Origin of the sequence: Paracoccus ferrooxidans (genome assembly GCF_029909815.1) — a bacterium.
Lineage (GTDB): Bacteria > Pseudomonadota > Alphaproteobacteria > Rhodobacterales > Rhodobacteraceae > Paracoccus > Paracoccus versutus.
The window spans coordinates 1300609-1464534 of record NZ_CP038202.1; the positions used below are offsets into that span (position 1 = coordinate 1300609).

Here is a 163926-nt window from a genome sequence, read left to right on the forward strand (position 1 = left end):
CCGCTTCGCCGGCGTGGCGGCGGTCGAGGATGTCGGCTTTCGCGTGGCGCCGGGCCAGGTGACATGCCTGCTGGGCCCTTCGGGCTGCGGCAAGTCCACCACGCTGCGCATGATCGCCGGCATCGAGCGTCCCGATTCCGGCGCCGTCCGCATCGCCGGCCGGCCGATGTCGGGCGCCGGCGCCTTCCTTCCGCCCGAACGCCGGCCGGTCGGCATGGTGTTCCAGGATTTCGCGCTGTTCCCGCATCTGGACGTGGCGGCGAATGTCGGCTTCGGCCTGCGCGGCCCGGCGCGGCAGGACCGCGACCGGATCGCCGCGCTGCTGGAGCGCGTGGGCCTGTCCGGCCATGCCGCGAAATACCCGCACGAGCTTTCGGGCGGCGAGCAGCAGCGCGTGGCGCTGATCCGGGCCCTGGCGCCGCGCCCTTGCCTGATGCTGATGGACGAGCCCTTCTCCAGCCTCGACCACCGGCTGCGCGACGGGGTGCGCGACGCGGCGCTTGACCTGCTGCGCGAAACCGAAACCGCGGTGGTGATGGTCACGCACGACCCCGAAGAGGCGATGCTGATGGGCCATCGCATCGCCGTCATGCGCCGGGGCCGGCTGATCCAGGAAGGCCGCCCGGACGAGCTTTACAACCGCCCGGCCGACCGCGGCGTGGCGGCCTTCTTCTCGGACCTGAACATCGTCGCGGGACGGGTGGCGGGCGGGCGGGTGCAGACCGTGCTGGGCGCCTTTCCCGCCCCCGGCCTTGCCGAAGGCAGCCGGGCCGAGGTCGCCGTCCGCCCGCAGCACCTGGTCCCGGCCGAGGCCGGCGGCACCCCGGCGCGGGTCGAGCGCGCGCGCTATCTGGGCCGCGAAAGCCTGATCGAGATCCGGCTGGAACCCGGCGGCGCGGCGATGAAATCCCGCATCCCCGGCCTGGTCCTGCCCGCGCCGGGCAGCCTGATCCGCGTCGCAGTCCAGCCCGGCAGCGCCATGGTCTTTGCCGGCGACGGCGAATAGGCGCGGCCCATTCCCTATTCGGCGGCGGCGCGGCAGGCGGTGCCGGCCTCCAGCAGCGCGCGGATCTCGGGCCGGCACGAGCCGCAATTGGTGCCCGCCCGCAGCGCCTGCCCCACCGCCTCGACCGAGGTCAGGGCCTGGCTGGCGATGGCCCGCACGATGCTGTTCACGCCGATGCCGAAGCAGGCGCAGACCAGCGCGCCTTCGTCCGGGCGGTCGGCGCCGGGGCGGCCGGCCAGCGCCTCGGCCCCGCTTTCGCCCAGCAGCGCCGCGACATGGCTGCGCGACAGGCCCACCGGCTCGGGCGCGACGAACAGCGCCGCCCGCAAGCGGCCCTCGCGCAGGAAGGCCAGCCGCACCTGCCCGCGGGCGCGGTCATGCAGCACCAGCGGCTCGTCCGGCAGGCCGAACAGCGCGCGGGCATGGGCGGTCCAGTCCTGCACCGGCTCCAGCCCGGCCAGTTCGGCCTGCTCGCCCCGCGGCAGCGTGGCCCGCGCCCAATAGGCGCAATCCGGGCGGATCGGACCCGCCGAGACGGCAAAGCCGAACCAGCGCGCGGCAAAGGGCCGGATCGCCACCGCCGCCGATTTCAGCGCCGGCTGGCCCGAGACCGGATCGACCGTCCCCGGCACCAGCGCATCGACCCGGCCCGAGGGCGCGGTCTCGCCCGTCCAATGCATCGGCGCAAAGGGATGGCCCGGCGCCACGCGGTCGCTGACCAGCACCCGCAGCACGGCGCGGCCATGCGGGCTTACGACCTCGGCCAGGCTGGCGGGCGCCAGGCCCAGCCGGGCGGCATCGCCGGGATGCAGCTCCAGGAAGGGCTCGGCCAGGTGGCGCGACAGGCGCGGCGACAGGCCGGTGCGGGTCATCGTGTGCCAATGGTCGCGCACCCGGCCGGTGTTCAGCCGGAACGGCCGATCCGCGCCAGCCGGCTGCGGCACGCGCGGCGTGACCGCGACCAGCCGCCCGCGACCCGAGGGCGTATGGAACCGCCCGTCGCCAAAGAAGCGCCCGCCCTGCCGGCGCGCCGATTGCGGCCACAGGAAGGGCTCCAGCGCGTCATATTCCGCCTGGGCGATGCCGGTATGGGCCGAGATGTCGAAATCGCTGCCCAACCCGCCCGCGATGCCCGACAGCGCGGCATGTTCGGCAAAGACCTGCGCCGGGCTGGTCCAGCCGAAGGCCCCCGGCCAGCCCATGCGGCGCCCGACCTCGGCCAGAATGCGCCAGTCGTCGCGCGCCTGGCCCGCGGGGGCGAGCGTCCGGCGCTGGCGGCTGATGCGGCGTTCCGAATTCGTCACCGTGCCGTCCTTTTCGCCCCAGCCGGTCGCCGGCAGCAGGACATGCGCCAGCCGCGTGGTGTCGGTCCGCGCCATGATGTCCGAGACCACGACGAAATCGCAGCCGGCGATGGCGCGGGCGACGCGATCGGCCTCGGGCATGGTCACGGCAGGGTTGGTGCAGATGATCCACAGCGCCTTGATCCGGCCGTCCTCGACGGCGCGGAACATGTCCACGGCCTTCAGCCCCGGCCGCTCGGCCATGCGGGGCGCGTTCCAGAAACCGCGCACCGCCGCGCGATGCGCGGGGTTCTCGATCTCCAGGTGGCAGGCCAGCATGTTGGCGAGCCCGCCGACCTCTCGCCCGCCCATGGCGTTGGGCTGGCCGGTGACGCTGAGCGGGCCCATGCCCGGCCGGCCGATGCGGCCGCTGGCCAGGTGGCAGTTCAGGATCGCGTTCACCTTGTCGGTGCCGCTGTCGGACTGGTTCACGCCCTGCGACCAGACCGTCACCACCTTGTCGCTGTGCAGCCACAGGTCGAGGAACTGCCTGATCTGGCTGTGCGCCAGCCCGGTGGCCGAGGGCAGCGTCTCGCGCGCCGCAGTCATGGCATCCTCGATTCCTTCCAGGTTGTCGGCGCAGATCTCTGATCTTCTGCCGATTTCTGCCAGCAGCAGGTTGAACAGCGCCGCATCCGAACCCGGCGCCAGCGGCAGATGCAGGTCGGCGATGTCGCAACTCGCGGTGCGGCGCGGATCGATCACCACGACCCGCGTGCCCCGCGCCTCGCGCGCCGCGGCCAGCCGCTGGTAAAGCACCGGATGGCACCAGGCCAGGTTCGAGCCGACCAGCACCACCGTATCGGCCAGCTCCAGATCCTCGTAGAGCCCCGGCACCGTGTCCGAACCGAAGGCCCGCCGGTGCCCCGCCACCGCCGAGGCCATGCAAAGCCGCGAATTGGTGTCGATGTTGCCCGAGCCGATGAAGCCCTTCATCAGCTTGTTGGCGACATAGTAATCCTCGGTCAGGAGCTGGCCCGAGACGTAGAAGCCGACCGAATCCGGCCCGTGTTCGGCGATGGTTTCGGTGAATCGGCGCGCGACCAGGTCCAGCGCCTCGTCCCAGCCGGCCTCGCGCCCGTGGATGCGCGGGGCGAGCAGCCGGCCGGCATGGCCGACCGTCTCGCCGAGCGCCGAGCCCTTGACGCAGAGCCGGCCCTTGTTCGCCGGATGCGCGGGGTCTCCGGCGATGCCCAGCCCGCCGCGGCCGTCCGGCGCGGCCAGCACGCCGCAGCCCACGCCGCAATAGGGACAGGTGGTGCGGATGGTCTGCATCGGGGCCCTCACTCGGCGGGAACGGCGGGGGCTTCGGGGCGGGCACCGGCATCCGCATCCGCCGCGCGGCGGGGCGAGGTCTTGTGATGCGTGGCATAGATCATCGCGCCGACAAAGGTCAGCCCGCCGACCAGGTTGCCCAGCACGGTCGGGATCTCGTTCCAGATCATGTAGTCCATGATGGTGAACTGCCCGCCCAGAAGCAGCCCGGCCGGGAACAGGAACATGTTCACGATGGAATGCTCGAACCCCATGTAGAAGAAGACCAGGATCGGCATCCACATGGCGATGACCTTGCCCGAGACGGTGGTGGACATCATCGCCGCCACCACGCCGGTCGAGACCATCCAGTTGCACATGACCGCGCGGATGAACAGCGTCAGCATCCCCGCCGCGCCATGGGCGGCATAGCCGAGCGTCCGCCCCTCGCCGATATGGCCGATCTTTTCGCCGACCGCGTTCGGCGCCTCGGAAAAGCCGAAGGTGACGATGATCGCCATGAAGACCGCGACGGTGAAGGCGCCGGCGAAATTGCCGGCGAACACCAGCCCCCAGTTGCGCAGCATGCCGCGCGGCGTCACCCCCGGCCGGCGGTCGATCAGCGCCAGCGGCACCAGCGTGAACACCCCGGTGAGCAGGTCGAAGCCCAGCAGGTAGAGCATGCAGAAGCCGACCGGGAACAACAACGCGCCGATCAGCGGCTCGCCCGTGTTCACGGTGACGGTCACGGCAAAGGCCGCCGCCAGCGCCAGGATCGCCCCGGCCATATAGGCGCGGATCAGGGTGTCCTTGGTGGACATGAAGACCTTGGCCTCGCCGGCATCGATCATTTTCTTCGCGAAATCAGCAGGATTGACGTAGGACATGATGCAACTCCTCAGGCGGCGTTCGAGCGGGAGACGAGTTCGGCGCTGATCAGGACGCGGCCCCGCTCGACGCGGACGGGCCAGGTGCGGACCGCGCCCTCGTCGGCGCCCTGCGCGGCGCCCGAGTTCATGTCGAACACCCAGTTGTGCAGCGGGCAGGTCACGCGATCGCCATGAACCATGCCCTCGGACAGCGGGCCGCCCTTGTGCGGGCAGCGGTCGTCCAGGGCAAAGACCCGGTCGTCCAGCGTGCGGAATACCGCGACGCAGCCCTGCGCGGTGCGGATCACCCGCGCGCCCTGGCGGGGGATGTCGTCCAGGGCTCCGATGTCGACAAAGATGGTCATTCCGCGGCCTCCAGGGTCAGATCGGCAAGGGGCGCCCATTTGGGCGTCTCGGTGGTGGTGGAATGCTCGGCCCAGGGGTCGCGGCGATAGACCGACTGGCTGACCTCGAAGCGCTCGACCAGCGCGCGGCGGGTCGGCAGGTCCGCGACCTGCACCTTCACCCAGTCGAGCCCGACCTTGGCCACCCATTTATAGGGCCGGTCCAGATAGCGCGCGTGCTCGCGGTAAAGCTGGATGAAGGCGGTGATGATCTCGACCGCCTCGTCCTCGGAGGGGGTCGAGGCCAGGGGCTCGGTCTCCTTCACCTCCATCCCGGCGGCGCCGGCGACGCTGATCTGGTAGCCGCTGTCGACGCAGATCACGCCCACGTCCTTGCAGGTCGCCTCGGCGCAGTTGCGCGGGCAGCCCGAGACGCCCAGCTTGACCTTGTGCGGCGTCCAGGACCCCCAGAGCAGCTTTTCCAGCCTGATCCCCAGCCCGGTCGAATCCTGGGTGCCGAAGCGGCAGAACTCGCTGCCGACGCAGGTCTTCACCGTGCGCAGCCCCTTGGAATAGGCGTGGCCCGAGACCAGCCCGGCCGCGTTCAGGTCGGCCCAGATATGCGGCAGATCCTCTTTGCGCACACCCAGCAGGTCGATGCGCTGCCCGCCCGTGACCTTGACCATGGGCACGGCATATTTCTCGGCCGCGTCGGCGATGGCGCGCAGCTCGCCCGGCGTGGTGACGCCGCCCCACATGCGCGGCACCACAGAATAGGTGCCGTCCTTCTGGATATTGGCGTGGTTCCGCTCGTTGACAAAGCGGGACTGGCGGTCGTCGCGATAGTCCAGCGGGTATTCGGCCAGCAGGTAATAGTTCAGCGCCGGGCGGCAGGAATGGCAGCCGCCCACGGTCTTCCAGCCCAGCTCCTGCATGACGGCCGGGATCGACGTCAGCCCCATCGAGCGGATCAGCCGCCGCACGTCCTCGTGGCTGTGGTCGGTGCATTTGCACATGCCGGCGGGGACGGGCGCGACGAAGCCGTCGCCCAGGGTCAGCTTCATCACCTGCTCGACCAGCCCGGTGCAGGTGCCGCACGATCCCGACGCCTTGGTGCAGGCGCGCACGGCGTCCAGCGTGTGGGCGCCGCCCAGCACGGCATCGACGATGGTGCCCTTGCAAACGCCGTTGCAGCCGCAGATCTCCGCCTCAGGCGGCAAGGCTGCAACGGCCGCCATAGGGTCCAGCGTGGTCCCCCCCTGGAAGGCCGGGCCGAAGATCAGCGTGTCGCGCATCTCGCTGATGTCGGTTTCGTCCTTCATCAGCCCATAGAACCAGTTGCCGTCGGCGGTGTCGCCATACATGACGACGCCGATGATGCGGTCGTTCTCCAGCACCAGCCGCTTGTAGATGCCGCGGCCGGGGTCGCGAAAGACGATGTCCTCGCGCCCCTCGCCTTCGGCGAAATCGCCGGCGCTGTAGAGGTCACAGCCCGTCACCTTCAGCTTGGTCGCGGTCTGCACCGGGCGGAACGCGGCTTCCTCGCCCAGCAGGGTCCGGGCCAGCACCTTGGCCTGGTCGTAAAGCGGCGCGACAAGGCCGAAGACCTGGCCGCGATGCTCGACGCATTCGCCGAGCGCGAAGATATGCGGGTCGCTGGTGCGCAGGGCGTCGTCGACGACGATGCCGCGCTCGACCTCCAGATGCGCGTCATTGGCCAGCCGCACCTCGGGGCGGATGCCGACGGCCATGCAGACCAGGTCGGCGGCATGGACGGTACCGTCCTCCAGCAGCACGGCCTCGGCCCGGTCGTGGCCCAGGATCGCCTTGGTCGCGCCCTTGCAATGCACCTTGATGCCGCGCCGCTCCAGGTCGCGCTGCAGCAGGTAGCCGGCGGCGGGGTCCAGCTGCCGCTCCATCAGGTGGCCCATCAGGTGGACGACGGTGACGCTGGCCCCCCGCGCCGCCATGCCGGCCGCCGCCTCAAGGCCCAGCAGCCCGCCGCCGATCACCACCGCGTCCTTGCCGGCGACGCCGGCCTCGATCATCGCATTGGTGTCCTCGAGGTCGCGATAGGTCACGACGCCCGGCAGGTCGCTGCCCGGCACCGGGATGATGAAGGGCGCCGAGCCGGTGGCGATGACCAGCGCGTCATAGGGCGCGCCGCCCGTGTTGGAATAGACGGCGCGATTGGCGCGGTCGATCCTGACCACCGGCTCGCCGAAGCGGCAATCGACGCCATGCGCGGCATACCAGTCCGCGTCATGGGTGACGATCTGCTCATAGGTCTTTTCGCCCGACAGGACCGGCGACAGCATCAGCCGGTTGTAATTGCCGCGCGGCTCGGCATTGAACAGGGTGACATGCCATTCGCCGGACGCGGCCTCGAACAGTTGCTCCAGCAGGCGGCCCGAGGCCATGCCGGCGCCGATGACGACGAGTTTCTTCATCGCGTGACTCCTTTCTCAGGCGGCTTGCAGGGGCGCGCGGCCCATCTGGCGGATCGAGGCATGCATCCAGAGCGCGCAGGCCCCGACCAGCAGGAACAGCGCCATGAAGCAGCTGGACCACAGCCCGGTCTGGTCGCGCAGCCAGCCGAAAAGCAGCGGCAGCAGGAACCCGCCAAGGCCGCCGATCATGCCCACGAGCCCGCCCACCGCGCCGACATGGCCGGGGTAATAGCTGGGGATGTGCTTGTAGACGGCGGCCTTGCCCAGGCTCATGAAGAAGCCAAGGACGAAGATCACCGCCAGGAAGACCGGCACCGGCACGCCCGAGGGGATCGAAAGGATCCCGGTCGCGACCAGCGAGACGGCGAAGGTCGCATACATCACCGTCCGCGCGCCGATCCGGTCCGACAGCACCCCGCCATAAGCGCGAAAGATCGAGCCGGGGATGGAATAGGCCGCGCCGATCATGCCGGCGGTGGCGATGTCGAAGCCGTAGACCTGCGTCAGGTAATGCGGCAGCCACAGCGCCAGCGCCACGAAGCCGCCGAAGCTGAAGAAGTAATAGGCCGAGAAGCGCCAGACCCGGACCTGGCCCAGCGGCGCGAACTCGGCGCGCAGCGGCGCCTTGCGGCCGGCCCCTGCGGCGGTGACGGGATCGTCCTTGCTGAAAAGCCAGAACAGCACCGCGGTCAGCGCCAGCGCGCCGGCCCAGATCTGCGCGGTCGCCTGCCAGCCCAGCGCCAGCATGACGAAGGGCGCGGCGAACTTGGTCACGGCGGCGCCGACATTGCCGACCCCGAAGATGCCCAGCGCCGTGCCCTGCCGCCCCTCGGCATAGAAGCGCGAGACATAGGCGACGCCCACGGCGAAGGAGCCGCCGGCCAGCCCGACGCCCAGCGCCGCCAGCAGCATCTGCGGCCAGGTCGAGGCATGGGACAGAAGGAAGGTCGCGCCGGCGGCGGCCAGCATGGTCAGCGTATAGACGCGCCGCCCGCCCAGCCGGTCGGTCAGCACGCCCAGCGCGATGCGCACCAGCGAGCCGGTCAGGATCGGCAGGCCGATCAGCAGGCCGAACTGGGTCTCGGTCAGGGAAAGCTGCTCGCGGATCTGCAGGCCGATGATCGAGAAGATCGTCCAGACCGCAAAGCAGATGGTGAAGGCGAAGGTCGAGAGGCCCAGCGCGCGGCTGGCCTCGGAGGGCGGAACGGGGGAAACGGCGGGCATGGTGGCTCCGATGCGTTGCTGATGGCGAAGGCTGTCGGAAAGCGCGCGGCCAGGGCGGCGGGACGCCGCAGCGGGACTGCGCTTTCGGAGGGGAGGGATTTCCGCGCCCTTGCGGGAATCCGTGCCGCATCATTGCGAGCGGGCCGGTGGCACGCCATTGCGCCGGGCCATGGGACCAGATTGGGTCAGGATGCCGGCCGGATCAAGCCTTGATGCGGCATCGCAGCATCCGCCGCCCGTTCCGCCCGAAAGCCGGGCAGCATCGCGCCCGGCCTGCCCGCGAAACGCTCAGCCGGCGAAAGGGGGCTCGAAGATGGTGCCGTCGAAGAAGGCATCGGCGCGCAGAATCATCTGGCCCTTTTCGGCCGCGACCTCGCGGTCCTCGGCCAGCGCGCCTTCCAGCCGCGCCGAGGCGCCGGGCAGCGCCGCCCCCGCCTCGCGCAGGTGCTGGCGATAAAGATCGGTGCGGAAATGCGCCATCGCCTTTTCCATCGCCGGCGCCGGGTCCAGCCCATGCCGCGCGGCGATGCGCTGCGCAAAGAAGGCGGCCAGGCTTTTCCAGGGGAAATTCGCCGCCCCGGCATGGAAGGCGATGAAGCCCGGCACATGGCGGATCTCGCCCGAGGGCGTGACCTGCAGCCGCCCGGTCAGCCCGCGCTCGGCCAGTTCGGTCGGCAGGTCCAGGTATTCGCGCCGCGACAGGATCTCGGCGGCGGTATCGCGGTTCTCGGGCTCGTCGAGCCAGCGCCCGGCGCGCCAGACCGCCCGCATCAGCGCACCGGTCAGCTGCGGCTGGCCTTCGGTGAAGTCGCGGCGCAGCACCAACCCCTTTTCCGGCGGCGAGGCCCAGATCGCGGTGCCCGGCAAGAGCAGCGAGGCAAGGCCGCGGTCCACCGCACTCGACGCCCAGGGCTCGCCGACGCAGAAGGCATCGACCTCGCCCGCGGCCATGGATTCGGCCATCAGCGGCGGCGGCACGGTCACGACCTCCAGGGCCGGGCGGAAGCCGCTGGCGCCCAGCCAGTGCCGGATCAGTTCCAGCTGGGTCGAGAAATGGAAGGGCACGCCCACCCGCAGCCGGCCGGGCGCGGCCTCATGCAGCGCATGGGCGGCCTTGCGGGCATCGCGGAAGTCGAAGTCGTGGCCCTGCTCGCGCATCCTGGCGGCCAGGGCGGCGCTGACCGCGACCGCCTGCCCGCCCTGCGACAGGAACATCGCCAGGTCCAGCTCCGGCAGCGCCGGGCCCAGACCCAGCGCCTGCGCGACCGGCATCGGCACCAGCATATGCGCCGCCTCGATCAGCCCGGCGCCCAGCATGTCGCGGGCCTGCGCCCAGGCGCCCAGGCGCAGCAGCTGGAATTCCAGCCCCTCTTCGGCGGCAAAGCCCAGCTCGCGCGCCACGATCAGGGGCGCGGCGTCGATCAGCGGCACATAGCCAAGGCGCAGGGGCGTCAGCGGCATGAGAGCAACCCCGCGGCCAGGACCAGCTGCTGCGCGATCTCGGCCACGCGCTTGCCCTGGTCCATCGCCGTCTTGCGCAACAGCGCATAGGCGGCCTCTTCGTCGATGCCGCGCGCCTTCATCAGCACCGCCTTGGCGCGGTCGATCACCTTGCGCTCCTCCAGCGCGGCACGGGTCGCGGCCAGTTCGGCGCGCATGCGCTGGAACATGTGAAAGCGCGCGATGGCCGCGTCCAGCACCGGCTTGATCCGGTCGGGGCGCAGCCCGTCCACGACATAGGCCGAGATGCCGGCCTCGACCGCCGCCCGCGTCAGATGCTCGTCCGAGCGGTCCACGAACATCGCCACCGGCCGCTCGGTCGGGCCCGAGGCCAGCGCCAACTCCTCGAGCACGTCGCGCGAGGGGTTGGCCAGGTCGATCAGCACCATGTCGGGCCGGCATTCGGCGATATGGCGCGCGAGGCCGGTTTCCTCGGAGATGATGCGGATGTCGTGGTCGCCGATCTCGCGCAGCCCGTCCACGATCGGGGCGGCGCGCTCGGGGTCGGGCTCGATGACGACGATGGAAAGGCGCTTGTCCATCTGCTTCCTGATCTGTGCCGCCCTTGCAGGTGCCATCGCAGCCGCGCGCCCGCAACGCATCACACCGTCGCCGTGCCGCCCCGCGCGGGATCTGCCCGCCCGGCGGGCAGGTTTCGGGCGGCTCTGCCCAAGGGGCGGGCAGGAAGGTTGCCGCGCCCGCTCCCTTGAGCCTGGCGGGGGTTTGGCTAATCTGGCGGCGACGCGCGAGCAGAGGGACACCATGCCAGAGATCATCCTGCTGACGGGCAAGGCCGCCCCCCTGCCCGGAAACAACCAGAAAAGCGGCATCGACAAGCGCCCGGTGGACCGGCCGCTGGCGCTTGGCCCGGAGGGGCTCGAAGGCGACGAACAGGCCGACCGCCGCGTGCATGGCGGGCCGGAAAAGGCCGTGCATCACTATCCTTTCGATCATTATGCGGCCTGGCGCGAGGAACTTGGGCGGCTGCGCCCGGCCGAAGCACCGGGGGTTTCACACCCCCGGACCCCCGTGGGGTATTTGGAAAACGGAGAAATCATGGGGTTGCTGGGGGCGCCCGGCGCCTTTGGCGAGAATATCTCGACCGAGGGGCCGACCGAGGCGGAGGTCGCGGTGGGCGACATCTTCCGGCTGGGCACGGCGCTGGTGCAGGTCTCGCAGGGGCGGCAGCCCTGCTGGAAGCTGAACCGCCGCTTCGGGGTCGCGGACATGGCGCGGCGCGTGCAGGAAAGCGGCCGCACCGGCTGGTATTACCGCGTCCTGCAGCCTGGCGTGGTCGCCCCCGGCGACCGGCTGGAACTGGTCGACCGGGTGGCGCCGGAATGGACGCTCGGCCGGCTGTGGCATGCGCTTTACGTGGACCGGCTGAACCTGGGCGAGTTGCAGGGCATCGCCGGGCTCGACGTGCTGGCCGAGGGCTGGCGGCGCTACGCCATCCGCCGGCTGGAGAGCGGGCGGGTCGAGGACTGGTCCAGGCGGCTGGAGGGCAGCGCATGAGCCGGCCGCTGGTGATCTCGATCCAGAGCCAGGTGGTCATGGGCCATGTCGGCAATTCCGCCGCGGTCTTTCCGATGCTGGCCGCCGGGCTGGAGGTGGCGCCGATCCCGACGGTGATCTTTTCCAACACGCCGGATTACCCGACCCTGCGCGGCCGGGCGCTGCCGGGCGATTTCTTCGCCGACCTCTTGCAGGGCGCCTGGGACCGCGGCCTGCCCGAGCGCGCGGATTTTCTGCTGACCGGCTATATCGGCTCGGTCGAGGTGGCGCGGCTGACCGCCGATTTCGTCGCCCGCGCCAAGGCGGCGAACCCGCGGCTGCGCTATTACTGCGATCCGGTGCTGGGCGACGAGCAGCCGGGGCTTTATGTGCCCAGGGAGATCGCCGACACCTTCCGCGACCGGCTGCTGCCCATGGCCGACATCGCCTCGCCCAACCCGTTCGAGGTCGCCTGGCTGACCGGCCAGCCCATCGCGGAACTGGCCGACATCCCCCGCGCCGCCCGCGCCCTGCGCATGGCCCCCGAGGCGCGGCTGATCGTCACCGGCTGCAAGCTGCGCGAGACGGCGCCGGACATGCTGGAAAGCGTGATCCACGGTCCCGAGGGCCTGTCGCGCCACCCGACGCCGCACCTGCCGCTGGCCATGGCGGGAACCGGAGACCTGTTCGCCGGCCTTGTCGCCGCGGCGCTGGGAAGCGGGCGCAGCCTGGCGCAGGCGGTCGAATATGCGCAGGTCCAGACCTCGCGGGCGCTGATGCGCGCGGCGGCGCTGGGAACGAAGGAGGTCGTCCTGTGCGACCGCGATTTCCGCATGGCCCTGCTGGGGGCCTGAAGCCGCGCCTTGGCGGCGGAGATTGCCGGCGGGGGCGCCCTTGCCGGATTGTGCCTTCATCGGCCGTCCTCGTATTCCCACAACCGGCACGTGACCTCGAGGAGCACCCGCGCCAGGTGCTTTTGCACCGAACCTTCCGACAGCGCCATATGCCGCACCGCCTCGCGATAGCTAAGGCCCCGGATGCGGTGCAGGACGAAGATCCGCCGCGTCTTGTCCGGCTGGCCTCGAAATATCGAACAGCAAGGCGGAGGCCTGGCGCCGAGCGTCGTCATCGGATCACCGCCACGTCACCAGGATGACGGAGGTAGAGTTCGACGCATTCACGCGCGGGCTAGTCGATTGGGCGCGTGAGGCATATCGTGACCCCAATATCTGACCCCCGCCCCTTCGCCGAGGTGCTGCGCGACTGGATCGGTCGGCACGGCGGCAGCGCCTATGCTGCCGCGCCGCGGCTGCACACCACAGAGCAGACGCTGGGCCGCTGGCTGCGCGGCTCGACCTGCGCCACCGAGACGGCACAGCGGGCGCTGATGACCCTGGTGGATGAGGGGCGGGCCTAGGCTGTCAGCGGACGGACCAAGCCGGAGACCGTGCTGCAACGCCCCCCGCCGGAGGGCTCCCTGCGAGCGGTACGGGGGCCGATCTTGGTGACGCGTCATGCGTCTGGCGCATAGCTGGCCGAGGATCGAGGCTTGAAGGCGCCTTCAACCTCCCTTCATCCGCGCCGGTTTTTTGACGCAAAGCGCCGGTTTTTTTGACGCTCTACACCTGCAAAGCCATATCCGCAGGCAGGGGCCCGGCCCGGCAGGCCGGCCTGCGCCGAACCCTCCGGCAAGGCGATTGGCGGAAGGGAGTGGGAGTCGAACCCACCAAAGACTGACGCAGCCTCAACCGGATTTGAAATCCGGCCGCCCCACCAGGAACGCTTCCCTTCCATCGCCGCCCCTCAGGCGGCCTGCAGCCGGGCGCAGATCGCCGCCACGGCCCGGTTCGCATCTTCCAGCGCATGGCCGACCTCGCCGCCAAACCCCGCGCGCACCGCACCTATGGCATACATTCCCGGCAACGATGTCTCGAGATGGTCGTCGACGGCCAGCGGTTCCTGGCCTTGCACCGCGCCCGGCGGCAGGAAGCCGGTATTCGGCACCAGCCCGACCATGGCGAAGAAGCCCTGCACCTCGACCCGGTCCTGCGCGCCGCTGCGCAGGTCGCGCAGCCGGGCATGGGAAAGCCCGCCCGCGCCCTCCAGCGCCTCGACCACGGTGCCGAAGCGGACCGAGATCGGCGCCGCGGCCCCGACCGCCTCGACGAAATCCGGGCGCGCGGTAAAGCGGTCGCCGCGATGGACCAGATGCACGACCGGGCAGTATTCGGCCAGGATCAGCGCCTCCTGCAGGGCGGAATCGCCGCCGCCCACCACCATGCCGGGCTTGCCGCGCACCATCGGGCCGTCGCAATCGGCGCAATGCGAGACGCCGCGATGCTCGAACTCGGCCTCGCCGGGGATGCCGAGCGCGCGGTGGCCGGCGCCGCTGGCGACGATCACGCTGCGCGCGGCGTGGCGTGCGGCGCCGGTGACGACGGTCCAGCCGCCGCCTTCGCCCGCCTCGATGGCGGTCACATGTTCGGGGATGTTTTCCACCCCCAGCTCGGTGGCGCGCATCATCAGCTCGGCCGACAGGTCGACGCCCGATTCCGGCATGCCCTCGGGGCCTGGCCAGAGCCTGTTGATGTTCAGCACCAGCCCGCCGAACATGCCGCCTTCGGCCAGGGCGACCCTGAGCCCCCGTTGCGCGGCCTGCCCGGCCGCCGCCATGCCGGCGACGCCGGAGCCGATGATGAAGATGTCGTAGGGATTGCTCATCTCGTTCTCCTGTTCTGGATGCGGGGTGGATGCGCCGGCCCGGCCGCGGTCGCGGCCGTCGCGTCATGCCCGGCCCGCAGCAAGCGGACATTGCCCTGGCGAAGCGTGACCCCCTGCCGGTCCAGGCATTCCAGGATCTCGATGGCAAGGGCGCGCCCGGTCCCGATCACGTCGCGGTAGGGCGTGTTGACAAAAGGGATTCACCGGGCGCGGTGATCGTGATTCAAGCTGGTATCTGCAATGGAGACCAGCGTGGCACGAAACCTGATGTCGAACGACGAGTGGGCGTTCTTTGAACGCTTCATCCTGGCTGTCCGTTCTCCGAACGGCCGCAAGCCCACGAACCATCGGCTTGTTCTGGATGGGATTTTCTGGATCGCCCGAACGGGGTCGCCCTGGCGCGACCTGCCGGAAGAGTTCGGCAAATGGTCGTCTGTCTATCGGCAGTTCCGGCGCTGGACGTTGGCGGGGCTGTGGGAACAGATCCTGGAGGCGCTGAACGAGAGCCGGATCGTGCCGGATGCGCTGCAGATGATCGACAGCACCGTGGTTCGCGCTCATCATCAGGCAGCGGGCGCAAAAGGGGGACTCCGCGCCAAGGTTTCGGCCGCTCGCGAGGTGGCTTCACGACCAAGATCCATCTGCGGGTCAATGCGGCAGGCCTGCCCATGAGAACCGAGATCACGGCCGGGCAGACATCGGACTACCTCGGCTTCGATCTGGTCATGGCTGACAACCTGCCCGAGCCAAGCGTTCTGCTCGCAGACCGCGGCTACGACTCCGACAACATCCGCAAGACCATGGAGGTGCGCGACGTGGTGCCGGTCATCCCCATGCGCAAAACCCGGAAGCTACGGGTCGCCGTTGACCGCAGGCTCTACCGCCTGCGCAATCTCGTTGAGCGGTGCTTCAACAAGCTCAAGAATGCCCGTCGCGTCGCCACCCGCTACGACAAGACCGCCGAAAGCTTCCTGGGCTTCATCGACATCACGTCGATCCGCCTCTGGCTCCGCCATTTGTCAACATGACCTAGCCCAGCGAAAAGGCGATGGCGGCGACGTTCTCGTTGCCGCTGCGCAGCCGGTCCGCCGCCATCAGCATCCGCCAGCGCGCCAGGTAGTCCATGGCCGTGCTGCCCACCAGCGCCTTGAAGCGCTGCGCAAAGACGGTGCGCGAGATCCCGGCGACGCGCGCCAGGTCCTCCAGCGTCCAGCGGCGGGCGGGCTGGGCATGGATGGCGGCGATGGCGGGGCTGATCTGCGGGTCGGTCAGCGCCAGCAACCATCCCGGCGGCAGTTCGGTAGCGCTGTCCAGGAACAGCCGCAGCACCTGGACCAGCATCAGATGCGCCAGGTGGGTGGACATCAGCGCGCTGCCCGGCTGCCGGCCGCGCAGCTCGGCGGCCCATTGATCCAGCAGCCAGCGCAGCACCTCGGCCTGGGCCGAGGCCCTGGGAATGTTGACGATGGGCGGCAGCGCGTCGAACAGCACGGCGGCATGGCTGCCGGAAAAGGAAAAGCGGCCGCTGATCAGGAACACCTCGCCGCCGCCGTCATGGACGGCGATCCCGTCGCGGGCGGCGGCCTCGAGGATGGCCGCGCCGCTTGCCGCCGGCAGGGCGGGGTCCGAGGACAGCACGAAGCCGTGGCCGCTGTTCAGCAGGAAGCAATCGCCCTCGTTCAGGCGGATCGGCTGTTGCTGCCCCTCGACCACGCCCCAGCAGCTGCCGCGCATGACGGCGGTGAACTTGATCCCCTCGTGCGGGGGGAAGGCGAAGGACCAGTCCCCCGCGGCATCGAAGCCGGCATAGAACTGACCTTGCGGCCGCAGCAGCGACAACACGTCCGAAAGCGGGTCCATCCTGAAATCCGTACGATCGAATAAGAATGACGGACTTTCTAGCATGGGTCGTTCGCGGATCAATCCCTATCTATGCCCTCGACCGAACGCCTTGCGCGTTCAGCCGCCCGTGGGTGGGCGGTCCGGTCCCGTCATTCAAAGGAAAACCGACATGAAACGCTTGCAGGACAAGGTCGCCATCGTCACCGGCGCGGGCAGCGGCACCGGCATGGGCGCGGTGATCGCCCGCGTCTTCGCCGAGGAAGGCGCCACCGTCGTCGTGACCGCCAATGCCAACCGGCAGGAGAACATGGACCGGCTGGTCGCCGAGATCACGGCCAAGGGGCAGCACGCCTCTGCGGCGATGCTGGACGTGACGCGGCAGGACCAATGGGCCGCGGTCCTGGCCGAGACCATCGACCGCCATGGCCGCATCGACATCCTGATCAACAACGCCGGCACGCCGGGGCCGCGCGACGGCAGCTGGGACAAGGCCACGGCCGAGGATTTCCACCATGTCATCGACGTGAACCTGAACAGCCAGTTCTACGGCATCAAGGCCGTCGCGCCGCAGATGGAGCGGCAGGGCGGCGGCGCCATCGTCAACATCTCCTCGGCCGCGGGCATCATCGTGTTCCCGGACGTGCCACCGGGCTACAGCGCCTCGAAAGGGGCAAGCCGCCACCTGACCAAGGCCGCGGCGGTGGATTTCGCCCGCCGCGGCATCCGCGTCAACGGCATCTATCCCGGCCTGATCGACACGCCCATGGCCACCCATTTCACCGAAGACCCCGAGATGCTGGAGGGCCTGCTGAGGGGCATTCCCATCGGCCGCGTCGGCACATCCGAGGAAATCGCCAGGGCGGCGCTGTTCCTGGCCAGCGACGAATCCTCCTACGTCATCGGCGCCGAGCTGGTGGTCGATGGCGGCCTGACCATCATCTGAGCGAAAGAAAGAACATGAGCTACCAACCGAAAACCTGGCTGATCACCGGCGCCTCGTCCGGCTTCGGCAAGGCGCTGGCCGAGGCGGTCGTCGCCCATGGCGACAATGCGGTGATCACCGCCCGCCGCCTCGACCGGCTGCAAGAGATCGCGCGCGGCCACGAGGATCGCGTGCGGCCGCTGGCCGTGGACGTGACCGATGCGGCTGCGCGCGACAGGGCGGTGGCCGAGACGCTGGCGCGCTTTGGCCGCATCGACGTTCTGGCCAATGTCGCCGGTCGCGGCGTGGCGGGCGCTTGCGAGGAGTTCAGCCTTGACCAGCTGCGCGAGCAGATGGAGCTGAACTTCTTCGCCGCGGCCGAGATGACCCGCGCCGTGCTGCCGCAGATGCGGGCGCAGGGCGCGGGCAACATCCTGACCGTCAGCTCCATCGCCGGGCTGGTGGCGATGAACGCGGCCGGTCCCTATTGCGCGGCGAAATTCGCCATCGAGGGCTGGACGGAATCGCTGGCCATCGAGGCCAAGCCCCTGGGCATCCACGTCACCCTGGTCGAACCCGGCGCCTTCCGCACCGAATTCGCCGGCGACGCGAACATGCGCCCGGTCCATCGCATCGACGCCTGGCGCCCGATGGTCGAGACCTTCGAGGGCTATCTGGAAAGCTCCTCCGGCAAGCAGATGGGCGACCCGGCGAAGGCCGCGCAGCGGATGCTGGAGGTGGTGGCCAGCGACGCCCCGCCCACGCGCCTGATGCTGGGCCGCGACGCCTGGTCGATCTGGGACACCACCATCGCCGGGCGCCTGGAAGACATGAACGCCTGGCGCGCGCGCGGCGAGGACACGGCTTTCGACGGTGCCGACGTCGTCGAGATCGCGCTTTAGGCAACTGCGCAACCCGCCGCCCATCGCGGCACTGACAATCTTTTCGTAAAGGACAATGACATGAGCAAGATCTGGTTCATCACCGGCGCCTCCTCGGGCTTCGGCAAGGCGCTGGCCGAGGCGGTTCTGGCGCGCGGCGACAGCGCCGTGCTGACCGCCCGCCGCGCCGCCCCGCTGCAAGAGATCGCGGCCGGCCACGGCGACCGCGCCCTTGCGCTGCAACTGGACGTGACCGACGCCGCCGCCCGCGGCCGGGCGCTGGCGCAGGCGACCGGGCAATTCGGCCGCATCGACGTGCTGGCCAATATCGCCGGCGCGGGCTCCTATGGCGCGCTCGAGGAATTCACCCCCGAGCAGATCCGCGCCCAGATGGAGCTGAACTTCTTTGCCGCCGCGGAACTGTCGCGCGCGGTGCTGCCGCAGATGCGCGCGCGGAAGTCTGGCCATATCCTGAACCTGACCAGCATCGCGGGCCTCGTGGCCTTCCCCGGCAGCGGCCTCTACAACGCGTCCAAGTTCGCGCTGGAAGGCTTTACCGAGGCGCTGCATCACGAGGTCAAGCCGCTGGGCATCCGGGTGACGCTGATCGAGCCGGGCGCCTTCCGCACCGGCTTCGCCGGCAGCGCGGCGATGAAGGCCGCGGGCCGGATCCAGGATTACGCGGCGCTGAATGCGGGGATGGAGGACTATTACGCCACCCAGGACGGCCAGCAGATGGGCGATCCGGTCAAGGCCGCGCAGGTCATCATCGACATGGTGGACGGCGACACGGCCCCGGTGCGGCTGATGCTGGGCGAGGACGCATACCAGCTGTGGGAAGGCGCCGTCGCCTCGCGCGCCCGCGACCTTGCGACCTGGCGCCAGCGCGGCGAGGATACGGCCATTCCCGGCGCGCTGAAGAACACCGCCCAGGCGCTGTAGGATCGGCCCCTGCGCCCAGGGCCCGGCGGATGACATGACGGACGCCGCCCCCGCGCGGGGGCGGCGTTCTTGCTGTCCGGCCGCCGGCCGCCGGCGTCGGCATCGGCGAAGAAAGCTTCCCGTTGCGCGCCCCGCCGCGGCCCCCTCCGCGTCACATCCCGTCGAGGTAGCGTTCCGCGTCCAGGGCGGCCTGGCAGCCGCTTGCGGCGCTGGTGACGGCTTGGCGATAGATCTGGTCCTGCACGTCGCCCGCGGCGAAGACGCCGGGGATCGAGGTCTGGGTCGCCATGCCGTGCCGCCCGCCCTGGGTGACGATATAGCCGCCGTCCATCTCGATCTGCCCGGCGAAGAGGTCGGTGTTCGGATGATGGCCGATGGCGATGAAGACGCCGTCCACCGCGATCTCGTCGGTGGTCCCGTCCGCGGTGCTGCGCAGCCGGACATGGGTCACGCCGCGGTCGTCGCCCAGAACCTCGTCGATCTGGCTGTTCCAGCGCAGGGTGATCCTGCCGGCGGCGACCTTCTCCATCAGCTTGTCCTGCATGATCTTTTCGCAGCGCAGCCTGTCGCGGCGGTGGACCAGGGTGACATGGCTGGCGATATTGGCCAGATACAGCGCCTCTTCCACCGCGGTATTGCCGCCGCCGACCACGGCGACCGGCCTGCCCTTGTAGAAGAAGCCGTCGCAGGTCGCGCAGGCCGAGACGCCGCGGCCCATCATCGCCTGTTCGGACGCGAGCCCCAGGTATTTCGCCGAGGCGCCGGTGGCGATGATCAGCGCGTCGCAGGTATAGCTGCCGCCGTCGCCCTGCAGCCGGATCGGCCGGGCGGCCAGGTCGGCTGCGTTGATGTGGTCGTGGACATAGTCCGTCTCGAAGCGCTCGGCATGTTGCTGGAAGCGGACCATCAGGTCGGGGCCCTGCACGCCCTCGGCATCGGCGGGCCAGTTGTCGACGTCGGTGGTGGTCATCAGTTGCCCGCCATGCGCCATCCCGGCGATGAGCATGGGCCTGAGATTGGCGCGGGCGGCATAGATCGCGGCGGTATTGCCGGCCGGGCCCGAGCCCAGGATGATCAGTTTCGAATGGCGTTCCGTCATGGCAGTTCCTTGGTTGGGGTTGGTTCGGCCAGCAGCGCGGCAAGGCCGGGCAGTTGCTCGACCAGCGGCTGCGGATCGTCGAGGCAGCGCAGGTCCAGCCAGACCGCGCCCTCGGCGATGCGGCCGATCACCGGCAGCGGCAGGCGGCGCAGCGCCCGCGCGATCCGCTCGGCGCTGGCCCCCGGCGCGGGGATGCGCAAGGCCAGGCTCGGCAGCTTTTCCAGCGGCAGCGCGCCCGAGCCGATTTGCGCCTGCGAGGCCGCGATCTCGGGCGCATGGCCGGCCGGCAGGGCGGCGGCCAGCGCGGGCAGGATCACCTGGGCCATGGCCTGCATCTCGTCGGGCCGCCGGGCCAAGTGGCGCAGGGTCGGCAGCCGGTCCGCCAGCCGGTCGGGGTCGCGGTAAAGCGCCAGCGTCGCCTCCAGCGCCGCCAGCCGCACCTTGTCGAGCCGCAGGGCGCGTTTCAGCGGATGTTTCGCGCACCGTTCCACCAGGTCGCGGCGCCCGGCGATGAAGCCGGCCTGCGGCCCACCGAGCAGCTTGTCGCCGGAAAACGTCACCAGGTCCACGCCCTCGGCCAGCGCGTCCTGCACGCTGCGTTCATGCGGCAGGCCCCAGCGCGACAGGTCGACCAGCGTGCCCGAGCCCAGATCGTCGACCAGCGGCAAGCCGTGCCTGCGCGCCACCGGCAGCAGGTCCGGGCAGCGCGTCTCATGCGTGAAGCCCAGCACCTGGTAGTTCGAGGGATGCACCTTCAGCAGCAGCGCGGTGTCGGGGCCGATGGCGCCTTCGTAGTCGCGCAGATGGGTGCGGTTGGTGGTGCCGATCTCGCGCAGGCGGGTGCCGGCGCTTTCCATGATCTGCGGCATGCGGAACGAGCCGCCGATCTCGATCAGCTCGCCGCGCGAGACAATGGTCTCGCGCCCCTGGGCCAGCGCCGCCAGCACCAGCAGGATGGCGGCGGCGTTGTTGTTGACGATGCAGGCGGCCTCGGCGCCGGTGATCTCGGCGACCAGCGCCTGCACGGCATCGTCGCGCTGGCCGCGCCGTCCGGCGTCGAGGTCGTATTCCAGCGCCAGCGGCCCGGTCATGGCGCGGTTGGCGGCCTCGACCGCTCGCGGGGCGTAGACCGCGCGGCCGAGATTGGTGTGCAGCACCGTGCCGGTCATGTTGAGCACGCGCTTCATCGCCGGCGCGTTGCGGCTGTCGAGCCTTTCCAGCGCGGCCCCGGCCACCCTCCGGGCGGCGCTTTCCCGGTCCTCGGCCTCTGCGGTGCCGGCCAGCAGGTGCTGGCGGTATTCGTCCAGCAATTCGCGGATGCAGGCCAGGCTGGCGGCATGGCCATGCGCCTCGACGCAGGCGCGGCCGGCGGGCGTTTGCACGATCTCGTGCAGGGGCGGCAGGGTGGAAAGCTTGGATTGCATCTGTCAGTCCTTTGGGTGCCGGGTTGCTGCGGCCATGATGCGCGGCCCGGCGGCGATGCGACAGGGTCTTGGCGATCTTACCTGAACCGTGCCGCGGCCTGGGCGATGGCGGCGATCTTGTCGCAGGCGAGGTCGCCGCAGCAGATCGGGTTGTCGGCGAAGGTGGCGAAGCCGCAATCGGGATGCAGCAGCAGCCGCTCGCGCCCGAAGAGCGCGATGGCGCGCGCGATGCGGGCGGCGACCTCGTCCACCGCCTCGGCTGCCTGCAGCTTCTGGTTCACCACGCCCACGCCGATGCGCGCGTCCTCGGGCAGGGTCGTCAGGATCGACATGTCGCCCGCGCGCGGCGTCGCGGCCTCGAGCAGATAGGCGCCCGCGCGGACCTGGGCCAGGGTGTCGATCAACGGCGCATAGCTGCCGCTCAGCGCCACCGACTCGTCGGGGGTCCAGTTGCCGCGGCAGACATGCAACGCGATGCGGTCGGGGTCGAAGCCGTCGAAGACCGCGTTCAGCAGGTCGCGGGCAAAGCCCAGCTCATGCTCGGGCGCCAGCGTTTCCGACAGCGCGCCGCACATGAAGCTGCGCTTGTTCTTGGCGCCGGAAAAGACCACGTCCGACAGCACCGGCTCGTCGAACTGGATCAGCGCGGCGCCGGCCTCGACCAGTTCGGCCAGTTCCTCGCGCAGGACGCGCACGATGTCGGCGGCGATCTCTTCGCGGCTGGCATAGGCGCGGTCCGAGATGCATTCCATCCACATGGTCCGGGTCAGCAGATAGGGGCCGGGCAGGGCGACCTTGACCGGCCTGTCGGTCAGCGCGCGGGCGAAATCGACCTCATGCGCGACGATGGGGCGGGTGCGGCGCAGCCGGCCGAAGACCGCCGGGTGGCGCACATCGCCGGCGGGGATGTCGAGCGCGCGCAGTTCGGCCTCGAATTCCTCGGGGTGGTCGACCAGGGGCAGCAGGTCGGTCAGCGGGATCAGCTGGCAATTCTCCAGCCGGGTGGCGACGAAACTGGCATAGCTGTCGCGGCGCTGTTCGCCGTCGGTGACGACATCGGCGCCGGCGCGTTCCTGCGCGGCGACGGCCAGCCGCACCGCGTCGTCTGCGGTCTGGTGAAAGGCGGCCTCGGACAGGCGGCCCTCGACATGGGCGTGCATGGCCTCGACCATCCAGCGCGGCCGCGGCCACGAGCCCATGCCCATCACCGCCAGCGGCGGCACCGGCGGGACGGGGCGCGCTACCCGCGGCGGCAGGGGGGCCGGTTCGGCGGGAACGGCGGCCGGCGGCTCGGCCCGGCGTTCCGACAGCGCGCCCTTGCAGATCAGGAAGGACCGCTGCCTTCCCTCGCGATGGACCGACAGGAACGCGTTGCCGGTCATCCGGCACCAGGCCGGCAGATCCTCGTCCACCGAGATCTCGGTCGAGCGGATCTCCAGCAGGCCGCCGCGTGGCAGCGGGTCGATATGCTTGCGGATCAGCAGCAAAAGGCCGTTGCCGCAATCCAGGTCACCGCCGTCGAAGGACACGTCGGGCGGCAGCGGATGGGGGGTGGTCATGGGCGGTTCCTCCGGCGAAAGGGGGCCGCCGGCTGCCCGGCGGCCCATGGATCAGCTGCGGCGGTGGGCCAGTTCATAGCCGATCGCGCCCGAGGCGATCACCGCCACGGCAAGCGCCAGCAGCAGCGCGGGCGACAGCGGCGCCCCGGCCGGGACCGGCACCACCGAGGCGGTCATCGGCGCAGCCGCCGGGGCCGGGGCCACGCCGCCCTCGGGCCTGGCCAGCGTTTCCAGCGCGACCTGGGTGCCGTAGCTGCGCGTCAGCAGCGCCCGGCCCAGATCCTTGAAGATCGACTGGCCGGTGACGCGGCCCTGTCCCAGCACCAGGTCCACATTGGCGATCTGCGGCCCGCCCAGATCGGCCGAGCGGTTGCCCTGCCTGTCCTCGACATGCCAGGAGGTGACGTGATCGCCCTCGATGCTGTTGACCACGACCTTGAAATAGCCCTCGGGCCCGTCGACGGACTGGCCGGGTTTCAGGCGGATTTCCTGCTTGTTGGTCAGCATGAAGCCGAAGGCGTGGCCGGTCGGGCAGGTCACGGGCCAGACCGCGAAACGCGGGTCGCGGGCGAAATCGGCGCCGTAGTCGAAGGCGAAGGCATCGTCGTAGACCTTGAGACTGACCTTGCCGCCCTCGAACGCCGCGGGCCAGGGCGACAGGAACGCCACCACGTCGCCATGTTCGAAGACCAGCGCCTTGCGGGCGTCGTGGTCCTCGATCAGCCGGTCGGACAGCACCGGGCCGAGGGTCTTGGCGGCGACGACCTTGCCGGCCTCGACCAGTTCCACCGTCGCGGTGCCGGCGGCTTCATCCACCGCGGCGACGCGCAGGGTCTGCCCGCCCATGGTCCAGGCGTCGCCCGGCGCGGCGAGGCCCTTGAACACCTCGGTCTCGGCATAGGTCATGCGGTCCATCCGCACCCCGGCCAGCCAGTCGAACACCAGCGCCTCGCGGCTCATCTCGCGCAGCTTGCCCTGGTTGTAGAGCTGGGCGAAGGAATTGCCCCACCAGTTCGGTTCCGTGGTGGAAAAGGCGGGCGAGCCGAAGGCCCATTCCCAGTCGAGGCCGGAAATGGTGCGCACATGCAGGGTGTGGTTCACCATCTGCTCGTGCCCGATGCTGGCGTAATAGTGATAGACGGTGCCGCCTACCGCCACCGCCTGGCCGGCGGGGATGGTCACGTCCCTGTGCAGCACCACGGTCATGTCGTAGTCGATATAGGTCGCGGTCCGGCCCAGGATCGGCACCTTCTCGCCGCGCAGGGCGACCTCGCCGCCCCAGCTGTCCTCCAGATAGGCCAGCCCGCCCGGCGGGATGACGACCTCGCCGTTCTCGACCCGGCTCTGGCGGATCAGCACGCTGTCATGCTTCAGCGAGCGGCGGTCGAAGTCGTCGAAGGTTTCGAGCCCCTGATGCAACCCCGGCAGGCCCGCGACATAGGCCGGGTTCACCCCGCGCTCGGTCGGCAATGAGAACGGGGGCGGGGCGATCTCGGCCGCGGCCATGGGGTTGGCCAGGGGCCAGCCGTCCCTGGGTGGGATCAGCAGGGCGGAATCCTCGGCATGGACGGGGGTGGCAAGGGCGGCCGCGCAGGCGAGGGAAAGGAAGATGCGTTTCATGGCCATCCCCTATGGATTCACGCGCCGCGCGGGCAGCGTGCAGGATCCGGCCCGGCGCGAGAGGAACAGCATCCCCCAGCCGGTCAGGGCCAGCGTGTTCACCAGCAACAACCATTTCGGCACGCCCGCCAGTGCCGATCCGATGACGCCGAGGCCCACCACCGACAGCACCGGGGCAAGGCAGGACACGCAGACCGCGCCAAGCGCCATCAGCCCGCCGCCCGCCGCGATGGCGCCGCCGCCCCTGCGGCCGGTCCGCAGCGCAAAGACGGCGAAGGCCACCGCCACGCCCACCGTGGCCGCCGTCAGATATTCCTGCTTGCGCAGGAAGCTGACGGCGAAGGCGCGGTTGCGGTCGAAGGTCAGGGTGCCGGAGGCGACGAACTCTTCCGGCAGGAAGCCGCAGTCGAGCGCGTCGGCGACCGACCTGGGCATCTCGAACAGCAGGAACGACAGGCCGACATAGGCGGCGCAGGCCAGCACGAAGGCCGCGAGCATGGGTTTCCAGCGGGTCATGTCAGTAGCAGATCGAGGGGGCGCCGTCGGACATGAACTCGACCAGCTTGGCACCGCCCACCACCTTGGCGCCGGCGATCAGCTTGTCCTCGTGCAGCCCGCGCTTCTTGAAGCAGGGCGAGCAGACGTAGATCTCGCCCCCGGCCTCGGCAAAGCTGGCCATCAGCTCGGCAAGCGGCGCGAAGCCTTCCTCGTGGATGTCGTCGGCATAGCCTTTCTGCGACAGCCGGGTGCCCTCGATGGACAGAAAGACGACGGCCTCCTTGTCCGAGGCGACGGCGGCATTGGCCACCACGAAGCCGACGGTGGCCTTGTCGGTATTGTCGCGGGCGCAGCTGATCGAGACGACGAATTTTCCGGGCATGGGTTTCTCCTGATTGATGCGGGTCGGGTTCAGCTCCAGTCGTCGCGCGACCGGATCCAGAACGAATGGGTGGCCGGGTCGTGGCGCAGCAGGTCGCAGCGCGTCATGCGGCACCAGGCGGGAATGTCCTCGGGCGCGCCGGGATCGGTGGCGACGACGCGCAACACCCGCCCCGGCATCTTGCGCAAGCGGATGCGCAACAGCACCACCAGCTCGCCGCAGCCGAGCGCGCCGGCATCGAAGACGGTTTCGTCGGTCATTCCGGCTGGTCCTTGGCCAAGGCCCGGCAGCCGGATCGGGGCGATCCGGGGTTCGGGGCGGGATGGGGATGATGGAACGGCTCAGGCGGCCTTTGCGGCACCGCGCGCGGTCAGGGCGTGTCCAGCTAATCCATCTGCAAGGCTCCTCCCTCGCATTGTCGCCTGCAGCTTGGTCGGGCCGGGCAAGGCTGTCAACCAAGGGCACAGCCCCGCCTATGAATGGCATAGGGGCGGCTGCTTGTTGCGCCCTGGCCTTGCGCCGTGGTTGGGTTCATGCATGCCCGCCCGCATCGGCGGGCGCGACCAGGAACGGAGAGACCCATGATCGAGACGCTGGAGCTGCGCGGTGACTTCCCGATCCTTGCGCGCAGGGTGAACGGCAAGCCGCTGTGCTATCTGGACAGCGCCTCTTCGGCGCAGAAGCCGCGGGCGGTGCTGGATGCGGTGATGTCCGCCTATGCCGAGGATTATTCCAACGTGCATCGCGGGCTGCACCACCTGTCCGCCGTGATGACCGAGCGCTACGAATCCGTGCGCGGCATCGTCGCCGATTTCCTGAACGCCGATGAGGACGAGGTGATCTTCACCTCGGGCGCGACCGAGGGGATCAACCTGGTCTCTGCCGCCTGGGCCGCGCCGCGGCTGGGGCCGGGCGACGAGATCGTGCTGACCGCGGCCGAGCATCACGCCAATGTCGTGCCCTGGCATTTCCTGCGCGAACGCCAGGGCGTGGTGCTGAAATGGGTCGATTTCGATGCCGGCGGCTGGCTCGACCCGCAGGCGGTGATCGACGCCATCGGGCCGCGGACGCGGCTGGTCGCGGTCACGCATATGTCGAACGTGCTGGGGGTCGAGGTCGACTTGGCCGCCATCTGCGCCGGCGCGCGGGCGTGGGGCGTGCCGGTGCTGGTCGATGGCGCGCAGGGCGCAGTGCATGCGCCGGTGGACGTAAAGGCCATCGGCTGCGATTTCTATGCGCTGGCGGGGCACAAGCTCTATGGCCCCTCGGGCTCGGGCGCGCTGTGGGTCCGGCGCGAGCGGGCGGCCGAGATGCAGCCCTATCGCGGCGGCGGCGACATGATCCGCGAGGTCACGCGCGAGGCCGTGACCTATGCCGCCCCGCCCCTGCGGTTCGAGGCCGGAACCCCGGCGATCGTCGCCCAGATCGGCCTGGGCGCCGCGCTGCGCTATCTCGGCGGCATCGGCATGGCGCGCATCCGCGCGCATGAGCAGGCCCTGGTCGCCCATGCGCAGGCGGAACTGGCCAAGGTGCCGGGGATCGAGCTGTTCGGCATGGCGCCGGGCAAGGGGCCGCTGTTCTCGTTCCGGCTGGAGCGGGTGGGATCGCCGCAGCGCCTGGCGGCGCTGCTGGACCAGGAGGGCATCGCCGTGCGCGCCGGCTCCTTCTGCTCGCAGCCGCTGATGGCGGCGCTGGGGGTCACGGCGCTGTGCCGCGCCAGCCTGGGCCTTTATACCACGCGCGAGGACATCGACCGGCTTTGCGCCGCGCTCTGCGCCCTGTGACCCTCGAAGCCGCCTGACATGCCCCGCCGGTGCGACAGGCCGGCGGCGGGGGTGAGGCCGAAAGACGCCCCGCTGCGGCCCTTGGACAGGCAGGCATCCGGGAACGGAACGCCTGCCCGAGGGGGTTGCTCAGACCTCTTGCGCGGTCATCTCGTAGGAGAATGCCTTGGCGTCCAGCTCGTCCAGCCGTCCCTGGGCGTTCAGGCCCTGCGGATACATCAGGAAGGGCAGGGCCGGGGCGCCGTTCGCGCCGGGCAGGGCCACGTCGCTGGCGGTGTTGTAGGCGACCCAGTTGCCTTCCCAATTGCCGAAAAGCGCCGCGTTGACGGGTGCGACCAGCGGGTCGGCCGGATCCTTGATCCAGCGGTCCGTCTCGGCCCGCATCACCTTCAGCACGTCCGCCGGGTCCATCGCCACCCAGCCGTGGCCCGCCAGCCAGACTTCGGCCCGGCAATGCTGCGCGCCGGTCACGTCGGGGCTGTTCGCGCCCAGCTGCTTGTAGCCGAAGGCCGAGGGCGCCACCCGCACGCCGTAGATGTCGCGCGCCGGCACGCCCGAGGCGCGGGCAAGACCCACGAAAAGCCCGTTCAGGTCGGCGCATTTGCCGCCAAGGCCCGCGCTGGTCAGCGTGGCCTGGATGTCGCCGGGGCCGCAGCCGGGGGTGTCGAGGTTGCGATGGCAATTTGTGACGATCCAGGCATAGATCGCGGCGATCTTCTCGCGGTCGGTGGTGGCGCCCTGGGTGATCTCGCGCGCGCGGTCCAGCACCACGCCGTCCAGCGGCTTGAGGCTGGAGCCCCGCAGCGCGGCTTCCAGCACCGCCGGGTCTTCCTGCACCTCCGAGATGCGGCTCCAGTCCACGGTGCGGTTGAGGGTCTGGATGCGGCTGACCAGCTCGACCGTGGGCTCGGCGACCGAGGCGTCGAAGCGCGCGTGCAGCATCCGCGCCCCGCTGGCCGGATCGGTGACGAAGGCGGCTTCGCTGGCATTGCCGGTCACGCTGTCGTCCAGCGAGCGCTGGTAGTCCGACTGGGCCGAGGGCACCGGCAGCCAGATCTGCGCGGGGCCCTGCGGCGCAAGCCTGACCCGCGTGCGCAGCTCGAAGCTGCGCCAGTCGCCGGGCGCGGGGGCGAAGCCGCGGGGTTCGGGCGCCGCCCGCAGCAGGCCCGGCACCGCGGGGATCGCGGCGGCGGCCAGGGCGAGTTTCAACAGGTTGCGTCGGCTGGTGCTGGGCATGGTCTGGTCCTCTGTTTGCGGGAGGGTGCCGGGATGATGCGGGGTGCTGCCGCAACTGCCATCGGAACCTCCGACGTTGCACGGGGTCGCGTTCGGCTGGACAGCCACGACACATGCAGCCTAGTCGGCGGCGGCCGGCACCGTCAACGAATCTGAAGAGGGCCTATGAATGCCATAGGAGCCAGGGGAGGTCGTTCCGGCATGTCGCCGGCCTTGCCCCATGCGAGCGCCCGCGCCGCGCCGGTCCAGGGCCGGGCCTGTCCCCCCGCCATGCCTAGGCGCGCCGCGGCTTTGGCATAGGGGGCGCCTATGCGGCCCGCTCGGCGATTGCCTCACGGGCCGTTCTGCCGGATCATCCAGGGCACCAGGGCCATCGCGCCCCCCGCGTTTTCAGGAGGGAACCATGACGGAACGACTGTTTATCCATGACCCGCGCGCCAAGGCCCGCGATGCCGCGGCGCAGCTTTATCCCAAGATCAACGGCTTGCAGGGCAAGACAATGGTGGTGCTGAACAACCACTGGACCTGCATGGACGAGATGATCGACCATCTGGGCGCCGCGCTGAAGTCGCGCTATGGCGTCAAGGACGTGATCCAGTTCGACGTCCCGGTCAGCACCGCCGTCGACGAGGCCGTGATCGCCGAGGCCGCCCGGCTGGGCGATTTTGCCGTCGTCGGCCTGGCCAACTGAGGCTCATGCACGTCGTGGAGTGTCCATGACTGCATCGAATTGACCAAACGCGGAATCCCCTCGGTCGTCTTTGTCACCGAACGCTTCACCGCGCTTGCCAGGATGGCGCGCACGGGACGGGGAATGCCGGATCTGCCCACCATCGTCTTTCCGCTCAACCCGCAATTCTATGCGGAGGGGGAGGTGGCGCGCGTCACCGAAACCATCGTCGAGACCTATGTCGGCCTGATCGCACCGGGCGCTGTCGGGTTGGGGCGGCAAGGCGGGGGAGATACGGAATGAACCAGCAGAACGCCGCCATGATCGAGGCGCCGGCCGATCCGGCCGAGCTGTTCGACACGCTCTATCGCATGGGACTGACCGACGGCATGCCGGTCATCCCGCCCACCGACGACCTGGTGCAGCGGTTCATCGCCGCATCGGGCCGGCCCGGCTCGGACGAGATCGCCGTGATCCCGCCGGCCAACCATCTGGCCACCGTGACGGGGATCGCGGTGAACGCCGTCATGGCCGGCTGCCTGCCGGAATACATGCCGGTGCTGATCGCGGCGGTCGAGGCGCTGGTCGAGCCGCAGTTCAACCTGTTCGGCGTCGCCACCACCACCAACCCGGTCGGGCCGCTGATCCTGGTCAACGGCCCGGTCCGGCAGCAGCTGGACCTGAACTGCGGGCGCAATGCGCTGGGTCCGGGGCGGCGGGCGAATGCCACCATCGGCCGGGCGATCCGGCTGATCATGCTCAACATCGGCGGCGCCATCCCCGAAGAGGTGGACAAGGCCACCCTGGGCCAGCCGGGCAAATACACCATGTGCCTGGGCGAGGCCGAGGAGGAAAGCCCCTGGGTGCCCTTGCATGTCGAGCGCGGCTTCGAGCCGGAGGACAGCACCGTCACCGTGGTCGGCGTGCAGGACATCGGCAACATGTTCGTGTGCTTCCAGCAGGCCGAAAGCATCCTGCGCACGCTGGCCAGCGGCATGGTGTCCTTTGCCGCCAACAACATGCTGCTGGGCGAAGGCAACCCGATCCTGTTCCTCAATCCCGGCCATGCCGACCTGCTGGCCAAGCAGGGCTACGACAAGCCGCGCATCCGCGAGGAGCTGTTCCGCCGCGCCACCTTTCCGGCCAGCGAACTGCCCCAGGAGGTCAGCGCGGTCGAGCAGAACTCGCGCAACATCATCGACGGCAGGAACATGGTCACGGCCAGGGCCGAGGACATCCTGATCGCGGTGGCGGGGGGGGCCCGAGGCCTATCACAACTCGTATTGCGCGACCTTCGGCAACATGGCGGTGACGAAGAAGATCCGGCTGCCCTGAACCAGGCGCGGGGTGCGCCCCGGCGCACCCTGACACGTCCCCGAACAAGGTTATGAAAACGTGTCCCTGCTGGGCGCGCCCCGGCGCACCCTGACGCGCCTCAGTCGCCGGCCGGTTTCAGCAGCCGCGCCTTCAGGCGATAGCGGGCGATCATCTCGGCCAGCACCGACAGGATCATCCGCTCGACCAGCAGGCTGGCCGAGGAAACCGGCCGGTCGCGCCGGCGCAGCAGATAGGCGGTATGGGTCGGTGCCGGTTCGCGGAAGGGGACCAGCACCAGCGTTCCGTTCGCCACCTCCTTGACCACCGCGGCATGGGACAGGACGATATGCGCGCTGGCCCGGCTGGCGAATGTCACCAGGCTCAGCAGCGAATCCAGCTCCAGCAGCGGCTTCAGTTCGCATTTATGCGCCTTGGCCAGGCGATCCAGCATCAGCCGCATCGGGTTCTGCTTTGCCGGCAGGACCAGCGGCAGATCCGCCAGGCGCTGGAAGGCGATGGCCTTCTGCGCCAGGCCGTCGATGACCGGGCTTTCGCTCCAGTTGTCCGAGGCGGCGACCAGGAACAGCTCTTCCTCGAAGATCGGCTGCGCGGCGAAGGCGTCGAAATCCGCCCCGCCATAGCAGACCGCAAGGTCCAGCGCGCCGCTGGCCAGCTGCTCCAGCAGGACCGTGGTGGTCGCCTCGGTGATCTGCACGCGGATGTCGGGATGCTCGTGGGCGATGCTGTCGGCCAGCGGCACCGCCATCAGCCCGGTCAGCGTCATCGGCAGGCCGACCGCGATCTCGCGCCGGCTCTGGTGGCCCAGCTTCTGGACCTGCTCCAGCGCGGTGTCGATGGTGTCCAGCACCTGCCGCCCGGTCTCGGCCAGGGTGGCGCCGGCCTCGGTCAGGATCACGCCATGCTTGCCGCGCACCAGCAGCGCGGTGTCGAGATCCTGTTCAAGCCGGGACAGCGCCTCGGACAGCGAGGGCTGGGCGATGCCCAGCCGGGCGGCGGCGCGGGTGATGCTGCCGCATTCCGCCACCATGGCCACGTAGCGCAGCTGCCGCAGCTCCAGCCGCGGCGGCTTGTTGTCCACGGCCGTCATGGCCGGGCATGTCCGGCAAGCGCCGGTATGGCTGGTCGGGACATGCCGCGCCTCCTCCGCCCGCAACGGTCAGGCGAGCATTTGCAGGTCGCCGTCGATGCTGATCGCCTGCCCCGAGATCGAGCGCCCCCGCGGCGAGGCCAGATAAGCGATCATGTCAGCCACCTCCCCGGCCTTCAACATCCTTTTGATCGAGGCATGGGCCAGCCAATCCTGCGCCACCGCCTCGGGGCTGCGGCCCTGCGCCTGGGCATTCGCCGCCAGCACGCGCTGCAGCCGGTCGCCGTCGACGATGCCGGGCAGCACCGCGTTGCAGCGGACCCCCGCCGGCCCCAGCTCGCGCGAGAGCGTGCGGGTCAGGCCCAGGATGCCCGATTTCGCCGCGGCATAGGCCGAGCGGTTGGTAAAGCCGAACTTCCCCGCCGCCGAGGACAGGTTGACGATCGAGCCGTTCGCCGAGCGCCGAAGATGCGGCACGGCAAAGCGGCAGCAGTAATACTGCCCGAACAGGCAGACCCGCAGGCAATGTTCCCAGGCCGCGATCTCGGTTTCCTCGACCGGGGCCAGCGGCCCCGAGACGGCGGCATTGTTGACGAGACAGTCGAGCCCGCCCATGGCCTGCACCGCCGCGGCCAGCATCCGCTCGACCGATTGCGGGTCGGCCACGTCGCAGGCGCCCAGCGAGAGCCCGTCCTGCCGGCCAAGCCGGCCAAGCGCCGCCTCGTCGATGTCGCAGGCATGGACGCGCGCGCCTTCTGCCAGGAAACGGCGCACGATTTCCGCGCCCAGCCCCATGGCGCCCCCGGTGACGACGACGCGCAACCCCTTGATGTCCAGATCCATTGCCGCCCCTCCCCTCGTCATGGCCCGGTTCCCCGCAAGCCTAGCGGCCTGGCGGTGGCGGGGAATACCGGCGCGGCCCGATGTCGATCATAGGCGGTGCCTATGCAGGTGCTTTCGTCGTAGGTGCGCGCTGGAAATTGCCGCATCATCCCTGCGTCCGGGTGGAGGAGACGCCCGATCGCCAGGCCCCGGCCGGCGAAGACAGATCAGGGAGGACATCATGATTTCATGGAAAGCCGTGTTCCGACAGGGCAGCCGCCTCGCCGGTCCCGCCGCGGCGCTGGCGCTGCTGGCCGGGCCCGCGATGGCGGAGGACACGATCACGCTGAAGGTCGCGCATCTGCTGCCGGCGGATGTCTATATCTGGAAGCAGGGCGGCCAGGTCATGACGGACGAGATCACCGCCAGGACCGGCGGCCGCGTCCGCTTCGAGGTCTATCCGGCGGGCCAGCTGGGCAAGGACATGCTGTCGGTGCTGTCCTCGGGCATCGCCGACATCGCCTTCTTCGTCCCGCAATATTCCCCCGACAAGCTGCCGCTCTCGACCGCGGGCGAGCTGCCGGGGCTTTACGATTCGTCCTGCGAAGGCACGCATATGGTCTGGGACATCGTGAAGCCCGGCGGCCTTCTGGGCGACAGCGAATACAAGGCGCAGGGCATGCGCGTGCTTTTCGCCAACGTGATCCCGCCCAACGTGCTGATGACCACCAGGATCCGGCCCGAGGGGATCGAGGCGATCAAGGGGCTTAAGATCCGCGCGAACGGCAATGCCGTCGGCAAGACCGCCAGCCAGCTGGGCGCCGTGCCGATCCAGGCCCCGGTGGGCGAGCTTTACGATTCGCTCAGCCGCGGGACCATCGACGGGACGTTCTATCCCTATGTCAGCCTGCCCGACTTCGACCTGGAGAACCTGCTGAAATACTCGGTCCACGGCCCGCGCTTCGGCGGCAACCTGGTCGGCTTCGCCATCAGCGAGGCCAGCTGGAACAAGCTGCCCGAGGACGTGCGGCAGATCGTGGCCGAGGCCGGGCTGAAGGCGCAGGACCAGCTTTGCAGCTACGAGGATCGCGAAACCCTGGTGATCCGCGACCGGATCGTGGCCGAGAACGGCCATAGCGTCGTCGAGCTGACCCCCGAGCAGATCGTCCAGTTCGAGGAGAAATTCGAGGGCGTGGTCGCCGCCTGGGCGCAGGACATGACCAAGGCCGGGCTGGACGCGCAATCCGTGCTGGACGCGCTGAAGCAATAGCCCTGGGGGCGCGGTCCCCGTGCCGGATGGGCCAGGGGTGACCGCGATGCCCCCGTGGCCCGCGCGGCCCGCCGGGGCCGGACGCAAGCCGGATCATCGACAACAATGGAGCGTGCCATGGTTTCCCGCAGCGCCATCTTTCTGCGCAACGGCCTGCCGCATCGGGCCCGGCCCGTGGCGGGGCGGCCATGATCGTCGCCACGGCCGGCCATATCGACCACGGCAAGACCACGCTGGTCCGTGCCTTGACCGGGATGGAGACCGATCGGCTGAAAGAGGAAAAGGCCCGGGGCATCTCGATCGAGGTCGGCTTTGCCCATCTGCCGCTGGACTGTGGCCGCATGCTGAGCTTCATCGACGTGCCGGGGCACGAGCGCTTTATCCGCAACATGCTGGGCGGGGTCTATGCGGTGGGCCATGCCCTGCTGGTGGTGGCGGCCGACGACGGGGTGATGCCGCAGACCCGCGAGCATCTGCATATCCTCGGCCTGCTCGGGCTGCGCGACGGCACGGTGGTCATCACCAAATGCGACCGGGCCGGCCCCGACAGGATCGCGCAGGTCCGCGCCGAGGTCGACGAGCTGCTGGAAAGCGCGGGCTTCCCGCCCTTTCCGCAGATCGCCGTCTCGGCAACGACCGGCGCGGGGATCGGGGCGCTGCGGCATCGGCTGGCCGAGGTCGCAGCCCTGGAAAGCCCGCCGGGAAGGCCGGATGGCGCCTGGCCGCGCTTTGTCGTGGACCGCGTCTTCGTCGCCGCCGGCAGCGGCACGGTCCTGCGCGGCACCCTGCTGGCGGGAGAGGTGCGGATCGGCGACAGCCTGCTGGTCAGCCCCGCCGGCATCCGCGGCCGGGTGCGCAAGCTGCAGCGCCACGGCCAGCCGGTCGAGCTGGTCCGCGCGGGCGAGCGCTGCGCGATCAACCTGGCCAATCTCGACCATGCCTCGGTGGCGCGTGGCGATTGGCTGGTCCACCCCGAGGCCGATCACGTGACCGACCGCATCGACGTGCGCATCCGGGTTCTGCGGGGCGAGGCGCGGGCCCTGGCGCATTGGACGCCGCTGCATCTGCATATCGGCGCCGCCGACATCCCGGCCCGGCTGGCGCTGCGCCGCGGCGGCGCCATCGAGGCCGGGCAGGAGGCGCTGGCACAGCTGCGGCTGGATCGCCCGGTCCATGCCGCGCATGGCGACCGGCTGATCATCCGCGACCAATCGGCCAGCCGGACCATCGGCGGCGGCTTCGTGGTCAATCCCTTTCCGCCCTCTCGCCGCAGCCGGCGGAGCGCGGTTTTGCAGGCGCTGGACGGCCGCGACCGGCGGGCGGGCTTGCTGGCGCTTCTGGACGGCCTGCCGGACGGGGTGCCGATGGACTGGTTCGCCCGCATCCACACCATGCCGCTGCCGCAGGCGCTGGAGCTGCTGCCCCAGGGGGCGCCGCTGACCAGGACGCGCATCCCCACCGCCTTTTCCTTCATGCGCGCCGAGCGGCTGGGCCTGCGCGCCGCCGAGGCGGTGGCGCGCTTTCACGCCGCCCGGCAGGATGCCAGCGGGATCGAGCTGAGCCGGCTGCACAAGGAAATCGCGCCCGGACAGGAGGCCGAGGTCTTTGCCGACCTGGTTCGGCAATGCGCCGCGGGCTGGGGGCTGGAACTGGTCGGCTCGCAATTGCGGCTGGCCGGCTTCGATTCCACGGCAAACCCGCAGGACAAGCAAAGCTGGTCGCTGATCTGGCCGATCCTGGAAGATGCCGGCTTCCAGATCCCCAGCGCCCGCGAACTGTCGGTCCAGACCAGCATCCCCTTGCAGAAGGTCCGCGACCTGCTTCACCGCAAGGCCGCCCTGGGCGAGGCGGTCAAGATCACGCCCGAGCGCTTTGCCCTGCCCGAAACCGTCGAGACGCTGGCCCGCAAGGCGGCCGAGACGGCGCGGCGGTCCGCGGACGGGCTGTTCAGCGCCGCGGACTAGGTCATGTTGACAAATGGCGGAGCCAGAGGCGGATCGACGTGATGTCGATGAAGCCCAGGAAGCTTTCGGCGGTCTTGTCGTAGCGGGTGGCGACGCGACGGGCATTCTTGAGCTTGTTGAAGCACCGCTCAACGAGATTGCGCAGGCGGTAGAGCCTGCGGTCAACGGCGACCCGTAGCTTCCGGGTTTTGCGCATGGGGATGACCGGCACCACGTCGCGCACCTCCATGGTCTTGCGGATGTTGTCGGAGTCGTAGCCGCGGTCTGCGAGCAGAACGCTTGGCTCGGGCAGGTTGTCAGCCATGACCAGATCGAAGCCGAGGTAGTCCGATGTCTGCCCGGCCGTGATCTCGGTTCTCATGGGCAGGCCTGCCGCATTGACCCGCAGATGGATCTTGGTCGTGAAGCCACCTCGCGAGCGGCCGAAACCTTGGCGCGGAGTCCCCCTTTTGCGCCCGCTGCCTGATGATGAGCGCGAACCACGGTGCTGTCGATCATCTGCAGCGCATCCGGCACGATCCGGCTCTCGTTCAGCGCCTCCAGGATCTGTTCCCACAGCCCCGCCAACGTCCAGCGCCGGAACTGCCGATAGACAGACGACCATTTGCCGAACTCTTCCGGCAGGTCGCGCCAGGGCGACCCCGTTCGGGCGATCCAGAAAATCCCATCCAGAACAAGCCGATGGTTCGTGGGCTTGCGGCCGTTCGGAGAACGGACAGCCAGGATGAAGCGTTCAAAGAACGCCCACTCGTCGTTCGACATCAGGTTTCGTGCCACGCTGGTCTCCATTGCAGATACCAGCTTGAATCACGATCACCGCGCCCGGTGAATCCCTTTTGTCAACACGCCCTAGCTGGTCTCGCGCCGGCCGTCGCGGATGGTGTGCTGGTGGAAATCCGCGCCCTCATGGGGCGGGGCGTTCAGGTCGCCGACGCGCGGGACGCCGGCACTCTCGGCAGCGCGCAGGTAGTCCTCGATCGTGGGGTGCTTCTGGCGCGGGTCGCTGACCCGCAGCGGGCCGTCGCCGCCGTGGAACGCGCTGGCGCCGCGGCTGTTCGATTCGGACTTGATGAAATAGGGCAGCACCTCGTCCCAGCCCCAGCCCTCGGCGCCCAGCGCGGCCCAGCGGTCGAAGTCCAGCGGGTGGCCGCGCATGTAGACCATGCCGTTGACGGCGCCGGTGCCGCCTTCGGTCTTGCCGCGCGGCCAGTAGATGCTGCGGCCGTTGATCTCGGCGCCCGGCTCGGTGAAATAGGCCCAGTTGATCGCCTTTTCCAGGAACAGCCGCCCCATCCCGGCCGGCGCATGAACCCAGAAGCGGTCGGCATGGCCCCCAGCCTCCAGCAGCAGAACCTGATTGCGACCATCCTCCGACAGACGGCTCGCAACCACGCTCCCAGACGAACCAGAGCCAATCACGATGTAGTCATAGCTGCCCATCCGGCCTTCCCCTTCTCCCTCGAAGGGCAGTCTAGGGCCTGGGCGCGGCCGGGCTAGCGGTGCCCGGCCTATGGCGCGCAAAGGGCCGTCCTGTAGCACGGAAACGGCCTATGCCATCCATAGGCTTTCCCTATCCATTGGCATGCCGTGTTGAGCGGCCGCGCTTGCGGCGCTTTGCTGGCGCAACAGCAGCCGACACGGAAAGGAGAGGGGAATGGACAGGGTAAAGGGCAAGACGGTCCTGATCACCGGCGCCGGCAGCGGCATGGGCGCGGCCTCGGCCCGGCTTCTGGCCGACGAGGGGGCGAATGTCCTTGTCACCGACATTCGCGGCGATGCCGCCGAAACGGTGGCCGCCGGCATCCGCGACCGGGGCGGCGAGGCGCAGGGCCAGGTGCTGGACGCGACCCGGCCCGATCAATGGCAGGCGGCGGTCGAAAAGGCGCTGGCGCTGTGGGGCGGCATCGACGTCCTGGTGAACAATGCCGGCCTGCCGGGCGAGCCGATCAGCTGGGAAGAGGCCACGCTGGAGGGGCTGAACCGGATGATGGCGCTGAACATGGACAGCCAGTTCCTGGGCATCAAGGCGGTGACGCCGCATATGAAGCCGGGCAGTTCCATCGTCAATTTCTCATCCATCGCCGGGCTGGTCTGCTTTCCGAACCTGCATCCCGGCTATGGCGCCTCGAAGGGCGCCAACCGGCTGCTGTCGAAATGTGCCGCGGTGGATTTCGCGGCGCGCGGCATCCGGGTGAACTCGGTCCATCCCGGCCTGATCCGCACGCCGCAATCCGAGTATCTTTTCGACGATCCCGCCGTGGTCGAGGCGGTCCTGGCCAGGATTCCCCTTGGCCGCCCCGGCGCGCCCGAGGACGTGGCCAAGGTCGTCCTGTTCCTGGCCAGCGACGATTCCGCCTATATGACCGGCGCGGAACTGGTGGTCGATGGCGGCTATACCGCCATCTGACCGCCATCTGACCCCAGCGGCGGCGGCGGGCCGGCCGCATTCAGCCCTCGGCCGAGGAACGGGAATTGCGGTGCAGCGTCAACCCGCCATCGACCGGCCGCACCACGCCGCGGACAAAGTCCGACATGCCGGAGGCCAGGACCAGCGCCGCGTCGACGATGCAGCGCGGATGGCCGGTCATCGGCAGCGGCTGCATCCTGGCAAATTGCCGGCCTGCAGCATGCCCTGCCCCAGCTGGTGCTTTTCCCGCAGCGCCGGCTTGACGGCGCCCGGCACGATCACGTTGACCCGCGTGCCCTGGCCTCCCGGCCATCCGCGCCGCATGGCGGCCGATCTGGCAGACCGAGGCCTTGGCGATGGTATAGGCGCACCCCCACAGCCGCCGAGGTCAGGATGATCGCGCCCTTGCCGCGCGCCTTCAGCGCCGGGGCGGCCACCTTGATCGCCAGCATGGTCGCGGTTTGCAGCACCTCCATCGCCGCGTTCCATACCTGGACGGAAATCTCGTCCACGCCCTTGGCGCTGCCGACGGTGCCGGGGTTGTGATACATCACGTCAAACTAATTTCGGCACCGCCAGATCGACGACGGCCTGCATGCCGGCCTCGCGGCGCATGCCGCAGCGGATGAAGCGGACCTTACCGCGCAGTTCAGCCTTGATGGCGCGGCCGGCCTCGTCCTGGATGTCGGCCACGACCACGCGGACGCCGTTCCCGACGAATTTCCGTGTCGCTTCCAGCCCGAAGCCCGCCGCGCCGCTGCCCGTGGAGATCGCAGCGTGTCGGCGTTCAGCCACAGCGAATTGTCCAGCGTGTAAAGCACATGGGTCAACCCGGCCATGACCAGCGGATGCCGTTCCCGCCCGCCGGTCGGCATGTTCAGCGACGAGCCAAGCTGCGGGTCCGAGCCGGTATAGTCCAGCTCGACCCCATCCCCGCGGATGCGCAGGGTCAGGGCGATGCGGGCCGGCAGGCCGTCGGGCGCGTCCTCGTCGGCTCAATCGGCAAAGAAATAGTCGCCATCGGGGATAGTCGCCAGGATGCGGCGGACCTGCGCCTCGCGCCTGGTCCAGGATCTGCCCGACCCCGTCCAGGAAGGTCTTGAACCGAAGCGGCGGAAGATCTCGGCCTTCATGTCCAACTCGCGCGCGAGATAGCAGGCCAGCATTCCCCCCGCACCGACAAGGGCGAACAGGTGGAGCGCGGGCGGGTCGATGCCGAAGCGCGAGACCTCGGCATACATGGACGACACGGAAATATCGACGATATGGCCGGCGACCTCCTCGACCGGGGCGCCCAACCGCTCGGCCAGCGGCTGGATCGCCGCGCGGGCGGCCGCATGATCCACCGTCACCGCGCCATAGCCCAGGTCGCCATGGCCGATCAGGTTCTGCGCCGCCATCGCGTCGGTGATGGTGGGCCGCGTCCCGCCGCGCCCATAGCAGGCCGGGTCGGAGGTCGAGCCGGCGCTTTCCGGCCCGCAACACGCCCAGCGCATCAACCGAGGCGACTGAGTTGACCGCGACCGAGGGGATATGGAGCTGGAAGTCGCCGATCAGTTCGCCCGTGCCATATTGCGGCTGGCCGTCCCAGATCACCGCCACATCCGCCGAGGTGTCGCCGATGTCGAGGCTGGGGACGCGCGGAAGGCCGCATTCCCCAGCCAGCCCGCGCCGATCACCCCCGAGGCGGTGCCCGACAGGATCATCTGCACGGGCTCGACCCGCGCCTGGCCGATGCCCCTGACGCCGCCGTTCGACTTGGTAATATGGGCGGGAACGGCAACGCCCTTGCCGGCCAGCGCCGCCTCGAAGCGGTCGAGGCAATGCGCCACGCGCGGCTCCACATAGCCCGAGATCACCGCCGTTATCGTGCGCTCATACCCGCGGACCACCGGCCAGGTGCCCGATGAGGGGGCGACGGGCATCTCGGGCGCCGTCTCGGCAAGCATGGCGGCGACGGCGCTCTCGTTTTCGGGGTTGCGGCAGGCATGCAGGAAGGCCAGGACGATGCCCGCCGCCCGCGCCGCCGCCGACATCCACCACGATGCGATAGCCCATTGCCCGCTTCCTTTTGCCGTTTCGCGGCAGCCTGCCACGGCAAAGGCAGGCCGGGTCAATTCGATCTGGCATGGCATGCATGGCCATGGGTTATGGTTTCGGCACCGACATGTAGCATTCGGGATGCGGCACCGGGCGGAATCCGGCCCTTTCATGGACCGCATGGGCGTCGCGCGTGGCCAGCATCCAGGTCTGGACCCCGGCAAGCCCGGGGTGGGTGCGGATCGCCCGCGCCAGCCAGCCGGCCCGCCCGCGGCCGCGGTGGTCGGGCAGCACGAAGACGTCGCGCAGATAGGCGAAGACGGCGTAATCCGTCACCAGCCGCGCAAAGCCCGTCATCGTCCCCTCCGGCGCGATCACCGCCATCGGCAGCGACCCGGCCAGGGCGCGTTCAAGCCGGTGCCGCTCTGCCGAGCTTTCCAGCTATCCTGCCCTGCCGCCGCCCCAAGGCGACGACCCGTCCCGCCTGCTGGCGCGGCTGACCGGGCAGGAGCCGCTGGGCTCGGTCAGCTACGGGACCAAGGCGGGGCTGTTCCACGCGGCCGGCATCCCTGCGATCATCTGCGGGCCCGGCAGCATCGCCCGCGCGCACCGCGCGGACGCGTTCATCCCGGTCGCAGAGCTTGACGCCTGCCGCCGGATGCTGCGGGGCCTGGCAGAGGAAATGTCCCGCCCAGCCCAGCCGTCGCCATGGCCGGGATCCGCGCGAGCCGCGGCGCGGGGGCTGGACCGGCAACGCCCTTGCCGGGCCCGGATATTGACAAAGCCGCGGACAGCAGGCAACGCAGGACGGCGCCGGGTGCAACGCCTGCAGCCGGCGGCACGATCCAGACGCGGACGGGCGGTCGTCCGGCGGATGCCCTGGCGGCCCTTGCAAGGTCGCGGCCCGGATCCAAGACGGGCCGGCCGGCACATGGCCCGATGCGGGCGATGCCGGGGGCGCCCCTCCCCCCAAAGCCCGAGGCCCCATGCCCTTCACCATCGCCATCGACGGACCCGCCGCATCGGGCAAGGGCACCATCGCGCGGGCGCTTGCCCGGCATTTCGGCTTTGCCCATCTCGACACCGGCCTGCTTTATCGCGCCGTGGGCGCCAAGGGCGGCGATCCGATCGCCGCGGCCCGCGGGCTGGCCCCCGAGGATCTAGCCCGCCCCGACCTGCGCAGCGCCGAGGCGGGACAGGCCGCCAGCCGCGTCGCCGCGATCCCCGAGGTGCGCGCCGCGCTGGTCGAGTTCCAGCGCCGCTTCGCCCGCAGCCAGCCCGGCGCGGTGCTGGACGGGCGCGACATCGGCACGGTGATCTGCCCCGAGGCCGAGCTGAAGCTCTACATCACCGCCAGCGACGAGATCCGCGCCCGCCGCCGTGCGCTGGAACTGGGCGCCGACGAGGCCCGGATCCTGGCCGAGCTGCGCGAGCGCGACGCCCGCGACGCCGCCCGCGCCGTGGCGCCGATGCGGCCGGCCGATGACGCGCTGCTGCTGGATACCAGCGAAATGACCATCGACGAGGCCGTGGCCCGCGCCATCGCCTGCGCCAGGGAGGCCGGCGCATGAGCCCGCGTTTCCAGCTGACCGACCTGCGCGTGCCGGTGATCCAGGCGCCGATGGCCGGCACCGCCACGCCGCATCTTGCCGCCGAGGTCAGCCTGGCCGGGGGGCTCGGCTCGCTGGGGCTGGGCGCCGCCAATGCCGCGCAGGCCGCCGCGATGATGGCCGAGACGCGGGCGCGGCTGGGCTCGGACCGCTATGGCGTCAACCTGTTCTGCCACCGTCCCGCCCAGGCCGATGCCGCACGGGAAAAGGCCTGGCTCGACTATCTGGCGCCCGAGTTCCGCCGCGCCGGGGTCGAGCCTCCGGCCCGTATCACAGAGGTCTATCGCAGCTTCGTCGCCGATGACGACATGCTGCGCGCGGTGCTGGCGGCGCGGCCGGCGCTGGTCAGCTTTCACTTCGGCCTGCCGCCCGCCGGACACATCGCCGCGCTGCACGACATGGGCGCGGCCCTGGCCGCGACCGCGACCTCGCGGGCCGAGGCGCTGGCCATCCGCGGCGCGGGGCTGGACCTGATCGTGGCCCAGGGCCACGAGGCCGGCGGCCATCGCGGCATCTTCGACCCCGACGGCCCCGACGAATGCCTGCCGACCGCGGCGCTGCTGGCCGAGCTGCTGGACCTGGGCCTGCCGGTGATCGCGGCCGGGGGCATCATGGACGGCGCCGATGCGGCGCGCCACCTTGCCGCCGGGGCGGCGGCGGTGCAGATGGGCACCGCCTTCGTCGCCTGCCCGGAATCGGCGGCCAATGAGGCCTATCGCAGCCGGCTGGCCGCGGCGCAGCCGGGCGATGCGGTGATGACCCGCGCCATCTCGGGCCGTCCGGCGCGCGGGCTTGCCAACCGGCTGACCGCGCTTGGCGAGGCACCCGAGGCCCCGCCGCTGCCGGATTACCCCATCACCTACGACGCGGCCAAGCGGCTGCATGCGGCGGCGGGGGGTTCGGACTACGCGGCGCAATGGGCGGGAACCCAGGCGCCGCGCGCCCGGCCCATGCCCGCCGCAGACCTGCTGGCGCTGCTCGGGCGCGAGATTTGCTTGCATCTGCCGGGCCTCGGCGCTTGCCAGGACGGCCGATGAGCGCTATATCCCGCCCGTCAAGGTAAGCGATGGGGCCAGAACAGGCCGCTTCAACAGGGTCGGGCGCATGCCGCGACCCTTTGCGCTTATCCCGGCATCTACAAAGAGACCGGCGGAGCCAACCGCATGGCCAGCAATGATCGAAAAGGAAACTGGATCTATATGTGCGCTAAAGCGACCATGGAGGAATTCGAGGCCCTCCTGAACGAAAGCCTCGCCATCGACACGCCCGAAGAGGGCTCGGTCGTCAAGGGCAAGGTCATCGCCATCGAGGCGGGCCAGGCCATCATCGACGTCGGCTACAAGATGGAAGGCCGCGTCGATCTGAAAGAATTCGCCAACCCCGGCGAAGCCCCCGCCATCGCGGTCGGCGATGAGGTCGAGGTCTATCTCGACCGCGTCGAGAACGCCCGCGGCGAAGCCTCGATCTCGCGCGAGAAAGCCCGCCGCGAAGAGGCCTGGGACCGCCTGGAGAAAGCCTATGCCGCGGAAGAGCGCGTCGAAGGCGCCATCTTCGGCCGCGTCAAGGGCGGCTTCACCGTCGACCTGGGCGGCGCCGTGGCCTTCCTGCCCGGTTCGCAGGTCGATGTGCGCCCCGTGCGCGACGCCGGCCCGCTGATGGGCCTGAAGCAGCCCTTCCAGATCCTCAAGATGGATCGCCGCCGCGGCAATATCGTCGTGTCGCGCCGCGCCATCCTGGAAGAGAGCCGCGCCGAGCAGCGCGCCGAGGTCATCGCCAACCTGTCGGAAGGCCAGACCGTCGAGGGCGTGGTCAAGAACATCACCGAATACGGCGCCTTCGTCGATCTGGGCGGTGTTGACGGCCTGCTGCACGTCACCGACATGGCCTGGCGCCGCGTCAACCACCCGTCCGAGATCCTGTCGATCGGCGAGACCGTCAAGGTCCAGGTCGTCAAGATCAACAAGGACACCCACCGCATCAGCCTGGGCATGAAGCAGCTTCAGGCCGATCCGTGGGATACCGTGGCCGACAAGTTCCCGATCGGCTCGGTCCATACCGGCCGCGTGACCAACATCACCGACTACGGCGCCTTCGTGGAGCTGGAAGCCGGCGTCGAGGGCCTGGTCCACGTCTCGGAAATGAGCTGGACCAAGAAGAACGTCCACCCCGGCAAGATCGTCTCGACCTCGCAGGAAGTCGACGTCATGGTGCTGGAGATCGACGAGGCCAAGCGCCGCGTGTCGCTGGGTCTGAAACAGACCATGCGCAACCCGTGGGAAGTCTTTGCCGAGACCCATCCCGTCGGCACCGTCATCGAGGGCGAAGTCAAGAACATCACCGAATTCGGTCTGTTCGTCGGCCTGGAAGGCGACATCGACGGCATGGTCCACCTGTCGGACATCAGCTGGGATACCCGCGGCGAGGAAGCCATCCAGGACTTCCGCAAGGGCGATGTGGTGAAAGCCGTCGTCCAGGAAGTCGACATCGACAAGGAGCGCATCTCGCTGTCGATCAAGGCGCTTGAAAACGACGCGATGGCCGAGGCCGTCGAGGGCGTCAAGCGCGGCTCGGTCATCACCGTCACCGTGACGGCGATCGAGGATGGCGGCATCGAGGTCGAATACAACGGCATGAAGAGCTTCATCCGCCGTTCCGACCTGGCCCGCGACCGCCAGGACCAGCGCCCCGAGCGCTTCCAGGTCGGCGACCATGTCGACGTCCGCGTGACCAACATCGACACCAAGACCCGCCGCCTGGGCCTGTCGATCAAGGCGCGCGAGATCGCCGAGGAAAAGGAAGCCGTGGAACAGTATGGCAGCTCGGATTCGGGCGCCTCGCTGGGCGACATCCTGGGCGCCGCGCTCAAGGGCCGCGGCTGAGCCAGCGATCGGCTGAACTTCGCGCCCCCGGTTCCGGCCGGGGGCGCTTTTCGTTGCGCAGTTCCGCCGATTGAACCATAAAGGCTTGAAAAGCGCGGCAACCAAACCGCCGGCCATGCGTTCTGTCGTTGAATGCCGCGCCGCCAGCCCTATGATCGCGCGACAGGAATTGTTGGAACACCAGATTCAGGAACCGCAATGATCCGATCCGAACTGATCCAGAAAATCTCCGAGGAAAACCCGCATCTGTTCCAGCGCGATGTCGAGCGGATCGTGAACACCGTTTTCGAAGAGATCATCGACGCCATGGCGCGCGGCGACCGGGTGGAACTGCGCGGCTTCGGCGCCTTCTCGGTGAAAAAGCGCGACGCGCGCCAGGGCCGCAACCCCCGCACCGGCGAGACCGTCAGCGTGGACGAAAAGCATGTGCCCTTCTTCAAGACCGGCAAGCTGTTGCGCGAACGGTTGAACGGCCTCGACGAATAGGCCAGATTGCCGGCGTCAATCTTTGCGGGGTTCAGGCGATGCGCACGATCCGGGTCTTCTTCCTTGTCATTCTGGCCATCGTGCTGATGCTGCTGGCGGCGGCGAATCGCCAGCTCGTCACCGTCAGCCTGGTGCCCGAGGCGCTGGCGCAATTCGCCGGCGGGCGCTGGTCGCTGACCATGCCGGCCTTCGTGGCGCTGTTCCTGGCCATGGTCTTCGGCGTGCTGGTCGGCCTGGTCTGGGAATGGCTGCGCGAATCGCATCTGCGCGCCGAATCCAGCCGCCGCGCGCATGACCTGGCGCAGCTGCAGCGCGAGGTCGGCGACCTGCGCCGCACCCATGCCGCGCCGCGCGACGACGTGCTGGCGATCCTGGACGAATCGGGGCGCAAGCCGGCCGTCCCGGCGGGCTCCGGCTCGACCCTGCCGGCACCGCGCTGATCCCATGGCCGTCTCCGTCAAGATCTGCGGCCTGACCGAGGCCGCCGGCCTTGCCGCGGCCGTCGAGGCCGGCGCGCGCTATGTCGGCTTCGTCTTCTTCCCGAAATCCCCCCGCCATGTGACGCCCGAGGCGGCGGCCGAGCTTGCCGCGCAGGTGCCGCTGGGCGTGGCCAAGGTCGGGCTCTTCGTCGATCCCGACGACGCGGCGCTGGAGGCGGTCCTCGCCCGCGTGCCCCTGGACCTGATCCAGCTGCACGGCGCCGAGACGCCCGCCCGCGTGGCCGAGGTCAAGGCACGCAGCGGCCTGCCGGTGATGAAGGCGGTGGGCATTGCCGATCCGCAGGATCTCGATCAGCTCTGGGACTACGGCCTGGTGGCCGATATGCTGCTGATCGACGCAAAACCGCCCAAGGACGCGCCCCTGCCCGGCGGCAACGGCCTGGCCTTCGACTGGCGGCTGCTGGCCGGGCGGCAGATCCTCAAGCCCTGGCTGCTGGCCGGCGGCCTGACGCCCGAAAACGTGGCCGAGGCGATCCGCCTGACCCGCGCCCCCGGCATCGACGTCTCCTCCGGGGTCGAAAGCGCGCCGGGCATCAAGGATCCGCAGCGCATCCGCAGCTTCATCGCCCGCGCCACGGCCCCGATCCTGTGACCGCCGTCGCCTTCCGCGAGGCCCGGCGCGACGAGGTCGCCGCCGTCCTGGCCCTCCTGCGCGACGACATGCTGGGCCAGGCGCGGGAAGCAGGCGACCTCGCCCCCTATCTCGCCGCCTGGGACGCCATGCAGGCCGAGGCCGCAAACCACCTGGTCGTGGGCCTGCTGGGCGGCGAGGTGATCGCCTGCTACCAGATCACCGTCATCTCCGGCCTGTCGCTCCGCGCCGCCCGCCGCGCCCAGATCGAGGGCGTGCGCGTCCGCCCCGACCTGCGCGGCCGTGGCATCGGCGCGGCGCTGATCCGCGACGCCGAATCCCGCGCCCGCGCGGCCAGCTGCACGCTCCTGCAATTCACCACCAACCGCAGCCGTACAGAGGCGCATCGCTTCTACGACAGGCTCGGCTTTACCCCTTCCCATATCGGATATAAGAAATCCCTCTGACGGGGCTTCTCTGTTGCCCAAATACCCACCCGACCGCGCGCGAGGAAAGCCATGGCCGAAGACCTCATCAACAGCTTCATGACCGGCCCGGACGAACAGGGCCGCTTCGGCATCTTCGGCGGCCGCTTCGTCAGCGAGACGCTGATGCCGCTGATCCTCGACCTCCAGGCGGAATACGACCGCGCCAAGGACGACCCCGCCTTCTGGGCCGAGATGGACGATCTCTGGAAACATTACGTCGGCCGCCCCAGCCCGCTCTATTTCGCCCCGCGCCTGACCGAGGAGCTGGGCGGCGCGAAGATCTATCTCAAGCGCGAAGAGCTGAACCATACCGGCAGCCACAAGATCAACAACGTGCTGGGCCAGATCCTGCTGGCGCGCCGCATGGGCAAGACCCGCATCATCGCCGAGACCGGCGCCGGCCAGCATGGCGTGGCGACGGCCACGGTCTGCGCCCGCTTCGGGCTGAAATGCATCGTCTACATGGGGGCGCATGACGTCGAGCGCCAGGCGCCGAACGTCTTCCGCATGCGGCTGCTGGGCGCCGAGGTGGTGCCCGTCACCTCGGGCCGCGGCACGCTCAAGGACGCGATGAACGACGCGCTGCGCGACTGGGTGACGAACGTCCGCGACACCTTCTACTGCATCGGCACGGTGGCCGGCCCGCATCCCTATCCCGCGATGGTGCGCGACTTCCAATGCATCATCGGCCGCGAGACCCGCCGCCAACTGGCCGAGCAGGAGGGCGAGGGGCGGCTGCCCGACAGCGTGGTCGCGGCCATCGGCGGCGGCTCGAACGCCATGGGGCTGTTCCACCCCTTCCTCGACGATCCTTCGGTCCGCATCATCGGCGTCGAGGCCGGCGGCAAGGGCGTGGACGAGCGCATGCAGCATTGCGCCAGCCTGACCGGCGGCCGCCCCGGCGTGCTGCACGGCAACCGCACCTATCTGCTGCAGGACGACGAGGGCCAGATCCTGGAAGGGCATTCGATCAGCGCCGGGCTCGACTATCCCGGCATCGGCCCGGAACATGCCTGGCTCAAGGAGCAGGGCCGCGCCGAATATGTCAGCGTGACCGATGACGAGGCGCTGGCGGCCTTCCAGACCCTCTGCCGGCTCGAAGGCATCATCCCGGCGCTGGAACCCAGCCACGCGCTGGCCCATGTCATCAAGATCGCGCCGGACTTGCCGCGCGACCACATCATGGTGGTGAACCTGTCGGGCCGCGGCGACAAGGACATCTTCACCGTCGCCAAGCACCTGGGCGTCGACATCCGCACCTGAGCGCGAAAGGCGCGCGCTATTTCGCGGCGCGCGCCTCGGCCACCAGCTCGGCCAGGTCGTCCTTGGCCAGATAGCCGAAGATCGCCCGCTCGCCGGCGACGAAGCTGGGCGTGCCGACCAGCCCGATCTCGTCGGCCAGCGCCAGCGATTCTTCGATCCGCCGGGTGATCTCGGGCGCCTGCATGTCGCGCTGCAGCCGCGCCACGTCCAGCCCGACCTCGCGGGCGACGCGCAGCACCGACGCCTTCTCGGCCTTGCCGCGCATCGCCATCAGCGCGCGGTGGAACTCGGGATACTTGCCCTGCGGCTGGGCGGCCAGCGCCGCCTCGGCGGCAAAGCGCGAGCCCTCGCCGAAGATCGGGATCTCATGCACCACCAGCCTCACGCCGGGATCCGATTGCAGCAACGCCGCCACCTCCGGCGCGCTCTTGCGGCAAAAGCCGCAATTGTAGTCCGAGAACTCGACCAGCACCGCATCGCCCCCGGCATTACCCATCACCGGCAGGCCGGGACCGTCGAACACCGCCCGCTTGATCGCCGCGACCTCGGCCGGGCTGCGGTCCTGCGCCGCGGCCGGCGCCAGGGGCAGGACGCAAAGCAGCGTCAGGGCGATTGCGGCAAGGGGGCGGCGCATGGCAAGAATCCTTTCCTGTGGCCCGACCTGAAAGCCATCGCCATGGCCACAGGTCAAGCCGCAGCACATGACAATCCCGTGGGAGGGCTGCATGGAACCAGACCTGTTCGGAACCCGCCGCGACGAACCCCTCGGCCCCGGCGCCATGATCCTGCGCGGCTTCGCGCCCGGCCCCGCCATGGTTGAAGAGGTCGCGCGCATCACCGGCCTCTCGCCCTTCCGGCAGATGCAGACGCCCGGCGGGCGCACGATCGGCGTCGAGATGACGAATTGCGGCGCGCTCGGCTGGGTCAGCGACCGGCGCGGCTATCGCTACGAGCCGCTGGACCCGCTGACCGGCCGGCCCTGGCCCGAAATGCCGCAGCGCTTCCGGCAGTTGGCACAAGAGGCCGCGGCGCGCGCGGGCTTCCCCGATTTCCGGCCCGATGCCTGCCTGGTCAACCGCTACGTGCCGGGGGTCAAGATGGGCCTGCACCAGGACCGCGACGAGGCCGACATGGCCGCGCCCATCGTCTCGGTCTCGCTGGGCCTGCCCGCAACCTTCCAGTTCGGCGGCCCCGAGCGCGGCGACCCGGTGGCGAAACACGCGCTGACCCACGGCGACGTGGTGGTCTGGGGCGGACCGGCGCGGCTGAACTGGCACGGCATCCTGACGCTCAAGCCGGGCGAGCATCCGCTGACCGGCGCCGCCCGCATCAACCTGACCTTCCGCCGCGCCCGCTGACCGGCTTTCTCCGTTTTCCAAATACCCCGGGGGAAGCCGCGCAGCGGCTGGGGGCAGAGCCCCCCTCCTACTTCCAGATCGGCGCGTGCCGGTTCACGTCCTTGTAGAGCAGATAGCGGAAATTCCCCGGCCCGCCGGCATAGCAGCATTGCGGGCAAAAGGCGCGCAGCCACATGAAATCGCCGGGGCCCACCTCGACCCAGTCGCGGTTCAGCCGATAGACCGCCTTGCCCTCGATGACGAACAGCCCATGCTCCATCACATGCGTCTCGGCAAAGGGGATCGAGCCGCCCGGCTTGAAGGTCACGATGGTGATATGCATGTCGTGGCGCATGTCCGCCGGGTCCATGAAGCGGGTGGTGGCCCAGCTGTCATTGGTCTCGGGCATCGGGATCGGGGCGATGTCGCGCTCGTTGGCGACGATCACCTCGGGCTTTTCCAGCCCCTCGACCGCCTGCCAGCGCTTGCGCCACCAGTGGAAGCGCGAGGTCTCGGCACCATTGCGCACCGACCAGGCCATGCCGGCGGGGATATAGGCAAAGCCGCCGGGCACCAGTTCATGCGCCTTGCCGTCGATGGTCAGCGTGACCGCGCCCTCGGTGACGAAGATCGCGGCCTGCACGCCCGCGTCGTCCTCGGGCCGGTCCGAGCCGCCCTGCGGCGCCAGCTCGACGATATACTGGCTGAAGGTCTCGGCAAAGCCCGAGAGCGGCCGGGCGATCATCCACATCCGCATCCCCGTCCAGCCCGGCAGGAAGCTGGTGACGATGTCGCGCATCGTGCTGGCGGGGATGACGGCATAGGCCTCGGTGAAGGTGGCGGTGTCGGTGGACAGGTCGGTCTGCGGCGGCAGGCCGGCGAAAGGCCCGGCATAGGTCGGGGTCTTGGCGGTCATGTCAGGTCTCCGTTGCGCCGGGGTCTCTCTGGCCCGGATCGTGGCTGGCAAACCCCGCCCGCGACCAACGGCGGGCGGGGCCGGGGCTCAGGCATCGCCCAGCATCTGCTGCAGGCGCAGCGCGCCGATGCGGCTGACCTGGCGCTCGGCCTCGGCGCGCTCGGTCGCGTTGTCATTGTCGAGGCGCCGGCGCATGGCGGCCATGATCCCCGGCTTGTCGTGGTCACGCACGGCGATGATGAAGGGGAAGCCGTGCTTTTCCACATAGGCCGTGTTCAGGCGGTCGAACTCGGCGCGCTCGGCATCGGTCAGGCTGTCGAGCCCGGCGCTGGCCTGTTCGGCGGTGCTGTCGGCGGTCAAGCGCTTGGCCGCGGCCAGCTTGCCGGCCAGGTCCGGGTGCGCCAGCAGCACGCCCAGCCGCTCTTCGTCGCTGGCCGCGCGGAAGACCTGCGCCATGCGCGCGGCAAGCCCGGCGGCGGTGTCGTGGATCGCGCCCATCTCGCCCTCCCAGACGCGCTCGGCGATCCAGGGCGAATGCTCGTAGATGCCGCCGAATTTCTCGACGAACGCCTCGCGGTCCATCTGCGAGGGGCGCTGCCTGGGCTGCCAGGGATGCGCCCGCGCCCAGTGCCGCGCGATGTCGAGCCGGGTGGCGAACCAGACCCCCTCGTGGCTGCGGGCATGGTCGAGGAAGCGCTTGATCGCCATGGCCCGGCCCGGCCGGCCCGCGAGGCGGCAATGCAGGCCGATGGACATCATCTTGGGCGCGCCGGCCTCTCCCTCGGCATAAAGCACGTCGAAGCTGTCGCGCAGGTAGTCGAAGAACTCGACCCCGGTGCCGAAGCCCTGGCCCGAGGAAAAGCGCATGTCGTTGGCGTCCATCGTATAGGGCACCATCAGCTGCGGCTTGCCGTCGTGGACATGCCAATAGGGCAGGTCGTCGGCGATGGTGTCGGCCAGGTATTCGAATCCGCCCTCCTCGCAGCCCAGAGCCACCGTGTTCATCGAGGTGCGGCCCTGGTAGAAGCCGCGCGGCCGCTCGCCGGTGACGCGGGTGTGCAGCTCGACCGCGCGGGCGATATGCTCTGCCTCGACCTCGCGCGGGATGTCGCGGTAGTCGATCCATTTCAGGCCGTGGGTGGCGATCTCCCAGCCGGCGGCCTGCATGGCGGCGACCTGTTCGGGCGCGCGCTCCAGCGCGGTCGCGACGCCGTAGACGGTCACGGGCACGTCGCTGAGCAGCCGGTGGAGCCGCCAGAACCCCGCCCGCGCGCCATAGTCATAGATCGATTCCATGTTCCAGTGGCGCTGGCCGGGCCAGGGCTGGCAGCCGATGATCTCGGACAGGAAGGCTTCCGAGGCGGCGTCGCCATGCTCGATGCTGTTTTCGCCGCCTTCCTCGTAGTTGATGACGATCTGCACCGCGATCCGGGCATCGCCGGGCCATTTGGGATCGGGCGTATGCTCGCCATAACCGATCATGTCGCGGCTGTATCGCATCGCTTGCTTCCTTTCCTGATTTCTGGCTGACTAGCACTCATCACCCTGCCGGCCCCGCAGGCAACCCGAGAATTTCTATAAACAGAACCAAGTTTTTCTTGAAAATGGCTGTTTATTAACGTCCCGTTGAAACTCTGTCGCAAGACCCTGCATTCTCGTTGAAGATGCCTGGGCATAATCTGGCCAGCATGGCGGGCAAACCGCCAATGGGAGGAATCATGCCAGACAAGCAATCCGGCCTGACGGCCAGCGGCGCCAGCATCAGTCCAGGGGAAGGAACCGTGCTCGACAAGCGCTTCGGCCTGACGGCCCATGGCACCAGCGCCAGAACCGAGGTGATCGCGGGGATAACCACCTTCCTGACGATGGCCTACATCATCTTCGTGAACCCCGAGATCCTGTCCTCGACCGGCATGGATCGCAACGCGGTCTTCGTCGCGACCTGCCTGGCCGCGGCGCTGGGATCGGCGATCATGGCGCTTTGGGCCAACTGGCCCATCGGCATGGCGCCCGGCATGGGGCTGAACGCCTTTTTCGCCTTCACCGTGGTCGGCGCACTGGGGTTCACCTGGCAGCAGGCGCTGGGGGCGGTGTTCATCTCGGGCCTGGTGTTCCTGTTCCTGTCGGTGACGGGCATCCGGCGCTGGCTGATCGCGGGCATCCCCACATCCATGCGCAGCGCCATCGCGGCCGGCATCGGCATGTTCCTGGGGCTGATCGCGCTGAAGAACTCGGGCATCGTGGTGGACAACCCGGCGACGCTGGTCGGCCTGGGCGACCTGACCCAGACCGGCACGCTGCTGGCCATCGTCGGCTTCTTCATCATCGCGGCGCTGGATGCGCTGAAGGTGCGCGGCTCGATCCTGATCGGCATCCTGGTCATCACCGTCGTCTCGATCGCCATCGGCGCCAGCCCCTTTGCCGGGGTGATCTCGATGCCGCCCTCGATCATGCCGACCTTCATGCAACTCGACATCGCCGGGGCGCTGACCGTCGGCATCTTCCACGTGATCCTGGTCATGGTGCTGGTCGAGGTCTTCGACGCCACCGGCACGCTGATCGGCGTGGCCAAGCGCGCCGGCCTGCTGACCGAGGGGCCGACCCATACCAACAAGAACCTGGGCCGGGCGCTGATGGCGGATTCGACGGCGATCCTGGCCGGCTCGATGCTGGGCACCAGCTCGACCACCGCCTATGTCGAAAGCGCCTCGGGCGTGCAGGCGGGCGGGCGCACCGGGCTGACCGCGCTGGTCGTGGCGGGTCTGTTCCTGCTGGCGGTGTTCTTTGCGCCGCTGGCGGGCTCGGTCCCGGCCTATGCCACCGGGCCGGCGCTGCTTTACGTCGCCTGCCTGATGGTGCGCGAGTTCGAGGAGATCCAGTGGAGCGACGTCACCGAAAGCGCGCCCGCCGTGCTGACGGCGCTGATGATGCCCTTCACCTATTCCATCGCCAATGGCCTGGCCTTCGGTTTCGTGAGCTATGCCGCGATCAAGCTGGCGACCGGCCGCGCGCGCGAGGTGCATGCCGCGACCTGGATCGTCGCCGCGCTGTTCGTGATCCGGTTTGCCTTCTTCATGGAGTGATCTGCGCCAAGGCCGGGGGGCTGTCTGCCCCCCGGACCCCCCGAGGATATTTGGACAAGGAAGAATGGAACTTGCCGGGTCGGCCGGGATTCCGGCCGGAGGCCATTGCCTGGGCCGCGTGATCGCGCATCGCAAGCCGGGCCATCGCAAGCCGGGGCGCGGGATGCGCATCCGGCCGTTGCGTTTCTGGCCGGGTTTCCGCGGGATCCCCGGCAGGCCGGGTCCCGCGGCCCGGCATGGCTTGGCTTGGTCGCGTCGGGTGAACGGGGCGAGGAAAGCGGCCAGGGAATTTTCCCGTCCGGCGCGGCTTGGCTTGGCTTGGTTTTCGTCGCCGTCGGCTGCGCGTGCCCCCTGTCCGATTCGAACGGACGACCTACCGCTTACAAGGCGGTTGCTCTGGCCAGCTGAGCTAAGAGGGCGACGCCCGGACTGTTTAAACGACCAGCGCCTTTCGGGCAAGTGAGTCCGCCGCGCCGGGAAGATGATAGGCCGCAGCACAGCCAAGGGCCCAAGTGCTGCCAACCGTCTGTCGCCCGGTGCCTGCCCGCCGATTCGACGAAGGCCAGGCGGCACGGAGGGAGGCCAATGCCTGGGACGCAGATACGATGCCGCAGGGCGCAGGGCGCAGGGCACAGGGCGCAGGGCGCAGGGCACAGGGCACAGGGCACAGGGCACAGGGCACAGGGCACAGGGCACAGGGCACAGGGCACAGGGCACAGGGCACAGGGCACAGGGCACAGGGCACAGGGCACAGGGCACAGCCTGCGATAGGCAGCTACTGAACGCAAGGCGACCCTCGCCTGGCCGGGCAAGCATCCATTCTACCGCGGGACAGGTCTTGGGAAGGATGGCCCCGAGGCGTCGCTGACTTGCCATTCGCCCTTGGGGAATCACCACCATCGTAGCCGAGGGCGGGGCAGTTCACGCTGCCGCTTGGCGAGGGCGGATGCTGCCGGGCCTGCCCGCGCGCCCTTGCCGCGGTCACGGGGGACGGCCATCGGGGGTGGCGACCATGCGCACCGTCTCGACCAGCCGCACCGGGTCGAGCGGATAGGGCAGCCAACCCGCCGCCCCGGCATTGCGGGCGCGGGCCTTCAGCTGCGGCGTGGCCGAAACGGCCATGACCAGGATCGGGATGTCGCGCAAGCGGGCCTGGCGCCGCACCGCCTTGATGAAGCCGAAACCGCAGATCCGCCGCATGTTGATCCCCGTCAGGATCACGTCGACGGAAGCGGTCCTGAGCAGCGCCAGCCCCTCGGCGCCGTCGCAGGATCGCTGCACCGCCATCCCCGCCGCCTCCAACGCAGCGACGGCGGCTTCGCGCAATTCGCCGCGGGGATGCTGGACCAGCACCGTCAGCGCCATCGCCGCCCCCAGGCGACCGGGCCAGGCCGTCCTTTTCCTTCCGCAGCGATCATCCGCCCCCTCCGAATTCAGCCGGTTCCGCGCAGGATCGCGCAGAAAGATTGAATTTCGGTTGACGCGGCCGGGGCGGAAGGCCATCTGTCCCGAATTGCCGCGAAACCGGCTCATTTCCTGTCGCCGGGGCTTGCATTCCGGGCGGAAAAGGACTATTTCGCGCGCACTTCACAGGCGGGGTCGGGCCCCGGAGGGAGACATCCTTCGACGGTCCACCGGTTGGGGCAAGCCCCTGAAAGCCCCGCCAAGGCGCAAACCGGAAAGGACATGGACATGGCGCTTCCCGAATTCTCCATGCGTCAGCTGCTTGAAGCTGGCGTTCATTACGGCCACCAGACCCAGCGCTGGAACCCCCGCATGGCCGAGTTCATCTATGGTGAACGCAACGGCATCCACATCGTCGATCTGACCCAGACCGTGCCGATGCTGGACGCGGCGCTGCAGGTGGTGCGCGACACCGTCGCCAAGGGCGGCCGCGTGCTGTTCGTCGGCACCAAGCGCCAGGCGCAGAAAGCCGTCGCCGACGCGGCCGAGCGTTCGGCACAGTTCTACATGAACCACCGCTGGCTGGGCGGCACGCTGACCAACTGGAAGACCGTCTCGCAGTCGATCCAGCGCCTGAAGGCGCTTGACGAGACGCTGGGTTCGGGCGCCGAGGGCCTGACCAAGAAGGAACGGCTGCAGATGGAGCGCGAGCAGGCCAAGCTGCAAGCCTCGCTGGGCGGCATCCGCGAGATGGGCGGCCTGCCCGACCTGCTGTTCGTCATCGACGTGAACAAGGAAGACCTGGCCATCGCCGAGGCGAAGAAGCTGGGCATCCCGGTGGTCGCCGTGGTCGACACCAACTGCTCGCCCAAGGGCGTGGACTATGTCATCCCCGGCAACGACGACGCCGCCCGCGCCATCGCGCTTTACTGCGACCTGGTCAGCCGCGCCGCGCTGGACGGCATGACCGCGCAGATGGGCGCTGCCGGCGTGGACCTGGGCGCGCTGGAAGCCAGCGTCGAGGAAGAGCTGGCCGGCGAGACCGCTGAGGAAGCCGCCGAAGCCTGATCGGCGCCGGTCCCAAGCGGGCCGCGGCAGGTTTACGGAACATTCATCAGGCGGGGATAAACCCCGCCTGACGCATTGAAAAGCAAGGAGACTCTCGATGGCTATCACCGCTGCTATGGTGAAAGACCTGCGCGAAACCACCGGCGCGGGCATGATGGACGCCAAGAAGGCGCTGACCGAAACCAATGGCGACATGGAAGCCGCCGTCGACTGGCTGCGCACCAAGGGTCTGGCCAAGGCCGCCAAGAAATCGGGCCGCGTCGCCGCCGAGGGCCTGGTGGGCGTCGCCGTCCGCGCCGGCCGCGGGGTCGCCGTCGAACTGAACTCGGAAACCGATTTCGTCGCCAAGAACGCCGATTTCCAGCAGCTCGTGCGCGAGATCACCAATGTCGCGCTGGACGCCGCCACCGATGTCGAGGTGCTGAAGGCCACGCATCTGAACGGCCGCCCGGTCGAGGACGTGCTGACCGACGCCATCGCCCGCATCGGCGAGAACATGACCCTGCGCCGGATGCACGCGCTGGAAGGCGACACCATCGTCTCTTACGTGCATAACGCCGCTGCCGAGGGCATGGGCAAGATCGGCGTGCTGGTCGCGCTGAAGGGCGATGCCGCCAAGGCGCAGGAGATCGGCAAGCAGATCGCCATGCATATCGCGGCGACCAACCCGGCCTCGCTGTCGGAAGCCGACCTGGACCCCTCGCTGGTCGAGCGCGAGAAGTCGGTGCTGACCGAGCAGGCCCGCGAATCGGGCAAGCCCGAGGCGGTGATCGAGAAGATGATCGAAGGCCGGATGAAGAAGTTCTTCGAGGAAGTGACCCTGCTGGGCCAGAAATTCGTCATCAACCCCGACGTGACCGTGGCCCAGGCCGCGCAAGAGGCCGGCGTCGAAGTGACCGGCTATGCCCGCGTCGTGGTCGGCGAAGGCATCGAGAAGAAGGAAGAGGATTTCGCCGCCGAGGTCGCCAAGACCCGCGCCGGCGCCTGATTCTCGCCAGACCCGGATTACGGACGCCGGCCCCCTTTTGGGCCGGCGTTTCGCATTCCGCGACGGCATCGGGCCGAGGCTGTGTGAAAACTCCAATTCTGAAAATTTACGAAGAACAGTTTCCTTAGAAATACATTCACGGCGGCCCGCTTTAGAACAAAGTCTCTCCGCAAGGCCAGCAGGCGAACATTGTTCCATGCCCGACCATGCTCGACTGAGTTTCCACACAGCCTCGGCCGCAATGCGTCAGCCGGCGCAAATCTGGTCGCGCGCCGGCAGCCCCGGCGCGCCGTCTCGGGCGGGCGAGGGATGCCCGCCCTGTCCGGGGCCATGCGGCTCGGCAGTGGAGTTGAAGATCTGCCTGCGACTGGCGGCCAGCAGGATCGCCTGCGCCGTGGTCTTGGCCCCCAGCGCCTTGCGCGCCAGCCGCAGATGCTTTTCCACCGTGGCCGGCGTGACGTCCAGGATCTCGGCGATTTCCTGGGTGGTGCGGCCGACCGAGATGCATTCCAGCACCTCGCGCTGGCGCAGGGTCAGCACGCATTCCTGCTCGGCATGGGGCAGGGTCGAGATGCGCAGATGCGCCAGCCGGCTCAGCACCTCGACAAGCCGGCCGTGCTGCGCCCAAAGCGCGTCCAGCCGGTCCTGCCGCATGCCGATCGCGCCGCCGAGGATCACGCCGGCGCGCACCCGCTCCACATCGTCGCCCATGCCGACCGCATAGCCCGCGACGTGGCCGTAGCGGGCGAAAGCATCGGCCGCGCGCTCTTCCTGCGGCGTCAGCCGCCCGGCCAGGCGGAGCCGCCGCATCCAGTCCCAGCTTTCGCTGCCCCGGTTATGGGTCAGCCAGCGGTGCATCGGCAGGCTTTCAAGCAGGTCCAGCGCGGCAAGCTCCTGCATCAGGCGCGGCGGGTAACTGGACAGCAGGACGCGGTCCTCCAGCATCCGGTCGCACGAGGCCTCCAGGATCCGCACCGCATGATAGGAAATGTTGGGAAAACCCAGTTCGGTCAGGCGCGCAACGTAATGCTGCCAGACCTCTTGCGCCGAACGGGCCCCCAGGATGACTTCGATGTCATTCAGCATTTCCATATTATACCAAGCTCTTTCGAAAATATTTAAGAATAAATTTGCACCATAACGGATAGCTTTGAAACATTATTGCGGCTCTGTTGCATAACTCAGGTGATGGGCGCGGTTACCCCCTCCCCGGACAGACTTATCCTACAGCTTCCGTGACCGGGATGCCGAGCGCGGTGTAGCCGTTCAGGACGGCGATGCGGATCTGGAACTCGGCGACCTGACGGTCGAAGTCCCTTGCCATGAGCCGCTGGCCCAGCAGTTTGACACAATGCATCTTCGTCTCGATGCGGCTCCGGCGGTGGTATCCACTCCATCGTCGCCACAGGGTGCGGCCGAGATACCTGGACGCCCGGAGGGCCTCGTTGCGCGCGACGGCTCCAGCGGTGATGGTCTTCCAGGTCTTCGCGTTCCTGCGCGGTGGGATGACGGCATGGGCTCCGCGATCTGCAATCGCATCGTGGCACTTGCGCGTGTCGTAGGCGCCATCTGCCGTGACGCTACCGATTTCCTGGTCCTCCGGGATCTGGTCGAGAAGGTCAGGTAGGATCGGCGCATCGCCGACGTTGCTCCCGGTGATCTCGACAGCCCGGATCTCTAGCGTTTCCTCGTCGATCCCAAGGTGGATCTTGCGCCAGACCCGCCGTTTGGGGCCACCATGCTTGCGAGCGTGCCACTCGCCTTCGCCCTCGACCTTGATTCCTGTGCTGTCGATCAGCAGGTGCAGCGGCCCTTTGGAGCCGCGATACGGGATGTTCACAGCCAAGGTCTTCTGGCGGCGGGACAGTGTGCTGAAGTCAGGCACCGTCCAGTCGAGGCCAACCAGACGCAGCAGGCTCTCGACGAACCCGGTCGTCTGCCGGAGCGCCATGCCGAATAGCACCTTCATCGTCAGGCAGCTCTGAATGGCAGTATCGCTGTAGGTCTGCTGGCGGCCACGCCTCCCCGTCGGCACGGCATCCCAGCTCATCTCGGGGTCGAACCAGATCGTCAGCGAGCCCCGGCGCTTGAGCGCTTCATTGTAGGCTGGCCAGTTTCTGGTCCTGTAGGTTGGCGGTGTGGGTCTGCTCATACATCACAGCTACCACCCTGGATTCACGATCTGAATCCCTGACGGGATTTGTGCAACAGAGCCACACGTCATGATTGCATGATTGAATAAATTTCCACCTTTGCATGAAAATCGCGCGGCTCGGTGCCAGGGCGGGAGGAATCCGGGCCACTCGCCGACGCGGTGTCGTTGGAAGCCCGCGCCGGGACATTCATGAAAACCCGCCGCTGCCGCAGAATCAGCCATGCCCTGCCGCGGTTCCGGTTCCCCGGCCGGCGATTGCAGCCGATCTTGCGCTTTCGCACCGGCCCGCCGCATTCCGCAAGCCGGGAAACCGGCCGCCTGGCCGGCCCTTCTGGATCGCCCGGTCAGGGGGTAAGGAATTCGATTCCGGGCAGGGCGGCGATCTCGGCCATGTCGGCGTCATAGGCGGCGGTGATGCGATCGACCATCTGCTGGGTCCAGCCGGGCAGGTTCAGCTCGACCTCGATCTGCTCGGGCTGACCATATGCCTCCAGGGCGGCGGCAAAGATGCGGCGGCGGCTTGCGACGGTCAGCCGTTCTTCCTGCGCCAGCGCGTCGCGGATCATGCGGATGCCGTCGGGGTGCAGGATGTCGCCCAGGATCTGCAATCCGGCCTTGAGCGGCACGTCGGCGGGCATGGTCGCGATGCGGCGCACCACCTCGGGCCAGATCAGCGAGGTGTCCTCGTGGCACCAGACCACCAGGCGCCGGCCCGGCAGCGCGGCCTGGATGCGCCGCAGCGCCGGCCCCCAGCGCAGCGCCTCGGGATCGACGCCGTCCATCAGCTCGGCATAGCTGCCGCTGCCCTCCTGCGACAGGACGAACGGGACCAGCGTGGCCGGGTTCTTCAGCGCGATGAAGAACTCGACCTCGGCGCTGGGAAACAGGTTGGCCAGCGCCGCCATCTTCTCGCCGGCGGTGACGTAAAGCCCCTCGGGCGAGATGGCCCGCGTCGCCCGGCCAAGAAAGCTGGGCGTGCTGCAAATGATACGGCGCGGATCGTCCGAATCCAGGATCGCATCCAGCATCACCTGCTCCATCGCCTTGGTGGCGGGGCCGCCGCGCAGCGCGCTCAGCGCCTCGTTGAAGATCTCGCCATGCCGGTTCGGGGTGACGGGCTCGATCCCGTTGCGCAGCAGCCAGTCGCGGTTCCGCAACAGCGTCTTGACCATGCGATAGAGGTCCGTTCCGTGAACCCCGCAATGAAAGACCACCTGCATACCCGCAACCCCCGACTCGTTTGGGCGCACAGTAACCAGCAATGCGCGCGCAGAAAACCTCATGGTTGAGCGACGCCTGTGCCGATCCCGCGCCCCGCGCCCACCGTCCATGCCCGGCCATCTTGCGACGCGCCGCCGCGGCGCGGAACAGCAGGACCGGATCGCAGCTGAGGCGCGGCATGCGGCATGCGGCATGGCCGGAGCGCGATCATCCGCCCCGATCATCCAGGCGCGGATCAGCCGCCGGGATCGGTCCACAGCACCACCCTGCCCTTGCCGGCCAGCTTCGCCTGGTAAAGCGCCGCATCCGCCATCTCGAACAGCTGGTGCTGGTGGGTGATGCGCTTGTTGCCGGACACCGCGACGCCCATGCTGGCCGTGATCCGGCACGGATAGGTTTTCGCGGCCATGATCTGGTGGATCATCCGGGTGCAGACGTTCATCGCATCCTCCTCCGGCCTGTCGGAGAAGATCAGGATCAGGAACTCGTCCCCGCCGATGCGGCAGACCCGGTCGCCGGAACGCACCCCCGAGGCCAGGACCGATGCCACCGTGACCAGGACGCGGTCGCCGGCGGCATGGCCGAATCGGTCGTTGACCTCCTTGAAATGGTCGAGATCCAGGTGGACCAGCGCAAAGGGATCCCGGTTGCGCGCCTCGAATGCCTTGGAAAAGACGACGTCGAAGCCACGCCTGTTCAGCAGCCCGGTCAGCGGATCGGTGATCGACAGGATCTGCGCGCTTTCGCGGGCGCCCTCCAGGCTGGTGTTGACGCGCGACAGTTCCAGCAGCGCCGCGCGGTTCGCCTCGTGCAGGAACAGGAATTCCATGGCCAGGTCGGACGGCGGAAAATCGGAATCGTTCAATTCGAATTTCTGCACCGCCGAGGAAAGGTATATGCCGAAGCCCAGGTTGAGCATGGCCATGTCCGGCGACAGATGCACGCCATGCCCGCGCAGGGAAACGCCGCCATGGTCGCGCAGCTGCAAAAAGACCCGCCTGCCGCAGCCAAGCTGGGGAAACAGCTCCTCGAAACGGATGCGGTGGCCCAGGTTGTTGGCGGGAATGAAGGCGTCCTCCAGGCGGGACGCGCTGCCCAATACCTTGGCAAGCGTCTTGCCGCGCGACACCATCACGCCGGCGCGATCCACCATGAGATGCATCGGCATCAGCTCCGACAGGGTGCGAATGTCTATCACGGCGTCTTTCAAATCTGCGCTCGCTTGGGGGAAAGCTCGAAACCCCGCTTGCTGGAGTAATCAGGCAGGACGACATCTATGTCGATGCGGTCCCGGACGACCGAAATGACGGCAAGCGAGCCATAGTCGTCCGCCATCACCCGCAGCATGCCGGCCAGGACGCGCATCAGGCCCGGCTGGTGCGGCTCGGCGATGATCCGATAGCGTCCCGGCGCGTCGGACAGGACCGTGAATCCGGGAAACTCCAGGTCGGGGATCACCAGGTGGATGCGGCCCGGCAATTCACGCAGCGATTCGACGAATTCCTGGAAATTCGCGCCGCCGCACCGCAACAGCCGGCGGATCTGCTCCTGCCGGCTCAGCCATGCCCCGACATCCTCGAGCAGCTCGCCCACCGATCTGTCGAGCCGCCGGGCCGAGGCGAGGACGATGGCATGGGTGATGCTGTCCGGGCTGCTTTCCCAGGTCAGGAACCCGTCGGGGTGGACATCGGCTTCGGCGGCGACCTGCTGCCAGGTCGCGCTGCCATAGGTGTTGCGCAGGAACGCCTCGATACAGCGATTGACCAGACCATGCATTTTCTTGGACCCCGTGCGGATTGCGTCAATGCCAGAGCCGGCGGATGCCCGGCCGGTCGACGGAAACGTATCTGGGCCCGGAAGGCTCCAGGAATATCGCCACCGCGCCGTGTTTCCGCAGATAGGGCGGATCGAGGACCAGGCATTCGCCCAGGGTGGCGGGGCTAGGGGAAAGGGCGGCGTTCGCGACCAGGATGCCGCCTTCGCGGCAATGGCCGCGGGCATCCTCGCGCGTGGCCCTGCCGGTCAGGTGGCGGATGCGAAGCCGGATCCCGCCCCGGTCGAGTTCCGCCCAGCGATTCGCGGGCGGGCCCTGCCACAGCGGGCGCGCCGCGGCACCGGCCTGATCGGCGGCGTCGCCATCGGCCTTGAGCCAGCTCTCTACCGCGAAGCTGCCGCCGCCGGGCTTCGAAGGCACCCTGCCCGCGGGGGTCAGCACCGCCACCGCGTCGCCCTGGGCCGAAACCAGGATGTCAGGGCGTGTCGCACCCAGCCACAGCACCCCCGCCGCCGCCAGCAGGGCGATGCCCGTGCCCCGGCGCAAAAGCGGCAGGGGACCGCGCGCGCCCGCGGGCTGCGCACCGGGCAAAAGCAGCATGGCGCCCACGGCCATCAGCGGCAGGACGGCGCGCGGCGCGACGGGAAACAGCGTGACCGCCCCGCCCAGGTCCGAGATCCATTGCGCGACCGCCAGCATCCAGCCGGTTCCCAGCCCCATCAGCCACAGGGCCGGTTGCGCCAGGCCCAGCGGCGCCAGCAGCGCGGCGAAGACCCCGCCCGGCATCACCAGCGCGCCGACGACGGGCACGACCAGCATGTTGGCCAGCAGGCCGTATTGCGTCATCCGCCCGAAATGCGCCGCGGCGATGGGGGCCGTCACCATGCCGGCCACGAAGGAGGACAGAAACAGCATCAGGACCGGCCGAGCCCACCAGGGCAGCCGCGGTGACAGCCTTGCCCATGGCTCCTGCATCAGGATCAGCGCGACCGTGGCGGCAAAGCTCATCTGGAAGCCGGCCTCGGTCAGCGCTTCGGGGTTCAGCACCAGCACGATGCCGGCGGCGACGGCGACGGTGCGCAGCGACACCGCGCGCCGGTCGGCGATGATCGCAAGCAGCATCACCGCCACCATGATGAAGGCGCGCTCGGTCGCGACGCCGCCGCCCGAAAGCCACAGATACAGCGCCGAGGCGCCAAGCGCCCCCGCCGCCGCCAGCTTGTGGACCGGCACCGCCCGCACCCCGCCCAGCCCCTGCGCCGCCACACCGCCCAGCCGCAACGCGGCATAGACGAAGCCGGCCAGCATGCTCATGTGCAGCCCCGAGATCGACACGATGTGGTAAAGATTCGAATCGCGCATGATCTGGTTGGTCTGCTCGGCGATGCCGGAACGGTCGCCGGTCATCAGCGCGGCCGAGACCGCCCCCGCCTGGCCGCCGATCCGCTCCTGCATGGCCTGGGACAGCGACATGCGGATGCGGTGCAACGCCAGCATCCCGCCATCGGCCGGAGGCTCGACCGTCATCACCGGCGTGCGGGCATAGCCCACCGCGCCCAGGCGTTCGAACCAGGCCAGGCGGCGGAAGTCGAAGCCGCCCGGCTCGGACGGACCGGCGGGCGGACCCAGATGCGCGGTCAGCATCACGCGCTGGCCGGGCACCGGCAGTTCCTGCGGCTCCATCAGCGAGATCCGCACCCGCGCCGGCGTGCGGCCGGGCGCGACCTCGTGCAGCCCGACCTGATCGAGCAGCAGCCGCAGCCGGTCGCGCGACGAGCGGTCGATGCCCACGACCCGCCCCTCGACCGGGCCGTAATAGCGGAAATCCAGCACCGGGGCGGCGACCAGATGCGCCCGGACCCCGGCAAGCCCCGCCCCCAGCACCACCAGCAAGGCTGCGAAGGCGGCCAGCCGCAGCCGGTCCGCCCAGGCCCAGCCCAGCCTGCCGGACCCGGCCAGCCGCATCGCCCCGCCGGGCAGCAGCAGGCAGGCGACCCCGGCCAGGACCAGCCCGGCATGGAAGCCCGGCCCCGGTTCCCGCGGCAGCAGGAACCAGCCGCCGATGCCCAGCGCAAGCCAGAAGGGCATCCAGGGCAGCAGCCCGGCGCGAATGCCGACCGAAGGCCGCAGCCCGGCCGCCGCCTGCCGCCCGCCGCGCGGCGCCAGGGCCGGCAGCCGCGTTTGCAAAGCATTCACCGATTCCGTCACCAAAACTTGTCCTTGCCGTGGCACTTGCTTATCTGTGGCGCCAAGATTGGCATGCCGACCTTTCGAAAGGATTAACGGGCATGGCCGATGGCCCCGCTTTCTGAAACTGACCGGACCGCTGATGACTGATTCCCGCCCCGTCGTGACCCGCTTCGCGCCCTCGCCCACCGGCTACCTGCATATCGGGGGCGCGCGGACGGCCCTGTTCAACTGGCTCTATGCCCGCGGGCGGGGCGGAAAATTCCTGCTGCGGATCGAGGATACCGATCGCGCCCGCTCCACCCCCGAGGCGACCGAGGCGATCCTGCAGGGCCTGCGCTGGCTGGGCCTGGACTGGGATGGCGAGCCGGTCAGCCAGTTCGCCGGCGTCGCCCGCCATGCCGAGGTCGCCCGCGCCATGCTGGAAAACGGCACCGCCTACAAATGCTTCTCGACCGCCGAGGAGATCGAGGCCTTTCGCGAAAAGGCCAAGGCCGAGGGGCGCTCGACCCTGTTCCTGTCGCCCTGGCGCGACGCCGATCCGGCCAGCCTGCCCGACGGCCCCCATGCGATCCGGCTGAAGGCGCCGCGCGACGGCGAAACCGTGGTGCGCGATGCGGTGCAGGGCGACGTGACCTTCGGCAATGCGCAGCTGGACGACATGGTGCTGCTGCGCTCGGACGGGACGCCCACCTATATGCTGGCGGTGGTGGTGGACGACCACGACATGGGCGTGACCCATGTGATCCGGGGCGACGACCACCTGACCAATGCCGCGCGGCAGATCCAGATCTATCAGGCGATGGGCTGGGACATCCCGGTCTTTGCCCATATCCCGCTGATCCACGGGCCGGACGGCAAGAAGCTGTCCAAGCGCCATGGCGCCGTGGGCCTGCACGAATATGCCGCCATGGGCTATCCGGCGGCGGCGATGCGCAACTACCTGGCGCGGCTGGGCTGGAGCCATGGCGACGACGAGCTGTTCGACGACGCCCAGGCCAGGGCCTGGTTCGACCTGGACGGCATCGGCAAGGCCCCGGCCCGGCTGGACTTCAAGAAGCTGGAACATGTCAGCGGCTGGCATATCGCCCGGATGGGAGATGCCGAATTGCTGGAGGAAATCGCGCGTTTCCGCGCCGCGACCGGCGCACCGCCGCTGTCCGAACGCCAGATCGCCCGGCTGCTTCCCGCGCTGGAGGCGCTGAAGGCCAAGGCCAGGACCCTGCCCGCGCTGCTCGACCAGGCGCATTTCGCGCTGATCGACCGGCCGGTCGCGGTCGAGGAAAAGGCGGCGGCGGCGCTGGATACTGTATCCCGTGGTATACTGACTGAATTGACTGCCGCGGTGCAGAATGCTAGCTGGGATCGCAACGAACTCGAAGCGGCAGCCAAGCGGATTGGCGAGTCGCACGGGCTGGGGCTGGGCAAGGTCGCGGCGCCGCTTCGCGCGGCACTGGCCGGGCGCAGTTCCACCCCCAGCGTGTTCGACATGATGTTGGCGCTTGGCCGCGACGAAACGGTGGCCCGGCTGCAGGATCAAGCGGGCTGAGACCCGCCCCCATCACCCGGCCTGCGGGCCGGAGACAGGTGAAAGGAACTGGGAATGGCAGAAGAAAAAGCCGCAAGACTGCATCTGGCGGGCAAGGACTACGACCTCGCGGTCCTGTCCCCGACCGCGGGGCCGGATGTGGTCGACATCCGCAAGCTCTACGGCGAGGCGGGCGTTTTCACCTATGACCCCGGCTTTACCTCGACCGCGTCCTGCGATTCGACGATCACCTATATCGACGGGGACAAGGGCGAGCTGTGGTATCGCGGCTATCCGATCGAGCAATTGGCCGCGCAGTCGCATTACCTGGAAGTCTGCTACCTGCTGCTTTACGGCGAATTGCCGACCCCCGACCAGCTGGTCGATTTCGAGACCCGGATCACCCGCCACACCATGGTGCATGAGCAGATGCACTATTTCTTCCGCGGCTTCCGCCGCGACAGCCACCCGATGGCGACCATGGTGGGCGTCGTGGGGGCGATGTCGGCCTTCTACCACGATTCGATCGACATCAACGACCCGGTGCAGCGCGAGATCGCCTCGATCCGGCTGATCGCCAAGGTGCCGACCATCGCCGCCATGGCCTACAAGTATTCGCTGGGCCAGCCCTTCGTCTATCCCCGGAACGAGCTGGATTATGCCAGCAACTTCCTGCACATGTGCTTCTCGGTCCCGGCCGAGCCCTATAACGTGGATCCGGCTCTGGCCCGCGCCATGGACCGCATCTTCACGCTGCATGCCGATCACGAGCAGAACGCCTCGACCTCGACCGTGCGCCTGGCCGGCTCCTCGGGGGCGAACCCCTTTGCCTGCATCGCGGCCGGCATCGCCTGCCTCTGGGGCCCGGCGCATGGCGGCGCCAACCAGGCCTGCCTGGAGATGCTGCGCGAGATCGGCTCGGTCGAGCGCATCCCCGAATTCATCGCCCGCGCCAAGGACAAGAACGACCCGTTCCGGCTGATGGGCTTTGGCCACCGCGTCTACAAGAACTTCGACCCGCGCGCCAAGGTGATGAAGGAATCGGCCGACGAGGTGCTGGACCTGCTGGGCGTCCACAACAACCCGACGCTGCAGGTCGCCAAGGAGCTTGAGAAGATCGCGCTGGAGGACGAGTATTTCGTCTCGAAGAAGCTCTATCCCAACGTCGATTTCTACTCGGGCATCATCCTGGAAGCGATGGGCTTCCCGACCTCGATGTTCACCCCGATCTTCGCGCTGTCGCGGACCGTCGGCTGGATCTCGCAGTGGAAGGAGATGATCGCCGACCCGCAGAACAAGATCGGACGCCCGCGCCAGCTTTACGTCGGCTCGCCGCGGCGCGATTACAAGCCGCTGGACGCCCGCTGAGCGCGACCGTCCAGGACCAGGATCGGCCCCGGACCAGTTCCGGGGCCGTTCTGCTGCGCCCCCATCACGTGCTTTGCTCGATCGGCTGGCAAGGGCGCGGCTATTCGCCCGAGTTCACCCGGAACATGAACGCCGTCGTCCTGGGCCGGCTGCGCGCCGATCCGCAGGTGCCGGTGGTCTTTACCGTCATGGCCGATTCGATCTGCGCCCCCTGCCCGTCGCGGCGCGGCATGGGCTGCGCCGCGGACGACCGGATCAGCCGGCTGGACAGGCGCCATGCCGCGGCGCTGGACATCCGCCCAGGCCAGCGCATGACCTGGGCCGAGGCCCAGGCCCGCGCCGCGGCGCGGCTGCAGCCCAGGGACCTGGAGCGGATCTGCAACGGCTGCCGCTGGCTGGGCCTGGGCATGTGCCAGTCCGCGCTGGCCAAGCTGCAGCAGCCCGACTGAAAGCCCCCGATCAGCGCTGCGGGCGGCGGCAAGGTCAATGTGACGCAGTTGCCGGCAGCCCCGCTGCAAGGGGCTTGCGCGCCGCCGCGGCCGGTGCGAAATCGGCACCATGACCGAGCATGACAAAATCGCGCTGATCACCGGCGCCTCGCGCGGCCTTGGCGCCGCTTTGGCCGAAACCCTTGCCGCGCGCGGCTGGCATATCCTGGCCGTCGCCCGCACCACCGGCGCGCTTGAGGAACTGGACGACCGCATCCGCAAGGCCGGCGGCTCGGCCACGCTGGCGCCGATGGACGTGGGCGAGCCGCAGGCCATGGTGCAGATGGTCCGGGCGGCGATGGAGCGCTGGGGCGGGCTCGATCTCTGGGCCCATACGGCGATCCATGCCGCGCCGCTGTCGCCGGCCGGGCATATCGACGCCAAGGATTTCCAGAAATCGGTCGACCTGAACATCGTCGCCACGCGCGGGCTGCTCAACCTGATCGAGCCGCTGTTGCGCGCCCGCCAGGGCACGGCGCTGTTCTTCGACGACAAGCGCGCCGGGCAGAAGTTCTTCGGCAGCTATGGCGCGACCAAGGCCGGGCAGATCGCCCTGGCCCAAAGCTGGCAGGCCGAGAACGCATCCCTGGGCCCGCGCGTCGTCATCGCCGAGCCGGCACCCATGCCCACCGCGGTGCGCGCCCGCTTCTTCCCCGGCGAGGACCGCGCCCGCCTGACCCCCTGCCTGGCCGAGGCCGAGCGCATCCTGGCGGAAACCCTCTAGCCCCGCCGGCGCAAAGGGCCGGCCCCTCGCGCGCCAGTGCGAAAATCCGGTCCCTAGCGCGCCAGCGCGAAAATCTGGTCGATGTCCAGATGCGCCTCGAGATGCGCGGCCAGCCGGTCCAGCACCATCTCGACCCCCGCGCCGTAATCCAGCGCCGAAGCTGCGCCGAACTGCCCAAGCCAGGCGGCGCGGAAAGCATCGCCCGAGAACAGCCCGTGCAGATAGGTGCCGGCGACGCGCCCGTCGGGGCTGGTGGCGCCGTCCGGGCCGGGGATATGGGCGAAGGGGCGGGCGCCGTCCGGCCCCTCGGTCCGGCCCATGTGGATCTCGTAGCCCTCGACGGGCTGGCCGAGCGCGGTGCCTTGGGCCCGCGTCAGGCGCTTGTCGGGCGCCATGCGGGTTTCGACGTCCAGCAGGCCCAGGCCGGGGGTGCTGCCGGGGTCGCCGTCATGCCCCTCGGGGTCGTGGACCCAGCGGCCCAGCATCTGGTAGCCGCCGCAGATGCCCAGGCACCGCCCGCCGCGCCGCAGATGCGCGGCCAGGTCGACGTCCCAGCCCTGCTGGCGCAGAAAGGCCAGGTCGCCCCGCGTCGATTTCGTGCCCGGCAGGACCACCAGGTCGGCATCGCCCGGCAGCGCCTGTCCGGGCGGCACCATGGTCAGCCGCACCGCCGGCTCGGCCGCCAGGGGGTCGAGATCGTCGAAATTCGCGATCCGCGACAGCATCGGGCAGGCGATGTGCAACCCGCCCGTGCCCGCTGCACGGCGCAGGTCCACCGCATCCTCGGCCGGCAAAAGCGCGGCATCGGCGAACCACGGCACGAGGCCCAGGTCCGGCCAGCCGGTGCGCTGCGCGATAAAGACCCGGCCGGCATCGAAAAGCGAGGGATCGCCGCGAAAGCGGTTGATGACGAAGCCGCGGATCATCGCCGCATCCGCCGGGTCGATCACCGCCTGGGTGCCGACGATCTGCGCGATCACCCCGCCGCGGTCGATGTCGCCGGCCAGCACCACCGGAACATCGGCGGCGCGGGCGAATCCCATGTTGGCGATGTCGCGGGCGCGCAGGTTGACCTCGGCCGGGCTGCCCGCGCCCTCGACCAGCACCAGGTCATGCGCGGCGCGCAGCCGGGCGAAACTGTCCAGCACCGCTCCCATCAGCTGCGCCTTGAGCGCGCCGTAATCCGCCGCCGCGGCCCGCGCCACGGCGCGGCCCTGCACCACCACCTGCGCGGCGCGGTCGGTTTCGGGCTTCAGCAGCACCGGGTTCATGTGGACCGAGGGCGCCAGCCCCGCCGCCCGCGCCTGCAGCGCCTGCGCCCGGCCGATCTCGCCCCCGTCCGGGGTCACGGCGGCATTGTTCGACATGTTCTGCGGCTTGAAGGGCGCCACGCTGATCCCGCGCAGCCTGGCGGCCCGGCACAGCCCCGCCACCAGCAGCGATTTCCCGACATTCGACCCGGTTCCCTGGATCATCAACGCGCCCATGCCAGCCCCCGCTTGCCAATCCGCGCCTTGGTGACTAGATAGGCGCGTCGCTGAATGAAAGGCCCCGTGGTGGAAAACGTCGTTCTTACCGTGCATCTGATCCTCGCCGTGCTGCTGATCGGGGTGGTGCTGCTGCAGCGGTCCGAAGGCGGCGGCCTTGGCATGGGCGGTGGCGGAGGCGGCGTCATGACCGGCCGCCAGGCAGCCAATGCGCTGTCGCGCCTGACCTGGATCTTTGCCATCGGCTTCATCATCACCTCGATGACGCTGACGCTGATCGCCGCGCAGAACGCCTCCAGCGGCTCGATCGTGGACCAGCTGAACCTGGGCGGCACCCAGCAGGCCCCGGCGACCGGCCTGCCCGGCATCGGCGACTACGTCCCGCCGCCCGGCGCGGGCCAGCCCGTGGTTCCGGGCGCCGGCCAGCCGGTCGCACCGCCTGCGACCGCACCTGCACCCGCCGCCGAGACCCCGGCCGAAACCCCGGCCCCGACGCCCGCCGCGCCGACCGAGGGCAATGCCCCCGCGACCGCGCCGGTGACGCCGCCGGCCGCTGCACCGGCGCAGGAAAGCCCGGCACCGGCCAACAACTGACACCACAACTTGGGGGCGCGACCGGCGCCCCTTACAACAACTTGCGGTCCGTTGCGGCCACGGGGCAAATCGGATATGAGTCGAGTCCCGTGATGCCGCCCAGATTCGGGCCGCGATCTTTTATTGGATTACTCACGGGGGCCCCTCGATGGCGCGTTACATCTTCATCACCGGCGGCGTGGTTTCCTCGCTCGGCAAGGGGCTGGCATCGGCGGCGCTGGGGGCGCTGTTGCAGGCGCGCGGCTTTACCGTCCGGCTGCGCAAGCTCGACCCCTATCTGAACGTCGATCCCGGCACGATGAGCCCCTTCGAGCATGGCGAGGTCTTCGTCACCGACGACGGCGCCGAGACCGACCTGGACCTGGGCCATTACGAACGCTTCACCGGCGTCTCGGCGCGCAAGACCGACTCGGTCTCGTCGGGGCGGATCTATTCCAACGTGCTGGAAAAGGAACGCCGCGGCGCCTATCTGGGCAAGACCATCCAGGTCATCCCCCACGTCACCAACGAGATCAAGGACTTCCTGGCCGTGGGCGAGGACGAGGTCGATTTCATGCTCTGCGAGATCGGCGGCACCGTGGGCGACATCGAGGGCCTGCCCTTCTTCGAGGCGATCCGGCAATTCGCCCAGGAACGCGCGCGCGGGCAATGCATCTTCGTGCATCTGACGCTGCTGCCCTGGCTGGCGGCAAGCGGCGAGCTGAAGACCAAGCCGACCCAGCATTCCGTCAAGGAGCTGCGCTCGATCGGCATCGCCCCCGACGTGCTGGTCTGCCGCAGCGAGCAGCCGATCCCGGAAAAGGAACGCGCCAAGATCGCGCTGTTCTGCAATGTCCGCCCCGATGCGGTGATCCCGGCCTATGACCTGAAGTCGATCTACGAGGCGCCGCTGGCCTATCACCGCGCGGGCCTGGACCAGGCGGTGCTGGACGCCTTCCAGATCAGCCCGGCGCCGCGCCCCGACCTGACCCGGTGGGAGGACGTGATGGACCGGCTGACCAATGCCGAGGGCCAGGTCCGCATCGCCATCGTCGGCAAATACACCCAGCTCGAGGATGCCTATAAATCCATCGCCGAGGCGCTGACCCATGGCGGCATGGCCAATCGCGTCCGCGTCAAGGCCGATTGGGTGGATAGCGAAAAGCTGGAGGGCGAGGGCGCGCATCTCTTGGACGGCTATAACGGCATCATCGTGCCCGGCGGCTTCGGCGAACGCGGCACCGAGGGCATGATCGCCGCGGCGAAATATGCGCGCGAGAAGAAGGTGCCCTACCTGGGCATCTGCCTGGGCATGCAAATGGCGGTGATCGAGGCGGCGCGGAACCTGGCCGACATGCCCGACGCGGGTTCCGAGGAGTTCGACCACGAGGCCGGCAAGACCCGCTTCACCCCCGTCGTCTATCACCTCAAGGAATGGGTGCAGGGCAATTACACCGTGCAGCGCAAGCTGAGCGACGACAAGGGCGGCACCATGCGGCTGGGCGCCTATACCGCCGTGTTGGCGCCAGGCTCGAAGATCTCGGAAGTCTATGACGGCGCGCTGGAGATCGAGGACCGCCACCGCCACCGCTACGAGGTAGACGCCAAATACCGCGACCAGCTGGAGGCGGCGGGGCTCAGCTTCTCGGGCATGTCGCCGGACGGGCGGCTGCCGGAGGTGGTGGAATACCGCGACCATCCCTGGTTCATCGGCGTGCAGTCGCACCCCGAGCTGAAATCCAAGCCGTTCCAGCCCGCGCCGCTGTTCGCCGGCTTCGTCCGCGCCGCGATGGAGAACGAGCGGCTGGTCTGAACCGCCGCGCCGCGCCATAGTGTCGGGATCCAATGGACGGTCCCGACATGCGCCTTGCCCCGATTCCGGTCCTGATGCTTTGCGCCCTGCCCGCGCTGGCGGATGCGCCGCTGTTCGTGCTGGACCAGACGCGCCTGCCCTTCGACCTTGGGCCGGGCGCGCCGCAGAACCAGCCCTCGCGGCAGGCGAACTCGCCGCATGCGGCCGCCAATTCGGCGGCAAGCCCGGCCAACAGCGCCTCGCGCTATGCCAATTCGCCGCGCAACCCGGCCAATGAGAAGCGGGTGATCTTCACCGCGGACGGCTCGGTCGTCGGCTATTACGCCCCGAACGGCGCGGGCACGCTGAACCTGTTCGACCTGGGCGGCAAGCGCGTCGCCTATCGCCCCAAGGGCAGCAAGAGCCTGTTTTCCAGCGACGGGCGCTGGTGCGGCACGGTGGCCGATGCCAGCGGCGGCGGCTTCGCCTTTGGCGTCACCCGCGACTGCGCCGGGCTGTTCTGAGGGGCGACACAGGATTGTCACATTGCAAGGCTAGATCGCAGGCAAGCGCAGCAGGAGATCCCCATGCAGGACCAGACACCCAAGGACTGGCTTGAAGCCGAACTTCAGGACACGCTCGACGAGGATTTCGAGATCGAGATGGAGGATGCGGTCCTGTCCCAGGAAATCGCCCGCATCTATCGCGACACCCATCCCGACCAGATGCCGCGCGCCGACTATTTCCGCGAGCTGCTGCGGCTTCAGGCGGAACTCATCAAGCTGCAGGACTGGGTGGCCCATCACAAGGAAAAGGTGGTGGTGATCTTCGAAGGCCGCGACAGCGCCGGCAAGGGCGGCGCGATCAAGCGCATCACCCAGCGCCTGAACCCGCGCGTCGCCCGCGTGGTGGCCCTGCCCGCCCCTTCGGACCGCGAAAAGACGCAATGGTATTTCCAGCGCTACGTCCCGCACCTGCCGGCCGGGGGCGAGATCGTGCTGTTCGACCGCAGCTGGTACAACCGCGCCGGGGTCGAGCGGGTCATGGGCTTCGCCTCCGAGGACGAAGTGCAGCAATTCTTCGACGACGTCCCGGAATTCGAGCGGATGCTGGTGCGTTCCGGCATCCGTCTGGTGAAATACTGGTTCTCGATCACCGACGAGGAACAGCAGATGCGCTTCCTGATGCGCATCCACGACCCGCTGAAACAGTGGAAGCTGTCGCCGATGGACCTGCAATCCCGCATCCGCTGGGAGGATTACACCAAGGCCAAGGAGGACATGTTCGAGCGCACCAATATCCCCGAGGCGCCTTGGTATATCGTGCCCGGCAACGACAAGAAGCGGGCGCGGCTGAACTGCATGGCGCATCTTTTGACCATGGTGCCCTACGGCCCGGTCCCGCACGAGGAGATCACCCTGCCCGACCGGGTCTTCAACCCCGATTACGAGCGCGAGGTGCTGCCGCCCGAGCTTTACGTGCCGCAACGTTACTAGGGCGGGATCGGGCTTGCGGCGGCGGCCCCGCACGGCATGATCGGCACGGATCAGCCGCAAGGAGCCCGCCATGCCCAAAGCCTATTGGATCGGCCATGTCACGGTCGATGACCCCGCCGCATACGAAGCCTATCGCCAGGCCAATGCCGCCGCCTTTGACCGCTATGGCGCGCGTTTCCTGGTGCGCGGCGGCGCGCTCGAGGTGGTCGAGGGCCAGATGCGCCCGCGCACGGTGGTGATCGAGTTTCCCGACCTGGAAACCGCCCGCGCCTGCTATCGCAGCCCGGAATACCAGGCGGCGCTCGCCTTGCGGCAGCCCTGCTCGATCGCCGACCTGGCCATCGTCGAGGGCTGGGAATCTGCCTGACAAATTTCGCGCGGGATATTGTTGCGCCGCCAAAATACCCTAATATCCGGTCATGTTTCGCAATCTTCTGAGCCGGCTTTTCGCCGACCGCCCCGATTCCGCCCACCTGAGCGGCCAGGATGCCGAGGTCGCCATCGCCTCGCTGCTGGTGCGGCTGGCGCGCGCCGACGACCATTACGGCGCGGCCGAGCAGCAGCGCATCGACCAGGTGCTGGCCCGGCGCCGCGGCCTTGGCGCCGCCGAGGCGGCCGAACGGCGCGCCGCGGCCGAGATGATCGAGGCCGAGGCGCCCGATACCGTCCGCTTCACCCGCACCATCAAGGAGCGCGTCGACCTGCATGACCGCCAGGAGATCGTCGCCGCCCTGTGGGAGATCGCCTATGCCGACGGCGCCCGCAGCGCCCACGAGGAATCGCTGGTGCGGCTGGTGGCCGGCCTTCTGGGCGTGAACGACCGCGATTCGGCCTTGGCGCGGCAAAGGGCGCTGGACGATCTGGGGCTGTCGGGCAAGTGAACGCGCAACCCCGCCCCAACCCGCCGTCTCAGCCGCTTGCCGGGGCGATCCACGCCCCTGCCCAGCCGGCAAGGCCCGCGACGAAAGCGTTGCAATCGCGCGGCAAATATCGCCTCATATTCCCATGAGCCAGACAGAACCGACCATGGCCGCCCCCGTCACGGCCGCCGATCCCGCCGCCGATCCTGCGCGGGTGCCGGTGATAGAAATCAGGGATCTGCACAAGGCCTATGGCCCGCTTCAGGTCATCCGCGGCGTCAGCCTGGCCGCGCCGCGCGGCCATGTCATCAGCCTGATCGGCTCGTCCGGCTCGGGCAAGTCCACGCTGCTGCGCTGCTGCAACCTGCTCGAGGACAGCCAGCAGGGCGAGATCCTGTTCGAGGGCGAGGCGGTGAAATGGCGCGGGACCGGGCTGGCCCGCGTGCCCGCCGACCGGGCGCAGGTGACGCGGCTGCGCACCAACCTGTCCATGGTGTTCCAGCAGTTCAACCTGTGGTCGCACATGACCATCCTGCAAAACGTCATGGAGGCGCCGGTCCATGTGCTGAAGCGCGATGCGCGGCAGGTCGAGGCACGGGCGCGCGAATTGCTGGCCAAGGTCGGCATCGGCGACAAGGCCGACGCCTGGCCGGCGCAGCTGTCGGGCGGCCAGCAGCAGCGCGCCGCCATCGCCCGCGCGCTGTGCATGGAGCCCAGGGCGCTGCTTCTGGACGAACCGACCAGCGCGCTCGACCCCGAATTGCAGCAGGAGGTGGTGCGGGTCATCAAGGATCTGGCGGCCGAGCATCGCACCATGCTGCTTGTCACCCATGACATGCGGCTGGCGGCCGATGTCAGCGATCACGTCGTCTTCCTGCATCAGGGCCGGATCGAGGAAGAGGGACCGCCGGCGCAGCTTTTCGGCGCGCCGCGGTCCGAGCGGCTGCGCCAGTTCCTGAGCGCCACCATGGCCGAATGAAAGAACCGACAGGAGAGCAAGGACATGAAGAAACTGACGCTTGCCGCCGCAGCCTTCGCGCTGACCGCGGGCATGGGCATGGCCCAGACGGTGCGCATCGCCACCGAGGGCGCCTATCCTCCCTACAACCTCATCAACGACCAGGGCCAGGTCGCCGGTTTCGAGGTCGATCTGGGCAACGAGCTGTGCAAGCGGGCCGAGCTGCAATGCACCTGGGTCAAGAACGACTGGGATTCGATCATCCCCAACCTGGTATCCTCGAACTATGACGCCATCATGGCGGCGATGAGCATCAACGAGGAACGCAAGCAGGTCATCGCCTTTACCGAGGATTACCTGCCGCCCGCGCCCTCCTCCTATGTAGCGCTGGACGAAGGGGCGAACCTGGAAACCGGCATTGTCGCGGTGCAGACCGGCACGGTCCAGGCGTCCCATATCGCCGACACCCAGGCCACGATGCTGGAATACCCCAACATCGACCAGGTCTTCGCCGCCGTCCGCAATGGCGAGGCCGATGCGGCCTTCGGCGACCACGAGGTCATGCGCCCCTTCGTCGAGGACAGCGACGACCTGATCTTCGTGGGCGAGCAGGTCCGGCTGGACGAGGGCATCGGCATCGGCGTGCGCCAGTCCGACAACGAGCTGCGCGAAAAGCTGAACGGGGCGATCGCCGCGATGAAGCAGGACGGCAGCCTGAACGCGCTGATCAAGACGCATTTCGGCGAGGATGCGCAGACCTACGAATGACATCACTGATGCCGCCGCGGTCCCTGCCGCGGCGGCCAAACCGGCGGCATGATGCTTTCCCATTGCACCGACCCCTCTGCCCTGCAAGGGCTTGCCTGGTTGTCATGCTATCTGACGACCGGCAACCACATGCTGTTCTATGCCAGCTTCGGCACGGTGCTGCTGCTGCTGGCGATCACCGCGCCGGTGGCGCTGCTTTTCGGCTTCGGCGGCGCCATGGCCTCGCGCTCGCGCATCGCCGGTGTGCGCTGGTTCGGCCGCATCTATACCTCGATGGTGCGCGGCGTGCCCGACATCATCTTCTTTCTCTTCGTGCCCATCGCGCTGGACCAGGGCTTCGAATGGCTGCGCTCGCGCGTCTATTGCGACCCCTCGGTGCCGGTGCGGCAGGGCAATGAGTTCATCGTCTGCGCCGCAGCCAAGCTGCCGCTTTCGACCAGCCCGGAATGGGTGCATCAGGCCTATGGCATCTTCCTGGCGGTGATCGCCTTTACCGTGGTCTTCGGCGCCTTCGCGGCCAATGTGCTGCATGGCGCGATGAACGCGGTGCCGCGCGCGCAGCTGGAAACCGCCGAGGCCTACGGCATGACCCCGCGCCAGGTGAACCGGCGCATCCTGGTGCCGCAGATGTGGACCTATGCCCTGCCGGGCCTGGCGAACCTGTGGATGATCCTGATCAAGGCCACGCCGCTGCTGTTCGTGCTGGGGGTCGAGGACATCGTCTATTGGGCGCGCGAACTGGGCGGCGCCAAGACCCGCGCCTATGCCTATCCGCATCCCGACTGGCGGCTTTACTATTTCCTGGCCATCCTGGTCTTCTACCTGCTGATGACCTGGGGATCGGAGCGGATCTTCGACCGCATCCGGGCCAGGCTGTCGCGGGGCCAGGCCACCGCCGCCGGCGAGGCGATGCGAAAGGCCGCGACATGAACCAATGCCTGCAAACCATCCAGGACTATGGGCTGCGGTCGCTTGGCCTGGGCGAAAGGCTGCTGCCGCGCAGCGGATTTACCCTGTGCGAGCAGGTCACGCTGATCGGCTCGGGCCTGATCTGGAACGTCTATTTCGCTGCGCTGGCGCTGCTTTTCGGCTTTTTCCTGGCCAATGCGCTGGCCGTGGCCAAGGCCAGCCGCAACCCCTGGGCCAGGAAGCCGGCCGAGTGGTTCATCTTCCTGTTCCGCGGCAGCCCCCTCTTCATCCAGTTCTTCCTGGCCTATGAGCTGCTGGTGCAACTGCCCCGCGCCGGCATCGACGTGCTGGGCATCACCGTGCAGACCAGCTGGATGACCCGCGCCTGGGCCGGGGCGCTGCTGGTGCTGATGCTGAACACCGCTGCCTATTCGGCCGAGATCTTCTACGGCGCGCTGCGCAACCTGCCCAAGGGCGAGCTTGAGGCCGCCGATGCCTATGGCATGGCCGGCTGGACCCGCTGGCGCCGCGTGGTCTGGCCCACCGCGATGCGGCTCGCCTGGCCCGCCTATACCAACGAGGCGATCTTCCTGTTCCACGCCACGACGCTGGTGTTCTTTTCCGGCTTCCCGGCCTTCCAGCAACGGGGCGACGCGCTTTATTACGCCAATTATTTCGCCGACAAGACCTTCAACCCCTTCATCGCCTATCCGATCGTGGCGGGCTATTTCGTGCTGCTGACCCTGGGACTGATCGCGCTGTTCGGCCTGGTGAACCGGCGGCTGAACCGCCACCTTCCCGGCGCGGCGAAGAAGATCCGTTACAGGCCCAATCTCATCAGGTGACCCATGGACTGGCTGCGCGAGCATCCCGACGTCAAGACCATCCGCATCGCCGCCGCCGACCTCAACGGCGTGGCGCGCGGCAAGCGCGTCCCGGCACGCTTTGCCGACAAGATCCTGACCGAGGGCACCAAATTCCCCTTCTCGGTCCTGAACATGGACATCTGGGGCGAGGACATCGAGGACAGCCCCCTGGTCTTCCAGGCCGGCGACCCCGACGGGCTGCTGCTGCCGACCGAGCGCGGCTTCATGCCCATGCCCTGGCTCGAGGCGCCGACCGGCCTGCTGCCGATCTGGATGTTCCATCTGGACGGCCGCCCCTATGAGGGCGATCCCCGCCAGGCGCTGGCCCGCGTGGTCGAACGCTACAAGGCCGCCGGCCTGACCCCGGTGGTCGCGACCGAGCTGGAGTTCTTCCTGATCGACGATTCGGGCGGCCAGCTGCGGGTGCCGCCCAGCCCGCGCTCGGGCAAGCGCCGCACCGGGGCGGAAACGCTGTCCCTGCGCGCGCTCGACGCCTTCGACCGTTTCTTTACCGCGCTCTACGACGCCTGCGAGGCGATGGACATCCCCGCCGATACCGCGATCTCGGAAGCCGCGCCGGGCCAGTTCGAAATCAACCTGATGCACCAGCCCGACCCGCTGAAGGCCGCCGACGACGCCTGGCTCTTCAAGCTGCTGGTAAAGGGGCTGGCCCGGCGCTACGGCTTTGCCGGCTCCTTCATGGCCAAGCCCTACGAGGCATGGAACGGCTCGGGGATGCACATGCATTTCTCGGTGCTGGACGCGCAAGGCCGCAACGTCTTCGACAATGGCGGCGACGAGGGCTCGGACGTGCTGCGCCATGCCGTCGCCGGCTGCCTTGCCGCCATGCCCGGCTCGACGCTGCTGTTCGCCCCGCACGAGAACAGCTACGACCGGCTGGTGCCGAACGCCCATGCGCCGACCGGCATCGGCTGGGCCTATGAAAACCGCACCTCGGCCATCCGCATCCCCTCCTCCGGGCCCAAGGCGCGGCGGATCGAGCATCGGGTGGCGGGCGGCGACGTGAACCCCTACCTGACCGTCGCGGCGGTGCTGGGCGCGGCGCTGAACGGCATCGAGGACAGGGCCGAGCCGCCGCCGCCGATCCAGGGCAATGCCTATGAGCAGGGGCTGGAGCAGCTTCCCGGCAGCTGGGGCGCGGCCATCGACGCCTTCGAAACCTCGCCCGAGATCCGGCGCATCTTCCCCGCGCATCTGATCGAGAATTTCGTCATGACCAAGCGGCAGGAACTGCACTACATGGCCGAGCTTTCCGACGACGAAACCGTCGAGCTTTACCTCGACACGGTCTGACCCGGCGGCTTCCGCACCTCACCGGCCGCCCGGCCTTCAGGCCGCCAGCACCCCGGCCAGCGAGTTCGGCGCGCTATGGGTGATGCGCACCCGCACCAGGTCGCCGACCTTCGCCGCCGGCGCCTCGACAAAGACCGCGTGCAGATAGTCCGACTTGCCGACCATCTGGCCGGGATTGCGGCCGGGCTTTTCGAACAGCACGCCCAGCTCGCGCCCGACCATGCCTTCCTGCGCCGCCTTCTGCTGGCTCGACAGCAGCGCCTGCAATTCCTGCAGGCGCGCATCGGCCACGGCGCCCTCGACCTCGGGCCGCTCATAGGCCGGGGTGCCGGGGCGCGGCGAATACTTGAAGCTGAAGGCGGTGCCGAAATTCACCGCCCGCACCAGATCCAGCGTGTCCTGGTGGTCCCGGTCGGTCTCGCCGGGGAAGCCGACGATGAAATCGCTGGTCAGCATGATGTCGGGCCGCGCCTCGCGGATACGCTCGATCAGCCGCAGATATTGATCGACGGTGTGGCGGCGGTTCATCGCCTTCAGGATGCGATCCGAACCCGACTGCACCGGCAGGTGCAGATAGGGCATCAGCTTCGGCTCGTCGCGATGCGCCGCGATCAGGTCGTCGGCCATGTCGTTCGGGTGGCTGGTGGTATAGCGGATGCGGTCCAGCCCGTCGATCTCCGCGATCGCCCGGATCAGCCGGCCAAAGCCCCATTCGGCCCCCTCCGGCCCCTCGCCATGCCAGCCGTTGACGTTCTGGCCCAGAAGCGTGATCTCGCGCACGCCGCGCCCGACCAGGTCGCGCGCCTCCGAAAGGATGCGCGCGACCGGGCGCGACACCTCGGCCCCGCGGGTATAGGGCACCACGCAAAAGGCGCAGAACTTGTCGCAGCCCTCCTGCACGGTCAGGAAGGCGGCGGGCGCGCGCCGGGTGGCGGCGGGCTTCGGCAGATGCTCGAACTTGTCCTCGGCAGGGAACTCGGTATCGACCCCGCCGCCCGCCCGCACCATGGCCGGCAGCCGGTGATAGGCCTGCGGCCCCACCACCAGGTCGACGATGGGCATGCGGCGCTGGATCTCGCCGCCCTCGGCCTGGGCGACGCAGCCGGCGACGCCGATCTTCAGGTCGGGCTTCTCCGCCTTCAGCGGCTTCAGCCGGCCCAGGTCGGAATACAGCTTCTCGGCCGCCTTTTCCCGGATATGGCAGGTGTTCAGCAGCACCATGTCGGCGTCCGCCTGGTTCTCGGTCAGGACATAGCCCTCGGCGCCCATGGCTTCGGCCATGCGCTGGCTGTCATAGACGTTCATCTGGCAGCCATAGGTCTTGATGAAAAGCTTCTTCACCGCCGGGGCGGGCTTGCTGGCTGGGTCACTCATGCCGTGCTGTCCTTGGGATCGACGCCTGATACAGGAAAACGCCCGGCTTGGAAAGACCGGCCGCCCCATGCCCGGCGCCCGGCTTCTTCGTTCCCCAAATACCCGAATCCGGCCTCAAAGCCGGTAGATGGCCGAGAATTTCTCTTCCAGGTAGTCAAGCAGCGGCCCCACGCCGACATCGGCCCCGGTAGCGCGCTCGATCAATTCGCGCACCGGGTAAAGCCCGCCATGGCGCTGGACGTTCTCGCGCAGCCATTCGACGGCCGGGTCGGCCTCGCCGCGCGCCAGCGCCTCGTCCAGGTCCGGCACCGCAGCGCGCAGCGCGGCATGCAGGCAGCCGGCATAGACGTTCCCCAGCGCATAGGTCGGGAAATAGCCGAACAGCCCCACCGCCCAATGCACATCCTGCAAGACGCCATTGGCCGGCCGGTCCACCGCCACGCCGAAATCCCGCAGGAAGCGGGCGTTCCAGGCCTCGACCAGATCCTCGACATCCAGCCGCCCGGCGATCAGGTCACGCTCCAGGTCAAAGCGCAGCATGATGTGCAGGTTGTATTGCACCTCGTCGGCCTCGGTGCGGATGAAGCCGGGGATGACGCGGTTCACGGTGGCATAGAAGGCATCGGCATCGGGCACCGAAAGCCCGCCGAAGGCGTCCGACATGCGCTGGTAAAGCCAGCCGGCAAAGGCGCGGCTGCGGCCCAGCTGGTTCTCGTAGATCCGGCTCTGGCTTTCATGCGCCCCCATTGAGACGCCGCGGCCCAGCGGCGTAAAGGCATAGTCACTGTCGATGCCCAGCTCATAGCTGGAATGCCCGACCTCGTGGATGGTCGAATAGAGGCAGTTGAAGGGATCGGCCTCGACCACCCGCGTGGTGATGCGGCTGTCCTGCCAGCGCCCCGAGCTGAACGGGTGGACGGCGATGTCCATCCGCCCGCGCGTCCAGTCATAGCCGAAGGCGGTGGCGCAGGTGCGCGCCAGGCGCAGCTGGGTCTCCTGCGGGAAATGCCCGGCCAGAGGCTCGGGCTGGAAGGTGGCGCCCAGCACGTCCTCGCGCAGCGCCACCAGCCGCGGCCGCATGGCGTCGAACAGCTGCGCGATCTCGGCCTGGGTGGTGCCCGGCTCGTAATCATCCAGCAGCGCGTCGTAAAGATCGCCGCCGTCGGCCAGCGCCGAGGCCTCCTCGCGCTTCAGCATCAGGATGTCGTTCAGCGCCGGCAGGAAATCCTCGGGCGCGTCCTTGGCACGGGCATCGGCCCAGATGCCCTGCGCCAGCGAGGTCTGCCGCGCCAGCTCCGTCGCCAGCCGCGACGGGATGCGCGAGGCGCGGCGATGGTCGCGCGCGATCAGCTCGATGACGCGGGCATCCTCGTCGTCCTCGGGCTCGGCCTGGTCCAGCCATTCGCCGATGCGCGGATCGGTGCGGCGCTCGTGCAGCACCGCTTCCATCGCCGCCATCTCCTCGGCGCGCTGCTCGACGGCGCCCCGCGGCATCACGGTTTCCTGGTCCCAGGCCAGCCGCTCGGCGACCGAGGACAGCGCCTCGGTCTGGCGCTGGAAGGCGAGAAGATCGTCGAAAGCGCTCATCGGACAGTCCCCCGGACCGAAGTTTCGATTGGATAGCGCGCATGGTGGCGCGCGCGCAGGATCAGCGTAAACAGTGCCACGGCTCCGATCTGATGCGCCAGTGCCAAAGCCAGCGGCGAGGCATGCAGCACGTTCATGATGCCCAGCGCCACCTGCACCGCGACCGCCGCGATCATCGCGGCATAGGCGCCGCGCGTCACCGGATGCGGCGAGCGGCGGGCGCGCAGGAACACCACCACGGCAAAGATTGCCAGCAGATAGGCCACCATGCGGTGGATGAACTGCACCAGCGCCGGGTTCTCGAAGAAGTTGCGCCAGCCCAGCGTCGCGTCCCAGATCTCGGCCGGGATCCATTCGCCGCCCATGGTGGGCCAGCCGGTATACATGCGCCCGGCGTCGATCCCCGCCACCAGCGCGCCCAGCAGGATCTGGACGAAGGCCAGGTGCATCAGCCCGGTGGTCATCGAGAAAAGCTTGCCCTCGCCCGCTCGCCGCGCGCGCAGCAGCGCCGCCTCGGACCGCGACAGCGCCAGGACCTGCCAGGCGATCATGCCCAGGATGGCGAAGGCCAGCCCCAGATGCGTGGCCAGCCGATAGGAGGCCACGCGCACCATCTCGCCCGACAGGCCCGAATGGACCATCCACCAGCCGATGGCGCCCTGCGCGCCGCCCAGCACGCCCAGGCCCAGCAGCCGCGGCACCCAGCCCGCGGGGATGCGCCTGGTCGCCAGGAAAAAGACGAAGCCCGCCGCCCAGACCAGCCCCACCAGCCGCCCCAGCAGCCGGTGCGACCATTCCCACCAGTAGATCCGCTTGAAGCTCGCCAGGTCCATGTCGGAATTGACCAGCTGGAACTGCGGGATCTGCCGGTACTTGTCGAACTCGGCCTGCCAGGTCGCGGCATCCATCGGCGGGATCGCCCCGGTCACCGGCTTCCATTCGGTGATCGACAGGCCCGAGCCGGTCAGCCGCGTCGCGCCGCCCAGCGCGATCATCGCCGCGACCATGACGAACAGCACGATCAGCCAGATGCGGATCGCGCCGCGCGCGCCCTTGGGTCCGGCGTCGATCATGCCGCCGGCGGGCGGCGTGCTGCGGGGGGTCGTCTCGGTGACTTCCTGAAAGACGGGACGTCTTGCCATGTCAGCTTCCTTCTCGATCGGGCGCGACCTTGGCCCGCCCGCGCCCGGAAATCAATCAGCCGCGGCGGATCAACTGCCGCAGCATGCCGTGGAAGATGCGCGTGTCGGCGCGGGTCAGGGGCAGCCGCGACCAGAGGTTGCGCAATGTCAGCTTCATCGCCGGCGCCTTCTCGGGCGGGAAAAAGAAGCCGGCCTCGTCCAGCCGCTCTTCCCAGTGATCGGCCAGCCGCTCGATCTCCAGCCGCGTCGCCTGGGCTTCGCCGTCGGGGCGGCGGCCATGCGGGGCGGGCTCGGGCGGCAGGCTGTGCTGCGCCCATTCATACCCGGCCAGCAGCACGGCCTGCGCCAGGTTCAGCGAGGGGAAGTCGGGATTGACCGGCACGGTGATGATGGCATTGGCGCGCGCCACGTCCTCGTTCTCCAGGCCCGCGCGCTCAGGGCCGAAGATCACCGCGACCCGGCCGCCCTGCGCGACCCGCCCGCGGGCATCCGCCATGGCCGTGGCCGGGGTCAGCACCGGCTTGGTCAACTCGCGCCCGCGGGCGGTGGTGGCATAGGCGTGATCGACATCGGCCATCGCCTCGGCCAGGGTCGCGAAAACCCGCGCCCGGTCCAGCACCCGGCCGGCCGCGCCCGAGGCCATGGCCACGGCGCGCGGGTTCGGCCAGCCGTCGCGCGGCGCCACCAGGCGCATGTCGCTCAGGCCGAAATTCAGCATGGCGCGCGCGGCCGCGCCGATGTTTTCGCCCATCTGCGGGCGGACAAGGATGATCGCCGGTTCCATGGCCGCGGCCATATCCTTCCGCAGACCCACTGGCAAGGCGCGCGGCGCTGCGCTATCTGCTGGCGGAACTCCAGGGGATGACAGCGCCATGACAGACCAGCCCAATTCGCCGCAACTCTACCTGATCGCCCCGGTCGGCGCGGCCGCCTCGACGCTGGGCCCGATGCTGGCCGAGGTCATGGACCGCTTTCCCATTGCCTGCCTGCGCATCCCCGGCGCCGGCACCGAGGAGGAGCTGGGCCGCATCGCCGATCTGGCGCGCGAGATCGCCCATGCCCGCGACGTGGCGGTGGTGATCGAGGACCATGTCCAGCTGGCGCAGCGCCACGGGCTGGACGGCGTGCATCTGACCAACGGCGCGCGCGGCGTGCGCCATGCCCGCAAGGAACTGGGCCAGGACGCCATCGTCGGCACCTTCTGCGGCGCCTCGCGCCACGACGGCATGAACGCGGCCGAGGCGGGGGCGGATTACGTCAGCTTCGGCCCCTGCGGCGCCACCGCGCTCGGCCATGGCGAGACCGCGCCGCTGGACCTGTTCCAATGGTGGTCCGAGATGATCGAGATCCCTGTGGTCGCCGAGGGCGCCCTGACCCCCGCGCTGATCGGCCAGCTGGCCCCCGTCGCCGATTTCATCGCGCTGGGGGCAGAGATCTGGTCCGAACCGGACCCGGCCGAAGCCCTGGGGATTCTCTGGCGCTGACAGCCCCTGCCGCGGTGTTGCATGGGTATTTGAACAACAGAGAAGGCCAGCCGTCGCGCCTCTGCCGGCAGCGCGGCTCGATCGGGGTCCGTCGCCTTCTCTGTTGTTCAAATACCCATGCGGCGGTGCAGCCGGCGATGCGTCAGCCCCCTTGCGAAGCGCCATGCCGCAGCCTAAAGCCTTGCCATGACCCAGCATCAGCGCCTTCTCATCATCGATTTCGGCTCACAGGTCACGCAGCTGATTGCGCGCCGCCTGCGCGAGCTGAACGTCTATTGCGAAATCCACCCGTTCAACGCGGTGGACGACGCCTTCCTGAAAGCCTTTGCCCCGCAGGCCGTGATCCTGTCGGGCGGGCCGGCCTCGGTCACGCAGGCGGATTCGCCGCGCGCACCGCAGGGGCTTTTCGACCTGGGAGTGCCGGTCTTCGGCATCTGCTATGGCCAGCAGGTGATGATGGAGCAGCTGGGCGGCCGCGTCGAATCGGGCCATCACGCCGAATATGGCCGCGCCTTCATCGCACCCGCCGAGGGCCACAAGGGCGACGGCATCTTCTCGGGCCTGTTCGAGACCGGCCGCGAGGAGGTCTGGATGAGCCATGGCGACCGGGTGACGCAGCTCGCGCCCGGCTTCGAGGTCATCGGCACCTCGCCCAATGCCCCCTTCGCCATGATCGCGGACGAGGCGCGCCGCTTCTTCGCCGTGCAGTTCCACCCCGAGGTGCATCACACCCCGAACGGCCGGATCATGCTGGAGAACTTCGTCCGCATGGCCGGCTTCACCGGCGACTGGACCATGGCCTCCTATCGCCAGGAGGCGATCCGCAAGATCCGCGAGCAGGTCGGGGACAAGCGGGTGATCTGCGGGCTTTCGGGCGGCGTCGACAGTTCGGTCGCCGCGGTGCTGATCCACGAGGCGATTGGCAACCAGCTGACCTGCGTCTTCGTCGATCACGGGCTTTTGCGGCTGAACGAGGCCGAGGAAGTCGTGACCATGTTCCGCGACAACTACAACATCCCGCTGATCCATGCCGACGAGAGCGAGCTGTTCCTGTCGGCGCTGGAAGGCGTCAGCGACCCCGAGGTCAAGCGCAAGACCATCGGCAAGCTGTTCATCGACGTGTTCCAGAAATACGCGAGCGGGATCGAGGGCGCGGAATTCCTGGCCCAGGGCACGCTTTACCCCGACGTGATCGAATCGGTCAGCTTCTCGGGCGGGCCCTCGGTCACGATCAAGAGCCACCACAACGTCGGCGGCTTGCCCGAGAAGATGGGGCTGAAGCTGGTCGAGCCGCTGCGCGAACTCTTCAAGGACGAGGTCCGCGCACTTGGCCGCGAACTCGGCCTGCCCGAGAAGTTCATCGGCCGCCATCCCTTTCCCGGTCCCGGCCTTGCCATCCGCTGTCCGGGCGAGATCACCCGCGACAAGCTGGAGATCCTGCGCAAGGCGGATGCTGTCTTCATCGACCAGATCCGCAAGCACGGGCTTTACGACGAGATCTGGCAGGCCTTCGTCGCCATCCTTCCCGTCCGCACCGTCGGCGTCATGGGCGACGGGCGCACCTACGACTATGCCTGCGCCTTGCGCGCGGTGACCTCGGTCGATGGCATGACGGCGGATTACTATCCCTTCAGCCACCAGTTCCTGGGCGAGACCGCGACGCGGATCATCAACGAGGTCAAGGGCATCAACCGCTGCACCTATGACATCACCTCGAAGCCACCGGGCACGATCGAGTGGGAATGATTCAGGCCCATCCAAACGCCGCCGAATTTACGCTGCGATACGACCTAACGAACTGAAAACAAAAATAAATTCGTCCTATGCCTATCGACAACTATCGGTGGGCATAGATCGCGTTCGGCGGCCTCGCTGACGGGCCTCGCCCCCATTGATCAACCGGAAAAACGAAAGTACCGTCAGGGGCAATGAGGCTCTTGACGGTACTTTTTTTGATCTAAGGCGCTGAACTAAAAGCGTTTTCAACGCCACCAGCCTCTAAAAACCGCGTGACGGTACTTTTCCGCGAGGAGGCCCGAAATGTTGACCGATGCAGCACTTAAGTGTCTGAAACCAAAAGCAAAAATGTACAAGGTATCCGATCGTGACGGCATGTATGTGCGCGTCGCGCCGTCGGGTGCCATCTCGTTCAGGCTCGACTATCGGCTGAACGGCAGGCGGGAGACCGTCTATCTCGGCAGATATGCTCGTGACGGGATATCGCTCGCCAGGGCTCGCGAGCTATGTATCGATGCGCGGCGGGCGATCGCCGAAGGGCGGTCGCCCGCCATCGAGAAGCAGCGGGAGAAGCGCCGGATCAAAGAAGCAAAGAGCTTCGGCGAATTCGGCGAAAAATGGCTGACCAACGCGACCATGGCCGACAGCACGCGCGCGATGCGTCGCTCCATCTTCGAGCGCGAACTCATGCCCGTCTGGCGGAATCGTCTCCTGACAGAGATCACACCTGATGACCTTCGCGCTCACTGCGGCAAGATCGTCGAACGGGGTGCCCCTGCCACCGCCATCCATGTGAGGGATATCCTGAAGCAGATCTACGGGTATGCCATTCTGCACGGCGAGAAGGTCGCCAACCCGGCCGATGACGTCGGTCCGGCCTCGATCGCCACCTTTACGCCGAAGGACCGCGCTCTTTCGCCCGCCGAGATCCGCATCATGTTCAAACAGCTCGAGCATGTCGCGACGTTGCCGACGATCCGCCTCGGGATGAAGCTTTATCTCCTCACCATGGTCCGGAAGAGCGAACTGCAGGATGCAGTGTGGGACGAGATCGATTTCGACAACGCCGTCTGGACCATCCCGAAGGAGCGCATGAAGCGGTCGAAGCCGCACAACGTCTACCTGTGCCGACAGACGTTGGACATCATGATCGCGCTCAAGACCTGCTCCGGCAACTCTCGATACCTGTTACCGTCCCGGTACGACGCGGACGCGCCGATGTCGCGCGCGACCTTCAATCGGGTCACCTACGCCGTCGTCGAACAGGCCAAGAAGGAAGGGCTGCCGCTGGAGTGTGAACCGGCGTGCAAAATTGACCCCGTAACGGGGTAATCGGCTTCCAAAAATGACCCCCCTTACGCTGATGGTCATGATGCCTCCGAGGCTATCGGGGGGCACAGTGTGGGATGCTGGTTGTGGAGACGATTGCGAAGATCCGCCGGGCGTATTTCCAGGACAAGAAGTCGATCAAGCATATCTGCCGAGAGCTGCGGGTATCGCGGAACACGGTTCGGAAGGTGATCCGGTCCGGCGCAACGGAGATGACTTACGAGCGAACCGTCCAACCGCAGCCGAAGATCGGTCCCTGGAAAGGCAAGCTCGACGAGATGCTGGCGGCGAATGCGCGCAAGCCGAAGCGCGAGCGGCTGACCCGCATCCGGATTTTCGAAGAGCTCAGGGCCCTCGGATATGACGGCGGCTACGACGCGGTCCGACGCTATGCGGCTTCGTGGTCGCAGGCGGAGCAGGAAGCGTCAGCCGCCGCCTATGTGCCACTGAGCTTCGATCCGGGTGAAGCCTACCAGTTCGACTGGAGTCACGAGGTCGTTCTGATCGACGGCGTGACCACCACGGTGAAGGTGGCTCACGTCCGGCTTTGTCATAGCCGGATGCTGTTCGTCCGGGCCTACCCGCGAGAGACGCAGGAAATGGTGTTCGATGCCCATGACAAGGCCTTTGCCTTCTTCGGCGGCGCCTGTGCGCGTGGGATCTACGACAACATGAAGACGGCGGTGGACACGATCTTCGTCGGCCGCGACCGCGCGTATAATCGCCGGTTCCAGCAGATGTGCGGACACTACCTTGTCGATCCCGTCGCCTGCACCCCCGCGTCCGGCTGGGAGAAGGGACAAGTAGAGAACCAGGTTGGCGTTGTCCGGCGGCGGTTCTTCGTGCCGCGGCCGCGCTTCAAGAGCTACGCGGAACTCAACGCCTGGCTTCAGGATCGCTGTATTGCCTGGGCCAAGGCCCATCCGCACCAGGAATTGCGTGATCGGACAATCTGGGACGTGTTCCAGGATGAGCGGGCGAGCCTGGTGCCCTACGTCGGCCCTTTCGACGGATTCCATGCCGTGCCGGCCTCGGTGTCCAAGACCTGCCTCGTTAGGTTCGACAAGAACCGCTACTCGGTCGATGGTCGCGCCGTCGGCCGTCCGGTCGAGATCCGCGCCTATGCCGAGCGGGTCGAGGTCTGGCAGGACGGCAAGATCGTCGGCCGGCACGACCGCGCCTTCGGGCGCGACAAGGCCATCTATGACCCGCTGCACTACATCCCGGTGCTGGCCCGCAAGCCCGGCGCCCTTCGAAACGGCGCTCCCTTCAAGGAATGGGAACTGCCGCCGGCGATACGACGCGTCCAGCGTAAGCTGGGGCGCGTGCCGAACGGTGACCGTCAGATGGTCCAGATCCTGAGCATGATCCCAACGGATGGACTGGAAGCCGTCGAGGCTGCCTGCGTCGAGGCCCTGACCGAAGGCGCCCCGGCGGCATCGGTCGTTCTGAACATCCTGGCCCGACATCGCGAGCCACCACCTCCGTTGACCATCGCCACGCCGGACGCGTTGCGCCTGACCTGCGAGCCCGTGGCCGACTGCAAACGCTACGACAGCCTCAGGAGACCCCGCCATGGAAAGATCACAGGTGCTGGACGCGATGGGCCAGTTGAAGCTCTACGGCATGAAGGCCGCCTACGATGAGATCATCGCCACGGCGGTGAAGCGACAGCACGAACCGCAGCAAATCGTGGGCGACCTGCTGAACGCCGAGATCAGCGAGAAACAAGCTCGCTCGATCAAATACCAGATGACCATCGCCAAGCTGCCCTTGGCCAAGGAAGTCGACGAGTTCAGCTTCGAAGACACGCCCGTAAACGAAACGCTGGTGCGCGATCTGGCCTCCGGAGAGTTCCTCGAGCATCAGCGTAACGTCGTCCTCATCGGCGGCACCGGGACCGGCAAATCCCACCTTGCCGTCAGCATCGCCCGGGCCTGCATCCGCCGTGGCAAGCGCGGCCGCTTCTTCAACGTCGTGGACCTGGTGAACAAGCTGGACGCCGAAGCCCGCGCCGACCGACAGGGACGCACTGCGGATCTCCTGTGCCGCCTCGACTTCCTGATCCTCGACGAGTTGGGATATCTGCCGTTCGCCCAGACGGGTGGCCAGCTCCTGTTCCACCTCATCAGTCGCCTTTACGAACGCACCTCGATCATCGTGACGACGAACCTCGACTTCGGCGAATGGCCGACCGTCTTCGGAGACGCGAAGATGACAACGGCGCTCCTCGACCGACTGACCCATCACTGTGACATCGTCGAGACCGGCAACGAGAGCTGGCGCTTCAAGACGCGGGAATGACCGAGACGCCGCTGGCCCGATCCGGTTGCGCTGTATGGAGGCTACACCGCATCGGGCCAGCTACCCGTGCTGACCAAGCGGGGTCATTATTGGGCGCCGAAAGGGGGTCAAAGTTGCGTGCCGATTGACAGGACGAGATGACGTTGCCGAGCACCCGTTCGGCCATGAACGCGGACTTGCCGAACAGACCGAACGGAATGAGGACGAAGCCGGCGAGCGTGGTGAGCTTGAATTCGATTAGGGTGACGAAGAGCTGGATCGCGAGGATGAAGAAGGCGAGCAGCACCAGCGCCCAGGCGAGGAACATGCAGGCGATCTGGATGAAGTTCTCGAAGAACGACCAGTATCCCATCAGGCCCGAGATGGATTCCAGGAGCGGCCGCCCGGCATCGAGACCGGTTTGCGCCACCTTGCCTGGCCGCAGCAGATCGGCCGTTGTGAAGCCCGTGCCACTGGCTTTAAGGCCCAAGCCCGCGAAGCTCTCGAAGACGATGCGGGCGAGATTGTTCCAGTTGCCGATGATGTAGGCGAACACCCCGACGAACAGCGTCTTCCTCACCAGGCGGGCGAAGATGTCGTCGTCGCCGCCCCAGGACCAGAACAGCGCGGCCAGTGTCACATCGATGACGATGAGCGTCGTGGCGATGAAGGCGACCTCACCGCTGAGCAGCCCGAACCCGGAATCGATGTAGCGGGTGAAGACTTCCAGGAAGTGGTCGATGACGCCGGTGTTGCCCATGACGCTACCGCGTCTCGGTCGGCGGCGACACCGTCGCCGGCTGGGTCGGGATGGCCGGGCCCGCTTGCGGATGGGGAGCCGGCGCCGCTTCCGGCAGCCGCTCTGCCGGTCGAGCGCCCGGCGCGAGGAAGCGGTTGCGGTTTTCCGCCCAGGCCCGCAGGCAGGCAGGATCACGCGGCCCGGCCTCGCCAAGGGCCTGGCAGCGGAACAACTCGTCGCGCAAGGGATCCGACGGCGTCGTGCTTGAGCGTGACGAAGCCCAGCTCTCCGCTGGCCTCTCATTCCGACTAATCTCGATCGCCGTCGCGGTGACGGCCAAGGCGACGAACACCACAGCGCCAAGTCGGGCGAGCATCTTGCCGTCCATGGCGCGCCCTCAGTTACCGCTGTTCGGGAACATGCGGGCGTTCCCGGCCTGGTAGCCGGAGCCCGGCGTCAAGAACCGGCGGCGTTGCTCGCGCCCCTGTTCGGCGGCCGCCGCGCGCTCGGCTTCGGAGAGCGCCTGCGACCTGCCGTTAGCCGCTACGACGGCCGTGAGGTCGGCAAGCTGTTGAGCCTGAAGTGCGAGGAGCTGGTTGCCGGCCTGCGTCGCCTGCAGCGCGCCCGTCGCTCCCTGGCTTCGGCCGATTAGCGAGGACATCTCGGTGCGGTTGGTGTCAATGTTGCCGACGACACCGGCCTGCACGCGCATGGCGTCCTGCAGCCCGCCGACAGTGTTCTGCCAACGCTCGCGCGCCTGCGCCACGAGCGCCTGGTCGGAGGCGGACATCGAGGCGTTGCCGTAGGTGGTCTGGAACGCCTGATCGATGTTCTGGACATCGTAGGCGATGCGCTGCGCCTGTTGCAGCAGCTGCTGGGTGCGCTGAACCGACTGCTGAAGCTGTTGGAGGGAAGAGTATGGCAGGCTTGCCAGATTGCGGGCCTGGTTGATCAGCATCGTCGCTTCGTTCTGAAGCTGGGTGATCTGTTGATTGACCTGCTGAAGCGTCCGGGCGGCTGTCAGGACATTCTGCGCATAATTGGTTGGATCGTAGACGATCCATTGGGCGGCGGCCGGGCTGCTGAGGATCGGCGAGAGCACCATCGGAGCGGCGAGGACAATTGCAGCGACGCGCATGGCGCGCGAGCGGGAATGAACGGAACGGGTCATGGGCGTGCCTCCGGATCGGTTTGGGGGGTGACGTTGCTGAGATCGGCGATGAGATCGGCCGCCCAGCCGAGGCGGTTTTCAGCGAGCCACTCGGCGAGAAAGCCGTCGGTGCCGCTACGGGCATGCACCTCCGCGATCAGCGCCTGGTGCTGTTTCGATGACGCGGCGCAGAGCGCCAGGGCGACATCCGAAAGGCCCAGCTCGAACAGGCGATTGCCGCGCCGCGACTGGCAGTAGTAGTCGCGCTTGGGCATGGCCCGGGCGAGGATCTCGATCTGCCGGTCATTCAACCCGAAGCGGCGATAGATCGCGGTGATCTGCGGCTCGATCGCGCGTTCGTTCGGCAGCAGGATGCGGATCTGGCAGCTCTCGATGATGGCCGGCGCGATTGCCGAGCCGTCGATGTCCGACAGCGACTGGGTGGCGAAGATGACGCTGGCGTTCTTCTTGCGCAGCGTCTTCAGCCATTCGCGAAGCTGACCCGCGAAGCCCTCGTCATCAAGGGCGAGCCAGCCTTCATCGACGATCAGCAGCGTCGGCCGCCCGTCGAGGCGGTCCTCGATGCGATGGAATAGATAGGCGAGGACCGCGGCAGCGGCGCCCGTACCGATCAGACCCTCGGTCTCGAAAGCCTGGACTGAGGCCTCGCCGAGATGCTCGGCCTCCGCGTCGAGCAGGCGGCCATAGGGTCCGCCGACGCAATAGGGTCGAAGCGCCTGCTTGAGATCGTTGGATTGCAGCAAGACCGACAGGCCCGTCAGCGTGCGCTCGCCAATCGGCGCGGAGGCGAGCGACGAGAGAGCCGACCAGAGATGCTCCTTGACCTCGGGCGTAATCGGAACGCTCTCGCGTCCCAGAATGGCAGTGAGCCAGTCAGCCGCCCAGGCTCGTTCCGCGACGTCGTCGATGCGCGCCAGCGGTTGAAGGGACACGCTATCGTCGGCGCCTTCCGTGAGCCCGCCGCCGAGGTCGTGCCAGTCGCCGCGCATGGCGAGCGCCGCGGCCCGGATCGAGCCGCCGAAATCGAAGGCGAACACCTGAGATCGCTCGTACCGGCGAAACTGCAGGGCCATCAGGGCCAGCAGAACCGATTTGCCGGCGCCGGTTGGGCCGACGATCAGCGTGTGACCGACGTCGCCGACGTGGATGGAAAGCCGGAACGGGGTGGAGCCTTCGGTCTTGCCGAACAGCAGTGGGGGTGCTGCGAAGTGCTCGTCCCGTTCCGGTCCCGCCCATACCGCCGACAGCGGGATCATGTGGGCGAGATTGAGCGTGTTGATGGGCGGCTGCCGGACATTGGCATAGGCGTGCCCGGGCAGGCTCCCGAGCCAGGCGTCGACGGCGTTGATGGTCTCCGGCATGGCGGTGAAGTCGCGGCCCTGGATGACCTTCTCGACCAGGCGTAGCTTCTCCGCGGCGATGCGCGGGTCCTCGTCCCATACGGTGATCGTCGCCGTCACATAGGCTTGACCGGCATAGTCGGCGCCCAGCTCCTGCAGCGCCATGTCGGCGTCGGCGGCCTTGTTCGCCGCGTCAGTGTCGACCAGCGCCGAAGCTTCGTTGGTCATCACCTCCTTCAGGATGGCGGCGATCGACTTGCGCTTGGCGAACCACTGCCGCCGGATCTTGGTCAGCAACTTAGTGGCGTCGGTCTTGTCGAGAAGAACGGCCCGTGTTGACCAGCGATAGGGAAAGGCGAGCCGGTTCAGCTCGTCGAGGATGCCGGGTGTGGTCGCGGTCGGGAAGCCGACAATGGTGAGGATGCGCAGATGCGTGTCGCCAAGGCGCGGCTCGAGCCCGCCGGTGAGCGGCTGGTCGGCCAGCAGTACATCGAGATAAATCGGCGTCTCGGGCACCCGGACGCGGTGGCGTTTCGTCGAGACCGTTGAGTGTAAGAAGGTCAGCGTCTCGGCGTCATCGAGCCAGGCGCATTCCGGCATGAAGGCGTCGATGAGCTGGAGGATGCGATCGGTGCGATCTACGAAGCCGCGCAGGATCTCATGCGCATCGACACCGGCGTGATCGCGGCCCTCATAGAGCCAGGTCTCGGCGCGCGCCGCGTCCTCGGCCGGCGGCAGATAGAGGAATGTCAGGAAGTAGCTCGACTCGAAATGCGCGCCGGCTTCCTCGAAATCCGCCTTGCGTTCGGCGTCGACCAGCGCGGAGGCGCTGTCGGCGAACATGCTGGTGGGATAGGTAGCGGCGTCGTGCCGCTGCGCCTCGACGAAGATCGCCCAGCCGGAGCCGAGGCGTCGGAAGGCGTTATTGAGCCGTCCGGCGACCGCGATCAGCTCGGCCGGCACGGCGCTGTCGAGATCGGGCCCGCGAAACCGCGCGGTGCGCTGCAGACTTCCGTCCTTGTTGAGGACGACGCCTTCTCCGACCAGCGCGACCCAGGGAAGGAAGTCCGCAAGCCGGGTGTTGCGGTTGCGATATTCGACAAGGTTCATCATCGCCGCGCGCCCCTCAAACCGACAGATGACCAGGGATGCGCAGATGCCTGCGCACGACGTCGACGAATTGCGGATCGCGCTTGGCGGCCCAGACGGCGGCGAAGTGACCGATCGCCCAAAGGCCGAGGCCGACCAACCAAAGGCGCAGGCCGAGGCCAAGCGCTGCCGCCAGCGTCCCGTTCAGGATGGCGATCGAGCGCGGCGCGCCGCCGAGCAGGATGTGCTCGGTCAGCGCGCGATGGACCGGGACCGAAAAGCCCGGCACTTCGCCTGCCGTCACCGCCGACGTCGCCATCAGACCAGCGCTCCGCCGCCGAACGAGAAGAAGGACAGGAAGAAGCTGGACGCGGCGAAGGCGATCGACAGGCCGAAGACGATCTGGATCAGGCGCCGGAAGCCGCCCGAGGTGTCGCCGAAGGCGAGCGTAAGGCCAGTCACGATGATGATAATGACCGCGACGATCTTGGCGACAGGGCCCTCGATAGATTCGAGGATGGACTGCAGCGGCGCTTCCCAGGGCATTGACGAACCGGAGGCTTGGGCGGCGGGCGCGAGCGCCAGGGTAAGGAAGGTGACGGAGGCGGCCGTCGCGATGTGACGGCGGATACGCATGGCATGCTGGATCATGACGGATCTCCTGTGGGGTGCTGGCTGGCTGGGAGGACGCGGTAATCGCCGTCGGGGCCGAGCCCTTCGACGCGAGCGAGTTCGGCGAGGCGGCGCGAAGCGCCGCGTCCGGAGAGCACTGCGACTAGATCGATCGTCTCGGCGATTAGTGCGCGCGGAACGGTGACTACGGCTTCCTGGATGAGCTGTTCGAGGCGGCGCAACGCGCCGATGGCGGTGCCGGCATGAATGGTGCCGATGCCACCAGGATGGCCGGTGCCCCAGGCCTTGAGCAGATCGAGCGCTTCAGCGCCGCGCACCTCGCCGATCGGGATACGATCAGGGCGCAGGCGCAAAGAAGATCGGACGAGATCGGAGAGCGAGACGACGCCGTCCTTCGTGCGCATGGCGACGAGGTTCGGCGCCGCGCATTGGAGCTCGCGCGTGTCTTCGATCAGCACCACGCGGTCGGCGGTCTTCGAGACCTCGGCGAGCAGCGCGTTGGTGAGCGTGGTCTTGCCGGTCGAGGTTCCGCCGGCGACCAGGATATTGCGGCGCTCGGCGACGGCGACCCGCAGCGCTTCAGCCTGGTCGAGCGCCATGATGCCGGCGGCGACATAGTCGTCGAGCGTGAATACGGCGACGGCGGGTTTGCGGATCGCGAAGGCCGGCGCGGCGACGACCGGCGGAAGCAGCCCCTCGAACCGCTCGCCCGTTTCCGGCAACTCGGCGGAGACACGGGGGCTGCCGGGATGGACTTCGGCGCCGACATGGTGCGCGACGAGGCGAACGATGCGCTCGCCGTCGGTAGGCGACAGCCGTTCACCCGTGTCGGAGAGTCCCTCAGACAGGCGGTCGATCCAGAGCCGCCCATCGGGGTTGAGCATCACCTCGACGATCGCGGGGTCTTCCAGAAACTGGGCGATCGCCGGCCCCAAGGCCGTGCGCAGCATGCGCGCGCCGCGAAGGATTGCCTCCGATTTCTGGTGAGTAGCCGCCACGTCGTCCCCGTTCTCGTGCGGGCCCGCGAAAAGCGGCCCTGGATCGGGGATGAGTAGAAGAGGCAGAATTCAGGGCATTACAACAACGAGAATGTGGTCGTCGTACTGTGGCGTACAAAGACAGGGAAACGGCGGAACGCCGCCGAGCATCATGGCCGGAGCTACGCTGTTGCGGCGCTGACAATTCGAAGTTTCGGTGCGGATGGGGAAGGTGGAGTATCTACCATGCAATTCTGGAATTGATACTGTCTAAAAATTCTAAGCAAGGGATGGAGATAAAATGAAGTGTGGGATTCTTATTGTTGGTTCGCTCTTGTGGGATGCAGAGACAAAAGGACGGGCAGACTGGCGAAATGAACATCTTGAAATTGGCCAGATGAGACCGGTCCACGCGCCAATATACTATGGTCGAAAATCGACCTCACGCGGCAACACGTTTACGATGACGTTTCGCCGGGATGGCAGATTAGGCGTAGCTCTCGTCGTGCCTTGCAAGCGCGAGATCGAGGTTATCGACGACTTGGTGATCGAGGCACGTGCACTTTGGAAAGCCGAGGCCCCAAAGTCGAAATCTGGCGCGATCGCTAGCGATTGGGGAAGCGTTGGTTGCTTGTTTGGCAATGAAGGTGCTCGTGATTTGTTGTCCGCCGACTGGGGCAATCAATTCAGACGCGCTGGTGGAAAGGAACTTTCGGTAGTAACGGCCGATGGTCAGTTTGACATTCCATGGCCCACGGACGCCGATGACGCACCAGTAGAGCTGGACATCATATTGGCTACCGCAACGATTCCGGAAATCGAGCAGCCTACCGCGAAAGCGGTGGCAGACGCATGGATACGCCAGCGTGATGGCTATGAGCGCTACTTTATCGAGAATGTTCGCAGCGGCATTAGAACTGCTGACGATCTCCACATTTGGGCTCGCATCGAAGAGCAGGCGCCTTCATGGCTGGTAACGGCGGATATCTATACAGAGGCTTTGACGCTGTTGCGCAAGGAGGCAGAGCATATTGATGCTGACTGATTTCGCGAGATTGTCAGCGTGCATGATCACTCTGGATAGCCGGCAGCATCTATGTCCTCTGAAATTTCCTGCCGCAGCTTCGGCCCGCTCGCGAGCCGACGGCCCAGAGCTGCGATGAACGCCTCATATCGCTCGCCGGCCTTGGCCCGGGCGGCCTGAGCAGCAGGCTCGGGCAATGCCGGCGTCGTCGTCAGCCAGAAGCGCACGAAGATGGCCAGCGTCTCGACGGAGATACCGACGTCGCGCTCCATTCGGGTCATGCGCCGGTCGAGCTGGTCGAGCCGCTTGGTGATCGCCGCCTCCTGGCGCTCGGCCGCGTCGGGCGAAAGGAAGGATGCGATGCCGGCCTCGGCGACCAGCGACAGCGAGTGGCCACGCCGGGCTGCGTGCGCGGAGAGGGCCTTCATGACATCGGGCTCGAGGTATACGGAGAGACGCTGCTTCTTGGGAGATTTCGTCATCGCGGCGCTCCTAAAGCTCGATGCCGTCGCCGGGGTCTAGCGAAGCCTGGCGCGCGACCTGCCGCATGCTCTGGTTCATGCGACTGAGGCGCGCGGCGTCGTCATCGGCATCGTCCGCCGGGTCGATCTCGAACTCATTCTCGATCGGCGCCACCTTAGCGATCGGCGGCACGCGGCTCAGCTCGGGCTGGCGGCGGCGCTCGGAATCCGTTGTGTCCTCCTCATCTGGGTTGGTTCCGGTCGCGGGCGCCAGGATCTCTGGCGAAGGTGGCAACGCCAGCTTGCTCCAGTCATCGGACGAGACCACGTCCGGCTTCGCTATGGTGGGCGGCGGCATCACCCGTTCCTGAAACCGGCGATCTTCGTAGTAGCGCGCCTTCTTGGCCCGGATCGGCGGCGTGCCGGCTACCATGACGATCTCGTCAGACGGCGGAAGCTGCATGATCTCGCCCGGCGTGAGCAACTGCCTGGCGGTTTCCGACCGCGACACCATCATGTGGCCGAGCCAGGGCGAAAGCCGATGGCCGGCATAGGTCATGTTGACAAATGGCGGAGCCAGAGGCGGATCGACGTGATGTCGATGAAGCCCAGGAAGCTTTCGGCGGTCTTGTCGTAGCGGGTGGCGACGCGACGGGCATTCTTGAGCTTGTTGAAGCACCGCTCAACGAGATTGCGCAGGCGGTAGAGCCTGCGGTCAACGGCGACCCGTAGCTTCCGGGTTTTGCGCATGGGGATGACCGGCACCACGTCGCGCACCTCCATGGTCTTGCGGATGTTGTCGGAGTCGTAGCCGCGGTCTGCGAGCAGAACGCTTGGCTCGGGCAGGTTGTCAGCCATGACCAGATCGAAGCCGAGGTAGTCCGATGTCTGCCCGGCCGTGATCTCGGTTCTCATGGGCAGGCCTGCCGCATTGACCCGCAGATGGATCTTGGTCGTGAAGCCACCTCGCGAGCGGCCGAAACCTTGGCGCGGAGTCCCCCTTTTGCGCCCGCTGCCTGATGATGAGCGCGAACCACGGTGCTGTCGATCATCTGCAGCGCATCCGGCACGATCCGGCTCTCGTTCAGCGCCTCCAGGATCTGTTCCCACAGCCCCGCCAACGTCCAGCGCCGGAACTGCCGATAGACAGACGACCATTTGCCGAACTCTTCCGGCAGGTCGCGCCAGGGCGACCCCGTTCGGGCGATCCAGAAAATCCCATCCAGAACAAGCCGATGGTTCGTGGGCTTGCGGCCGTTCGGAGAACGGACAGCCAGGATGAAGCGTTCAAAGAACGCCCACTCGTCGTTCGACATCAGGTTTCGTGCCACGCTGGTCTCCATTGCAGATACCAGCTTGAATCACGATCACCGCGCCCGGTGAATCCCTTTTGTCAACACGCCCTAAGGTGGACCGGCCGATAGATACCGATAGTCCAAGGAGTTTTTTCGGCCAAGTCCGCTCTTGAAAACCCAACAATTCAAAAGACTAGGCCTTTGGCGGTATTTCACGGTACGTTGACCCGATATTTTGCTTAATTATATAAGATTCTTATGGCGACGAAAATATCCGAGTGGGAATGAGCGCTAACGGCAGCAGGGGCACAATACCCTTGCTGCCGCTCGCTTCGTTTCTTGCGCGGTCTTGTCAGCCGACGATCCGGTATGCCAGGACAGGGAGGTCGTCCATCTGCAGCGTCTCCGCCTTCACTGGAACCGGGCCGCGCTCGAACAGAGCTCTGAGCGCCTGTGGTGTCGGATCGACGCCGAGAATGATCGCCTGGACGATCGGCCCCTCCTTCAATCGGATATGGCCGTAGACATAAGGCGCGATCTTCTCGAACCGCGGATGGCAGGCCGGCGAAATGTTGTGCGATGCTAGCAGAAGCGTGGCGTCGCCGCTCAGTTCGACCGGCGTTACGTCCCAACTGCCGCAATGTTCGCAGCATCCGGTCGGCGGGAAGGTGTAGCCGCCGCAATCTTTGCAGGTGATCGCCCGGAAGACGCCCTTGGCGAGCCCTTCATAATAGGAGCGAATGGCGCTCGGTTGTTCGGCAATGGTCGACATGGTCAAATGCTCCCGAGAACGACGACGGTACCGATCATGGCGTAGCCGTGCGTGTGGATAACGGAGATCTCCGGCGGCTTCTTGATTTGCCGCGGCCCGGCTTGGCCCCGCATCTGCAGGACGGCCTCATAGGTGTCGGTGCCAGCGCTGGCGCCCCACGCATGGCCAAAGGCGTGGCGACCGCCGTGGGTCGACATCGGCCGGTCGCCGTCAAAGCGCAGCCGCCCGTCGCGTGCTGCGTTCAGTCCCTTGCCGGGTTCGAGGTAGCCGGTCGCCTCGGCGGTGCAGATCCCGGAGATGTGCGAGCAGTCGTGGGTATGCAGGTAGTCGATATCGGCAGGTTTGATGCCGGCCATCTCGAAAGCGGTATCGATCGCGCGGCGGTCGAACTCCCAATATGTCGGGTCTTCGCCGTACCAGGGCAGGTCGCTGTAGCTGATGCCGAAGCCTTTGAGTTCGACCGGCGGCGACTTGCCGCCCTTGGCCAGATCGGCGCGGGTGATCACCATGGCCGACGCGCCGTCGGCGGTCGTCACCAGGCTGAGCAGCCGTGACGGCCAAGCGACGAAGGGATTGTGTTCGTCGGACCGCCAATAGTCGAACGGATCGGAGAAGCCTTCCCTCTTGGCGCGATCTTCGAGCTTTTCCTGGATGTTGGCCTTGGGATTCATCGAACCGTGCAAACGCCGAGTCTTGCAGAGCTCGAACATGCTGCGATCGAAATCCTCGATCGACATGCCGTATTTGCGGCAGTAGCCCAGCGCGACCAGACCGTTATAGGTCGAAAAGATGTCGTAGCCCTGCGGCACGCCATAGGCTTGGTTGACCGCCATGTCGGTCCACAGCCATGTCTGCTGGTGCGAGATCGGTTCGCGCTCGTAGGGACTGAAATCTTTCACTTTGGTGCGCGTGGTCTCCAACCCGTAGACCAGTACGGTATCGTAGACGCCGGCCGCGACCGCCATTGCGGCGAGCGCCGCGCCGACATTGGTGGTCGAGCATTGCGCCTCGAAATGGACGCCGGCCTTGAACTGGGTGCCCGTCCACTTCGACAGCTGCGAATAGGTGCCGGGCACCTGCGAACTGTGCACCATCGCATTGCCGGCGAATACCGCATCGACGTCCTGCCCGGTCAGCCCAGCGTCATCAAGCGCCTCCTTGACCGCACGCGCCGTCAACTCCTGGATCGTCGTGCCCTTGAGCTCGGGCGTCTCAAGCAGATCACCGAAGCGCGAGCAGCCGACGCCCGATATCGCAATTCGTTCCCGTAATTTTCCTATCATAAGACAACCCCTTTCATGGCCTGCCGCCTTTGCGTGACAATGGCGGCGAGCTTAGCTTCCACGAAATTCAGTCCTGCATGGCACATGAACCGCTCCGGCAGTACGGAATAGCGTCAGCCGACCACGACGGGGCGCCCCATGCATTGATCTGGATCAACGAGGTCAAAAAGAGAAATACGACGTCCGATCTCCGCGGACGAAATCCGCGCCGGTGAACGACACGCTTTGCGCTCGGGCGGACCGTAGATCGCCGTCGACCAATTGAGCACGCGCGGCACTTTCCAACGCGTACCACCGTTCCGGCGTTGGAATATGGTGGCGATCACAGGTCTTCCTCAACGCCGTAACCGAACGCGATAATCTGCGGCAACTTTGGCCATGGGTTTGGACCAAACCTGTTCGCAAAGCTCGTCCCGAGAAGCTGTCTTCGCCCTCCGAACCTCTGTCGTCCATGCAATGCGCTTGATCCCAGCCCGCCATCCAGCGATTTAGGATCGAGGTGCGAGCATTGGTTTTTGCCGGTTTTGACGGTACTTTATCGGCACGTCGGATTCCACGTTTGCGGTTTATGCCTCACTGCGAAGCGGCCGATAGATGCCGATAGTTCACAGAATTTTTTCATGCCTTCGAATTCCGAAAAAAATAGCAAAATCAAGAGACTAACTTTTTAACGGCCCCGGTCACGGCGCTGGGGGCCGAAAAGGAAGTTTTCTGCAGGAAAATCAATTACTTATGTCGGGAAAAATATTAGAGTGGGAATGACCCCGAGGGGCGGCCACTGCGCCGCCCTTTTCGTTTCAGGGGCCGCATTCGGGGCAAGGCGCGGCTTTGCAAATTGACAAGGGCGGCGCAATGCCGCCCGATAAGGTTATCGCTGCTAACGGTTCCGGCCGCGGGAAGCCGCCGTCGTCCATCGTTGCGGCCTGTTCACGACGAGGATCTTGCCATGAGTTGCGCCTGCGGACAGAACCACAACCACGCCCCCCCGCCCATCCTGGGCGGCGAGGAGATCCCCCTGGAAAAACCGCTGGTCTCGCTGACCGGCCGGCTGATCTGCAAGGATGCGGCCCAGATGATGCTGGCCATGGACCTGCTGACCGAGCATGTCGCGCTGAGCCGGGCCGAACCCGGCAACCTGCGCTTCGACCTGTGGCAGTCCGAGGATCCGCTGGTCTGGGAACTGAACGAGCTTTACGCCGGCGACGAGGCTTTCGAAGCGCATCGTGCCCGGCTGGAACATAGCCGCTGGGGCCGCGAGAGCCACGGCATCGGGCGCGATTTCACCCGCAGCGATCCCCTGCCGCGCATCCGGGCCGAGCTGGCGCATGATCGCGCCGCGGTGTCCGACCTGCTGGCGCGCGCCTTCGACGACCCGGCCGAGGCGCGGTTGGTCGAGGCCCTGCGCGGGGCCGGCGACCTTGCGCTGTCGCTGGTGGCCGAGGCCGAGGGCACGGTGATCGGCCATATCGCTCTGTCGCCGCTGGCGGCCGAGGGGCCGGCCCTGGCGCTGGCGCCGCTGGCGGTGCATCCCGCCGTGCAGTCGCGCGGCATCGGCACGGCGCTGGTCCGCGCCGCCCTGGCGGCATTCGACGACCATACCATCGTGGTGCTGGGCGATCCGGCCTATTACCGCCGCTTCGGCTTTGTCCCGGCCGACCTGGAATCGCCCTATGCCGGGCCGCATCTGATGGCGCTGGGGCCGCGGCTGCCCGCAGGCAGCCGCATCGTCCATGCGCCGGCCTTCGCCGGGCTCTGAGCCGGCTCAGCCTTCGGCCGGGGGTGGCGGCTCGGGTTGCGGCAACCGCAGCCGCACCCGCTTGACCCGGCGCGGATCGGCGTCGATGATCTCGAACTCGGCGCCGCTTTCATGCGGGATCACCTCGCCGCGCACCGGCACGCGGCCGGTCAGCATGAAGATCAGCCCGCCCAGCGTGTCGATCTCATCCTCTTCCTCGTCGGTGGCCAGGCGCAGGCCGGTCTGGGCCTCGACATCCTCCAGCGCGGCGCGGGCCTGGATCAGCCATTGGCCGGGCTGTTCCTGGATCACCAGGCCGCCTTCGATCTCGTCATGCTCGTCCTCGATCTCGCCGATGACCTGTTCGATCAGATCCTCGATGGTGACGAGCCCGTCCACGCCGCCATATTCGTCGATCACCAGCGCCATGTGGATGCGCTTCTGCTGCATCTGCTGCAGGAGAACGCCGATGGGCATCGAGGGCGGCACGTAAAGCAGCGGCCGCAACATCGGGCGCAGCGCGAACTTGACCGGAGCCTTGGCGCCGAAGCCGTATTTCAGCGCCAGATCCTTCAGGTGGATCAGCCCCAGCGGGCTGTCCAGCGTGCCGCGAAACACCGGGATGCGGGAAAAGCCGTGTTCGCGGAACATCTCGACCAGTTCGGGCAGGGTGGCCGTGACCGGCGCGGCGACGATCTCGGCCTTGGGCACGGCCACGTCGTCGACGCGCATCCGCCGCAGGTTGACCATCCCCGGAACGCCCGCCGGCGGGGCGGCAGGGCCCCTGTCGCGGGCCTCGGCGCCGGCCGGCTCGGCCTCGCCGCCGCCGAATGCGCCCAGGATGCGCCCCAGAAAGCCGCGCGATTGCGGCAGGTCACGCCCGTCCCCGCCTGTGCCATCCGCCCATGAGGCGGGTTCGGCGGAAACGGGCGTGTCGGGACTTCGGTCGTTGGTCATGTCTCATGTTCCAGGTAAGGGTCGGGGATGCCCAGCTTGCCCAGGATCGAGCGTTCGGCATCCTCCATGGTTTCGGCATCCTCGTCGTCGATATGGTCATAGCCTGCAAGATGCAGCATGGCATGGACCAGCAGATGCATGGCGTGATCGGCGAAGGGCTTGCCCTGCGCCTCGGCCTCGCGCAGGCAGGTGTCGTAGGCGATGGCGATGTCGCCCAGTTCCTCGACCTCGGGCGGTTCGGGATGGGCGCCGGGCAGGCGCGCATCGAACTCGACCGCGGGCCAGCTCAGCACGTTGGTCGGCTTGGGCTTGCCGCGGAACTCGGCGTTCAGCGCGGCGATGCGGGCGTCGTCGCAGCCCATGACGACGATCTGGAACGCGCCCAGATCCAGCCATTCGCCGACCGCGCGCGCGGCGCGCTCGGCCATGGCGGGCAGGCCGGCGTCCTCCCAGCGGTCGTCCTCCAGCACGATGTCGACGATCTCCAGCGCCTCGTCGGGCGCATCGGCGCTGTCAGGCATCGCCCTGCCCCCCCGAGGCCAGCCGCGGCTCGCGCCGCGGGATGCGCTGGCCGCGCTCGTCGAAGATCTCGCCGCGGGCCAGCGCCGCCTCGGCCTCGGCGTCATAGGCCTCGATGATGCGGGCGACCAGCGTATGGCGCACCACGTCCTTGGCGGTGAAATAGCTGAAGCTGATGCCCTTGATGTCCTTGAGGATCTTTTCGGCCTCGACCAGGCCGGAATGCACGCCGCGCGGCAGGTCGATCTGGGTGCGGTCGCCGGTCACGACCATGCGCGAGCCCTCGCCCAGCCGGGTCAGGAACATCTTCATCTGCATGGTGGTGGCGTTCTGCGCCTCGTCCAGCACCACGAAGCTGTTCGACAGCGTGCGGCCGCGCATGAAGGCCAGGGGCGCGATCTCGATGCGCTTTTCCTCCATCAGCTTCTGCACCTGCTTGGCCGGCAGGAAGTCGTTCAGAGCGTCATAGAGCGGCTGCATGTAGGGATCGACCTTTTCCTTCATGTCGCCTGGCAGGAAGCCCAGCCGCTCGCCCGCCTCGACGGCGGGGCGCGACAGGATGATGCGATCCACATGGCCGCCGATCAGCATGGTCACGCCCACGGCCACCGCCAGATAGGTCTTGCCGGTGCCGGCCGGGCCGATGCCGAAGGCCAGCTCGTTGGCGAACAGCGCGCGGACATAGTCCTTTTGCGCATCGGTGCGCGGCTCGACGGTCTTCTTGCGGGTGCGCAGCTCGATCGGGCCGGTCTGGAACATCTCCAGCTGCTCGGCCGGGCTGGGGCCGTCGACCACCGTCTCGGCCCCCATGCGCAGCGCCGCCTCGACCTCGGCCATCTCGACCGGGCGGCCCTGCTCCAGCCGGGCGTAAAGCGCGCGCAGCACCTGCGCCGCCTCGGCCTGGGCCTCGACCGGACCCACGACGGACAGAAGGTTGCCGCGTCGCAGGATATGCACCTTCAGCGCCTCCTCGATCCGCGCGAGATAGCGGTCATGCGGGCCGCAGAGGTCGATCAGCAGCCGGTTGTCGTGAAATTCCAGCAGGGTTTCGCCGGGGGTCGCGGTCGCGGGATGCGTAGGGGTCAGACCCAAATTCGTCTCCGAGGTGGGGTTCTCAGTAACTCATGGTTGCAACTGAGCGGGATTCGCACAAGGGGGGCGGGCCCGCAGTTTCGGATTTGCCGTCGATTCGGCGAAAAAACGGACATCACGCCTGCGGCCCGCGCGCCATGGGCCGGGCGCGCCCTGCGACGAAATCACGCAGGTAATCGTCCTCGGCCGCGTCCATTTCCGCCACCCCTCCCTGCCAGCGGACCCGTCCGCGATCCAACAGCGCCACCCGGTCGGCGATGGCGCGCACCGAGCTCATGTCATGGGTGATGGTGATGGCGGTGGCGCCGGTCTCGTCGACGATGCCGCGGATCAGCGCATTGATCGCCGCGGCCCGGACAGGGTCCAGCCCGGTCGTCGGCTCGTCGAAGAAGATCACCTTCGGGTCGGCGGCGATGGCGCGGGCCAGCCCGGCGCGCTTGCGCATCCCGCCCGAGAGTTCCGCCGGGAAAAGATCCGCCACCTCGGGGCCCAGGCCGACGCGGGCCAGCTTTTCGATGGCGATGGTGCGGGCGCGCGCCTTGGGCATGGTCCGCAGCAGGCGAAAGGCGACATTGCGCCAGACCGGCAGGCTGTCGAACAGCGCCGCGTTCTGGAACAGCATGCCGAAGCCCTCCATGAAGGCGGCGCGCCGGCCGGCCAGCGGCTGGCCCTGCCACAAGACCGCGCCGGCATCGGGCGTCTCCAGCCCCAGGATGCAGCGCAAAAGCACCGATTTCCCGGTGCCCGAGCCGCCGATGACCACCAGGCTTTCGCCCTGGGCCAGGTCCAGCTCGACCCCGTCCAGCACCCACTTGGCGCCATAGGCTTTGCAAATCCCCCGCACCGCCAGCATCAGAAGAACAGCCCCGTCAGCGCGAAATTCGCAGCCAGGATGCCGACCGAGGCGGCGACCACGGCATTGGTCGTAGCCCGTCCGACGCCCGCGGCACCGCCCGCCGCCGTCATGCCGAACCAGCAGCCCGACAGCGCCACGATCAGCCCGAACACGGCGCCCTTCAGCAGGCCCGAGACCACGTCCCAGCTTTCCAGATAGGCCCAGGAATTGGACAGGTAGATCGCCGAGTTGAACCCCAGCGCATTCACCCCGATCAGCCAGCCGCCCATGATGCCGATCACGTCGCCCACGCCGACCAGCACCGGCACGCACAGCAGCGCCGCCCACAGCCGGGGCGAGACCAGCCAGCCCATGGGATCGGTGGACAGCGTCACCAGCGCATCGATCTGTTCGGTGACGCGCATGGTGCCCAGCTCGGCGGCGATGGCGCTGGCGACGCGGGCCGCGACCATCAGCCCGCCCAGGACCGGGCCCAGTTCGCGCGCCATGCCGATGGCGACGATGGCCGGCACCACGTCGCCGGCCTGGAAGCGCTCGCCCCCGGAATGGATCTGCAAGGCCAGCGCCGCGCCGGTGAACAGCGCCGTCAGCCCGACCACCGGCAGCGACAGCCAGCCGATCTGCATGACCTGCCGCGCCAGCTCCGCCGGATGCTGCCCGATGCCGGCCAGGCCGCGCAGGGCAAAGATCGTCACCCGCCCGGTCAGCCGGGTCAGACCGATCACCGCCCTGCCGGTCAGCCGGGCCGGGTTCACAGCCAGAGACGCTCGTAGCGCCGGCCCAGCGAGGTCAGGATCTCGTATCCGATGGTGCCCGACAGCGCCGCCAGGGCGTCCACGCCCTGCCGCGCGTTCAGGATCTCCAGCGCCGGGGGCACGTCGGGCAGGTCGGTCACGTCGACGGTGATCAGGTCCATCGAGATGCGGCCGATCACCGGGCAGGCGCGCTTGCCCGACCAGAGCGTCAGCTTGCCGTCCCGCGCCAGGGCCCGCGCCAGCCCGTCGGCATAGCCCGCCGCCACCGTCGCCACCCGCGACGGCCGCGCGGCCGTCCAGGCATAGCCGTAGCCCACGGATTCGCCGGGGCGCACCTCGCGCGTCTGGATCACCGGCAAGGCCAGCGTGACCACGGGCTGCGCATCGCCGAACGGCTCGCCGCCGTAAAGCCCGATGCCCGGCCGCACCAGGTCGAAATGATAGTCCGGCCCCAGCAGGATGCCCCCCGTCGCGGCCAGCGAGCGCGGCACGGCCACGCCCTCGGTCATGGCGCGGAAGGCGGCGAGTTGCTGGGCATTGGCCGGGTGGGCCGGCTCGTCGGCGCAGGCCAGGTGCGACATGATCAGCGCCGGGCCGGCCGCCAGGGCCTCGGTGCGGATGGCGGCCCATTCGCCGGGCTCGATCCCCAGCCGGTTCATGCCGCTGTCCAGCTGGATGCCGAAAGGCCCGCGCGGCCGCAGCGCCCGGTCGCGGAAGAACTGCTCGGGACTGTTCAGCAGCGGGATCAGCCCGGCCAGGTCCGCGCCCTCCATATGGCCCGACAGCACGAAGATGCGCGCATCCTCGGGCAAAAGCGGCCGGATCGCCCGCCCCTCGCCGGCCAGCGCCACGAAGAAATCCCGCGCCCCCGCCGCGTAAAGCGCCGGGGCCACGCGATCCGCGCCCAGACCATAGGCGTCGGCCTTGACCACCGCCGCCGCCCGCACGCCCTGGGCCTTGGCCGCGAGCGCTTTCCAATTGGCCACGACGGCCGCAAGATCAATGACGAGTCCCATGGCAGCGGCATGGCTCTTGCCCTTGCCCGCGTCAAGGGTTTTAGCAATTTTGCTGTTTGCAGGGAAATTATCTAGCATATTTTGCAAATATTCGCCTTTCCGCTTCCCGCACCCGCGCCAAGCCGGTAGTTTGCGCCAAACCGGAAAGGGAGACGGCTCATGAAGGACATCCTGGGCGAACTGGAATCGCGCCGCCGCGATGCGCGGCTGGGCGGCGGGCAGCGGCGCATCGACGCCCAGCACGCCCGCGGCAAGCTGACCGCGCGCGAGCGGCTCGAGCTGTTGCTGGACGAGGGGTCGTTCGAGGAATTCGACATGTTCGTCCGCCACCGCTCGACCGATTTCGGCATGGAGGAGGATCGTCCCTATGGCGACGGCGTCGTCACCGGCTGGGGCACGATCAACGGCCGCATGGTCTATGTGTTCTCGCAGGACTTCACCGTCTTCGGCGGCTCGCTGTCGGAAACCCATGCGCAGAAGATCTGCAAGATCATGGACATGGCGGTGCAGAACGGCGCGCCGGTGATCGGGCTGAACGATTCCGGCGGCGCGCGGATCCAGGAGGGCGTGGCCAGCCTTGCCGGCTATGCCGACGTGTTCCAGCGCAACATCATGGCCTCGGGCGTGGTGCCGCAGATCAGCGTCATCATGGGCCCCTGCGCCGGCGGCGCGGTCTATTCGCCGGCGATGACCGACTTCATCTTCATGGTCAAGGACACCAGCTACATGTTCGTGACCGGCCCGGACGTGGTCAAGACGGTGACGAACGAGGTGGTGACGGCCGAACAGCTGGGCGGCGCCTCGACCCATACCAAGAAAAGCTCGGTCGCCGACGGCGCCTTCGAAAACGACGTCGAGGCCATGTCGGAAATCCGCCGGCTGGTCGACTTCCTGCCGCTCAACAACCGCGAAAAGGCGCCGAGCCGGCCGTTCTTCGACGACCCGGCCCGCGTCGAATCCAGCCTCGACACGCTGATCCCCGACAACCCGAACCAGCCCTACGACATGAAGGAGCTGATCCTGAAGGTCGCGGACGAGGGCGATTTCTACGAGATCCAAAAGGATTTCGCCGCCAATATCATCACCGGCTTCATCCGCATCGAGGGCCAGACCGTCGGCGTCGTCGCCAACCAGCCGATGGTGCTGGCCGGCTGCCTCGACATCGACTCGAGCCGCAAGGCCGCGCGCTTCGTGCGCTTCTGCGACGCCTTCGAGATCCCGATCCTGACCTTCGTGGACGTGCCGGGCTTCCTGCCGGGCACCGGGCAGGAATATGGCGGCGTCATCAAGCATGGCGCCAAGCTGCTCTTTGCCTATGGCGAGGCGACGGTGCCGAAAGTGACCGTCATCACCCGCAAGGCCTATGGCGGGGCCTATGACGTCATGGCCTCCAAGCACCTGCGCGGCGATTTCAACTATGCCTGGCCCACGGCGGAAATCGCGGTGATGGGCGCCAAGGGCGCGGTCGAGATCCTGTATCGCAGCGAGCTGGGCGATACCGACAAGATCGCCAACCGCACCAAGGATTACGAGGACCGCTTTGCCAATCCCTTCGTCGCCGCCGAGAAAGGCTTCATCGACGAGGTGATCCAGCCGCATTCGACCCGCCGCCGCGTCGCGCGCGCCTTTGCCAGCCTGCGCGGCAAGAAGCTGTCGAACCCCTGGAAGAAGCACGACAACATCCCGCTGTAACGGCGGGAGACCGAGGGAGGAAACATGTCGGAAGTTGCGGTGATCGGCCTTGCGCTGGTGCCCTCGGTCGTTCTGGCCAGGTTGGCCGGCGCCGCCCTCGCGCAAGAGCCGGGGGCGGACATCACCCTGCCCTCGGGCGCGGTGGTGCGCTGGCTGGAGACCCGCCACGACAATTCCGGCGGCATGGGCCTGACCTATCGCTTTCGCTTCGTCATGCCCGACCTGGCGCAGCGCGTGCCCGCGACCGTCGGTCCCGCCTCGGACTTTGCGCCGGACGAGGCGCGCGCGCCGATCGAGATCGACACCGAAAGCGACGAGGCCTGGGAGGACGAGGCCGATGACGGGCTGATCGACCCGGCCACGCTGGAGGATCTGGCCCAGGCGGACCTTCCCGACCCGGCCGACGAAGAGGCCGCCGACGCCCTGGTCGGCGCCGCGGTCCTGCCCGCCGCGCCCGATGTGCTGGCCCAGGATCCGGTGCATGAGGACATCGTCTGGCTGTGCGAGAACTGGGCCCTGCCCCGCATCGCCGCCCCCGCGCCGCGGCCCAGCCAGATCGTCATCAGCCTGGCCGATCGCGAGATCCCCTTTGGCGCCTTCGACCCCGAGGCGGTGCAGGTCTTCGAGGCGTTCGGCCTGCCGCCCGACCGCGACGCCTGCGAATGGGAGCCGTGGTGATGTCTGCGGTGATGCCCGCCCTTTGCCACCCTGATGCAAGCCTGCCACAGCGCCAGGCACCCGCACGACTGCGGCCTCAACGCGCCTGTCGGCGCTTCGCGGCGCTGGCTATCATGCCGCCGCGGTCGCATGAGGCGGCCGAATCTCAACCGAGCAGTCGGGACTTGTCGGTCCCGCATCACAGGAGCACGACGACATGTCGAAAAAGCTTGCACTCGCCCTCGTCCTGGTCGGCCTCGCCGCAGCCTGCGCCAAGAAAGAGCCGGAAGTCGCCCCGATTCCGGTCCAGCCCGAGCCTGTTTTCCAGGGCAAATACGGCGCCAACTAAGCCATTGGCCGCGCGCGGGCTGCCTGGCGGCCCGCGCCATCTGCGTTCCGCCCGGCCCCCGCGCGACAACGCAATCCTGCAAGGGGGCAAGACATGCTGAAGCATCGCGGCTTTCCGGGCCGCCTTCCCGGCACCGATTTCCAGTTCATCATCCGCCGCGCCAACAAGAAGGGCGCGACACCCCTGGTCCGGCGCGAGCGCTATCGCGACCGCAAGCCGGCCGACCGCCGCGCCGATACCGCCTTCCTGGCGGCCTTGATCCAGCATTTCGGCGAGGAACCCTTTGCCCGCGGCAACCTGGATGCCGGGCGGCTGTCCTGGCTGATCGGCCGCGAGGTGATCGCGGTCGGCAAGCTTGATCCCACCGATTACGACCAGCTGCTGCGCGTCGACATGAAGCGCGCCGAGGCAAGCTTTCCCGAGCTTTTCGCCCAGGACGCCCCGGAGTTCGACTGGGACGATGCCGGCTGGGACGAGGGCGACTGGGACGACGAGGACGAAGACTGATGGCCGGCCGAAGGATGGGCGGATTGCCGCGTAGTCTTGTCTTTTCACACCGTTGTCAGTTTCTTCCGGGGTGGGCGCGTGCAATATTGTGCGCACCTCTATCACCAACGGCCCGGAAGCGGGTCCATAATACAGGCAAAACGCTATGCAAAAATCCGTCATCCTTCGTCTTTCCGGCGCGGTCCTGCTGGTCGCCGGCCTTGCCGCCTGCGAACAGGGCTATGGCGGCGGCTCGACCCTTTCGCCCGACGCGCAGCGCGCGGCCGGCGGCGCGCTGGCCGGTGCGGCCGTGGCAAAGATCATCGACGGTGACGTGGCCACCGGCGCGCTCATCGGCGCCGCGGGCGGTGCGCTCTGCGACGACGCCGGCGTCTGCCAGCGCCGCTACTGATTTCAACAGGGCGGCAGGCGCTGCACCGACGGCTCGCGCCGCCGCCCGCATCCCGGAGCAAACGAGATGTCCAAGAAACTCGTCCTCGTGCTTGGCCTCGGTCTGTTTGGCCTGGCCGGCTGCACCCAAGGCATCAATCCGACCGACATGGACCGCGGCATCATCGGTGCCGGTGTCGGCGCAACCGCTGCCCATGTGGGCGGCCATGATGTCGCCAAGGGCGCGGCGATCGGCGCCGTCGCCGGTGCGCTTTGCGACGACGTGCGGCTGTGCCAATAACGCCTTCGCCACGCTGACGGCGCGCCCGCGCGCGCCGGCCCAGCCTTTTTCCAGCCGTCCCGGCAGCCTGCCGGGGCGGCTTTTTCACGTTCGGGATCTGCCCCAAGGGAAAGAAGCATGTTCAAGAAAATCCTGATCGCCAACCGGGGCGAGATCGCCTGCCGGGTCATCAAGACCGCCAAGAAGATGGGCATCCAGACCGTCGCCGTCTATTCCGACGCCGACCGCAATGCGCTGCATGTCAAGATGGCCGACGAGGCGATCCACATCGGCCCGCCGCCCGCGAACCAGTCCTATATCGTGATCGACAAGATCATGGAGGCGATCCGCCGGACCGGCGCCGAGGCGGTGCATCCCGGCTATGGCTTCCTGTCCGAGAACATGAAATTCGCCGAGGCGCTGGAGAAGGAAGGCGTCACCTTCATCGGCCCGCCCTCGCCCGCCATCGAGGCGATGGGCGACAAGATCACCTCGAAGAAACTGGCGCAGGAGGCCGGGGTCAGCACGGTTCCGGGCTACATGGGCCTGATCGCCGATGCCGACGAGGCGGTGAAGATCTCGGGCCAGATCGGCTATCCGGTGATGATCAAGGCCAGCGCCGGCGGCGGCGGCAAGGGCATGCGCATCGCCTGGAACGACCAGGAGGCGCGCGAGGGCTTCGAATCCTCGAAGAACGAGGCGGCGAACAGCTTTGGCGACGACCGCATCTTCATCGAGAAATTCGTCACCCAGCCCCGGCATATCGAGATCCAGGTGCTGGCCGACAAGCACGGCAATTGCGTCTATCTGCATGAGCGCGAATGCTCGATCCAGCGCCGCAACCAGAAGGTGATCGAAGAGGCGCCCTCGCCCTTCCTGGACGAGGCGACGCGCAAGGCCATGGGCGAGCAGGCCTGCGCGCTGGCCAAGGCGGTAGGCTACACCTCGGCCGGCACGGTCGAGTTCATCGTCGATGCGCAGAAGAACTTCTACTTCCTGGAAATGAACACCCGCCTGCAGGTCGAGCATCCGGTGACGGAACTGATCACCGGCATCGACCTGGTCGAGCAGATGATCCGCGTCGCCGCGGGCGAGCCGCTGCCCTTTGCCCAGGCGGACCTGAAGATCAACGGCTGGGCCATCGAAAGCCGGCTTTACGCCGAGGATCCCTATCGCAACTTCCTGCCCTCGATCGGGCGGCTGACCCGCTATCGCCCGCCGGCCGAGACCGCGGCCGGCCCAATGCAGGCCGCCGACACCTGGGTGCCCGCCCATCCCGGCGACCACCCGCCGGCGGCCGCGACCGGGGTGCGCAACGATACCGGCGTCTACGAGGGCGGCGAGATCAGCATGTATTACGACCCGATGATCGCCAAGCTCTGCACCTGGGCGCCGAACCGGGCCGAGGCCATCGAGCAGATGCGCCTGGCGCTGGACGAGTTCGAGGTCGAGGGCATCGGCCACAACCTGCCCTTCCTGTCGGCGGTGATGGACCATCCGAAATTCGTCTCGGGCGACATTTCCACGGCCTTCATCGCCGAGGAATATCCCGACGGCTTCCTGGGCGCGACCCTGCCCGAGGCCGAGATCACCCGCGTCGCCGCCTCGGCCGCGGCCATGCATCGCGTGGCGGAGATCCGCCGCACCCGCATCTCGGGGCGGCTCGACAACCATGAACGCCATGTGGGCGAGCATTGGGTCGTCTTCGTCGCCGGCAAGGAGATCCCGGTGCGCATCACCGCCGACCGCCAGGGCTCGACGGTCGAGATCGACGGGCGCAAGCTGCGGGTCGAAAGCGACTGGCTGCCCGGTCAGTCGCTGGCGCGGCTGTCGGTCGATGGCGCCCCCCTGGTGATGAAGGTGGACCGGCTGCCCTCGGGCTTCCGGCTGCGGGTGCGGGGCGCCGACCTCAAGACCTATGTGCGCCGTCCGCGCGCCGCCGAGCTGGCGCGGCTGATGCCCGAGAAGCTGCCGCCCGACACCTCGAAATTCCTGCTTTGCCCGATGCCGGGCCTGGTGGTCAGGATCAATGTCGAGGCCGGGGACGAGGTGCAGGAGGGCCAGGCGCTGGCCACGGTCGAGGCGATGAAGATGGAAAACATCCTGCGCGCCGAAAAGAAGGCCGTGGTGAAATCCGTGAACGCCAAGCCGGGCGAAAGCCTCAAGGTCGATGACGTGATCATCGAGTTCGAGTGACGGGAAACCGCCGGGCGCCCGCCAGCGCCCGGCACGAGGATCGGGAACCATGCCGCTTCTGGACGACTATCTCAGCCCCCATGCGCAGCAGGCGTTGATCGCCGGGCTGTTCATCGCCGCGGGCTGGTGGGTCGTCGCCTTCCAGAACCGCCGGCGCGACGCCAAGCTGCGCGCCGAGCGGGTCGGCGACGTGCAGCGCGCGCTGCTGGCCGAGATCCGCGCCCATGTCGTGGCGCTGGAAGCGCAGCGGCTGGACGAGGACGAGGCGCAGCGGCTGCTGGACAGCCTGCGCGACAGCGGCCGGGTGCCGGTGATCCCGACCCAGGCCAACGACCGGATCTTTGCCGCCATCCTCGACGAGGTGCATGTCCTTCCGGCCTCGGTCATCGACCCGGTCGTGACCTATTACCGGCAGCTTTCCGTCATGGCCGCCTTTGCCGAGGCGATCCGCAGCCAGGCCAGGAAGGACGCGGCCCGCGCGGTCGAGATGTTCGGGGATTACCTGGGACTGACCGAGGCGGCGCGCGAGACCGGGCACGAGGCGATGCGGCTGCTCATGGCCAGCATCTTCGGCGGCGAGCGGGCGGTTCAGGAATTGCTGCAACAGGAGGAACGGACGAGCGCCGGGCGCATCGCCGCCACCCTGCCCGGCGAGTTGGCGGAACTGCGCGACCGCCTCAGTAGGCGATCTTCGGACCGGAGCGGCCTTTGATGGGTTTCAGACCGACGATGATGGCCATCTCATTGGCGGTGCGGGCACGGGCCAGCCGCTCGGCCAGCGAGGCCGCGACCGGGCCCGGCTTGGGCTGGCCGGACACCGTCGCCGGGGCGGGTTCTTCCGTCGCGCGCAGCAAGGGCGTTTTGGCCATCGAGCTTCTCCTTGTCACCGGGCATCCGTGCGGCCCTGCCCCCAAGATAATGCCTGGGCGGCCGTCCCGCAACGGAATCGCTGCGATTTTCGCCATGCCGCGTCACGGCAGGCCGGCGCGGCCGATTTCCTGCAGGCGCAGCGGGAACTTGTCGATGGCCCGCGTGATCTCGCGCACCGACCAGGGCACGGGCTTGCGCTGCTTGACCTGGCCGTCCTTGTCCATCAGCACCAGCGAAAACCCCTCGGGGCGCAATTGCCGGCGCCAGATGCTTGCCGCCGCCGGCTCGGTATCGGTAACGACCACCACGTCGCGGGCGATCAGCGGCGCCGGGTCGCGCTGCAAGGCGGCCAGCTGCTCGATGAAGGCCGGATCGGCGGCGGTATCGGCAAAGATCACCACCGGCCGGGCCTGCCACCTGAACTCGGCCGGATCGGCCTCGGCGGCGGGCAGCACCGTCAATGCGCCCGCAGGCGTTTCGGGACGCGCGGGCGTCCCCGTCTCGCTGCGCGCGGCGGGCACTTCGCCGCGGACATATGGGCGATGGCCGTCGGCCTCGCCTTCGGGCCTTGGACCCATCGCCGCCACCAGCGGCACCACGACCAGCAAAATCAACCGTTTCAGTTTCATCGCCCCCTCTTCTCCTCATTCATATAAGAGCCGAGGGGCCATGGGAAAGGATGCAAGATGACCGAAAGCACGAAAGCCGCCCTCGATGAATGGCGCCGGCTCGCCAGCAAGGAGCTGAAAGGCGCCGATCCCGACAGCCTGACCTGGCACACGCTGGAGGGGATCGAGGTCAAGCCGCTTTACACCGAGGCGGACGTGAAGAGCCTGGATCACCTGGGCAGCCTGCCCGGCATCGAGCCCTTCACCCGCGGCCCGCGCGCCACCATGTATGCCGGCCGGCCCTGGACCATCCGGCAATATGCCGGCTTCTCGACGGCCGAGGAATCGAACGCCTTCTATCGCAAGGCGCTGGCCGCCGGGCAGCAGGGCGTCTCGGTCGCCTTCGACCTGGCGACGCACCGCGGCTATGACAGCGACCACCCCCGCGTCGAGGGCGACGTGGGCAAGGCCGGCGTCGCCATCGACAGCGTCGAGGACATGAAGATCCTGTTCGACGGCATCCCGCTGGACAAGGTGTCGGTCTCGATGACCATGAACGGCGCGGTGATCCCGATCCTGGCGAATTTCATCGTCACCGGCGAGGAACAGGGCCATTCCCGCGCCGTGCTGTCGGGCACGATCCAGAACGACATCCTCAAGGAGTTCATGGTCCGCAACACCTATATCTATCCGCCCGAGCCCTCGATGCGGATCATCGCGGACATCATCGAATACACCTCGAACGAGATGCCCAAGTTCAACTCGATCTCGATCTCGGGCTATCACATGCAGGAGGCGGGGGCGAACCTGGTGCAGGAGCTGGCCTATACGCTGGCCGACGGGCGCGAATACGTCCGCGCCGCGCTGAAGGCCGGCATGGACGTGGACCAGTTCGCCGGGCGGCTGTCCTTCTTCTTCGCCATCGGCATGAACTTCTTCATGGAGGCGGCCAAGCTGCGCGCCGCCCGCCTGCTGTGGACGCGGATCATGAAGGAATTCGACCCCAAGAAGCCGGGCAGCCTGATGCTGCGCACGCATTGCCAGACCTCGGGCGTCAGCCTGCAAGAGCAGGATCCCTACAACAACGTGGTCCGCACCGCCTATGAGGCGATGGCGGCGGCGCTGGGGGGCACGCAGTCGCTGCACACCAACGCGCTGGACGAGGCCATCGCGCTGCCGACCGAGTTCAGCGCCCGCATCGCCCGCAACACCCAGTTGATCCTGCAGGAGGAAACCGGCATCACCCATGTCGTCGATCCGCTGGCGGGCAGCTATTACGTCGAGAGCCTGACCGCGCAGCTGGCCGAGAAGGCCTGGGCGCTGATCGAGGAGGTCGAGGCCATGGGCGGCATGACCAAGGCCGTCGCCTCGGGCATGCCCAAGCTGCGCATCGAGGAGACGGCGGCCCGCCGCCAGGCCCAGATCGACCGCGGCGAGGAGGTGATCGTCGGCGTGAACAAGTATCGCCTGGCCAAGGAGGATCCGATCGACATCCTCGACATCGACAACATGAAGGTGCGCGACGCTCAGATCGCGCGGCTGCACAAGATGCGCGAGACGCGGGACGAGGCCAAATGCCAGGCGGCGCTGGCCGAACTGTCGCGCCGGGCGAAGGAAGGCGGCAACCTGCTGGAAGCCGCGGTCGAAGCCGCGCGGGCGCGCGCTTCTGTGGGAGAGATCAGCATGGCGATGGAAAAGGAATTCGGCCGCCACCGCGCCGAGGTCAAGACCCTGGCCGGCGTCTATGGCGCCGCCTATGAGGGCGACGACGGTTTCGCGCAGATCCAGCGCGACGTCGAGGCCTTCGCCGAGGAGGAAGGTCGCCGCCCGCGCATGCTGGTGGTCAAGATGGGCCAGGACGGCCACGACCGCGGCGCCAAGGTGATCGCCACCGCCTTCGCCGACATCGGCTTCGACGTCGACGTGGGGCCGCTGTTCCAGACCCCCGAGGAAGCGGCGCAGGACGCCATCGACAACGACGTGCATGTGGTGGGGATTTCCTCGCAGGCGGCGGGCCACAAGACCCTGGCGCCCAAGCTGATCGCGGCGCTGAAGGAGCAGGGCGCGGGCGACATCATCGTGATCTGCGGCGGCGTGATCCCGCAGCAGGATTACGATTTCCTGAAGAAGGCCGGCGTGAAGGCGATCTTCGGGCCGGGGACCAACATCCCCGCGGCGGCGCGCGACATCCTGGGCCTGATCCGCGCGGCGCGGGCGGCATGACAAGCCTGCGGCCGGGGCGCCCGGCGTCGCGGCCGCAGGAGTATTTGGGGAACGAAGAAGCGCGCGGCCCTTGCCCGATGGGCGGCGCGGGGAGGGAGGCCCGGCAATGATGCTGCGTCCTGTTGCCGAGGGGGACATTCCGGCGATCCTGGCGTTCTGGAACCCGCTGATCCGCGAGACCACGATCACCTTTTCCAGCGAGGAGAGGACGGCAGAGGGGCTGGCGCGGATGATCGCCGGCCGCCGGGCCGCCGGGCGGGCGTTCCTGGTCGCCGAAGAGGCGGGCGCGGTGCTGGGGCTGGCGAGCTATGACCAGTTTCGCGCCGGCAACGGCTATGCCCATTGCATGGAGCATACCGTGATCCTGTCCCCCGCCGCGCGCGGGCGCGGGGTCGGCCGGGCGCTGATGGCGGCACTGGAGGATCACGCCCGCGCCGGGGGCGCGCATGGCATGATCGCCGCCGTCTCGGCCGAGAACGGCGCCGGTCTCGCCTTTCACCGCGCCATCGGCTATCGCCAGGTCGGGCTGGTGCCGCAGGCGGGGCGCAAGTTCGGCCGTTGGCTGGACCTGGTGCTGCTGCAAAAGATGCTCTGACCCGGCTTGCCTGCCGCCGGGCGCTATGGAAAACTCGTGCCCGGCAGCGCGGGGACAGGATGGACGACGGCAGGGGCAGGCAGATCACCGGCATCGCAGGCAACGGAAAAATCGGCCGCAAAGACATTTTCTTGAGACGCGGGGCGCCCCGAGGGGCCGTGGCCTGCTTGCCGCCCGATGCGGTCCCGCTGCGCGCTCGCGCGCCGCTTGAACCCCGGCGGGCGGCATTCGGCGGGCCGCGGCCTGTGGGCCTGGGCCATGGCCTGCTTCCCCTCGCCCCTATCGGTGCATCATGGCCAGGATAGGCGCGCCGCCCGAGACGCATTACACCCTGCCGCCGGATTTCGCCGCAGCCCTGGGGCAATGCGTGGCGAATTTCGGCTGGCTCGAGGAGATCATCAAGCGCACCATCTATGCGCTGGACCGCGCGCGGCTGGCCGACGACCTGACCGAGGAAGAGCTGCAAAGCTGGCTGACCCGCATGGTCTCGATCGCCGACGATTCCATGGGCACGCTGATCGAGCAGCTCGACGCCGCCATGCGCCGCTATCCCGGCCTGCGCGACCGCAACCGCATCACCGACCGGCTGGCCGAGATCCGCCTGCAGCGCAACCTGCTGTGCCATGCCTCGTGGCGGCCGACCGAGGACAAGGCGCGCTGGCACCCCGCCTTCGTCAACACCAAGGGCGAGGTGCAGCGCCAGCCCCTGGGCATCGCCGACCTGGAGGTCATCCGCGCCGACACGGTCGAGATCGGCACCCGCGTGCTGCGGGTGATGCGGGCGACCGGCGTGCGGGGCTATTGGGCGGGCGACGACGAGGCCTGAGCCGCGGCCGGCAGCCATGCGCGTTGCAACGTGCCGCGCCATCCGCTAACACCGCATCGTCCATAGATAAGAGTTTCATATGTCCGCCCAGAACCAGGGGCAAAACGCCTCTCCGCTTCGTCTCGGCATCGCTGGCCTCGGGACGGTCGGCACCGGCACCGTCAAGATCATCCAGAAACACGCCGCCCTGCTGGCCCTGCGCGCCGGCCGGCCGATCACCGTCACCGCCGTCTGCGCCCGCGACCGGCGCAAGAACCGCGACCTGGACCTGTCCGGCTATGGCTGGGAAGAGGACGCCCGTGCGCTCGCGCTGCGCGAGGACGTGGATGTCTTCGTCGAGCTGATCGGCGGCGACGAGGGCATCGCCCGCGAGGCGGTGACGGCCGCGCTGCGCGCCGGCAAGGACGTGGTGACGGCCAACAAGGCGCTGCTGGCGATCCACGGCCAGGAGCTGGCGGAACTGGCCGAGGCCAATGGCCGGGTGATCCGTTTCGAGGCCGCGGTGGCGGGCGGCATCCCGGTGATCAAGGCGATGACCGAATCGCTTTCCGGCAACGAGATCCGCCGCGTCATGGGCGTCATGAACGGCACCTGCAACTATATCCTGACCCGGATGGAAAGCGCCGGCCTGCCCTATGAGGAGGTCTTCGAGGAGGCGCGGCAGCTGGGCTATCTGGAGGCCGATCCGACGCTGGACGTCGGCGGCATCGACGCCAGCCACAAGCTGGCAATCCTGTCGGCGATCGCCTTCGGCACCCGGCCCAGCTTCGACGCGGTCGAGATCGAGGGCATCGAGCGGGTCAGCATCGACGACATCCGCCGCGCCGCCGACATGGGCTATCGCATCAAGCTTCTGGGCGTGGCGCAGATGACCGGGCGCGGGCTGGAACAGCGCATGTCGCCCTGCCTGGTGCCCGCCGACAGCCCGCTGGGGCAGTTGCAGGGCGGCACCAACATGGTGGTGATCGAGGGCGATGCGGTCGGCCAGATCGTGCTGCGCGGCGCCGGGGCCGGCGAGGGCCCGACCGCCAGCGCGGTGATGTCCGACGTGGTCGAGATCGCGCGCGGCGTGCGCATGCCGAGCTTCGGCCAGCCGGCGGCGACGCTGGCCCGCCCGCAGCCGGCGCGCACGGCGGTGCCGGCGGCCTATTACATCCGCCTGCAACTGACCGACAAGCCGGGGGCGCTGGCCAAGGTGGCGACGGTCCTGGGCGATGCGGGCATCTCGATCGACCGCATGCGGCAATACGGCCATTCCCGCACCGAAGGGGTGGCGCCGGTGCTGATCGTCACCCACAAGACCACGCCCGAGGCCATCGACCATGCCATCGAGGCCCTGCCCCGCACCGGCGTCATCGCCGGCGAGCCGGTCGAGCTGCGGATCGAAGAGGTCTAAGGCCGCCAACTGGCTGCATGGCGACAGGAGCGGTGGAAGCATCGAAGCCGGAGCGCGGTGGCCTTTGCGGCCGGGATTTCCCCTGCCGCCCGCAACGGGCCGGTGATCGCAGGACCACCGCCCCGACGCGCAAGAGGTGAAGACGGCGAAAGGTTCGCCACCAGCGGCCGTCCCCTGGCGATCAATCCCTTAGGGGGCGGGGCTTGCCCTGCGCGTGGCTGCGAAATGCAGTCAGTCGTCGGAACCCCGCCAAGGACGCATCAAGCATCGCCCCCCGCCGGGATCGAAAACCTCGGCCAGGGCGGCGCCGGATCGGATCGCCGGACCATCCCGGCCCATCGGATCGGCCGCGCCGGGGCGGGATCAGGCCCGCCCCGCCATGATAAATCCGGGCCGGCCGCTTCGCCGGGAGGACCGGTGGTCGGAAACCGGCCCAAGCCCTTGCGAAGCGGCCAGCGGGCCGAGGCTTATTCGTCCCCTTCGCCCAGCCTTTCCAGGTCGATGCGCAGCAGCGAATCCAGCGCGCCCTCGCGATAGTCCGGGTGGTCCTTGTCATGCGGGGCCTTGACCGTCACGAACAGGGTCCGGCCGTCCTCGCTGACCTCCAGGCTGTTGGGATGGCTGGGCAGCGGGATGCGCTGCTTGACCGCATAGTCCTGCGCATCGATCACTGCCAGGCCGCCGGTGCCGGCCTTGTTCTCGCGCTCGACCCCGCGCCAGGTGGCGTAGATCTCGGACCGCGCCGGGTTATAGGCCACGTCCAGCATGCCGGAGCCGACCGGAACCTGCTTGGCCACCTTGGCCCCGGCGATGTCGAAGACGTAAAGCGCGCCCTGGTTGGCATCGGCCGCAAACAGGCGCTGGCCCTCGGCGTCGATCGCCAGGTTCACGAGGAAATGCTGCGAGGCCTCGGCCCCTTCCTCGGTGGTGTCGCCGGTCGAGATCGCGCCGACCCGCGCGCCGGCCGCGTCGATCACCGCGATCTCCTCGATGCCGCCGCCGCCGGCGTAGAAGCGCCCGGCAGCCGCGTCATAGGCGGCGCCGGCGGTCCAGAGCCCGCCCTCGATCCGGTGCAAGAGTTCCCCCGCCTTGGTGTCCACGATCCAGGTCACGCCCTTCTGGCCGGGGCTGGTGACGAAGGCGAGGCCCTTTTCCTCGTCCAGCGCGATCATGCGGGTATGCTCGAAGCCCTCGCCCTCGGGCTGGCCAAGCTGGATGGTGTCGAGGATCTGCCCGCCCTTCGCGTCGATCACGGTCAGCGAGCCGTCCAGCGTATTGCCGGCGTAAAGCCGCCCCGCGCTGCGGTCCAGCGCCAGCGCGAAGGGCCGGCGCGGCAGCTGGATCTGCCGGATCGGGTGCAGGTCCGCGGCGTCCAGCACATGGATGAAGCCCGGCGTGCCCTTGTCGAAGCTGGGCACCGAGGCGACGAAGACCAGCCCGGCCTCGGCCCAATGCACGGCCTCGTAGGCGCCGGGGATGGAATCGGTGCGGATCACGGCGGGGGCGAACTGGGCCATGCTCATGGCTTCGGGCTCGGCGGGCGCGTCCTGCGCGGCGGCGGGCATGGCCAGCGCCAGCGCCATCAGCGCAGGCAGCGCCATGCGCCATGCGGTCCGGGTCTTGGGGGTCATCGTCATTCTCCTGTTCGGGGCCGCAAGGGCGGCGGTTCGGGGAAAGGCTGGCGGTCCGGCAGGACGGCTGGCGGGAAGATCAAGGGCTGGCCAGCGCCTCGACGGGGCTTAGCCTGGCGGCGCGGATGGCGGGGACCAGGCCGAAGGCGGCGCCCATGGCGGTGGCGCCGGCCAGCGCGCCAAGCGCCACGGTGACGGAAAACACCACCGGCATGCCGAAACCCGAGGCGGCGACCGCGCCGATCCCGCCCGCCAGCGCCAGCCCGGCCAGGCCGCCAAGCGCCGACAGCACCGTGGCCTCGGTCAGGAACTGCACCAGGATGTCGCGCATCGAGGCGCCGGTGGCGGCGCGGATGCCGATCTCGCGCGTGCGTTCGCGCACGGTGATGAACATGATGTTCATCACCCCGATGCCGCCGACGAAGATCGAGATCGCCGCGATGGCGCCCAGCAGCAGGTTCTGCGAGGCGCGCTCGGCCTCGGCGGCGGCAAAGGCCCCGGCCGCATCGGCCAGCCAGAAATCCTCGGCCCCGTGGCGCTGGGTCATCACCCGGCGCAGCAGCGCGTTGGTTTCCTCAAGCCGCGCCATGTCCTGCAATGCGACCACGATCACCGACAGCTCGCCCGGCCCGTAGACCCGGCTTTCCAGGCTGGCAAGCGGCATGGCCACCACCTTGTCGCGGTCGCTGCCGTTCTGGCTCAGCCCCTTGGCCTCCAGCACGCCGCCGACCAGAAAGGGCGACATGTTGACCATGACGAACTCGCCCGTCGGATCGCGGGTGTCGGGAAACAGCGTCCGCGCCACGGTCGCGCCCAGAAGCAGCACCGGGCTGCCGCCGCGCTCGTCCGCTTCGGAAAAGAAGCTGCCGCGCACCACGTCCCAGCCATGCACGCCGCGGAAATCGCGGTCCGTGCCCAGGATGTCACTGTCGATGGACAGCCCGCCCGCGGCGACCCTCGCCTGTTCCCACCGCCCCGGCATCACGCCCGCGACATTGGGCAGGCCCTTCAGCGCCATCGCATCCTGAAGCGTCAGCGGCCGGCGCGGCATGCGCGTGTCCTGGTCCGAGCCGACCACGACCCAGTTGGTGCCGATGGCCGAGGCGCGGCGGATGAACTCCTCCTGCGCGCCGCGGCCGATGGCCAGCATGGCGACGACCGAGGCCACGCCGATGACGATGCCCGACAGCGTCAGCGTGGTGCGCACCGGGCTGGCGGCGATGGCGGCAAAGGCCGCGCGGGCGGCCTCGCGCAGGGTAGAGAGAAGCGCCGGGCGGCTGTGGACCGGCGGCGGCAGCGCCGGGGCGGGCTCGGCCGGCGGGGCAAAGCCGCTGTCGCCGGCGATCCGCCCCTCGGCCACGCGGATCACCCGACCGGCGCGGGCGGCGATGTCGGCGTCATGGGTGATCAGGATCACCGTATGGCCCTTGGCGGCAAGATCCGAGAGCAGCCGCATGACCTGCCGGCCGCTTTCGGCGTCGAGCGCGCCGGTCGGCTCGTCCGCTAGGATCACCGCGCCGCCGTTCATCAGCGCCCGCGCGATGGACACGCGCTGCTGCTGGCCGCCCGACATCTGCGCGGGACGCGCCCCCATCCGGTGCCCCAGCCCCAAGCTGCCGAGCAGCGCCGCCGCCCGCGCCCGCCGCGTCTCGCGCGCGGCCCCGGCATGGCTGGCGGGCAGCGCGACATTCTCCAGCGCCGTCAGCGTCGGGATCAGGTTGTATTGCTGGAAGACGAAGCCGAAGAGGCGATTGCGCAGCCCCGCCTGCGCGTCGCGCGACAGCCGCGCCACGTCCTGCCCGGCCAGGTGATAGCTGCCCGCCGTCGGCCGGTCCAAGAGGCCGAGGATGTTCATCAGCGTCGACTTGCCGGACCCCGAGGTGCCGACGATGGCCACGAACTCGCCCGCGCGGATGTCGAGGTCGATGCCGCGCAGCACATGGGCGCGCGCCGCACCCTCGCCGAAGACCCGGTGCAACCCGCGGATGCGGATCAGCGGGGGGTCATCCGCCGGGGCGGTCACGGTGCGATCCTCAGCAAAGGCTCGCCCTCGGTGCGGCGGGTGCCGGTGATCACCAGCTCGCCTTCCTCCAGCCCCGAGGTGATCTCGACATGGGAGCGGGTGCGCATTCCGGTCCGGGGGCGGCGGGTTTCCGGCGTGCCGGCGCGGTTCAGAACGCGCACGGCCCCGTCCTCGTCCAGCGCCGAGACCGGGATGGCCAGCACGTCCGCCGCGCTTTCGGTGACGAAGAAGACCTGCGCGGTCATGCCCGAAAGCAGCGCGCCGCCCGGATTGGCGATGTCGAACAGCGCCACATAGGTGACGACGGAATTGGCCTCCTCGCCCTCCTTGACCGGCGGCGCGGGCAGCACCTGGCGCAGGGTGGCGCGATGCTTGCGGTCGGGAAAGCCGAGCGTGGTGAACCAGACCGGCATGCCGGGGCGCAGCTGCACCACATCCGCCTCGGAGACGTCGCTGCGCACCGTCATGGTGGCCAGGTCGGCGATGCGCAGGATCAGCGGCGTGTCGTAATTGGCGTTCAGGGTCTGCCCCTCGCGTGCCAGCGCCGCGACCACGGTGCCGGCCATGGGCGAGGTAATGCGCGAGCGGGCCAGCGTCGCCTCCTCGGCCCGCAACCCGGCGCGGCTGCGGCGGATGGTGGCGTCCAGCGCCTCGATCCGGGCGCGCAGCACGTCGCGGTCGCGCTCGGCCTCTTCCAGCGTCACCCGGCTGCTGCTGCGCCCGGCCAGCGAGGAATGCCGCCCGGCCTGGCGCTCGGCAAAGCCCAGCTGCGCCTGCAATTCGCTGCGCTCGGCGGCCAGGCGGGCCAGTTCGGCCTGCAAGCCCTCGACCTGCGCCGCCTGCACCTCGGCGTCGATCTCGGCCAAGAGCTGCCCGGCCTCGACCCGGTCGCCGGCCGCGACATGCAGCCGGCGCAACTGCCCCGAGACCTGCGCGCCGACATCGACATGGGCATGCGGCTCGATCCGGCCCGAGGCGGTCACGGCGTTTTCCAGGTCGCGGCGCATGACCGGCGCGGTGTCATAGGCGACGGCGGGCGGTCCACCGCGCAGATGCCAAAGCCCCGCGCCGGCTAGGGCGGCCAGCGCCAGCACGGCCAGCAGGGCGCGGCGGCCGCGGCGGGCGGGTGCTTGCGCGGGCAGGGGCGGCGGCAGGTCAGTCTCGGACTGTAGAAGCGCGTTCATGCACAGGGTCCATTGGGTGCCCGAAAACAGGAAGATCCGACCTGGCCGGATCGCGTCGGAAGTGATGAGGAACGCCTGCAACCTTCGCCGCAGGCGGCGCGGCGATCTGGCTTTGCGAGGGTCCGATGGCGACGGTCGGGGGACCGGCGGCCCTGCACATGGCGTCCCTGCTGTTTAGGACCGCCCCGGCTCAAGCGCAACAGGCCAAGGCGGGCGCGCATCGGCCGGGGAAAGCCCGGCCGACGGCTTGCGGCACGCCTCAGAACCGGCCGCGCAGGGTCAGCGTGGCATTCCGGGGCTCGCCATACCAATTGCCGCCGCCGGGGGTGCCGATGGTGGCGTAATAGGTCTTGTCGAAGACGTTGTTCACGTTCAGCGCCAGCGCCCATTGCTCGTCGATCCGGTATTGCACATGCGCGTCCCAGACCGAATAGCCGCCCTGCCTGATCTCGAACTCGGGCTGGGTCCAGTTGCCGTCGGGGCCGCGCAACCAATAGGTGCCGCTGTTCGCGTGCCGGCTTTTCACCGTCACCCCGCCGCCGAAGGTCCATTTCGACCAGTCGCCCGGCAGGTTGTAGTCGGTCCACAGCTTGAACATGTGGCGGGGGGTCAGGGCGCTGAAGACGGCGTTCTCCCTCGTGTTCTTGTTATGGTTGTAGGTATAGCCGGCAAAGACCTGCCAGCCCGGCGCGACCTCGCCCGAAACCTCCAGGTCGATGCCCTGGCTGACGATCTCGCCCAACGGCAGGTAATAGGTGCCGAGCTCGTCCTCATAGCGCGGATCCTCTACCTTTTCGCCCTGGCGCTCGATGCGATAGAGCGCAGCGGCAAGGTTCAGCGCACCCCCCATGATGGCACCCTTGGCGCCCAGTTCGTAGTTGCGGCCGGTGATCGGGTCCAGTTGGGTCGGGTTATCGGGCGGACCGGCAAAAGTGTTGCCCTGCGGCTTGTAGATCTCGGTCAGGCTGGCATAGGCGGTCCAGTCCGGCGTCAGGTCATAGGTGACGGCGGCATAGGGCGTGAAGATGCCGTTTTCGCTCCAGCGCCAGCTGGTGTCGCGATAGGTGACGTTTCCGTCCTCGTCATACTCCTCCATAGTCTCGGAATGCCTGTAGTTGCCGTAACGGCCGCCGACGATGACATGCATCCTGTCGGTCGCCTGCATGTCCAGCCGGGCATAGATGCCTTGCTGCTTGCCGCCCCATGCCGGCCAACCGGATCCGGCCCTGCCCCGCACCGGCGCGGGCAGGTCCAGACCAGGGAAGTCGTCCAGACGGATTTCGCCCTCGGGGAACGCCGTGTCGATGCGGTTGCGCAACTGCTTGCCGTAGCTGCGCCGCCAGTCGGCGCCCATGGTCAGCTTGTATTCCCGGCCCCAGGCATCGAAGCGACCCGAAAGGCTCAGGTCCACCCCGTCCGAGTGGTTGCCGTCGTCTTCGGAAAAGGCGCTCGGCGTGCCGAAAGAACCCGTCACCGGATCGATCGGACCGCCGAGACTGAGGTTGAGGTAATCGAAATCAAAGCGTTGCCGCGCGGCGCTGAGCTTGAGCGTCCAGTCCGAATCGAACCGATGCTCGACCGAGGCGAAAAGCTCGCGGATGGTCTGCTCGCGCTTGGCCCAGTCCACCGTCAGCGCCACGTCGCGCGGCAGGCCAAGCTGGCTGCCGTCGGTATAGGTCGGCAGGCCCCTCTGCCACATGGTGCCGTCCTGGCGCTGGTAGCTGATCCCGGCGCTGATCGTGGTCGAGGGCGTCAGGTCGTATTCCAGGATGCCGTAGAGAACCTGCTTTTCCTCATCCGCCGGCTTGTAGAAATAGTCGCGGTCTTGCCAGACGCCGACCAGCCGGCCGCGCAACCGGCCGTCGAACCCCAGCGGGCCGCCGATATCGGCCTCAAGCCGGCGGTTGTTCCAGCTGCCATAGGCCAGCGTCACCGCCGAGCGCAGTTCATCCGTCGGGCGCTTGCGCGCCAGGTTGATGGTGCCGCCCGGCTCGCCCGCGGCGGAAAACAGCCCCTCGGCCCCGCGCAACACTTCCAGCCGGTCATAGATCGCCAGGTCGAAATCCGGCCGGAATGTGGAATCATACGAGGTGCCCAGCCCGTCGATCTGGTAATTGTTGATGACGAAGCCGCGCGAATGGAACTCGGGGTTGCCCATGCCGTCGGTGATGGCGACGATGCCCGGCGTCTTGGCCATGGCGTCGGACATCATGGTCAGGCCCTGGTCCTCGATCGCCTGGCTGGTCAGGACCGTGACCGATTGCGGCACCTCCTTCAGCGACTCGGCGCCGCGGGCGATGCTGGCGGACGGCGTGGCATAGGAGCCGCTGCCCTCGGTCGTGGCGCTGCCGCCGCGCAGGGTGACGGTATCCAGGACCACCGCGCCATCGCCCGCCCCCGCCGGCACCGCGGCGCCGGGCCGGACCAGGACATAGCTTCGCGGGCCCGCCTGCTGCAGCTGGTAGCCGCTGCCGGACAGCAGGACGGAAAAGCCCTGCTCGACCGTGTAGCTGCCGCGAATGCCGGCGCTATGCAGCCCCGACAGCGCCGAGGGTTCATAGACCAGCTGCACGCCCGAGGCGGCCGCATAGCGCGCCAGCACGTCGCTGAGCCGGCCGGGGCCGATGGCATAGTCGCGCGCCTGCGCAAAGGCGGGGGCGGTGATCGTGGCACCCAGGGCGGTGCCGACCAGAAGCGCCCGCACCGCGCCGCGAGGGGCCGATAGCCCGGTCGAAAGCGCGAGGGCGCGGGCAACCGCCACCGGCGCGCAGGTAAGATAAGTCATGCTGCTTCGTCCTGTCTGGAATGGATGAAGGGCAGCGGGCTGATACCTGCTTGGCTGGCTCCCTTTCCCCATTCACCGGACGAGATCCGAAAAGTGATCACCCTGGCGGCAAAAAATTTTCCGCGCCGGGCCTTTCAGGCGCGCGGCGCGACCACCACCCACCAGGGCGTGCGGCGCTGGATGCGCACCGGCAGGGTCTGCGCCAGCAGGTCGAGGCCGCGATCCGTATCGGCCAGCGAGATCGCCCCCGAGACCCGTATCCCCGCCACGGAGGGATCGCAGCGCAGCACGCCATGGCGATAGCGCGCCATCTCGGCGATCACCTCGCCCAGCCGCATGTCCTGCGCCAGCAGCATGCCCTGTTCCCAGATCGCCGCGCTGTCATCCACCGCCGCCGGCCGCCTGACGCCGCCGCGGCCGAAATCCGCCTGCTCGCCCTGGCGCAGGACATGGGGCGGGGCATCCAGCGGCCGGATCTCGACGGCATGGCGAAAGACCGAGACCCGCGCCAGGTCGTTTTCCAGATGCCGCACGCTGAAGCGGGTTCCCAGCGCCCGGATCTCGCCAAAGGCCGTGGCGACCAGCAGCGGGCGCGGCGCCGGCGCGGGATCGGCATGGGTCGTGACCAGGATCTCGCCGCTGTGCAGGTGGATGCGCCGCTCGGCGGCGGTAAAGGCGATGTCCGCCGCGCTGTCGGTGTTCAGCACCAGTTCCGAGGCGTCGGGCAGGTCCAGCGCCTTGCGCTCGCCCACCGCCGTGGCCACGTCGGCGCGCCATTTCCGCCAGGGCTGCTGCCAGACCAAGGCCCCGGCCGGCGGGACGAGCAGCAGGCCGCCCAGCAGGCCGAGCGCCCGGCGCCGGTCGGGCTGCGGTTCGATGGTGCGCAGGACATCCTGGCCCAGCCCGCGCGGCAGCCGGTCGAAGGTCTGGAACACCGCCTGCGCCCGCGCCCAGGCCGCGACATGCTGCGGGCCCTGGGCCAGCCAGCGGTCGAAGGCGGCGCGGTCGACCTCGCCGGGGGCGCCGTAGCGCATGGCCATGGCCCAGTCGGCGGCTTCCTCCAGCAAGGCGTCCCCGCAAGGCTGCGCCATGTCAGGCCGCCTCCATGCAGGCCAGCAGCGCCTTGCGGACATGCCGCCTGACGGTGATGACCGGCGCCTGCACCCGCTGGGCGATCTGCTGCAGGGTCAGCCCGTCCAACTGGGCCAGTAAAAAGACCTCGCGGGTAAAGGCCGGCAGCCGCGCCAGCATGGCGTCGATCCGCATCAGGGCCTCGATGACCAGCATCTGCTCTTCGGCGGGCGGAACCGCAGGGGCGGGCAGATGGGCGATGGCCTGCTGATAGGCCCTTTCGACGCGCCGGCGCCGCCAGTGATCGGCCAGCAGGCCCTTGGCGATATGGGTCAGAAGCGCGCGGGGCCGGTCGCCCAGTTGCGAGCGGCGCGAGGCCAGCAGCCGCAGGAAGGTGTCATGGGCCAGATCCGCCGCATCGCCGCTGTCGCCCAGCTTGCCGCGCAGCCAGCCATGCAGCCAGCCGTGATGAGCGGCGTAAAGCGCATGGAATTCGCATCTGGGATTTTCGCCGATCGACACCCTGCCCCGCTGATCTGCCCGGAAAGCGTCCGGGTCCGAAATCCTTACTAGATTGCAAAGGTATTTCCATCCTGGGCTTGCCGGCGGCACCGAAAATTTGCCCGCCGCGGCCCGGTTGTCGATTTCATGTCACAACCGGCCGGCATGCGCGGCATGGCAGCGCCGGGCTGGCCCGCGCGATCCACCGCGCATCGCCGCGGCGGCGGGGCGCGATTCGGCCGCGTCCAGGGCCGGGCCTAGGGTTCGAGCAGCGCGCGCGCGGCCGCCTTGGCGGCGGGGGTGATCTCTTCGCCGGCGAGCATGCGGGCAATTTCCTCGATGCGCTGGCTGGCGGTCAGCGCGGCGACGTTCGAGGTGGTCATGCCGCCCTCGACCGATTTCGCGACCCGGAAGTGATGCCCGCCAAGCGCCGCGACCTGCGGGCTATGGGTAACGACCAGCACCTGCGCGCCCTCGGCCAGCCGCGCCAGCCGCCGGCCGACCGCATCGGCGGTGGCGCCGCCGACGCCGCGGTCGATTTCGTCGAAGATCAGCACCAGCGCGTCATTGCCGCGCGCCAGGCAGACCTTGAGCGCCAGCAGGAAGCGCGACAGCTCGCCGCCCGAGGCAATGCGGTCCAGCGGCCCGGCCGGGGCGCCCGGATTGGTGGCGACGGTGAAGGCCACGGCGTCGCGGCCCTCGGGGCCCGGCTCGGCCTCGGCAAGCCGGGTTTCGAAGACCGCGCGCTCCATCTTCAGCGGCGCGAGTTCGGCCGCCATCGCGGCATCGAGCCGCTTGGCAGCCGTGGCGCGCCGGTCGCTCAGCCCCGCCGCCGCCGCGCCATAGGCGGCGTCGGCCGCCGCCACGGCCTCGCGCAGGCGCGCCAGATCCCCCTCGCCCGCGTCGATCCGGCCCAGCCGTTCCCGCAGCGTGTCGGCCAGCCCCGCCAGGTCGTCGGCCAGCACCTCATGCTTGCGCGCAAGCGCGCGCAGCGCGAACAGCCGTTCCTCGGTCGTCTCAAGGTCGCGCGGGTCGAAATCCATCGCCTCCAGCGCCGCCTCGACGCCCGAGGCCGCCTCGCCCAGTTCGATCAGCGCCCGCTGCAGCGCGGCCGCGGGCGTCTCCAGCCGGCCCTCGGCCCGCTCGGCGGCACCGTCGAGCCAGCGCGCGGCATCCAGCATCGCGCCCTCGGCCCCTTGCGGCCCCAGCGCCTGCAAGGCCCGCGCCACGTCCTCGCGGATGCGTTCGGCGCCCTGCATGGCGCGGCGGCGGGTGTCCAGCTCCGCCTCCTCGCCCGGCTGCGGGTCGAGTTTGTCGAGTTCGGCCACGGCATGGCGCAGGAAATCCTCTTCGCCCTTCGCCGCGGCCAGCGCCGCCTCGGCCCGTTCCAGCGCCGCGCGCGCCTCGCGCCGGGCGGCCCAGGCAGCACGGACCGGCCCCAGGTCCACCCCGGCAAAGGCATCCAGCAGCAGCCGGTGGCCACGCGGGTTCAAGAGGCCGCGGTCGTCATGCTGGCCATGCAGCTCGACCAGCAGTTCCGAAAGCGTGCGCAGCACCTCGCCCGAGGCGCGGCGGTCGTTGATCCAGCCGGTCTTGCGTCCGTCCAGCGCATTCACCCGGCGGATGATCAGCTCGTCCGAGACCGGAAAGCCCGCCTCGTCCAGCAGGGTGCGGGCGGGATGGCCGGGCGGCAGGTCGAAGACCGCCGTCACCTCGCCCTGGCTTGCGCCGGCGCGCACCAGGTCGGCGCGGCCGCGCCAGCCCAGCACGAAGCCCAGGCAGTCGAGCAGGATCGACTTGCCCGCCCCCGTCTCGCCGGTCAGCACGTTGAGGCCCGGCCGGAACTCCAGTTCCAGCCGGTCGATCAGCAACATGTCGCGGATGTCGAGATGCCGCAGCATCGCCCGCTTACAGCCACTTGCCCTGGATGACCTGGCGATAGACCCGCGTCAGCCAGCTGTCGCCGCGCGCTTCGGCCTGCAGGCCGCGGCCGCGCAGTTGCGCATGGGCATCCTGATAGAAGGGCGAGGACTGGAAGTTGTGGCCCAGGATCGCGCCGGCCGTCTGCGCCTCGTCGTTCAGGCCAAGCGCCAGATAGGCCTCGACCAGGCGCATCAGCGCCTCGGGGGTATGGGAGGTGGTCTGGAACTCCTCGACCACGACGCGGAAGCGGTTGATCGCCGCGGTGTAATGGCCGCGCTTGAGGTAGTAGCGGCCGATCTCCATCTCCTTGGCGGCGAGATGGTCGAAGGCCAGGTCGAATTTCAGGATGGCCGAGCGGGCGTATTCGGTGTCGGGATATTGCTCGATCACCTCGCGCAGCGCCTGGAGCGCCTGGAAGGTCAGGCCCTGGTCGCGCCCGACCTCGTCGATCTGGTCGTAATAGCTGAGCGCCAGCAGGTATTTCGCATAGGCCGCGTCCGCATCGCCCGGATAGGTGTCGATGAAGCGCTGCGCGGCGCCCCGCGCCTCTTCGTAGTCGCGGGCGCGGTGATAGGCATAGGCCTGCATGATCAGCGCGCGCTTGGCCCATTCGGAATAGGGGTAAAGCCGCTCGACCTCGGAGAAATACTGCACCGCGTCCTTGGGCCTGCGCGAGTTCTCAAGCTCGTATTCGCCGCGCTTGTAGATCTGTTCGGCGGTAAAATTCTCGAATGATTCGGGCTTGTTCCCCGCACCGCCCGAACAGCCCGCCAGCAGGCCCAACGACAGCACAGCCGCGACCAAGGAACCCGATCTGATGCCTGTCATTCCATACCGCCCGTCAGAAATTCACGCCGCCGCATGGGCGGAAGGCCCGCGCGGCCCGGTCGTCCTAGCACAGAAAATCGGGCTGCGCAAAATGCCAAAACGGCAAAAACGGCGCAGGGCCGCCACCTTCAGGCGACGGCCAGCTGACGGGTGCGGGAAGCGAGGCGCGCAGCCGAGGCGATCACCCCGGCGCCGGGCTGGCGGCTTTCCATCGCCGGGGTCAGCGTGACCCATTCCCAGGCCTCGGGCTGGGCGAAAAGCGCGCGCAGCAGCTTGTTGGTCATGGCGTGGCCGGCGCGGTGGCCGGTATAGCGCGCCAGCAGCGGCGCCCCGGCCAGCGCAAGGTCGCCCACCGCGTCCAGCATCTTGTGGCGCACGGCCTCGTCACGGTGGCGCAGGCCGCCCGGCGACAGCACCCGGTCGCCGTCCACGACCACCGCGTTCAGGTAGGTGCCGCCAAGCGCCAGGCCGTTCTTCTGCATCTGCACCACGTCGGCCTGCCGGCAGAAGGTGCGGCTGTCCATCAGCTCATGCACGAAGCTGCCGTTGGCCATGTCGAGGCGCTTTTCCTGATGGCCGATCGCCGCGTCCACGAAGTCGATGTCGAAATGGATCTCCAGGTGGTCGGCGGGCGAGAGGCGGGCGAAAGCCTCGCCCTGCCGCACCTCGACCTCGCGCAGGATGCGGATCGCGCGCAGGGGCGCCGCCTGCTGGCGCAGCCCGGCTTCCAGGATGCCCTGCACGAAGGGGGCTGCGGAGCCGTCGAGAATCGGCACTTCCGGCCCGTTCACCTCGACCACGGCATTGTTGATGCCGGTGCCCGACAGCGCGGCCATCACATGCTCGACCGTCGAGACGGTGGCGCCGCGGCCGTTGTCCAGCAGGGTGCAAAGCTGCGAGGGCGTGACATGGTCCCAGCGCGCCGGAATCCGGGCGCGGTCCAGGTCGGTGCGCACGAAGACGATGCCATGGTCCGCCGGCGCCGGCAGGATCGCCAGCCGCACGGCCGCACCCGAATGCAGTCCGACGCCGCGGAACTGGGCTTTCTGAGCGATGGTGGTCTGCATGGTCTTGCCTGCTGATTCTTGTGAACTGAGCGTGCCACGGCAAGAAATCCGCGGCGCAAGGATCAGTTAGGCATCCCCCGCCGATTGCTCAAATAACCTTTTGTAACGGGGTGAAACAATCGGCCCCGGCTTGCGCCCCAGCCCCGGCCGGAACCGCCAATACCTTGATCCAGCAAAGAAAAAGGACCGCCGAAGCGGTCCTTCACGAAATCGTCGCCGGAATTTTGTGATCGGCTCAATTCGCCTGGCGGCGCAGGAAAGCGGGGATCTCGACATTGTCGCCGGCCCGGTCGGGGCTGGCCAGATCGTCGAAACCGGCGTCGAAACCGCCGCGGTTGCGGGCGGCGACACGCTCGTTCACGCGCTCGGCGATGGTCGAGGGCGCGGGCTTGTCGGCCTGCTCGCCATGGCCCGAGATGCGCTCCAGCATCCGGCTCAGCCCGCCCATGCGGCCCTGGGCGCGGCCCTGCTCGGCCGGCTGCGGCTGCTGCTGGGCGGCGCGGTTCTGGGCCGCGGCCTGGCGCTCGGGCGCCTTCTGGACGGCGGCGGCCAGGCGCTGCATCACCGCATCCGAAGGCGTGCCGGCCGGGGCCTGCGGCCGGGTGGGGGCAACGAAGCCGCCCGCATCGCCGTTCAGCGCGTCGCTGGGCGCGGCGGGCTGGCGCAGCTCGGGCTGGTAGGCCGGACGCGGCATGTCTTCCTCGTCATAGCGCGCGGCGGGGGCCGAGGGCTGGACGCGCGCCGCCGGGGCGGGCTCGGCCAGGGGCGCGGTGCGGCGCGGCGGAACCGGCAGCTCTTCCTCGGCCGGCTTCTGCGCCACGACGGGGTTCTGGGTCAGCGGCTCCTTCATGCCGCGGCGCGGCACCGGAACCTCGGCCGCCGAAGCGTCGATGCCGGTCGCGACGACCGAGACGCGGATCGAGCCCTCCATCGACGGGTCCAGCGTCGAGCCGACGATGATGTTCGCATCCGCATCGACCTTCTCGCGGATCTTCTCGGCCGCCTCGTCCATCTCGAAAAGCGTCAGGTCGTAGCCCCCGGTGATGTTGATCAGCACGCCCTTGGCGCCGTTCAGGCTGATCTCGTCCAGGAGCGGGTTGGCGATGGCCTTTTCGGCCGCCTGCACGGCGCGGTTCTCGCCCGAGGCCTCGCCGGTGCCCATCATCGCCTTGCCCATCTCGTCCATCACCGCGCGCACGTCGGCGAAGTCCAGGTTGATCAGGCCCGGCCGCACCATCAGGTCGGTCACGCCCTTGACGCCCTGGTAAAGCACGTCGTCGGCCATGGCGAAGGCTTCGGTGAAGGTGGTCTTTTCGTTGGCCAGCCGGAACAGGTTCTGGTTGGGGATGATGATCAGCGTGTCGACGACCTTCTGCAGCGCCTCGACGCCTTCCTCGGCCTGGCGCATGCGCTTGGTGCCCTCGAACTGGAAGGGCTTGGTCACGACGCCGACGGTCAGGATGCCCATCTCGCGCGCGGCCTGGGCGATGATCGGGGCGGCGCCGGTGCCGGTGCCGCCGCCCATGCCGGCGGTGATGAAGCACATATGCGCGCCCATCAGGTGGTCGACGATGTCCTCGATCGTCTCTTCGGCGGCCTTGGCGCCGATCGAGGGCTTGGCGCCGGCGCCTAGCCCCTCGGTCACTTTCGGGCCGATCTGGATGCGGCTTTCCGCCTTGGAGGATTGCAGCGCCTGGGCGTCGGTGTTCGCCACGACGAACTCGACCCCCTCCAGCTGCTTGTCGATCATGTTGTTGACCGCATTGCCACCCGCACCACCGACGCCGAAGACGGTAATGCGCGGCTTCAGTTCCTGGTCATCATTCAGCATCAGGTGAATCTGCCGTTCCATGTCTCGCCTGCCTTCATCTGTTGCGCCGGACATGTGCGCAGTCCGGTCGAATCCCCGTATACCGGCCAGCCTAGCCAGATTCGCGCCGAGCGTCACCCGAAAAACACACCCCGCACACCAAATATCGCGGTGGATGCTGGGGTTTTCGGCGGCATCTTGCCCATTCTGCTGCATGTGGTGGAGGCGCCGGCCCACACCACCGCATCCGGGTTCCGCGCCCCTACCAGTTGTTGCGGAACCAGCGATAGGCCCGGCGCAGGCTGCGCGCCGGATAGTGTTCGGCGGGCATGTCGAAGTCCCACCATTCGTCCTGTGGATGCGCCGTCAGCAGCGCCAATCCGATGGCCGAGGAAAAGCCCGGCGCGGTCGCATTATGCGGCAGGCCCTGGATACGCAGCGGCCGGCCGATGCGCACGTTCTGCCCCAGCATGCGCGAGGCCAGCGCATCGAGCCCCGGGATCTGGCTGCCGCCGCCGGTCAGCACGATCTGGCGCGAGGGCATATAGTCGAAGCCCGCCGCATCCAGGATCTCGCCCACCTTTTCCAGGATCTCCTCGACCCGCGGCCGCATGATGCCGATCAGGTCGGCGCGGCTGACGCTGCGGCGGTCGGTGTCCCAGTCGCCGGTCTCGCCGCCCAGCTCGATCATCTCGCGGTCGTCGCGGCCGGTGGCCTCGAGCCCGCCGTGCAAGGTCTTGAGCCGCTCGGCCACGGCATGGCTGACGCGCAGCCCCTTGGCGATGTCCTGGGTGATCAGTTCGCCGCCGAAGCGGACGGCATCGGCAAAGATCATGTGCTTCTTGATGAAGACCGAAACGCCCGTCGTGCCGCCGCCCAGGTCGATGCAGGCGGCGCCCAGCTCCTGCTCGTCCTCGACCAGCGCCGCAAGCCCCGAGGCGTATGAGGCCGAGGCCACGCCCGCCAGTTCCATGTCGCAGCGCCGGATGCAATGCACCAGGTTGCTGGCCGCATCGCCGTCGATGGTCAGCACGTGCATGTCGCAGGCCAGCCGGCCGCCCGACTGGTCGCGCGGGTCCGACAGCCCCGAGCGGCCGTCGAGGGCAAAGTTCACCGGCTGGGCGTGCAGCACCTCGCGGCCGCGGCCGAAATCGGGCACCTCGCAGGCGGCCAGGACGCGGGCCACGTCGCCCTCGCCCACCTTGCCGGCGGGCAGCACGATCTCGCCCGCCAGGCCATAGCTGGCCGGGCGCGCGCCCGAGATGCAGGCGATGACGTGGTCGACGCGCACGCCTGCCACCTTCTGCGCCGACTGGATCACGGTGCGGATGGCGCGCTCGGTCTCGGCCATGGTCTCGATCTCGCCATAGCGCATCCCGCGCGAGCGGGTGGTGGCGGTGCCGATGACGCGGAAATTCGACTGGCCGGCCATGGGGCCGACGCCGTCCGTCTCGCGGAACTGGCTCGGGCCGTCGAATTGCAGCACCAGGCAGGCGATCTTCGAGGTTCCGATGTCCAGAACCGCGATGACGCCGCGCTGCATGGCCTGGCGGCGCATGTTCCGCATGGCCCGCTGGCCCTGATACAGATCCTTCATCTCACCTGCCTCCTTGCGCTGTCAGCCGCTTTTCTTCGCGGTCTTCGCCGCCTTGCCGGCCGTTGCCTCGGGCGGCAGCGGCAACCCGTCGGGGCCCAGTTCCGGCTGGCCGCGGGCACGGCGGATGGCGTTCTGCGCCTCCATCCCCAGCCGCACCACCGGGCGCGCCTCCTGCCGCAGGTCGACGACCGAAAGGTCGCGGTCCAGCATGTGCAGCGCGCGGTCCAGCGCGATGGCGCGCTCCAGCGCCTGAAGCGCCTTTTCCTCGGGCAGCTTGATGCGCTGGCCGCGATCCAGCACCACGTCCCAGCGCCGCTCGCCCATGCGCTCCAGCCCGCGCAGCCGCGGCAGGATCGGCCCGGCGGCGTCGATCAGCGCCAGCGCCTCGGCCGCGGCGCGGTCGGCGCCCTCGCCGGCGATGATCGGCAGGTCGCCGCGCACCTCGCGCCCCGTGACCGAGGCGACGCGGTGCCCGGTCTTGTCCAGCAGCTCGATGCCGCGGGCATGGCGCCACAGCAGCGCCGGCACCCGTTCCGTGACCACGGCCGACAGCATCCCGCCCGGCTTGATGCGCAGGTCCACCGCCTCGACCGCATCGAGCTTCAGCACCCGCTCGCGCAGCTTTTCCAGGTCGATGTCGAAGCTCGAGGCCGGCAGGTCCACCGGCAGCATGGCGCGCAGCCCCTTGTCCACCGCGGGCGAGGCGCCCTCGATGGTCATCATCCTGACCATGAACTCGTCGCGGTGCTGGATGCGGTCCACGATGGCGTCGATGCCGCCGGTCAGGTTGGCCCGGCGCGTGTCGTCCGACAGCCAGATCCCCGCCACCAGCGCCGCCAGAAAGGCGGGCAGGCCGACATGCACCAGCCGCCGCACCAGCGGCCGCAGCATCATCCGGTTCAGCCGGTAGGCCAGGCGCGAGGGCGCCGGATCCTTGCGCGGCGTGCGCGGCGCCGCCGGGGCGGGGCGCGCGGGCGCAGGGCGCACCGGCGCCGGCCGACCACCCGGCCCCTGGCCGCGGTGGAAGGGGTTCAGGCCCTGCATAGCGCCTCCTCGACGATCCAGCGGCAGAGCGCGGGAAAGTCCATGCCGGCATGGGCCGCCTGCTCGGGGGCAAGCGAGGTGGGGGTCATGCCGGGCTGGGTGTTCACCTCGAGGATGATCAGCCCGCCCAGCCCGCGGCTTTCGTCCCAGCGGAAATCGGTACGGGTCAGCCCGCGGCAGCCCAGGGCCTGGTGCGCGCGCACGGCCTGGTCGCGGCAGGCGGCGGCGATTTCCGGCGGGATCTCGGCGGGGATGACATGGCGCGAGCCGCCGGGCTTGTATTTAGCATCGTAGTCGTACCAGCCCTCGGTCACGATCTCGGTCACGCCAAGCGCGCGATCGCCCAGCACGGCCACGGTCAGCTCGCGCCCCGGCGCATAGGTTTCCACCATGACCCGCGCGGGCATCCGGTCGGAAAGCTGCGGCGGGCCGTTCGCGGCCTCATGCACGATATAGACCCCGACCGAAGAGCCCTCGTCGTTCGGCTTGACCACATAGGGCGGCGCCATGACGTGGCGGGCGCGCACCTCGGCGGCATCGGCGATCAGGCTGTCCAGCACCGGCAGGCCGGCAAGGCGCAGCACGTCCTTGGCGCGGGTCTTGTCCATGGCCAGGGCCGAGGCCAGCACGCCGGAATGGGTATAGCGCCAGCCCAGCCATTCCAGCAGGCCCTGCACGCAGCCGTCCTCGCCCCAGCGGCCATGCAGCGCGTTGAAGACCACGTCCGGCGCGTGTTCGGCCAGACGCGCGGGCAGATCCCTGCCCGCGTCCAATTCGACGACTTCATAGCCCGCCTGCCGCAGCGCAACCGCGCATTCACGCCCCGACGAGAGCGAAACCTCGCGCTCGGCCGAGGGTCCGCCCATCAGGACTACGACTTTCGGGGCCGACCTGCTCGACCTGCCCGCCAATGTTCTGCCTCATGCTCCCCGGTTGATCCGGGTATTTGTCGGGTCAGGATAGCCGCTTGGGCGGAATCGCAAAAGTCCCTTTTCGCGTCTCGCGCGATATTTCCGGCAATGACGGCGGGTTACGGCCGGTTCCTAGGGCTGGCCTACGCGGATGACTTCCCATTGCAGCTCGTGCCCGCTGGTTTCGCGCACCTTCTGCCGGACCAGTTCGCCCAGGGCCTCCAGCTCGGCGGCGGTGGCGCCGTCGGCGTTCAGCAGGAAGTTCGGGTGCTTTTCCGACATCTGCGCCCCGCCCAGGCGGTGGCCGCGCAGGCCGGCGGCGTCGATCAGCGACCAGGCCTTCAGCTCGTGGCTGTCATCCGCCCGCCCGGTCGAGGAAAACCCGGCCGGGTTGCGAAAGGTCGAGCCGGCGCTGCGTTCGCGCGTGGGCTGGCTCGCATCGCGGCGCGCCAGCTGTTCCTCCATCCGCGCGGCCAGTCCCGCGGGGTCGCCCGGCTCGGCGCGAAAGCGGGCCTCGGTCACGACCCAGCCCTCGGGGATCTCGGAATGGCGATAGCCGAGGCGCAGGTCGGCGGCCGCGATCTCGTGCAGGCTGCCGTCGCGGGCCACGGCGCGGACCGAGACCAGGTGGTCGGCGACATAGCTGCCATAGCAGCCCGCGTTCATCCGCACCGCGCCGCCGATGCTGCCGGGGATGGTGCGCAGGAAGGTCAGGTCCAGCCCCGCCTCGGCCGCGCGGCGCGCGACATGGGCGTCCAGCGCCGCCGCACCCGCGGTGACGATGCCGCCCTCGCAGGAAATGCCGTTGAAGCCGCGCCCCAGCCGGATCACCACGCCGCGAATGCCGCCGTCGCGCACGATCAGGTTCGAACCGACGCCCATGGCAAAGACCGGCAGCGAAGGGTCGAGGCCGCGCAGGAATTCGGCCAGATCCGCTTCGTCCGCGGGCTGGAACAGCCAGTCGGCCGGCCCGCCGACGCGCAGCCAGGTCAGGTCGGCAAGGGCCCGGTTCGGGGTCAGGGCGCCGCGGGGCGTGGGAGGCGTCTGGGTCATGGCGCGGTGGTTAATCAGCGTTGCGCGCGCCGTCAATCCGGCCCGCATGCCGCAGCCGCTTTCCGGCGCGTCTCGCCAGGGTTCCGGCTGCGGCCTGCCGAGACGCGCCGCGCATCTAGCGCAGCCCGTCCACCGGGGCCGGAGGCACGGGCTGGGTCACAAGATGGCTCTTGCGCTTTTCGTAGAAGGCATTCCCACCGGCCACCAGGACATAGTGCATGTTGTCATAGGAAAAGCGGTGATCCTTCTGGTGGAAGAACATGGCGTTGCCGATCCCCGGCTGCCTTTCGCCGCGCAGGACCGCGATCGCGGCCTCGCGCACCGCCGGCAGGGATTTCGAATCCATTCGCCGGGTCAGGACGCCCGGCGCGAACTGGCCCTTTTGCCCGACCACGCCGCAAACCGTGTTGGGATAGCCCTGCGCCCTGACGCGGTTCATGACCACGTTGCCGACGGCGATCATGCCGTCGCGGCTGGAACGGTTCGCTTCGAAATAGATCGCCCGCTCCATGCATTCCAGTTCGCTCATGCCGCCGCGGCCGCAGCCGGCAAGCCCGGCCAGGGCAAGCGCCAGCATCGCGCCCAGCCCTGCCCGGACCCGCATCCTGCTTTCCGTCATCTCGTCCCCCTTTTTCATCCCGTTTCCTGTCATTCCAGCGCGCTGAGGACCACCGCCAGCGCGGCGAAGCAGCCCAGGCCGACGATGTCCCAGGGCTGCGAGAACGGCGCGCGAAGGACCGGCGGCGCCCGCAGGCGGTCGTGAACCCAGCGCAGCAGCGCGCCTGCGGCCAGGCCCCCCGCCGCGATCAGCAGCAAGAGCGACAGCAGCGCGCCGATGATCCCGGCCAGATAGCCGCCGGTCTTGCCGTCGCCGATCAGATAGCAAAGCCAGGCCGCGCCGAGCAGCAGGGCCAGTTCGCCCCCCAGCACCCGGAACGAGCGGGCGCCGGCACGCAGGATGCCGATGGCGGCGGCCAGCGCCACCGTGACGGCGACGATCAGCCATGCCACCATCATCGCCGGCGGTCCCTAGCGCAGGCCGCGCTGCGCAAGCGCGCGCCGGCGGCGGCGCGCATCGAAGGGCGGCCAAACCAGCAGCGACAGGCCGAGCGCCAGGAACAGCACGCCGAAGCCGGGGCCGCACAGATAGGTCAGCCAGCCCAGCACCGGCACGCCGCACAGCACCAGCGCCCAAAGCGCCGAATGGCGCCAGCGCAGCCGCACGAAAGGCAGAAGGCAGGCCATCACGCCCCAAAGCAGGGCGCAAAGCGCCGCGGTGGCGGGATGGCTGGCCAGCGCGATCACGCGGCCTTCTCCGTCAGCCGCTCGGGCAGGTTGTTGGCCCAGGTCGAGATGGTGCCGGCGCCCAGGCAGACCACCATGTCGCCCGGCCGCGCCTGTTCGCGCACCAGCCGTTCCAGGTCGCCCTCGTCCATCACCGCGCGGGCGTGGCGGTGGCCGTGGGCGATCAGCCCGGCGACCAGGTCGTCGCGCGAGGCGCCGGGAATCGGTTCCTCGCCCGCCGAATAGACCTCGGCGATGGCGACGACATCGGCCTCGTTGAAGCAGGTGCAGAAATCGTCGAAGAGGTTGGAAAGCCGCGAATAGCGATGCGGCTGATGCACGGCGATGACCCGGCCCCTGGTCGCCTGGCGCGCGGCCTTCAGCACCGCCGCGATCTCGACCGGGTGGTGGCCATAGTCGTCGATGATGGTGACGCCCCCCACCTCGCCCACGCGGGTAAAGCGGCGGCTGACCCCGCCGAAGCGCGCCAGCGCCTCGCGGATCTGGGCGCGCTTCATGCCCAGGTGGCGGGCGACGGCCACCGCGGCCAGCGCATTGCTGACATTGTGGTCGCCCGGCATCGGCAGGGTGCAGCCCTCGATCACCGGGATCTCGCCGTCGTTCAGCTCGGCCTCGCCCTGCAGGGCGATGTCGAAATGCGCCACGCCGTTCTCGTAGCGCAGGTTCACGGCGCGCACGTCGGCCTGGGCGTTGAAGCCGAAGGTGGCAACGCGGCGGTCGGTCAGCCGGCCGACCAGCGACTGCACCTCGGGGTGGTCGGTGCAGCAGACGGCCAGCCCGTAGAAGGGGATGTTCGAGACGAAGTCCTGGAAACCCTTGCGCAGCGCGTCGAAGCTGCCCCAATGCTCCATGTGCTCGGGGTCGATATTGGTCACGATGGCGATGGTCGCGGGCAGGCGGTTGAAGCTGCCGTCCGATTCGTCGGCCTCGACCACCATCCATTCGCCGGCGCCGGCGCGGGCATTGCTGCCATAGGCATGGATGACGCCGCCATTGATGACCGTCGGATCGAAGCCGCCCGCGTCCAGCAGCGTCGCGACCATGGTGGTGGTCGTGGTCTTGCCATGGGTGCCGGCGATGGCGACGTTGGATTTCAGCCGCATCAGTTCGGCCAGCATCTCGGCCCGGCGCACCACGGGCAGGCCGCGGCGGCGGGCCTCTTCAAGCTCGGGGTTGCCCTTCTTGATCGCGGTCGAGATCACCACCACGCCCGCTTCGCCAATGTTTTCAGCGCGCTGACCCTCGAAGACGGTGGCGCCCAGCGCCTCCAGCCGGTCGGTGATCTTCGAGCGTTTCGCGTCCGAGCCCTGCACCTGGTAGCCCAGCGTCATCAGCACCTCGGCGATGCCGGACATGCCGATGCCGCCGATGCCGACGAAATGGATGGGGCCAAGCTCGCCCGGAAGTTTGGTCGCTGCGTTCATCGGGTCGGTTCCGTCACTAGATCTGCAAGGCGCTGCGCCGCGTCGGGGCGGGCAAGCGTTAGCGCGGCAGCTGCCATGGCGGTGGCGCGGGCGCTGTCGGAAAGGATGTCCCGGATGTCGCGCCTGAGGCTCTCGGCGTCAAGCACGGATTCGGGCAAAAGGATCGCCGCGCCGGATTCCGCAAGGGCACGGGCGTTGGCGGTCTGGTGGTCGCCGGTCGCCGCGGCATAGGGGATCAGGATCGCCGGACGGCCGACCACGGTGATGTCGGCGATGGACGAGGCCCCGGCCCGGCTGACGACCAGCTGGGATTCGGCAAGGCGGCGGGGCACGTCGTCGAAAAAGGGCCGGACCTCGGCATTAACGCCGGCCGCGGCATAGGCGGCGGTGACGCGCTCGGCATCCTCGGCACGGGCCTGGTGGCTGACCGACAGGCGGGCGCGCAGGTCGTCCGGCAGGCCGGCGATGGCCTCGGGCACGATGTTCGACAGCACCCGCGCGCCCTGGCTGCCGCCGATGACCAGCAGGTGCAGCTCGCCTTCGCCCGGCGGGGCATAGGGGGCGGCGGCGCGGTGCAGCACCGCCTGGCGCACCGGGTTGCCGGTATGGATGCCCTGGACGCCGGGCGGCAGCCGGGTCGGCCAGGTGCCGCAGGCCACGCGATCCACCCGGCGGGCAAAGGCGGCGTTCACCCGGCCCATGATGCCGTTCTGTTCGTGGATCATGCGCGGGATGCGCAGGGCCAGCGCCGCCGACATGGCGGGGATGGTCGGGTAGCCGCCAAAGCCAACCACCACGGCGGGACGGTCGGCGCGCATCGCCCGGATCGCCCCCAGGATGCCGGCGCCGATGCGGAAGGGCACGGCCAGCTTGGCCAGCGCGCCCCCGCGCGCGGTGGTGGCCGAACTGACCACCTCGCGCACCACCTCGGCCGGGAAGGCGCTGGCATAGCGCGCGCCGCGCTCGTCGGTGGAAAGCTTCACCCGCCAGCCCTGGGCCAGCAGCACCTCGGCCAGCGATTGCGCCGGGAACATGTGGCCGCCGGTGCCGCCGGCAGCGATCAGGCACAGCGGCCGGCCTTGGGACTGCGGGTCGCTCATCCCCGGCCCCGGCCCAGCACGTCGCCGATCCGGCCCTGCGGGCGCGAGCGGGTCAGCGCCAGCAGCATCCCCATGGCGATGCCCGAGGCGATCACCGACGAGCCGCCGTAGCTGACGAAGGGCAGCGTCATGCCCTTGGCCGGCAGAAGCCGCACCGCCACGCCCATGTTGATCAGCGCCTGCACGCCGAAGGCGCAGGCAAGCCCGGTGCCGGCGATGCGGACGAAGGGATCGCGCTCGCCCTGGAGCCGCAGCAGCGAGCGGATGACGATGGCGGCATAAAGCGCGATGATGATCAGGACCAGGATCAGCCCGTATTCCTCGGCCGCGACCGCGATGATGAAATCGGTATGCGCATCCGGCAGCGACCACTTGACCGAGCCCTCGCCCACGCCGACGCCGAAGAAGCCGCCCTCCTGGATGGCGTTGGTGGCATAGCCCAGCTGGGTGCGCGGATCGACCTCGGCCGCAAGGAAGCCGTTGATGCGGCGGGCGAAATGCTCGGACGCGCCATAGGCGAAGACGCCGCCGACGCAGGCCAGCCCCATCACGCCGCCCAGAAGGTAAAGCGGCGCCCCGGCGATGAAATACATCACGCACCAGGAAAACAGCACCAGCGAGGCCTGGCCGAAATCGGGCTGCATGGCCAGAAGCAGCACCACGACCACGGCGAGGCCGAAGGAAAAGGACTTGCCGGGCGGGCCGCCGACCTCCTGGCTTGCGGCCATGAACCAGGCGCAGATGGCGACAAAGCAGGGCTTGAGGAACTCGGACGGCTGCACCGACATGCCGCCGGGCAGGCGCAGCCAGCGCACCGCGCCCTTGCCGAAATCGGTGCCGATGAAGGGCAGCGCCATCAGCACCACCAGCGCGACCAGAAAGCCCAGCACGCCGATCCGACGCACCATCCGTGGCGAGAAGGTCGAGATCACCAGCATCGCCGCCAGCGCCATGGCACCGAACACCGCCTGGCGGGTGACGTAATAGAACTGCGGCAGGCCGTTCTTTTCGGCCAAGGGCACCGAGGCCGCCAAGCCCAGAAGCAGCCCCACCGCGAACAATCCCAGCACGCAGGCCAGGGACCATCGGTCCAGTGTGCGCCACCAGCGTGGAAGAATCGGATCACCTGCCCGCAAGGGGGTGGTGCCAAAGACCATTTCGGTCATGGGTTACCGCCGTCACTGCCTCGTTTGCATCGCCCGTTTGCCGGGTCTGGGCGGAAGCATAGCGCGATTGCACCCGGCGCGCTACTGCGGATTGAGCGACGTGGTGGCAGCCCGGATCACATCGCGCAGAAGACGGCCGGGTTTCGCACCCCGCCGCCCCGCCTTCTCCGTTCTTCAAATACCCGACGGCAACCGCGCGGCCGGGCGCGGCGGCGGAAATCTGGCGCTCAGGCGCGCGCCGCGTCCTTGCGGGTGCGCCACAGCGACCAGCCGACGCCGGCGCCGAGGATGGCGAAGGTGATGCCCAGTGACACGGCGGGCGGGAATTTCGCCAGCCCCATCAGGTCGGCGATGAACACCTTGGAGCCGATGAAGATCAGCAGCACCGCCAGCGCCTGCTTGAGGTATTCGAAGCGGTGGATGATCGCCGCCAGCGCGAAAAACAGCGCGCGCAGGCCCAGGATGGCGAAGATGTTCGAGGTATAGACGATATAGGGATCGGTGGTGATGGCAAAGACCGCCGGCACCGAATCGACGGCGAAGATCACGTCGGCGATCTCGATCATCACCAGCGCCAGCAGCAGCGGCGTGGCAAAACGGCGGATGCGGCCGGTCTTGGGGTCGGACTGGCGCACCACGAAGGCATGGCCGTGCAGCTCCTGCGTCAGCGGCATGCGGCGGCGCAGGAACCTCAGGACCGGGTTCGCGCCCATGTCATGCTCCTTGTCGCCGATGAACAGCATCTTGATGCCGGTCAGGATCAGGAAGCCGGCGAAGACATAGAGGATCCAGCCGTATTGCGCGACCAGCGTGGCGCCGACGCCGATCATGATGCCGCGCAGCACGATCACCCCCAGGATGCCCCAGAACAGCACGCGATGCTGGTAGCGGCGGGGGATCGACAGCGTGGCGAAGATCAGCGCGATGACGAAGACGTTGTCCATCGCCAGCGTCTTTTCGACCACGAAGGCGGTCATGTATTCCGCGGCGGCATTGCTGCCCAGCTGATACCAGACGAAGCCGCCGAACAGCACGCCCAGCGTGATGTAGAAGGACGACAGCTTCAGGCTCTCGGCGACGCCGATCTCCTTGTCGCCGCGATTGAGCACACCGAGATCGAAGGCCAAGAGCAGGCCGACCAGGCCGACGAAGACCAGCCACAGCCAGATCGGCGTGCCGAGAAACAGGGTCAGGTAGAAAGGTTCCATGTCAGGCTCCACATTGGACGAACGCCGGTGCGAAGCCTTGGGCGGGAATGGTTCCGGGCTGGCACCGAGCAGGGCTCGATGCGGTCCGACATCACGACATGCGTCGTCAGAGGGGCCCGGTCCGCCTGCCCCAGATAGGGGCTCGATGGCGCGATGCAAGGCCGTCCCGCCGGCTTTTCGACAGGCAGTCCCACCGGCGGCCCGCGTCCCCCTTCCCCTCGGCCCTGCGCGGGACTAACTATCGCCAAGCCCCGCAAAAGGATCGCCCATGCTTTACCAGACCAAGACCGAATGGCTGGCCGCCCCGAAAAAGCGCGTGCTGTTCTTTGGCATGTCGGGCCTGGGCAAGACCTTCCTGGCCTCGATGCTGCGCGGCTCGGGCGAATGGTTCCACTATTCCGTCGATTACCGCATCGGCACCCGCTACATGGGCGAGCTGATCGCCGACAACTTCAAGCGCGAGGCGATGAAGGTGCCCTTCCTGCGCGAACTCTTGCTGTCGGATTCGGTCTATATCGCCAGCAACATCACCTTCGAGAACCTGGCGCCGCTGTCCACCTATCTGGGCAAGCCCGGCAGCGTCACCCGCGGCGGGCTGGAATTCGACGAATACATGCGCCGCCAGGACCAGCACCGCATGGCCGAGATCGCGGCGCTGCTGGATACCGGCCATTTCATCCGCCGCGCGCAGGAGATCTACAACCTGGGCAATTTCGTCTGCGATTCCGGCGGCTCGGTCTGCGAGGTGGTGGACCCCTTTGCCGAAAGCGACCCGGTGCTGGACGCACTGGGGCGCGAGCTGCTGCTGGTCTGGATCAAGGGCTCGGACGCGCATACCGAGGAACTGGTGCGCCGCTTCGACCGCGCGCCGAAGCCGATGTATTACCAGCCGGATTTCCTGGACCGGGCCTGGACCGACTATCGCGTCGAAAAGGGCCTGCGCGAGGACCAGGTGAACCCCGACGACTTCATCCGCTGGACCTATGCCCGCGCCCTGGCCCACCGCCAGCCCCGCTACGAGGCGATGGCCCGGCGCGGCGTGACGCTTTTGGCCGAGGAGGTGGCGCAGGTGACGACCCCGCAAGACCTGATCGCGCTGATCGGCCATGCCATAGACCGACGGCCCGCCGGCGCAGCCATTGCCGGAAAGTTCGACAGAAAGGACGCATGATGCCCATCACCCTGCCCAATGACCTGCCCGCCTATGACATCCTGTCGAACGAAGGCGTCATGGTCATGTCGCCGGGCCGGGCGGCGACGCAGGACATCCGGCCCTTGCGCATCGGCCTGCTGAACCTGATGCCCAAGAAGATCCAGACCGAGAACCAGTTCGCCCGGCTGATCGGCGCGACCCCCTTGCAGATCGAGTTCCAGCTGATCCGCATGTCGGACCACGAAAGCCGCAACACGGCCGCCGACCACCTGCAATCCTTCTATCGCCGCTTCTGCGAGGTCGAGGAGACGGGCGAGAAGTTCGACGGGCTCATCATCACCGGCGCGCCCATCGAACACCTGCCCTTCGAGGCCGTGACCTATTGGGACGAGTTGACCCGCGTCTTCGACTGGACGCAAAGCCACGTGCATTCGACCTTCGGCGTCTGCTGGGGCGGCATGGCGATGGCCTGGTATTTCCACCGCCTGGAAAAGCACATGCTGGACCGCAAGGCCTTCGGCTGCTTCCGCCACCGCAACCTGGCGCCCTCCAGCCCCTATCTGCGCGGCTTTTCCGACGACGTGCTGGTCCCGGTCAGCCGCTGGACCGAGGTGCGCCAGGACGAGGTGGACGCCATCCCGGCGCTGAAGACGCTGATCGCCTCGGACCAGGTCGGGCCCTGCCTGCTGCAAGACCCCGGCCATCGCGCGCTCTATGTCTTCAACCATTTCGAATATGACAGCACGACGCTGAAGGACGAATACGACCGCGACGCCGCCTCGGGCAAGCCGATCGACGTGCCGGTGAACTACTACCCGGACGACGACCCCTCGCGCACGCCGACGAACCGCTGGCGCAGCCATGCGCATCTGCTCTATGGTAACTGGATCAACGAGATCTACCAGACCACCCCCTTCGACCTGAACCGCATCGGCGAGGCGTGAGCATGGCCAGCAACGGCGACAAGGCCGGGTCCGGCAAGCAGGGATCGCTGCCCGACCTGCCCTTTGTCGGCGCGATCACCCGCTATCTGGAAAAGGACGCGCCCGATGGGCTGCGCAAGGCGGTGGCGGCGGCCGAGGGCAAGCGCATCCCCGATCCCACCTATCCCTATCCCGAGGAGATGAAGGGCAAGGATTACGACGACCGCATGGCCGGGCTGCAATTGCAGCTGGTGCGGCTGATGCGCGACGTGATCCACCAGCGCAAGCGCCTGGTGGTGTTGTTCGAGGGCCGCGACGCCGCCGGCAAGGGCGGCACCATCGAGCGGGTCCGCGAGAACCTGAACCCGCGCTCGGCCTATATCGCCGCCCTGCCCAAGCCCAGCGAACGCGAGGCCGAGGAATGGTATTTCCAGCGCTACGTGGACTGGCTGCCCGCCAGGGGCGAGATCGCGCTCTTCGACCGCAGCTGGTATAATCGCGGCGTGGTCGAAAAGGTTTTCGGCTTCTGCACGGATGCGCAGCGCGAGACCTTCTTTCGCCAATTGCCGCTGTTCGAGACCATGCTGGTCGATGACGGGGTGATCCTGGTCAAGCTGTGGCTGGAGGTGGGCCGGGCCGAGCAGCTCAAGCGGTTTCTCGACCGCGAGCGCGACCCGCTGAAGCAATGGAAGCTTAGCTCCATCGACGTCGAGGGGCTGGCGAAATGGGACGATTACAGCGCGGCGATCCGGGATACGCTGCTGCGCAGCCATTCCGGCATCGCGCCCTGGACGGTCATCCGCGCCGACGACAAGCGCCGCGCCCGGATCGCGGCGATCCAGGCGATCCTGCGCGCGGTGGATTTCGCCGGGCGCGACGACGCGGTGATCGGCCAGCCCGATCCGCGGATCACCGGCGGCCCCGAGATCCTGCCGGGGTGACGGGCAAGACGATGGACAAGGCGGCAGACAAAGCGGCTGGCAGGGCAGGGAGCGACGATGGATAGGCCGTCCGGGACCGCCCCGGCCAGCGCAATCGCCCGGATGGCGGCATGGCTGGTCGCGCTGCTCTGGCTGGCGGCCCTGGCCCCGGCCCATGCGCAGGGCCTGCCCGACTGGCAGAACCTGCATGTCAACGATTTCGCCGGGTTGCTCGCGCCCGAGGATGCAAAGGCCCTCGACGGGGCGCTGGCCGCGCTCAGGGAACAGACCGGCATCGAGGGCACGGTCGTCACCCTGCCCGACCGGGCGCGCCATGGCGGGGCCGACGGGCTGGAGCCCTTTGCCACCCGGCTTTTCAACCATTGGGGCGTGGGCGACGCCGCGCGCAACGACGGCTTCATGGTGCTGGTGCTGGCCCAGGACCGCGAGGCGCGCATCGAACTGGGCCGCGGCTACGAAAACGACGCCGACATCCTGGCCCAGGACATCATGCGCAACACCATGCTGCCCGCCTTCCGCGACGGCCGGATGTCGCAGGGCATCCGCGAGGGCACGCTGGCGGTGATCGACCTGATCGCCCGCCCCGTCGCGGCGGGCCAGCCGCTCGCCATGCCCCGGCGCAGCCTGATGGACCGCATCCTGCCCTTCCTGTTCGGCGCCGCCGGGCTGGCGATCCTGGGCGCCGCCGCGCGGCAGGCCTGGCGGCGCAACCGCTGCCCGCGATGCGGCCGTCGCGGCCTGGAAACGCAGGTGGCGCCGCTGGAAACCCCGCTGCCCGAGGGCGGCCACATGGTCTCGCAGGACAATGTCACGCGGCGCTGCCCGGCCTGCGGCTGGTCCGAAACCCGCCAGCGCCTGCGACCGCAGACGGTCTGGTATGGACCGACCGGCACGGTGCTGCGCAGCGAGCCGACGCCGGGCTATCGCAGCGCCGCGCGCGGCTCCTCGGGCTTCGGCGGCGGCTCGTCGCGGGGCGGCGGCGCCTCGGGGCGCTGGTAGGGCACGGCCGCGCTTGCGAGGGCGCGGCGGGACCGCTAGCGTCGTGCCAGACTGCCTTCAAGGAAAGCTCCGACATGAAACCTCTCCGCTTCCCCGCCCTGGCGCTCGCGCTCGCCAGCACCAGCCTCACGGCCGCCTGGGCCGCCGACCCCGAACTGACGGTCTTCGACTGGGCCGGGTTCGAGGAACCGGTGATCTTCCAGGGCTATATCGACCAGCATGGCGCCAGCCCCACCTTCGTCTTCTACGGCGACGACGACGAGGCCTATCAAAAGCTCGCCTCGGGCTTCAAGGCGGATGTCGCGCATCCCTGCTCGCAGATGGTGTCCAAATACCGCGACGCCGGGCTGATCGAGCCCTGGGACGTGTCGAAGATCCCGGCCTTCGAAAGCCTCGATGCGAAATTCCTCGATTCGGAAATCTTCAAGGACGACGAGGGCGTCTGGTATATCCCGACCGATTGGGGCGCGACCGCGGTGGCCTACAATACCGAAACCGTGCCGGCCGAGGACGTGGCCAGTCTGAACATCTTCATCGACCCCAAATACCAGGGCCGCACCTCGCTGCCCGATTCGGCCGACGACGTCTGGGCGCTAGCCTACCTGGCCACCAGCACCACCGACTGGACCGAAGTCACCGACGAGCAGTTCGCGGCCGCCGCGGACTGGCTGCGCCAGGCGCATCAGAACGTCGCCGCCTATTGGGCCGACCCGGCCGAACAGGCGCAGCTGATGGCCTCGGGCGCGGTGGACGTGGCCTGGTCCTGGAACGACGGCGTGGTGTTGCTGGAGAACGACGGCTTCCCGGTCGGCTTCCAGCGCGCGGCCAAGGAGGGCAGCTCGACCTTCTTCTGCGGCTTCATCAATCTCAAGAACGGACCGGGCAAGGAAGACAAGGCCTACGATTTCATCAACGCCTGGCTCGCCCCGGAAGCGGCCAAGGGCCTGCTGGACACGATCGGCTACGGCCATACCTCGACCGTCGCCATGGAGACGATCAAGGACGAGCCCGCGGTGCAGGAGGGTCTCTCGCCCGTGGACGCCCCGATCCTGGCCCAGACCCCGAACGACCCGCAGCAGCGCGAAAAGCAGTTGCAGGAGTTCGAAAAGATCAAGGCCGGCTTCTGATCGGCCCTTGCAGCGCCCCGCCCGAAGGCGGGGCGGTCCGCCGGCGGCACGGCCGCATGAGTATTTTGGGAACGAAGAAGGCGGGACGCCGCGCCCGCTTCTTCTCCGTTTTCCAAATACCCCAAGGGGTGAATTGGCCCGCGCAGCGGGACAAGAGGGGAACAGCGTTCCCCTCTCTTGCGCGACGGGATGGTGGCGCCTATATTCCGCTTGTCCGGGTTCGCCCGGACTATGGACATAAACGCGCAGGTAATAAGCGGATCGGACCCGGGGGCGGTACCCGGCGGCTCCACCAAGATCCCTCGTTGGGGGCACAGGGGGCCGAAACAGGATCGACGAACGTCTAAAGCTGTTTGCTTTGTCTCGGTGAGCTACCACCGTCATCGGTGCAAAATGTACAGTTGCCAACGACAACCGTGCTCCGGTGGCTCTGGCTGCGTAAGCAGCTCGGGTAACCGAAACTTAAGCCCTTCCGCCTAGCAGCGTAAGGCGGGGCCCGCAGGAGCCTGGCAACAGAATCCTGCACCTTCCCCTTTCCATCTGCCCGCTTTGCATCTGGCTTTTCAGCGCGCCGGCCCCTATTTCAGGCGTCATGCAAGGGAATGCCGCCATGAAAGACCTGACCTCTTCCGATGCCGATGCGCTGATCGCGGATCTGGGCGCAAAGGCGCGCGCCGCCGCCGCCGTCCTGGCCGAGGCCAGCGCCGAGCGCAAGCACGCCGCCCTGGTCGGCGCCGCCGATGCGATCCTGAAGGCCGAGGACGCCATCCTCGACGCCAATGCCGAGGACATGCATTACGCCGAGGCAAAGGGCCTCTCCCCCGCCATGCTCGACCGGCTGAAGCTCGATCCCGCGCGCATCCGCGCCATGGCCGAGGGGCTGCGCTCGGTCGCGGCGCAGGCGGACCCGGTCGGCAAGGTGCTGGCCGAATGGGACCGGCCGAACGGGCTGCATATCCAGCGCGTCGCCACCCCCCTGGGCGTCATCGGCGTGATCTACGAAAGCCGCCCCAATGTCACCGCCGATGCCGCGGCGCTGGCGCTGAAGGCCGGCAATGCGGTGATCCTGCGCGGCGGCTCGGAAAGCCTGAACAGCTCGGCCGCGATCCACCGGGCGCTGGTGACGGGCCTGGGGCAGGCCGGGCTGCCCGAGGCTTCGGTGCAGATGGTGCCGACCCGCGACCGCGAGGCCGTCGCCGCCATGCTGCGCGCGCAGGAATTCATCGACGTGATCGTGCCCCGCGGCGGCAAGGGACTGGTCGGGCTGGTGCAGAAGGAAGCCCGCGTGCCGGTCTTTGCCCATCTGGAGGGCATCTGCCACGTCTATGCCGACCGCGACGCCGACCTGGACAAGGCGCGGCGCGTGGTGCTGAACGCCAAGACCCGGCGCACCGGCATCTGCGGCGCCGCCGAATGCCTGCTGATCGACTGGCAGTTCTATACGAAACACGGCGCCGTGCTGGTGCAGGATCTGCTGGACGCGGGCGTCGAGGTGCGCGCCGAGGGCGAGCTTGCCAAGGTGCCGGACACCACCCGCGCCGAGCCCTCGGATTTCGGGCAGGAGTTCCTGGACAGGATCATCGCGGTGAAACTGGTCGATGGCGTCGAGGAGGCGATCGCCCATATCCGCCGCTATGGCTCGGGCCATACCGAATCGATCCTGACCGAGAATGACGCCACCGCCGAGCGCTTCTTCAAGGGGCTCGACAGCGCGATCCTGATGCGCAACGCCTCGACGCAATTCGCCGATGGCGGCGAGTTCGGCATGGGCGCCGAGATCGGCATCGCCACCGGCAAGATGCATGCGCGCGGCCCGGTCGGCGCCGAGCAGCTGACCAGCTTCAAGTATCTCGTCACCGGCGACGGCACCATCCGCCCCTGATCCTCGCCCGAAAGGCTGCACCGCTGCCGCCGCATCGCCCCGTTTGGCGGCAGCGGCCACGGATGCCAGCGTGGTCGGTTTCGCGCAAGGCCCCGTGCCTTGCCGAAAGGCTGGATTGGCGCGCAGGTGATGCAGGCCGCACGGCGCGACCGTTCGTCCAGGGCCGCAGCATGACGCCGGCCGAAGCGCCGCCGCCGCCGATCCAGATCGCGGCGACCGGCTCTCGGCGAAGGCCGGTTTGCCGCGCCGGGCGGGGTAGCGACGGCAGCGCGCCCCTTGCATGAATTGCGGGCGGCCGATCTCGGCGCGGAGAGGCTTTCCGAGGACAGGCCGCATCCATGGCCGGCAGAGCCCCACCCAAACCACGGCGGGTCCGGCCCAAAAAGCCCGGCAGAGAGCCTCAGAACGAGATCTCGCCGCCGGTCTCGTCCAGTTCCCAGGCCAGCGGCCGGTTGGCGGCGCAGGCAAAACCGGCCAGCAGCGGGAAATGCACCTCGGAGGCGCCCGGTTCTGGCCGCGCCCGGTCCCCGTCGGGGCCAAGCCAGGACCACAGCGCCGGATCGGACCGGATGCGGCTGCATTCGGCGACCAGCCGCCAGCCCTGGGCGCCGCGGCAGACCAGCACGCTGCCGCCCCAGGGCATCGCCGTCTCAAGGCACATCAGCGCCAGCAGGATCAGGCGCGCCTCGATGCGCGGCAGGTCGCCCTCGGCCTCCAGCCGCAGGCGGATGCGGCCGCCCTTCTCGACTTCGGCCAGCAGCGCGGCCAGTTCGGCCAGGCCAAGGCGCTGGTCCGGCGCGGCATGGCCGAAGGCCACGCGAAACCAGCGTATCCGCGCCCGCGCCGCCTCGACGCTTTCGGCGATCAGCTGCATCTCGGGGCTGTCGTCGATGCCCGGCCAGGCACCCGAAAGCTGCAGCAGCTCCAGCCCGTTGCCGATGGCGCCCAAAGGCGAGACGATGTCGTGGCACAGCCGCGAGCCGACCAGCGCGGCCAGCCGCTCGGGCGACACCGCGCCGGGGGTGTCGGGCGGGCAATGGATTGGCAGATCGTCCATGAAAGGCTAGCCTGCATGCTGTCTCGGGAAAGGGCGTAACGTGCGATGAATGAAATCCTGGAACCCGGCATGATCGTGCGCCATCCCGGCGCGCCGGAATGGGGCACCGGGCAGGTCCAGTCGCGCATCGGTGACCGCATCACCATCAATTTCACCAATGCCGGCAAGCAGGTGGTGAACGGCAGACATATCAATCTTGAACTGGTCACAACCGACCCTTTTTAGGCGACCAGTGCAGAGTAATTCAACTTTTGCGCGAGTCAACCGCTGTTGAAACGCCGGGCCTGCTGGCGGTTGCAATGTCGCGTTCCCCCGCCTAGACACGGGCGCAAGATGCCATAAGCCGGGGATAGCAGGCCGTAAGATGACGCCGGAAACCTCCTATTTCGCGACCCGTCTCGCCACCGAGGAAGCCGATCTTCTGGCCGCGCAGCGCCTGCGCTATCGCGTCTTCGTCGAGGAACTGGGCGGCGACGGCCCTCTGGTCGACCACGTGAACCGGTTCGAGCGCGACGAGTTCGACCCGGTGGTGGATCATCTGGTGCTGGTGGACGACCGCCGCTCGCGCGAGGCGCTGGACCATGTGGTCGGCGTCTATCGGCTGTTGCCGGGCGACCGGGCCGAGGCCTTTGGCCGCTTCTATTGCGACAGCGAATACGACCTCGCGCCGCTGCGCGCCTCGGGGCGGTCGCTGCTGGAGCTGGGCCGGTCCTGCGTCGATCCGGCTTATCGCGGCGGCTCGGGCATGTTCCTGATGTGGAATGCGCTGGCCGATTACGTGCTGGCGCGCGGGATCGAGATCCTGTTCGGCGTGGCCTCGTTCCATGGCACGGACGTGCAGGCGCTGGCCCAGCCGCTGTCCTGGCTTTACCACCATCACCTGGCGCCCGAGGCGATCCGGCCCCGCGCCCGGCCCGACGGCTATCGCCGCATGGACCTGGTTGCGCCCGAACAGCTGGATCGCCGCGCCGCCATGACCGGCATGCCGGCGCTGATCAAGGCCTATCTGCGGCTGGGCGGCATGGTCGGCGAAGGCGCCTGGCTCGACCGCGCCTTCAACACCACCGATGTGTTCCTGATGGTCGATACCCAGGCCATGTCGGCCAAGCACCGCAGGTTCTACGAAGCCCGGCAGGGACAATGAGCGAGGGCAACCGCGCCACCTGGCGGGACGCGGTCGCGCCGCCGGCCATTCCACGGCCCGGCGCGCTCGGCTGGCTGCTGGTGCTGCTGCGCGGCAGCGGCATCGTCCTGGTGCTGGCGCTCGGCGTGCTGCTGATCCTGCCGCTGCGCCTGACCGAGCGGCTGTTCACCGGCCCACGCCGCCCGCTGACCGGCCCCTGGGTGCAGGGCGTCTGCCGCATCTGCCTGGGGATCATGGGCCTGCGCTGGCGCTGCATCGGCCGGCCGATGCGCGGCCCCGGCGCGGTGGTGGCAAACCATTCCAGCTGGCTCGACATCTTCGTGCTGAACGCAGCGATGCCGGTGTTCTTCGTCTCGAAATCCGAGGTGGCGGGCTGGCCAGGGATCAATATCCTGACCCGCGTCACCGACACACATTTCGTCGCCCGCGACCCCAGGCTCGCCCGCGCCCAGGCCGAGGAATTCGCCGCCCGCACCCGCGCCGGCCACCGGCTGCTGTTCTTCCCCGAAGGGACCAGCAGCGACGGGCGCCGCGTGCTGCCCTTCAAGCCGACGCTGTTCCAGGGCTTCCTGGATCCCGCCCTGCCCGAGGGGCTGGCGATCCAGCCGATGAGCGCGACCTATCATGCGCCCGAGGGCCGCGATCCGCGCTTCTACGGCTGGTGGGGCGACATGGACCTGGGGCCGCATCTGCTCGCGGTGCTGGCAGAGCCGCGCCAGGGCTCGGTCGCGGTGCGGCTGCTGTCGCCGATCCCGGTCGCGGCAGAGACCCGCAAGACGCTTTCCGCCAAGGCGGAAACGGCGGTGCGTCAGGGCTTCGACCAGGGCTGACGCGCCGCGCCGACGGCGCTGTCGCATGGGTATTTGTGCAACAGAGAAAGCCGCAAGGCACGCCCAAGCAGGCCGGGGAGCTCCAGAGGTTCGCCTTCTCTGTTGTTCAAATACCCCGGCAGCCGTGACGCCGAGACCGCGCCGCCGCCTAGAGCGGCCAGAACAGCGGGATGGTCAGGCAGGCGACGATGCCGCAGATGATGTCCAGCGGCACGCCGACCTTGACGAAATCGCTGAATCTGTAGCCGCCGGGGCCATAGACCATCAGATGGGTCTGGTAGCCGATGGGCGTGGCGAAGGCGACCGTGGCCGAGAACATCACCGCCACCACATAGGCGCGCGGGTCATGGCCCAGCGATTTCGCCAGCGCGATGGCGACCGGGGTCAGCAGCACCGCGACGGCATTGTTCGACAGCACCTCGGTCATCACCAGGCCCAGGAAATAGACCGCGATCAGCGTGGCAAAGGGCGGCAGGCCGGAAAGATGGGGCGCGACCACATCCACCACCAGGTTGACCGTGCCGGTATGTTCCAGCGCCTCGCCCACCGCCAGCATGGCAAAGATCATCGCCAGCAGCCGGGCATCGACAAAGGAGAACGCCTCTTCGGCATCGACGCAGCGGGTGATCAGGATGATCGCCGAGGCCATGAAGGCCAGCGCCATGATCGGCGCCACGTCCAGCGCCGCCAGCGTGACCACCGACAGCAGGCATACGATAGCGATCGGCGCCTTGGCGCGGCGATAGGGCCGGGCCGAGGGGCGCGAGACATCGACCAGTTCCATGTCCGCGGCCAGCCGGGCGATGTCCTCGGGCGCGCCTTCCAGCAGCAGCGTGTCGCCGACCTGCACCACCAGGTCGTCGAGCTGGCGGCCGATGTTCTGGCTGCGGCGATGCGCGGCCAGAACATAGACGCCATAGCGCCGCCGCAGGCGCATGTCGCCCAGCCGCCGCCCGACCAGCCGCGCGCCGGGCGAGATCAGCACCTCGACCGTGTTGGTCGCGACCGAGCTGAGCTTGTCCACCATCTGGAAATTCTTGTTGGCCTGCATCTCCAGCAGGTCGGCCATTTCCGAGCGCAGCACCACGCGGTCGCCCGGTTCCAGCACCACCTCGGCCAGGTTGCGGCGCAGCGAGGCGTCGCCGCGCAGCACGTCGATCACCCGCACCGCCTCGCGCTTGAAGATCGGCGCGGCCAGCACCGGCTGGCCGACCAGGCTGGAATCCTCGGGGATGGCGACCTCGGTGAAATATTTCATCTCGCGTCGGGTGCCGAGGAAGCCGGCCAGCGAGGTGCGGTCGGGCAGAAGCCGCCAGCCGATGGCGGCGAAATAGGCGATGCCCGCAAGCGTGATGGCGATGCCGACCGGGGCGATCTCGAAGATGGTGAAGGGCACCATGCCCTGTTCGCGGGCCACGCCGTCGACCAGCAGGTTGGTCGAGGTGCCGATCAGCGTCATCATCCCGCCCAGGATGGTGAAATAGCTCAGCGGCATCAGCAGCTTCGAGGGCGAGAAACCCAGTCGCAGCGCCAGCTGGATGAAGATCGGGATCATGACCGCCACCACTGGCGTGTTGTTCATGATCGCCGAGGCCAGGATCACGAACAGGAACAGCGCGCCGATGGTGAAGCGCGGATGGCTGGTCGCCCGTGCGGTCACGAGGCGGGACATGATTTCCAAAGCTCCGGTCCGCAGAAGTCCGCCCATGATCAGGAACATGAAGGCGATGGTCCAGGGCGCCGAGTTCGACAGCACCCCGGCCGCGTCCTTGATCGGCAGAAGGCCCAGCAGCAGCATCACCGCGGCAGTGCCGATGGCCACGACTTCGGGCGGGTGCTTTTCGCGAATGAACTCGATGAACATGATGGTCACGATGATCAGCATCGCCACCGCCGCATTGGTTCCGGTCAGTTCAAAGCCCAGCATGCAATCCTGTCCCGTGCGCCGTTAAATCACGGCCCTTTCGATGGGTAATAGAATTATTTTCTCCGCCGCCGCAAGCAAAAGCACGAGGGCACCGTCGCCTTCAGGCAGGAAGCTGCGTGGCATCCAGCCTGCCGCCCTGGCGCACCGCCTGGACCGCGACCGCCTTGCCGGTGCGGTCATCGGTTGTGACCAGCACGCCCGAAAGCGTCGCCTCGCCCTCGGCCGGGGTGAAGCGTTCCGAGGCCATGCCGGTCAGGAAGCGGCGCAGCGGCTCGGCCTTTTCCATGCCGATCACGCTGTCGTAGTCGCCGCACATGCCGGCGTCGGTCTGGTATGCGGTGCCGCGGTTCAGGATCATCGTATCGGCGGTCGGCACATGGGTATGGGTGCCGACGACCAGGCTGGCGCGGCCGTCGCACCAATGGCCCATGGCCATCTTTTCGCTGGTGGCCTCGGCATGGATGTCCACGACCGATGCTTGCACCAGCCCGCCCAGCGGATGCGTGCGCAGGACCGCGTCGATAGCCGAGAAGGGATCGTCGAAGGGCCGCTTCATGAAGACCTGGCCCAGCACCTGCGCCACCAACACCTTGCGGCCGCGCGTCGCCTCGAAGACCCGCGCGCCATGGCCGGGCGCCACCTTGGAATAGTTCAGCGGCCGGATGACGCGCGGCTCGGTCTCGATATAGGACAGCATCTCCTTCTGGTCGAAGGCATGGTCGCCCAGGGTGATGCAATCGGCGCCGGCCTCGAGGATCAGCTTGGCATGGCCGCCGGTCAGCCCCATGCCGCCCGAGGCGTTTTCGCCGTTCACCACGGTGAAATCGACGCCCAGCCGTTCCTTGAGCGGGCCGAGCCCTTCCGCAATCGCGCGCCGGCCGGCGCGGCCCATCACATCGCCAAGATAGAGAATCCGCATGCGACAGCGTTAGGCGAAAGCCGGGGCACGCTCAAGCCCCGGCGGAGGCCGGGCGGCATCTTACCCCAGCCATGCGCCGAAGGCCGCGCCCGCCAGGGCAACGACGGCGCCCAGCGCCATGCCGGCGACAAGGCCCGGACGCCGGCGCGGCTCGGCCGGGGGCGGCGGTTCGCGCAGCAGCTCGGGCATGCGGCGCTCCAGGTATTCCGGCAGAAGCGGCGCGAAGCGCCCCAGAACCTGCGCCGCCCGCGTCAGGTCGCGCACCGCCGCATGGGGGCCCAGGTTGTCGCGGATGTAGCTTTCCACCACCGGCTTGGCGACTTCCCACATGTTGATCTGCGGATCGAGCGAGCGCGCCACACCCTCGACCACGACCATGGTGCGTTGCAGCAGGATCAGTTCGGTCCGCGTGGCCATGCCGAAGCGCTCGGTCACTTCGAACAGATAGGCCAGCAGGTTGGCCATCGAGATGCGGCTGGCATCGGCGCCGAAGATCGGCTCGCCCACGGCGCGCAGGGCACGGGCGAATTCCTTGATGTCGCGGTCGCGCGGCACGTAGCCCGCCTCGAAATGCACCCGCGCGACGCGTTCGTAGTCGCGGCGGATGAAGCCCATCAGGATCTCGGCATAGACGCGGCGGGTGTATTCGTCGATCTCGCCCATGATGCCGAAGTCATAGATGACGATGTCGCCGTTCCTGGCCACCTTCAGGTTGCCCTGGTGCATGTCAGCGTGGAAATAGCCGTCGCGCAGCGCGTGGCGCAGGAAAAGCTGCAGCACCCGCGCGCCGATCGTCGGCAGGTCGTGCCCGGCCGCCCGCAGCGCCGCGACATCGCCCATCGGCACGCCCTCGGCCCAGTCGGTGGTCAGCACGCGCCGCGCGCTGAGGTGCCAATAGGGGGCGGGCACCGCCATCCCCTCGTCCCCCGACGTGTTCTCGGCAAATTCCGAGGCCGAGGCGGCCTCGAGCCGCAGGTCCAGCTCTCCGGTCACCACCGATTCGAAATGGGCGACCACGTCGCGCGGCCGCAGCCGGCGGGTCGAGGGCGACAGCCGCTCCATCATGCCGGCGGCGAAATGGAAGGCGTCGATGTCGCGGCGAAAGGCCGATTCGATGCCGGGCCGCAGCACCTTGACCGCCACCTCGCGGCCATTGTCCAGCCGCCGCGCGCGATGGACCTGCGCGATCGAGGCGGCGGCCACCGGCTCGGAGAACTCGCTGAACAGCGCCTCGACCGGGCGGCCCAGCTCGGCGGCGACGGTGCGGCGCGCCTGTTCCTGCGCAAAGGGCGCCAGCCGGTCCTGGAGCATGGAAAGCTGGTTGGCCAGCTCCACGCCCACCACGTCCGGCCGGGTCGACAGGATCTGGCCGAATTTCACATAGGCCGGCCCCAGCGCGGTGATGGCGCGGGTGACGGGCGGCAGCGCCGGGTCGCCCTTGTAGCCGAGCCAGGCGAAGGGCCAGCCCAGGATGCGGGCGGCGAAGCGGATGCCGGCGGGCGCGTTCGCCGCGTCCAGCGCGACCTTCATCGCGCCCGTGCGCTCGAAGGTGGCGCCGGTGCGGATCAGGCGCCAGATGTTGTGCGGGCCGCGCATCGTTACAGCTTCCAGCCCGAATGCAGCGCGGCGATGCCCATGGACAGGTTGCGCCATTGCACGCGGCCGAAGCCCGCCTCGCGGATCATCGCGGCAAAGGTTTCCTGGTCGGGGAACTTGCGGATGGATTCGACCAGATACTGGTAGCTGTCGCGGTCGTTGGCGACGATCTGGCCCATGACCGGGATCACGTTGAAGCTGTAGCGGTCATAGAGCCATTGCAGCATCGGCACCGGCATCTGGCTGAACTCCAGCACCATCAGCCGCCCGCCGGGGCGCAGCACGCGGCGCGCCTCGGCCAGGGCGTCGGGGATGCGGGTGACGTTGCGGATGCCGAAGCTGATCGTGTAGCGGTCGAAGCTGTCGTCGGCGAAGGGCAGCTGCATCGCGTCGCCCGTCACCCAGGCGAGGCGCGAGGCGAGCTGGCCGGCCTCGGCGCGCTTGCGGCCCTCGACCAGCATCGACTCGGTCATGTCGCAGACGGTGACGCGGGCGCCCGGCGCGCGCTCCAGGAAGCGGAAGGCGATGTCGCCGGTGCCGCCGGCCACGTCCAGGAGGTGCTGGCCGTCGCGCGGCGCCAGCCAGTCCATCATCGCGGTCTTCCAGATGCGATGGATGCCCCCGCTCATCAGGTCGTTCATCACGTCATAGCGCGAGGCCACGCGCGAGAAGACGCCATGGACCAGCCCGGCCTTGTCCGTCTCGGCCACGGTGCGGAAGCCGAAATGGGTCTGCTTTGGCTCGTCAGGGGTCATGTCGCTTGTCCATCCGTCGTTTCGCGCCCAGATAGTCCGAAAGCGCGCCGCGCGCCATAGCAAGGCCGCGGCCGCACCATGCGACGAACGGGAAGAAAATGCCAGAACTGCCAGAGGTCGAAACCGTCCGGCGCGGCCTTGAGCCGCATCTTGAAGGCCGCGTGATCGCCCGCGCCGAGGCCCGCCGCCCCGACCTGCGCTGGCCGCTGCCGCCGGACCTGGTGCAGGTGCTGACCGGGGCGCGGGTGACGCGGCTGCGGCGGCGATCGAAATACATCCTGGCCGAGCTGGAGGATCGCGGCAGCCTGCTTTTGCACCTGGGCATGTCGGGGCGGATGCTGATCGAGGGGGAAAGCCAGGGCGAGTTCCACCGCGACCCGGCGATCCTGCCGCGCCACGACCACGTGGTGATCTGGACCGACCAGGGCACGCGCATCACCTTCAACGACGCGCGGCGATTCGGCATGGTGGACCTGGTGGCGCTGGGCGCGACCCATCCGCTGCTGGCGCATCTGGGGCCCGAGCCCCTGTCCGACGCCTTCACCCCCGAGGCACTGGGGCGGGCCCTGGCCGGGCGGCGCACGCCGGTCAAGGCGGCGCTGCTCGACCAGCGAATCGTGGCGGGGCTGGGCAATATCTATGTCTCGGAGGCGCTGCATCGCGCCGGCATCGACCCGCGCCGGCTGGCCGGAGCGGTCGCCGCCCCCGAACTGGCGGCGCTGGTCGGCCATGTCCGCGCCGTGCTGGAAGAGGCGATCGCCGCCGGGGGATCGTCCCTGCGCGACCACCGGCAGGCCACGGGCGAGCTGGGCTATTTCCAGCACTCCTTCCGCGTCTATGGCCGCGAGGGCGCGCCCTGCCCGACGCCGGGCTGCGCGGGCGCGGTGCAGCGCATCGTCCAATCCGGCCGGTCCAGCTTTTTCTGCCCGCTCTGCCAGAGGTGAAGCGGCCGCCGGCCGCTGCCTCCGGCGGGGGTATTTGGACAACAGAGAAGCGCGCTGGCCTTGGCCTCGCGCATTTGTTACGAGTCGCGGTCAACTTGCTTGCGAAAGGCGAAGAGTCGATGGCTTACCAGACCCTCACCGTCGAGATCGACGATTATGTGGCGCTGATCCGGCTGAACCGGCCCGAGGCGCTGAATGCACTGAACGCGCAGCTTCTGGGCGAGTTGGGCGATGCGCTGGCCGAGGCCGACCGGAACGAGAAGGTGCGCTGCGTCGTCCTGACCGGCAGTGAAAAGGCCTTTGCCGCCGGCGCCGACATCAAGGAAATGTCCAGCAAGAGCTTTGTCGACGTCTATGCCGAAGAGCTGTTCGGCCCCGAGATCGACCGCATCACCGCGACGCGCAAGCCAATCATCGCCGCGGTCTCGGGCTATGCGCTGGGGGGCGGGTGCGAGCTGGCCATGGCCTGCGACTTCATCATCTGCGCCGACAACGCCAAGTTCGGCCAGCCCGAGATCAACCTGGGCGTGATCGCCGGCATCGGCGGCACCCAGCGGCTGACCCGTTTCGTCGGCAAGTCGAAGTCGATGGAGATGCACCTGACCGGCCGCTTCATGGATGCGGCCGAGGCCGAGCGCTCGGGGCTGGTGAGCCGCGTCGTGCCGGCCGCGAAGCTGATCCCCGAGGCGCTGGCCGCGGCCCGCAAGATCGCCGAGAAGGGCCAGATCGCCGTCATGGCCGCCAAGGAGGCGGTGAACCGCGCCTATGAGACCACCCTGCGCGAGGGCATCCTGTTCGAGCGCCGCAGCTTCCAGGCGCTGTTTGCCACCGAGGACCAGAAGGAGGGCATGGCCGCCTTTCTGGAAAAGCGCGAGCCGCAGTTCCGCGACCGTTGATTTGGCGCTTGGCATCGGGGCCGGTCCACTGTATAGGGCCGGGCTACATGCGCGTGGGCCCGCTTAAGGCAAGAATCATGACCGTCCGTTTCTGCGGACGGCGCCATGGGCTTTGCGCAACCGAGACATGAAGAACAGATAGGACCGCACCCATGGCCAATACGCCCCAGTCGAAAAAGCGCGCCCGCCAGATCGAGCGCCGCACCGCCGTCAACAAGGCCCGCCGCTCGCGCATCCGCACCTTCCTGCGCAAGGTCGAGGAAGCCATCGCCGGCGGCAATGCCGAAATCGCCCGCGAAGCGCTGAAGAATGCCCAGCCCGAACTGATGCGCGGCGTGACCAAGGGCGTCATCCACAAGAACACCGCCTCGCGCAAGATGTCGCGCCTCGCGGCCCGCGTTAAGGCCCTGGGCACCGCCTGAGCCGCTGCGGCATTTTCGCAACTATCGGTGGAATCCACCAGGGGCGCGCTCTATCTAGGCGCGCCCTTTCGGATAAGGAAGCCGTGGTTTTTCCTTGGCTTTTCAGCATTTTCGTCCCTGCCCTCCCCTTACCGCCGGGCCGCGAGATTCGATCAGGCAAAGTGACTGTCAAGCGCGAAGATCGGTTGCTGGCCGGGCGCGGTTCTTGCTAGCTTGTTCCCTGCGATTCACCGTCGCGCCTGGGGGACATGCCCTGAACCGTCGGCCGTGCCGCCGACAGGCAGGGTGGCAGCAGGATCGGACAAGATCCGCTACCGATGAAGCGTAAGCCGGCTGCCACCGGACTGCGCTGCGTGTCTGCAAGTTTCGGCCGCAAGATGGCCCATGCGTCGCCTTGGCGGCGGGGTCTTCTTGTTGCCGAAACGTATTGCGTTCAGGCCGCGGCACCGAATCGCCTCACGCCGGAAAATGCCGGCGGCATGTGGGGACAAGAGACGGAACTGGGCGAG

156 protein-coding genes, 2 tRNA genes, 1 other RNA gene and 5 pseudogenes (1 of these 164 only partly in view) are annotated in these 163926 nt (G+C 68.4%); 73 read left to right on the forward strand and 91 right to left on the reverse strand.

Going from position 1 to position 163926, the window contains the following annotated elements:
• A protein-coding gene (locus E3U26_RS23295; protein WP_052095842.1) for an ABC transporter ATP-binding protein crosses the window boundary here: on the forward strand, positions 1-1006 show its 3' portion. The gene continues 98 nt to the left of window position 1, outside the view; only the last 1006 of its 1104 coding nucleotides appear in the window; its start codon lies beyond the left edge, outside the window; its stop codon occupies positions 1004-1006.
• A 14-nt stretch (positions 1007-1020) separates the two neighbouring features.
• On the opposite strand, the gene E3U26_RS23300 is transcribed toward E3U26_RS23295, so the two are convergent.
• From E3U26_RS23300 to E3U26_RS23330, 7 genes are all read right to left on the reverse strand, one after another.
• Positions 1021-3624 carry a nitrate reductase gene (locus tag E3U26_RS23300; protein ID WP_499106826.1) on the reverse strand — a complete coding sequence of 868 codons (2604 nt, stop codon included), beginning with the start codon at positions 3622-3624 and terminating at the stop codon, positions 1021-1023.
• An 8-nt stretch (positions 3625-3632) separates the two neighbouring features.
• Positions 3633-4490, reverse strand: a complete 858-nt coding sequence (locus E3U26_RS23305) for a formate/nitrite transporter family protein (protein ID WP_499106827.1) — start codon at positions 4488-4490, stop codon at positions 3633-3635.
• 11 nt (positions 4491-4501) lie between these two features.
• Entirely contained in the window at positions 4502-4837 is a 336-nt protein-coding gene (gene nirD, locus E3U26_RS23310; RefSeq protein ID WP_036753448.1) for a nitrite reductase small subunit NirD, read from the reverse strand.
• Positions 4834-7266, reverse strand: coding sequence for a nitrite/sulfite reductase domain-containing protein (gene nirB, locus E3U26_RS23315; protein ID WP_499106829.1), 2433 nt, complete (start codon positions 7264-7266; stop codon positions 4834-4836). Before nirB ends, nirD begins: the two co-directional genes overlap by 4 nt.
• A 15-nt stretch (positions 7267-7281) precedes the next feature.
• A complete protein-coding gene (locus E3U26_RS23320; RefSeq protein WP_499106830.1) occupies positions 7282-8490 on the reverse strand; it encodes an MFS transporter in 1209 nt (402 codons plus the stop codon).
• Between the two features lie 288 nt (positions 8491-8778).
• Complete coding sequence (locus tag E3U26_RS23325) at positions 8779-9951, reverse strand: CmpA/NrtA family ABC transporter substrate-binding protein (protein ID WP_499106831.1); 1173 nt, start codon at positions 9949-9951, stop codon at positions 8779-8781.
• The gene (locus tag E3U26_RS23330) at positions 9942-10532 is read right to left on the reverse strand and encodes an ANTAR domain-containing response regulator (protein ID WP_072462257.1); all 591 of its coding nucleotides are present in this window, start codon (positions 10530-10532) and stop codon (positions 9942-9944) included. The genes E3U26_RS23325 and E3U26_RS23330 overlap by 10 nt, the downstream gene beginning before the upstream one ends.
• 220 nt (positions 10533-10752) lie before the next feature.
• Between E3U26_RS23330 and E3U26_RS23335 the strand changes: the two genes are divergently transcribed.
• Positions 10753-11505, forward strand: a complete 753-nt coding sequence (locus E3U26_RS23335) for an MOSC domain-containing protein (protein ID WP_499106833.1) — start codon at positions 10753-10755, stop codon at positions 11503-11505.
• The gene (gene pdxY / locus E3U26_RS23340) at positions 11502-12338 is read left to right on the forward strand and encodes a pyridoxal kinase (RefSeq protein WP_072462259.1); all 837 of its coding nucleotides are present in this window, start codon (positions 11502-11504) and stop codon (positions 12336-12338) included. Before E3U26_RS23335 ends, pdxY begins: the two co-directional genes overlap by 4 nt.
• A gap of 56 nt (positions 12339-12394) precedes the next feature.
• On the opposite strand, the gene E3U26_RS23345 is transcribed toward pdxY, so the two are convergent.
• The gene (locus E3U26_RS23345; protein ID WP_499106834.1) at positions 12395-12613 is read right to left on the reverse strand and encodes an RNA polymerase sigma factor; all 219 of its coding nucleotides are present in this window, start codon (positions 12611-12613) and stop codon (positions 12395-12397) included.
• An 87-nt stretch (positions 12614-12700) separates the two neighbouring features.
• Here E3U26_RS23345 and E3U26_RS23350 point away from each other — a divergent pair, with 87 nt between their 5' ends.
• Positions 12701-12901, forward strand: coding sequence for a hypothetical protein (locus tag E3U26_RS23350; RefSeq protein WP_114536667.1), 201 nt, complete (start codon positions 12701-12703; stop codon positions 12899-12901).
• Positions 12902-13182: 281 nt separating this feature from the next.
• Here the strand turns inward: E3U26_RS23350 and E3U26_RS23355 are convergent.
• The 3 genes from E3U26_RS23355 to E3U26_RS23365 form a co-directional block, all read right to left on the reverse strand.
• Positions 13183-13276: transfer RNA gene (locus E3U26_RS23355), tRNA-Sec, on the reverse strand.
• 11 nt (positions 13277-13287) lie between these two features.
• Complete coding sequence (locus tag E3U26_RS23360) at positions 13288-14205, reverse strand: NAD(P)/FAD-dependent oxidoreductase (protein WP_499106836.1); 918 nt, start codon at positions 14203-14205, stop codon at positions 13288-13290.
• Positions 14202-14375, reverse strand: coding sequence for a SelB domain-containing protein (locus tag E3U26_RS23365; protein WP_499106837.1), 174 nt, complete (start codon positions 14373-14375; stop codon positions 14202-14204). Before E3U26_RS23365 ends, E3U26_RS23360 begins: the two co-directional genes overlap by 4 nt.
• A 97-nt stretch (positions 14376-14472) precedes the next feature.
• Here E3U26_RS23365 and E3U26_RS23370 point away from each other — a divergent pair.
• Positions 14473-15233: pseudogene (locus tag E3U26_RS23370) on the forward strand (IS5 family transposase).
• 1 nt (position 15234) lies between these two features.
• Here E3U26_RS23370 and E3U26_RS23375 read toward each other — a convergent pair.
• Positions 15235-16065: an AraC family transcriptional regulator gene (locus E3U26_RS23375; protein ID WP_499106839.1), complete on the reverse strand. Its 831-nt coding sequence runs from the start codon at positions 16063-16065 to the stop codon at positions 15235-15237.
• A 151-nt stretch (positions 16066-16216) separates the two neighbouring features.
• Here E3U26_RS23375 and E3U26_RS23380 point away from each other — a divergent pair, with 151 nt between their 5' ends.
• From E3U26_RS23380 to E3U26_RS23390, 3 genes are read left to right on the forward strand one after another with little or no spacing between them, the layout of a single operon-like run.
• A complete protein-coding gene (locus E3U26_RS23380) occupies positions 16217-16990 on the forward strand; it encodes an SDR family NAD(P)-dependent oxidoreductase (RefSeq protein WP_499106840.1) in 774 nt (257 codons plus the stop codon).
• Between the two features lie 14 nt (positions 16991-17004).
• Positions 17005-17871 (forward strand): oxidoreductase, encoded by an 867-nt coding sequence (locus E3U26_RS23385; RefSeq protein WP_036760370.1) that lies wholly within the window; start codon positions 17005-17007, stop codon positions 17869-17871.
• Positions 17872-17931: 60 nt separating this feature from the next.
• A complete protein-coding gene (locus E3U26_RS23390) occupies positions 17932-18792 on the forward strand; it encodes a Rossmann-fold NAD(P)-binding domain-containing protein (RefSeq protein ID WP_499106842.1) in 861 nt (286 codons plus the stop codon).
• Between the two features lie 151 nt (positions 18793-18943).
• Here the strand turns inward: E3U26_RS23390 and trxB are convergent, their stop codons facing one another.
• The 7 genes from trxB to E3U26_RS23425 form a co-directional block, all read right to left on the reverse strand.
• Positions 18944-19891, reverse strand: coding sequence for a thioredoxin-disulfide reductase (trxB, locus tag E3U26_RS23395; RefSeq protein ID WP_499106843.1), 948 nt, complete (start codon positions 19889-19891; stop codon positions 18944-18946).
• A complete protein-coding gene (selA, locus tag E3U26_RS23400; protein ID WP_499106845.1) occupies positions 19888-21315 on the reverse strand; it encodes an L-seryl-tRNA(Sec) selenium transferase in 1428 nt (475 codons plus the stop codon). The genes trxB and selA overlap by 4 nt, the downstream gene beginning before the upstream one ends.
• 77 nt (positions 21316-21392) lie before the next feature.
• On the reverse strand, positions 21393-22874 hold the full coding sequence (locus tag E3U26_RS23405; protein ID WP_499106846.1) for a cobalamin-independent methionine synthase II family protein: 1482 nt from the start codon (positions 22872-22874) through the stop codon (positions 21393-21395).
• 51 nt (positions 22875-22925) lie between these two features.
• Positions 22926-24494 (reverse strand): hypothetical protein, encoded by a 1569-nt coding sequence (locus E3U26_RS23410; protein ID WP_499106847.1) that lies wholly within the window; start codon positions 24492-24494, stop codon positions 22926-22928.
• 9 nt (positions 24495-24503) lie between these two features.
• Entirely contained in the window at positions 24504-25010 is a 507-nt protein-coding gene (locus E3U26_RS23415; protein WP_499106849.1) for a hypothetical protein, read from the reverse strand.
• Position 25011: 1 nt separating this feature from the next.
• Positions 25012-25374 (reverse strand): DsrE family protein, encoded by a 363-nt coding sequence (locus tag E3U26_RS23420; RefSeq protein ID WP_499106850.1) that lies wholly within the window; start codon positions 25372-25374, stop codon positions 25012-25014.
• A 29-nt stretch (positions 25375-25403) separates the two neighbouring features.
• Positions 25404-25634 (reverse strand): sulfurtransferase TusA family protein, encoded by a 231-nt coding sequence (locus E3U26_RS23425; protein ID WP_036760382.1) that lies wholly within the window; start codon positions 25632-25634, stop codon positions 25404-25406.
• A gap of 321 nt (positions 25635-25955) precedes the next feature.
• On the opposite strand from E3U26_RS23425, the gene E3U26_RS23430 reads away from it, so the two are divergent.
• A complete protein-coding gene (locus tag E3U26_RS23430) occupies positions 25956-27158 on the forward strand; it encodes an aminotransferase class V-fold PLP-dependent enzyme (RefSeq protein WP_499106852.1) in 1203 nt (400 codons plus the stop codon).
• Between the two features lie 129 nt (positions 27159-27287).
• Here E3U26_RS23430 and E3U26_RS23435 read toward each other — a convergent pair whose 3' ends face one another.
• Positions 27288-28394, reverse strand: coding sequence for a transglutaminase-like domain-containing protein (locus tag E3U26_RS23435; protein ID WP_499106853.1), 1107 nt, complete (start codon positions 28392-28394; stop codon positions 27288-27290).
• Between the two features lie 403 nt (positions 28395-28797).
• On the opposite strand from E3U26_RS23435, the gene E3U26_RS23440 reads away from it, so the two are divergent.
• Together E3U26_RS23440 and E3U26_RS23445 are read left to right on the forward strand one after the other, a co-directional pair.
• Positions 28798-29367 carry a UGSC family (seleno)protein gene (locus tag E3U26_RS23440; protein WP_499106855.1) on the forward strand — a complete coding sequence of 190 codons (570 nt, stop codon included), beginning with the start codon at positions 28798-28800 and terminating at the stop codon, positions 29365-29367.
• Entirely contained in the window at positions 29364-30455 is a 1092-nt protein-coding gene (locus tag E3U26_RS23445) for a hypothetical protein (RefSeq protein ID WP_499106857.1), read from the forward strand. Before E3U26_RS23440 ends, E3U26_RS23445 begins: the two co-directional genes overlap by 4 nt.
• A gap of 44 nt (positions 30456-30499) precedes the next feature.
• On the opposite strand, the gene E3U26_RS23450 is transcribed toward E3U26_RS23445, so the two are convergent.
• Together E3U26_RS23450 and E3U26_RS23455 are read right to left on the reverse strand one after the other, a co-directional pair.
• Positions 30500-31489 carry a LysR family transcriptional regulator gene (locus tag E3U26_RS23450; RefSeq protein WP_499106859.1) on the reverse strand — a complete coding sequence of 330 codons (990 nt, stop codon included), beginning with the start codon at positions 31487-31489 and terminating at the stop codon, positions 30500-30502.
• A 69-nt stretch (positions 31490-31558) separates the two neighbouring features.
• Complete coding sequence (locus tag E3U26_RS23455; protein WP_499106860.1) at positions 31559-32332, reverse strand: SDR family oxidoreductase; 774 nt, start codon at positions 32330-32332, stop codon at positions 31559-31561.
• A gap of 220 nt (positions 32333-32552) precedes the next feature.
• On the opposite strand from E3U26_RS23455, the gene E3U26_RS23460 reads away from it, so the two are divergent.
• Both E3U26_RS23460 and selB read left to right on the forward strand, forming a co-directional pair.
• Positions 32553-33581 (forward strand): TRAP transporter substrate-binding protein, encoded by a 1029-nt coding sequence (locus E3U26_RS23460; protein WP_499106862.1) that lies wholly within the window; start codon positions 32553-32555, stop codon positions 33579-33581.
• Between the two features lie 188 nt (positions 33582-33769).
• On the forward strand, positions 33770-35545 hold the full coding sequence (gene selB / locus E3U26_RS23465) for a selenocysteine-specific translation elongation factor (protein WP_499106864.1): 1776 nt from the start codon (positions 33770-33772) through the stop codon (positions 35543-35545).
• Position 35546: 1 nt separating this feature from the next.
• On the opposite strand, the gene E3U26_RS23470 is transcribed toward selB, so the two are convergent.
• A protein-coding gene (locus tag E3U26_RS23470; protein WP_088238952.1) for an IS5-like element ISPme2 family transposase occupies positions 35547-36334 on the reverse strand; the annotation gives its coding sequence in 2 pieces (ribosomal slippage) (positions 35547-35998 and positions 35998-36334; 789 coding nt in all).
• A 60-nt stretch (positions 36335-36394) separates the two neighbouring features.
• Positions 36395-36985 (reverse strand): GMC family oxidoreductase, encoded by a 591-nt coding sequence (locus E3U26_RS23475; RefSeq protein WP_499106866.1) that lies wholly within the window; start codon positions 36983-36985, stop codon positions 36395-36397.
• Positions 36986-37199: 214 nt separating this feature from the next.
• On the opposite strand from E3U26_RS23475, the gene E3U26_RS23480 reads away from it, so the two are divergent.
• A complete protein-coding gene (locus E3U26_RS23480) occupies positions 37200-37952 on the forward strand; it encodes an SDR family NAD(P)-dependent oxidoreductase (RefSeq protein WP_499106868.1) in 753 nt (250 codons plus the stop codon).
• A gap of 40 nt (positions 37953-37992) precedes the next feature.
• Here the strand turns inward: E3U26_RS23480 and E3U26_RS23485 are convergent, their stop codons facing one another.
• The 5 genes and pseudogenes from E3U26_RS23485 to E3U26_RS23505 all read right to left on the reverse strand — a co-directional run bounded on the left by E3U26_RS23485 (position 37993) and on the right by E3U26_RS23505 (position 40349).
• Positions 37993-38265: a hypothetical protein gene (locus E3U26_RS23485; protein ID WP_499106870.1), complete on the reverse strand. Its 273-nt coding sequence runs from the start codon at positions 38263-38265 to the stop codon at positions 37993-37995.
• The gene (locus tag E3U26_RS23490) at positions 38231-38503 is read right to left on the reverse strand and encodes a hypothetical protein (RefSeq protein ID WP_499106871.1); all 273 of its coding nucleotides are present in this window, start codon (positions 38501-38503) and stop codon (positions 38231-38233) included. The genes E3U26_RS23485 and E3U26_RS23490 overlap by 35 nt, the downstream gene beginning before the upstream one ends.
• Before the next feature lie 4 nt (positions 38504-38507).
• Positions 38508-38747, reverse strand: coding sequence for a Rossmann-fold NAD(P)-binding domain-containing protein (locus E3U26_RS23495; protein ID WP_499107539.1), 240 nt, complete (start codon positions 38745-38747; stop codon positions 38508-38510).
• Positions 38711-39976, reverse strand: a pseudogene (locus tag E3U26_RS23500) (hydantoinase/oxoprolinase family protein); the annotation flags it as partial. The pseudogene E3U26_RS23500 and the gene E3U26_RS23495, both read right to left, overlap by 37 nt.
• A gap of 124 nt (positions 39977-40100) precedes the next feature.
• Positions 40101-40349, reverse strand: coding sequence for a GNAT family N-acetyltransferase (locus E3U26_RS23505; RefSeq protein WP_499106872.1), 249 nt, complete (start codon positions 40347-40349; stop codon positions 40101-40103).
• 629 nt (positions 40350-40978) lie between these two features.
• On the opposite strand from E3U26_RS23505, the gene E3U26_RS23510 reads away from it, so the two are divergent.
• From E3U26_RS23510 to trpB, 8 genes are all read left to right on the forward strand, one after another.
• Complete coding sequence (locus E3U26_RS23510; protein WP_499106873.1) at positions 40979-41563, forward strand: (d)CMP kinase; 585 nt, start codon at positions 40979-40981, stop codon at positions 41561-41563.
• Complete coding sequence (locus E3U26_RS23515) at positions 41560-42639, forward strand: NAD(P)H-dependent flavin oxidoreductase (RefSeq protein ID WP_499106874.1); 1080 nt, start codon at positions 41560-41562, stop codon at positions 42637-42639. The genes E3U26_RS23510 and E3U26_RS23515 overlap by 4 nt, the downstream gene beginning before the upstream one ends.
• 162 nt (positions 42640-42801) lie before the next feature.
• Complete coding sequence (gene rpsA, locus E3U26_RS23520) at positions 42802-44481, forward strand: 30S ribosomal protein S1 (RefSeq protein ID WP_036756438.1); 1680 nt, start codon at positions 42802-42804, stop codon at positions 44479-44481.
• 198 nt (positions 44482-44679) lie between these two features.
• Positions 44680-44967, forward strand: a complete 288-nt coding sequence (gene ihfB, locus E3U26_RS23525) for an integration host factor subunit beta (RefSeq protein ID WP_011750022.1) — start codon at positions 44680-44682, stop codon at positions 44965-44967.
• Positions 44968-45005: 38 nt separating this feature from the next.
• The gene (locus tag E3U26_RS23530) at positions 45006-45407 is read left to right on the forward strand and encodes a LapA family protein (protein WP_116220590.1); all 402 of its coding nucleotides are present in this window, start codon (positions 45006-45008) and stop codon (positions 45405-45407) included.
• Positions 45408-45411: 4 nt separating this feature from the next.
• A complete protein-coding gene (locus E3U26_RS23535) occupies positions 45412-46059 on the forward strand; it encodes a phosphoribosylanthranilate isomerase (RefSeq protein WP_499106875.1) in 648 nt (215 codons plus the stop codon).
• Positions 46056-46505, forward strand: coding sequence for a GNAT family N-acetyltransferase (locus E3U26_RS23540; RefSeq protein ID WP_499106876.1), 450 nt, complete (start codon positions 46056-46058; stop codon positions 46503-46505). The genes E3U26_RS23535 and E3U26_RS23540 overlap by 4 nt, the downstream gene beginning before the upstream one ends.
• Before the next feature lie 51 nt (positions 46506-46556).
• Positions 46557-47789: a tryptophan synthase subunit beta gene (gene trpB / locus E3U26_RS23545; RefSeq protein ID WP_036756425.1), complete on the forward strand. Its 1233-nt coding sequence runs from the start codon at positions 46557-46559 to the stop codon at positions 47787-47789.
• Positions 47790-47805: 16 nt separating this feature from the next.
• On the opposite strand, the gene E3U26_RS23550 is transcribed toward trpB, so the two are convergent.
• Positions 47806-48423 (reverse strand): DsbA family protein, encoded by a 618-nt coding sequence (locus E3U26_RS23550; RefSeq protein WP_499106877.1) that lies wholly within the window; start codon positions 48421-48423, stop codon positions 47806-47808.
• Between the two features lie 91 nt (positions 48424-48514).
• On the opposite strand from E3U26_RS23550, the gene alkB reads away from it, so the two are divergent.
• The gene (alkB, locus tag E3U26_RS23555) at positions 48515-49147 is read left to right on the forward strand and encodes a DNA oxidative demethylase AlkB (protein ID WP_499106879.1); all 633 of its coding nucleotides are present in this window, start codon (positions 48515-48517) and stop codon (positions 49145-49147) included.
• A gap of 67 nt (positions 49148-49214) precedes the next feature.
• Here alkB and E3U26_RS23560 read toward each other — a convergent pair whose 3' ends face one another.
• Positions 49215-50042 (reverse strand): bifunctional allantoicase/(S)-ureidoglycine aminohydrolase, encoded by an 828-nt coding sequence (locus tag E3U26_RS23560; RefSeq protein WP_036756418.1) that lies wholly within the window; start codon positions 50040-50042, stop codon positions 49215-49217.
• Positions 50043-50129: 87 nt separating this feature from the next.
• The gene (puuE, locus tag E3U26_RS23565) at positions 50130-51542 is read right to left on the reverse strand and encodes a bifunctional allantoinase PuuE/2-oxo-4-hydroxy-4-carboxy-5-ureidoimidazoline decarboxylase (RefSeq protein ID WP_499106880.1); all 1413 of its coding nucleotides are present in this window, start codon (positions 51540-51542) and stop codon (positions 50130-50132) included.
• 281 nt (positions 51543-51823) lie between these two features.
• On the opposite strand from puuE, the gene E3U26_RS23570 reads away from it, so the two are divergent.
• Positions 51824-53125 (forward strand): NCS2 family permease, encoded by a 1302-nt coding sequence (locus tag E3U26_RS23570; protein WP_072462997.1) that lies wholly within the window; start codon positions 51824-51826, stop codon positions 53123-53125.
• A 345-nt stretch (positions 53126-53470) separates the two neighbouring features.
• Here the strand turns inward: E3U26_RS23570 and E3U26_RS23575 are convergent.
• Both E3U26_RS23575 and E3U26_RS23580 read right to left on the reverse strand, forming a co-directional pair.
• Positions 53471-53544 (reverse strand) — tRNA-Thr (locus E3U26_RS23575).
• A gap of 562 nt (positions 53545-54106) precedes the next feature.
• Positions 54107-54490 carry a response regulator gene (locus E3U26_RS23580; RefSeq protein WP_499106881.1) on the reverse strand — a complete coding sequence of 128 codons (384 nt, stop codon included), beginning with the start codon at positions 54488-54490 and terminating at the stop codon, positions 54107-54109.
• A 321-nt stretch (positions 54491-54811) separates the two neighbouring features.
• On the opposite strand from E3U26_RS23580, the gene rpsB reads away from it, so the two are divergent.
• Positions 54812-55597 (forward strand): 30S ribosomal protein S2, encoded by a 786-nt coding sequence (rpsB, locus tag E3U26_RS23585; protein ID WP_036756459.1) that lies wholly within the window; start codon positions 54812-54814, stop codon positions 55595-55597.
• 97 nt (positions 55598-55694) lie between these two features.
• Complete coding sequence (gene tsf, locus E3U26_RS23590) at positions 55695-56585, forward strand: translation elongation factor Ts (protein WP_036756409.1); 891 nt, start codon at positions 55695-55697, stop codon at positions 56583-56585.
• Between the two features lie 246 nt (positions 56586-56831).
• Here the strand turns inward: tsf and E3U26_RS23595 are convergent, their stop codons facing one another.
• The 6 genes from E3U26_RS23595 to E3U26_RS23620 form a co-directional block, all read right to left on the reverse strand.
• Positions 56832-57671, reverse strand: a complete 840-nt coding sequence (locus E3U26_RS23595) for a helix-turn-helix transcriptional regulator (RefSeq protein ID WP_499106883.1) — start codon at positions 57669-57671, stop codon at positions 56832-56834.
• Between the two features lie 133 nt (positions 57672-57804).
• Positions 57805-58737 carry an IS5 family transposase gene (locus E3U26_RS23600; RefSeq protein ID WP_179921185.1) on the reverse strand — a complete coding sequence of 311 codons (933 nt, stop codon included), beginning with the start codon at positions 58735-58737 and terminating at the stop codon, positions 57805-57807.
• Positions 58738-59084: 347 nt separating this feature from the next.
• Entirely contained in the window at positions 59085-59960 is an 876-nt protein-coding gene (locus E3U26_RS23605; protein WP_499106885.1) for a hypothetical protein, read from the reverse strand.
• Positions 59961-60196: 236 nt separating this feature from the next.
• Complete coding sequence (locus E3U26_RS23610; protein WP_499106887.1) at positions 60197-61159, reverse strand: GGDEF domain-containing protein; 963 nt, start codon at positions 61157-61159, stop codon at positions 60197-60199.
• Positions 61160-61167: 8 nt separating this feature from the next.
• Positions 61168-61737, reverse strand: coding sequence for a heme NO-binding domain-containing protein (locus E3U26_RS23615; RefSeq protein WP_499106889.1), 570 nt, complete (start codon positions 61735-61737; stop codon positions 61168-61170).
• Between the two features lie 25 nt (positions 61738-61762).
• On the reverse strand, positions 61763-63931 hold the full coding sequence (locus E3U26_RS23620) for a ComEC/Rec2 family competence protein (protein ID WP_499107532.1): 2169 nt from the start codon (positions 63929-63931) through the stop codon (positions 61763-61765).
• A 133-nt stretch (positions 63932-64064) separates the two neighbouring features.
• On the opposite strand from E3U26_RS23620, the gene gltX reads away from it, so the two are divergent.
• The 4 genes from gltX (at position 64065) to E3U26_RS23640 (ending at position 68030) form a co-directional block, all read left to right on the forward strand.
• A complete protein-coding gene (gltX, locus tag E3U26_RS23625) occupies positions 64065-65471 on the forward strand; it encodes a glutamate--tRNA ligase (protein ID WP_116220582.1) in 1407 nt (468 codons plus the stop codon).
• A 54-nt stretch (positions 65472-65525) separates the two neighbouring features.
• Positions 65526-66818, forward strand: coding sequence for a citrate synthase (gltA, locus tag E3U26_RS23630; protein WP_036756401.1), 1293 nt, complete (start codon positions 65526-65528; stop codon positions 66816-66818).
• Between the two features lie 125 nt (positions 66819-66943).
• Entirely contained in the window at positions 66944-67267 is a 324-nt protein-coding gene (locus tag E3U26_RS23635; protein WP_052095970.1) for a DUF1284 domain-containing protein, read from the forward strand.
• 109 nt (positions 67268-67376) lie between these two features.
• Positions 67377-68030: an SDR family NAD(P)-dependent oxidoreductase gene (locus tag E3U26_RS23640; protein ID WP_036756397.1), complete on the forward strand. Its 654-nt coding sequence runs from the start codon at positions 67377-67379 to the stop codon at positions 68028-68030.
• Between the two features lie 53 nt (positions 68031-68083).
• Here the strand turns inward: E3U26_RS23640 and E3U26_RS23645 are convergent, their stop codons facing one another.
• Positions 68084-69517, reverse strand: coding sequence for a cobyric acid synthase (locus E3U26_RS23645; RefSeq protein ID WP_499106890.1), 1434 nt, complete (start codon positions 69515-69517; stop codon positions 68084-68086).
• A 69-nt stretch (positions 69518-69586) separates the two neighbouring features.
• Between E3U26_RS23645 and secG the strand changes: the two genes are divergently transcribed.
• From secG to E3U26_RS23700, 11 genes are all read left to right on the forward strand, one after another.
• A complete protein-coding gene (secG, locus tag E3U26_RS23650; protein ID WP_036756454.1) occupies positions 69587-70111 on the forward strand; it encodes a preprotein translocase subunit SecG in 525 nt (174 codons plus the stop codon).
• 148 nt (positions 70112-70259) lie between these two features.
• Entirely contained in the window at positions 70260-71903 is a 1644-nt protein-coding gene (pyrG, locus tag E3U26_RS23655; protein WP_114538040.1) for a CTP synthase, read from the forward strand.
• 47 nt (positions 71904-71950) lie between these two features.
• Entirely contained in the window at positions 71951-72406 is a 456-nt protein-coding gene (locus E3U26_RS23660) for a hypothetical protein (protein WP_114538061.1), read from the forward strand.
• A 63-nt stretch (positions 72407-72469) separates the two neighbouring features.
• Positions 72470-73378, forward strand: coding sequence for a polyphosphate kinase 2 (ppk2, locus tag E3U26_RS23665; RefSeq protein ID WP_036756388.1), 909 nt, complete (start codon positions 72470-72472; stop codon positions 73376-73378).
• A gap of 70 nt (positions 73379-73448) precedes the next feature.
• Entirely contained in the window at positions 73449-73745 is a 297-nt protein-coding gene (locus E3U26_RS23670) for a DUF1330 domain-containing protein (protein WP_036756385.1), read from the forward strand.
• 52 nt (positions 73746-73797) lie between these two features.
• Positions 73798-74259, forward strand: coding sequence for a tellurite resistance TerB family protein (locus E3U26_RS23675; protein ID WP_036756383.1), 462 nt, complete (start codon positions 73798-73800; stop codon positions 74257-74259).
• A 145-nt stretch (positions 74260-74404) separates the two neighbouring features.
• The gene (locus E3U26_RS23680) at positions 74405-75217 is read left to right on the forward strand and encodes an ABC transporter ATP-binding protein (RefSeq protein WP_052095955.1); all 813 of its coding nucleotides are present in this window, start codon (positions 74405-74407) and stop codon (positions 75215-75217) included.
• A gap of 24 nt (positions 75218-75241) precedes the next feature.
• Entirely contained in the window at positions 75242-75964 is a 723-nt protein-coding gene (locus E3U26_RS23685; protein WP_036756377.1) for a transporter substrate-binding domain-containing protein, read from the forward strand.
• Between the two features lie 51 nt (positions 75965-76015).
• Positions 76016-76894 carry an ABC transporter permease gene (locus E3U26_RS23690; protein ID WP_499107534.1) on the forward strand — a complete coding sequence of 293 codons (879 nt, stop codon included), beginning with the start codon at positions 76016-76018 and terminating at the stop codon, positions 76892-76894.
• Positions 76891-77718, forward strand: coding sequence for an ABC transporter permease (locus tag E3U26_RS23695; protein WP_036756374.1), 828 nt, complete (start codon positions 76891-76893; stop codon positions 77716-77718). Before E3U26_RS23690 ends, E3U26_RS23695 begins: the two co-directional genes overlap by 4 nt.
• Positions 77719-77721: 3 nt before the next feature.
• Positions 77722-79053 carry a glutamine synthetase family protein gene (locus E3U26_RS23700; RefSeq protein ID WP_114538039.1) on the forward strand — a complete coding sequence of 444 codons (1332 nt, stop codon included), beginning with the start codon at positions 77722-77724 and terminating at the stop codon, positions 79051-79053.
• A 36-nt stretch (positions 79054-79089) separates the two neighbouring features.
• On the opposite strand, the gene miaB is transcribed toward E3U26_RS23700, so the two are convergent.
• From miaB to E3U26_RS23720, 4 genes are all read right to left on the reverse strand, one after another.
• Positions 79090-80427: a MiaB/RimO family radical SAM methylthiotransferase gene (gene miaB, locus E3U26_RS23705; RefSeq protein WP_499106891.1), complete on the reverse strand. Its 1338-nt coding sequence runs from the start codon at positions 80425-80427 to the stop codon at positions 79090-79092.
• A 114-nt stretch (positions 80428-80541) separates the two neighbouring features.
• Positions 80542-82014 carry a carboxypeptidase M32 gene (locus tag E3U26_RS23710; protein ID WP_499106892.1) on the reverse strand — a complete coding sequence of 491 codons (1473 nt, stop codon included), beginning with the start codon at positions 82012-82014 and terminating at the stop codon, positions 80542-80544.
• Positions 82011-83156, reverse strand: a complete 1146-nt coding sequence (gene ctaA / locus E3U26_RS23715) for a heme A synthase (protein ID WP_449043848.1) — start codon at positions 83154-83156, stop codon at positions 82011-82013. The genes E3U26_RS23710 and ctaA overlap by 4 nt, the downstream gene beginning before the upstream one ends.
• A 55-nt stretch (positions 83157-83211) precedes the next feature.
• Positions 83212-83952, reverse strand: coding sequence for an RNA methyltransferase (locus E3U26_RS23720; RefSeq protein ID WP_499106894.1), 741 nt, complete (start codon positions 83950-83952; stop codon positions 83212-83214).
• A 76-nt stretch (positions 83953-84028) separates the two neighbouring features.
• On the opposite strand from E3U26_RS23720, the gene E3U26_RS23725 reads away from it, so the two are divergent.
• The 5 genes and pseudogenes from E3U26_RS23725 to istB all read left to right on the forward strand — a co-directional run bounded on the left by E3U26_RS23725 (position 84029) and on the right by istB (position 90010).
• The gene (locus E3U26_RS23725) at positions 84029-84640 is read left to right on the forward strand and encodes a thiamine phosphate synthase (RefSeq protein ID WP_114538036.1); all 612 of its coding nucleotides are present in this window, start codon (positions 84029-84031) and stop codon (positions 84638-84640) included.
• Positions 84641-84826: 186 nt separating this feature from the next.
• Positions 84827-86386, forward strand: a complete 1560-nt coding sequence (gene guaA / locus E3U26_RS23730; protein ID WP_499106895.1) for a glutamine-hydrolyzing GMP synthase — start codon at positions 84827-84829, stop codon at positions 86384-86386.
• Between the two features lie 294 nt (positions 86387-86680).
• Positions 86681-87670 (forward strand): annotated as a pseudogene (locus E3U26_RS23735) (tyrosine-type recombinase/integrase); the annotation flags it as partial.
• 113 nt (positions 87671-87783) lie between these two features.
• A complete protein-coding gene (gene istA, locus E3U26_RS23740) occupies positions 87784-89352 on the forward strand; it encodes an IS21 family transposase (RefSeq protein ID WP_028717560.1) in 1569 nt (522 codons plus the stop codon).
• The gene (gene istB / locus E3U26_RS23745; RefSeq protein WP_024843951.1) at positions 89282-90010 is read left to right on the forward strand and encodes an IS21-like element ISPkr1 family helper ATPase IstB; all 729 of its coding nucleotides are present in this window, start codon (positions 89282-89284) and stop codon (positions 90008-90010) included. Before istA ends, istB begins: the two co-directional genes overlap by 71 nt.
• 130 nt (positions 90011-90140) lie before the next feature.
• On the opposite strand, the pseudogene trbL reads toward istB, so the two are convergent.
• The 7 genes and pseudogenes from trbL to trbB form a co-directional block, all read right to left on the reverse strand.
• Positions 90141-90749: pseudogene (trbL, locus tag E3U26_RS23750) on the reverse strand (P-type conjugative transfer protein TrbL); the annotation flags it as partial.
• A 4-nt stretch (positions 90750-90753) separates the two neighbouring features.
• Positions 90754-91116, reverse strand: a complete 363-nt coding sequence (gene trbK-alt, locus E3U26_RS23755; protein WP_499106896.1) for a putative entry exclusion protein TrbK-alt — start codon at positions 91114-91116, stop codon at positions 90754-90756.
• A 9-nt stretch (positions 91117-91125) separates the two neighbouring features.
• Positions 91126-91899: a TrbJ/VirB5 family protein gene (gene trbJ, locus E3U26_RS23760; RefSeq protein ID WP_499106897.1), complete on the reverse strand. Its 774-nt coding sequence runs from the start codon at positions 91897-91899 to the stop codon at positions 91126-91128.
• On the reverse strand, positions 91896-94352 hold the full coding sequence (trbE, locus tag E3U26_RS23765; RefSeq protein ID WP_499106898.1) for a conjugal transfer protein TrbE: 2457 nt from the start codon (positions 94350-94352) through the stop codon (positions 91896-91898). The genes trbJ and trbE overlap by 4 nt, the downstream gene beginning before the upstream one ends.
• A 13-nt stretch (positions 94353-94365) precedes the next feature.
• Positions 94366-94647, reverse strand: a complete 282-nt coding sequence (locus E3U26_RS23770) for a VirB3 family type IV secretion system protein (protein WP_499106899.1) — start codon at positions 94645-94647, stop codon at positions 94366-94368.
• A complete protein-coding gene (locus E3U26_RS23775; RefSeq protein WP_499106901.1) occupies positions 94647-94979 on the reverse strand; it encodes a TrbC/VirB2 family type IV secretion system protein in 333 nt (110 codons plus the stop codon). Before E3U26_RS23775 ends, E3U26_RS23770 begins: the two co-directional genes overlap by 1 nt.
• Positions 94976-95911 carry a P-type conjugative transfer ATPase TrbB gene (gene trbB, locus E3U26_RS23780; protein WP_499106902.1) on the reverse strand — a complete coding sequence of 312 codons (936 nt, stop codon included), beginning with the start codon at positions 95909-95911 and terminating at the stop codon, positions 94976-94978. The genes E3U26_RS23775 and trbB overlap by 4 nt, the downstream gene beginning before the upstream one ends.
• 328 nt (positions 95912-96239) lie before the next feature.
• On the opposite strand from trbB, the gene E3U26_RS23785 reads away from it, so the two are divergent.
• Positions 96240-96983 carry a hypothetical protein gene (locus E3U26_RS23785; protein WP_499106904.1) on the forward strand — a complete coding sequence of 248 codons (744 nt, stop codon included), beginning with the start codon at positions 96240-96242 and terminating at the stop codon, positions 96981-96983.
• 26 nt (positions 96984-97009) lie between these two features.
• Here the strand turns inward: E3U26_RS23785 and E3U26_RS23790 are convergent, their stop codons facing one another.
• The 5 genes and pseudogenes from E3U26_RS23790 to E3U26_RS23810 all read right to left on the reverse strand — a co-directional run bounded on the left by E3U26_RS23790 (position 97010) and on the right by E3U26_RS23810 (position 100773).
• Complete coding sequence (locus tag E3U26_RS23790) at positions 97010-97444, reverse strand: CopG family transcriptional regulator (protein ID WP_499106905.1); 435 nt, start codon at positions 97442-97444, stop codon at positions 97010-97012.
• Between the two features lie 10 nt (positions 97445-97454).
• Positions 97455-97976 (reverse strand): annotated as a pseudogene (locus tag E3U26_RS23795) (type IV secretory system conjugative DNA transfer family protein); the annotation flags it as partial.
• A 2-nt stretch (positions 97977-97978) separates the two neighbouring features.
• Positions 97979-98766 (reverse strand): IS5-like element ISPme2 family transposase gene (locus E3U26_RS23800; protein WP_088238952.1). Its coding sequence is split into 2 segments (ribosomal slippage): positions 97979-98430 and positions 98430-98766, totalling 789 coding nucleotides; the frame shifts between segments, so codons are not numbered across the junction.
• Between the two features lie 304 nt (positions 98767-99070).
• Positions 99071-99490 (reverse strand): Zn-ribbon domain-containing OB-fold protein, encoded by a 420-nt coding sequence (locus tag E3U26_RS23805; RefSeq protein WP_499106907.1) that lies wholly within the window; start codon positions 99488-99490, stop codon positions 99071-99073.
• 2 nt (positions 99491-99492) lie between these two features.
• The gene (locus E3U26_RS23810) at positions 99493-100773 is read right to left on the reverse strand and encodes a thiolase family protein (RefSeq protein WP_499106908.1); all 1281 of its coding nucleotides are present in this window, start codon (positions 100771-100773) and stop codon (positions 99493-99495) included.
• A 946-nt stretch (positions 100774-101719) separates the two neighbouring features.
• On the opposite strand from E3U26_RS23810, the gene E3U26_RS23815 reads away from it, so the two are divergent.
• A complete protein-coding gene (locus E3U26_RS23815; protein ID WP_499106909.1) occupies positions 101720-102529 on the forward strand; it encodes a GNAT family N-acetyltransferase in 810 nt (269 codons plus the stop codon).
• Positions 102530-102535: 6 nt separating this feature from the next.
• On the opposite strand, the gene E3U26_RS23820 is transcribed toward E3U26_RS23815, so the two are convergent.
• From E3U26_RS23820 to alr, 6 genes are all read right to left on the reverse strand, one after another.
• Positions 102536-103465: a CNNM metal transporter family protein gene (locus tag E3U26_RS23820; protein ID WP_499106910.1), complete on the reverse strand. Its 930-nt coding sequence runs from the start codon at positions 103463-103465 to the stop codon at positions 102536-102538.
• Positions 103462-103986, reverse strand: a complete 525-nt coding sequence (ybeY, locus tag E3U26_RS23825; protein ID WP_072462988.1) for an rRNA maturation RNase YbeY — start codon at positions 103984-103986, stop codon at positions 103462-103464. Before ybeY ends, E3U26_RS23820 begins: the two co-directional genes overlap by 4 nt.
• Positions 103979-105076, reverse strand: coding sequence for a PhoH family protein (locus E3U26_RS23830; RefSeq protein WP_036756350.1), 1098 nt, complete (start codon positions 105074-105076; stop codon positions 103979-103981). Before E3U26_RS23830 ends, ybeY begins: the two co-directional genes overlap by 8 nt.
• 115 nt (positions 105077-105191) lie before the next feature.
• Positions 105192-105929, reverse strand: coding sequence for an ABC transporter ATP-binding protein (locus E3U26_RS23835; protein ID WP_499106911.1), 738 nt, complete (start codon positions 105927-105929; stop codon positions 105192-105194).
• Positions 105929-106687: an MlaE family ABC transporter permease gene (locus E3U26_RS23840; RefSeq protein ID WP_036756345.1), complete on the reverse strand. Its 759-nt coding sequence runs from the start codon at positions 106685-106687 to the stop codon at positions 105929-105931. Before E3U26_RS23840 ends, E3U26_RS23835 begins: the two co-directional genes overlap by 1 nt.
• Entirely contained in the window at positions 106684-107703 is a 1020-nt protein-coding gene (gene alr, locus E3U26_RS23845; protein ID WP_499106913.1) for an alanine racemase, read from the reverse strand. The genes E3U26_RS23840 and alr overlap by 4 nt, the downstream gene beginning before the upstream one ends.
• A 159-nt stretch (positions 107704-107862) precedes the next feature.
• On the opposite strand from alr, the gene E3U26_RS23850 reads away from it, so the two are divergent.
• The 8 genes from E3U26_RS23850 to E3U26_RS23885 all read left to right on the forward strand — a co-directional run bounded on the left by E3U26_RS23850 (position 107863) and on the right by E3U26_RS23885 (position 114465).
• Positions 107863-109395: an acyl-CoA carboxylase subunit beta gene (locus tag E3U26_RS23850; protein ID WP_072462991.1), complete on the forward strand. Its 1533-nt coding sequence runs from the start codon at positions 107863-107865 to the stop codon at positions 109393-109395.
• Between the two features lie 24 nt (positions 109396-109419).
• Positions 109420-110073 (forward strand): DUF6497 family protein, encoded by a 654-nt coding sequence (locus E3U26_RS23855; protein ID WP_499106915.1) that lies wholly within the window; start codon positions 109420-109422, stop codon positions 110071-110073.
• A 196-nt stretch (positions 110074-110269) separates the two neighbouring features.
• Positions 110270-110401: a hypothetical protein gene (locus tag E3U26_RS23860; RefSeq protein WP_255469682.1), complete on the forward strand. Its 132-nt coding sequence runs from the start codon at positions 110270-110272 to the stop codon at positions 110399-110401.
• Between the two features lie 93 nt (positions 110402-110494).
• Positions 110495-110908, forward strand: a complete 414-nt coding sequence (locus tag E3U26_RS23865; RefSeq protein WP_036756333.1) for a hypothetical protein — start codon at positions 110495-110497, stop codon at positions 110906-110908.
• A gap of 145 nt (positions 110909-111053) precedes the next feature.
• Positions 111054-111299 (forward strand): hypothetical protein, encoded by a 246-nt coding sequence (locus E3U26_RS23870; RefSeq protein WP_011749921.1) that lies wholly within the window; start codon positions 111054-111056, stop codon positions 111297-111299.
• A 66-nt stretch (positions 111300-111365) separates the two neighbouring features.
• Entirely contained in the window at positions 111366-111578 is a 213-nt protein-coding gene (locus E3U26_RS23875; RefSeq protein ID WP_036756331.1) for a YMGG-like glycine zipper-containing protein, read from the forward strand.
• A gap of 117 nt (positions 111579-111695) precedes the next feature.
• Positions 111696-113753: an acetyl-CoA carboxylase biotin carboxylase subunit gene (locus tag E3U26_RS23880; protein WP_499106917.1), complete on the forward strand. Its 2058-nt coding sequence runs from the start codon at positions 111696-111698 to the stop codon at positions 113751-113753.
• A 49-nt stretch (positions 113754-113802) separates the two neighbouring features.
• Entirely contained in the window at positions 113803-114465 is a 663-nt protein-coding gene (locus E3U26_RS23885; RefSeq protein ID WP_449043855.1) for a hypothetical protein, read from the forward strand.
• On the opposite strand, the gene E3U26_RS23890 is transcribed toward E3U26_RS23885, so the two are convergent.
• Both E3U26_RS23890 and E3U26_RS23895 read right to left on the reverse strand, forming a co-directional pair.
• Positions 114431-114622 carry a hypothetical protein gene (locus E3U26_RS23890; protein ID WP_036756324.1) on the reverse strand — a complete coding sequence of 64 codons (192 nt, stop codon included), beginning with the start codon at positions 114620-114622 and terminating at the stop codon, positions 114431-114433. The genes E3U26_RS23885 and E3U26_RS23890 overlap by 35 nt on opposite strands.
• A 102-nt stretch (positions 114623-114724) precedes the next feature.
• Positions 114725-115252: a DUF4174 domain-containing protein gene (locus tag E3U26_RS23895; protein ID WP_499106919.1), complete on the reverse strand. Its 528-nt coding sequence runs from the start codon at positions 115250-115252 to the stop codon at positions 114725-114727.
• A gap of 57 nt (positions 115253-115309) precedes the next feature.
• Between E3U26_RS23895 and scpA the strand changes: the two genes are divergently transcribed.
• From scpA to E3U26_RS23915, 4 genes are all read left to right on the forward strand, one after another.
• Positions 115310-117454 (forward strand): methylmalonyl-CoA mutase, encoded by a 2145-nt coding sequence (gene scpA, locus E3U26_RS23900; protein ID WP_072462995.1) that lies wholly within the window; start codon positions 115310-115312, stop codon positions 117452-117454.
• Between the two features lie 109 nt (positions 117455-117563).
• Positions 117564-118049 (forward strand): GNAT family N-acetyltransferase, encoded by a 486-nt coding sequence (locus tag E3U26_RS23905; protein ID WP_072463001.1) that lies wholly within the window; start codon positions 117564-117566, stop codon positions 118047-118049.
• A 292-nt stretch (positions 118050-118341) separates the two neighbouring features.
• On the forward strand, positions 118342-118875 hold the full coding sequence (locus E3U26_RS23910) for a hypothetical protein (RefSeq protein WP_036756314.1): 534 nt from the start codon (positions 118342-118344) through the stop codon (positions 118873-118875).
• Between the two features lie 79 nt (positions 118876-118954).
• Positions 118955-120271 carry a homoserine dehydrogenase gene (locus tag E3U26_RS23915; protein WP_036756311.1) on the forward strand — a complete coding sequence of 439 codons (1317 nt, stop codon included), beginning with the start codon at positions 118955-118957 and terminating at the stop codon, positions 120269-120271.
• Positions 120272-120738: 467 nt separating this feature from the next.
• Here the strand turns inward: E3U26_RS23915 and E3U26_RS23920 are convergent, their stop codons facing one another.
• The 21 genes from E3U26_RS23920 to E3U26_RS24020 form a co-directional block, all read right to left on the reverse strand.
• The gene (locus tag E3U26_RS23920; protein ID WP_499106921.1) at positions 120739-121902 is read right to left on the reverse strand and encodes a YncE family protein; all 1164 of its coding nucleotides are present in this window, start codon (positions 121900-121902) and stop codon (positions 120739-120741) included.
• A 79-nt stretch (positions 121903-121981) separates the two neighbouring features.
• Positions 121982-123925, reverse strand: a complete 1944-nt coding sequence (locus E3U26_RS23925) for an ABC transporter permease (protein ID WP_499106922.1) — start codon at positions 123923-123925, stop codon at positions 121982-121984.
• On the reverse strand, positions 123922-125109 hold the full coding sequence (locus E3U26_RS23930; RefSeq protein WP_499106924.1) for an efflux RND transporter periplasmic adaptor subunit: 1188 nt from the start codon (positions 125107-125109) through the stop codon (positions 123922-123924). Before E3U26_RS23930 ends, E3U26_RS23925 begins: the two co-directional genes overlap by 4 nt.
• Positions 125110-125368: 259 nt before the next feature.
• Entirely contained in the window at positions 125369-127894 is a 2526-nt protein-coding gene (locus tag E3U26_RS23935; RefSeq protein WP_499106925.1) for a TonB-dependent siderophore receptor, read from the reverse strand.
• A 134-nt stretch (positions 127895-128028) separates the two neighbouring features.
• Positions 128029-128985: a FecR family protein gene (locus E3U26_RS23940; protein WP_499106926.1), complete on the reverse strand. Its 957-nt coding sequence runs from the start codon at positions 128983-128985 to the stop codon at positions 128029-128031.
• Position 128986: 1 nt separating this feature from the next.
• Complete coding sequence (locus E3U26_RS23945) at positions 128987-129487, reverse strand: sigma-70 family RNA polymerase sigma factor (protein WP_499106927.1); 501 nt, start codon at positions 129485-129487, stop codon at positions 128987-128989.
• Between the two features lie 236 nt (positions 129488-129723).
• A complete protein-coding gene (gene recN / locus E3U26_RS23950) occupies positions 129724-131367 on the reverse strand; it encodes a DNA repair protein RecN (RefSeq protein WP_072463486.1) in 1644 nt (547 codons plus the stop codon).
• Between the two features lie 7 nt (positions 131368-131374).
• Complete coding sequence (locus E3U26_RS23955) at positions 131375-132217, reverse strand: outer membrane protein assembly factor BamD (RefSeq protein WP_036754985.1); 843 nt, start codon at positions 132215-132217, stop codon at positions 131375-131377.
• A gap of 128 nt (positions 132218-132345) precedes the next feature.
• Positions 132346-133284: a UDP-3-O-acyl-N-acetylglucosamine deacetylase gene (gene lpxC, locus E3U26_RS23960; RefSeq protein WP_036754982.1), complete on the reverse strand. Its 939-nt coding sequence runs from the start codon at positions 133282-133284 to the stop codon at positions 132346-132348.
• A gap of 235 nt (positions 133285-133519) precedes the next feature.
• Positions 133520-135136, reverse strand: coding sequence for a cell division protein FtsZ (gene ftsZ / locus E3U26_RS23965; protein WP_036754979.1), 1617 nt, complete (start codon positions 135134-135136; stop codon positions 133520-133522).
• Positions 135137-135356: 220 nt separating this feature from the next.
• Entirely contained in the window at positions 135357-136691 is a 1335-nt protein-coding gene (gene ftsA, locus E3U26_RS23970) for a cell division protein FtsA (protein WP_036754976.1), read from the reverse strand.
• Positions 136692-136712: 21 nt separating this feature from the next.
• Positions 136713-137735: a cell division protein FtsQ/DivIB gene (locus E3U26_RS23975; RefSeq protein WP_499106928.1), complete on the reverse strand. Its 1023-nt coding sequence runs from the start codon at positions 137733-137735 to the stop codon at positions 136713-136715.
• Positions 137723-138601 (reverse strand): D-alanine--D-alanine ligase, encoded by an 879-nt coding sequence (locus tag E3U26_RS23980; protein WP_052095876.1) that lies wholly within the window; start codon positions 138599-138601, stop codon positions 137723-137725. Before E3U26_RS23980 ends, E3U26_RS23975 begins: the two co-directional genes overlap by 13 nt.
• A gap of 177 nt (positions 138602-138778) precedes the next feature.
• Complete coding sequence (gene murB / locus E3U26_RS23985; protein ID WP_499106929.1) at positions 138779-139699, reverse strand: UDP-N-acetylmuramate dehydrogenase; 921 nt, start codon at positions 139697-139699, stop codon at positions 138779-138781.
• A 115-nt stretch (positions 139700-139814) separates the two neighbouring features.
• Complete coding sequence (locus E3U26_RS23990; RefSeq protein ID WP_373995220.1) at positions 139815-140303, reverse strand: cell wall hydrolase; 489 nt, start codon at positions 140301-140303, stop codon at positions 139815-139817.
• 44 nt (positions 140304-140347) lie between these two features.
• Complete coding sequence (locus E3U26_RS23995) at positions 140348-140716, reverse strand: hypothetical protein (RefSeq protein WP_499106930.1); 369 nt, start codon at positions 140714-140716, stop codon at positions 140348-140350.
• A 12-nt stretch (positions 140717-140728) separates the two neighbouring features.
• Positions 140729-141004 carry a DUF2484 family protein gene (locus E3U26_RS24000; RefSeq protein ID WP_036754962.1) on the reverse strand — a complete coding sequence of 92 codons (276 nt, stop codon included), beginning with the start codon at positions 141002-141004 and terminating at the stop codon, positions 140729-140731.
• Positions 141001-142428, reverse strand: coding sequence for a UDP-N-acetylmuramate--L-alanine ligase (murC, locus tag E3U26_RS24005; RefSeq protein ID WP_072463490.1), 1428 nt, complete (start codon positions 142426-142428; stop codon positions 141001-141003). Before murC ends, E3U26_RS24000 begins: the two co-directional genes overlap by 4 nt.
• Positions 142425-143528, reverse strand: a complete 1104-nt coding sequence (locus E3U26_RS24010; RefSeq protein WP_499106931.1) for a UDP-N-acetylglucosamine--N-acetylmuramyl-(pentapeptide) pyrophosphoryl-undecaprenol N-acetylglucosamine transferase — start codon at positions 143526-143528, stop codon at positions 142425-142427. Before E3U26_RS24010 ends, murC begins: the two co-directional genes overlap by 4 nt.
• Positions 143525-144694, reverse strand: a complete 1170-nt coding sequence (locus E3U26_RS24015; RefSeq protein ID WP_072463492.1) for a peptidoglycan glycosyltransferase FtsW — start codon at positions 144692-144694, stop codon at positions 143525-143527. The genes E3U26_RS24010 and E3U26_RS24015 overlap by 4 nt, the downstream gene beginning before the upstream one ends.
• Positions 144695-144921: 227 nt before the next feature.
• On the reverse strand, positions 144922-145902 hold the full coding sequence (locus tag E3U26_RS24020) for a TerC family protein (RefSeq protein WP_072463493.1): 981 nt from the start codon (positions 145900-145902) through the stop codon (positions 144922-144924).
• 268 nt (positions 145903-146170) lie between these two features.
• Between E3U26_RS24020 and E3U26_RS24025 the strand changes: the two genes are divergently transcribed.
• The 7 genes from E3U26_RS24025 (at position 146171) to E3U26_RS24055 (ending at position 152927) form a co-directional block, all read left to right on the forward strand.
• Positions 146171-147073, forward strand: coding sequence for an ATPase (locus E3U26_RS24025; protein WP_499106933.1), 903 nt, complete (start codon positions 146171-146173; stop codon positions 147071-147073).
• Positions 147073-147999 (forward strand): homoserine O-succinyltransferase, encoded by a 927-nt coding sequence (locus E3U26_RS24030; RefSeq protein ID WP_036755021.1) that lies wholly within the window; start codon positions 147073-147075, stop codon positions 147997-147999. The genes E3U26_RS24025 and E3U26_RS24030 overlap by 1 nt, the downstream gene beginning before the upstream one ends.
• Before the next feature lie 2 nt (positions 148000-148001).
• Positions 148002-148919, forward strand: coding sequence for a polyphosphate kinase 2 (ppk2, locus tag E3U26_RS24035; RefSeq protein WP_114537560.1), 918 nt, complete (start codon positions 148002-148004; stop codon positions 148917-148919).
• A 57-nt stretch (positions 148920-148976) separates the two neighbouring features.
• The gene (locus tag E3U26_RS24040; RefSeq protein WP_499106934.1) at positions 148977-149918 is read left to right on the forward strand and encodes a TPM domain-containing protein; all 942 of its coding nucleotides are present in this window, start codon (positions 148977-148979) and stop codon (positions 149916-149918) included.
• A 74-nt stretch (positions 149919-149992) separates the two neighbouring features.
• A complete protein-coding gene (locus E3U26_RS24045; protein ID WP_499106936.1) occupies positions 149993-151045 on the forward strand; it encodes an ABC transporter substrate-binding protein in 1053 nt (350 codons plus the stop codon).
• 173 nt (positions 151046-151218) lie between these two features.
• Positions 151219-151572: a transfer-messenger RNA gene (gene ssrA, locus E3U26_RS24050) on the forward strand.
• A gap of 83 nt (positions 151573-151655) precedes the next feature.
• A complete protein-coding gene (locus E3U26_RS24055; protein WP_499106937.1) occupies positions 151656-152927 on the forward strand; it encodes a glutamate-5-semialdehyde dehydrogenase in 1272 nt (423 codons plus the stop codon).
• 400 nt (positions 152928-153327) lie between these two features.
• Here the strand turns inward: E3U26_RS24055 and E3U26_RS24060 are convergent, their stop codons facing one another.
• Positions 153328-153984, reverse strand: coding sequence for a histidine phosphotransferase family protein (locus E3U26_RS24060; protein WP_499106938.1), 657 nt, complete (start codon positions 153982-153984; stop codon positions 153328-153330).
• A 45-nt stretch (positions 153985-154029) separates the two neighbouring features.
• On the opposite strand from E3U26_RS24060, the gene E3U26_RS24065 reads away from it, so the two are divergent.
• The 3 genes from E3U26_RS24065 (at position 154030) to olsA (ending at position 155958) form a co-directional block, all read left to right on the forward strand.
• Complete coding sequence (locus tag E3U26_RS24065; protein ID WP_036754938.1) at positions 154030-154209, forward strand: DUF3553 domain-containing protein; 180 nt, start codon at positions 154030-154032, stop codon at positions 154207-154209.
• A gap of 139 nt (positions 154210-154348) precedes the next feature.
• Positions 154349-155128, forward strand: a complete 780-nt coding sequence (gene olsB / locus E3U26_RS24070; RefSeq protein WP_072463499.1) for an L-ornithine N(alpha)-acyltransferase — start codon at positions 154349-154351, stop codon at positions 155126-155128.
• Positions 155125-155958: a lyso-ornithine lipid O-acyltransferase gene (gene olsA, locus E3U26_RS24075; RefSeq protein ID WP_072463500.1), complete on the forward strand. Its 834-nt coding sequence runs from the start codon at positions 155125-155127 to the stop codon at positions 155956-155958. Before olsB ends, olsA begins: the two co-directional genes overlap by 4 nt.
• Before the next feature lie 148 nt (positions 155959-156106).
• On the opposite strand, the gene E3U26_RS24080 is transcribed toward olsA, so the two are convergent.
• The 4 genes from E3U26_RS24080 to ubiE all read right to left on the reverse strand — a co-directional run bounded on the left by E3U26_RS24080 (position 156107) and on the right by ubiE (position 161155).
• Positions 156107-157885 carry an SLC13 family permease gene (locus E3U26_RS24080; RefSeq protein WP_072463501.1) on the reverse strand — a complete coding sequence of 593 codons (1779 nt, stop codon included), beginning with the start codon at positions 157883-157885 and terminating at the stop codon, positions 156107-156109.
• A 100-nt stretch (positions 157886-157985) separates the two neighbouring features.
• Positions 157986-158804 (reverse strand): TIGR00282 family metallophosphoesterase, encoded by an 819-nt coding sequence (locus E3U26_RS24085; protein WP_114537565.1) that lies wholly within the window; start codon positions 158802-158804, stop codon positions 157986-157988.
• Between the two features lie 60 nt (positions 158805-158864).
• Positions 158865-160400, reverse strand: coding sequence for a 2-polyprenylphenol 6-hydroxylase (gene ubiB / locus E3U26_RS24090; RefSeq protein ID WP_072463503.1), 1536 nt, complete (start codon positions 160398-160400; stop codon positions 158865-158867).
• Positions 160401-160402: 2 nt separating this feature from the next.
• Positions 160403-161155 (reverse strand): bifunctional demethylmenaquinone methyltransferase/2-methoxy-6-polyprenyl-1,4-benzoquinol methylase UbiE, encoded by a 753-nt coding sequence (ubiE, locus tag E3U26_RS24095; RefSeq protein ID WP_036754920.1) that lies wholly within the window; start codon positions 161153-161155, stop codon positions 160403-160405.
• 98 nt (positions 161156-161253) lie between these two features.
• On the opposite strand from ubiE, the gene mutM reads away from it, so the two are divergent.
• From mutM to rpsT, 3 genes are all read left to right on the forward strand, one after another.
• On the forward strand, positions 161254-162099 hold the full coding sequence (gene mutM, locus E3U26_RS24100) for an Fpg/Nei family DNA glycosylase (RefSeq protein ID WP_499106941.1): 846 nt from the start codon (positions 161254-161256) through the stop codon (positions 162097-162099).
• A 119-nt stretch (positions 162100-162218) separates the two neighbouring features.
• Positions 162219-162995 (forward strand): enoyl-CoA hydratase, encoded by a 777-nt coding sequence (locus E3U26_RS24105; RefSeq protein WP_072463505.1) that lies wholly within the window; start codon positions 162219-162221, stop codon positions 162993-162995.
• A gap of 152 nt (positions 162996-163147) precedes the next feature.
• A complete protein-coding gene (rpsT, locus tag E3U26_RS24110) occupies positions 163148-163417 on the forward strand; it encodes a 30S ribosomal protein S20 (RefSeq protein WP_036754914.1) in 270 nt (89 codons plus the stop codon).
• Positions 163418-163926 lie beyond the last annotated feature (509 nt).

Coding starts and splice junctions, on each gene's coding strand:
- E3U26_RS23435 (WP_499106853.1), bottom strand. CDS start 28,394: ATGCCCAGCACCAGCCGACGCAACCTGTTGAAACTCGCCCTGGCCGCC.
- E3U26_RS23605 (WP_499106885.1), bottom strand. CDS start 59,960: ATGCAGGTGGTCTTTCATTGCGGGGTTCACGGAACGGACCTCTATCGC.
- E3U26_RS24040 (WP_499106934.1), top strand. CDS start 148,977: ATGGATAGGCCGTCCGGGACCGCCCCGGCCAGCGCAATCGCCCGGATG.
- E3U26_RS23455 (WP_499106860.1), bottom strand. CDS start 32,332: ATGGATCTGGACATCAAGGGGTTGCGCGTCGTCGTCACCGGGGGCGCC.
- E3U26_RS23810 (WP_499106908.1), bottom strand. CDS start 100,773: ATGATAGGAAAATTACGGGAACGAATTGCGATATCGGGCGTCGGCTGC.
- E3U26_RS23820 (WP_499106910.1), bottom strand. CDS start 103,465: ATGACCAACGACCGAAGTCCCGACACGCCCGTTTCCGCCGAACCCGCC.
- E3U26_RS23485 (WP_499106870.1), bottom strand. CDS start 38,265: ATGGCCGGGAGGCCAGGGCACGCGGGTCAACGTGATCGTGCCGGGCGC.
- E3U26_RS23480 (WP_499106868.1), top strand. CDS start 37,200: ATGGACAGGGTAAAGGGCAAGACGGTCCTGATCACCGGCGCCGGCAGC.
- E3U26_RS23890 (WP_036756324.1), bottom strand. CDS start 114,622: ATGGCCAAAACGCCCTTGCTGCGCGCGACGGAAGAACCCGCCCCGGCG.
- E3U26_RS23510 (WP_499106873.1), top strand. CDS start 40,979: ATGCCCTTCACCATCGCCATCGACGGACCCGCCGCATCGGGCAAGGGC.
- E3U26_RS23420 (WP_499106850.1), bottom strand. CDS start 25,374: ATGCCCGGAAAATTCGTCGTCTCGATCAGCTGCGCCCGCGACAATACC.
- E3U26_RS23835 (WP_499106911.1), bottom strand. CDS start 105,929: ATGCTGGCGGTGCGGGGGATTTGCAAAGCCTATGGCGCCAAGTGGGTG.
- selB (WP_499106864.1), top strand. CDS start 33,770: ATGATCGTCGCCACGGCCGGCCATATCGACCACGGCAAGACCACGCTG.
- E3U26_RS23515 (WP_499106874.1), top strand. CDS start 41,560: ATGAGCCCGCGTTTCCAGCTGACCGACCTGCGCGTGCCGGTGATCCAG.
- E3U26_RS23790 (WP_499106905.1), bottom strand. CDS start 97,444: ATGACGAAATCTCCCAAGAAGCAGCGTCTCTCCGTATACCTCGAGCCC.
- E3U26_RS23560 (WP_036756418.1), bottom strand. CDS start 50,042: ATGACCGCCAAGACCCCGACCTATGCCGGGCCTTTCGCCGGCCTGCCG.
- E3U26_RS24055 (WP_499106937.1), top strand. CDS start 151,656: ATGAAAGACCTGACCTCTTCCGATGCCGATGCGCTGATCGCGGATCTG.
- ppk2 (WP_114537560.1), top strand. CDS start 148,002: ATGGCCAGCAACGGCGACAAGGCCGGGTCCGGCAAGCAGGGATCGCTG.
- E3U26_RS23505 (WP_499106872.1), bottom strand. CDS start 40,349: ATGACGGGCTTTGCGCGGCTGGTGACGGATTACGCCGTCTTCGCCTAT.
- E3U26_RS23335 (WP_499106833.1), top strand. CDS start 10,753: ATGCCAGAGATCATCCTGCTGACGGGCAAGGCCGCCCCCCTGCCCGGA.
- E3U26_RS23815 (WP_499106909.1), top strand. CDS start 101,720: ATGAGTTGCGCCTGCGGACAGAACCACAACCACGCCCCCCCGCCCATC.
- alkB (WP_499106879.1), top strand. CDS start 48,515: ATGGAACCAGACCTGTTCGGAACCCGCCGCGACGAACCCCTCGGCCCC.
- E3U26_RS23445 (WP_499106857.1), top strand. CDS start 29,364: ATGAACCAGCAGAACGCCGCCATGATCGAGGCGCCGGCCGATCCGGCC.
- E3U26_RS23910 (WP_036756314.1), top strand. CDS start 118,342: ATGGCCAGGATAGGCGCGCCGCCCGAGACGCATTACACCCTGCCGCCG.
- E3U26_RS23980 (WP_052095876.1), bottom strand. CDS start 138,601: ATGGGCGGACCCTCGGCCGAGCGCGAGGTTTCGCTCTCGTCGGGGCGT.
- trbB (WP_499106902.1), bottom strand. CDS start 95,911: ATGCTGCGCACGGCCTTGGGGCCGGCGATCGCCCAGTTTCTGGAAGAC.
- puuE (WP_499106880.1), bottom strand. CDS start 51,542: ATGCGATACAGCCGCGACATGATCGGTTATGGCGAGCATACGCCCGAT.
- E3U26_RS24020 (WP_072463493.1), bottom strand. CDS start 145,902: ATGGAACCTTTCTACCTGACCCTGTTTCTCGGCACGCCGATCTGGCTG.
- E3U26_RS23490 (WP_499106871.1), bottom strand. CDS start 38,503: ATGTATCACAACCCCGGCACCGTCGGCAGCGCCAAGGGCGTGGACGAG.
- E3U26_RS23380 (WP_499106840.1), top strand. CDS start 16,217: ATGAAACGCTTGCAGGACAAGGTCGCCATCGTCACCGGCGCGGGCAGC.
- E3U26_RS24080 (WP_072463501.1), bottom strand. CDS start 157,885: ATGCTGGGCTTTGAACTGACCGGAACCAATGCGGCGGTGGCGATGCTG.
- E3U26_RS23860 (WP_255469682.1), top strand. CDS start 110,270: ATGTCGAAAAAGCTTGCACTCGCCCTCGTCCTGGTCGGCCTCGCCGCA.
- E3U26_RS23850 (WP_072462991.1), top strand. CDS start 107,863: ATGAAGGACATCCTGGGCGAACTGGAATCGCGCCGCCGCGATGCGCGG.
- E3U26_RS23475 (WP_499106866.1), bottom strand. CDS start 36,985: ATGGGCAGCTATGACTACATCGTGATTGGCTCTGGTTCGTCTGGGAGC.
- ppk2 (WP_036756388.1), top strand. CDS start 72,470: ATGCAGGACCAGACACCCAAGGACTGGCTTGAAGCCGAACTTCAGGAC.
- E3U26_RS23930 (WP_499106924.1), bottom strand. CDS start 125,109: ATGAACGCGCTTCTACAGTCCGAGACTGACCTGCCGCCGCCCCTGCCC.
- nirB (WP_499106829.1), bottom strand. CDS start 7,266: ATGAAGAAACTCGTCGTCATCGGCGCCGGCATGGCCTCGGGCCGCCTG.
- ihfB (WP_011750022.1), top strand. CDS start 44,680: ATGATCCGATCCGAACTGATCCAGAAAATCTCCGAGGAAAACCCGCAT.
- E3U26_RS23700 (WP_114538039.1), top strand. CDS start 77,722: ATGGACTGGCTGCGCGAGCATCCCGACGTCAAGACCATCCGCATCGCC.
- E3U26_RS23690 (WP_499107534.1), top strand. CDS start 76,016: ATGCTTTCCCATTGCACCGACCCCTCTGCCCTGCAAGGGCTTGCCTGG.
- E3U26_RS23785 (WP_499106904.1), top strand. CDS start 96,240: ATGAAGTGTGGGATTCTTATTGTTGGTTCGCTCTTGTGGGATGCAGAG.
- E3U26_RS23550 (WP_499106877.1), bottom strand. CDS start 48,423: ATGCGCCGCCCCCTTGCCGCAATCGCCCTGACGCTGCTTTGCGTCCTG.
- selA (WP_499106845.1), bottom strand. CDS start 21,315: ATGCAATCCAAGCTTTCCACCCTGCCGCCCCTGCACGAGATCGTGCAA.
- E3U26_RS23300 (WP_499106826.1), bottom strand. CDS start 3,624: ATGCAGACCATCCGCACCACCTGTCCCTATTGCGGCGTGGGCTGCGGC.
- E3U26_RS23875 (WP_036756331.1), top strand. CDS start 111,366: ATGTCCAAGAAACTCGTCCTCGTGCTTGGCCTCGGTCTGTTTGGCCTG.
- E3U26_RS23580 (WP_499106881.1), bottom strand. CDS start 54,490: ATGGCGCTGACGGTGCTGGTCCAGCATCCCCGCGGCGAATTGCGCGAA.
- E3U26_RS23995 (WP_499106930.1), bottom strand. CDS start 140,716: ATGATGGTGGCATGGCTGATCGTCGCCGTCACGGTGGCGCTGGCCGCC.
- E3U26_RS23640 (WP_036756397.1), top strand. CDS start 67,377: ATGACCGAGCATGACAAAATCGCGCTGATCACCGGCGCCTCGCGCGGC.
- scpA (WP_072462995.1), top strand. CDS start 115,310: ATGACCGAAAGCACGAAAGCCGCCCTCGATGAATGGCGCCGGCTCGCC.
- E3U26_RS23390 (WP_499106842.1), top strand. CDS start 17,932: ATGAGCAAGATCTGGTTCATCACCGGCGCCTCCTCGGGCTTCGGCAAG.
- E3U26_RS23375 (WP_499106839.1), bottom strand. CDS start 16,065: ATGGACCCGCTTTCGGACGTGTTGTCGCTGCTGCGGCCGCAAGGTCAG.
- ubiB (WP_072463503.1), bottom strand. CDS start 160,400: ATGCGCGGCCCGCACAACATCTGGCGCCTGATCCGCACCGGCGCCACC.
- istB (WP_024843951.1), top strand. CDS start 89,282: ATGGAAAGATCACAGGTGCTGGACGCGATGGGCCAGTTGAAGCTCTAC.
- E3U26_RS23460 (WP_499106862.1), top strand. CDS start 32,553: ATGATTTCATGGAAAGCCGTGTTCCGACAGGGCAGCCGCCTCGCCGGT.
- trbE (WP_499106898.1), bottom strand. CDS start 94,352: ATGATGAACCTTGTCGAATATCGCAACCGCAACACCCGGCTTGCGGAC.
- E3U26_RS23320 (WP_499106830.1), bottom strand. CDS start 8,490: ATGCCCGCCGTTTCCCCCGTTCCGCCCTCCGAGGCCAGCCGCGCGCTG.
- E3U26_RS23770 (WP_499106899.1), bottom strand. CDS start 94,647: ATGGCGACGTCGGCGGTGACGGCAGGCGAAGTGCCGGGCTTTTCGGTC.
- E3U26_RS23600 (WP_179921185.1), bottom strand. CDS start 58,737: ATGAGCAGACCCACACCGCCAACCTACAGGACCAGAAACTGGCCAGCC.
- E3U26_RS23885 (WP_449043855.1), top strand. CDS start 113,803: ATGCCGCTTCTGGACGACTATCTCAGCCCCCATGCGCAGCAGGCGTTG.
- E3U26_RS23660 (WP_114538061.1), top strand. CDS start 71,951: ATGCGCCTTGCCCCGATTCCGGTCCTGATGCTTTGCGCCCTGCCCGCG.
- E3U26_RS23915 (WP_036756311.1), top strand. CDS start 118,955: ATGTCCGCCCAGAACCAGGGGCAAAACGCCTCTCCGCTTCGTCTCGGC.
- ctaA (WP_449043848.1), bottom strand. CDS start 83,156: ATGGCAAGACGTCCCGTCTTTCAGGAAGTCACCGAGACGACCCCCCGC.
- nirD (WP_036753448.1), bottom strand. CDS start 4,837: ATGACCATCTTTGTCGACATCGGAGCCCTGGACGACATCCCCCGCCAG.
- trbK-alt (WP_499106896.1), bottom strand. CDS start 91,116: ATGGACGGCAAGATGCTCGCCCGACTTGGCGCTGTGGTGTTCGTCGCC.
- E3U26_RS23410 (WP_499106847.1), bottom strand. CDS start 24,494: ATGAAACGCATCTTCCTTTCCCTCGCCTGCGCGGCCGCCCTTGCCACC.
- E3U26_RS23330 (WP_072462257.1), bottom strand. CDS start 10,532: ATGGACAAGCGCCTTTCCATCGTCGTCATCGAGCCCGACCCCGAGCGC.
- pyrG (WP_114538040.1), top strand. CDS start 70,260: ATGGCGCGTTACATCTTCATCACCGGCGGCGTGGTTTCCTCGCTCGGC.
- trbJ (WP_499106897.1), bottom strand. CDS start 91,899: ATGACCCGTTCCGTTCATTCCCGCTCGCGCGCCATGCGCGTCGCTGCA.
- ftsA (WP_036754976.1), bottom strand. CDS start 136,691: ATGAAGGATCTGTATCAGGGCCAGCGGGCCATGCGGAACATGCGCCGC.
- ubiE (WP_036754920.1), bottom strand. CDS start 161,155: ATGACCCCTGACGAGCCAAAGCAGACCCATTTCGGCTTCCGCACCGTG.
- E3U26_RS24030 (WP_036755021.1), top strand. CDS start 147,073: ATGCCCATCACCCTGCCCAATGACCTGCCCGCCTATGACATCCTGTCG.
- E3U26_RS24085 (WP_114537565.1), bottom strand. CDS start 158,804: ATGCGGATTCTCTATCTTGGCGATGTGATGGGCCGCGCCGGCCGGCGC.
- miaB (WP_499106891.1), bottom strand. CDS start 80,427: ATGAGTGACCCAGCCAGCAAGCCCGCCCCGGCGGTGAAGAAGCTTTTC.
- gltA (WP_036756401.1), top strand. CDS start 65,526: ATGGCAGAAGAAAAAGCCGCAAGACTGCATCTGGCGGGCAAGGACTAC.
- E3U26_RS23405 (WP_499106846.1), bottom strand. CDS start 22,874: ATGACCACCCCCCATCCGCTGCCGCCCGACGTGTCCTTCGACGGCGGT.
- E3U26_RS24105 (WP_072463505.1), top strand. CDS start 162,219: ATGGCTTACCAGACCCTCACCGTCGAGATCGACGATTATGTGGCGCTG.
- mutM (WP_499106941.1), top strand. CDS start 161,254: ATGCCAGAACTGCCAGAGGTCGAAACCGTCCGGCGCGGCCTTGAGCCG.
- ftsZ (WP_036754979.1), bottom strand. CDS start 135,136: ATGGAACGGCAGATTCACCTGATGCTGAATGATGACCAGGAACTGAAG.
- E3U26_RS23880 (WP_499106917.1), top strand. CDS start 111,696: ATGTTCAAGAAAATCCTGATCGCCAACCGGGGCGAGATCGCCTGCCGG.
- E3U26_RS23920 (WP_499106921.1), bottom strand. CDS start 121,902: ATGACCCCCAAGACCCGGACCGCATGGCGCATGGCGCTGCCTGCGCTG.
- E3U26_RS23855 (WP_499106915.1), top strand. CDS start 109,420: ATGTCGGAAGTTGCGGTGATCGGCCTTGCGCTGGTGCCCTCGGTCGTT.
- E3U26_RS24060 (WP_499106938.1), bottom strand. CDS start 153,984: ATGGACGATCTGCCAATCCATTGCCCGCCCGACACCCCCGGCGCGGTG.
- guaA (WP_499106895.1), top strand. CDS start 84,827: ATGACCCAGCATCAGCGCCTTCTCATCATCGATTTCGGCTCACAGGTC.
- trxB (WP_499106843.1), bottom strand. CDS start 19,891: ATGACGGAACGCCATTCGAAACTGATCATCCTGGGCTCGGGCCCGGCC.
- E3U26_RS23895 (WP_499106919.1), bottom strand. CDS start 115,252: ATGAAACTGAAACGGTTGATTTTGCTGGTCGTGGTGCCGCTGGTGGCG.
- E3U26_RS23430 (WP_499106852.1), top strand. CDS start 25,956: ATGATCGAGACGCTGGAGCTGCGCGGTGACTTCCCGATCCTTGCGCGC.
- E3U26_RS24045 (WP_499106936.1), top strand. CDS start 149,993: ATGAAACCTCTCCGCTTCCCCGCCCTGGCGCTCGCGCTCGCCAGCACC.
- E3U26_RS24065 (WP_036754938.1), top strand. CDS start 154,030: ATGAATGAAATCCTGGAACCCGGCATGATCGTGCGCCATCCCGGCGCG.
- recN (WP_072463486.1), bottom strand. CDS start 131,367: ATGCTGCGGCATCTCGACATCCGCGACATGTTGCTGATCGACCGGCTG.
- E3U26_RS23870 (WP_011749921.1), top strand. CDS start 111,054: ATGCAAAAATCCGTCATCCTTCGTCTTTCCGGCGCGGTCCTGCTGGTC.
- murB (WP_499106929.1), bottom strand. CDS start 139,699: ATGACCCAGACGCCTCCCACGCCCCGCGGCGCCCTGACCCCGAACCGG.
- E3U26_RS23955 (WP_036754985.1), bottom strand. CDS start 132,217: ATGACAGGCATCAGATCGGGTTCCTTGGTCGCGGCTGTGCTGTCGTTG.
- pdxY (WP_072462259.1), top strand. CDS start 11,502: ATGAGCCGGCCGCTGGTGATCTCGATCCAGAGCCAGGTGGTCATGGGC.
- E3U26_RS23670 (WP_036756385.1), top strand. CDS start 73,449: ATGCCCAAAGCCTATTGGATCGGCCATGTCACGGTCGATGACCCCGCC.
- E3U26_RS23720 (WP_499106894.1), bottom strand. CDS start 83,952: ATGGCCGCGGCCATGGAACCGGCGATCATCCTTGTCCGCCCGCAGATG.
- istA (WP_028717560.1), top strand. CDS start 87,784: ATGCTGGTTGTGGAGACGATTGCGAAGATCCGCCGGGCGTATTTCCAG.
- E3U26_RS24025 (WP_499106933.1), top strand. CDS start 146,171: ATGCTTTACCAGACCAAGACCGAATGGCTGGCCGCCCCGAAAAAGCGC.
- E3U26_RS23325 (WP_499106831.1), bottom strand. CDS start 9,951: ATGCCGCTGACGCCCCTGCGCCTTGGCTATGTGCCGCTGATCGACGCC.
- E3U26_RS23865 (WP_036756333.1), top strand. CDS start 110,495: ATGCTGAAGCATCGCGGCTTTCCGGGCCGCCTTCCCGGCACCGATTTC.
- ybeY (WP_072462988.1), bottom strand. CDS start 103,986: ATGCCTGACAGCGCCGATGCGCCCGACGAGGCGCTGGAGATCGTCGAC.
- E3U26_RS23905 (WP_072463001.1), top strand. CDS start 117,564: ATGCTGCGTCCTGTTGCCGAGGGGGACATTCCGGCGATCCTGGCGTTC.
- E3U26_RS24010 (WP_499106931.1), bottom strand. CDS start 143,528: ATGAGCGACCCGCAGTCCCAAGGCCGGCCGCTGTGCCTGATCGCTGCC.
- tsf (WP_036756409.1), top strand. CDS start 55,695: ATGGCTATCACCGCTGCTATGGTGAAAGACCTGCGCGAAACCACCGGC.
- lpxC (WP_036754982.1), bottom strand. CDS start 133,284: ATGCAGACCACCATCGCTCAGAAAGCCCAGTTCCGCGGCGTCGGACTG.
- E3U26_RS23305 (WP_499106827.1), bottom strand. CDS start 4,490: ATGTCCTACGTCAATCCTGCTGATTTCGCGAAGAAAATGATCGATGCC.
- E3U26_RS24015 (WP_072463492.1), bottom strand. CDS start 144,694: ATGACCGAAATGGTCTTTGGCACCACCCCCTTGCGGGCAGGTGATCCG.
- E3U26_RS23680 (WP_052095955.1), top strand. CDS start 74,405: ATGGCCGCCCCCGTCACGGCCGCCGATCCCGCCGCCGATCCTGCGCGG.
- E3U26_RS23935 (WP_499106925.1), bottom strand. CDS start 127,894: ATGACTTATCTTACCTGCGCGCCGGTGGCGGTTGCCCGCGCCCTCGCG.
- E3U26_RS23385 (WP_036760370.1), top strand. CDS start 17,005: ATGAGCTACCAACCGAAAACCTGGCTGATCACCGGCGCCTCGTCCGGC.
- olsA (WP_072463500.1), top strand. CDS start 155,125: ATGAGCGAGGGCAACCGCGCCACCTGGCGGGACGCGGTCGCGCCGCCG.
- alr (WP_499106913.1), bottom strand. CDS start 107,703: ATGGGACTCGTCATTGATCTTGCGGCCGTCGTGGCCAATTGGAAAGCG.
- E3U26_RS23530 (WP_116220590.1), top strand. CDS start 45,006: ATGCGCACGATCCGGGTCTTCTTCCTTGTCATTCTGGCCATCGTGCTG.
- E3U26_RS23775 (WP_499106901.1), bottom strand. CDS start 94,979: ATGATCCAGCATGCCATGCGTATCCGCCGTCACATCGCGACGGCCGCC.
- E3U26_RS23595 (WP_499106883.1), bottom strand. CDS start 57,671: ATGCTGAATGACATCGAAGTCATCCTGGGGGCCCGTTCGGCGCAAGAG.
- E3U26_RS23805 (WP_499106907.1), bottom strand. CDS start 99,490: ATGTCGACCATTGCCGAACAACCGAGCGCCATTCGCTCCTATTATGAA.
- E3U26_RS23675 (WP_036756383.1), top strand. CDS start 73,798: ATGTTTCGCAATCTTCTGAGCCGGCTTTTCGCCGACCGCCCCGATTCC.
- E3U26_RS23345 (WP_499106834.1), bottom strand. CDS start 12,613: ATGACGACGCTCGGCGCCAGGCCTCCGCCTTGCTGTTCGATATTTCGA.
- E3U26_RS23940 (WP_499106926.1), bottom strand. CDS start 128,985: ATGGCGCAGCCTTGCGGGGACGCCTTGCTGGAGGAAGCCGCCGACTGG.
- E3U26_RS23425 (WP_036760382.1), bottom strand. CDS start 25,634: ATGACCGACGAAACCGTCTTCGATGCCGGCGCGCTCGGCTGCGGCGAG.
- E3U26_RS23645 (WP_499106890.1), bottom strand. CDS start 69,517: ATGGGCGCGTTGATGATCCAGGGAACCGGGTCGAATGTCGGGAAATCG.
- rpsB (WP_036756459.1), top strand. CDS start 54,812: ATGGACATGGCGCTTCCCGAATTCTCCATGCGTCAGCTGCTTGAAGCT.
- trpB (WP_036756425.1), top strand. CDS start 46,557: ATGGCCGAAGACCTCATCAACAGCTTCATGACCGGCCCGGACGAACAG.
- rpsT (WP_036754914.1), top strand. CDS start 163,148: ATGGCCAATACGCCCCAGTCGAAAAAGCGCGCCCGCCAGATCGAGCGC.
- E3U26_RS23695 (WP_036756374.1), top strand. CDS start 76,891: ATGAACCAATGCCTGCAAACCATCCAGGACTATGGGCTGCGGTCGCTT.
- E3U26_RS23725 (WP_114538036.1), top strand. CDS start 84,029: ATGACAGACCAGCCCAATTCGCCGCAACTCTACCTGATCGCCCCGGTC.
- E3U26_RS23415 (WP_499106849.1), bottom strand. CDS start 25,010: ATGACCCGCTGGAAACCCATGCTCGCGGCCTTCGTGCTGGCCTGCGCC.
- gltX (WP_116220582.1), top strand. CDS start 64,065: ATGACTGATTCCCGCCCCGTCGTGACCCGCTTCGCGCCCTCGCCCACC.
- E3U26_RS23685 (WP_036756377.1), top strand. CDS start 75,242: ATGAAGAAACTGACGCTTGCCGCCGCAGCCTTCGCGCTGACCGCGGGC.
- E3U26_RS23975 (WP_499106928.1), bottom strand. CDS start 137,735: ATGCAGGGCCTGAACCCCTTCCACCGCGGCCAGGGGCCGGGTGGTCGG.
- olsB (WP_072463499.1), top strand. CDS start 154,349: ATGACGCCGGAAACCTCCTATTTCGCGACCCGTCTCGCCACCGAGGAA.
- E3U26_RS23615 (WP_499106889.1), bottom strand. CDS start 61,737: ATGCATGGTCTGGTCAATCGCTGTATCGAGGCGTTCCTGCGCAACACC.
- E3U26_RS23450 (WP_499106859.1), bottom strand. CDS start 31,489: ATGACGGCCGTGGACAACAAGCCGCCGCGGCTGGAGCTGCGGCAGCTG.
- E3U26_RS23635 (WP_052095970.1), top strand. CDS start 66,944: ATGAACGCCGTCGTCCTGGGCCGGCTGCGCGCCGATCCGCAGGTGCCG.
- E3U26_RS23710 (WP_499106892.1), bottom strand. CDS start 82,014: ATGAGCGCTTTCGACGATCTTCTCGCCTTCCAGCGCCAGACCGAGGCG.
- murC (WP_072463490.1), bottom strand. CDS start 142,428: ATGAACGCAGCGACCAAACTTCCGGGCGAGCTTGGCCCCATCCATTTC.
- E3U26_RS23535 (WP_499106875.1), top strand. CDS start 45,412: ATGGCCGTCTCCGTCAAGATCTGCGGCCTGACCGAGGCCGCCGGCCTT.
- E3U26_RS23360 (WP_499106836.1), bottom strand. CDS start 14,205: ATGAGCAATCCCTACGACATCTTCATCATCGGCTCCGGCGTCGCCGGC.
- E3U26_RS23990 (WP_373995220.1), bottom strand. CDS start 140,303: ATGCGGGTCCGGGCAGGGCTGGGCGCGATGCTGGCGCTTGCCCTGGCC.
- rpsA (WP_036756438.1), top strand. CDS start 42,802: ATGTGCGCTAAAGCGACCATGGAGGAATTCGAGGCCCTCCTGAACGAA.